Source organism: Pseudomonas sp. S30_BP2TU TE3576 (genome assembly GCF_050436025.1).
In the GTDB taxonomy this organism is placed as follows: Bacteria; Pseudomonadota; Gammaproteobacteria; order Pseudomonadales; family Pseudomonadaceae; genus Aquipseudomonas.
Window position 1 is genome coordinate 4,852,152 of the sequence record NZ_JBNDLK010000001.1, and the last position, 227,501, is coordinate 5,079,652.

The following is a 227,501-nucleotide window of genomic DNA, read 5'->3' on the forward strand; positions in this document are numbered from 1 at the left end:
TGTGGACGAGATGAAGCGTCTTGAGAAAGCCTGTTGCTACACAGTCCGGCGGTTGTGCATCTCCACCCTACACGTATCCCTGATAATTCGGGTGCTGCCGCGCGCAGAATCCGCAGCGGGTTGGCATTTACCGTGAGCTCCGAAAGGGGAGGTCACGCATCATGGCTAATTTAGGCGTTGTTTCCGATGTTTTCGCTCGGGGTCATTCGCAAATGACTGCACTTTGTGAACTGGCCGTGAATATGGCTCGCAAAACGAGTGAAAAACTCTGCTTTGTGGCGTGATTCAGGCCTCATGTCACCTGCGCTCGTTACACCTGCAAATTCCACCGTTACGTAGCGAAAGCCCCGTAGGACGGCCTCGCGTCCTGGTGAATTGCGTTGGTCAGGGCCGGTTTTTGACCGTTGGTCCGCTGTCCAGGCCGCTTTTGGCGACGTTCGCGACTATAGCAGTAATGATTAAGTGCTTCAATTCCATAAAAAATTGTTATCATCCGCGCCATGACGACGACTACCCCCCCGACTCCAGGCGTACAACTGCTTGAGGTCTCGCCGGAATATGCCGGCCAACGTATTGATAACTTCCTTCTCGCCCGGCTCAAAGGCGTGCCCAAGACCTTGATTTATCGCATTTTGCGCAAGGGCGAAGTGCGCGTGAACAAAGGTCGGATCAAGCCCGAGTACAAGCTGCAGGCGGGCGATATCGTGCGCGTGCCGCCGGTTCGCGTGCCCGAGCGCGACGAGCCGGTGCCGCTGGCGCAGGGGCTGTTGCAGCGACTCGAAGCGTCGATTGTCTTCGAAGACAAGGCGCTGATCGTGATCAACAAGCCCGCCGGCATTGCGGTTCATGGCGGTAGCGGCCTGACTTTCGGGGTGATTGAAGCCTTTCGTCAGTTGCGCCCCGATTGCAAGGAGCTCGAACTGGTTCACCGTCTCGACCGTGATACGTCCGGCCTGTTGATGATCGCCAAGAAGCGCAGCATGTTGCGCCACTTGCACACCGCGTTGCGCGGTGATGGCGTCGACAAGCGCTACATGGCGCTGGTCCGCGGTAACTGGGCGAGCTCGATCAAGCAAGTCCGTGCATCGCTGGGCAAGAGCAATCTGCGCTCCGGCGAACGCATGGTCGAGGTCGACGAGGAGGAGGGGAAGGAGTCCGTGACCGTGTTCAAGGTCCTGCGCCGCTTCGGCGATTTTGCCACCCTGATCGAAGCCAAGCCGATTACTGGCCGGACTCACCAGATCCGCGTCCATACCTTGCACGCCGGGCATTGCATCGCTGGCGACACCAAGTATGGCGACGAAGGTTTCAGCAAGGAAATCCGCGATCTGGGCGGCAAGCGCCTGTTCCTGCATGCCTACATGCTGACCGTGCCGTTGCCGGATGGTGGCGAATTGAAGTTGCAGGCGCCGGTTGACGAGATGTGGGCCAAGACTGTGGAGCGATTGAGTGCGCCCATCTGATTACAAGCTGCTGATCTTCGATTGGGACGGCACTCTGGCCGACTCCATCGGTCGGATTGTCGAGGCGATGCACGTTGCCTCGCAGCGCTCCGGATTCGAACAGCGCGATGATTTTGCCGTGAAAGGCATCATCGGTCTGGGTTTGCCGGAAGCGATCCGCACCCTGTATCCCGAGATCGGTGACGCCGAGCTGATCGCGTTCCGCGAGCACTATGCCGAACATTACATTGCGTCGGAGGCTGTGCCTTCGCCGCTGTTCGAGGGCGTGGTCGAGTCGCTCGAGGCATTTCGTGCCGAGGGTTATCATCTGGCCGTGGCGACCGGCAAGGCCCGTCGCGGGCTGGATCGGGTGTTGAAATCCCATGGCTGGGAAAATTACTTCGATATCACCCGCGCAGCTGACGAGACCGCCAGCAAGCCCCATCCGTTGATGCTCGAGCAAATTCTCGCGCATTGCGAGGTTCGCCCGGAACAGGCGTTGATGGTCGGTGATTCGTCCTTTGATTTGCAGATGGCGCGCAACGCCGGCATGGGCTCGGTGGCTGTCAGTTATGGCGCTCAATCGATTGAAGCGTTGAAGTTGTATGAGCCGCAACTGGCCATCGACCGCTTTTCTGAATTGCATGCCTGGCTGAGTCAGCGGGCTTAACCGGTTGTTTTTGGGGTGGATGGCATGACCGACGAATGGAAGGCGCCCGCCAAGGCGAATGCAGAGAGCGGTGACGACAGAAGCTGGAAGCTGCTGGAAAAGACACTGCTGGCCGGCGTGCAGGAGCAGCGTCGGTCCCGTCGCTGGGGAATATTCTTCAAGCTTCTGACTTTTGTGTATCTGTTTGGCGCAATTGTTCTGTTTTCGCCGCTGATGGATATGGAGAAGGCTGCTACCCGCAGTGCCCATTACACGGCGCTGATCGATGTGACAGGCATGATTGCCGACAAGGAGCCGGCCAGCGCAGACAATATCGTTGGCAGCCTGCGTGCGGCTTTCGAGGACGAGAAGGTCAAGGGTGTCGTCCTGCGCATCAACAGCCCGGGCGGCAGTCCGGTGCAGTCGGGTTATGTCTACGACGAGATCCGTCGTCTGCGCGGCCTGCATCCGGACATCAAGCTGTATGCGGTCATTTCCGACCTGGGGGCTTCCGGTGCTTACTACATCGCCAGCGCGGCGGACCAGATCTACGCCGACAAGGCGAGCCTGGTCGGTTCTATCGGCGTGACGGCGGCAGGCTATGGTTTTGTCGGCACCATGGAGAAGCTGGGCGTCGAGCGTCGCACTTACACCTCTGGCGAGCACAAGTCGTTCCTCGATCCGTTCCAGCCAGAGAAACCGGAAGAAACCGCCTTCTGGCAGGGCGTGCTCGATACGACTCACAGGCAGTTCATCAATAGCGTCAAGCAAGGGCGTGGCGATCGCCTGAAGGATAAAGAGCATCCGGAGCTGTTTTCCGGTCTGGTCTGGTCGGGCGAGCAGGCGCTGCCACTGGGGTTGATCGATGGGCTGGGTAATGCCAGTTCGGTCGCGCGGGATGTGATTGGCGAGAAAGAGCTGGTGGACTTTACCGTTCAGGAGTCGCCATTCGATCGCTTCTCGAAAAAACTCGGTGCCAGCGTGGCTGAGCATTTGGCGATGTGGATGGGCTTTAACGGTCCGTCGCTGCGCTAATTTTCAGCGTGTAGAGAAACCGGCCCAAGTGGCCGGTTTTTTCGTTTGAACGCAGTCTCTGTAGCAGCTGGCGAAGCCTGCGTTCGAGTGCGCAGCGCTCGCAATTCCGGTGCGCGATTTGCCTGTAAGGTCGCGGTGGATGTCTTGGCGAGTGCTTCGCACTCGAACGCAGGCTTCGCCAGCTGCTACATGTTTGTTGTAATCAGGGGATTCGTACGCCTTCGGCGAGCAGCATGTCCACGAGGCGAATCAAGGGCAGGCCGACGAGGCTGGTAGCGTCCGGACCTTCGGTGCTTTGAAACAGGCTGGCCCCCAGGCCTTCGGCCTTGAAGCTGCCTGCGCAATCGTAGGGCTGCTCGGCGTGCAGGTAACGCTCGATGCGGGTCGCGTCGAGTGTGCGCATGTGTACGGTGAACGGCACGCAATCGACCTGGCAGTGCCCGCTCTGGCTGTTGAGCAAGGCCAGGCCGGTCAGGAAGGTCACGCTGGCACCGCTGGAGGCCAGCAGTTGTTCGCGGGCTTTTTCGAATGTGTGGGGCTTGCCGATAATCCGGTCTCCCAGCACGGCGACCTGGTCAGAGCCGATTATCAGATGAGCGGTATGGCTGTCGGCCAGCGCCCGTGCTTTCTCTTCGGCAAGGCGCTTGACCAGCTCGATGGCGGATTCGCCCGGGCGATGGCTTTCGTCGATATCCGGCGAGCTGCAAGTGAAAGGCAGCTGCAAGCGGGTCAGCAATTCCCGGCGATAGACCGAGCCGGAAGCGAGTAATAAGGGCAGCATGCGCATCTCCAAAAGACAGGTGCGAATTCTAGCGAGGCTTCCAAGTGGCGGACAGGGCTGAATTTCCTTTGACATGGGCGGGTGCATCCCTATAATGCTGCGCCTATGTTGAATGACCCGATTCCACCTCACGTTGACCCGCGCAAATTGGCTGATCGTGGCACCACCCTTCAAGGTGAAATGCTGCTGGCCGATTTGGAGAGACTCTGCGACCCGCTTTCCGACAATGTCGGTACGGTGCAGGCTAAATTCGTTTTTGAACGAGATGAACGTAAATCTGTGGTCATCCACAGCTTTATCGACACTGAAGTCAAAATGGTTTGCCAGCGTTGTCTTGAGCTGGTCACCCTGCCGATCCACAGCGAATGCAGTTACGCTGTGGTGAAGGAGGGTGCGAATACCCAGTCGTTGCCGAAAGGTTATGACGTGCTGGAACTGGGCGAAGATCCTTTGGATCTGCAGTCACTGATCGAGGAGGAGCTTCTGCTCGCCTTGCCCATTGTGCCTGCTCATCATCCGGAAGAATGCCAGCAGCCGGCGGGAGCAGATGAGCCCGAACCGAGCGAGGACGAGGTAACGCGGTCCAACCCGTTCAGTGTATTGGCGCAGTTAAAGCGTGACCCAAACGTTTAGGAGTTAATCAATTATGGCTGTTCAGCAGAACAAAAAATCCCGCTCTGCCCGTGACATGCGCCGTTCGCACGACGCTCTCGAGGCTAGCACCCTGTCTGTAGAAAAAACCACCGGTGAAGTTCACCTGCGTCACCACGTATCGCCAGAAGGCGTATACCGTGGCCGTAAAGTGATCGACAAGGGCGCTGACGAGTAATCACTTGTCCGCTCAAGTCATCGCGATTGACGCAATGGGCGGGGACTTCGGTCCCCGCAGCATTGTCCAGGCCAGCCTTGCTTGCCTGTCTGCTACGCCCTCGCTTTACCTGACCCTCGTCGGTCAACCCTCCCTCCTTGAAGAATTGATCGCTGGCCAATCGGCTGTGGATCGCGCGCGCCTGTCGATTGCCCCGGCGAGCGAAGTCATTACCATGGACGAAAAACCCGCCCAGGCCTTGCGTGGCAAGCCTGATTCGTCGATGCGCGTGGCGCTTGAGCTGCTGCGCGACGGTAAAGTCCAGGCCTGTGTCAGTGCCGGCAATACCGGGGCGCTGATGGCGTTGTCGCGGTTCGTGCTCAAAACCCTGCCGGGTATTGACCGTCCGGCCATGGTGGCGGCGATCCCGACACAAAAGGGTTACTGCCAATTACTCGACCTGGGTGCCAACGTCGATTGCAGTGCCGAGCATCTGTTGCAGTTTGCAGTGATGGGCTCGGTGGCTGCGGAGACGTTGGGCATTAGCCGTCCACGGGTGGCGTTGCTGAATATCGGCACCGAAGATATCAAGGGCAATCAACAGGTCAAGCTGGCAGCGACGTTGTTGCAAAGCGCCCGGGGCATCAATTACATCGGCTTTATCGAAGGTGACGGTTTGTACCGTGGCGAAGCGGATGTGGTGGTGTGTGACGGTTTTGTCGGCAACATCCTGCTCAAATCCAGCGAAGGCCTGGCGACCATGATTGCCGGGCGCATCGAGGCGTTGTTCAGAAAGAACGTGGCCTCTCGCGTGGTCGGCGCGCTGGCGCTGCCCTTGATGAAGCGTCTGCAGGCTGATCTGGCGCCTGCACGACACAACGGTGCGAGCTTTCTCGGATTGCAGGGAATTGTAGTGAAAAGCCACGGTTCTGCCGGGGTTCAGGGTTTTCAAAGTGCCATTCAGCGAGCCTTGATCGAGATTCAGGAGAATCTTCCCGAGCGCCTGCACGGCCGTCTGGAGGATTTGTTGCCTTAGGTGTTTTCGTCGGACAATGCTTAAATGTGACCGCTTGGTTCGATGGGCCATCCAACTGTCAGTTTCTTGCGTCCCCCAAGCGGGACGCCAACTCTCCGACGACAAGATCATTAGGGGCTTGTTACATGTCTGCTTCCCTCGCATTCGTCTTCCCGGGACAGGGTTCGCAGTCCCTCGGCATGCTGGCCGAGTTGGGCGCACAACATCCGGTTGTCCTTGAAACATTCAAAGAAGCTTCCGATGCACTGGGTTACGACCTGTGGGCATTGACCCAGCAAGGGCCGGAAGAGCAACTCAATCAAACCGATAAAACCCAACCGGCCATTCTGACCGCCTCTATCGCCCTGTGGCGTCTTTGGTTGGCGGAAGGTGGTGCGCGCCCGGCTTATGTTGCCGGGCACAGTCTGGGCGAATACAGCGCGCTGGTTGCTGCCGGTAGCCTGAAGCTGGCAGACGCGGTGAAGCTCGTTGAGCGTCGCGGCCAACTGATGCAGGAAGCGGTTCCAGCCGGGCAGGGTGGCATGGCTGCCATCCTCGGTCTGGAAGATGCTGATGTGCTGGCTGCCTGTGCCGAAGCGGCACAGGGCGAAGTGGTCAGCGCCGTCAACTTCAATTCCCCGGGCCAGGTGGTGATTGCCGGCGCCAAGGCTGCCGTTGATCGCGCCATCGAAGGCTGCAAGGCCCGTGGTGCGAAGCGTGCCATGCCGTTGCCGGTCAGCGTGCCATCCCACTGCGAACTGATGCGGCCGGCTGCCGAGCGTTTCGCCGAATCGATCGCCGCGATCGACTGGCAGGCACCGCAGATTCCCGTGGTCCAGAACGTCAGTGCCGAAGTGCCGGCCGATCTGGAAACCCTCAAGCGTGATCTGCTCGAACAGCTGTACAAGCCAGTACGCTGGGTCGAATCGGTACAGGCGCTGGCAGCCAGGGGCGCGACCAGTCTGGTCGAGTGCGGCCCAGGCAAAGTGCTGGCCGGCCTGAACAAGCGTTGCGCCGAAGGCGTGTCGACATCCAACCTCAATACCCCAGACGCTTTCGCTGCCGCCCGTGCAGCGTTGGCCTGAATCAGGAGAAGCTTGCATGAGTCTGCAAGGTAAAGTTGCACTGGTCACCGGTGCCAGCCGTGGTATCGGCCAGGCTATCGCCCTGGAACTGGGTCGTCAGGGCGCCATCGTTGTGGGTACCGCGACCTCCGCGTCGGGCGCCGAGCGTATTGCCGCGACCCTGAAGGAAAACGGTATTCAAGGCACCGGCCTGGAGCTCAATGTCACCAGCGACGAGTCCGTGGCAAGTGTCCTGGCAAGCATTCAGGAGCAGTTCGGTGCGCCGGCGATCCTGGTCAACAATGCCGGCATCACCCGCGATAACCTGATGATGCGCATGAAAGACGACGAGTGGCATGACGTTGTCGATACCAACCTGAACAGTCTGTTCCGCCTGTCCAAAGGCGTTTTGCGCGGCATGACCAAAGCGCGCTGGGGCCGAATTATCAGTATTGGCTCGGTTGTGGGTGCCATGGGCAACGCAGGCCAAGTAAACTACGCTGCCGCCAAGGCCGGCCTGGAAGGTTTCAGTCGTGCTCTGGCGCGTGAAGTCGGTTCGCGTTCGATTACGGTAAACTCGGTGGCCCCAGGGTTCATCGATACCGATATGACCCGTGAACTGCCCGAGGCGCAGCGTGAAGCCTTGCAGACGCAGATTCCGCTGGGTCGTCTGGGGCAAGCTCAAGAGATCGCGTCCGTGGTCGCTTTTCTTGCGTCGGACGGTGCGGCTTACGTTACCGGAGCTACAATCCCGGTGAACGGCGGGATGTACATGTAATTCAAATGTGACGGATTGCTTCAAAAAAATGTCATACGAGCTGTCTAAAATCCGTTATAAAGCTGCAATCTATTTATAGGCATAGGGTCACCGGGTTTGAGGAGTGAAGCTTTCAGTTGAAAAGCTGAAAAGCCTTTCTATACACTTACCCACTGGCCAGCTGCCTGAATTTGTCCATTAGGAGTGAAAACAAGGTATGAGCACCATCGAAGAGCGCGTCAAGAAAATCGTTGCTGAGCAACTGGGCGTTAAAGAAGAAGAAGTGGTCAACACTGCTTCCTTCGTAGAAGACCTGGGTGCCGACTCCCTTGACACCGTTGAGCTGGTGATGGCTCTGGAAGAGGAATTCGAGACCGAAATCCCTGACGAAGAAGCTGAGAAGATCACTACTGTACAAGCCGCAATCGACTACGTTACTGCCCACCAGGCGTAATAGTTTGTAATCGTTGCTCGCTGTCATGGAAAAACCGCACTGCTATCACGGCGTGCGGTTTTTTCTTTAGGCCTGATGCAAAGTCGTCATTTGAAAAAAGGAGAGTGCTGTGTCGCGTAGACGCGTCGTAGTCACCGGTATGGGTATGTTGTCGCCACTGGGCACGGATGTGCCGAGCAGTTGGCAGGGCATTCTGGCTGGCCGCAGTGGCATTGGTCTGATCGAACACACCGACCTTTCTGCCTATTCCACCCGTTTTGGCGGCTCGGTAAAGGGCTTCAATGTCGAGGAATACCTGTCGGTCAAGGAAGCCCGCAAGCTCGACCTGTTCATTCAGTACGGTCTGGCCGCAGGTTTTCAGGCGGTACGCAACGCCGGCCTGGAAGTCACCGACGCCAACCGTGAACGCATTGGCGTGGCCATGGGCTCGGGTATTGGCGGACTGACCAATATCGAAGAAACCAGCCGCACCCTGCACGAGACCGGCCCACGACGGATTTCTCCGTTTTTCGTGCCAGGCTCGATCATCAATATGATTTCCGGGTTCCTGTCGATCCATTTGGGCGCACAGGGGCCTAACTACGCCATCGCCACGGCCTGTACCACCGGTACACACTGCATTGGCATGGCAGCCCGCAATATCATGTACGACGAAGCCGACGTGATGATTGCCGGTGGTGCCGAAATGGCGGCCTGCGGTCTGGGCATGGGCGGCTTCGGTGCCTCCCGCGCACTGTCGACCCGCAATGACGAGCCGACCCGCGCCAGCCGTCCATGGGACAAGGGCCGCGATGGCTTCGTGCTGTCCGATGGCGCCGGTGCGCTGGTCCTCGAAGAGCTGGAACACGCCAAGGCTCGCGGCGCGACGATCTATGCCGAGCTCATTGGCTTCGGTACCAGCGGCGACGCCTACCATATGACTTCACCACCCGCCGATGGCGCCGGTGCTGCGCGCTGCATCACTAATGCGCTGCGCGATGCGAAGATCAATGGCGATCAAGTGCAGTACATCAACGCCCACGGCACGTCGACTCCCGCAGGTGACCTGGCCGAAGTCAATGCGATCAAGTCGGTGTTCGGTGAGCACGCCTACAAGCTGGCCGTCAGTTCGACCAAGTCCATGACCGGCCACCTGCTGGGTGCGGCGGGTGCGGTCGAGGCGATCTTCAGCGTGCTGGCCATCAACAGCCAGGTAGCGCCGCCGACCATCAACCTCGATGAGCCGGACGAAGGTTGCGACCTCGATTTCGTGCCGCACACCGCGCGCAACATGGATATCGATGTAGTGGTTTCCAACTCCTTCGGTTTTGGCGGCACCAACGGCTCGCTGGTGTTCCGCCGGTTCGCAGGCTGATGGACAGCTGGGTCGACGGTCAGCCGGCTGACGCTTTGTCGCTGAAGGATCGCGGCCTGGCTTATGGCGATGGTCTGTTCGAGACCATCGCCGTGCGCAACGGGCAGCCAGTGTTGCTGGACCGGCATCTGTCGCGTCTGGCGGATGGCTGTTCGCGTCTGGCGCTTACCGCCGATCAAGCGTTGATCCGCAGCGAATTGCAGGCCTATGCCGCGGCATTGGGTGATGGGGTACTCAAGCTCATTCTCACCCGCGGCGACGGTCTGCGCGGTTACGCTCCCGATCCTTCGGCCCAGGCCCGACGCATTCTGCAAGGCAATCCACCTGCGGCTTACCCTGCCGCGCATGGCGAGCAGGGTGTTCGTTTGTTTCCTTGCGCCACGCGATTGTCCAGACAGCCATTACTTGCCGGCCTCAAGCACCTGAACCGTCTTGAACAAGTCCTCGCCCGTGCCGAATGGCAGGACACCGAACATGCCGAAGGCTTGATGCTCGATCAGGCCGGGCGCGTGATTGAAGGCGTGTTCAGCAATCTGTTCCTGGTGCGCGATGGTGTGCTCATCACCGCGGACCTCAAGCGCTGTGGCGTGGCCGGCGTGATGCGTGCCGAAATATTGTTTCAGGCCAAGTCGCTTGGAATCCCCTTGCAAATCACCGACATTCCCCTCGAACAGCTGCAATGGGCTGACGAAGTCTTTGTCTGCAACAGCGTGTATGGTATCTGGCCGGTGCGCGCCTGTGCTGCTCTTCACTGGCCGGTTGGGCCGCTCACCCGTAAACTCCAAACCATTGCCCGTGCGCTACTGGATGCTTGATACGTGAGACGTAAATTCTTGCTGCTGCTGGAAACCGGAGTGGTTCTGGCGGGGCTGCTGTTGGGTGCTTCAGCCTGGAAAATTCATTCGGCGCTGGTACAGCCGCTGAACATTGCCCAGGAGCAATTGCTGGATGTGCCCAAGGGCACGACGCCGACCCGCACCTTTTATCGACTTGAAGCCAATGGCGTCATCAAGGACGCGTTCTGGCTGCGTGTGTATTGGCGCTTCAACCTCCCCAAACAGCCGCTGCACAGCGGTGAGTACCGCATGCAACCGGGTATGACCGTCGAAGGCCTGATTGACTTGTGGAAGCGTGGGGAAATGGTTCAGTACAGCCTGACGCTGGTCGAAGGCTGGAATTTTCGTCAGGTCCGCGCAGCGCTGGCCAAGGAAGAGAAGCTCGATCATAGCCTCAACGGTTTGAGCGATAGCCAGGTCATGGACAAGCTTGGCCACACCGGGGTTTTTCCGGAAGGGCGGTTTTTCCCTGACACCTATCGCTACGTGCGCGGCATGTCCGATATCGAGCTGCTGAAAACCGCTTACGACCGCCTCGACGAAGTACTCGCCAAGGAGTGGGATCAGCGCGCTGCGGATACGCCGTACACCGAACCCTACCAGGCGCTGATCATGGCCTCGCTGGTCGAAAAGGAAACCGGTGTGCCGCAGGAACGCGGGCAAATTGCCGGTGTGTTTGTGCGACGCATGGCGATGGGCATGTTGTTGCAGACCGACCCGACGGTGATCTACGGCCTCGGCGACCGCTACAGCGGCAAGCTGACCCGGGCTCATCTCAAGGAAGCGACGCCCTATAACACCTACATGAATGCGGGCCTGCCACCGACCCCGATTTCGATGGTCGGTCGCGAAGCCATTCATGCGGCGCTCAATCCGGTTGAGGGCAACAGCCTTTACTTCGTGGCGCGCGGTGATGGCACTCACGTGTTCTCCGATGACCTGGATGCCCACAACAATGCTGTGAAGGAGTTCCAGCTCAAGCGTCGCGCCGATTACCGCTCCAGCCCGGCGCCAGCTACCGCGCCCGAGACGCCGCAACCCGAGGGTGAGCAATCCGGTACGCAGGAGGCCAAGGCTTCGCAGGAACTGGCGCCGATCCCGGCCGCTTCACCCAACACGGCTCCCGAGGCGCTACCGCAGGTGGCGCCGCAAGATCCTGCACCGGCCCCTGAAATGCCGGCCCCCGATGCAAGCGCGCCGAAAAGCCCGCAATGACTCTGACTAAGGACTGCCTGTGACTGGCTTGTTTATTACTCTGGAAGGCCCGGAAGGCGCCGGCAAGAGCACCAATCGCGAATACCTGGCCGAGCGTTTGCGCGCCGCCGGCATTGAGGTGGTGCTGACCCGCGAGCCGGGTGGCACGCCGCTGGCAGAGCGCATCCGTGAAGTGCTGCTGGCCCCGGTCGACGAAGTCATGAACCCGGATACCGAGTTGCTGCTGGTGTTCGCGGCGCGTGCCCAGCACCTGGCCGAAGTGATTCGCCCGGCGCTGGCCCGCGGTGCCGTGGTCTTGTGTGATCGTTTTACCGATTCGACTTACGCCTACCAGGGCGGCGGCCGTGGCTTGTCGCTGGAGCGTATCGCGACCCTGGAAACCTTCGTTCAGGGCGATCTGCGCCCGGACCTGACGCTGATTTTCGATCTGCCTGTCGAGGTCGGCCTGGCCCGTGCCAGCGCCCGCGGTCGTCTGGATCGTTTCGAGCTCGAAGGCCGGACCTTCTTCGATGCCGTACGCAATGCCTTCCTCAAGCGGGCCAAGGCGGATCCGGCGCGTTATGTGCTGGTCGATGCTGCCCAACCATTGGCGCAGGTTCAGCAATCTCTGGATGCCTTGCTGCCGCGCCTGCTGGAGTTGAGCCGTGGCTGAGGCCTATCCGTGGCAGGAAAATCTCTGGCAGCAACTGGCCGGTCGCGCCCAGCATGCTCATGCCTATCTGCTGCATGGCCCGGCGGGGATCGGCAAGCGGGCACTGGCCGAGCGCTTGATGGCCAGCTTGCTGTGCCAGCGCCCGAACGCGCTGGACGCCTGCGGAGAATGCAAATCCTGTCTGTTGCTCAAGGCTGGCAGTCATCCGGATAACTACATCCTGGAACCGGAAGAAGCCGACAAGGCGATCAAGGTCGATCAGGTTCGCGACCTGGTCGGTTTCGTAGTGCAGACCGCGCAGTTGGGCGGGCGCAAGGTGGTGCTGATCGAGCCGGCCGAGTCGATGAATATCAACGCCGCCAACGCCTTGCTCAAAAGCCTTGAAGAACCGTCCGGCGATACTGTTTTGTTGCTGGTCAGCCATCAGCCGAGCCGTTTGTTGCCAACGATCAAGAGTCGTTGCGTGCAGCAGGCCTGTCCGCTGCCGGGCGATGCCATGAGCTTGAAATGGCTGGCTCAGGCGTTGCCGGAGTGTTCCGAAGAAGAGCGTGTCGAACTGCTGACGCTGGCTGCCGGTTCACCGCTGGCGGCGGTCAGTCTTCAGGCCCAGGGCGTGCGTGAACAGCGCACGCAAGTGGTGGAAGGGGTGAAAAAACTTCTCAAGCAACAGCAGTCGCCGACGCAACTGGCCGAAGAATGGAAAAACATTCCGATGTTGCGTCTGTTCGACTGGTTCTGCGATTGGTCGAGCCTGATCCTGCGCTATCAGTTGACCCAGGATGAAGCCGGCCTCGGCCTGACTGACATGCGCAAGGTCGTGCAATACCTGGCGCAGAAAAGTGCCCAGGGCAAAGTCCTCGATATCCAGGACTGGATACTCGCCCAGCGACAGAAAGTCTTGAGCAAGGCCAACCTCAATCCGGCCTTGCTGCTGGAGGCATTGCTGGTGCAATGGGCGTCGTTGCCTGCCCAAAGATGACTGTCTGCGCCTAGACTCTGAGTATCGGAACATCCGACCGTCCCACCCATTCGATGTAAGTTGCAGCCCTTTATGCTCGTAGATTCCCATTGTCACCTTGATCGCCTCGACCTGGCCGCCCACGACGGCTCCCTGGATGCCGCCCTGGATGCGGCCCGACAGCGCGGGGTAGGGCACTTTCTGTGTATCGGTGTCAGCGCGGACAACGCGGCCGACGTCAAAGCCCTGGCCGAACGTTATGACGACGTCGACTGCTCGGTGGGTGTGCACCCTCTGGATGTGCAGCCGGGTGCCGCGCCGGCGCTGGACTGGCTGTTGCAGGAGCTCAATCACCCGCGTGTGGTCGCCATCGGCGAAACCGGCCTGGACTACCACTACGAACCGCAAGCGGCGCAGTTGCAGCAGGAGTCGTTTCGCCTGCATCTGCAAGCGGCGCAGCAGACCGGCAAACCGGTGGTCATCCACACCCGTGGCGCCCGCACCGATACCCTGGACTTGTTGCGTGAAGCGGCGCTGCCCCAGGCGGGCGTATTGCATTGCTTTACCGAAGACTGGGAGATGGCGAAGGCCGCGCTGGACATGGGCTATTACATTTCCCTGTCCGGGATTGTCACTTTTCGCAATGCCGACGCGTTGCGTGATGTGGCGGGCAAGGTGCCAGCCGACCGGTTGCTGGTGGAAACGGACTCGCCGTACCTGGCGCCGATTCCCTATCGCGGCAAGCCGAACCTGCCGCAATACGTACGTGAGGTAGCGGAATTTCTGGCAATGTTGCGTGGTGAACCCTACGAGCGATTTGCCGAGCAGACCACGGCGAATTTCAAGCGGCTGTTCCCGCTGGCACATGTAAAAGGTTAAATCGCAGGCAAAAAAAACCCGGGTTCTGGGGGGTGAATCCGGGTTAAGACCATTAGGAGTAAAACAATGGTACGCGGTCCGTTGGTACCAATATCAGCGTGACACTTGGGGGAGATGCCCCGCCGACAGTTCAAGTATTGATCAGGATTGCGCCTAGTCCAGTTTGCTGGTCAGGGTTTTTAAACAAATTTGGAATACGTGCGCTTCGGAAGAGTTCTCATCAACCTGTAAACGTACGCAGAATGACCAGAAGGCGCAGATATGGTCGGATGATCCGTGCATTTTTGCGCAAGTTAGGCATAATACGCGGCTTCGAATTTTGACCCCGACAGACCTTTTCTTATGCATAAAGAACCTCGTAAGGTCCGTGAGTTTCGTCGCCGCGAGCAGGAAATTCTCGATACCGCGCTCAAGCTGTTCCTCGAACAAGGTGAAGACAGTGTCACCGTCGAGATGATTGCTGATGCCGTCGGTATCGGCAAAGGCACGATCTACAAGCACTTCAAATCCAAGGCAGAAATCTATCTGCGCCTGATGCTCGACTACGAGCGCGATTTGAACGCACTGCTGCATTCGGCCGATGTCGACAAGGACAAGGAAGCCCTGTCCCGGGCGTACTTCGAATTCCGCATGCGCGATCCACAACGCTATCGCCTGTTCGACCGCCTTGAAGAAAAAGTGGTCAAGGGCAACCAGGTGCCGGAGATGATCGAGGAACTGCACAAGATCCGTGCCTCGAACTTCGAGCGCCTGACCTTGCTGATCAAAGGCCGGATCAGCGAAGGCAAGCTGGAAGACGTGCCACCTTACTTCCATTACTGCGCGTCCTGGGCGCTGGTGCACGGTGCCGTGGCGCTGTATCACTCGCCGTTCTGGAGCAATGTGCTGGAAGATCAGGAAGGTTTCTTCCAGTTCCTCATGGACATCGGCGTGCGCATGGGTAACAAGCGCAAGCGCGACACCGACACTTCGAGCAGCTGAGTCATTCAGTTGCCTTATTGCGCCATGATTTCGCTACTTGGCGCAGTACCGCAGGAATATACTCAGGTAGAGGACTTGCTAAAACTTGATTTCTGAGTCAAGTTTTAGCGGCCCGAATATTCTTCCGCCGGAGTGACCATGATCGTTGACCGTCAAGGCAGGCGTTTTCGCAACTTGCGCATCAGCCTGACCTCAGCCTGCAATTACGCCTGTACCTACTGCGTGCCCAACGGCAAGCGGCTGGTGGCTGCGCAGGATGAGTTGTCAGCCGAAGCCATGGCGCGCGGCGTGGCTTATCTGATTGAAGCGGCGGGGATCGAGCGCCTGCGCATTACCGGCGGCGAGCCGCTGGTCAGCCCGAAACTCGAAGCGTTCATGACAGCGGTCGGGCAGATGGGCCTGGAAGACATCAGCCTGACCACCAACGGTCAGTTGCTGGCGAAGAAACTGCCGCTGCTGCTGAATGCCGGCATTCGGCGCCTCAACGTTTCCCTCGATACCCTTGATGCGAGTGCGTTCCGCAGCATTGCCCGGGGCGGCGATCTGGCCACTGTGCTCAATGGCATGAGCGAGGCCAGTGCGGCCGGCATGAAGATCAAGGTCAACATGGTGCCGCTGCGCGGGCAGAACCTTGATCAAGTGATGCCGCTGCTCGACTACTGCCTGGAGCGTGGTTATGAACTGCGCTTCATCGAGCTGATGCGCATGGGGCACCTGGCCAACGATTCCAACGCCTTTTTGCAACAGTTCGTCAGCCTCCAGCAGTTGCTGAGCCTGATCGGCGAGCGCTACGAGTACCTGCAGGCCGATGCCCCGGTCGATGCAACGGCCGTTCGCTATGAAATTCCCGGCCAGGGTTATTTCGGCGTGATCGCCAACGAAAGCGTGCCATTCTGCCGGACCTGTTCACGGTTGCGTTTATCTTCCACCGGGTGGCTGCATGGCTGCCTGTCATCGAGCAATCGCCATTACATCGGCGATTTGCTGGACAAACCACGTCATCAGGCCTTGCCGGCCCTGCAGCGGCTGCTGGTCAAAGCCTTGGGCGACAAGCAGGAAGTGGCGTTCTCCGGCGGTGCGACTGTCATGAAGATTATCGGCGGCTGATTCGGCCTCATCGCGGGCAAGCCACGCTCCCACAAGAATTTGCGCAAATCCTTGTGGGAGCGAGCTTGCTCGCGATGACTATGGTTAAGTCAACAATGCTCATGAGCTGGCGCGGAAGCTGCATCCTACGGCCATTCGCCGGTTTTCCGACACCGGCCTCTGGAGGATAGGATGCGTAGCCTGGTTTTGCTGCTGGCCGTTTTGGCACTTGGTGGCTGCATGAACGTCAGCGATATGGCCGAAGGGACTCGTTACCATATGAGCGATGCGGGGCTGCTCGACCACAGCGACAGTCGTCGCGTAAACAACCTGCGCATTCAGCCTGACTCGTTCGTCTACATCGCCCAGGGCGCTTTCATGCCGCCGGGCAGCGCCGTTTATCCACGGCCCAATGTGATTGCCGAAGTCGCGTTCGATGGCTTCGTCGAATACTTCCCGATGGTCCGCCGTGCCCGTACGCCGGAAGGCCTCGACCAGGCCATGGGCGAAGCCCGTGCCGCCGGTGCGCACTATCTGCTGTACACCCGATTTGCCAAGTCTGACGACCGTATCGGCAACTCGGACGAGTGGCTGGATCAGGAAGCCCTGGATCGTCTCGGCATCGACAGCGGTATGATTCAGATCAGTTTGATCGAGACCAGCACCCAGTATTTGATTGATACTGCGACCATCAAGAGTCGTGGCGGTTTACTGACGTTCCACGATAAAAAACCGGAAGACCTGATGGGCCCGCCGCTGGAACAATACGCGCGCAGCCTGCTGGGGCTCAGCGACCAGTAATTCTAAGGAGAACGCCATGAGTGGCCCGCAAAAAGCCAATGACTTGCTGGGGCAAATCTCCAAGACCAAAGGCTTGCCGCCGGTGCACCTGTGGAATCCCGATTTCTGCGGCGACATCGACATGCGCATCGCCCGGGACGGCACCTGGTATTACCTGGGCACCCCGATCGGGCGCAAGCCGATGGTCAAGCTGTTCTCTACCATCATTCGCCGCGATGGCGATGATTACTTTCTGATCACACCCGTCGAAAAGGTCGGCATCAAGGTCGACGATGCGCCGTTCGTGGCGATTGCCGTCGACGTGGAAGGCGAGGGCGAGGCGCAGCTGTTGCGCTTTACCACCAACGTCGAGGAAACCACCGAGGCTGGTGCCGGTCATCCGCTGCGTGTGGTCATCGACCCGGTAACGCAGGAGCCAGCCCCTTACGTGCATGTGCGCAGCAATCTTGAGGCGTTGATTCACCGCAATGTGTTCTACCAACTGGTAGAGCTGGCAGTGAGCCGAGAGATCGACGGCCAGCGTTGGTTAGGCGTGTGGAGTGGTGGAGAGTTTTTCCCCATCGGTCTCGAACCCTGACGCAAAACCCTGTGGGAGCGGGCTTGCTCGCGAAAGCGCTGGGTCAGCCGACATCTTTGTCGGATGTGACTCCGTCTTCGCGAGCAAGCCCGCTCCCACATTAGATTTCTGATTTCTTCAAAAAATCAAATTGACACCCAATCGTATGATGATTAGCGTGGTTCTCCATCGCATACGGCTTTGAGGTGCCCATGTCCAACAGCTTTCATGCTTCGACGGTCGACTGGTTGGGATGCTGGCTCGCCACGGGGCAGGTCAGGCCGGGTGAGTCACTCAAGGTCGAAGCCGACCTCGGCGAACAACTTGGTGTGAGCCGCACGGTCATCCGCGAAGCGATCAAAACCCTGGTTGCCAAAGGCATGCTCGAAGTCGGCCCGAAAGTCGGCACGCGGGTGTTGCCGGTGCGGCGCTGGAACCTCTTTGATCCACAAGTCGTCGGCTGGCTGTCACGCAGCGGTTTGCCGGAAAACTTCGTCGACGATCTACTCGATCTGCGTCGCACCATCGAACCGATGGCTGTGCGCTGGGCTTGCGAACGCGCAACCGGCGAACAGGTGGACGCGATCCTGCTGGCCTGCAACGCACTGGAACGGGCGGTGGACAGCGGCATCGATTACAACCGTGCCGACCAGCTCTTCCACGAGTGCATCCTGGCAGCCAGCCACAATCAATTCATCGAACAGATGGTTCCCGCCCTCGGCGCGTTGCTGGCGGTGGCCTTTGAAGTGTCCGCCGCCGACCCGAATGAACTGCGCCGCACCTTGCCGATTCACCGGGACCTGGCCGAGGCTATCGCGGCCCGTGATACTGCCCGGGGTGTCTGGGCCTGCATGACCCTGATCGATAACGCCGACCTGGCGATCAAGCGTTACTACCCGCAAGTCATGGCCGATAAAAAAGCGAGCTGACAACTCGAACCCCTGTAGGAGCGAGCCTGCTCGCGATGGTATGGCAGCTACCACAACGCCGACTGACACACCATCGCCAGCAAGCTGGCTCCTACACAATAAAAACAAGAACAATGCAGGAGGCTTCATGACGTGGACCGCGGTTACCGGGCATCGGGCGAAACTGGGAGAAGGTCCGTTCTGGGATGCGCCGACCCAGGCACTGTATTGGGTGGATATTGCCGGTAAACAGGCGCTACGGCTGATCGGCGCCAATGTGCAGATCTGGCAGATGCCGGAGCATGTATCGGCCTTCATCCCCTGCGCCAGCGGCGACGCCCTGGTGACACTGAGCAGTGGCGTGTATCGGCTGGACCTGGACTCACCCGGGCTGGACCCGCGCCTGACATTGTTCTGCGTGGCCGATCCACAACCGTGCAACCGCCCCAACGAAGCCCGCTGCGATGCCCAGGGCCGGCTCTGGCTCGGCACCATGCAAAACAACATCGGCGAGCGAGGCGAAGACTTGCCCATCGAACGGCGCACCGGCGGGCTGTTCCGCATTGATCGGGACGCTCGGGTCATGCCGCTGCTCCGAGGGCTGGGCGTCCCCAATACGCTGCTGTGGAGCGATGACGGCACTAGCGTTTATTTCGGCGACAGCCTCGCTGGCACCTTGTACCGACATTTCATCCGTACCGACGGAGCCCTCGATGCGCCGCAGGTCTGGTTTGGCCCCCATGAGCGCGGGGTTCCGGACGGTTCGGCGATGGATGCCGAAGGTTTTATCTGGAATGCCCGTTGGGACGGTCGCTGCCTGCTCAGGTTGAGCCCGGACGGCAAAGTCGATCGGATCATCGAATTGCCGATCAGCCGTTCCACCAGTTGCGTGTTCGGCGGTGCGGATCTGAAAACCCTGTACATCACCAGCGCGGCAAGTCCGCTGGGCCATCCGTTAGACGGGGCCGTGTTGTCGATTGCAGTGGATGTGCCTGGAAAGCATTGCGCACGTTTTGCCGGATAAGTCCCAAAATGTGGGATGCGAATATATATATTGAGATTTTAAACGGGCCGGGTTTATAGTCGGCCTCACCAGTGACATGCACTCACACTTAAAAAAACAAAACAGGTGAAGTGATGCAGCGAAGCCCCTCGCACTCCCTTGCGCAGACAAGGCCTCAGACCGTCTTCAAGCTGAAACGGTTTCGCTCCCGTCTGTTTCTTACTCAGCGCCTTTTGTCCGGACATCGACAGATGCCCGGTTTTCGTCGTGTTTTCGAACAGGAGTCTTGATCCATGGCTGAACCGTTGTCATTGCCGCCGGTACCCGAACCACCGAAGGGCGAACGCCTGAAAAACAAGGTCGTATTGTTGACCGGTGCCGCCCAGGGGATTGGCGAAGCGATTGTGGCGACCTTTGCGTCCCAGCAAGCCAGGCTGATCATCAGCGACATTCAGGCCGAGAAAGTCGAGAAGGTCGCGGCGCACTGGCGTGGCCAAGGCGCCGATGTGGTGGCGATCAAGGCTGACGTCTCACAGCAGCGCGATCTGCAGGCAATGGCCAGGCTGGCGGTCGAGCGACACGGCCGGATCGATGTGCTGGTCAACTGCGCCGGGGTCAACGTGTTCCGTGATCCGCTGGAAATGACCGAGGAAGACTGGCGTCGCTGCTTTGCCATTGACCTTGATGGCGCCTGGTACGGTTGCAAGGCGGTGCTGCCGCAGATGATCGAGCAGGGCATCGGCAGCATCATCAATATTGCCTCGACCCATTCCTCCCACATCATTCCGGGCTGCTTCCCCTACCCGGTGGCCAAGCACGGCTTGCTCGGCCTGACCCGCGCGCTGGGCATCGAATATGCGTCCAGGGGCATCCGCGTCAACGCCATCGCACCGGGCTATATCGAAACCCAGATCAATATCGATTACTGGAACGGTTTCGCCGACCCTCACGCTGAGCGCCAGCGTGCGTTTGACCTGCATCCACCCAAGCGCATCGGCCAGCCGATTGAAGTGGCGATGACCGCGGTGTTCCTGGCCAGTGATGAAGCGCCGTTCATCAACGCCTCGTGCATCACCATCGATGGAGGGCGCTCGGTGATGTACCACGACTGAGTGACCGGGCTTTCAGGCGTCTTGGTACGCCTGAAATTCAATCATCATATGATATGACTATTGGCAATAAGGTTTACCGTCCTGGCTTTAAAGAACGCTTTCAAAGAACGCTCAAGAAAAATAACAAGGAGTCAGCTTATGAATCGTCGTCATGTTATCCGTTCCCTATGCTGTGCCGCGTTGGCGGTCTCGGCGGTCGGCCTGAGCAGCACGCTGCTGGCGGCCGAGGAAGTGAAAATCGGTTTCCTGGTCAAGCAAGCGGAAGAACCCTGGTTCCAGACCGAGTGGGCGTTTGCCGAAAAGGCCGGGAAAGAGAAGGGCTTCACCCTGATCAAGATCGCCGTGCCGGACGGTGAGAAAACCCTTTCTGCCATCGACAGCCTCGCGGCCAATGGCGCCAAAGGCTTCGTGATCTGCCCGCCGGACGTGTCCCTGGGACCTGCGATCATGGCCAAGGCCAAGCTCAACGGGTTGAAGGTGATCGCCGTCGATGACCGTTTCGTCGATGCCAGCGGCAAATTCATGGAAGACGTGCCGTACCTCGGCATGGCCGCGTTCGAAGTCGGCCAGAAGCAAGGCAATGCCATGGCCACCGAGGCGAAGAAACGCGGCTGGGACTGGAAAGACACGTACGCGGTGATCAATACCTACAACGAACTCGACACCGGCAAGAAGCGCACTGACGGTTCGGTGAAAGCCCTGGAAGACGCCGGCATGCCGAAGAACCACATCCTGTTCTCGGCCCTGAAGACCCTCGACGTGCCGGGCAGCATGGACGCCACCAACTCGGCGTTGGTGAAACTGCCGAGTGCGGCGAAGAACCTGATCATCGGCGGCATGAACGACAACACCGTGCTCGGCGGTGTGCGCGCCACCGAGAGCGCCGGGTTCGCTGCGGCCAACGTGATTGGCATCGGCATCAACGGTACCGACGCCATCGGCGAGCTGAAGAAACCCGACAGCGGCTTCTATGGTTCGATGCTGCCGAGCCCGCACATCGAGGGCTACAACACGGCGAGCATGATGTACGAGTGGGTCACCACCGGCACTGAACCGGCGAAATTCACTGCAATGGACGACGTGACGCTGATCACCCGCGACAACTTCAAGCAGGAACTGGAAAAGATCGGCCTGTGGAACTGACGGCCGCTTGATTTCAGCGGCGGCCTCGGCGACGAGGCTGCCTGTCCGGTTTGAAAGGGGTGGGTTATGCACGCGCAAACAAATACACAACAACACAGCGGCAGCTTGCGCTTCAGCGGGATCGGCAAGACTTTTCCCGGGGTGAAGGCGCTGGACAACATCAGCTTCGTCGCCCATCCGGGGCAGGTTCATGCCTTGATGGGCGAAAACGGCGCCGGCAAATCGACGCTGCTGAAAATCCTCGGCGGGGCCTACATACCCAGCAGCGGGGCCTTGCAGATCGGCGAGCGGACGATGGACTTCAAGTCCACCGCCGACAGCATCGGCAGTGGCGTCGCGGTGATTCACCAGGAGCTGCATCTGGTGCCGGAAATGACCGTGGCGGAGAACCTGTTTCTCGGGCATCTGCCGGCCAGTTTCGGCCTGATCAATCGCGGCACCCTGCGCCAGCAGGCAGTGGCTTGTCTCAAAGGCCTGGCCGATGAAATCGACCCGCAAGAGAAGGTCGGGCGCCTGTCCCTGGGGCAACGGCAACTGGTGGAAATCGCCAAGGCGCTGTCCCGTGGCGCCCATGTGATTGCCTTCGACGAACCCACCAGCAGCCTTTCGGCGCGGGAGATCGACCGCTTGATGGCGATCATCGGCCGGCTGCGGGACGAGGGCAAAGTGGTGCTCTATGTCTCTCATCGCATGGAAGAAGTGTTCCGCATCTGCAATGCGGTGACGGTGTTCAAGGACGGGCGATACGTGCGTACGTTCGACGATATGAGCGAGCTGACCCACGATCAACTGGTCACCTGCATGGTCGGGCGCGATATCCAGGACATCTACGATTACCGCCCGCGCCAGCGTGGCGCGGTGGCACTCAAGGTCGAGGGTTTGTTGGGGCCAGGCTTGCGCGAGCCGGTGAGTTTCGAGGTGCACAAAGGCGAGATCCTCGGGCTGTTCGGGTTGGTGGGCGCCGGTCGCACCGAGCTGCTGCGCCTGCTCAGCGGCCTGGCGCGCAATAGCGCCGGACATTTGAAACTGCGCGGCCATGAACTGAAGCTGCGCTCACCCCGGGACGCGATTGCCGCCGGGATCCTGTTGTGCCCCGAGGACCGCAAGAAGGAAGGCATCCTGCCGCTGGCCAGCGTCGCCGAGAACATCAACATCAGCGCACGCGGCGCCCATTCCACCTTCGGCTGCCTGTTGCGTGGCCTGTGGGAGAAAGGCAACGCCGACCAGCAGATCAAGGCACTCAAGGTGAAAACGCCACACGCCGGGCAGCCGATCAAGTTTCTATCCGGCGGCAATCAACAGAAGGCCATTCTCGGCCGTTGGCTGTCGATGCCGATGAAAGTGCTGCTCCTCGACGAACCCACCCGCGGTATCGACATCGGTGCCAAGGCCGAGATCTACCAGATCATCCATAACCTGGCAGCCGAAGGGATCGCGGTGATTGTGGTGTCCAGTGACTTGATGGAAGTCATGGGCATTTCCGACCGCATCCTGGTGCTGTGCGAAGGCGCGCTGCGTGGCGAACTGAGGCGTGACCAGGCTAACGAATCCAACCTGCTGCAACTGGCTTTGCCGCGCCAACGCGCCGACGGCGTAGCGAACTGAGAGGTGACTATGATGACAACCCAAGACAACACCCTGCCGACTACACGCAAACCGCTGGATATGCGGCGTTTTCTAGATGATTGGGTAATGCTGCTGGCGGCCGTCGGAATCTTCGTGCTCTGTACCCTGATGATCGACAACTTCCTTTCGCCGCTGAACATGCGTGGCCTGGGCCTGGCGATTTCCACCACCGGAATCGCTGCGTGCACCATGTTGTATTGCCTGGCGTCCGGGCATTTCGACTTGTCGGTGGGCTCGGTGATCGCCTGCGCCGGGGTCGTCGCGGCAGTGGTGATGCGCGACACCAATAGCGTGTTTCTCGGTGTCTGTGCGGCGCTGGTGATGGGGCTGATCGTCGGGCTGATCAACGGCATCGTTATCGCCAAGCTGCGGGTCAATGCGCTGATCACCACGCTGGCGACCATGCAGATCGTGCGTGGCCTGGCCTACATCTTCGCCAACGGCAAAGCAGTGGGGGTGTCCCAGGAGTCGTTCTTCGTCTTCGGTAACGGCCAGGTGTTCGGCGTGCCGGTACCGATCCTGATCACCATCGTCTGCTTCCTGTTCTTCGGCTGGCTGCTGAACTACACGACCTACGGGCGCAACACCATGGCGATTGGCGGCAATCAGGAAGCGGCGCTGCTGGCCGGGGTCAATGTCGACCGGACCAAAATCATCATCTTTGCCGTGCATGGCGTCATCGGCGCGTTGGCCGGGGTGATCCTGGCATCACGCATGACCTCCGGCCAACCGATGATCGGCCAGGGTTTCGAGCTGACCGTGATCTCGGCCTGCGTACTGGGCGGGGTATCGTTGAGTGGCGGGATCGGCATGATCCGGCACGTGATTGCCGGGGTGTTGATTCTGGCGATCATCGAGAACGCGATGAACCTGAAGAACATCGATACGTTTTATCAGTATGTGATTCGCGGTTCGATCTTGTTGTTGGCGGTGGTCATCGACCGCCTCAAGCAACGCTGACATTCATTGCACTTGTGGGCGCGGGCCTGCTCGCTCCCACAAGGTGCGGTCCGACACAGTCCTGTGGGGGCTTGCCCGCGAAGAGGTCCTGAAACTCAACACATGATCTGGCACTGACTTGTCTTGCGCAGCGCCTCGACCAATTGCTTTGTCCTCAAACCGCAAGTTATTGATTGTCGCTGTCGTCGTCTCCCGGGTTACCGCTAGTGGTCGAGCCAAGTCCGCCGCTGCCGGGTGTTTTACGGCCCGGCAACGGTCGTCCGGCATCTTTGCCTTGAACCCGCGGATCTGTGCCGGTGGGCGGTGGCAGGTTGTGGTCGACCGTGGTGCCATCGGTGTTCATGCCGGGGGCACTCTGGATGGCCGGCGCCCTGGGTTTTTCCACCGGGTTGGTCGGGCCGGTGCTGGAGCCGAGGGGCCCGGCGAAAGTAGCAATGGACAAAAAGGCCATGAGAACGAGAGCGATCGACCTGGACAGGATCATGGTGTTGTCTCCAACGATTAGAGTCCTTACCTGATTAGTCCGTCCTCGATCTGAATGGGTGCATTATCAGCGACGAACGGCTCAGGCTTGCTCCAATACCCTGACCGCCGTGGCTCTTCGCCAGATCAACCGTCCCACGGTGATCAGCCAGTTGAGCGAAGCGACCGCCAACACCGTGAGCAACAGCGTGGCCATGCCTTGCTCGACGATGATTTTCCCGGCCAGCAAGGGAAAGCCGAACACACCGATGAAGTACGACAGGCTGAACAGCAACAAGGATTGTGCGGTGGTGCCGTTCGGCGCTTCATTGGCGGCCAGGCCATTGATCACCGAGTAGGTCAGGCCGTAACCGATCCCGAGCATCACCGCCGCGAGCACGTAGCTGACACTGCTGTCGACGACAAAACCGAACATCACGATCGACGCCAGCATCAGCCCCGAAAGCACACACGACGCGTGGAATGGATCGCGCTTGACCACGAAACCGGCAACCAGCATGCGGCCGCTGATCGCCGCACTCATGAAGCCGAGGAAGAACAGCGAATAGTCGAGCGAGCGCGCTGCGGCATAACTGGTTTGAAAGCTCGACAAGCCGCCGAACACACAGCCACCAAGACCGACCATGATGATCGGGAATATGGCCCTGGACGACAGCACTTGACCCGCTGCACGCCAGGAAATCCGCGACACGCTGCTCGATTGCGCGGGCACCGGTTGCAGTTGTCGATCCAGGCGCCAGAACAGCAATACGCCGACCAGGCTGGCCAGCGCCGCCAGATAAAACGCCGTGGTCACCGGATAGCCCAGCGCACTCGCTGCGCGGCCGAGCAATGGGCCGCTGCCGATCCCGCTCATCATGCTGCCCGACAGCAGGGCGAAGTACCTGGCGCGCTGTGCGGGTGTCACCAGGCCCGCCACGATGATCGGCCCGAGGGTGTAGAACACGCCCCAGCCCAGGCCCAACAGCAACCCGAAAAACAACAGCAGATGACCAAAGCCCGGGGTCAGGGCGAAGCCCAGGCTGGCCGCCACCAGCAACACACCGAACAGCGCCACCGATCGGGCGGCACCAAGCAAGTCGGACAAATGGCCGGACACAATCACCGCCGCAAAGGTACTGAGCATCGCCGCTGAAATCACATTCCCGGCGTCGTGTTCGTTACCGCCGCGAGAACCAATCAGTAACGACAGCAAAAACGTTGAGCCGTAGGACAGTGACAGCAGGTAACTGGCGAGGCAGAACAGGCCGAACAACTTGCTGGAAACAGGGGGTGTTGCGGTAGACATGGCACGGTTCCTTGGCCGGATAAATGAGCAGCGCATCTATCTAACCACGCGGCGCCCAAATATTAGGTCCGAGGTTATCGATTCCAGGGTTAGTACGGGCCGGAGTAAAACCTCTGCACGGTGGTGGCGATCCAGCTTCTGTGGCGAGGGAGCTTGCTTGTGGTGAGGGGGCAAGCCCCCTCGCCACAAATATCGCGTCGCCTTAGTATGGCGTTTTCAATTTTAGACAAGGCACGTCCATGACGATCGAAATCCGCCCGGCGACCCCTAGTGACGCACCGCAAATCCTCGCGTTCATCACTGAACTGGCCGACTACGAACGTGCCCGCCATGAAGTCATCGCCAGTGTTGCCGATATCGAGCGCAGCCTGTTCAGCGAAGGCGCCACCGCCCATGGCCTGATCTGCCTGCGCGACGGCCTACCCATCGGTTTCGCGGTGTTCTTCTTCAGCTATTCCACCTGGTTGGGCAGCAATTGCTTGTACCTCGAAGACCTTTACATCACTCCGCAACAGCGCGGTGGTGGGGCGGGCAAGACCCTGCTGCGGCATCTGGCGAAAATCGCCTGCGCCAACGACTGCGGCCGTTTCGAGTGGAGCGTGCTGGAATGGAATACGCCGGCTATCGATTTCTATAAATCCCTGGGCGCGCAGCCGCAGGAGGAATGGGTTCGGTATCGGATGGATGGAAAAGTATTGCGCGAGTTCGCCGAGGGCAGTTGAGCGGTATCTCCTGTAGGAGCGAGCCTGCTCGCGAAGCAATCGAAAGCACCATGGGGTGTCAGGCTTTGCGCTTTATCGTTGACGACCATCGCTAGCAAGCTAGCTCCTACAGGGGAATGCATTCCAGGGAGCTACCGTAGGCGGTGGTTTTTTTTGTGCTTGTCCCAGTATATGGGATTGATATTTATATATTGAGATTTTACGGCGCCTGGGTTTATAGTCCCGCTCACTCACTGCCAAAAACCAAAACAGGTGAAGCGATGCAGGCGCAATTGATCGCGCTCGATTGGGGGACGACCTCACTCCGTGCTTACAAATTGGCTGAAGGTGGCCAGGTGCTCGAACAGCGTTCGCTGTCCTCGGGAATCATGCAGTTGCCCAAGGCGCCCAGAATCATTGGCGGCCGGGAATGCACCGATGGATTTGATCTGGCCTTCGATGAGGCTTGCGGCGACTGGCTCGATGCGCAGCCGCATTTGCCGGTGATTGCCTGCGGCATGGTCGGCAGCGCCCAGGGCTGGTGCGAAGCGGCCTACCGCGAAACACCGGCGAACGTCGCGACTCTCGGAACTTCCTTACAAACCGTACGCAGTTTTCGCGGGATTGATGTGCACATTGTGCCCGGCGTCATCCAGCGTTCGCGTTTGCCGAACGTGATGCGTGGCGAAGAAACCCAGGTGCTCGGTGTGCTGCAAAACCTGGCGGGCGAGGCGGGGGCTGCTCCGCTGATCGGCCTGCCGGGCAGCCACTCGAAATGGGTGGAAGTGGCCGACGGCTGCATCGTGCATTTCGATACGTTCATGACCGGCGAAATGTTCGCCGTGCTCAGTGAACACAGCATTCTCGGACGCACCCAACAGCGTGGCGCGTCTTTCGATGGCGATGCGTTCGATCGCGGTGTGCAGGTCGCGTTGTCGGCGGACGGTGAAATCGGTCCGCTGTCGACGATGTTCAGCGCCCGCAGCCTGGGCCTGACTGGCGAACTGAACGCCACCGCCCAGGCGGATTATCTGTCCGGCCTGTTGATCGGCCACGAATTGTCAGCCCTGGCCGGCGTGCAACGGCGCCGGCGCAACAGCGTGCACCTGCCTTCGATCATCCTCATCGGTAATACCCAACTCTGTGCCCGCTACAGCCGTGCGCTCGACGCCTGCGGCTTTGCCCGGGTAACCCAGGCCGAACAGGCCACTGAACGCGGATTGTGGCAACTGGCGCTCGCCGCCGGCCTGGTCACGTCCACCGCATCCCGTTAAATCTGCCTGGAGGCCTGACATGCTCAAACAAGCGCTGGCACAAAACGGCCTGATCGCGATCCTGCGCGGCCTGCGCCCGCAAGAAGCGGCTGCCATCGGCGAAGTCCTGTACACCGCCGGATTTCGCGTCATCGAAGTGCCGCTCAATTCCCCGGAGCCGTACGAAAGCATCCGCATCCTGCGCAGTACCTTGCCTGCTGATTGCCTGATCGGTGCCGGCACGGTGTTGACGCCGGAGCAGGTTGAACAAGTGAAAGCCGCGGGTGGCCAGGTGATCGTCATGCCCCATAGCGATCCGAAGGTGCTGCGTGCGGCGAAAGCGGCGGGTCTGTACCTGTCGCCGGGGGTCGCCACGCCGACCGAAGCCTTCGCGGCACTGGCCGAAGGCGCGGATGTGCTGAAGATGTTCCCGGCCGAGCAGATGGGCCCGGCGGTCGTCAAAGCCTGGCTCGCGGTGCTGCCGGCCGGAACGATTCTGGCGCCGGTCGGTGGCATCACCCCGGACAACATGCAGGTGTTTATCGACGCGGGCGTCAAAGGTTTCGGCCTTGGCTCCGGTCTGTTCAAACCGGGCATGACGCCTGCGCAAGTGGCGGCCAATGCCAAGGCCTATGTCGCTGCCTGGAAAGCCCTTCGCTAAGACTTTTTGGCGCTGCGAGCGCTGCATCCAATAAGAGAGACAACAGATGAAAATCACCAAACTGACCACCTTCATCGTTCCGCCACGCTGGTGCTTCCTCAAGGTCGAAACCGACGAGGGCGTCACCGGTTGGGGCGAGCCCGTGGTGGAAGGTCGCGCCCACACCGTTGCCGCTGCCGTTGAAGAATTGTCCGACTACCTGATCGGCAAAGACCCACGCAACATCGAAGACATCTGGACCGTGCTCTATCGCGGCGGCTTCTACCGGGGCGGCGCGATCCACATGAGCGCGCTGGCCGGGATCGACCAGGCCTTGTGGGACATCAAGGGCAAGGCGCTGGGTGTATCGGTCAGTGATCTGCTGGGTGGTCAGGTGCGAGACAAGATTCGCGTGTATTCGTGGATCGGCGGCGACCGCCCGGCGGATACCGCACGGGCGGCGAAAGAAGCGGTCGAGCGTGGCTTTACCGCGGTAAAAATGAACGGCACCGAAGAGCTGCAATTCCTCGACACCTTCGACAAGGTCGACCAGGCCCTGGCCAACGTGGCCGCCGTGCGCGATGCCGTCGGCCCGAACGTCGGCATCGGCGTGGACTTCCATGGCCGGGTGCACAAGCCCATGGCCAAGGTGCTGATGAAGGAGCTTGATCCGTACAAACTGATGTTCATCGAAGAACCGGTGCTCAGCGAAAACTACGAAGCGCTGAAAGAACTGGCGCCACTGACCAGTACGCCGATTGCCTTGGGGGAGCGGCTGTTCTCGCGCTGGGATTTCAAACGCGTGCTCAGCGAAGGCTACGTCGACATCATCCAGCCGGATGCCTCCCATGCCGGCGGCATCACCGAAACCCGCAAGATCGCCAACATGGCCGAAGCCTACGACGTGGCGCTGGCGCTGCATTGCCCGCTGGGTCCGATTGCCCTGGCGGCCTGCCTGCAACTGGATGCGGCTTGCTACAACGCGTTCATCCAGGAACAGAGCCTGGGCATCCATTACAACGAGAGCAACGACCTGCTCGACTACGTGAAAGACCCACGGGTGTTCGACTACGACAAAGGCTTCGTGAAGATCCCGAACGGCCCGGGCCTGGGCATCGAGATCAACGAGGAATACGTGATCGAACGCGCCGCCATCGGGCACCGCTGGCGCAACCCGATCTGGCGCCATGCCGATGGCAGTTTTGCCGAGTGGTGAGTACCACATATCCCTGTGGGAGCGGGCTTGCTCGCGAATAGGGCGGCACATTCAACATAGATGTTGACTGACACTCCGCTTTCGCGAGCAAGCCCGCTCCCACATTTGATCTCCATAGGTAGTGAGATCTGCGTTAACCCAGTTTTCGACCTCAATAACCATAATGAAGAGGCACCCCCCATGCAACCGCAAACCCTCACCGGGCAGGCGTCGTTGGTGACGCCCAGTCGCAAGCGTTTTTTCATCATGGTCCTGTTGTTCATCACCGTGGTGATCAACTACCTGGATCGCAGCAACCTGTCGATTGCCGCCCCGGCGCTGACCAGCGACCTGGGTATCGACCCGATTCATGTCGGCCTGATCTTCTCCGCCTTCGGCTGGACTTACGCCGCCATGCAGATCCCCGGCGGCTGGCTGGTGGACCGCGTGCCGCCACGGATTCTGTACAGCGTCGCATTACTGCTGTGGTCGGTGGCCACGGTGATGCTCGGCTTCGCCGGCAGCTTCATCGCGCTGTTCGTGCTGCGTATGGCCGTCGGTGCCCTGGAAGCGCCGGCGTACCCGATCAACAGCCGCGTGGTCACCACTTGGTTCCCCGAGCGCGAGCGCGCCACGGCCATCGGTTTCTACACCTCCGGGCAATTCGTCGGCCTGGCTTTCCTGACGCCGGTGCTGGCCTGGCTTCAGCACGAATTCGGTTGGCACATGGTGTTCGTCACCACCGGCGCAGTGGGCATTCTGTGGGCGGTGATCTGGTACGCGGTGTATCGCGAACCCCGGGATTTCAAAGGCGCCAATGACGCGGAAATCGATCTGATCCGCGAGGGCGGTGGCCTGGTGGACATTCAGGCCGAGCAGGCCAGGGTCAAAGCCAAATTCAGCTGGACCGACCTGGGGATTGTTTTGACCAAGCGCAAACTCTGGGGCATTTACCTCGGTCAGTTCTGCCTCAACTCGACGCTGTGGTTTTTCCTGACCTGGTTCCCGACCTATCTGGTGAAATACCGCGGCATGGACTTCATCAAGTCCGGCCTGTTGGCGTCACTGCCGTTTCTTGCGGCCTTTGTCGGCGTGCTGTGTTCCGGTTTTTTCTCGGACTTTTTGATCCGTCGCGGTTACACGGTGGGTTTCGCCCGCAAGTTGCCCATCATCAGCGGCTTGCTGATTTCGACCTCGATCATCGGCGCCAACTTTGTGGAGTCGACGCCGCTGGTGATTGCCTTTCTGGCGCTGGCGTTCTTCGGCAATGGCCTGGCGTCCATCACCTGGTCGCTGGTGTCGACACTTGCCCCGGCGCGATTGCTCGGGCTGACCGGTGGGGTGTTCAACTTCATCGGCAACCTGTCGGCGATTGCCACGCCTATCGTGATCGGCTTCCTCGCGACGGGTGATTCTTTCGCCCCGGCGATCACCTACATCTCGGTGCTGGCGTTGATCGGTGCACTTTCCTACATCTTGCTGGTGGGCAAGGTCGAGCGTATCAAGTTGTAGTCGTGGCATCCGGGCGACCATAATGCCGCCCGTTCACACGCTCAACGGTAAAGGCTGGATATGCAGGAAGACGCCCCAAAAATCGCCAAGGACGCCGCACCCACCGGCACCCAGACCCTGCTTCGCGGTCTGGGTGTGGTTCAGGCCGTGGCCAGTGGCGCCCGCGATCTCAAGGAAATCGCCCGGCTGATCGGCACCACGCGCAGCACCACCCATCGCCTGGCCAGTTGCCTGGTGGACGAGCGTTATTTGCGGGTGGTGCCGCAAGTCGGTTATCTGCTGGGACCGAAACTGATCGAACTGGGGTTTCAGGCCCGTGAAGAGTTGCCATTGGTGACCCTGGCCGGGCCGTATCTGGATGAGTTGTCGGCGTTGACCGGCGACACCATTCACCTGGCGATTCGTGAAGGTGACGAAGTGCTGTACCTGCACAAGAATCCGGGGCGCAATGGCCCGGAAATGCGTTCGCGGGTCGGCCATCGCATGCCGCTGGCGCGGACCGGGATCGGCAAGGCGCTGATGCTGGATGATTCGCCGCAGGAGTGGCAGCGCCTGTACGAAGTCAGCCTGCCGGTGGGTGGGAAAAATCAATTCTGGCCGCAGCACCCGGAGCAATCCTGGGAGCAGTTCGAGCAGCGTATGGTCGAGTACGTGGCCGGCGGTTATGCCTTCGATCTGGAAGATAACGAGCCGTCGATCCGTTGCGTGGCGGCGCCGGTGCGCGATGCCAGCAAGCGCATCGTCGCTGGCATCAGCATCGCCAGCACCGTGCCGTATATGCCGCTGGAAAAGATGGCCGAGCTGATTCCCCTGATCAAAGGGGTCACGGCCCGGCTGTCGGCGGAGCTGGGCCTCAAGGTCTGATTCGGCAAAGAAACATTTTGCGAACCCCCTTGTGGGAGCGGGCTTGCTCGCGAAAGCGGTGTATCAGTCGACATCAATGTTGAATGAATTACCGTTTTCGCGAGCAAGCCCGCTCCCACACCGGGTCTTCTGCAGTACATAAATCGCGGGCAACAAAAAGGCCCCCATTTCGGGAGCCTTGATGTTCGCGGTTCGGCTTACATGTTCGGGTAAGTCGGGCCGCCTGAGCCTTCCGGTGTCACCCAGGTGATGTTCTGTGCAGGGTCCTTGATGTCGCAGGTCTTGCAGTGAACGCAGTTCTGGGCGTTGATCTGGAAGCGCTTCTCGCCGTCTTCCTTGGTGATCACTTCGTACACGCCAGCCGGGCAGTAACGCTGTGCCGGCTCATCGTACAGCGGCAGGTTCTTGCTGATCGGGATGCTTGGGTCGGCCAGCTTCAGGTGGCACGGCTGCTCTTCTTCATGGTTGGTACCGGAGATGAACACCGAGCTGAGTTTGTCGAAGCTGATCTTGCCGTCCGGTTTCGGGTAGTCGATCTTCTTGCAGTCGGCCGCCAGTTTCAGGCAAGCGTAATCCGGTTTGGTGTCGTGCAGGGTGAACGGCAGTTTGCCGCCGAAGATGTTCTGGTCGAGCCAGTTGAAACCGCCACCAACGATGGCGCCGAACTTGTGAATCGCCGGGCCGAAGTTGCGGCTGGCGAACAGTTCTTCGTAGAGCCAGCTCTTCTTGAATGCGTCGACGTAAGTGGTCAGTTCTTCGCTGCTGTCCTTCTCTGCGAACAGTGCGTCAGCCACGGAATCGGCGGCGAGCATGCCGGATTTCATCGCGGTGTGGCTGCCCTTGATCTTGGCGAAGTTCAGGGTGCCGAGGTCGCAACCGATCAGCGCGCCGCCCTTGAAGACCATTTTCGGCAGCGAGTTCAGGCCGCCCTTGCAGATGGCGCGGGCGCCGTAGCTGATGCGCTTGCCGCCTTCCAGGTACTGCTCGAGCACCGGGTGATGCTTGAGGCGCTGGAACTCGTCGAACGGCGACAGGTAGGTGTTGCTGTAGGAAAGGTCGACGATCAGGCCAACCACTACCTGGTTGTTTTCCAGGTGATAGAGGAACGAGCCACCGGTGTTCTCGGTGCCCATGATGTCCATCGGCCAACCGGCGGTGTGGACCACCAGGCCCGGCTGGTGCTTGGCCGGGTCGACTTCCCAGATTTCTTTCAGGCCGATGCCGTAGTGCTGGGCATCAGCGTCAGTGTCCAGGTTGAAGCGTTTGATCAACTGCTTGCCGATGTGGCCACGGCAGCCTTCGGCGAACAGCGTGTACTTGCCACGCAGCTCCATGCCCGGAGTGTACAGGCCTTCCTTCGGGTTACCTTCGCGGTCGACGCCCAGGTCACCGGTGATGATCCCGCGAACCACGCCGTTCTCGTCGATCAGCGCTTCCTGAGCGGCGAAGCCCGGGTAGATTTCCACGCCCAGGTTCTCGGCCTGCTGGGCCAGCCAGCGGCACAGGTTGCCCAGGGAGATGATGTAGTTGCCTTCGTTGTGCATGGTCTTGGGCACAAAGAAGTCTGGAACTTTCTGCGCGCTTTCAGCGTTCTTCAGCACGAAGATGTCGTCGCGGGTGACGGGGGTGTTCAGCGGCGCGCCGAGTTCTTTCCAGTCCGGGAACAGTTCGTTCAGGGCGCGTGGTTCGAACACGGCACCGGACAAAATGTGAGCACCGACCTCGGAGCCTTTTTCGACCACGCAGACGCTGATTTCCTTACCGGCTTCGGCGGCCTTCTGCTTCAAGCGGCAGGCGGCGGAAAGACCAGCGGGGCCGGCACCGACGATGACAACGTCGAATTCCATGTATTCGCGTTCCACAGGTTATCTCCTACTCAAGGCTCAACAGTTTTTTTTCTAATTTGGAGGTTGGGTGTCGCATCCATGAATCCCGGCGCAACGCCGAAAGCGGACAATCGATTGACCACCTTTCTCTTTGGGTGGCGCATTATATCTACACCACTCTCAGCGTCCAATACAAACGTTTGTTTGAATTGGCTCAAAGCCAGAGAAATCAAAGTCACGCGCCTTATGAACGGCCATTTTGGCGTATTGACCGGAATAGGCGTTCCGGTCAAGATACGGGCGGTTTTGCGCTCGCCGTAGGCTGACTGTTGGTTTCAAGAGCACCTCTAAAGACAGGGCGATGGCAGTAGAGAGTGATGCGCTGCGCGGGTTTGATGCGCAGTTTACACGCCACGATGTTGAATGACTCGTCAGTCACCACTGACGAACGGTCATCCACATCATGAGCGATGGTCACTTGACAGCTTTGCCGGCGTTTTTGGAGGTGCCCTTGCGCCCGATGAGTATCAACCGCCAGGTTCGCCTAGGCGACTTTCTTTTCACCGGAGAGTAACGAGGAATCCATGAAGGTTCTTGTAGCTGTCAAACGCGTTGTGGATTACAACGTCAAGGTCCGCGTCAAGGCGGACAATTCCGGCGTCGATCTTGCCAACGTCAAGATGTCGATGAACCCGTTCTGCGAGATCGCCGTTGAAGAAGCCGTACGCCTGAAAGAGAAAGGTGTTGCGACTGAAATCGTCGTCGTCTCCGTCGGCCCGTCCACCGCTCAAGAGCAACTGCGCACCGCGCTGGCTCTGGGTGCCGACCGCGCCATCCTCGTCGAGTCCGCCGAAGACCTGACTTCCCTGGCCGTTGCCAAACTGTTGAAGGCCGTTGTCGACAAGGAACAGCCTCAGCTGGTGATCCTTGGCAAACAGGCCATCGACAGCGACAACAACCAGACTGGCCAGATGCTCGCTGCCTTGAGTGGCTATGGTCAGGGCACCTTCGCTTCGAAAGTCGAAGTCAGCGGTGACAGCGTGGCCGTGACTCGCGAAATCGACGGCGGCGCGCAGACCGTTTCCCTGAAGCTGCCGGCCATCGTTACCACCGACCTGCGTTTGAACGAGCCGCGCTACGCGTCCCTGCCAAACATCATGAAAGCCAAGAAGAAGCCTCTCGAAGTGCTGACTCCGGACGCTTTGGGCGTTTCCACCGCCTCCACCAACAAGACCGTGAAAGTCGAAGCGCCAGCTGCACGCAGCGCGGGTATCAAGGTCAAGTCGGTGGCTGAACTGGTCGAGAAACTGAAAAACGAAGCGAAGGTAATCTAAATGACTATCTTGGTTATTGCTGAACACGACAACAAAGTACTGGCCCCGGCCACGCTGAACACCGTTGCTGCTGCCGCCAAAATCGGTGGTGACATCCACGTTCTGGTTGCAGGCCAAGGCGCTGGCGCCGTGGCTGAAGCCGCTGCGAAAGTCGCTGGCGTGGCTAAAGTGCTGGTAGCCGATAACGCTGCCTACGCTCACCAGTTGCCGGAAAACGTTGCGCCGCTGGTTACCGAGCTGGGCAAGGGTTACAGCCACATCCTGGCTGCCGCCACTTCCAACGGCAAAAACATCCTGCCGCGCGTTGCCGCTGCACTGGACGTTGACCAGATCTCCGAGATCATCTCGGTAGAAAGCGCTGACACCTTCAAGCGTCCGATCTACGCCGGTAACGCTATCGCGACCGTGCAATCGAACGCTGCGGTCAAAGTGATCACCGTGCGTGCCACCGGTTTCGACCCGGTTGCAGCTGTTGGTGGTTCCGCTGCCGTTGAAGCCGTTGGCGCTACTCACGACGCTGGTATTTCCAGCTTCGTCGGCGAAGAACTGGCCAAGTCCGATCGTCCGGAACTGACCGCTGCCAAGATCGTCATTTCCGGCGGCCGCGGCATGCAGAACGGCGACAACTTCAAACACCTGTACGCCCTGGCCGACAAGCTGGGCGCTGCCGTCGGTGCTTCCCGCGCCGCGGTCGACGCAGGTTTCGTACCCAACGACATGCAGGTCGGTCAGACCGGCAAGATCGTTGCTCCACAGCTGTACATCGCCGTCGGTATCTCCGGCGCGATCCAGCACCTGGCCGGCATGAAAGACTCCAAAGTGATCGTTGCGATCAACAAAGACGAAGAAGCGCCGATCTTCCAGGTGGCCGATTACGGCCTGGTGGCAGACCTGTTCGAAGCCATCCCTGAGCTGGAGAAGCTGGTCTAATCCGGCTGCTTCACTTATAAAGAGCCCGGCCTTTTGGTCGGGCTTTTTTTTGTTCCGGATTTGAATGGGGGTGTGATGCCATGGATTTGCGTCGCTTGTGTGGCTGGTCGTTGCTGTTGGGGCTGTCGGCTATGCCCGCGCTGTCTTTCGCCGCAGGCAAATGCGAACGCCTGGTGGTGACCGGCAGCCCGGATGCGCCACCGTACCTGTGGCAAGACCCGCAGAATCCCAAACACCTGATCGGTGCCAGTGCCGATTTGTTGCAGCAAGTGGCGGGGGAGTTGGGGCTCAAGGTCGACCTGCTTTATGCCGGCAAACGTTCCCAGGCTCTGGACGAAGTGCGCAGCGGGCGCATGGACATGCTGGCGGACGCACCGTTGACGGTCAGCGAGCTGGAAACCCTGGATTACATCCATCCACCCTTGCTGGAAAACGACTATCTGGTCTGGACTCGCAAAGACTCGGCGCTGGTCTACAACGAAGCACAAGACCTGCACGGCCATCCCGGTGCCGTGTCGGAAAAGGCCCGAATGACCCCGCAATTCAGCACCTTTGCCGGACAGCAATTAACCCTGGCGCGCACGTCCAGCCTGACCCAGGCCTTTCAGAAACTGCTGTTGGGCGAGGTCGAATTTGTCCTGGCAGGACGTTACTCGGGCATGGCGACCGCACAGACACTGGGCATGGCCGGTGATCTGGTCGCGCGCTCGCAACCGGTCGACAAGCCCGGACTGTACCTGGCGATTTCCCATGACTCGGCCTGCAACGATCCGTGGTTGCGCGGACAGTTGGCCAAAAAGATGACAGAATTGCCCGCGTCCGGACTGACGGAGGCCGTACTGATGCGCAATATCGAGCGTTGGAAGGCGCAACGCTCACAGCCGCAACAGAAACCCCCGCAACAACCCGTCAGTACCCCAAAACAGTAGGGATATTTAGTGAGTATTCGACCTCTTTTCGCTGGCGTGGCCTTTGCGGTCCTGGCGGGTTGTGCAACCGATCCTGCGCCGAATGAACAAATGCGCCTGACCGAACAGGCACTTGAACAGGCCAGGGCCGTGGGCGCCACGGCAGACGATGTGCCGGAAATGAAACTGGCCGAAGACAAGTTCAACCGTGCCAAGGGCAACATGAACGACCAATCCTTCAAGAATGCGCGCATGCGGGCCGAACAGGCCGAGCTGGATGCGCGTCTGGCCGAAGCGCGTGTGCTGACCCTCAAGAGCGAGGAGCAGTTGAACGTGCTCAACACCCGCATCGCCCGCCTGCGCAAGCAACTGGGAGATGCCGAATGAGTCTCAAGACTAAAACCCTCGGCGGTTTGATCCTGGCAGGCTGCGCAAGTCTCTTTGGCTGCGCCAGTCAGCACAGTGAAACGGCGTTACAGCAGGCCGGTGCCGACTTTCAGAAGGTCAAGGAAGACTCCAATGTGCTGCGAATCGCCCCCAAGGACGTGATTCGCGCCGGAGAGTCCCTGGCCCGTGCCGATCGTCTGTCCAGTTATTGGGGCAGCGGTTCGGACGTGGTGCATTACGCCTACCTGAGCCAGCGCTATAGCGCGATTGCCCGGGAACATACCAATCAGGCGCTCAACGAAGAGCAAGCGGCGAAACTCGAACTGGAGCGGCAGCGCCTGCAACTGGAACTGCGTGAATCCAAACTGCTCAGCGTTCAGCAGCAAGGCAAATGGCTCGAAGAGCAGATCCTGGCATTAACCACCACCCAGACCGATCGCGGCCTGGTAATGACCTTGGGCGACATGCTGTTCGACACGGGCGAAGCGGAGTTGAAACCTTCGGCCAACCGTGTGGTGTTGAAGATTGTGCAGTTCCTGCAACTCAACCCCAAGCGTGTGGTGCGGATCGAGGGTTATACGGACAGTACCGGGGGCAAGCAGGAAAACCTCAAGCTGTCCCGCGACCGCGCGCAATCGGTGGCTGACGTACTGATGGACCTGGGTATCGATGACAAGCGTATCCAGGTCGAGGGTTATGGCGACGAGTATCCGGTGGACGCTAATGCGTCGGAGCGGGGCCGGGCGCAGAACCGTCGGGTGGAAATTGTGTTTTCCGACGAAAAAGGCCAGCTCGGCGCTGCCCGCTAAAGCTGCTCCAGGGTGACGCTCCTGCAACAACCCGGCCTGCCATGCAGCGCCGGGTTTTTTTACGTCCGCAGATTACCGCACAAAACAGTACAGATTTTGCTGACACTGCACTGTATGGTCGACTATTGTGGCAACTGTCCCAGTACACTTCTAAACTGTTCCGGTATTGTTTCACACAAGAATAAAATGCCCGTGAAATCGAGTGCTGCGTCATGACCAATCTTTTGCTCTATCAACGTATTGCTCAACAACTGGCCGAAGACATCCGCCGTGGGGTCTATCAGCCGGGAGAGCGCGTGCCTTCGGTGCGCAAGATGAGCTCGCAGCTCAATGTCAGCCATGCGACGGTGTTGCAGGCGTATGCCAATCTCGAGGATCAGGGGCTGATCCGCGCCCGGCCGCAGTCGGGTTACTACGTGCACCAGACGCCGGCACTTACCGCACCGACGCCGGATATCGCCCGGGTCGAGCGCCCGGGGCTGGTCACCCGCAGCAGCATCATTCAACAAGTCCTGGTCGAATCCCGTCGTGAAGGTGTCTTCCCGCTGGGCGCCGCGGTGCCGAGTGTCGACTATTTGCCGGTGCGGGCACTGCATCAGCAATTGGCCAAAGTCACCCGTTTCCATAGCCCGCGGGCCTTCAGCTACATGTTCAGCCCCGGTTTCGAGCCGTTGCGTCGGCAGGTGGCGATCCGCATGCGCGATGCCGGCGTGGTGGTCGATCCGTCGGAGGTGGTGATCACTCACGGCTGCGTCGATGCGCTGCAGATGTCCTTGCGCGTCTTGACCCGTCCGGGCGATCTGATCGCGGCCGAATCGCCGACCTATTACGGGTTGCTGCAACTGGCCGATCTGTTGGGCCTCAAGGTCATCGAGATCCCCAGCGATCCGGCCACGGGCATGAGCCTGGAAGCCCTGCAACTGGCGGCCAACCAATGGTCGATCAAGGCGTTGGTGCTGACCACCCGACTGAGTAATCCATTGGGCGGCACCATGCCGGAGGAGCGGCAGAAACAATTACTGCGCCTGGCATCGGACTTCGATATCCAGATTGTCGAAGACGATATCTACGGTGAGTTGATGTTCGAGCAGGGGCGCACCAAGTCCCTCAAGGCCTACGATCGGCTGGACCGGGTGATCTACTGCTCAAGCTTCTCGAAAACCCTGTCGCCTGGCGTGCGGATCGGCTGGATGATAGCCGGTAAGTATCAGCAGGAAATCCAGCGCTTGCAGACTTTCAGCACGCATTCTGCGTGCAGCGTTACCCAGATGGGCATCGCCGCTTACCTGGAAAATGGCGGGTACGACCGGCATTTGCGCTTCATCCGTCAGGAGTACCGTAAAAACCTCAGTGCCTTCCAACTGGCCGTGCAGCAGTATTTCCCGGAAGGCACGCAGATGACCCGGCCTACCGGTGGCTTCATTCTGTGGGTCAGTCTGCCGGGGCGAGTCAACACGCAAGAGTTGCACGTGCGGGCATTGCAGCAGGGCATCAGTATTGCGCCGGGTCTGATCTTCAGTAACACCGAACAGTTCAATCACTGCATTCGCCTCAATTGCGGCACGCCATGGAACCGTGAAGCCGAGCGCGCATTGATGACCTTGGGCATGCTGGCCACCCAACTCTGCCAGGAGATGGCCGGCGGTTTGTAACAGGCTGCTACTGCGCTTGTCTTGTGGGCTGCAACAGGCGAGCATATGCACCCCTGCCGTTTGCGCCCACCGTTGGACACATGAAACCGACTTTTCCTGCCACCTGGCTTTTGCTCTGCCTGTTTACGAGTATTCAGCCGGCATTCGTCGTGGCGGCTACCGAGCAGGATCAGCAAACCACTGGCAGTTTCCACGTAGCACCGTTAAAAACCGAACCTGTGAAAAAAGCCTCGCCGGCCACGAAACCGGCGACGCCCGTGAAAAAGCGTCCGCCCATTGCCTCCAAATCGAAACCGGCCAGCGAGGTGGTAAAGACTGAGCTTCCGTCTGCCAAGCTGGATCTGAGCTTGCCTCGGGACATGGTTCAGGAGCTGAAACCACTGGGAACGGTGGTATCGCCCAAGCGCGAACCGTTATTGCCACCGATGTTCGGCGAAAAGAGCGGCAGCAGTCCGTTCCAGCTCAACGGACGCTTGCTCAGCAATGAAATGCAGCTGCAACTACGAAATGAAGAGCGCCGCGAGGTCGAAGGCGCGGCACTGGATTTCGAGTTCAAACAGTAACCTCATCCCGATCCGCGAGCCCCAGACCAGACGCTTTGTCGGAGACTGGTCGGTCACGTTCGTTTGCACTGAAAAACCCGCTCGCAGGTAATTTAAAACAACTGTTTTAGCGGGTACTCTGTGCCCCGTCCTTTAACACATTGCTCATCGCGAGGAGCTTGTCGTCATGAAATGCCGTGAGGGTTGTGGCGCTTGTTGCATTGCCCCTTCCATCAGTTCACCGATTCCCGGTATGCCCAACGGCAAACCTGCGGGGGAGCGTTGCCTGCAATTGTCGGCCGATAACCTGTGCCGTATTTTCGGCCAGCCAGAGCGCCCGGCAGTGTGTTCGGCGTTTGATGCCGACCCGGAGGTCTGCGGAAGCAGCCGCGAAGACGCCATTCGGTTGATTGGCTGGTGGGAGCAAATGACGGCGGCGTGATGTGTGGGCTCGCACCTGCGATCACCTGCGAAAGACCTGAAGGTGATCGGAGGTGCAAGCCAAACGAACGGAACTTCAACAATAAGGAATAAGACTATGGGTTCGCTGCATCGTATTGCTGTGCTGTGTGGTTTGACGGTTGTGCTGGCTACCTCGGCGGCCCAGGCCGAAGACTGGAAAGTCAAAAAAGACGAAGACGGCATCAAGATCTCCCTGAGTGAAGTGGCCGGGTCCGACTACAAGGCCTACCAGGGCGTCACGCTGATGAAAACCACCATGGCCAAGCTGCGTGCGTTGCAGGAAGACGTGCCCGGGGCCTGCGCCTGGATTCACGAATGCAAGACCCAGAAGCTGCTCAAGCACGAAGGTGACCAGAGCTGGACTTACACCCAGTTCAACACCCCGTGGCCGGTTACCCCGCGTGATTCGGTGCTGCACGTCACCACCATCGAAGGCGCCGATGGCAGCGTGACCCGCAAGCTCGAAGGCGTACCGAAATACCTTCCTGAAGAAAAAGGTTTCGTCCGGGTCGCCAAGGTCGACGGTTTCTGGAAGTTCGTGCCCAAGGGCGACCAGATCGAAGTGACCTATCAGGTGCACACCGAACCGGGCGGCAGCGTGCCGTCAATGGTGGCCAACAAGTTCGTGGTGGATGCCCCGTTCAATACCTTGAAAGCCCTGAAAGAACGCGCCGAGAAGTAACCGCGCCGCTCTTTCGATAACGCCCCGACTTGTTCGGGGCGTTTTTCTTTGCGCAATAGGGAAAATGCCGCTCAGTCAAGCCGTCACGCGACCTGTAGCAGCTGCCGAGCCTGCGAGGCTGCGTTCGGCTGCGCAGCAGTCGTAAAACCCGGAGCCCCCGGTCTTCCTGAAGAACCGCGCCGGCTGATCTTACGACTGCTGCGCAGCCGAACGTAGGCTTCGCCTGCTGCTACAAAGAGCATGTTTTGCCTGGGGTTTATTGTGTTTCCGGATATGCGTTGCACGAAATTTTCACAAAGTGTCCAAGACAATTCGCCGGCGCCAACATTGCGGACAGTAATCAATGGCAATGCTGCCGTTGATCGTGCAACATTTGCGCACCGCGCAATCCCCGGGGCCTGGTACTGGCCAAAAAGAGGGCAAGGCGCAGCTGTATTTTTGAAACTTCAACTTCCAATGGGTCCTAAAACGACATGGCAATCCCGGACGCCCTGAATCAGCAGCGAGCTTCTAGTCGCCTGCTGCAACCGACCGTCAAATCGCATCTGGCCTACACGTTGTTGTGTGCCCTGGTCATGATGGTCATGTTCAGCCTGCTGCGCGTCGCGCTGCTGGTTTACAACCGCTCGATGATCCTCGACACACCGGCCTCGACTTTCCTCGAGGCATTCGCCAACGGTCTGCGTTTCGACGTGCGTCTGGTGGTCTATCTCAGTATTCCGTTGCTGCTGGCATTGTTCAGCGCCCGGGCCATGGCGGCACGCGGGCTGTTCCGTCTGTGGCTGACGATCGTCTCCAGCATTGCGCTGTTCCTGGGCCTGATGGAGATGGACTTCTATCGTGAGTTCCACCAGCGCCTCAACGGCCTGGTCTTCCAGTACGTCAAGGAAGATCCGAAAACCGTGATGAGCATGCTCTGGTACGGTTTTCCGGTGGTCCGTTACCTGCTGGCATGGGCCGTGGGTACCTGGATCCTGAGCCTGGCATTCAAGGGCGCCGACCGTGCGACCCGTCCCCGTGGCCCGTTCAGTGGCGGCAGCATCGGCACGCGCCAGGTTGCACCGTGGTATGCGCGAATTGCGGTATTCGTGGTTTGTTTGCTGGTTTGCGTAGTCGCTGCGCGTGGCACTCTGCGCCAGGGCCCGCCGCTACGCTGGGGTGACGTCTATACCACCAACTCGAACTTCGCCAACCAGTTGGGCCTCAACGGCACCCTGCAATTGGTGGCTGCCGCCAAGAGCCGGATCTCCGAAGAACGCGACAACATCTGGAAGGCCACCCTGCCTCAAGAGCAAGCCCAGCAGATCGTGCGTGACATGCTGGTGCTGCCGGACGAAAAACTGGTCGAGGCCGATATGGCCGCCGTACGTCGTGACTACACGCCGCCGGCCGACAAGACCCTGCCGATCAAGAACGTCGTTGTGATCCTGATGGAAAGCATGGCCGGTCACTCGGTGGGGGCTTTGGGCGGGCCGGGCAATATCACACCGTACCTCGACAAACTGTCGAAGGAAGGCCTGCTGTTCGACCGTTTCTTCTCCAACGGTACCCATACCCACCAGGGCATGTTCGCCACCATGGGTTGCTTCCCGAACCTGCCGGGTTTCGAATACCTGATGCAGACCCCGGAAGGCAGCCACAAGCTGTCCGGCCTGCCGCAGTTGCTCAGTGCCCGTCACTATGACGATGTGTACGTCTACAACGGCGATTTCGCCTGGGACAACCAGTCGGGTTTCTTCAGCAACCAGGGCATGACCAACTTCATCGGTCGTAACGATTTCGTGAATCCGGTGTTCTCCGACCCGACATGGGGCGTGTCCGACCAGGATATGTTCGATCGCAGCCTGCAAGAGCTCAAGGCGCGTGAAAACGGCAAACCGTTCTACGCCTTGCTGCAAACCCTGTCCAACCACACGCCTTATGCCTTGCCGACACCATTGCCGGTCGAGCCCGTGACCAATCGCGGAAACCTGAACGAACACTTGACCGCCATGCGTTACGCGGACTGGGCGTTGGGCCAGTTCTTTGAAAAGGCCCGCAAGGAGCCGTACTTCAAGGAAACCCTGTTTGTCATCGTGGGTGACCACGGTTTCGGTAACGAACAGCAAATCACCGAAATGGACCTGGGCCGCTTCAACGTGCCGATGTTGATGATCGCACCGGGTATCCAGGAGAAGTTCGGCCAGCGCGACCACACAGTGGGCACCCAGATCGACATCGTGCCGACCATCATGGGCCGCCTGGGCGGCGAAACTCGCCAGCAATGCTGGGGCCGCGACCTGCTCAACCTGCCTGAAGGCGATAAGGGTTTTGGTGTGATCAAACCTTCGGGTAACGAGCAGACCACAGCCATCCTCAGCGACGACCGGATCCTTGTGTTGCCGAAGGAAAAGGACATGGCGCCGAAGTTGTACCAGTACGAAATGGGCGCTACGCCGCACGCCGAAATCATTGCGGATGCAGCGCGTTCCGCTGAGTTGAAACTCAAGCTCGAAGCGTTCCTGCAAACCGCGACCAAGAGTCTGCTGGACAACACCGCCGGTGTAGTTCACGGCACGCCGCAATAAGTTGTGACGCAATAGAAAAGAGGCCCTTCAAGGGTCTCTTTTTTTTTGCCTGGCGGATTTTATATTCGGCCGAGCAAGAGCAGGATCAACAACACCGCCAACACCACGCCGATAATTCCGGACGGGCCATAACCCCAACTTCTGGAGTGCGGGAAGACCGGCAAACCACCGATCAGTAACAGGATCAGAATGACGAGAAGTATTGTGCCCATGTCTGTTTCCTTGTCGAAAATGCCGTGGATTGACCATGCCAATCTAGGTCAGCGGGAATAAAGTAAATTCAAGCTGCTTAAAAATTTCGACTCTTGCACTTACAGGATAATTCCAGGTTTTTTTGAAGTATTTCGAACAGGCTCTTATTTCGTTTGTGGTTGCCTTAGTTACTTCAGGCGTGCCCGCGGTTTGCCCGGGCCATTCAGCAATCTGATGGAGCGTGGGTCGGGGAGTTTCCTTCGCTACACTCGATGCATCTTCGAGAACAACAAGGCTGTTTGCTATGCAAAATCGCATGATGATCACTGGTGCAGGCTCTGGCCTGGGTCGCGAAATCGCGCTGCGCTGGGCGCGTGAAGGCTGGCAACTGGCCTTGTCGGACGTCAGCGAGCCCGGTTTGCAGGAAACCCTGAAGCTGGTCCGTGAAGCCGGCGGTGATGGTTTTATCCAGCGCTGCGACGTGCGCGATTACAGCCAGCTGACGGCGTTCGCCCAGGCCTGTGAAGTCAAGCTCGGCGGTATCGATGTCATCGTCAACAACGCGGGTGTGGCGTCTGGCGGGTTCTTCAGTGAATTGTCCCTGGAGGATTGGGACTGGCAGATCGCGATCAACCTGATGGGCGTGGTCAAGGGCTGCAAGGCTTTCCTGCCGCTGCTGGAAAAAAGCAAAGGCAAGATCATCAACATCGCGTCCATGGCCGCGCTGATGCAAGGCCCGGCAATGAGCAACTACAACGTGGCCAAGGCGGGCGTGGTGGCGTTGTCCGAAAGCCTGCTGATCGAGCTGGCGCATCAGGAAATCGGCGTGCATGTGGTGTGTCCGTCGTTCTTCCAGACCAACCTGCTGGACTCCTTCCGCGGCCCGACCCCGGCCATGAAAGCCCAGGTCGGCAAGTTGCTGGAAAGTTCGCCGATCAGCGCCGCCGACATCGCCGATTACATCTACCGGCAGGTCGCCACCGGCGAGTTCATGATCCTGCCCCACGAACAGGGCCGCATGGCCTGGGCGATGAAACAGAAGAACCCGCAGTTGCTCTACAACGAAATGACGGTCATGGCCGATAAAATGCGCGCCAAGGCCAGGCAATCCGCAAGCTGATCTTGCCCATAGGCAACGCGGTGGTTAGGGTGGCCGCCATTGGCCATCCTCGCGAGACATTTGCATGCTCAATTACCTGTGGTTTTTCCTCGCCGCGCTGTTCGAGATTGCCGGTTGCTTTGCCTTCTGGCTGTGGCTGCGCCAGGGTAAAAGCATGTTGTGGGTGGTGCCGGCGCTCCTCAGCCTGACCCTGTTCGCCCTGCTGCTGACCCGTATCGAAGCCGCCTATGCCGGCCGCGCCTATGCCGCTTACGGTGGCATCTACATCATTGCGTCAATTGGCTGGTTGGCCGTGGTCGAGCGGATTCGTCCGCTGGGTTCGGACTGGCTTGGCGTGGCGCTGTGTGTGATCGGCGCGAGCATCATCCTGTTCGGGCCGCGATTCTCCGCGTCCTGACAGATCGGCCCTACAATCACCCGGCGTGTCAGACTTTTCCGTCAGCGGGGTGGCTCAGGGGCTGTCAGTCTGGTCCGGTTTGCTGTCAGAGCATTGTAGGCGTACGGCGGGCCGGGCATCTTCAGGGGCCAGTAACCCCTGAAGGACACTCCTTATGCTCGTACTCAGTCGCGTTGTGGGCGAAACCATTTCCATCGGTGACAACATTTGCGTGCGCGTTCTCGCGATCAACGGAAACAACGTTCGCTTTGGCGTCGACGCGCCTCGGGACGTCAATGTGCACCGCTCCGAAATCTACGAACGCATCCAGAACAAACTGGAAAAAACCAAGGGACGCTGAAGCCTCAGTCAAACAGGTGCTTGGGCACGTCATGCTTGAGCATCAGCTGGCATTGCTCGCTTTCCGGGTCGAAGACAATCAGTGCCTGGCCCTTGGTCAGCGCCTGGCGCACGCGTAGTACGCGGGTTTCCAGCGGCGTGTCATCACCATTGTCGGTGCCGTCGCGGGTCACGAAATCCTCGATCAGGCGGGTGAGGGTGTCGACTTCAAGTTGGTCGTGGGGAATCAGCATAGGCACCTCGATTGGATCAATGGCGCGATGCTACGGCGATTGGGCGAGGACGGCCAGCCCGGGATCTTGTGTTGTCTGACAGATTGCCTTCGCGAGCAAGCCCGCTCCCACAGATGACCGAGTTACTCCAGGAAAATGCGGTCGAATGTGGGAGCGGGCTTGCTCGCGAAGGCGCCGGACCAGACACCGAATATCTCCGCGTTTCAACTCAGTTCTCCGACCGCTGCCCCACCAGGCTGTCCACCGACGGCACCCGCGTATCGCTTTCCATCTGGGTGTCGTGTTCAAGTTGATGACTGAAGCGATCCAGTGAGCCCTTGGCCGGTTGCGCATCACTGGCAAACACTGGCGGGCTGAGGATGTACGCACCGAGCAGGCGGCTCAGGGCGGCGAGGCTGTCGATGTGGGTGCGCTCGTAGCCGTGGGTGGCGTCGCAGCCGAAGGCGAGCAGGGCGGTGCGAATGTCGTGGCCGGCGGTGACCGCCGAATGGGCGTCGCTGAAGTAGTAGCGGAACAGGTCGCGGCGTGCCGGCAACTCGTTGTCGCTGGCCAGGCGCAGGAGATGGCGCGACAGGTGATAGTCATACGGCCCGCCGGAATCCTGCATCGCGATGCTGACGGCGTGCTCGCTGGAGTGTTGGCCTGGCGCGACCGGTGCGATGTCGATGCCGACGAACTCACTGACGTCCCAGGGCAACGCCGCTGCCGCGCCGCTGCCGGTTTCCTCGGTGATGGTGAACAGCGGATGGCAGTCGATCATCAGGTCTTCGCCACTGTCGACGATGGCTTTGAGCGCCGCCAGCAGTGCGGCTACCCCGGCCTTGTCATCGAGGTGGCGGGCGCTGATGTGGCCGCTTTCGGTGAACTCCGGCAATGGGTCGAAGGCGACGAAATCGCCGACGCTGATCCCCAGCGACTCGCAGTCGGCGCGGGTGGCGCAGTAGGCATCCAGACGCAATTCGATGTGATCCCAACTGATCGGCATCTCATCCACGGCGGTATTGAATGCGTGCCCGGAAGCCATCAACGGCAAGACACTGCCGCGGATCACGCCATTGTCGGTAAACAGGCTGACCCGACTGCCTTCGGCAAAGCGACTGGACCAGCAGCCGACTGGCGCGAGGCTCAGACGGCCGTTGTCCTTTACCGCACGCACTGCCGCGCCGATGGTGTCCAGGTGGGCGGAAACGGCGCGGTCTGGACTGTTTTTCTTGCCTTTGAGCGTGGCGCGGATGGTGCCGCGACGGGTGAGCTCGAAGGGAATGCCGAGTTCTTCAAGGCGTTCGGCGACATAGCGCACGATGGTATCGGTGAACCCGGTGGGGCTGGGAATGGCGAGCATTTCCAGCAGGACTTTTTGCAGGTAGACGAGGTCCGGTTCGGGGATTTTACTGGTCATGGAAACTCCTGATGAGTTGAGCGCATCGATGGTTTCGATGAGGGATCCTGGTTGCCTGTCAGTCCGCCTTCGCGAGCAAGCCCGCTCCCACAGGGAAACGCGATCAAATGTGGGAGCGGGCTTGCTCGCGAAGAGGTCAGTCCAGACACCACAGAACTAAGGCACCACCGGCTGACTGTGCGGAAACAGCAAGTCCACAAACCGCTCTGCCGTGGGTTGTGGTTCGTGATTCGCCAGCCCGGCCCGCTCGTTGGCTTCGATAAACACGTAATCCGCCTGGTCAGCGGCGGACACCATCAGGTCAAGGCCGACCATGGGAATGTCCAGCGCTCGCGCTGCCCGCACGGCGGCGTCCACCAGCGTCGGATGCAGGATCGCCGTCACGTCCTCAAGAACACCTCCTGTATGAAGGTTCGCCGTACGCCGTACGAACAGATGCTCGCCGGCCGGCAGAATGCTGCAGTAGTCGTATCCGGCGGCATGCAAGGTACGCAGGGTTTCCTGGTCCAGCGGAATCTTGCTTTCGCCGTCCGTGGCTGCTTGTCGCCGCCGGCTCTGGGCTTTGATCAAGGCGCCGATGGAGTGCTGGCCGTCGCCGACCACTTCAGCCGGCCGGCGAATGGCGGCCGCGACCACTTCAAAACCGATCACCAGAATTCGCAGGTCGAGGCCTTCGTGGAAGCTTTCCAGCAGCACGCGGCTGTCAAAGCGGCGGGCGGCCTCAATGGCCTGCTGAATTTCGTCGATGGTTTGCAAATCCACTGCCACACCTTGGCCCTGTTCACCGTCCAGCGGTTTGACCACCACGCGCAGGTGCTCATCGAGAAACGCCAGATTGTCATCGGCGTTACCCGCCAGTTGCTGCGCCGGCAGGTTCAAGCCGGCGGCCTTGAGCACTTTGTGGGTCAGGCTTTTGTCCTGGCACAGGCTCATGCTGATGGCGCTGGTCAGGTCGCTCAGGGATTCACGGCAGCGTACCCGGCGCCCGCCATGGCTGAGGGTGAACATCCCGGCGTCAGCGTCATCGACCTGCACATCGATGCCACGACGATGAGCTTCCTCGACAATGATCCGCGCGTACGGGTTGAACGCCGCTTCCGGGCCTGGCCCGAGAAACAGCAGCTGATTGATGCCGTTCTTGCGCTTGATGGCGAAGGTCGAGAGGTTGCGAAAACCGAGTTTGGCGTAAAGGCTTTTCGCCTGGCGGTTGTCGTGCAGTACGGACAGGTCGAGGTACGCGAGACCGCGACTCATGAAGTGTTCGATCAAGTGCCGCACCAGCACTTCACCGACACCCGGCCGCGCACAATGCGGGTCGACCGCCAGGCACCACAGGCTGCTGCCGTTTTCCGGATCGTTGAAGGCTTTTGCATGATTGAGGCCCATGACGCTGCCGATGACCGCGTCGCTGTCCTCGTCTTCGGCCAGCCAGTAAACCGGGCCACCCAGGTGGCGCGCAGTGAGTCGGGTGGCATCGATCGGCAGCATGCCGCGTGCCTGGTACAGCTGGTTGATGGCCTGCCAGTCGGCGTCGCTTTGTGCGCGTCGGATGCGAAAACCACGAAACACCCGGGTCGCTTGGCGGTAATCGCTGAACCACAGACGCAAGGTATCGGACGGGTCGAGGAACAGCTGGGTCGGCTCCAGCCCCAGCACTTGCTGGGGGGCGGCGACGTACAGGGCAATGTCCCGTTCGCCGGGCTGCTCGTTGAGCAACTCCCCGGCGAGGCTCGCGGCATCGGCAAAGGTGTGGCCGATCAGCAAGCGGCCCCAGCCACAATGCACGGCGATCGGCGCTCCGCCGAGTTCACTGCCGTCCTCGGCCAGACGTGCCTGCAAGCGTTCGTAGGAAGGCGACTGGCCGCGCAACAGGCGTTGGCTGAAAGCCGTGGCGTGAGGTTTCATCGGTCAGATTCCTTGTTCGCTGAGCCACAGGTTGAGAGCCGCCAGTTGCCACAGCTTCGAGCCGCGCAAGGGCGTCAATTGTCCCTGTGGATCAGTCAGCAGACGGTCGAGCATCGCAGGTTTGAACAGGCCGCGATCCTGGCTTGGATCGAGCAGCAACTCGCGTACCCAGCCCAGCGTATCGCCCTGCAAATGCTTGAGGCCCGGCACCGGGAAGTAACCTTTCTTGCGGTCGATCACTTCACTGGGAATCACTTGGCGCGCGGCTTCTTTCAAGACTTGCTTGCCGCCGTCCGGCAGTTTGAAACGCCCCGGAATCCGTGCCGACAACTCCACCAGGCGGTAGTCGAGAAACGGCGTGCGCGCTTCCAGGCCCCAGGCCATGGTCATGTTGTCGACGCGTTTGACCGGGTCGTCCACAAGCATCACCGTGCTGTCCAGACGCAAGGCCTTGTCCACCGCCGCATCGGCACCGGGCCTTGCGAAATGGGCTTTGACGAAGTCACCGGCGGCGTCATGCGCGGTCAGCCATTGCGGTTGCACGGTGGCGGCGTAATCGTCGTAACTGCGGTCGAAAAATGCTTCGCGGTAGGCGGTATACGGATCGCTTGCACCGTCCATTTGCGGATACCAGTGGTAACCGGCGAACAATTCGTCGGCGCCCTGGCCGCTCTGTACCACTTTGCAGTGTTTGGCCACTTCCCGGGACAGCAGGTAAAAGGCGATGCAGTCATGGCTGACCATCGGTTCGCTCATGGCCCGGAACGCGGCAGGCAGTTGTTCGATGATCTCTTTTTCATCGATGCGCAACTGGTGATGCTGTGTGCCGTAGTGTTGGGCGATCAGGTCGGAATACTGGAACTCGTCACCGCGCTCGCCACCGGCATCCTGAAACCCGATGGAGAAGGTCGACAGATTGTCCACGCCGACTTCCCGCAACAAGCCCACCAGCAAACTCGAGTCGACGCCACCGGACAGCAGCACGCCGACATCCACTGCCGCGCGTTGGCGGATGGCAACCGCTTCACGGGTGCTGTCGAGCACACGGTCGCGCCAGTCTTCGAGGGTCAGATTCATCTCATCGGCGTGAGGGCCGTAGGGCAGCGTCCACCAGGTTTTCTGCTCGGTGCGGCCATCGGCTTCGATGCGCATCCAGGTGGCGGGCGGCAGTTTTTCAATACCCGCCAGCAAGGTGCGCGGTGCCGGGACCACGGCGTGAAAGTTCAGATAGTGATTGAGCGCCACGGGATCGAGGAGCGGATCGATGTCGCCGCCCTTGAGCAATGCCGGCAGCGCCGAAGCAAAGCGCAAACGCTGGCTGGTGCGCGACAGGTACAACGGTTTAACGCCGAGACGGTCGCGGGCCATGAACAGACGTTGGGCATCGCGCTCCCAGATGGCAAAGGCAAACATGCCGTTGAGTTTCGGCAGCAAGGCTTCGCCCCAGGCGTGATAACCCTTGAGCAGCACTTCGGTGTCGCCACCGGAATAGAAGGCGTAACCCAGGCTTTCAAGTTCTGCGCGCAGTTCCGGAAAGTTGTAGATCGCCCCGTTGAAGGCCAGGGACAAGCCCAATTGCGGGTCGATCATCGGCTGCGCCGAGCCGTCTGACAGGTCCATGATTTTCAGGCGCCGGTGGCCCAGGGCAATCGGTCCCTGGCTATGAAAACCCCAGGCATCGGGGCCGCGAGGGGCCAGGTGATGGGTGATTCGTTCAACCGCTGCAAGGTCTGCAGGTTGATGATCAAAACGTAACTCGCCAGCTAATCCGCACATAAATTCCTTACCGGTTTTTCCGTTGGGGAGGGTCATTCGATACCACGCCAAAACGGCAGGCACTCAGAAAGTGACCCTCCTCGGTAAGGGGAGTTTTAGATCGATGGGTTATATGCCGACAGACCACGGCCGAATCCCCCCGTGAGGGCGACTTCGGCTGCTGTATCGATTACTTGCCGCGGATCAAGCGCCGCAAGGCAAACCGGTTGGGATGGCAGGCCTCGGCCACGCCTCTGGGCAAGGGCAGCGGTTCGTTATCCAGCCAGGCGGCGAGCAATTCACCGGACAACGGTGCGGTGATCAGACCCCGCGAGCCATGGCCGCTGTTGACGTATAAACCGTCGAACCATGGGCATGGGATATCCGGCACTTGCCGGGCGTCCTTGCCCAGCGCGGCATAGGCTTGGGCGAAGGCCTGTTCGTCGGCCAGCGGACCGACGATCGGCAAATAGTCAGGACTGGTGCAGCGGAAGGCAGCGCGACCTTGAAGGCTTTCAGGGGCGAGACGATCGATTTCCAGCCGCGTGACCAGATCGTGGGAAATCTCTTCGAGCATGGCCAGATTGCCCAGGTGCTCTGCCGTGGTGGGTGTCAGGTCTTCGCTCTTGAAATCGAAACTGGCCCCCAGGGTATGCTCGCCGAACCGCGCGGGGGCGACATAGCCTTCGGCACATACCACCGTGCCGAGGGACTGGCTTTGCGGGGTTTGCGCCAGGCGCGTGATTTGTCCGCGAATGCGTTTGAGCGGTAACCCGGCGCTCTCGGGGAAACGCTGGATTTCAGCTGCACCGGCAAGCACCACCACCGGCGCGCTGGCGAGCAAGCGTTCGCCGTCCCAGGCCTGCCACTGCTCCTCAATCTTGCGCAGTTCCAGCGCATCGTGACGGGGGAGCATTTGAATCTGTGGATGCGCAGCCTGCCACTGACACAGCGCTGGTGGGTGAACCCAGCCGCCTTCGGGATAGAACAGGCCCCCGTGTGCCAGCCCGATGCCGGCCAGGGCCTGTGCCTCGGGTTGATCTATCAAGTGCAACAGATCCGCAGGAAACGCTTGCGCCAACTGCATCTGGCGTTCGGCTTCCTTGGCGTTGAAGGCCAGTTGCAACACGCCGCAATCGTCCCAGTCGCGGCCCCGTTGCAAGTGTTCGAGCAGTCGTCGGGTGTAGCCGAAACCGCTGATGATCATTTGCGACAGCGCCGTGCCATGGGCCGATAACTTCAGGTAGAGCACGCCCTGTGGGTTGCCCGAAGCTTCCTGGGCGATGTCGGCGTGACGCTCCAGCAATGTCACTTGCCAGCCTCGTGCGGCGAGGCTGGCGGCACTGGCACAACCGGCCAGCCCGGCACCGATCACCAGTGCCCGGCGTTCGCCGGGCAGCGGAGCCGGGCGGGCAAACCAGGGTTTATCCGGGGCAGGGGCAGGCGTTTCCTGCGGCCAGCCGAGGAACTCGCCGCGCAGGATTTCCCATTTGTGGCCGATGCCGGGGGTGCGTTTCATCTTGAAGCCGGCGGCGTTGAGCAGGCGCCGCACCCAACCGGTGCTGGTGAAGGTGCTGATGGAAGCGCCGGGGGCGGACAGGCGTGCGAGTTCGGCAAACACTTCGGCGGTCCACATGTCGGGGTTTTTCGCCGGAGCGAAACCGTCGAGGAACCAGGCGTCGATCCGGGCATCGAGTTGCGGCAGTTGTTCCAATGCGTCGCCGATCAGCAGGGTCAGGGTGACACGGCCGTTATCCAGCGTCAGGCGCTGGAAACCCTGGTGGATCGCCACGTACTGCGCCAGCAACTGATCGGCAAACACCTTGAGTTCCGGCCACAGCGCCAGGGCACGCTGTAAGTCAGCCGGGCTAAGCGGGTACTTTTCGACACTGACAAAATGCAGCCGCGCACCGGCCGCCGCGTGTTGCTCGAACACCTGCCAGGCACACAGAAAATTCAGCCCCGTGCCAAACCCCGTCTCACCGATGACCAGGCGCCCGCCTTGCGGCAAGGCGGCAAAGCGTTCGGCCAAACGGTTCTGTTCGATGAACACATAGCGGGTTTCATCCAGCCCCGACTGATCGGAGAAGTACACATCGTCGAACACTCGCGAATACGGACGACCTTGGTCGTCCCAGTCGAGTTGGGCGTGGGGCAGTACAGGTTTCATGGCAGGCTCGGCAACGGCAAGGTCGCTATTCTAGCCGATCGACGGCATGGTCAAGCTCTTTGTGGCGAGGGGGCTTGCCCCCGTTCGGCTGCGAAGCAGTCGTGAAATCAGTGAACCCGGTTCGTCTGACACGACTTGGTTGTTTGGTTTGAGGGTTGCTTTGCAACCCAACGGGGGCAAGCCCCCTCGCCACAGGTGTTGGTGGCGTCAGGGAAAATCTCTGCTGACCTTCAGCTCAATCCGCTAGTCTTGCTCACATCTGGAAGGGAGCCATCCATGTTCGAATCCGCCGAAATCGATCACGCCATCGACAAAGACACCTATGACGCCGAAGTACCGGCCCTGCGCGAAGCGTTGCTCGAAGCGCAATTCGAATTGCAGCAGCAACGCCGCTTTCCGGTGATCATTTTGATCAACGGCATTGAAGGTGCCGGCAAGGGCGAGACGATCAAGGTGCTCAATGAGTGGATGGACCCGCGCCTGATCGAGGTCCGTACCTTCGATCAGCAAACCGACGAAGAACTGGCGCGGCCACCGGCCTGGCGGTACTGGCGGATGCTCCCGGCCAAGGGGCGCATGGGGATTTTCTTCGGCAACTGGTACAGCCAGATGCTGCAGGGGCGGGTCCATGGCGAGTTCAAGGACCCACGGCTCGACCAGGCGATCAACGGGGCCGAGCGCCTGGAAAAAATGCTCTGTGACGAAGGTGCGCTGATCTTCAAGTTCTGGTTCCACCTCTCCAAGAAGCAAATGAAGGCACGCCTCAAGGCATTGGCCGACGACCCGCTGCACAGCTGGCGCATCAGCCCGCTGGACTGGCAGCAATCGGAAACCTACGACAGGTTCGTGAAGTATGGCGAGCGGGTGCTGCGCCGTACCAGCCGCGACTATGCGCCCTGGCATGTGATCGCCGGGGCGGATGCCCATTATCGCAGTCTGGCCGTGGGGCGGATTCTGCTGGCGGGCCTGCAGGGCGCATTGCAACGGCCAACGATCCATCCGGAAAAGGTCAGCGCGGCGCCAGTGTTCCCCAGTGTCGATCAAGTGAACCTGCTCGACAGTCTGGACCTGGCCCTGCACCTGGAGAAGGAAGATTACGAAGAACAGTTGATCACCGAGCAGGCGCGGTTTTCCGGGCTGATGCGTGACAAACGCATGCGCCGGCACGCACTGGTGGCGGTATTCGAGGGCAATGACGCAGCCGGCAAGGGTGGGGCGATCCGCCGGGTAGCGGCGGCACTGGACCCACGTCAGTACAGCATCGTACCGATTGCCGCACCCACCGAAGAAGAGCGGGCGCAACCGTATCTGTGGCGCTTCTGGCGTCATCTTCCGGCCCGGGGCAAGTTCACCGTGTTCGACCGCTCCTGGTATGGCCGGGTGTTGGTGGAGCGTGTCGAAGGTTTTTGCAGCCCGGCGGACTGGCTGCGTGCCTACGGTGAAATCAACGATTTCGAAGAGCAGGTCACCGACGCCGGGGTGATCGTGGTCAAGTTCTGGCTGTCCATCGACAAACAGACGCAACTGGAACGCTTCCAGGAGCGCGAAAAAATTTCGTTCAAACGCTTCAAGATCACCGAGGACGATTGGCGCAACCGTGAAAAATGGGATGACTATCGGGCGGCGGTCGGCGACATGGTCGACCGTACCAGCACCGAAATTGCGCCATGGACCCTGGTGGAGGCCAACGACAAGCGCTGGGCGCGGGTCAAGGTGCTGCGCACCATCAACCAGGCACTGGAGGAGGCGTTCGAAAGGTCCGACCGTCATGAGCGCAAGAAGCATAAGGACAAGGATTGAGGCGATGGTTACGCATACGCGAGGTGAATGATTGTCGCGGTCGGTAAAGGGGTGGACTTATGCTCGGTCCACTCTCAACCGACAACAACAATGAGGTATGCCATGCGTGAAGTGGTGATCGTCGACAGCGTGCGGACCGGCCTGGCCAAATCCTTTCGCGGCAAATTCAACATGACCCGCCCGGACGACATGGCGGCACACTGTGTCGATGCCCTGTTGGCGCGCACCGGTATCGATCCGGCAAGCGTCGAGGACTGTATCGTTGGCGCCGGTTCCAACGAAGGCGCCCAGGGTTTCAATATCGGGCGCAATGTCGCGGTGCTGTCGCGCCTGGGCATCGGTACGGCCGGCATGACCCTCAACCGCTTCTGTTCCTCGGGCTTGCAGGCGATCGCCATCGCCGCCAACCAGATCGCTTCGGGTTGCAGCGACATTATCGTCGCCGGTGGCGTCGAATCCATCAGTCTGACCATGAAAAGCGTCAACACCGACAACCTGATCAACCCGTTGCTCAAGGAGCAGGTGCCGGGCATCTACTTTCCGATGGGCCAGACGGCTGAAATCGTCGCGCGTCGGTACAGCGTCAGCCGTGAAGAGCAGGATTTGTACGCCCTGCAAAGCCAGCGGCGTACCGCAGAGGCTCAGGCCGCCGGGCTGTTCACTGATGAAATCGTGCCGATGGCGGTGAAGTACCGCGTCGAAGACAAGTCGACCGGCCAGGTACAGATCCTCGACGGCATCGTCGACCGCGATGACTGCAATCGCCCGGACACTACCCTGGAAAGTCTGGCAGGGTTGAAACCGGTATTCGCCGAAGATGGCTCGGTCACGGCGGGCAACTCGTCGCAGCTGTCTGACGGCGCGTCCATGACTCTGGTGATGAGCCTGGAAAAAGCGCTGGAACTGGGGCTCAAGCCGAAAGCGTTCTTCCGCGGGTTTACCGTGGCCGGTTGCGCACCGGACGAGATGGGCATCGGGCCGGTGTTTTCGGTGCCGAAACTGCTCAAGGCCAAAGGCCTGCGGATTGACGACATCGACCTCTGGGAACTCAACGAAGCGTTTGCCTCGCAGTGCCTGTACAGCCGCAACCGGCTGGAAATCGACAACGCCCGGTACAACGTCAATGGCGGCTCGATTTCCATCGGCCACCCGTTCGGCATGACCGGCTCGCGCCAGGTCGGGCATCTCGTTCGTGAGTTGCAGCGACGCAATCTGCGTTACGGCATCGTCACCATGTGTGTGGGTGGCGGGATGGGGGCTACGGGGTTGTTCGAGGCGGTGCGGTAAGCCTCTTTTTTTGCGTTGTCTGCCATATAGCTTTCGCGAGCAAGCCCGCTCCCACATTGAACTGCGAACGCGGTCAAATGTGGGAGCGGGCTTGCTCGCGAATGCAGGCGCCACGGTCTTTCACATTGCGACCCGCACAGTTTCAATCGCGGCCAGACCGTAACTGTCCCTGTGTGCGTCAGCGCTCTGCGCCTAGAATGTCCACTCCTGTTCGTCGGCGCTGGGGTTCACATGCACATTTCATCGGGTCGCTGGGTTTACGGTCTGTTCCTGGCCTTGCTGACCGCGTTGTTGTGGGGAATCCTGCCGATCAAGCTCAAGCAGGTATTGCTGGTGATGGACCCGGTGACGGTGACCTGGTATCGCCTGATGGTGTCCGGCGGCTGCCTGTTTATTTACCTGGCGGCCACCAGGCGTCTGCCCAGCCGCAAAGTGCTCGGTCCGCGCGGTGGCTGGCTGGTGCTGATGGCGGTACTCGGCCTGGTCGGTAACTATGTGTTGTATTTGATGGGCCTGAACCTGCTCAGCCCCGGCACGGCGCAACTGGTTGTGCAAATGGGGCCGATCATGCTGCTGATCGCCAGCTTGTTTGTGTTCAAGGAGCGTTTCAGCCTGGGGCAGGGGATCGGGCTGCTGGTGCTGCTGATCGGTTTTGCGCTGTTTTTCAACCAGCGCCTGAGTGAGTTGCTCACGTCGCTGACCGACTACACCGCCGGCGTGCTGCTGGTGCTGCTGGCGTCCACGGTCTGGACCTTCTATGCCCTGGGCCAGAAGCAATTGCTGACAGTGTGGAATTCGCTGCAGGTGATGATGGTGATCTACCTGTTTTGTGCGCTGTTGTTAACGCCGTGGGTGCATCCGCTTGAAGCGCTGCAATTGAACCCGTTGCAGGGTTGGTTGCTGCTGGCGTGCTGCCTCAACACCCTGATTGCCTATGGCGCGTTTGCCGAGGCCCTGGCCCATTGGGAAGCCTCCCGGGTCAGCGCGACGCTGGCCATCACGCCGCTGGTGACTTTTGCGGCGGTTGCCATGGCGGCATGGCTGTGGCCCGACTATGTGCATGCCGAGACGATCAATGGGTTGGGTTATGGCGGTGCGGTGCTGGTAGTGCTGGGGTCGGCGCTGGTGGCGTTGGGGCCGTCGTTGATTGCCGGGTTGCGGGCGCGGCGGATGCGGATGGCGGTCGGTCGGTAGACCGTATTATCGTTCTTCGCGAGCAAGCCCGCTCCCACATTGAACTGCGAACGGGGGGCAAATGTGGGAGCGGGCTTGCCCGCGAAGACGGACTATCAGGCGCTACAGATTCAGCCCTTGGCCCCAGCCTCCAGCATGTTCTCCGGCCTTACCCAGGCATCGAACTCTTCATCAGTCAGATACCCAAGCTGCAACGCCGCCTCGCGCAAGGTCAGGCCTTCACCGTAGGCCTTCTTGGCGATCTCCGCCGATTTGTCATAGCCAATGTGCGGGTTGAGCGCCGTCACCAGCATCAGGCCTCGTTCCAGGTGTTCAGCCATTTTTTCCGCATCCGGCTCCAGACCCGCCACGCAGTGCTGCTGGAAGTTGCTGCAACCATCGCCCAGCAAGCGGATCGATTGCAGCAGGTTATGGATGATCACCGGTTTGAACACGTTTAACTGCAAATGGCCCTGACTGGCTGCAAAGCCGATGGCGACGTCATTGCCCAAGACCTGGCAGGCCAGCATCGACAACGCTTCGCACTGGGTCGGGTTGACCTTGCCCGGCATGATCGAACTGCCTGGTTCATTGGCTGGCAGCTTGACTTCGGCGAAGCCGGCGCGTGGACCGGAACCCAGCAGGCGCAGATCGTTGGCGATTTTCATCAGCGTCACGGCGAGGGTTTTCAGCGCACCGGAAAGCGTGGTCAGCGGCTCATGGCCAGCCAGAGCGGCGAACTTGTTCGGCGCCGTGATAAACGGCAAGCCGGAGAGGGCGGCCAACTCTGCGGCGATGGCCTCGCCGAACCCGTGAGGGGAATTCAGCCCGGTGCCGACGGCCGTTCCGCCCTGGGCCAGCTCGCAGACCGCGGGCAGCGCGCTGCGGATCGCCCGCTCGGCATAATCGAGTTGCGCGATGAACGCCGAGATTTCCTGGCCGAAGCTGATCGGTGTCGCATCCATCATGTGGGTGCGGCCGGTCTTGACCAGTTTCATGTGACGAGCAGCCAGCTCGGCCAGCCCGCCGGACAGCTCGCTGATCGCTGGCAGCAAGTGATGTTGCACCGCCTGGGCGGCCGCGATGTGCATGGCGGTGGGGAAGCAGTCGTTGGAACTCTGGGAGCGATTGACGTGATCGTTGGGGTGCACCGGGGACTTGCCGCCGCGCGGGTTGCCGGCCAGCTCGTTGGCACGGCCGGCGATCACTTCGTTGACGTTCATGTTGCTCTGGGTGCCGCTGCCGGTTTGCCAGACCACCAGCGGAAACTGGTCGTCGTGCTCGCCGGCGAGCACTTCGTCGGCCGCCTGCTCGATCAGGCGGGCGATATCGGCGGGCACGTCGCCATTGCGATCATTGACCCGTGCTGCGGCTTTCTTGATCAGTGCCAGGGCATGCAGCACTGCCAGCGGCATGCGCTCGTTGCCGATGGCAAAGTTGATCAGCGAGCGTTGCGTCTGAGCGCCCCAGTAGGCTTCATCCGGGACTTCAACCTGGCCGAGGCTGTCGGTTTCGATACGGCTCATCTTGCTCACTCCTGTAGGTCCGATTGCGCAGTTTAGGCCGTGATCGACGGCCGTGGTTCCATCAGTCTGAATTTGACCATTCAACCCGTCTAAATCAGGCACCACAAGGCGTGGGGTTGAGCGACAGACTTTTTTAGGCGCAGAATGGACGCCCTTGGGGTCTTATCCTCGCCAGCTAGAAAAGGAAACCCGATGACTCGTCTTCGTGCCATCTGTACCGCCGTTGCTTTGGTCTGCGCCAGCGGCCAGGTTTTTGCCGACACCGCCAGCCATAACGCCAGTGCCGAGGCTTTCCTGACCATGGCGCATGCGGACAAACTGGGCACCCCGGTGTACATGCAAGTACAGCAGATGTTTGCCCAGCGTTTCGAACAGACTAAAGCCCCTGAGTCGAAAAAAGCCGTGCTGGAAACCTACCAGGCCAAGGCCAACGCTGCTCTGGACCAGGCCATTGGCTGGAACAAGCTGAAGCCGGACATGGTCAAGCTCTACACCACCAACTTCACCGAATCCGAGCTCAAGGACCTGGTCGCGTTCTACCAGTCGCCACTGGGCAAGAAAGTCCTGGAAAAAATGCCTCAGCTGACCCAGCAATCGGCCCAGATGACCCAGGCCAAGCTGGAAAGCGCAGTGCCGGTGGTCAACAAGCTGCTGGCTGACATGACAGCCGAGCTGACCCCGAAAGACGCGGCTGCGCCAGCCAAGAAAAAGCCTTAAGCGGAGTTCGGTATGACCATGCAACAACGCATTGAATCGGCGCTGGGCCTGCTCCAGCCCCAGCATCTGCAGGTTCTGGATGAAAGCCACATGCACAGCCGTGGGCTGCAAACCCATTTCAAGGCTGTGGTGGTCAGTACGCAGTTCGAAGGCCTGAACCGGGTCAAGCGTCACCAAAAAGTCTACGGCACGCTCGGCGAACTGATGGGCGAGTTCCATGCGTTGGCGCTGCATACCTACACGCCAGAGGAATGGGCACAGATCGACGCGGCTCCGGCCTCGCCGACCTGTGCCGGCGGCAGCAAGCATTAAGATCAAAAGATCGCAGCCTGCGGCAGCTCCTACAAGAGAACGTATTCCCATGTAGGAGCTGCCGCAGGCTGCGATCTTTTTTGTTAGAATGCCCAACGCGCCGCTAACCCGGCGCGTTTTTTTTCGCATCCGGTTCACCCCTTACGAGGGTAGCCACCTGGAGATTTACCCATGACACAACAGATTGTCGTGGCGGCACTGTATAAGTTCGTCACCCTGGAAGATTACGTCGCCCTGCGCGAGCCTCTGCTGCAAGCGATGGTCGACAATGGCATCAAAGGCACGCTGCTGATTGCCGAAGAAGGTATCAACGGCACCGTGTCCGGCAGCCGCGAAGGCATTGACGGGCTGATGGCCTGGCTCAAGAACGACCCGCGCATGGATGACATCGACCATAAAGAGTCGTACTGCGACGAGCAGCCGTTCTACCGCACCAAAGTCAAACTCAAGAAAGAAATCGTCACCCTCGGCGTGGACGGCGTGGACCCGAACAAAAAGGTCGGCACCTACGTCGATCCGCAGGACTGGAACGCGCTGATCAGCGACCCGGAAGTGCTGTTGATCGACACTCGTAACGATTACGAAGTCTCGATCGGTACTTTCGAAGGCGCTATCGACCCGAAAACCACCAGTTTTCGCGAATTTCCTGACTACATCAAAGCCAACTTTGACCCGGCCGTGCACAAGAAGGTCGCGATGTTCTGCACCGGCGGCATCCGCTGCGAGAAGGCATCGAGCTACATGCTCAGCGAAGGTTTCGATGAGGTTTACCACCTCAAGGGCGGCATCCTGAAGTACCTCGAAGAGGTGCCGCAGGAAGAAACCAAGTGGCAGGGCGACTGCTTCGTGTTCGACAACCGCGTGACCGTGCGCCATGACCTGAGCGAAGGCGACTACGATCAATGTCATGCCTGCCGCACACCGGTCAGCATCGAAGACCGCGCGTCCGAGCATTACGTGGCCGGCATCAGTTGCCCGCATTGCTGGGATAAGCTGAGTGAGAAGACCCGTCGTAGCGCCATCGACCGGCAGAAACAGATCGAACTGGCCAAGGCTCGCAACATGCCTCACCCGATCGGCTACAACTACAAGCAAGCATCCTCCGAGGCCTGAATCATGTCTGCGCGCCTGCTCTATGTGATGGACCCGATGTGCTCCTGGTGCTGGGGGTTTGCCCCGGTGGCCAACGCACTGGTCGAGCAGGCGCAAGCCGCAGGCGTGAAGGTGCACTTGATAGTGGGCGGCTTGCGCACCGGTAGCGGTGCGGCGCTGGAGCCGAGTACCCGGCGCTATATCCTTGAGCACTGGCAGGCAGTCACCGAGGCCACCGGCCAGCCCTTCAAGCTCGAAGGCGCGCTGCCCGACGGTTTTGTCTACGATACCGAACCTGCCTGCCGGGCACTGGTGACGGCGCGCAGCCTGGCGCCGGATTGCGCGTGGAAATTGCTCGGGCTGATTCAGCACGCGTTTTATGCCGAAGGTCGCGATGTCACGCAAGCCAGCGTGCTGGTGGAGTTGGCGGAGCAGGCCGGTTTGCCACGTATCGAGTTCGCCGGCGCTTTCGACCGGGCCGATATGCATACGGCCACCGCTGCCGATTTCACCTGGGTCCAGGACCTGGGCATTGCCGGTTTCCCCACCATGCTGGCTGAGCGTAAAGGTCAACTGGCGTTGTTGACCAATGGCTATCAGCCTTTGAGCGAGTTGTCCCCGTTGCTCGGCCGCTGGCTGGAGCGTGCTGCCTGTGCATGACCCGTCCGATGATGTCTCAACCGCTAAACTTGTCGACCGCCTGAGCTGGGCGGAAATCCGTCGTCTGGCCCTGCATCACAAGAAATCCCTGTGGATCGCCAACGGCGTGGCCGTGTTGGCGACCTTGTGCAGCGTGCCGATTCCCTTGCTCCTGCCGTTGCTGGTTGATGAGGTGTTGCTGGGTCACGGTGATGCCGCGCTGAAGATCATGAACCATGCGCTGCCCGAAGAATGGCAGAAGGCCGCGGGCTATATCGGCCTGATGCTGCTGGTGACCTTGACCCTGCGTTGCACGGCGTTACTGTTCAACGTGGTGCAGGCGAAACTGTTCGCCGGGCTGGCCAAGGACATCGTCTATCGCATTCGTGTGCGGCTGATCGAACGGCTCAAGCGTATTTCCCTCGGCGAATATGAAAGCCTGGGCAGCGGTACGGTGACCACGCACCTTGTGACTGACCTGGATACGCTGGACAAATTCGTCGGTGAAACCCTCAGCCGTTTCCTCGTGGCCATGCTGACCCTGGTCGGCACTGCCGGCATTCTGATGTGGATGCACTGGAAGCTGGCATTGCTGATTCTGCTGTTCAACCCGTTGGTGATCTACGCCACGGTGCAGTTGGGCAAGCGGGTCAAGCACCTGAAGAAACTCGAGAACGACAGCACCTCGCGCTTCACCCAGGCGCTGACCGAAACGCTGGATGCGATCCAGGAAGTTCGCGCCGGCAACCGCCAGGGGTTTTTCCTCGGTCGCCTGGGGCAACGCGCCCGGGACGTGCGTGACTATGCGGTGAATTCGCAGTGGAAAACCGATGCGTCGAACCGTGCCAGCGGTTTGCTGTTCCAGTTCGGCATCGATATTTTCCGGGCCGCGGCGATGCTCACCGTGCTGTTTTCCGACCTTTCAATCGGCCAGATGCTCGCGGTATTCAGCTACCTGTGGTTCATGATCGGTCCGGTGGAGCAACTGCTGAACCTGCAATATGCCTACTACGCTGCCGGCGGTGCGCTGTCGCGGATCAATGAGCTGCTGTCCCGCGCCGATGAGCCCGAATACCCGGGCGGAGTCGATCCGTTCAACGGTCGCGAGACGGTCGGGCTGGAAGTGCAAGGGTTGAGTTTCGGTTACGGTGATGAACTGGTCTTGAACCAGATGAACCTGTCCATCGCCCCTGGCGAAAAGGTCGCGATCGTTGGTGCCAGTGGCGGCGGCAAGAGCACGCTGGTGCAGTTGCTGCTTGGTCTGTACACGCCGCAGGCCGGGACCATCCGTTTTGGCGGTTCGACCCAGCAGGAAATTGGCCTGGAAACCGTGCGGGAAAATGTAGCTGTGGTCCTGCAACATCCGGCGCTGTTCAACGACACCATACGGGCCAACCTGACCATGGGCCGTTTACGCAGTGACGAGGCCTGCTGGCAGGCGCTGGAAATTGCCCAATTGCACGGTACGGTCCGGGATTTGCCCAATGGCCTGGACAGCATCGTCGGGCGCTCTGGTGTGCGTTTGTCCGGCGGGCAGCGCCAACGCCTGGCCATCGCCCGGATGGTGCTGGCCGAACCCAAAGTGGTGATTCTGGACGAGGCCACCTCGGCGCTGGACGCCGCCACCGAATACAACCTGCACCAGGCCCTGGCGCGATTCCTGAGCAATCGCACCACTTTGATCATTGCCCACCGACTTTCTGCCGTAAAACAGGCCGATCGTGTGCTGGTATTCGACGGTGGGCAGGTCGCAGAGGATGGCGATCATCAGCAACTGATTGCAGACGGTGGTCTGTACGCCAAGCTTTACGGTCATCTGCAGCGGTTGTAGCGAGATGACATCAAGGTTGCAGGACGTTACTTCAATATTATAAAAACCATCGTCGCGACCGGATTTAGCGGCCGCGATACTCCCTCCGAGCATTGCTTATCGCTTGCCGGGATCGGAATCGCCCCCTAGTCTAGCTAAAGCGATTTCGTCCGGAAGACGAGCAAGCAGTGCTAAAGCAAGGGAACTCATGAATCAAACGCGGACTCTCGGAACGCCACGGTTGTTAGGCATCGTCTGGCCTTTTATCGCCGTTGTGTTATTTCAGGCCCTGTTGGGGGGCGTCAGTCTTTATGTACTGTCAGCGGTCCGTGGCTATGTCGCCGGTGAAAGCCTGTGGTCCAAGGGCCAGAAAGACGCCATCTATTACCTCAACCTTTACGCCGACAGTGGCGACGAAGCGATTTTTCATAAATACCAGAACGCCATTTCCGTGCCTCAGGGCGGGCATGAGTTGCGTGTGGCGCTGGATCATCAGCCGCCGAACATCGAGGCCGCACGTGCGGCGATCCTCAAGGGCGGCAACCATCCTGACGACGTGTCCAGCCTGATCTGGCTGTACCTCAATTTCCGGCACTTCAGCTACCTCGAAAAAGCCATCGATCGCTGGACGGTGGGTGATGCCTACCTGGTCCAGCTCGATGCCGTTGCGCGGGACATGCATCAGCACATCACTGCCGGCCCGGCCTCCAGTGCGGATGTTCAGCGCTGGAAGGAGCAGATTTTCGCCATCAACGACGGCGTGACGCCGGCGGCGAAGGCGTTCAGCGATGCCTTGGGTGAAGGTTCGCGGGTGATTCTGCGTTTGTTGCTGATGACGAATCTGGCCACCGCCCTGGGCTTGATTGCATTGGCATTGATGCGCACCCATAAACTGCTCAAGCAGCGCCATGCCTTCGCCGATGCGCTGCAACTGGAGAAAGAACGGGCGCAGATCACCCTGCAATCGATTGGCGACGGAGTGATCACCACGGATGTTTCAGGTGCGATTGCCTACATGAATCCGGCGGCCGAGGCGTTGACCCACTGGAAGGCCGAGCAGGCGACGGGGTTGCCGCTGGCTGCGCTGTTCAACCTGCTGGACGAAAATGCCCAGACCGATGGTTTCACCCTGATCGAGCATATTCTGAGCGGCCAGCTCAGTGGCGGCAGTGAGCATTCCAAGCTGATTCAACGCCTGGACGGCAGCACGGTATCGGTCACGCTGGTGGGCGCGCCGATCCGCAATGCCGGCAAAGTCAGCGGGACGGTGCTGGTGCTGCATGACATGACCCAGGAGCGGCAATACATCGCCAATCTGTCGTGGCAGGCGACCCACGACGCCTTGACCGGGCTCGCCAACCGCCGCGAATTCGAATATCGACTGGAACAGGCGCTGCACAATCTGACCCGCTACTCAGGTCGCCATGCCCTGATGTTCCTCGATCTGGATCAGTTCAAACTGGTCAACGATACCTGCGGCCACGCGGCGGGCGATGAGCTGTTGCGGCATATCTGTGCGCTGTTGCAATCCGGGCTGCGCGAAGGCGATACCCTGGCGCGCCTTGGTGGTGACGAGTTCGGCATCCTGCTGGAAAACTGCGCTCCGGAAGCGGCGGAGAAAATTGCCGAGAGTCTGCGTCAGACCGTGCAGAATCTGCATTTTGTCTGGAAGGGCCGGCCTTTTGTGACCACTGTCAGTATCGGCCTGGTCCACGTTGCGCAGAATCCGACGACGCTCGAAACCTCGCTGCGTGCTGCCGACATGGCGTGCTACATGGCCAAGGAAAAAGGCCGGAACCGGGTCCAGGTCTACCATCCGGATGACTCGGAATTGTCCCTGCGCTTCGGCGAAATGGCCTGGGTGCAGCGTTTGCACATTGCGCTGGAAGAAGACCGCTTCTGCCTCTACGCCCAGGAAATAGCACCCTTGGGCCATATCGATCAGGACGGCGGACACATTGAAATTCTGCTGCGATTACATGATGAAGCGGGGCGGATGATTTTGCCTGACAGCTTCATCCCGGCTGCCGAACGTTATGGCCTGATGAGTTCGCTGGATCGTTGGGTTGTACAGAACGTGTTCAAGATCATTGCCCAGTGCCGGGCCGAACAAGGCCACGGGCCGCTGGCCATGTGTGCGATCAATCTGTCAGGCGCGACGATTGGGGATGAAGCGTTTCTGGACTTTTTGCGCGAACAGTTTGTGACGTATTCGATTCCGCCTGAAATGATTTGTTTTGAAATTACTGAAACCAGCGCCATTTCAAATCTTGGCAGCGCCATTCGATTCATTAATGAACTCAAAGGCTTAGGATGCCATTTTTCACTCGATGACTTTTGTGCCGGAATGTCCTCATTCGCGTATCTGAAACATTTGCCTGTAGACTTCCTGAAGATCGACGGGAGTTTCGTAAAGGATATGCTGGACGACCCGATTAACCGCGCCATGGTCGAAGTGATCAATCACATCGGCCATGTGATGGGTAAGCGCACGATTGCCGAGTTTGTTGAAACGCCCCAGATCGAGCAGGCATTGCTGGAAATCGGGGTGGATTACGCTCAAGGGTATGTGATTGAACGCCCGCATCTGTTTACCCGCGATAGCTTGCTAAGTCGTCCTGCCAGGCCTCAACCGCTGTTGTTCAAGGCGCCTGGCACGTTCCGTTGAAACTCCTGCCGGTCTTACAATCACAATCAAAAGGAGCTCGACAGTGATCGACACATTCAACCGAACCGGACCGCTCATGGAAGCTGCAAGTTATCCTGCCTGGGCCCAGCGCCTGATCCTGGATTGCAGTGAGAGCAAGCGCCGGGTTGTCGAACACGAACTGTACCAACGCATGCGAGACAACAAGCTCAGTGCGAAGACCATGCGCCAATACCTGATCGGTGGTTGGCCGGTGGTCGAACAGTTCGCGTTGTATATGGCACAAAACCTGACCAAGACCCGTTTTGCCCGTCATCCTGGCGAAGACATGGCCCGTCGCTGGCTGATGCGCAATATCCGCGTCGAATTGAACCACGCCGATTACTGGGTGCACTGGAGCCGCGCGCACGGTGTCAGCCTGGAAGATTTGCAGGCCCAGCAGGTGGCCCCTGAGCTTCACGCCTTGAGCCATTGGTGCTGGCACACCAGTTCAGCCGACTCACTGATCGTTGCGATTGCCGCCACCAACTACGCCATCGAAGGGGCGACCGGGGAATGGTCGGCGGTCGTTTGTTCCAACGGTATCTACGCAGCCTCGTTCCCCGAGGAAGATCGCAAACGGGCGATGAAATGGCTGAAGATGCATGCCCAGTACGACGATGCCCACCCTTGGGAAGCCCTGGAAATCATCTGCACATTGGCGGGCACCAACCCGAGCAGATCCCTGCAGATGGAGCTGCGTCAGGCCGTTTGCAAGAGCTACGATTACATGTACCTGTTTCTCGAACGTTGCATGCAACTGGAACACGCAGAGAGAACGCCGGTCGCTCGTGAGCGGTTGGCACTGGCCGAAAGCTGATTCAACTATTACGCAATAAAACTGTGGGAGCGGGCTTGCTCGCGAAAGCGGAGTGTCATTCAGCTCGGATGTCAGCTGATACGCCGCCTTCGCGAGCAAGCCCGCTCCCACATTGGTTTGTGTGGTGGCTGAAAAATCAGCCCGCCATCTTCAGTCGGTTACGTCCTTCGCGCTTGGCCACATACAAAGCGCTGTCTGCCCGACGCAACAGGCTTTCGGCAGACTCACCGGGCAAGAGGGTCGAACAGCCAATGCTGACCGTCAGCACGATCGTATGACCATCGGCCAGGTACTCTTCAGACTGCACTGCAAACCGCAGCCGCTCACCGACCATCGCCGCGGCCTCGCGGCAGGTGTTCGACAGCAGGATCAGGAATTCTTCACCGCCATAGCGGAACACCATGTCCACGTTGCGCAGCTGGTTTTTGATCGAGGCGGCGACCGCCTTGAGCACGTCATCGCCAGTGCTGTGACCATGGGTATCATTGACTTGCTTGAAATGATCGATGTCCAGCATCAGCACTGACAACGGTTGCAGATGGCGCCGGGACAGCTCGATTTCCCTTTGCAGCGTTTGGTCCATGGCGATGCGGTTACCGGCGCCCGTCAGAGGGTCGCGCAGTGCGCTTTGGGTGGCGGTACGGTAAAGCAGCGCGTTGCGCATCGGGAATAGCAGCGCGGCCAGCAGTGATTCGAGATTGCCTTGTTCCTGTTCGCTGAAGCGCTGATTGCGGCGGAAAATCAGCTCACCCAGGTGTTCGCCTTCGTGACTGAGGCTGTAACTGATTGAATGGTGGCCGCGTTGGCCGAACTCCAGGCGCAGGTCACTGCTCTTGTGCTGGTAGCTCAAGGCGTCCAACGGCACCAATCGCTGAATTTCGCGATAGAACGTCCCAAGAATGCGTTGCGGCTCAAGACTGGTTTGCAACTGCAGGCTCAGTTGCTGGCGCAATTGCGCAAGGCTGACGGGTCTTTCCAGAAGGGGCGGCTGCTGACCAAAGCCCAGGCGCTGCAATTTGGCGCTATCGAAGTCAATTGCGTTGGTCTGGGAAGGTGGTTTCATAAGGCATGCGCCCCTAAGCAGTAAGGCTGTCTTACAAGCAGGGTGAGAGCGGCTTAGGGCTGCGCGTCGTACTGGTCCGTCAGTCCCGTAGGACATTTCGTACAAGTTTAATCTGCTTTCTGGAAGATGAGTAACTTCTGCACTCATGCTTCACCCCGTCTGCTTTCACGTTGCGTGTCTGAGCAAACTTAGAGCGAAAGTCGTGCCATTCGCTTCATCCAAATAAAATCTGTACTAAATCAATGTGTTGAGATTCATTTGCGACACGTGTAGCGCTGCACGTGACGTTTGTTTGACAGGTGTCTGGCTCGAATGCGAGAGCCTTCGAGTGCCGCGTCGGGAAGCCGGCGCGGCACAAATAAGCGACGCACGGTCGTTACTGGGCGTTGAACGCCTGGCCGTTGATACCGGTGCTGTCCGGGCCCATCAGGTAAAGGTAGACCGGCATGATCTCCTCGGGCGTCGGGTTGTTCAGCGGATTTTCACCCGGGTAAGCCTGGGCGCGCATGCTGGTGCGAGTGGCGCCCGGGTTGATGCTGTTGGAGCGTACCGGGGCCACGGTATCGACTTCGTCAGCCAGGGTTTGCATCAGGCCTTCGGTGGCGAACTTGGAGACACCGTAAGCACCCCAGTATGCGCGTCCCTTGCGGCCGACACTGCTGGAAGTGAACACTACCGAGGCATCCTGCGACAGCTTGAGCAGTGGCAGCAGTGTGCTGGTGAGCATGAACATGGCATTGACGTTGACTTGCATGACCCGCATGAAGTTTTCGCCAGAAAGTTGCTCGATCGGCGTGCGCGGGCCGATGATCGAAGCATTGTGCAGCAGGCCGTCGAGATGCCCGAATTCGCTCTCGATCATTGCGGCCAGCTCATCGTACTGATGGGGCAGGGCGGTTTCGAGGTTGAACGGGATGACCGCCGCTTGTGGATGGCCGGCGGCTTCGATTTCGTCGTAAACCTGAGTCAGGTTGGCTTCGGACTTGCCCAGCAATAGTACGGTTGCGCCGTGGGCCGCGTAGGTTTTTGCCGCGGCGGCGCCGATGCCGCGTCCTGCGCCGGTGACCAGAATGACCCGGTCCTTGAGCAGTTCGGGGCGGGCGGAATAATCAAACATAAAAAACCTCACAAACAGAAGACAGATCGCAGCGCGGCCATTCGCGGGCAAGCCCGCTCCCACAAAGACTGAGGGTGTTCACATATTTTGTATCCACCTGGGGAACCTGTGGGAGCGGGCTTGCCCGCGAAGGCGTCAGACATCACGCCACTTCCCTGGAGCCTGAAACCGGATCTCAGCAGCTACACAAAGCGCTATCGAGCACTTTGCGCAACTCCAGCGGATGGTCGACAACCACGTCCGCGCCCCAGTGGCGCGGGTTATCGTCCGGGTGGATATAGCCGAAGGTCACCGCAGCAGTCTTGGTGCCGGCATCGCGGCCCGACTCGATGTCGCGCAGATCGTCGCCTACGAACAGCACGCTGGCCGGGTCCAGGTCGAGCATCTTGCAGGCCAGGATCAATGGCTCCGGATCCGGTTTGCTGTTCTTCACGTGATCCGGGCAGATCAGCAGCGCCGAACGTTCGGCCAGCCCCAGCTGTTGCATGATCGGTTCGGCGAAACGCAATGGTTTGTTGGTGACCACGCCCCAGATCAGGTTGGCTTTTTCGATGTCGGCGAGCAATTCAGCCATGCCGTCGAACAGCTTGCTGTGAACGGCGCAACCCACGAGGTAGCGCTCCAGGAACTCCAGGCGCAACGCTTCGAAACCCGGCGATTCCGGGTCCATGGCGAAGGTCACTGCGACCATAGCCCTGGCGCCACCGGAAATCTCGTCGCGAATGTGCTTGTCGTTCATCGGTGGCAAGCCGCGGTCGGCACGCATCGCCTGGCAGATCGCAATGAAGTCCGGCGCGGTGTCGAGCAGGGTGCCGTCCATGTCGAAAAGAACTGCTCTGATTGGCATCGGCTTATTCCTCGCGCAGGGTCTGGATCATGTAGTTGACGTCCACGTCGGCCGCCAGTTTGTAGTGTTTGGTCAGCGGGTTGTAGGTCAGGCCGATGATGTCCTTGACGGTCAGGCCGGCCATGCGGCTCCAGGCACCGAGTTCGGAGGGTCGGATGAATTTCTTGAAGTCGTGGGTGCCGCGGGGCAGCAGCTTCATGATGTATTCGGCGCCGACGATGGCGAACAGGTACGCCTTCGGATTGCGGTTGATGGTGGAGAAGAACACTTGGCCGCCGGGCTTGACCATGCGGAAGCAGGCGCGGATTACCGAAGACGGGTCCGGTACGTGCTCAAGCATTTCCAGACAGGTGACCACGTCGAACTGCTCGGGCATTTCCTCGGCCAGGGCTTCAGCGGTGATCTGCCGGTATTCGACGTTGACGCCCGACTCCAGTTGATGCAGCTGGGCAACCGCCAGCGGCGCTTCGCCCATGTCGATACCCATGACGGTCGCGCCGCGCTGGGCCATGGCTTCGCTGAGGATGCCGCCGCCGCAACCCACGTCGAGGACTTTTTTGCCGGCCAGGTTGACCCGTTCGTCAATCCAGTTGACCCGCAGCGGGTTGATGTCGTGCAGCGGTTTGAATTCGCTTTCGCGATCCCACCAGCGATGGGCCAGGGCCTCGAATTTGGCGATTTCGGCGTAGTCGACGTTGCTCATGGTTTAAGTCCTCTAAAACTTGAAAAATCCTGTTGCCCCGGATGGCGTTCCAGGGGGCTTACGATTCGGTACGGCCACTGATGCGCTGACCCCAGGCCTTCGCAACGGTGCCAAGCTGTTGTTCATCCAGACGTGTCAGGCGACGGTCGTCGAGCAGTTGCTTGCCGGCCACCCAAAGGTGTTTCACGCAGTCCCGGCCGGTGGCGTATATAAGCTGCGAAACCGGGTCATAGACCGGCTGCTGGGCCAGGCCGGAGAGGTCGAAAGCGACCATGTCCGCGGCCTTGCCGATTTCCAGCGAGCCGGTTTCGGCCTCGATACCCAAAGCCCGGGCGCCGTTGAGGGTAGCCATGCGCAAGGCGCGATGGGCATCCAGCGCGGTGGCCGAGCCGGCGACAGCCTTGGCCAGCAGGGCCGCGGTGCGGGTTTCGCCGAGCAGGTCCAGGTCATTGTTGCTCGCCGCACCATCGGTGCCGACCGCGACATTGACCCCGGCCTCCCACAAACGCTCAACGGGGCAGAAGCCGCTGGCCAGCTTCAGGTTCGACTCCGGGCAATGAATCACATTGCTGTTGCTTTCTACCAGCAGTGCCAGGTCTTCATCGCTGATCTGGGTCATGTGCACCGCCTGGAAGCGCGGCCCCAGCAAACCCAGGCGCGCCAGGCGGGCCAGCGGGCGTTCACCGCGCTGCTCGACCGATTGCTGCACCTCGAACGCTGTTTCATGCACGTGCATGTGGATCGAGGCGTCCAGTTCTTCGGCGATCACCCGGATTTTTTCCAGGTTTTCGTCGCCTACGGAATAGGGTGCATGGGGGCCGAAGGTGATTTTGATGCGCTCGTGGTGCTTGAGATCGCCAAACAGCTCGACGCCCTGACGAATGGCTTCGTCCGCCGTAGCTGCGCCCGGAATCGGGAAATCGAGGATTGGAATCGCGATTTGCGCGCGAATACCGCTGTTGTGCACGCGCTCACTGGCAACCTTCGGGAAGAAGTACATGTCAGAGAAACAGGTGATGCCACCTTTGATTTGCTCGGCGATAGCAAGGTCGGTGCCGTCGCGCACGAAGTCCTCGTCGACCCATTTGGCTTCGGCGGGCCAGATGTGGTTTTCCAGCCAGGTCATCAATGGCAGGTCATCGGCCAGGCCGCGGAACAGCGTCATCGCCGCGTGCCCGTGGGCATTGATCAGGCCGGGGCTGAGCAACATGTCGGGCAATTCGCGGATTTCGGTTGCGTTAAGCTTCAGTGCGGCAGAACGTGGGCCGATAAACACGATGCGTCCATCACGGATGCCCACGCCATGTTCTTTGAGGACAACACCAGCGGGTTCGACGGGTACCAGCCAGGTCGGCAGCAACAACAGGTCGAGCGCAGCGGCAGTGTTCGGCATCGAGGGTCGGTTCCAGTGCTTTTGTAAAGGATGGCGAAGTATACCCGAGCGTCTTCGCGGGGGGATCGCTATAATCGGCGGCTTTTGTTCATGAGTGCGGGGTGAGGGATGCGCGATCGACTGTTGGCTGCGGAAAAGGTAAAGGCCATCGATTGGCGTGATGGCGCTCTCCATCTGCTGGATCAGCGTATTTTGCCGTTCGAGGAAACCTGGATCGCCTACACCAGCGCCGCTGGCGTGGCCGAGGCCATTCGTTCGATGGTGGTGCGCGGTGCTCCGGCGATTGGTATCAGTGCCGCCTATGGCATTGTATTGGCGGCGCGTGCCCGGATTGCCGAAGGCGGCGACTGGTACGCAGCGCTGGAAGAGGATTTTGCGCTGCTGGCCGATTCCCGTCCTACCGCCGTTAACCTGTTCTGGGCGCTGGGCCGCATGCACGACCGGCTGGATCGCCTGAAAGACAATGCCGATCCGCTGGAGGTGCTGGAGGCCGAGGCCATTGCCATTCACGAAAGTGATCGCGAAGCCAACCTGACCATGGCGCAACTGGGTGTCGACCTGATCCGCAAGCATCAGGGCAACGCCCAGGCGATCCTGACCCACTGCAACACCGGCGCGCTGGCCACGGGCGGCTTCGGCACGGCGTTGGGGGTGATTCGTGCTGCGTTCATCGAAGGCATGGTCGAACGAGTGTATGTCGACGAAACCCGCCCATGGCTGCAGGGCTCACGGCTGACCGCCTGGGAACTGGCCAATGAAGGTATTCCCGTAACCCTCAATGTCGATTCCGCCGCGGCGCATATCATGAAGACCAAAGGCCCTACCTGGGTCATCGTCGGCGCTGACCGGATCACTGCCAATGGCGATGTGGCCAACAAGATCGGTACCTATCAACTGGCCGTCAACGCCATGCACCACGGCGTGCGCTTCATGGTGGTGGCGCCCAGTTCGACCATCGACATGCACCTGGCCAGCGGTGACGACATTCCGATTGAAGAGCGTGACGGCCGGGAGTTGCTGGATGTCGGCGGCAAGCGAGTCGGGGCCGATGTCGATGCCTTTAACCCGGTCTTCGATGTAACCCCGGCAGACCTGATCGATGTCATCGTTACCGAAAAAGGCATCGTTGAGCGCCCGGATACGGCGAAAATGGCACAGTTGATGTGCCGCAAGCGTCTGCATTGATGATTCAGGATGCCTGATACATTGCCTTCGCGAGCAAGCCCGCTCCCACATTTGACCGAGCTCTCCAGTTAGACCAGGTCGAGTGTGGGAGCGGGCTTGCTCGCGAAGAGGCCCTGATGGCCAGCAAAAAATCCCCTATTTAGCCCGAGAATCTTCAATTAATAAGGCTCTAAGCCTCTCTCGTCCCCTTCAAGCCTGTCACCGGTCAACTAACTACTCTCCATGCGCATCTAGGGGATAGGTGCGTGGCGGCTCTTGTGATAACATCCGGCGGTTTCCAGAGTTGCCCCACGGGGTGACCTTTACTGCGCAGATCCATGGCATAACTCGTTGATTTGTCGTAAGTCGGTACATGGCACTCAGCCTGTATCGGCGAGCTTCGTTGGTCCCATATGGATGTGACGAAGTTTCACCAGAAAAAGGAATCAGGCTTCTCATGGGCGAACTGGCCAAAGAAATCCTCCCGGTCAATATCGAAGACGAGCTGAAGCAGTCCTACCTCGACTACGCGATGAGCGTAATTGTCGGGCGGGCACTGCCGGATGCGCGCGATGGCTTGAAGCCCGTGCACCGGCGTGTGCTGTTCGCGATGAGCGAGCTGGGCAACGACTTCAACAAGCCGTACAAGAAATCTGCCCGTGTTGTCGGTGACGTGATCGGTAAGTATCACCCGCACGGTGATACCGCGGTGTACGACACCATCGTTCGGATGGCGCAGCCATTCTCCCTGCGCTACCTGCTGGTAGACGGCCAGGGCAACTTCGGTTCGGTGGACGGCGACAACGCCGCAGCCATGCGATACACCGAAGTGCGCATGACCAAGCTGGCGCACGAGTTGCTGGCTGACCTGCATAAAGAAACCGTGGACTGGGTGCCGAACTACGACGGTACCGAAATGATCCCGGCGGTCATGCCGACCCGTATTCCCAACCTGTTGGTCAACGGCTCCAGCGGTATCGCCGTGGGCATGGCGACCAACATTCCGCCGCACAACCTCGGTGAAGTCATCGACGGTTGCCTGGCGCTCATCGACAACCCCGAGTTGACCGTCGACGAGCTGATGCAATACATCCCCGGTCCGGACTTCCCGACCGCTGCGATCATCAACGGTCGTGCCGGCATCATCGAAGCCTACCGCACCGGTCGCGGCCGCATTTACATGCGCGCCCGCTCGATGATCGAAGACATCGACAAGGTCGGTGGTCGTCAGCAGATCGTCATCACCGAACTCCCATACCAGTTGAACAAGGCGCGTCTGATCGAGAAGATCGCCGAGCTGGTCAAAGAGAAGAAGCTCGAAGGCATCACCGAACTGCGCGATGAGTCCGACAAGGACGGTATGCGCGTCGTGATCGAACTGCGTCGCGGCGAAGTGCCTGAGGTGATCCTCAACAATCTCTACGCCCAGACCCAGCTGCAAGCGGTGTTCGGCATCAACATCGTCGCGCTGATCGACGGCCGTCCGCGGATCCTGAATCTCAAGGACCTGCTGGAAGCCTTCGTGCGTCACCGTCGCGAAGTGGTTACCCGTCGTACCGTGTTCGAACTGCGCAAGGCGCGCGAGCGTGGCCACATTCTTGAAGGTCAAGCGGTTGCCCTGTCGAACATCGACCCGGTCATCGCCCTGATCAAGGCATCGCCAACGCCGTCGGAAGCCAAGGAGGCGCTGGTCAGCACCCCTTGGGAATCCTCGGCTGTGGTGGCGATGGTCGAACGTGCCGGCGCCGATTCGTGCCGTCCGGAAAACCTCGATCCGCAATACGGTCTGCGCGACGGCAAGTACTTCCTGTCGCCAGAACAGGCGCAAGCCATTCTGGAACTGCGTCTGCATCGCCTGACCGGTCTGGAACACGAAAAGCTGCTGGCCGAGTATCAAGAGATCCTCAACCAGATCGGCGAGCTGATCCGCATCCTCAACAGCGCCACGCGCCTGATGGAAGTGATCCGCGAAGAGCTGGAAGTGATTCGCGCGGAATACGGCGACGTACGTCGCACCGAGATTCTCGATGCCCGTCTCGACCTGACTCTGGGTGACATGATCCCGGAAGAAGAGCGCGTCGTGACCATTTCCCACGGTGGTTACGCCAAGACCCAGCCGCTGGCTGCGTACCAGGCCCAGCGTCGTGGCGGTAAAGGCAAGTCGGCCACCGGCGTCAAGGATGAGGACTACATCGCTCACCTGCTGGTTGCCAACAGCCACACCACGCTGCTGCTGTTCTCCAGCAAGGGCAAGGTGTACTGGCTGAAGACCTACGAAATCCCTGAAGCGTCCCGCGCTGCCCGTGGTCGTCCGCTGGTCAACCTGCTGCCGCTGGATGACGGTGAATACATCACCACCATGCTGCCGGTCGAGGAATACACCGAAGGTCACTACATCTTCATGGCCACCGCCAACGGCACCGTGAAGAAAACTCCGCTGGAATCCTTCAGCCGTCAGCGCAGCGTTGGCCTGATCGCGCTGGAGCTGGATGAAGGCGACGTATTGATCAGCGCAGCCATCACCGATGGCGAGCGCGAAGTGATGTTGTTCTCCGACGGCGGCAAAGTGACCCGCTTCAAGGAATCCGACGTTCGCGCCATGGGCCGTACCGCCCGCGGTGTGCGCGGCATGCGGCTGCCGGAAGGCCAGAAGCTGATTTCCATGCTGATCCCGGAAGAAGGCAGCCAGATCCTCACCGCTTCCGAGCGTGGATTCGGCAAGCGCACGGCGATCACCGAGTTCCCTGAGTACAAGCGTGGCGGTCAGGGCGTTATCGCCATGGTCAGCAACGAGCGTAACGGCCGTCTGGTCGGTGCGGTTCAGGTGCTCGACGGCGAGGAAATCATGCTGATTTCCGATCAGGGCACCCTGGTGCGCACCCGTGTCGACGAAGTGTCCAGCCTGGGCCGTAACACCCAGGGCGTGACCTTGATCAAGCTGGCCAACGATGAAACGCTGGTTGGGCTGGAGCGGGTTCAGGAGCCGTCGGAAGTCGAGGGTGAGGAGCTCGAAGGTGAAGAGGGTGACGGGTTTGTCGGTGAGGTCGTAATTGCCGACGTTGCCGAAGACCAGCAACTCGACGCCGCTGCTGACGAAGAACCACAGGAATAAGCGGGTAAGCAGGGGGCGGATGAAAATTCGCCCCCTTGTTGTTTGTCCGTAATGAAATATCGACACCCACGAAGATCCAGTGTGGGAGCGGGCTTGCTCGCGAAGACGGACTGACATCCAATAAAGATGTCACCAGTCCAGCCGCTTTCGCGAGCAAGCCCGCTCCCACATTGCATTGGTGTCGGCTGATGATTTACTGCGTGATACCACCAAATCAGAGCGAGATTGGATGTGAGCAAGAGAGCCTATAACTTCTGTGCCGGTCCTGCGGCGCTTCCCGAAGCTGTCCTGCAGCGCGCCCAGGGTGAACTCCTCGACTGGCACGGCAAGGGCCTGTCGGTTATGGAAATGAGCCATCGCAGCGATGAGTTCGTGTCCATTGCCACCAAGGCCGAGCAGGATCTGCGTGATCTGCTGAATATCCCCTCGAACTATAAAGTGCTGTTCCTGCAAGGTGGCGCCAGCCAGCAATTTGCTCAGATTCCTCTGAACCTGTTGCCGGAAAACGGCTCTGCCGACTATATCGACACCGGTATCTGGTCGCAGAAGGCCATCGAAGAAGCTTCGCGCTTCGGCCACGTCAACGTTGCCGGCACCGCCAAGCCCTACGACTATTTCGCCATTCCCGGCCAGAACGAATGGACGCTGTCGAAAGACGCAGCCTACGTTCATTACGCGCCGAACGAAACCATTGGCGGCCTGGAATTCCAATGGATTCCGGAAACCGGTGATGTTCCGTTGGTCGCCGATATGTCCTCGGACATCCTGTCGCGTCCGGTGGATGTTTCGCGCTTCGGCATGATCTACGCCGGCGCGCAGAAAAACATCGGCCCGAGCGGCATCGTGGTCAACATCGTTCGTGAAGACCTGTTGGGCAACGCCCGCTCCATTTGCCCGACTATGCTCAATTACAAGGTCGCGGCCGACAACGGCTCGATGTACAACACACCGCCAACCCTGGCGTGGTACTTGTCCGGCCTGGTGTTCGAGTGGCTGAAAGAGCAGGGCGGTGTCGAAGCCATCGGCAAGCTCAATGAAGTCAAGCAGCGCACGCTGTACAGCTTCATCGATGCCAGCGGCCTGTACAGCAACCCGATCAACAAGTCGGACCGCTCGTGGATGAACGTGCCATTCCGCCTGGCAGATGATCGTCTGGACAAGCCGTTCCTGGCCGGTGCCGACGAGCGTGGTCTGTTGAACCTCAAGGGTCACCGTTCCGTGGGCGGTATGCGCGCCTCCATCTATAACGCCGTCGACATCAACGCCGTCAATGCGCTGGTTTCGTACATGGCAGAGTTCGAGAAGGAACACGGCTAATGTCTGAGCAAGAACTCAAGGCACTGCGTCTGCGCATTGATGCCCTGGACGAAAAGGTCCTGGAGCTGATCAGTGAGCGTGCGCGCTGCGCCCAGGAAGTCGCGCGAGTAAAGATGGCCTCGCTGGCCGAAGGCGAAGTGCCGGTGTTCTATCGTCCTGAGCGTGAAGCTCAGGTGCTCAAGCGTGTCATGGAGCGCAATCAGGGGCCGCTGGGCAACGAAGAGATGGCGCGGTTGTTCCGCGAAATCATGTCTTCCTGCCTGGCACTCGAGCAGCCGTTGAAAGTGGCTTATCTCGGCCCTGAAGGCACCTTCACTCAAGCAGCGGCCTTGAAGCACTTTGGTCACGCGGTGATCAGCAAGCCGATGGCGGCGATCGACGAAGTGTTCCGTGAAGTGGCGGCCGGTGCGGTGAATTTTGGCGTGGTGCCGGTGGAAAACTCTACCGAGGGCGCGGTCAACCACACCCTCGACAGCTTCCTCGAACACGACATGGTGATCTGCGGCGAAGTCGAGCTGCGTATCCACCATCACCTGTTGGTCGGTGAGAACACCAAGACCGACAGCATCAGCCGCATCTACTCCCACGCCCAGTCCCTGGCCCAGTGCCGCAAGTGGCTGGACTCCCACTACCCGAATGTCGAGCGTGTGGCGGTGGCCAGCAACGCCGAAGCAGCCAAGCGGGTCAAGGGCGAGTGGAACTCGGCGGCGATTGCCGGCGACATGGCGGCCGATCTGTATGGGCTGACCCGTTTGGCCGAGAAGATCGAGGACCGCCCGGACAACTCCACGCGCTTCCTCATGATCGGCAATCAGGAAGTGCCGCCGACCGGCGACGACAAGACATCCATCATCGTTTCGATGAGCAACAAGCCCGGTGCGCTTCATGAGTTGCTGGTGCCGTTCCACGACAATGGCATCGACCTGACGCGAATCGAGACTCGTCCGTCGCGCAGCGGTAAATGGACCTACGTGTTTTTTATCGATTTTGTCGGCCATCATCGCGACCCGTTGGTCAAAGGGGTGCTGGAAAAGATCAGTCAGGAAGCAGTGGCACTCAAAGTGCTGGGTTCCTACCCGAAAGCAGTTCTCTAAGGGGCGGTAGCAAATGAGTGGCAATTTCCTCGCTCTGGCACAGCCGGGCGTGCAACAACTTTCGCCTTATGTTCCGGGCAAACCCGTGGACGAACTGGCTCGTGAGCTGGACCTCGATCCAGCCAGCATTGTCAAGCTGGCGAGCAACGAAAACCCGCTGGGTCCCGGCCCCAAGGCGCTGGCGGCTATCCGTGAGGCGCTGGCCGAGCTGACCCGCTATCCGGACGGCAATGGTTTTGCGCTCAAGACCCTGCTGGCCGAACAGTGCCGCGTAGAGCTTAACCAGGTGACGCTGGGCAATGGTTCCAACGACATCCTGGAACTGGTTGCGCGTGCCTATCTGGCGCCTGGCCTCAATGCCGTGTTCAGCGAGCATGCGTTCGCGGTCTACCCGATTGCCACTCAGGCAGTCGGCGCGCAGGCCAAGGTGGTTCCGGCCAAGGATTGGGGGCATGACCTGCCTGCCATGCTGGCAGCGATCGATGCCAATACCCGCGTTGTCTTCATCGCTAACCCGAACAACCCGACCGGGACCTGGTTCGACGCCGAGGCACTGGACGAATTCCTGCAGGATGTTCCGGAGCATGTACTGGTCGTACTGGACGAGGCCTACATCGAGTACGCCGAAGGCAGTGATCTGCCGGATGGCCTGGACTTCCTGGCGGCTTATCCGAACCTGCTGGTTTCCCGCACCTTCTCCAAGGCCTATGGCCTGGCGGCACTGCGCGTGGGTTATGGTTTGTCCACGGCGGTGGTCGCAGACGTGCTGAACCGTGTACGCCAGCCGTTCAACGTCAACAGCCTGGCCTTGGCCGCTGCTTGTGCGGCGTTGAAGGACGAAGAGTATCTGGCGCAAAGTCGCCAGTTGAACGAGTCCGGCATGCAGCAACTGGAAGCCGGTTTCCGTGAGCTGGGGTTGAGCTGGATTGCGTCCAAAGGCAATTTCATTTGCGTCGATCTCGGTCAAGTCGCGGCCCCGGTGTTCCAGGGCCTGCTTCGTGAGGGCGTGATCGTGCGTCCGGTGGCCAATTACGGCATGCCGAATCACCTGCGCATCACCATTGGCCTGCCGGCAGAGAACAGCCGCTTCCTTGAGGCGCTGACCAAGGTTCTGGCTCGTGGTTGATGTCACTGCGCTGCAATCTGCTGAGCCTATGATCGGTCGCTTGGTGGTGGTCGGTCTTGGGTTGATCGGCGGTTCGTTTGCCAAGGGTTTGCGTGAAAGCGGCATGTGCCGCGAAGTGGTTGGGGTCGATCTCGATCCGCAATCGCGCAAGCTCGCGGTCGAGTTGGGTGTGGTGGATCGCTGCGAGGAAGACCTGGGCGTTGCTTGCCAGGGCGCCGACGTCATTCAGTTGGCGGTGCCGATTCTCGCCATGGAGAAAGTGCTCGCGCGTCTGGCCGGCATGGACCTTGGGCAAGCGATCCTGACCGATGTCGGCAGTGCCAAGGGCAATGTGGTGCGTGCGGCCACCGAAGCATTTGGCAGTATGCCGTCGTGCTTCGTGCCGGGGCACCCGATTGCCGGTTCCGAGCAAAGCGGGGTGGAAGCCTCCAATGCCGAGCTGTTCCGTCGCCACAAAGTGATCCTCACGCCGCTGGCGCAAACCGATCCGGCAGCCCTGGCGGTAGTCGATCGCCTGTGGCGCGAGTTGGGCGCCGATGTCGAACACATGCAGGTCGAGCGTCACGACGAAGTGCTGGCCGCGACCAGCCATCTGCCGCACTTGCTGGCGTTCGGCCTGGTCGATTCGTTGGCCAAGCGCAATGAAAATCTTGAAATCTTCCGTTACGCTGCGGGCGGTTTCCGCGATTTCACAAGAATCGCCGGAAGCGACCCGGTCATGTGGCACGACATCTTCCTCGCCAACCGCGAAGCTGTCCTGCGCACACTCGATACATTTCGCAGCGATCTCGACGCCTTGCGCGACGCGGTCGATGCAGGGGATGGGCACCAGTTGTTGGGCGTTTTCACTCGCGCCCGGGTTGCCCGCGAGCATTTCAGTAAAATCCTGGCCCGCAGGGCCTATGTGGACGCTATGAATTCCAACGATCTGATTTTCCTGGCTCAACCTGGTGGCCGCCTGTCCGGTCGGATTCGCGTACCAGGTGACAAATCGATTTCACACCGCTCGATCATGCTTGGCTCCCTGGCTGAAGGCGTCACCGAAGTCGAAGGCTTCCTCGAGGGCGAAGATGCCCTGGCGACCTTGCAGGCATTCCGTGACATGGGCGTGGTCATTGAAGGCCCGCACCATGGTCGCGTGACCATTCATGGCGTCGGCCTGCATGGCCTGAAGCCTGCACCTGGCCCGATCTATCTGGGCAACTCCGGTACTTCGATGCGCCTGCTGTCCGGCCTGCTGGCCGCGCAGAACTTCGACAGCACCCTGACCGGCGACGCTTCGCTGTCCAAACGTCCGATGAATCGCGTGGCCAATCCGCTGCGTGAAATGGGCGCCGTGATCGAAACGGCCGCTGAAGGTCGTCCACCGATGATCATTCGTGGTGGCAACAAGCTCAAGGGTCTGACCTACACCATGCCAATGGCCAGTGCCCAGGTTAAGTCCTGTCTGCTGCTGGCCGGTCTGTATGCTGAAGGCAAGACCACCGTGACCGAGCCGGCGCCTACCCGCGACCATACCGAGCGCATGCTCCGTGGTTTTGGCTACCCGGTAACAGTCAATGGTGCGACCGCATCGGTCGAGTCCGGGAACAAGCTGATCGCGACCCACATTGAAGTCCCGGGTGATATCTCGTCTTCGGCGTTCTTTCTGGTGGCGGCATCGATCGCTCAGGGTTCGGAGTTGGTGCTGGAGCACGTCGGCATCAACCCGACCCGTACCGGTGTGATCGACATCCTGCGCCTGATGGGCGCTGACATCACCCTGGAAAACCAGCGTGAAGTGGGTGGCGAGCCGGTAGCAGACTTGCGCGTACGTGCAGCTAAACTCAAAGGTATCGAGATTCCCGAGGCGCTGGTTCCACTGGCCATCGACGAATTCCCGGTGCTGTTCGTCGCCGCCGCATGCGCCGAAGGGCGCACCGTGTTGCGTGGTGCCGAAGAGCTGCGGGTCAAGGAGTCGGATCGTATCCAGGTCATGGCGGACGGTTTGCTGGCGCTGGGCGTCAAGTGCGAGCCAACCCCGGATGGCATCATCATCGACGGCGGCCAGATCGGCGGCGGTGAAGTACACGGTCATGGCGATCACCGTATTGCCATGGCATTCAGCGTTGCTTCGCTGCGCGCCAGTGCACCGATCCGCATTCATGATTGTGCCAACGTCGCGACGTCGTTCCCGAACTTCCTGGCGCTGTGCGCACAGGTCGGTATTCGCGTGGCGCAAGAGGCACAGTCGTGATCAACATTGCACCGGTCATCACCATCGATGGGCCAAGCGGCTCGGGCAAGGGTACGGTAGCCGGGATCCTGGCCAAGCGCCTGGGCTGGAATCTGCTGGATTCCGGTGCGTTGTACCGATTGCTGGCCTTCGCCGCGCATAACCATGGTGTCGACCTGACCAATGAAGAGCTGCTGAAAAAACTCGCCGCTCATCTGGATGTGCAATTCATCGCCGCGACGGACGGTCAGTTGCAACGCATCATTCTGGAAGGTGATGAAGTCAGCGATGTCATTCGCACTGAAAGCGTCGGTTCCGGCGCTTCCCAGGTGGCTGCGCTGCCCGCTGTACGCGAGGCGCTGCTGCAGCGCCAGCGTGCTTTTCAGGAAGCGCCGGGCCTTGTGGCGGATGGTCGCGACATGGGTACCGTGGTTTTTCCTGACGCGCCGCTGAAGATTTTTCTGACCGCCAGCGCCGAGGAGCGGGCACGCCGTCGATATTTGCAGTTGAAGGGCAAAGTCGAGGGTGTTAGTCTGTCGAGTCTGCTAGATGAGATACGTGCGCGCGATGAGCGTGACACCCAGCGAGCGGTAGCCCCGCTCAAACCGGCGGCTGACGCCATACAGCTGGATTCCACGGAATTATCCATCGACCAGGTGCTGGAACGCATCATGAGCGAGATCGCCATTCGCGATATCGCCGGGTGACCAAGAAGGCCGCAGGGGACCAGTCATAGTCCTGCGGTGGCTTCTTTTAAATGAAACTAACCCATACCGTCTGGGGTGTGGAGATGGGCGTATTCTTCGCCCTCATCAACAGGAATTAAAATGAGCGAAAGCTTTGCGGAACTCTTTGAAGAAAGCCTAAAAACCCTGAACCTTCAGGCAGGCTCCATCATCACCGGTGTTATCGTTGATATCGATTACCAAGCTCGCTGGGTAACCGTTCACGCTGGCCTGAAGTCTGAAGCACTCATCCCGCTTGAGCAGTTCTACAACGACGCTGGCGAACTGAACATCAACGTCGGTGACGAAGTTCACGTTGCTCTGGACTCGGTTGAAGACGGCTTTGGTGAAACCAAGCTGTCCCGTGAAAAAGCCAAGCGCGCTGAATGCTGGATTGTTCTGGAAGCAGCCTTCGCAGCCGAAGAAGTGGTCAAGGGCGTTATCAACGGTAAGGTTAAAGGCGGCTTCACTGTCGACGTTAACGGCATCCGTGCGTTCCTGCCAGGTTCTCTGGTTGACGTCCGTCCAGTGCGCGACACCACGCACCTGGAAGGCAAAGAGCTGGAATTCAAGGTCATCAAGCTGGACCAGAAGCGCAACAACGTTGTCGTTTCCCGTCGCAGCGTCCTGGAAGCCGAGAACTCCGCCGAGCGCGAAGCTCTGCTGGAATCCCTGCAGGAAGGCCAGCAAGTCAAAGGTATCGTCAAGAACCTCACCGATTACGGCGCATTCGTCGATCTGGGTGGCGTCGATGGCCTGCTGCACATTACCGACATGGCTTGGAAGCGTATCAAGCATCCTTCCGAAATCGTCAACGTTGGCGACGAGATCGATGTCAAGGTTCTGAAGTACGATCGCGAGCGTAATCGTGTTTCCCTGGGCCTGAAGCAACTGGGCGAAGATCCATGGGTTGCTATCAAAGCCCGTTACCCGGAAAGCACTCGCGTTACCGCGCGTGTAACCAACCTGACCGACTACGGCTGCTTCGCTGAGCTGGAAGAAGGCGTTGAAGGTCTGGTACACGTTTCCGAAATGGACTGGACCAACAAGAACATCCACCCTTCGAAAGTCGTACAAGTCGGCGACGAAGTGGAAGTTATGGTTCTGGACATCGACGAAGAGCGTCGTCGTATCTCCCTGGGCATCAAGCAGTGCAAATCTAACCCGTGGGAAGATTTCTCTGGCCAGTTCAACAAGGGCGATAAAATCTCCGGCACCATCAAGTCGATCACCGATTTCGGTATCTTCATTGGTCTGGACGGCGGCATCGACGGTCTGGTTCACCTGTCCGACATCTCCTGGAACGAAGTGGGCGAAGAAGCCGTACGCCGCTTCAAGAAGGGCGACGAGCTGGACACCGTTATCCTGTCGGTTGACCCAGAGCGCGAGCGCATCTCCCTGGGTATCAAGCAACTGGAAAGCGATCCGTTCTCCGAGTACGTTCAAGAGAACGACAAAGGCGCCATCGTTAAAGGCATCGTGAAGGAAGTTGACGCTAAAGGCGCCATCATCACTCTGGCCGACGATATCGAAGCAACTCTGAAAGCCTCCGAAATCAGCCGTGACCGCGTTGAAGACGCGCGCAACGTTCTGAAAGAAGGCGAAGAAGTAGAAGCCAAGATCATCAGCGTTGACCGCAAGAGCCGTGTAATCCAGCTCTCGATCAAGTCGAAAGACGTTGAAGACGAGAAAGAAGCAATCCAGAGCCTGCGCGACAAGCCAGTAGCTACTGATGCTCCTGTGGCCACCACTCTGGGTGACCTGCTGCGTGCACAAATGGAAAAACAGAACTAAGTTCTGGCTTTCTGTAGAAAAGGGCGACTTCGGTCGCCCTTTTTTGTGTCTGGAATTTGGTGGATTGCACCGGTTTTACCAGCTCGAGTCGTGAACCAAAAATACTGAAAAATTGTCTGATTGTTTAATCGGATCAAACGCTTATTAGCAGCTAGTCTTTAGCCTGAGACAAATGATCGCCCGGTAGGCTTTCTGGCAAAAGGAAGTGAATGAACAAGCTCATTGTCGCAGTAGCGGTTCTGGCGTTAGCGGGTTGTACCACCAATGCCAAAACTCACGTGGTGCATGGGGTTAGCGGCATTGAGGTTGATTGTTCGGGGATCGGTTCAAAATGGGAGAGGTGTTACAAGCGCGCGGCTAAGGAGTGCAAGGGGCTGGGCTACAAAGTTTTGGCGAGGTCTGATGATGTCAAGGAAGAGGAGGAGAGTTTTCTCTTTGGATTCAACCCGGCAGGCTTCCTGACGCGCACTATGTTGGTGATTTGCCGATGAGAGGTTGTGGTTGCTCGGAAGTCTTCCTTCTTCCAGGAATCAGGCATTTTGAGGTGGTGGGATAGATGGCAAAACTCGGGCTGTTCAAAATCTTGCGGGCGTGCTAAAACCTTTGAAGCGCTGACCTAGCTGCTTGAAAAAGAAGGGAAAAATATGACGAAGTCGGAGTTGATCGAACGAATTGTCACCCATCAAGGGCTGCTCTCATCCAAGGATGTGGAGTTGGCCATCAAGACCATGCTTGAGCAAATGTCCCAATGTCTGGCTACCGGGGATCGTATCGAGATCCGGGGGTTTGGCAGCTTCTCTCTGCACTACCGCGCACCACGGGTCGGCCGTAACCCGAAAACCGGCCAGTCTGTCAGTCTCGACGGCAAGTTCGTTCCGCATTTCAAACCGGGCAAAGAGTTGAGGGATCGGGTGAATGAGGATGAGGATGCTGAGCTGTAGTCAGAATTAGCGAGAAGGTTTTCGATGAGTAATTTCAGACGAATCATTTTTTTTGTAATCGCATTGCTGATTGTATTTGCGACAGTCATCTTTGTGCTTGAAAATAAGCAACCTGTTTCACTGGTGTTTCTTGGCTGGTCGTCTCCGGAGCTCCCGGTAGCTTTATCGCTAATTTTGGTGTTGCTGATCGGTATGGCAATAGGCCCTCTTCTAGCTTTTATTTTTGCGCAAAAGAAGAAAAAGGATCCTAGGATTAGTTAAAATACGAGCTTAGAACATGAAACGCAACATCATAAATGCATACTAGAAAAGGCTGGCCAGAATGACGAATGACCCATCGACCAAGCCCGGGTCGGATGAGATAGATTTTTTTGAGTTGATGAGATCCCTTTGGGCTCAAAAAGTAATGATACTGTGCACTACTTTGGTTGTTGCTCTGGGTGTAACAGCTTATGCGTTTGTCAGTAAGCCAGTTTATGAAGCTCGTGTATATTTGCTGCCTCCAACTTTGAATGGGATCGCCGATTTTAACTATGGTCGAACCAAAGACTTGGAGCTTACACCTTATACAGTAAAAGATGTATATGATGTTTTTATCCGCAATTTGCAAAGTGAGGCGTTGCACCGCGCGTTCTTTCTTGAGGTGTATTTGCCATCACTTTCTGAAGCAGATCGAAAAGGTTCGCAGGATTTATTGTATTCAAAGTATTTGAAGAAACTTACTATAGGGTTGCCTTCCAAGGAACAGCCAGATCGATACTCAGTTTCAGTTCAGGATAATGATCCTGCGCGCGCAACCGAGTGGGTGAAAACCTTCACAGCAAATGCAGGTATTGCTTCTAAGAGTGAGGTGATCACCAACGTTACGCGGGAAGCAGAAGTTCGCGCTCGTAATATTGGGCAGCAAATCAGTATTTTGCGGCAAACTGAAAATGGGGTACGGAGCGATTCGATTAGCCGACTACAAGAAGCGTTGAAGGTTGCACAATCGATTGGTCTTGAAGAGCCTCCTATCATTGCAGGTAATGTTGCCGCCGAAGTTACTGCAACCATGGATGGCCAGTTGACGTACATGCGAGGCACCAAAGCGCTGAGTGCGGAAATAAAAAATTTGCAGGACAGAAAAAGTAACGATCCCTTCATAAAAAATCTTCGTATGCTTGAAATCAAGAAATTCTTCTATGAAGACCTGCAGATTGATTCCTCACGCGTTTCTGTTTTTCGGCAAGATGGATCTATAGAGATACCTGACGAACCTATCCGTCCAAAGAAGATGCTGTACATAGGGTTGGCTGTGATTGGAGGGTTGCTCCTGGGTCTGCTGATTGGCTTGGCCCGCTACTTGTGGAGTCTGCGTAGAGTGCTTTCTTGAGAATTCTCTAAGGCAAGTGCTGGATGTTAGGCGCTTGCGTTGGTTCTTCGACGGCATTGTGCAAGCTCAGGTTATTGGATGTACAACCAGCCAGTAGTTTTCGACTGATAGCTACCGGTTGCCAGTACAATGATTCCTCCCGGTTATGAGCAGGAAGCGCAGGGCTTAGGTAAGATACCTCAAAGCAAGCTTGTAACCGGTAATGGCAGAAATAATAATATTTAGCGCTACACATTCAATTGGTACATCGAGATGGCCTATTTAACAGATGAAGAACTCCAAAGATTGGGTTTCAAGAGTCTTGGCAAGCAGGTAAAAATCAGTGACAAGGCGTGTATTTACAACGCGGACAAAATTGAGATAGGTGATTTTTCCAGGATTGACGATTTTTGTGTAATCTCGGGAAGCGTAAAGATTGGTCGATACAATCACATCACGCCAATGTGTCTTGTCGCCGGAGGTATTCCTGGTATCGTCATGGATGATTTTTGTACGTTAGCATATGGCGTAAAAGTCTTCTCGCAATCGGACGATTATAGTGGCGAGACGTTGACCAACTCTCTCGTTCCGAAAAAATTCAAAAACGAGACGTTTTCCGCCGTTCGACTCGGCAAGCATGTCATTGTCGGGGCGGGAGCAGTTATTTTTCCGGGTGTTGAGGTTTCAGAAGGTTGTTCTATAGGCTCAATGGCATTGGTCACCAAGTCGACTGAGGCATGGGGTATATATGCCGGGGTGCCCGCGAAGCTAATAAAACAGCGTAAAAAAGATCTGCTGAAACTCGAAGTCGAATTTTTAAGTGAGCAAAAAAATGATCCCATTTAACAAACCGCCATATACCGGTAATGAAGATCAATACGTTCTCCGTGCGATGCGTAGTGGTAAAATGTCCGGTGATGGTGAATTCACCGCCTTGTGCCATAAGTGGTTTGAGAAGTCATTGGGTTGCGTCAAGGCGCTACTGACGCCTTCTTGCACTCAGGCATTGGAAATGGCTGCAATACTTATAGATATTCAGCCGGGTGATGAAGTCATCATGCCGAGTTACACCTTCGTTAGTACGGCAAATGCCTTTGTGCTTCGGGGGGCAAAAATCGTGTTTGTCGACATTCGTCCAGACACAATGAACATTGATGAAACCCTGATTGAGAGCGCTATTACATCTCGGACCAAGGCAATCGTACCTGTACATTATGCTGGCGTCGCTTGCGAGATGGATACAATTATGGACATCGCCGAGCGAAATGGGTTGTTTGTAATTGAGGACGCCGCTCAGGGAATGATGTCCACCTACAAAGGGCGTCAACTGGGATCTATTGGCCACATGGCTGCTTTTAGTTTTCACGAAACAAAAAACTTTACAAGCGGTGGTGAAGGCGGCTTGTTGATAATCAATGATGCTCGCTTTGTTGCTCGTGCAGAAATAATCAGGGAAAAAGGGACGAACCGGAGTCAATTTTTTCGAGGGATGATCGATAAATATACATGGGTGGATGTAGGGAGTAGTTATCTTCCCGGTGAACTACAAGCAGCTTATCTGTATGGCCAGTTAGAAAAGTCTGAGTATATCAATACTGCGCGCCTTGCCTTATGGGGAATGTACGATAAGCATTTTAAAGCTTTTGAAAAAAAGGGAGTTGTCGATCTTCCAGTGGTGCCGGATGGCTGTGTCGCGAATGCCCATATGTACTATATTAAGGTTAAGGATATTGATGCGCGCACGGCGGTGCTGGGTAAACTAAAAGACCTTGGTATTGGTGCCGTGTTTCATTACATTCCATTGCATTCGGCTCCAGCTGGAAAAAAACTCGGTGTATTTTCGGGTGAGGATAAGTTTACAACCCGAGAAAGTGAACGCCTGATTCGCTTGCCTCTCTGGTTGGGTATGAATGCCGAGGAGGCAAATGAGGTCAAGAGCCAGGTAACTGCAGCGATTATGTCCTGTGGCGCGTAACGAATCCAGCGATACGCTTCAGTATCGGAGAGCTGTTTCCAGCGCCATATTGACGACTTTCGCCCAGGCTTCAAAAATAGTGGTCGGCTTTCTGATACTAAAGTTAATCGCCTTATATTTGGGGCCAGACGGACTAGGAAAGCTTGGCCATTTTATGAGTCTGACTTCGATACTCGCTCTGCTGGCTGGCGGAGGTATCGCTCATGGCGTCATAAAATATTCTGCTGAGTATAGGAGTGACAAGTTTAATCTCTATAGGCTTTTGAGCACAGCTTCAGCTTTTGCATTTGTATTTTCTGTTCTTCTAGCTTTGTTGTTTTTGCTTTTTTCTCACCCAATATCAGTATTCATACTTGGGGATGGCAACCTTGCATGGGTGATATCGTTGCTATCACTGTTTCAGTTGATGCTAGCCTTTAATATGCTGTTCTCCTCTGTTGCAAATGGCCTTGCCGATGTTAAGTCGTTTGCGGTTACTCAGATAATTGGAAATTTAATCTCATTACCTATTGCTTGGTTGCTGATATCAAAGTTTGGGTTGTCGGGCGCAGCAATTGCGATTGTATCGATCTTGGCAATGGCAGCAGTTCCAAGTCTTTATTTGTATCTGAGGTCTTCGCTGCGTTTCAGGTTTAGGCGTAGGAAAATAGATTCGCTCCTACTTAAAAAGTTAAGTTGGTTTAGTTTGATGTTGTGCGTGAGTGCCATAGCATTTCCCGTGGTCGAAATCTATATTCGACAAAACCTAATTAGTAATGCCGGCTACACCCAGGCGGGGATTTGGCAAGGTCTAATTAAGCTTTCTAGTGCGTATTTGGGTTTTTTTAGTGTTTTTTTGGCATCCTATTTCATGCCGATGATATCGCGGTGTGATAATAAGAAAGAGATCGAACGACTAACCCATAAATTTATAATTTTTGTCATGATCGTTTTCGCAGTCGGAGGCGGGACGCTTTATTTTGGTCGAGGGTTTTTTGTTCCCTTGCTACTTTCTAAGGAGTTCGAGGAGCTAAACAGTTTTCTGTTGTACCAGTTGATTGGTGATTTTTTTAAAGCTTCTAACTATGTCATTGGTTTCGTTGCGGTTGCGAGGGCGGCAACTCGTATTTATATTATCTCGGAAGTCTTTCAGGCTGGTCTATTTGTATTTCTAAGCTTCTTGATGGGGCGGTTCATTATTGGCGCCGAAGGTGTCACGATTGCGTACATGATGTCGTATATCATATGTTTTTTTGTTAGTGTTGTTGTATTAAAGTATTGGGTGCGTAGCTGATGTCAATTGAGTTTGTTTGGCCTATTTACGCAGTATTTATATTTTTGACCGTTTCCGGTGGTACGGAAATGTTGATTAGGCAGGGGTGGGTCAAGCAACTTGCAGTTTTTTCATCCGCTATAGTTCTTATATTTTTAGCTTCGTTGCGGAGTTTGGGTGTAGGTAGCGATGACGTTGCGTATGCGGAAATGTTCAAGACTGTGCCGTTTTTTTTTGGATGTGATGAGTTTTTATGCGGTTACAGTTACTCCCAGCTCAATATAGAACTCGGGTTTTTTACCTTGCTTTCAGTATTGCGCGGTTTTGGTAGCGAGCCATACGTGCTTTTCAGTGTCGTTGCATTAATCTCTGTGGCGCTGAATGTCAGAGCGATAAAGTTCTTTACTCCTCATGTCGGTGGTGCGGTTCTTGTATATTTCTGCCATTTCTATCTAAATAAAGAGCTAAATGCTATCCGCCTTGGTTTGGCCTCCGCGATTCTATTTTGGGCAGTGACGCTTATTCCTATACGGAGGATCGGTACGTTCCTATTTCTGGTGATCTGTGCCGCATTTGTACATGTTTCATCATTGTTGATTCTACTGCCGTTCGCTGTTTATCAGCTTCGACCAAGTCGTACTGTGTATGCAGCGGTCGCACTTTTTTTTCTGGCTTTTACGGCATTTTTTGATATACAAACATTTTTTTCATATTTAATTAATTTTGGGTTCATAGGTGAGAAAATAAATTTGTATCTCAATGCGGAGATTTATAATTACCCGTTAGCCTTGTTTAGTGCTGTGAATTTAAAGAATTTAGTTTTTGTGGGGCTGGCTTTAATTTTTTGGCAAAGAATTTCAGAAAGATATGAAAATTTTGAGTTGGTGTTTTGCTTCTTTTTTTGCGCAACCTTTATGCGGATAACGTTGGGCGACTTTGCAATTGTTGCGGGAAGGAGTTATGCGGCTATTTCGATGTTTGAGTACATCTTATTGCCTTTTGTCGTTTTTTCGTTGTTCGGTAAATGGTTGGGCTACGCTTTAATAGTGTTGTATGCAGGGCTGACTTTGTACTTGAACTTGACCGATAATGCTGGTTGGTCAGGTGAAGCAGTTCAGTTTTTTAATTTCAATAATTAGTAAGTAGAGAGTAAATTGAAAAATATACTTTTTGTGATGGGTGGGCTATCCATGGGTGGCGTAGAAACCTACGTGGTCCGATTGGCCACCGAATTACAGAAGCAGGGCCACACCGTTACTGTGATTTTGCTTTCCAGTAAGCATGATAATTTACTCTTTCAAAAGCTATCGTCTGTCGCAACAGTTCATGTTGTTGAGTATTTTCCATTTTTTGGAGCGTCCAGTTGGCTAAACGCTTTAGTGCCTGCGAGTGCGCGTTCTCATACTCATTTTGATGTGGTACATGTAGTTGATTTATTGACTCTGGCATATATGTACTTCCAGCGGAAAAAATATTCTTTCGGTGCGCTATCTATCGGCATCTACCACTCTCGAGAAATTGTATGGTGGCGCGATCGAAATATCTATTTTAGAAAAAAGATGCTTGAATTGTACGATCAGAATGTAAAGCTCACTCTATTTCCCAATGAGAGTACTGCGGAGATTGCAGCTACGTACAAGGCTTTAGATAATAGTGAGGTGGCGTTGTTGCCTTTGGGGGTATCACTTGAAAATTATAGGAAGTGTTATCCTGGCAAGCTGTCATTAAAGCTGTTGTCTGTTGGTCGTCTTGTAGATTTTAAAGTTTACAATAGACACGTGATATCTATACTGTCTAGCTTACGACTTGTCGATGATTTTCAGTATTTCATATATGGTGACGGGCCCGAAAGAAAAGCGCTTGAAGATTACTCTGTTCAGTGTGGTGTAGCGCAGTTTGTCCACTTTATGGGTGAAGTTAAGTATACGGATCTTCCTGAGATTTTTAATGATGCATTTTGCGTTATAGGTTCCGGTACCACTCTTATTGAGGCCTCTGCAGCGGGTGTGCCATCAATTGTTGGTATAGAATCAATATCGACTCCTCATACTTGTGGCTTTTTTTCGGAAATTGACGGCTACTCATACAATGAGGCTTCGGCCACAACGCGTCGAGTTCCTATTGCCGAATGCATAGAAATGCTATATCGAATGGACGCTTCCCAATACAACGCTCTATCTGATGCGCACAGGGCTAAAGCTGCTCAGTTCAATATCGAAGATACGACTTCAAAATTTATCGATTTGACGACCTGTTACCCAAATTTTGAAATTCGATTCAGTAGATGCCGAGCTATACTTTCTTTTGTATGCTCTGTTATCAAACTCGGGCCAAAGGCTCTTAAGTCAAGATTTGATGTTGTGTAAAGATTTAAGTGAGAAAGCCCTTTGTATTTCAATAGGTAGTTCAATAGAAAATTTTTCATTTTTGAAATGTGGCGGAATCTTAAAGTTCTTTCGGGAGCTACAAAGTTTGTGAGCTTTTGCTTCTGGTTGACAAAATTTGATCGCTATCTCTTTCTCCTCGACATGCCGCGTAGTGCAATATCGCACGACATCTGTCGGGTTTTTTTGAATACCTATCCCTCTCCAGAAAAGAAAGCAACTCTATCTATTGATCTTGATAGGTAGGTGCTTGCTTGCCTGGCGGTGGGTGGCGGAGGGACGGCGGATGGTTGCTACGAATCAAGCTCCATTGGTGCCGATGGGGATGCGACCTCCATCCTGTAGCGCCGGGCTCTTGGATAAACCTCTATGGCTATCCGTACTACTGCTGGGCCTGACATTATCGGGTTGTCAGGAGAGCTTAATCGTACGTAGAACTGCCGGCATCAGGCTGAACGCGGTTGATGCAACCGTTTGAAAATGGTTATGGTTCCTATAGTCACATTCGGTATAATTTCTGATTTTAGCGGTTGTAGTTCCGATTTCTGAATCTGTAAAATAATGAAATGATTTACGATCGGCCCGGCAAATGGTGGCAAGTGAATTCAATGCTTAAACTCAAAGATGTAGATTTGGCCGTTGTAGGTCTCGGTTATGTGGGCCTGCCGCTGGCTGTAGAGTTTGGCAAGAGAATGCGTGTGGTTGGGTTTGATATCAGCAAAGCAAGGGTTGGTGCGCTGAATTCCGGTCATGATGCTACGCGCGAGGTATCTGACGGCGAATTAAAATCTGCATCGGGGCTGAGTTTTTGCTTGGAGCCGCGCGAATTAGCTGGTTGCAACGAATTTATTGTTACTGCGCCGACTCCGATTGATGAGCTATATAGCAGAATTAGTACTGCAGGGGCTCATATTTGAATATTTTTGCATCGTCCTGCGAGAACTACACAAATATTCTTCTGGGAGCACTGGCGTCCGGAAGGCCGATGATTTACTCCGATGTAATGACCATTCCGGAATTCGGAAAAAATGCAGCACTTTGTTTTTCTCCGTTTTATTCAATGAATATAAGTGATGTGCTGACTGAGGCACTATCAACTCCTGAGCAATTGAGTAAGTTGCCCAGTGCGACTGTTTTGCAGGGTGAAAAGTTTGATTGGGAAAGTACCTCGAAAAAGACTTGGCCCGAGTTGCCGGTGTTGGCCAAACGCTCAAAAGAAGGTGCTTGCTAGATGAAAATTCTGGTGGTTACGCAATATTTTTGGCCCGAGTCTTTCATTATTAATGATTTGGTCAAGAACTTGGCTGGTCAAGGGCACGTCATAAAGGTTCTTACTGGCAAGCCGAACTACCCTGATGGCGTTGTCTTTGGCGGTTACAGTGCTTCTGGATATCAGGAAGAGAAATTCGAGTCTTCCGTTAGTGTTTGCCGTGCGCCACTCAGGCCACGTGGTTCTTCCGGGGCGAAAAATCTCGTGTTGAACTATTTGTCATTTATCTTAAATGGCCTGAAGTTTTACCCGGGTGCAGTAAAGGGTGAGCGTTTTGACGCGATTTTTGTGTTTGCGCCGTCTCCTATAACCTCGGTAATTCCTGCGATTTACTTGAAGTGGAAGCTCAAAAGTCATCTGGCCGTTTGGGTTCAGGATCTCTGGCCGGAGAGTTTGAGTGCAACCGGATTCATAAAAAACAAGGCGGTTTTGGGGGTTGTGGGATGGCTAGTCAAAGGCATTTATGCTTTCGTCGATACGCTTCTCGTTCAGTCGCGGGCGTTCCGCGAGCCGGTTGCCCGTTATGCCAACCCTGGCAAGGTAGTGTATTACCCTAACTCCTACCAAGACGTACCGCCGAGTGTCGAAGAGACGCGAATTCCTGCGCCATTGCTTGCAGAACTAGACAATCATTTCTGTCTGGTTTTTGCCGGAAACCTGGGGACCGCACAGTCGGTCGAAACTCTTGTTGAGGTAGCCGACAAGCTGCGCCATTTGTCGGAGGTCAGGATTGTCCTGGTCGGTAGCGGCAGTATGTCGAGCTGGATCGAAACCCAGAAGCAGTCCCGCGCGTTGGACAACCTTGTCCTCGCCGGACGCTTTGCTGTCAGTGAAATGCCACATTTTTTCAGCCGTGCCGCGGGATTGTTGGTGACGTTGAAGCAGGATGAGGCGTTCTCCTATACCATCCCTAGTAAAGTCCAGGCTTACCTGGCAGCGGGAAGGCCGATCATCGCCGCACTGGACGGTGAGGGTGCGCGCGTCATTCAAGAGGCGGGAGCCGGTCTGACCACTGCGGCGCAAGATGCCGAAGGTATGGCCAATTGCATTGAGCAACTTTTCCGCATGACTTCGGATGAGCGGGAATCGTTGGGGCAGGCAGGTCGGGCGTACTACCTCGAGCATTTCGAAATGGAGCGGCAAAGCCAGCGTCTGGTCGAAATCCTCAGTAGCAGGATCAACGAATTTAAAGGTAGCTCAAAATGAAAGTTCTCGTGTTAGGGGTCACCGGAATGCTGGGTAGCACAGTGTTCAGGCAATTCCATGGAAACCCGCACTATGAGGTGTGGGGCACTTTGCGCAATCCGGGTGGCGCAAAATACTTCTCTGAGGACATGCACAGTTCGTTGATCAGTAATGTCGACGTGCTTGACCAAGACTCGCTGGTTTCGGTGCTGGCACGGGTCAAGCCGGATGTCGTCATCAACTGCATCGGGCTGATCAAACAATTGGCTGATGCCAAGGACCCCCTTTCCGCACTCCCTATCAATGCCATGTTGCCGCATCGCATTGCCAAGTTGTGCGCGTTGTCCGGTTCTCGCCTGATTCATATCAGCACCGATTGCGTGTTTTCTGGCCGCAAAGGCATGTACACCGAGGAGGATATCTCCGATGCAGAGGATCTCTACGGTAAGTCCAAGTACATCGGTGAGCTTCACGCGGAACTGAATGCCGTTACGCTGCGGACCTCGATCATTGGTCACGAACTAGGGAGCCAGTATTCGCTGGTGGACTGGTTCCTGTCCCAGAACGGGCCGGTCAAGGGTTATGAGAAGGCTATTTTTTCGGGGCTTCCTACCGTAGAACTGGCACGCGTCATTCGCGATTACGTGATCCCGAATCCAGAGCTCCACGGCCTTTATCATGTTTCGGTGGCGCCGATCGACAAGTTGTCTCTTCTGAAGCTGGTCGCGGAAATATACGAAAAGGAAATCGATATCATCGCGGATAGTCAAGTTTCTATAGATCGCTCGCTGGACTCCTCGAAATTTCAGGCTGCAACCGGTTACGTTCCACCTTCATGGTTGGAATTGGTTAAATCGATGCGCGCGTTGCGTTGATCATTAAATTCAATCAGGTTTGGGAAGGTCGTTATGTTCGATAATAAAGTTTTGATGATCACGGGCGGTACGGGCTCGTTTGGCCATACGGTGTTGAAACGTTTTCTGGATACCGACGTAAAAGAAATTCGCGTATTCAGCCGAGACGAGAAAAAACAGGAAGATATGCGCATTGCTTTGTCGAATGACAAAGTGAAGTTCTATATCGGTGACGTACGTGATCGCGACAGCCTCGATCAGGCTATGGTGGGGGTGGATTACATTTTCCACGCCGCTGCCCTGAAGCAGGTGCCTTCCTGCGAGTTTTACCCGATGGAAGCCGTGCGTACCAACGTCATGGGTACCGAAAACGTGTTGAATGCGGCCATTGCTTCGGGTGTACAACGCGTTGTTGTTCTCAGTACCGACAAGGCTGTTTACCCGATCAATGCCATGGGTATTTCCAAAGCCATGGCTGAAAAGCTGATGGTTGCCAAGTCGCGGATGATTCCGGCGACAGGTCCAGTGATCTGCGCAACCCGCTACGGTAACGTCATGGCATCGCGCGGTTCGGTGATCCCGTTGTTCATCAAACAGCTGCAGAGTGGCGAGCCGCTGACCGTCACCGACCCGAACATGACACGCTTCCTGATGTCGCTCGAGGATTCTGTCGACCTGGTTCTGCACGCGTTCGAGCATGCCGAGCAAGGTGATATTTTTGTCCAGAAAGCACCTGCTTCGACAGTGGCGGACCTGGCGCAAGCGCTCAAGGAGCTGTTTGCTCGCGACAATGCGGTCAAGGTCATCGGTACCCGCCATGGCGAAAAACTTTACGAGTCGCTGATCTCCCGTGAAGAAATGGCCAAGGCCGAGGACATGGGGCGCTACTACCGCATTCCTTCGGACAATCGCGACCTCAACTACAAAAAGTTCTTTGTCGAGGGCGAACAAGAGATATCCGATCTCGACGACTACACCTCCCATAATACTGAACGTCTCGATGTAGAAGGCGTGAAGAAAGTTCTTTTGAATCTGGAATACATTCAGGAGCAACTTGATGCTTAAGGTCATGACGCTGGTTGGTACACGACCAGAACTTATCAAGATGAGCCGCGTCATTGCCGAGCTTGATAAACAGGTTAATCACGTGCTGGTTCACTCGGGTCAAAACTACGACTTCGAATTGAATCAGGTTTTTTTCGATGATCTTGAAATTCGTAAGCCTGATTATTTCCTGGGTGCCGCCGGTGAAACTGCAGCCAAGACCATCGCCGAAGTGATTTCAAAGGCGGATGAAGTGTTTGAGGCCGAAAAGCCTGATGCGCTGCTGCTCTACGGCGATACCAATACCTGTCTGGCCGTCATTGCCGCCAAGCGCCGCAAGATTCCGGTGTTCCACATGGAAGCCGGTAACCGCTGTTTTGATCAGCGCGTCCCTGAAGAATTGAATCGCAAAGTGCTCGATCACCTCAGCGATATCAATATGGTCCTGACCGAGCATGCCCGGCGTTACCTGATCGCTGAAGGGATTCGTCCTGAAACGATCATTAAGACCGGATCGCACATGGAGGAGGTGCTCGACTATTACATGCCGAAAATCCTTACTTCCGACGTGTTGGCGCGAGAAGGCCTGGAGCAGGACAAGTTCTTCATCATCAGCGCTCACCGTGAGGAAAACGTCGATACGCCGGAGAACCTTCGCGACTTGCTCAAAACGCTGCGAGCCCTGGCCGACAAGTACCAGTACCCCATCATCGTTTCCACGCATCCTCGTACCCGCAAGCGTCTGGAAGCGATAGGCGAATCGCTGGACCACCCGCTGATTCGTTTCTCGAAGCCATTCGGTCTGCTCGACTACATCAAGTTGCAGATGTCGGCGTTTTGCGTGCTGTCCGATAGCGGCACCATCACTGAGGAAGCTTCTCTTCTGAATCTGCCTGCCATTACCATTCGTAATGCGCACGAGCGTCCAGAGGGAATGGATGAAGGCACGCTCATCATGAGTGGTCTGAAAGTGGAGGGCGTTCTGGATGCCGTTCGTGTGGTGACTAGCCAGCACGATCGCACTCGGCGCGTTATCCCGGTCGTGAGGGATTACCAGGCAGGTCCTGTGTCGAAGCAGGTCGTTCGGGTCGTGTTGAGTTACACCGACTACATCAATCGTACTGTCTGGTCGAAATCCTGAGCGTCGTCGAGGTCTGAAAAATGCGTGTTTTATTGACAGGTGCTACGGGTTTCGTTGGTCGCGCGGTATTGGGGCGTTTGGCGGCCTCTGACGATCTGGAACCGGTGGCAGCCATTCGTGGGCACGCCTTGCCTGACTGTCCGTCGCGCGTTACTACCGTTCGAACCGCCGGGCTCAGTGCCGATACCGATTGGTCACAGGCGCTGGATCAAGTGGAGGTTGTCATTCATGGCGCGGCTCGCGTTCACGTCATGAATGACACCGAGTCCGATCCGCTGGAGGCGTTTCGCAAGGTGAATGTCGAAGGCACGCTGAGCCTCGCCCGGCAGGCTGCTTCATTGGGCGTTCGTCGCTTTGTGTTCATCAGTTCGATCAAGGTGAATGGCGAAGGTACGCCGCTCAATCAGCCTTACTTCGCCGACGCGACACCTGCACCTGGCGATCCGTACGGCATTTCGAAAATGGAGGCCGAGCAAGGGTTGCGCGAAATTGCGAGCGTCTCCGGGATGGAAGTGGTGATCATCCGTCCGGTGCTCGTTTACGGCCCGGGTGTGAGAGCCAACTTTCTGAACATGATGCGTTGGCTGGACAAGGGAATACCCTTGCCATTCGGGGCTATCCATAATCGGCGCAGTCTGGTCGCGCTGGAAAATCTTTCTGATTTGATCGTGACCTGCATCCGTCATCCGGCCGCCGCCAATCAGACCTTCCTCGTCAGCGATGGAGAGGATTTGTCCACGACGCAATTGTTGACGCGGATGGCAAAGGCATTGGGTAAACCTGCGCGCTTGTTGCCTGTGCCAAGCGTGTTGCTTGAACGGGGTGCGCAGCTTTTGGGCAAGCAAGCCTTGTCGCAACGACTGTGCGGTTCGTTGCAAGTCGATATAAGCAAGACTCGGGAATTGCTCGGCTGGGTTCCACCGGTCAGCGTCGATGAGGCGCTTGCGTCGGCTGCCAACTACTACAAGGAAAGGCAGCGCTAAGCTGGCTTATGACAGTGCCGGTTCAATTGCAGAATTGGTTTTGGCTGTTTCAGGAAGTTGACCTTTGAACACAATTTGGTTGTTGGCGTTGGTGGTGGGTGTTTCATTCTTGGGCACAGGTGCATTGCGCAAATACGCATTGGCACGCAGCTTGATAGATGTTCCTAATGCGCGCAGCTCACATTCGGTCCCGACCCCTCGGGGTGGTGGCGTGGCTATCGTCCTGAGTTTCCTGATTGCGCTGCCTGTCCTGGCCTGGACAGATGCCGTCGCCTGGCCGGTGGCGCTGGCTCTGTTGGGGGCTGGCGGCTGGATCGCGATCATTGGTTTTCTCGACGACCATGGGCATATTGCTGCGCGTTGGCGCCTGCTTGCGCATTTCGGTGGTGCCATCTGGGCATTGTTCTGGATTGGGGGAATGGCGCCGATCAGCCTGTTCGGTCTCGAGTTCAATCTCGGCTGGTTCGGTTATGTCATCGGGGCGTTCTATCTGGTCTGGATGCTCAATCTCTACAACTTTATGGATGGTATTGATGGTTTGGCCAGCATCGAGGCGATTTGCGCCTGTCTCGGTGCTTGCCTGGTGTACTGGATCGCAGGCCACACCAGCCTCGCCATTGCCCCGCTTGTACTGGCGATGGCCGTCTTGGGTTTCCTTGTCTGGAATTTCCCGCCGGCGAAGATCTTCATGGGCGATGCCGGCAGTGGTTTTCTGGGCATCGTGTTGGCGGTGATGTCGCTTTATGCAGCATGGACGAACCCACTGTTTCTCTGGGCGTGGCTCATTTTGTTGGGCGTCTTTATTGTTGATGCGACCTTTACCCTCATTCGTCGGCTATTGCGTGGGGATAAGGTTTATGAGGCCCATCGCAGCCATGGATACCAGTATGCTTCCCGAAAATATGGCAGCCATCGGGCGGTCACGCTGGCAATAACCGCGATCAATTTGTTGTGGTTAGTGCCAGTGGCTATATTGGTCGTCATGCAGTATCTCGACGGCGTGGCAGGGTTGGTCCTGGCCTACGTACCTCTGGTGTTGCTGGCTTTCAAGTATCACGCAGGCGAGCTGGAAGTCGCTGGCAAGGCGTGATGGACGCATTGGTTTTTGAGTATTGCTTTATCGGCAAGTGAGTTACCGAAAGCTGTAGTTGCTGTATCAATGCTCGGAGCTTCGAGAGGTGTTTAGAGGGGTTATGGATAAGATTCGGGCAAAGTTGTTAAGTCTGCCAAGACGACATAAACGTATTCTGCAGGTTCTGACTGATATCTTGTTGGTCTTGATTGCCCTGTGGATGGCGTTTGTCGTGCGTCTTGGTCTGGACGAGTTGGTCAACCCGTTCACTCAGCACGTCTGGCTTTTTGTCAGTGCACCTGTCGTCGCCATTCCTCTTTTCATCCGCTTTGGCATGTACCGTGCCGTCATGCGTTACTTTGGAAATGACGCGCTCATTGCCATTATCAAGGCGGTGACACTATCGTCCTTGATTCTTGGCGTTGTGGTGTACTGGTACAGCAATCATCAAAACGTCGTTCCTCGTTCGATCATTTTCAACTATTGGTGGTTGAGCCTGATCATGATCGGCGGGCTGCGCCTGGCCATGCGTCAGTATTTTATGGGCGACTGGTTCAGTGCTGCTCAGCACGTCCCGTTTACCAGCCGGGATGACGGTCTGCCGAAAGTGGCCATCTACGGCGCGGGGGCGGCAGGTAATCAACTCGTTACTGCGCTACGGATGGGGCGGGTCATGCGGCCTGTGGCTTTCATCGATGACGATAGCGGAATCGCCGACAGAGTGATCTCCGGATTGCAGGTGTACAAGCCCAAACATATCCAGCAGATGATCGACAACACTGGCGCTCAGGAAATTCTCCTCGCTATTCCTTCGTCCAACCGTGGACGCCGCCGCGAGATTCTCGGGTTTCTCGAAGGCTTTCCGTTGCACGTTCGAAGCGTCCCGGGTTTCATGGACCTGGCCAGCGGCCGGGTCAAGGTCGACGATATTCAGGAAGTAGACATTGCCGACCTGCTCGGGCGTGACGCTGTCCCGGCCCAGGCTGATTTGCTCGAACATTGCATCACCGGGCAATCCGTGTTGGTCACGGGCGCCGGGGGCTCCATTGGCTCCGAGCTTTGCCGGCAAATTCTGGCACTGCGCCCGACAACGCTTCTACTGTTTGAACACAGTGAGTTCAATCTCTACAGCATTCTGTCTGAACTGGAGCAACGGGTCGCACGAGAGTCACTGTCCATTCGTCTGTTGCCGATTCTTGGGTCGGTTCGTAGCCCGCACAAGTTGCTCGATGTCATGAAAACCTGGCGAGTGGACACGGTGTATCACGCCGCAGCCTACAAGCATGTCCCCATGGTCGAACACAACATTGCCGAAGGCGTGCTCAATAATGTGATCGGCACGCTTAATACGGCCCAGGCTGCGCTCCAGGCAGGGGTGGCCAACTTTGTCCTCATTTCGACCGACAAGGCCGTGCGGCCTACCAATGTCATGGGCAGTACCAAGCGCCTTGCCGAGTTGACGTTGCAAGCGTTGAGTCGTGAGTTGGCCCCGGTTTTGTTTGGTGATATGAGCAACGTTTCGCGCGTGAACAAAACGCGCTTCACGATGGTGCGGTTTGGTAACGTCCTCGGATCGTCGGGTTCGGTCATTCCGTTGTTTCACAAACAGATCAAGTCGGGCGGTCCGCTGACTGTCACGCATCCGAAGATCACTCGATACTTCATGACCATCCCTGAAGCGGCGCAGCTGGTGATTCAGGCGGGCTCCATGGGGCAGGGCGGTGATGTTTTTGTCCTGGACATGGGCGAACCCGTGAGGATCGTCGAGCTGGCCGAGAAGATGATCCATTTGTCCGGCCTGAGCGTGCGCTCGGAAAAAAACCTGCATGGCGACATCGCTATCGAGTTCACCGGGCTGCGTCCGGGCGAGAAGCTTTACGAAGAGCTGCTGATCGGTGACAACGTGTCGGCAACTCAGCACCCGATGATCATGACTGCCAACGAGGATCACCTGTCCTGGGATTTGCTGAAGATCAAGTTGACCGAGTTGCTTGCCGCGGTGGATCAGGACGACTATGCGCGCGTTCGCCAACTGTTGCGCGATACGGTCAGCGGCTATACCCCAGACGGTGAGATTGTCGACTGGATCTACCAGCAGCGCCGCCTGGAGCCCTGATTTTTTCATATCCTGTAACGTACACATTTTTGACACTCCCACGACATGGCCTAAGTTTGGAGAGCAGCTTCGGAAAAGCTGCTTTCTCAAACGATGGCATGGAGCTTCACTAATGCGTACAAGCAGTTTCTACTCTCTGGTTTTCGCCCTTCTCACCAGCGCCTCTCTTGCGGCAACCGCGGCGCCTGCCAGTGCACCTGAGGTGATGAATGCTCCTCTGGTGCAGGATGTCGCCGCCAAGGCGCAATCCGGCAAAGTCGATCTCAATAGTGCTGATGCACCTACGCTGCAACGCGAGTTGGCTGGAGTGGGCGAGGCAAAAGCCAAAGCGATTGTTGCTTATCGTGAAAGTAATGGTGCGTTTGCGTCAGTTGACGAATTGCTGGAAGTGAAGGGTATCGGCAAAGCGATTCTGGATCGAAACCGCGACAAGATCGAAGTGAATTAAGCGTGTGATTGAACGACAAAGGCCGATCATTGATCGGCCTTTGTCTGTAGCGAGACTTCTGCCCGGCGGGCCAGTCGTTTACATTGCAGACGCCCGGTGCGGTTTCACGTTCATTCAGGGTCTACTCTCATTCTGACCGGGCCATTGCTGAGAACCGGCCGTTCCTCGGGAACTAAAAATTACGGCTATCATATTGTGTTTGGATTATGCCTATAATAAAAAAAGCTTGCGTCGATCTGCTTTGGCGTCAGGCGTCCTTCAGCATCCATCAGGAGCACAGTCATGAATCCAGTTCAGTCCCAAGGTATGGCCCTCGTCACCGGCGCTTCCTCCGGAATCGGGGCGGTTTACGCTGAGCGGTTGGCAGCCCGCGGTTTTGATTTGTTGCTGGTTGCTCGCGACGAGCAGCGACTGGAGGCGGCGGCGAGCAAGCTGCGCTCGGAACATGGGATCAAGGTCGAAGTGCTGAAGGCGGACCTGACCCAAAAAGAAGATGTGCTGCAACTCGAACAGCGGTTACGCAGCGATTCGAGCATCAGCCTGTTGCTCAATAACGCCGGTGTGGCGGCGGAGGGGCTATTGGCCAATGCCGATACCGATCAACTGGAGCGAATGATTCAGTTGAATATCACCGCTGTCACGCGATTGGCCGCGGCGGCTGCGGCCGGTTTTACCAAGGTCGGGCGCGGCACGATCATCAATATTGCATCGGTGGTGGCATTGTTTCCTGAGCGCTTCAACGCGACGTACAGCGCCAGCAAGGCTTATGTATTGAGCTTGACTCAATCGTTGAACGCCGAGCTGGATGGCACCGGGGTGAAGGTCCAGGCGGTATTGCCCGGTGTGACACGTACTGAAATCTGGGAGCGCTCCGGTATCGATGCGTCGCAGATTCCTGCGGAAATGGTGATGGAGGCAGGTGAGATGGTCGATGCTGCGTTGTCGGGTCTGGATCAGGGTGAATTGATCACTATCCCTTCGTTGCCCGATGCGGCGGATTGGGATGCGTTCGTGGCGGCGCGTCATGTGATGGCGCCTAACCTTTCCAAAAGCAAGGCCGCTGCCCGTTATCGGTAAGCGCCATCAATCGTCTTGAGGTGTGTGCGGTATGAATGATCGTCGTGTGGTTGTAACGGGCATGGGCCTGGTGTCGCCGCTGGGGAGCGGTGTCGAAGCGGTCTGGAAGCGGCTGCTGGCCGGGCGTTCCGGACTGCGTAATCTACCTGAAGAGGTGGTTGCCGATCTGCCGGCCAAGGTCGGCGGTGCAGTGCCTGCGCTGGCAGATGATCCGGAGGCGGGGTTCGATCCGGACCGGGCGACTCCACCCAAGGAACAGAAGAAGATGGACCGCTTCATTCTGTTCGCCATGGAAGCCGCGCGTCAGGCACTGGAGCAAGCCGGCTGGCAAGCGCTGGATGCCAATGCCCAGGAGCGCACGGCCACCATCATCGGTTCAGGTGTGGGTGGTTTTGGCTCGATTGCAGACGCGGTGCGCACCACCGATAGTCGTGGCCCGAGACGTTTGTCGCCATTCACCATCCCGTCGTTTCTGGTCAACCTCGCGGCAGGTCATGTGTCGATCCAGCATGGCTTCAAGGGGCCATTGGGCGCGCCGGTCACGGCATGCGCCGCCGGGGTTCAGGCGATAGGTGATGCGGCGCGGCTGATTCGTGCGGGTGAAGCGGATATCGCGGTGTGCGGCGGTGCGGAAGCGGCGATCGATCGGGTCAGCCTTGCCGGGTTTGCAGCTGCTCGCGCCTTGTCCAGCGCTTACAACGAAACGCCTGAGCGCGCTTCGCGACCTTTCGACAATGGTCGCGATGGCTTTGTCATGGGAGAAGGGGCCGGGCTGCTGGTCATCGAGTCTCTGGACCATGCGCTGGCCCGTGGCGCCCGACCTCTGGCGGAGCTGGTCGGCTACGGCACCACTGCCGATGCCTATCACCTGACCGCAGGCCCCGAGGACGGCAGCGGTGCGCGGCGAGCGATGTCGTTGGCATTGGCACAGGCCGGTGTTTCACCGGCTCAGGTTCAGCATCTGAATGCTCATGCAACCTCGACCCCAGTGGGTGATCTGGGTGAGCTGGCGGCGATCAAGGCGCTGTTCGGTGCGCAAAACGGCATCGCCGTGACATCCACCAAATCGGCGACTGGGCATTTGCTCGGTGCAGCGGGAGGACTAGAAGCGATCTTTACGCTGCTGGCGATCCGCGACCAGATCGTGCCGGCGACCCTCAATTTCGAGAATCCGGACCCTGCCACTGAAGGTGTGGACATCGTTCATGGCAATGCGCGGCCGATGGCCATCGAATATGCGTTGTCCAACGGCTTCGGATTTGGCGGGGTCAATGCCAGTGTGCTGTTCAAGCGTTGGCAGGGTTAATCCTGCGAGTGTTTGAGGTGTTCGCGTGCGACGTCGAGAATCCGTTGGGCAAACTCGGCGTCGGCAACGCTGCGGGATAGCAATAAGGCGCCGACCAGCGTAGACATGATGACGATGCTGCGGTCGGCGGTGCGCTCTCCGTCAAGGGTATTCTGGATCTGATCGAGTCGCGCCTGGAGCACGACGTCGCTGGTTGGACTCGGTTGGCCACGCAGCCCCAGTTCCGAAGAAATGGTCAGCAGCGGGCAGCCTTCCTGAGGTGAGGTTTGATGCCATTCGGACAGATAAGCGTCAATGAAGGCTTCGAGTGGATGCTCCTCGGCGAAGATTTGCGCGCACAACTTGTCGACTTGTTCGCCAGCCTCCTGCAAGGCTTTTTCCACCAGTTCGTCTTTGGACTTGAAGTGCGAGTAAAAGCCACCGTGGGTCAAGCCCAGTGCTTTCATCAGGGGTTGCAGCCCGGTCGCGCCGATACCGTCGCGTCGAAATCGCGCTGAAGCTTCTTTGATTATGCGTTGGTGGGTCTGGGCTTTATGGTCCTGCGAGTAACGCATCTGATATCTCCGCATCAATGCGGCCATATTAACCAATGAAAATTGCATGGTGACTGTACTTCTACTTCTAAAAGACATGCAGATGCTTCGATATGGGCACAAAGCAGCATGATTTCAGGCGTTTTCACGCAAAAACAAACCCCGCCGTTAAAGGCGGGGTTTTCAGTCAGCGGTCCTGCGCTTCCTTGGCGTCCATTTCCGCATTGCGTTCGGCGACGCGCTTACGTTGCTCTTCGGTCAGTTCGACCTTGTGGGCGGTGTCACGCAGCAGCATCAGACCACCAACGATCGAGCCGATGGCAACGACCAGAATCAACCAGGCATACCAGGGCATAGGACTCTCCTTGAAAGCAGGCGGGTTGGCGAGGGTTCGCCAACCGATCGTGCATACCACTATGAGTGATGGGGTTTCAACGCAGTTCCATCGCTGTCACCCCCATTCTATGCCTGTTGTTCAAGGTTCACTCGAACGCTTTCGATGTCCGGTCAACATCACATCCGCCGGTGCGTCGACGCGCAATTGCGCGGTGCGCATGAAGTACACGAAACCGGCCGCGATGCAGGCACCGACTGCCTCAATGCAAATGCGGGCAGCGGTTGATGCTCAGCATTGTTCAGCAAGGCACTCGCGCAGCGCCGTTTGCCAGTCAGGTTGACTGACGCCCCAATCGCGCTGCAAGCGACTGCAATCCAGGCGCGAGTTGAGCGGCCGGGCTGCGGGTGTCGGGTAGTCGCTGGACGGAATCGGTAGCAGGTCGGCGCAGGGTTTGCCCTGTTGTCGCAATGCTTCGCCGATCGCCTGGGCGAAGCCGAACCAGGAGGTTTCACCTTGAGCGGTCAGGTGATAAGTCCCCCAGTTGGCAACTTCGTTCGCCTGCCAGCGTTCAATCAGGGCAAGGGTGCTGTTGGCAATTGTACCGGCCCATGTAGGTGCTCCGATTTGATCGGCGACTACACGTAACTCCGGTTTCTCTTGCAGCAAACGCTGCATGGTCAGCAGAAAGTTGCGGCCATGGGTTGAATAGACCCAACTGGTACGCAGGATCAGATATTTACCTTGTACGTCCCTGATGGCCTGTTCACCGGCCAGCTTGCTCTTGCCGTACACCCCGAGCGGATTTGGCGCGTCGTCCTCGGTGTAAGGTCCGGGCTTCATCCCGTCGAATACATAGTCTGTTGAGTAATGTATCAACGGAATATCGAGAGCCAGCGCTTCTTCGGCAAGGATGCCGGGAGCTACCGAGTTAATGGCAAAGGCTTTTTGCGGCTCGCTTTCTGCCAGATCAACCGCTGTATGGGCTGCCGCGTTGATGATCAGATCGGGCCGCACGTTTTGCACCTGACGGCGAATCTGATCGGGTTGCGCGAGATCGAGCTGATCGCGACCCAATACGATCAGTTCGCCGAGCGCACCCAGTCGCCGTTGCAGCTCGTGTGAGACCTGACCATGCCGGCCATTGATGAGTACTTTCATGGAAACAATCCAGTCTCGTCACGGGGCAAATCGGACTCACACAGACTCATTACTCTTCCCCTGCCAATTTGGCCAGGTACTGGCCATAGCCCGTCTTGCCGAAGTATTGGGCGCGTTCCAGCAGTTGTTCACGGTCGATCCAGCCATTTTCATAGGCTATCTCTTCGAGACAGGCAACTTTGAGGCCTTGACGATGTTCGATGGTTTGCACGTATTGAGAGGCTTCGAGCAAGCTATCGTGGGTGCCGGTGTCGAGCCAGGCGAAACCTCGACCAAAGCGTTCGACTTGCAGATCGCCACGTTGCAGATAGGCATTGTTGACGTCGGTGATTTCCAGCTCGCCGCGAGGCGAAGGTTTTACCGCCTTGGCAATCTCGATCACATCGTTGTCGTAGAAATACAGGCCGGTAACGGCATAACTGGATTTCGGCTTTTTCGGTTTTTCTTCGATCGAAAGCGCACGGCCGTCGCGGTCGAAATCGATGACACCGAAGCGCTCGGGGTCTTTGACCCAGTAACCGAACACGGTGGCGCCGGAGGAGCGTTTTGCCGCGTTCTGCAATTGTTCGCCAAAGTGCTGGCCATGGAAGATGTTGTCGCCCAGGATCAGGCACACAGGGTCATCGCCAATGAACTCTTCGCCAATCAGAAAAGCCTGGGCCAGACCGTCCGGTGATGGTTGCTCGGCAAAGCTGAAATTCACCCCGAACTGGCTGCCGTCACCCAGCAGATTGCGATACTGAGGTAGGTCCTGCGGGGTGGAGATCAGCAGAATATCCTTGATGCCGGCCAGCATCAGCACCGAGATCGGATAGTAGATCATGGGCTTGTCGTAGACCGGCAACAGCTGTTTCGACACTCCGAGCGTAATTGGATGCAGGCGTGTGCCAGAGCCACCCGCCAAAACGATGCCTTTCATCATGCGAGCAACTCCTTGGAATTGATGGCACCGAGGCGTTCGCCCTGATAGCTGCCATCTTGAACACGGCGGCACCATTCCATGTTGTCCAGGTACCATTGAACGGTTTTGCGCAAACCGGTTTCGAACGTTTCTTCGGGCACCCAGCCCAGTTCGCGTTCAATCTTGCTGGCGTCGATTGCGTAGCGTAAGTCATGACCAGGACGATCCTGGACGAACGTGATCAGGTCGGCGTAATGCGCAACGCCCTCGGGCTTGTGCGGTGCCAGTTCTTCAAGCAGGGCACAGATGCCCCGCACCACGTCGATGTTCTTTTGTTCGTTGTGCCCGCCGATGTTGTAGGTCTCGCCGACGGTACCAGTGGTCACCACTTTGAGCAGTGCCCGGGCATGATCTTCGACGAACAGCCAATCGCGAACTTGCAGGCCATTGCCATACACCGGTAGAGGCTTGCCGGCCAATGCATTGAGGATGACCAGCGGAATCAGTTTCTCGGGGAAGTGGAACGGCCCGTAATTGTTCGAGCAATTGGTCAGCAACACCGGCAGGCCATAGGTTCGCTGCCAGGCGCGGACCAGGTGGTCGGACGCCGCCTTGCTGGCGGAGTAGGGCGAGCTCGGCGCGTAGGGCGTCGTTTCCGTAAACAGATCATCGACACCGTGCAGGTCACCGTAAACCTCGTCAGTGGAAATGTGATGAAAGCGGAAGGCGCTTTTCTCAGGCTCCGGGAGGGCTTGCCAATAGGAGCGGGTGGCTTCGAGCAGGCTGTAGGTGCCAACGATGTTGGTCTGAATGAATTCCGATGGCCCGTCGATGGAGCGATCGACATGGGACTCCGCTGCCAGGTGCATGATCGCGTGAGGCTGGAAACGTGCCAGTACTGCTCTGACGGTCGCCTGATCAACAATATCGGCCTGAACAAACTCGTAGCGAGGGTTGTTGGCAATGCTGGTCAGCGACTCGAGATTGCCAGCATAAGTCAGTTTGTCCAGGTTGAGCACATCATGCTCAGTGTGTTGAATCAGCTCGCGAACAAGGGCCGAGCCTATGAAACCGGCTCCGCCGGTAATAAGGATACGCATGTTGGGCCAGCCTTTTTCAGTAATGCAAATAGCGGTAGCTTGCAGGCGTGAGCGGGGAGGTGCAAGAGTTCTTGACCCCATTCAGTTGCGTCGCGCCAATCGGCCTGAATTATCCATGACTTGCAGCCGTCAATCACTACTCTCGCGCACAATTTAGAGTTCTGCGTACGACACTCCCGGTGTTTTGTGCAGCGGAGCTCCTCCCAACACCCTGTAACCCCTGCGTAAACCTACTCTTTACGCTTTCTTTATGCCCTGCGTGCACCCTCGATCTCGTTCCTTTACAGCCTCTTTTCCGACAATGACTCCACACGCGGCAATACGCCGTAACACGGAGAACTTCCATGAGCGTTCTGGACGGGGTGTCACTGCTGCTGGCAGTGGGGCTGTTCATTTATCTGTTGGTTGCGCTGCTGCGCGCGGACCGGAACTAGGAGCGGCTATGCACAGTTATGACTATTGGCTGATCCTCGGTTTTTTCGCCCTGGTATTGGTCCCGGCGCCGTTTCTAGGGCGCTTCTACTACAAAGTAATGGAAGGCCAGCGCACGTGGCTGACGCCGGTCCTCGGGCCGGTCGAGCGTGGCTGTTACCGGCTGGCCGGGGTTGACCCGCAAGCCGAACAGACCTGGCAGAAATACGCCTTGGCCTTGCTTGCCTTCAACCTCGCGGGTTTCTTGCTGTTGTTCGCCATCCTGTTGTTCCAGGACCACCTGCCGCTGAACCCGCAGAACCTGCCGGGTCAGGAGTGGACGCTGGCGTTTAACACCGCCGTCAGCTTCATGACCAACACCAACTGGCAGGGCTACAGCGGTGAAGCATCCCTGAGCTATTTGAGCCAGATGGTCGGCCTCACTGTGCAGAACTTCGTCAGTGCCGCCACCGGCCTGGCGGTATTGGTCGCGTTGTGCCGCGGTATCGGTCGCAAGTCGACAAAAAGCCTCGGCAACTTCTGGGTCGACATGACTCGCGCCACCCTCTACGGCTTGCTGCCGTTGTGCCTTCTGCTGGCGCTGTACCTGGTTTGGCAGGGTGTGCCGCAAACCTTCGCGCAGTATGTGAATGCGGTGACGATGCAAGGCGTTGATCAAGTGATCCCGCTCGGCCCGGCTGCCAGCCAGATTGCGATCAAGCAACTGGGCACCAACGGTGGCGGTTTCTTCGGCGTGAACTCGGCGCATCCGTTCGAGAACCCGACGGCGTGGAGCAATCTGTTTGAGCTGGCGTCGATCATCCTGATTCCCGTGGCACTGGTGTTTACCTTCGGCCACTACGTGAAAGACCTGCGTCAGAGTCGCGCGATCATCACCTGCATGCTGGCACTGTTCCTGATCGGCGGTGCGACCTCGCTATGGGCTGAATACCAGCCGAACCCGGCCCTGAACAACGTCGCCGTCGAACAGGCCGCGCCGCTGGAAGGCAAGGAAGCGCGCTTCGGCACCACCGCCACGGTGTTGTGGTCGGTGACCACCACGGCCGCGTCCAACGGCTCGGTGAACGGCATGCACGACAGCCTCAACCCGCTGAGCGGCATGGTGGCGCTGGTCAACATGATGGTCGGCGAGGTGATCTTCGGTGGCGTTGGCGCCGGGCTCTACGGCATGTTGCTCAACGTGCTGATCGCAGTGTTCCTCGCCGGTCTGATGATCGGCCGCACCCCGGAATACCTCGGCAAGAAACTGCAAGCCAGGGAAGTGCAATTGCTGGTGGTGACCCTGATGGTCATGCCGATCGGCGTACTGGTGCTCGGTGCGATTGCCGCCAGCCTGCCAGGCCCGGTGGCTGCCGTGAGCAACCCCGGCGCTCATGGTTTCAGTCAGTTGCTCTACGCCTATACCTCGGCCAGCGCCAACAACGGTTCTGCCTTCGGTGGCTTCGGCGCCAATACCTCGTTCCACAACTTGATGCTGGGCCTGGGCATGTTGATCGGTCGCTTCGGCTACATCCTCCCAGTTCTGGCCCTGGCCGGCAGCCTGGCGATGAAGAAAACCGCACCGATCGGGCAGAACAGTTTCCCGACCCACGGCCCGCTGTTCGTGACCTTGCTGACTGTGACCATTTTGCTGGTGGGCGGCCTGACCTTCTTGCCGACGTTGGCGCTGGGTCCTATCGCTGAACATCTGAGCATGGGCTTCTGAGGATTATTTGATGAATATGCCCGTAATTAAACCGGTCGCCATGAAAGCGCCGGAACAACCGAAAACCGCGATCTCGGCCCTGTGGCGCCCGGCGCTGCTGCAAGCCTTCGTCAAGCTCGACCCACGGCAATTGCAGCGTGCGCCGGTGATGCTGGTGGTCGAGCTGACGGCGATCCTGACCACCGTGCTGTGCTTCATTCCCGACACGGCGGTGCCGACCTTCGTTGCCGCACAAATTGCCGTGTGGCTGTGGTTCACCGTGCTGTTCGCCAACTTCGCCGAAGCCTTGGCCGAAGGCCGTGGCAAGGCCCGCGCCGACAGCCTCAAGGCCGGTAGCGAAGGCTTGAGCGCCCGGCGCAAAACCGGCAACGGCAGCTTTCAGGTGGTGCCCGCTGCCAGCCTGCGCAAAGGGGACGTGGTGCGCGTCGAAACGGGGGAGATGATTCCGGGTGACGGCGAGGTGATTGAAGGTATCGCAGCGGTCAACGAAGCGGCGATTACCGGTGAATCGGCCCCCGTGATTCGTGAGTCCGGTGGTGATCGCTCGGCCGTTACCGGCAACACCCGACTGGTGTCCGACTGGCTGCTAGTGAAGATCACCGCCAACCCGGGCGAATCGACCCTGGATCGCATGATCGCCTTGGTCGAAGGCGCCAAACGCCAGAAGACCCCGAACGAAGTAGCGCTCGACATCCTGCTGATCGGCCTGACCCTGATCTTCCTGTTGGTGGTCGTCACCCTGCAACCGTTCGCCCACTTCGCCAATGGCAGCCTGCCGCTGGTGTTCCTGGTGGCGCTGTTGGTCACGTTGATCCCGACTACCATCGGCGGTTTGCTGTCGGCCATTGGTATTGCCGGGATGGATCGACTGGTGCGCCTGAACGTGATTGCCAAGTCCGGTCGTGCGGTGGAAGCGGCGGGGGACGTGCACGTCCTGCTGCTGGACAAGACCGGCACCATCACCTTCGGTAACCGTCGTTGCTCGGCGGTGTATGCCGCGCCTGGCGTGCCAGCCAGGGAACTGGCTGAAGGCGCATTGCTGGCTTCGCTGGCCGACGATACTGCGGAAGGCAAGTCGATCGTCGAGTACCTGCGCGGCACTCATCCGCAGCCGGAGCCGTCCGCCGACGAGCTGACAGCCGTGCCATTCAGCGCCGAAACCCGCTTGTCCGGTGTCGACTATCAAGGGCGCGTGTACCGCAAAGGCGCGGTGGATTCGTTGCTGGCGTTCGTGGGCCTCAAGCGTGCCGATCTGGCGGCACCGTTGTCCCGTGAAATCGACAGGATCGCCCAAAGCGGCGGCACCCCGTTGCTGGTGTGTGCCGACGGCAAGCTGCTCGGCGCGATCCACCTCAAGGACGTGGTCAAGCCCGGCATCCGCGAGCGTTTCGCCGAGTTGCGCAAGCTGGGCATTCGCACCGTCATGGTCACCGGCGACAACCCGCTGACCGCCGCCGCCATCGCTGCCGAAGCGGGTGTGGACGATGTGCTGGCTGAAGCCACGCCGGAGAAAAAACTGGCGCGCATTCGTCACGAGCAAAACGACGGTCGCCTGGTCGCCATGTGCGGCGACGGCGCCAACGACGCCCCGGCCCTGGCCCAGGCGGACGTCGGCATGGCGATGAACGACGGCACGCAAGCGGCCCGGGAAGCGGCCAACATGGTCGACCTCGACAGCGACCCGACCAAGCTGCTGGACGTGGTGCAGATCGGCAAGGAATTGCTGGTCACCCGCGGTGCGCTGACGACCTTTTCCATCGCCAACGACGTGGCCAAGTACTTCGCGATTCTGCCGGCGCTGTTCGCCGCGATCTACCCGCAACTGGGCGTGCTCAACGTGATGCACCTGAGCAGTCCGCAAAGCGCGATTCTGTCGGCGATCGTGTTCAACGCTCTGATCATCGTGGTGCTGATTCCTCTGGCACTGCGCGGTGTGCGGGTACAGGCGGCGAGTGCGGCGGCGTTGCTGCGGCGCAATCTGCTGATCTACGGCCTGGGCGGGATTCTGGTGCCGTTCGTGGGCATCAAGGCGATCGACATGCTGTTGACGGCGTTGCATTTGGTTTGATTGTGCGGGGTGCCAGATAAGCCGCCATCGCGAGCAAGCTCGCTCCCGCAAAATCGCCACATCTCCCTGTGGGAGCGAGCTTGCTCGCGATGGATGCACCACGGTGTACCTGACTTGTGAATTAGAGGATTTTGAAATGTCCACATTGATACGCCCGGCCCTGAGCCTGCTGGTCCTGATGACGCTGATCACCGGCGTCGCTTATCCGCTGGTGGTCACCGGGGTGGCCCAGGTGGCTTTCCCGGATCAGGCCAACGGCAGCCTGGTACGTGATACCGAGGGCAAGGTCCGCGGTTCCTCGCTGATCGCCCAGGATTTCGTCGGCGACGCCTGGTTCCACCCGCGCCCTTCGGCCGGTGCCTTTGCCACCGTGTCGAGCAGTGCCAGCAACCTGTCGCCCAGCAACCCGGCCCTGGCCACGCGGGTGATCGACGATGCCAGAAAACTGCTGGTGCCAGGCCAGGGGCCGGTGCCATTGGCGCTGGTCACTACGTCTGGCAGCGGTCTCGATCCGCACTTGCCACCGGCCGCGATTGCCTATCAACTGGCGCGTGTCGCGACGGCGCGCAACCTGCCGGTAGCGACCCTGCAGCAACTGCTGGACACCCACATCGAGCAGCCATTGGTAGGCCCGCCGGTGGTGAATGTGCTTGAGTTGAACCTGGCGCTGGAAAAACTGTAAATCCGTGGTGGAGCCATTCGCGAGCAAGCCCGCTCCCACAGGAGTACGCATTCCAATGTGGGAGCGGGCTTGCTCGCGAGGGCGGTAGAACGGTCACCCATTCCCTTCAAGAAAAAAGTGAGCTTCAAGCATGAGCAACTCCGGCCGCGCCGACGCGCTGTTAGCAGACCTGCCCCGCGATGGCCGTGGACGGCTCAAGGTGTTTCTCGGCGCCGCGCCGGGTGTCGGCAAGACCTATGCCATGTTGCAAGCGGCCCACACCCGGTTACGTCAAGGGGTGAAAGTCATTGCCGGTGTCGTCGAAACCCACGGCCGTGCCGAAACCGAAGCACTGCTCAGCGGCTTGCCGCAGCTGCCGTTGGTGCGCTCGGAATACCGTGGTGTGTTGCTCGAAGAAATGGACCTCGACGGCCTGATCAAAGCCAAACCGAAACTGGTGCTGGTCGACGAGCTGGCGCACACCAACGCACCCGGCAGCCGTCACGAAAAGCGCTGGCAGGATATTCAGGAACTGCTTGCTGCCGGCATTGATGTGTACACCACGGTCAACGTCCAGCATCTGGAAAGCCTCAATGACCAGGTGCGCGGCATTACTGGCGTGCAGGTCCGCGAAACCCTGCCGGACTGGGTACTGCAGGAAGCTTATGAACTGCTGTTGATCGACTTGCCGCCACGGGAGCTGCTGGAGCGCCTGCGCGATGGCAAGGTCTATGTGCCGGAGCAAGCGCGGGCGGCCATCGATGCGTTCTTTTCCCAGACCAACCTGACGGCCCTGCGCGAACTGGCGATGCAAACTGCGGCGGCTCAGGTCGATAACGATCTGGCCCAGGGCTATCGCCAACTCGGTCAAGCGGCGCCAGCCGTGCGCGGGCGTTTGCTGGTGGGGGTCGACGGCGATGCCCAGGCCGAGCGCCTGGTGCGGCATGCCAGTCGCGTGGCCCAGCGGCGGCACCTGCCCTGGAGCCTGGTGCACGTGGACAACGGCCGCGTGCCTGACGAGCAGTCGCGCCTGCGCCTGCAAAGCGCCCAGCAACTGGCTGAACGGCTGGGGGGCGAAGTGGTGTTGCTACGGGCCGGTGAAGTGGCGAAAACCCTGATCCAGCATGCCGCCGAACGTCGCGCCAGCCTGGTGCTGGTCGGTCAGTCCAGGCCGCGCTTGCGCCGCCGTCTGTTCGGTGGCGGGCTGGCGGCGCGACTGCTGCGCAATGCTCGCGGACTGGAAATCAACGTTCTCGATAGCGATCACCAACAGCATCAACCCCATCAGCGGTCGATGCAGTCGCTGGTCTGGTTCGACTACGCACTGGCTGTGTTCGCGACGGTTCTGGCCAGCGCCCTGGCCTGGGCCGTGGCAAGTGTTCTGCCGCTGCCAAATATTTCACTGGTGTTCCTTGCCGCCGTTTTGCTGGTGGCGGTGCGCAGCAGCCTCGGGCCGGCTCTGGCCTGTGCCGCGCTGTCGTTTCTGACCTATGACTTTCTGTTCATTCCACCGATTTTCTCTTTCAGCATCCAGCGCGAAGAAGACGTGCTGACCTTGCTGTTCTTCCTGCTGATGGCAGCCCTCACCGGTAACCTCGCGGCGCGCCAGCGCAGGCAATTGCAGGCACTGCGCGATACCCAGGAAGAGACCACCGAATTGCTCGACCTGTCACGCAAACTCACCGCCGCCACCGACCGTCAGGCTGTGGTCAGCGCGGCTGCCCAGCACCTCAACGGTTGGAGTGATGTACAACTGTGCCTGCTCAATCGCGACGGGCAAAACGGCTGGAAAGTCGAAACCGGTGGCCCGCTGGAGTTCACCGAAGCCGAACGCGCCGCCGCCGACTGGGCCTGGCAGCACGATCAACCGGCGGGTGCGGGCACCGGCACATTGCCGTTCGGCCGCTGGTGGTGGTGGCCGTTATCGGTGGAGGACGGCCCGCTGGCGTTGCTCGGCGTATGCGCCAGGGAAGGCCAGGTCCTGAGCGGCCAGCGTCGACGCTTGTTGACCGCACTCAGCCAGCCGCTGGCCCAGGCGCTGGCCCGGGCGCAACTGGCCGATGATCTGGAAGCAGCGCGGCTGCACGGCGAAACCGAGCAACTGCGCAGTGCCTTGCTGGCTTCGGTGTCCCACGATTTGCGCACACCGCTGACGTCCATGCGCGGCAGTATCGACAGCCTGCTGGCCCTGGGTGAAGCGATCCCGCTGGAGGATCGGCGTGAACTCCTCGAAGGCACCCGCGATGAAGCCGAGCGCCTCGACCGCTACATCCAAAACCTGCTCGACATGACCCGGCTCGGCCACGGAGCCCTGAAGCTGGCGCGGGACTGGGTGTCGCCGGCGGACATCGTCGGCAGCGCGCTCAATCGCCTGCGGGCAGTCCTTGCGACGTTGCAAGTCAGCACCGACGTGCCGGCCGAATTACCGTTGCTGTACGTGCATGCCGCACTGATCGAACAGGCACTGGTCAACGTGCTGGAAAACGCCGCGCGGTTTTCGCCGCCCCACGGGCGTTTGCAATTGCGCGCCGGGGCTGATGACAGTGAGCTGTTTTTTTCGGTCAGCGATGAGGGCCCGGGCATTCCGGAGGCGGAACGGGCGAAAATTTTCGACATGTTCTACACCGCAGCGCGAGGTGATCGTGGCGGCCAGGGCACCGGGTTGGGGCTGGCGATTTGTCAGGGCATGGTCGGTGCCCATGGCGGGCGCATCAGCGTCGCCGACGGCATCGAGGGGCGTGGCACCTGCATTTCCTTACATTTGCCGCTACAGGCTCAGCCGGGATACGAAGGTGAAGCCTGAACGTGCGTGCGCTACTCTCTTGCCACTTCTTAGTGTCGATGTGAATTCATGAGCCAGACCGCGACCATTTTGGTCATCGATGACGAACCGCAGATCCGCAAATTTCTGCGCATCAGCCTCGTGTCCCAGGGCTATAAAGTGCTGGAGGCCGGTACCGGCAGCGAAGGATTGGCACAAGCTGCACTGAACAAACCGGATTTGCTGGTGCTCGACCTCGGCTTGCCGGACATGGACGGCCAACAGGTATTACGTGATTTTCGCGAGTGGTCGACGGTGCCGGTGCTGGTGCTCTCCGTGCGCGCCGGTGAAGGGCAAAAAGTCGAGGCCCTGGATGGCGGCGCCAATGACTACGTGACCAAGCCGTTCGGTATTCAGGAGTTCCTGGCACGGATTCGTGCGTTGTTGCGCCAGGCGCCCGTGGGCGAAACCCAGCCAGCGGCACTGGCTTTCGGCCCGTTGACCGTCGACCTGGCGTATCGCCGGGTGCTGCTCGACGGTGCCGAAGTCGCGCTGACTCGCAAGGAATACGCCGTGCTGGCGCAACTGGCGCGGCATCCCGGGCGGGTGATCACCCAGCAGCAATTGCTCAAGGACATCTGGGGACCGACTCACACCGAAGACACCCACTACCTGCGCATCGTGGTCGGGCACTTGCGCCAGAAACTGGCGGATGACCCGACCCGGCCAAGGTTCATCGTTACCGAGGCGGGGGTGGGGTATCGGTTGTTGAGTGAGTAGTTTTGAAATTTTGTGGTGACTATCAGGGCCTCTTCGCGGGCAAGCCCGCTCCCACAATAACCGCGTCGGGCCCAATTCATGTGTACGACGCGAACCCTGTGGGAGCGGGCTTGCTCGCGAAGAGGCCCTGATAGTCACCCGAGAACCTTCAGACTTTCAGTTCTGCTCATTCTCATACCGATCCAGCGTATCCCGCGCAATCTCCCGCCCCAGCGCGATCAGCTCCGGCGCCTTGTAGAACTCGAAAAACCGGCACACGCGCTTGGGTACGTTGATCAGGATGTCCGGTGGATACCCGGCAATCTTGTACTGCGCCAGCGACGTCTGCATCACCTCGAAACTCTGGTTGATCAGATCCAGCAAGGACGCCGGCCCGACGTTGTCGATGATGAACGAACCGGTGGCGGAGCGGGGCGCGCCACTGGCTTGCGGGGCTGCCACGGGTTGCTGCGCGTCGGGCTCGGCGGATTCGAGCCACGGATTGAAGTCCGCACCTTCGGCCTTCAAGGCTTCCTGTTCCAGAACCAACAATTGTTCAGCCTGTTTGCGCCGGAACGGCAATTTCGAGCCGACGGAGTTGATCAGGCTGTCGAAGCGGGTCTTGAAGGCGGCGGGGCGCTGGATGACCGGCAATTGATAGTGGCGCTGGTTGGTGGAGTTGAGGTTGACCGCGATGATCAAATCGCAATGGCTCGACACCACCGGCACGATCGGCAGCGGGTTGAGAATGCCGCCGTCCACCAACATGCGGTTGCCCTGCATCACCGGGGTAAACAGGCTGGGAATCGCTGCCGAGGCGCGCATGGCCTGATGCAGGCAACCTTCCTGGAACCAGATTTCCTGCTGGTTGGTCAGGTCGGTGGCAACCGCGGTGTAGGGGATACGCAAGTCTTCGATGTTGACCTCGCCGACGATCTTGCGGATCTGCCCGAACACCTTCTCGCCACGGATCGCCCCCAGACGAAAACTGACGTCCACCAGACGCAATACGTCGAGATAATCCAGGCTCTCGATCCAGTCGCGGTAATCGTTGAGTTTGCCCGCAGCATAGATCCCGCCTACCACCGCGCCCATGGAGCAACCGGCGATACAGGCAATGTCATAGCCGCGCCGTTCGATCTCTTCAATGACCCCAATATGCGCATAACCCCGGGCTCCACCCGAGCCCAATACCAGTGCGACACGCTTTTTCATGGATCGCCCTCGCTTGAATGGTTCAACAATGCACCCATCGAGGGGCATGCTTCAATCGCCATGGTCGTTCTATGGGGCAACGGCGTCGTATTTTCGACAGTCCATGGCGGCACATGGTTATCCTTGTCAGCGCTATAGTTTGCATAGCGGACCAACGGCACTTTTCGGGTGCCACACCGTCTTACCTGCACGACTGTTGACCTATCTTTGAGGAGTGAGTGATGAAAGCCTGGATCTGCGTGCCATTGATTGCCCTGGCGCTTGCCGGTTGTGCCGGCAAAACCGCTTATCGCGACAGTTGCGGTAGTAACCTGGATGCCGCATGGCATGAGCTGGACCTGGCCAAGGCCGAAGGTTTCGCCGGGACTGTCAGCTACTCCAAAGCCTTGTCGCTGTTGACCGCGGCCAAGACCCAGCAGCAATTCGAGGGGTTCGAAGGGTGCAGCCACAAGGCCGAGAAGGCCCGTTTCTATATTCGTGAGTCGCGTGCGGGGCGTTGAAGGCAAAAAGCAGCTGCAGGCTCTAAGCTACGAGTTGCAAGACTCATCGGGTTTGCAGCTCGTAGCTTGCAGCCTGGCGCTGTTTACGGAGTAAACCCCCATGATCGATCGGCTGGTGGCTCATGTCCTGGGCCTGGAAGTTCGTCTGCTGGCCTGTCAGGCCCGCTTGAAAGAGCGTACTGACCCTGAAGCGTTACACGATCTGCGCACAACCATGCGTCGGTTGCGCAGCCTGTTGCGCCCCTTGCAGGGGGTGCCCGGTGTCGAACAGCTGGAAGCTGCAGCCTCCCGGGTAGGCGATCTGACCACGCCATTACGTGATCGCGAAGTGCTGGCGGCGTACCTGCTCCAGCACCATCAACCGCAAGCTGCACAGCGGCGCATGGCACAAATGGCCGAGGCCTATCCGGCCGTGGCGGCCAGTCCCGAGCTCGCGCAAATGCTGATCGTCCTCGATGCGTTTCCGCGTTTTCTACGCGCTGCCCAGCGCCAGGGATTGCTCAAGGGCTTGCGCAAGCGCATTGAAAAACGCCTGGGCAAACAGTGGAAAAAACTCGACGAAGCATTGCACGACCCGACCCACGACCGCCACCGGCTGCGTCTGCTGATCAAGCGCGTGCGCTATGGTATCGACGCTTACCCCGAGCTGGACCGTTTGCCGAAAGCGGCCATGCCCCGATTGAAATCGGCCCAGGGCGCGCTGGGTGACTGGCACGATTGTGTGCAATGGCTGGCCATGGCTGAACGGGAAGCGGATTTGCAACCCTGTGTTGCCGTGTGGAAAGCCACTATGGCCGAGGCTGAACAGTGTGCAGACCGGGTGCTGGAAAAACTCAGTCGCGATTGTTTCAAATCCTGAGAACACCACCGAACAAATGTGGGAGTGGGCTTGCTCGCGAGAGCGGTGGGTCAGTCAGCATTAATGTCAGGGCTGATGGCCTCTTCGCGAGCAAGCCCGCTCCCACAGGGTTTTATGTTCGACATGAAACCTGCACGGCTCATCTGTCAGTCAATTTGGCCGGAATGGGTGCTGTATAGCCATCGCTGGCTGGTTAAGATCCCTTCATCTTTTTCCGATCCCTGAGGTTTTCATGCGCTTTTCCGAATTGCTCGACGCTGTCCGTAGCCAGCCGCTGGAGCTGTCTATCCCGGCCTCCTGGGCACAGGGGCGGGCCAGTTTCGGTGGCCTGGTGGCCGCTTTGCAGTATGAAGCCATGCGTGCGCGGGTTCCGATTGATCGTCCGGTGCGTTCGTTGGCACTCACCTTTGTCGGCCCGGTTGAACCCGAGGTTCCGGTCAGTTTTGAGGTCGACGTGCTGCGCGAAGGCAAGGCCGTCAGCCAGGTGTTGGGCCGGGTGATGCAAAAGGGCCAAGTGGTGACGTTGATCCAAGGCAGTTTTGGCGCCTCGCGCCCCTCGGAAGTGGCGGTGGCTGCTGAACCGGCACCGGAAATGAAGCACTGGGACGAGTGTCAGGAATTGCCTTTTGTCGAAGGCGTCCTCCCGGAATTCATGCGGCATCTGGCGATGCGCTGGAGCGTCGGCGGGCTGCCGTTCAGCGGTAGCACCTCCCGGCAAATGGGCGGCTGGGTACGCTTGCGCGGCGACGTTAAAGAAGAGGCGATCAGCGAGGCGCATATTCTGGCGCTGGTGGACGCCTGGCCACCGGCCCTGATGCCGTTTTTGAAGAAACCGGCGATGGGCAGCACGCTGACCTGGACCATCGAGTTCGTGCAACCGCTGCTGCAACTGAACACCCTGGACTGGTGCAAATACCTCGTCGAAACCGAGTACGCCGCCGACGGCTACGGGCATGCCGCCGCGAAAATGTGGAGCGCGGATGGCCGGTTGATCGCCATGAGCCGGCAGACGGTGACGGTGTTCGCCTGATCAGTGACGGCGGTGGCGCTCACGCCAGGCGCGCCACCAGCCACCACTGAGGAAGAACCGCGGAAACGTCAGGAACTGCTCGACCAACAAGCGCGATATCGCATCCTTGCGATCACTGAAGGGTTCGGCGGCTTGCGCCTCGAGGTTATGGCCGTGGCGTTGCAAGGCTAGCGCAGCAATCACCCCGATCACGCCGATGGCGACGTTCGCCAGGCTCAGGCTGAATACCCCGGACACGATCAACAGAAACGCCACGATGAACAGCGGCACCGCGATCAGGTGCAGCACTAGATTGGTCGGGTGCTGATGATTGTTCGGGTATGCTCGCCATTGCCAGGCGGGAAGGTTGGGGTGACGTTTACCCATGATGCTGATCCTCGATCCATGTTGAACACATATGATGAAGAATAGGCCCGGTCAATGCTGGCGGCGAATCAAGGCTGGCTATTGGCTTGATAGGCGTCATGGTCTGGATTGATGTTGCCGGCTCCGGCCTCTTCGCGGGCAAGCCCGCTCCCACAGGGGAATGCATTTCAACTGTGGGAGCGGGCTTGCCCGCGAAGAGGCCCTCAAAGTTTCAGCTGGCCTATCGCCTTGCTCAACTCCCCGGCCAATGCCGCCAACTCATTGCTGGTAATCGCCGAAGTCACCGTCTGCTGCACCGTATTCTCGGTCACGTCACGGATGCTCACCACCGCCCGGTTCATCTCTTCCGCCACTTGACTCTGCTGTTCGGCCGCCACCGCGATCTGCGTGTTGCTTTCACGCATCTGCGCCACCGCGCCGGTGATCTCGGCCAATGCCGATCCGGCCTCCTGGGCCTGTTGCACGCAATCGTCGGCCTTGAACGAGCTCTCTTGCATGAAGTCCACGGCGTCCCGCGTGCCAGCCTGCAATGCCGCCACCATGAGGGTGATTTCATCCGTGGAGGCCTGCACGCGTTTGGCCAGGTTGCGCACTTCATCGGCGACCACCGCGAAGCCGCGCCCCATCTCGCCGGCACGGGCCGCTTCGATGGCGGCGTTCAACGCCAACAGGTTGGTCTGCTCGGCGATGCTGTGAATCACATTGACCACGCCGTTGATCTTCTGGCTGTCCTCGGCCAGGCGCTGAATCATCTCGGCGGTCTGCTGGACACCGGTGGACAGTCCGGCAATCGACCGCTGTACCCGCGTCACGACCTCCTGGCCGCTGCCGGCCAGGGTATCGGCCGATTGCGAAAGGTCACGGGTGGCGCCCGCGTGTTGGGCGATGTGATAGACCGTGGCCGTCATTTCATTGATCGCCGTGGCGGCCTGATCGGTTTCGCTTTGCTGGCCCAGCATGCCGTGGCGCACTTCATTCATGCTGGCTGCCAGCCGCGCGGCGCCGACGTCCAGTTGCCGGGCGGTGCTGGCGACGGTGTTGACCACTCGTTGATAACCGGCTTGCATGGCGTTGAAGGCGTTGGCCATTTGCCCGACCTCGTCGCGACAAGCCAATGGCACGCGGGCCGACAGGTCGCCGGTTTTCTCCACGTGCAACATGACGTCTTTCAAGGTGTTGAGCTGGCTAAGCAGGAAGCGAATCAATAGTTGCGATGCGCCGAGCATTGCCAGCATTAGAATGAACACGGCCACCGCGTAACTCGCAAAACGCTCGCTGAACACCTGGCTCAGGCTCGGACCATGGGCAATCACGGCGACCTGCTGGCCACCGGTGCGGGTAAACACTTCGGCGCCCATCAACGGGTTGTCACCGAACAGCGGCATCGCGTTGATCTCGACCCAGCCGTTTGAGTCGGCGAGTTCGAGCACGGGTTGTCCATCCAGTGACGGCGCCTGTCCGCGGCTGAATGTCAGAAGGTTATCGGCCCTGGGGAGCGGTTGCGCGGCAGGCCAGTCACCCAGTAATTGCGCTTGTGCCTGGGCCGAGGCCTGGGACGCATGACTACGGGCCTGCTGTTCAAGCTGCACCGCGTACAGCACTAACAACAGGGTGGTGACGAACGCGACGGCATTGACCGCCCAGAATTTGTATTTCAGCGAGATATTGCTAAGCCAGGCACCCATGGAGGTCTTCTCTGATAGCGGAAACAGTTTTGGCAAGGTGCCAGCATTGTGCCGCCATGCAGAATTCGGATTTTGATACAGGTCAATGTGGGAGCGGGCTTGCTCGCGAAAGCAGGGTATCAGTCGACATCCTTGGTGTCTGACACTCCCCCTTCGCGAGCAAGCCCGCTCCCACAGAGGGTTCTGTGTTTACTGTGGGATTGATGGCAACCCGTAGAACGCCCGTGCGCACGCTGTGGTGTGCGCCGCCAGATCTTCCTGGCTTTCGCCGCGATGCAGCGCTACTTCGCGCAACACTTCAGTCAGGTACGCCGGCTCGTTACGCCCGTTTTTCGGCTTGGGGCGCAGGCTGCGCGGCAGCAGGTACGGTGCATCGCTCTCGAGCATCAGACGCCCGCGCTTGATCTCCTTGACCAGTGGATGCAAATGCGTGCCCCGGCGCTCGTCGCAGATCCAGCCGGTAATGCCGATGTGCAAATCCAGGTCAAGGTAGCCGAACAGTGCCTTCTGCTCTCCGGTAAAACAATGCACCACGGCGGCCGGCAGTTGATCGCGGAAGTCGCGCAGGATCTCCAGCAAACGCTGGCTGGCGTCGCGTTCGTGCAGAAAAACCGGCAACTGCAATTCAACGGCCATTGCCAGATGCTCTTCGAGGACCTTTTCCTGCTGCGGACGCGGCGAGAAATCACGGTTGAAATCCAGCCCGCATTCGCCCACGGCCACCACACTCGGCTCCTTGAGCAAGCTGCGCAAACGTCGGGCGCTGTCGGCGTTCCAGTCGCTGGCGCAGTGAGGGTGAATACCAGCGGTGGCGAACAGGCGCTGCGCACTCGCGTCCAGTTGCTGGCACAGCTCAAGGGCCTGTTCGCTGCCCTCGACACTGGTGCCGGTCAGCACCAGTTGGCACACGCCGGCCGCGTAGGCACGGTCGAGTACGGCCTGGTGTTTGTCGGCAAAACAGGGGTTGGTCAGGTTGACGCCGATATCGATGAGTTGCATGGTGCTACCTCGGCCCAAAGGCCGGAAAGCATATCAGAGCCGTGGATTTATAAGAAAAGCCAAGAACTACAACGGGTTAACGCTGTCTCTTGAGCCGCGGGCCAGGCTGGGTTGGTAGTTTTGCCATCATTGTGCCAGTCTTTCCCGATTTGCCAGCGCTTCGGGCGCTCTGTTTTTGTCGCCGTACTTCATTGAAGCGGCCTCATATTCTTTCCGGAGAGTGGATGATTCGTCCCTCGGTTTTGCTACTGCTGTGCTGTTCGCTGCTACTGCCGATGTCGGCGGTCGCGCGTCTGCCCGGGCCACTGCAAGCCGTACCGGCCAGCGAGGTGCGCGACCTTGCGCAAATCCGCAGCAGTCGTGTGCTGCGGGTGCTGGTCAACCAGAGCCGCAACAGTTCCGGCGAAGTCCAGGGGCAGGCGATCGGGGTCGAATACCATCGCCTGAGAGCTTTCGAGCAATACCTCAACGGCCACGCCCGTGACGGTCAGGAAATCACCCTCAAGATCATTCCCAAGGCCAAGGATCAATTGCTCGGCGCATTGCAGCGCGGGGAGGGCGATCTGGTGGCGCCCGGAGAGTTGCTCGATCTGCAAGCGGGTTTCGCCGTCAGCACCAGTGAGCCGGTTGCCAGCAACATCCCGTTGGTCCTGGTGGGCATCAAAGGCGAACGTCGCTACACCCGGCTTGAACAGCTTTCCGGCAAGACCCTGGCGTTACCTGCCGGCAGCGCCGCCGGGGATGCCGTCAGCCAGATCAATCAAAAGCTCGCCCTGCACAAACTGCCACCGGTCAAAGTCGAGTGGGTCGATCCGAGCCTCGCCGTCGAGGACGTACTGGAGATGGTGCAGGGCGGGATCTTCCACCTGACCATCGTCGAGCAGCCGATCGCCGAACGCTGGGGCAAGATCCTGCCCAACTTGCGTTTCGACAAGCAGGTACTCATCAGTGATCCGGGAGAAGAGTTCTGGTTCGTGCGCCGCGATGCGTCGATGCTGCGAGCCAGCATTGATCGCTTCCTCACCGTCTATAAAAAACCATCGGATCAGGATGCCGCGTTCCTGCGGATCTATCGTCGTCTCTATCAAGTGCACTATCCATTGGCCAAGGCGGACCGGCAGCGTCTGGAAAAACTTCGCCCGGTGCTGCAGAAACACGCCGATGCCCAGGGCATGGACTGGCTGAACCTGGCGGCGCTGGCCTTCAAGGAATCAGCCCTGCAACCTGCCGCCCGCAGTGGCGGTGGTCCGACCGGTTTGATGCAGATCACGCCTTCTGCGGCGCAGCGAGTGGGGGTCAACAATATTCAGGACGTTGATGGCAATGTGCAGGCTGGGGCCAAGTATCTGGCAATGATCCGGCGCAAGTTCTTTGCCAGCCCGAAACTCAACGAGCGCGAACGCATGGCCTTCGTGCTGGCGGCCTACAACATTGGGCCGGAGCGAGTTCAGGGCATGCGCGCCGAAGCCCGGCGGCGAGGATTGAATCCCAATCAGTGGTTCTTCCAGGTCGAACGCGTTGCCATGGAGCAAGTGGGTATGGGCCCCGTCAGCTATGTTAATAGCGTGAACAAGTATTTCTTGGCGTTCGACCGGGAGCGCGAGTCGTTGGAGCCCCAGGGACAAACAGTTGTCTTGCGCAAATGATCAATTAATTCGATTTTTATGTTGAGGTTTTTGCGCTATTAACATGAGATTTACCGATTAATATAGCGGCCAACCAACACACACTGACAAGGAATGAAACAGCATGAGCACTCTGATCAACAAGGTACTGACTACCCGCGCTGGCTACGGCCTGACGGTTCTGCGCATTGTTGTCGGTATTGTCTTCGCCGCTCACGGCTCGCAGAAACTCTTCGGGGCATTCGGTGGCTATGGTCTGGCGGGAACCGCGCAGTACATGGAAAGCATTGGACTGACTCCGGGCTACCTGATGGCGACACTGGCGGGCGGCACCGAGTTCTTCGCCGGCCTGGCCTTGATCATCGGCCTGCTGGTTCGCCCGGCCGCACTGGGCCTGATCTTTCTGTCGCTGGTCGCGATTTTCTCGGTGCACATCAGCAACGGACTGTTCATGGCCAACAACGGTTATGAATTCGCCCTGGCCCTGCTCGGTGGCAGTATCGCGGTATTGATCGAAGGTGCGGGCAAACTCTCGGCAGACCGTGCCATCGCTGGCTGACCGCTCTGTCTCAACGAAAAGGCCCGCATCGTGCGGGCCTTTTTTGTTGAGCGTCATTCTTGACACTGTCCAGTCAGCTTCTCTAGGATGTTGCTCATGCGCCGATTTAAACAGCTACTTGCGGGGCGCCAGGTGACTCATTCAGTTGCCGACAGAAGCCAGAACAGGCTTCGAAATACCGCTAAAGCGCTGGTTCGGTGTTGCCTCTCACCTGCCATGCAGACTTTTGAGGCAGAGACACGACACAATGAATGCACTAAACCCTGTTGTACGTCCCGCGCCGATCACGGCACATCTCACCCAGCGCAATCCAAAAATCCTGCTTGGCGGTAAACATCAGCCGACGCTCTTGCGTTATCTCGATGGCTGGCCACGTCGTACCGGCGGTCCAGCTGCCTTCCTGATCCAGTTTGTCGAAGACGGTGAGTCGCTCGCTCGTTTTGCCGACGACAGTTTCGATCTGGCGGTGATTCAATCCCCCAGCCTCGAAGACGCTCCTGAAATGATCAGGCAACTCACCCGCGTTGCCCGGCAAGGGCTGATTACCCGGCGCTGAGGCCCGGAAAACCGTAGACGCCAACAGACAGCGCCAGCATCAGCCAGTGCAAAGTGATCGACAATTTCCCGCAACGGTGCGCCTTCGAAGCTGTTATCCAGCAACGATTTCGTAGGCATCCACGATGCCGATATTCGCCATTGCATGCCAGAGCTGCCTGGCATGAGCGACTGTTGGTCGGATGAAAGACGGATCCGGGTTTTATGAGGGGGTCAGTTTTTCAAGGTTTTGAAGGCGTTTAAAAACAATTGGCTGGAATCTCACATTTCAGATTCTTGTCACAAGGATTGCTTGTTGACGGTCGAATCTTGTCCGACCTAAGTCTGATTTTCGAACACTTGGAGCCTGCGACATACGACCGGTGGCCGGCGTCATCCCGGGTTCCCTGCTATTAATCAATGAGTGTTCGAGTGCTGATCCTTTCGGGAGCGCGTCATGAGTCCATTCATTCGCATCGGCATTGCCGACGATCATCCGATGTTGCGTGAGGGCGTTGCCAATACCTTGAGAAAACGGGCGGATTTTCAGGTCGTGGAGCAGGGCGCCAATGCGGAAGATGCCCGGGATATTGCCCAGAAGGTGCGTCCGGACGTGATGCTGATGGACGTCAATATGCCGGGCGATGTTTTCGCCGTGGTGCGGTTCATCTCCACTCAGTTGCCGAATGTAAAAGTGCTGATGCTGACGGTTTCAGAATCCGAAGATGATGCCTTTTTGGCACTGGAGGCCGGCGCGCGCGGGTATGTGCTGAAAGGTGTCAGCGGACCGGAACTGGTCATGGCGATCAGGTCGGTTGCCAAGGGAGAGACGTATATCACCCCCGAGTTTGCCAACAAACTGCTGAGTAACAGCAAAAAGCACGAAGCGGAAACTCACAAGTTTGATCTGACCCATCGCGAGGAGGAGGTCATTCGTGAAGTTTCAAATGGGCTGACCAACAGGGAAGTTGCATCAAAGCTGTCGATCAGCGAAAAAACCGTCAAGCACCACATGGGCTGTGTGATGCAGAAACTGCACGCCCGAAATCGTGTCGAAGCGGTTACGGCTCTACGGCATTACAGGGAGCGCGAAGCTATCGAGCGACTTCATATCGGCACAGGGAAAACACAAATGCCCGGAGCGACTCCTGACTAGAATTTGAACTGTGCCTTTACCGACGTACCGGACGCGTCGGAGTCGATGCTGAACAACCCGCCCAGAGACTCAATGCGATAGCGCAAACCGGCGAGCCCCAATCGGGTTCTGCCGGATGTCTCTTGCAGCATGGCGTCCGCCGCCATACCCGGACCACTGTCCCTGACGCTGATGTTCAATATTTCATCAATGTATTGCGCCTGGACGACCTGACCCTCGCCGTTGGCATGACGGTAAGCGTTGCTGAGGGCTTCTTGCACAAAACGGTACAAACAGAGTTTAAGCGGCAGTGGCGCGGCCTCCGGTAGCAGCCCCAGCGTTAATGTGACCTTGGTGCCAGTGCGTTGCTCGTGCCGTTGCGCCACTAGCTGCAATTCTTCCACCAGGCTCAAGTCGTTAATTTCCGGAAGTGCCAGCCCTCGTGATAAATCGCGGACCTCATGCAATGCGTCGGTGGCGGCGCCACGAATGGTTTCCAGCGACTCCTGATCGACAGCGGAGCAGTTTTCGGCCAAGTCGTCGAGCCGGATCAGAATCAAAGTCAGTAACTGTGCCGGCCCATCGTGCAGGTCTGCACCGATGCGCCTCAAGGTCAGTTCGTTGACACGGGAAAACTCTTGGGTCGCCGTCGCTATCTTGCGCTGGAGTTCGGCATTACTGATGTGCAAACGGGTTTGCTCCTGCAGCCGTAAGCGCAGTGCCACTTGTTGTTGCTGGATAATCTTGTCACCGCGTCGCACGATGAAAAAAAGCAGTGACAGCATTGCCAGCGTCGCGGCGCCAACGACCGCCCATACCTGCTGTCGGACCCGATTGACCTCGCGCTTGAGGCTATCGGCCTTTTCATAAAACTCGCCCACTGCGATGATCTTTCCGGAGCTTGAATCCCGCAGGGGCGCGTAGATCTCATAGAGCGGCAAGTCGAGCTCGAACTCGTTCTCATCCTCGTCCAGGTCCTTAAGGTCGGTGACCACTTTGCCCTTGAGTGCCTCGGTGATCTCATCCATTGGGAATTTGCGGTTGGTAATGGCTTTATTCGTGCCGTAAACCACTGTGCCATCCGCTCGCCAGATCTTGATCGAGACAATGTGCTGTTTTAGCGAGCGACTTTCCGTGAGACGGTCCAGAAACTGGACACTTGCAGCCGACAGGCCGTTATCCCGGCTCATCTCCTGCACATAGGGCTCCAGAAACGTATCCATGTACTGAGCGGCTGCTTCTGCCGCGCTATATACCGCGGCACTTTCTATTCGTTCACTCACCAGTTTGCCGACGAAGAACATGGTAAGTCCCAGGATCACCGCGGCGGCAATGACAAACTGGGTCGAGCGACTCAGCTTGCGCGCCTGGCCCCTGACCCGTGTGCGCCAGATTCCATTGCGAACCACATCGCTAGCAGGGGCAGGTCCGACCGAAGCGTCAGTCTCCTGCGCGATAAAAGTCTCGCTTTCTGATTCGACCTTTGCGTCTTTTATCATCGATTTGGTTCCCTGATCTTCGTGAACGGTCGGTTGGAAACCCTGCAATTCAACGGATATCTGGAGATTGGCATGTTTGAGCTGAAGCGCTTCACATTCAATCAAAACGATACTCGGGATGGGCAAGCCTGGAGGTGGTTTTGGCCAAAACTTCATACGCCAGACCCATTCGGAGTACACGAATTACGTCCATCAGAACCTGAGCAGTTGCGCATTGACGGGGGCCCATGACTGACAGTAGTTCACTGTAAAGCGATCCGAAAGCTTCACGGGTGGACTACACATCACGGATGATCAGCCAGACCACCACGCTAAACAGATGCCCCACCAGTGCGGCTATATCCATGGCCAGAACCCTCAAATTGAAGAGCTCGATACAGCTATTCCGAGCTATCAATGAGCGAGAGCGATTAAGCTTGTTGTTGAAAAAATCGGCCCAGGCCATTGCAGATCATTCGAATTGAAGGCAAAAAACGCCAGAGGGCATCAGGTCGCCGGATGGCTGTGCCCGAAGAGATCGCTTTTGCGCCGGGTATGAAGCCGGCAATTCGCGACCCCATCCAGCCTGGCTTGAGATAATCGTTAGTGAGAACCCCGACTTGAGTACCAACATAATCACAAAAGAAGGGCACGAGGCTTTGCGGCAAGAGCTCGACTTCCTTTGGCGAGAAAAACGTCCTGACACCACTCGAAAAGTCACGTGGGCAGCCTCACTGGGCGACCGAAGTGAAAATGCTGACTACCAGTACAACAAGAAGCTGCTTCGAGAAATTGACCGGCGTGTCCGATACCTTCGAAAAAGGCTCGAGGATGTACGGGTTGTCGAGTATTCGCCCGAGCAGGAGGGAAGGGTCTTTTTCGGGGCTTGGGTCGAGATCGAAAACGAGGCGGGTGAGATCAAGAAGTTCAGAGTGGTGGGGTACGACGAAATCTACGGTCGTAACGATTACATTTCGATCGATTCGCCGATGGCGCGTGCGCTTTTGAAGAAGGAAGTGGGCGACGAGGCTGTTGTTCATACCCCGGGTGGAGAAATGTTGTGGTGGATTAACGAAATTTTTTACGAAAAATAGTATGCGTTTCTGAGAGTGGCTACTAATTCCGGGTGCCCGGATTTAAAGGCTTTCAGAGGCAATGGTATGAAAAGTGCGGGGCCTGGAACAGTTCGGCGTTCTCCGGGCGATCACCCCGGTGCCGGCGGTAACGGCTCACGACAGCTTTCTGTGGTGAGGATGGCAGGCGTCTATCAACCCTCGCGCAGGACTGTCAGCGGGCTGGCGTTCAACGCCCGACGGGTGCCGAACACCCCGGCACCACCAATGAGCACCGCGCCAACCAGTGGCAGCAACAACAGCCATGGATGCGGATGCCACGGCAGGTCAAAGGCATAGCGGTAGAGCACCCAACTGACGACCTCCGAACCCAGCGCCGCCAGCAAACCACTGACCGCTCCCAGCAAACCGAACTCGATGCGTCGAGCTTTGATCAGCAACTGCCGCTCCGCGCCCAGCGCCCGCAGCAATGCACCCTGGCGAATGCGTTCGTCCAGCGTTGCTTGCAGGCCGGAGAACAGCACCGCCATCCCCGCCGCCAACACAAACAACAACACGTACTCCACCGCCAGGGTCACCTGGGCGAGGATGCTGCGCAGTTGCTCCAGCAGGGCTTCGACCTGCAGGATCGTCACCGCCGGGAAGGCGCGGGACAGATCGACAATCTGTTGGTCATGACCCGATGCCAGATAGAAACTGGTCAGGTACGTCGCTGGCAGATCCTTCAGGGTGCCGGGCTGGAAGATCATGAAGAAGTTCGGCTGGAAGTTGTCCCAGTTGATCTCGCGCAGGCTGGTGACTTTCGCCTCGCGATTGACCCCGCCAACGCTGAAAACCAGATGATCGCCGAGCTTGATTTTCAGGCTTTCAGCGACCTTGCCTTCTACCGACACACCGGGAATATCGTCCGGCGTTTGTTCGTTCCACCAGTTGCCGGCCGTGAGCTTGTTGCCCGACGGCAGGTCCGCGGCCCAGGTCAGACTCAGGTCGCGCTGGATCGCCCGGTCGCCGGCCGATTCTTTGGTGACGATTTGCTGCACCGGCTCGCCGTTGATACTGATCAAGCGCCCCGGCACTACCGGGTACAGCGGCGCCGATTGTGCCGACACGGCGATCAGGTGATCGGTGAAGGCCTGTTTGTCCGCCGGCAGGATGTTCAGCGCGAAGTAGTTCGGTGCGTTTTTGGGTAGCTGGTTTTGCCAGGTGTCCAGCAACTCGCCGCGTAGCAAGGCGATCAGGGCCATCGACAGCAGAATCAGGCCGAATGCCAGGGACTGGCCTGCGGCCGCCAGCGGATGACGTAGCAATTGACCGAGTCCGAGGCGCCAGGGCAGGGACGCACGAGCAAGCATGCGCCGCAAACTCTTCAACAGCAGCAACAACAAACCGCCCAGCACCAGTGCTGCAATCACGCCGCCGCCGAGCAGGGCAAAGGTCAGCACCAGGTCCAGGCTCAGACGCCACATGATCAGGCCGAGGGCGCCCAACGCTGCGCCGTAGACCATCCATGTACTGGAAGGGATCGGCAGCATGTCCCGGCGCAGCACGCGCAATGGCGGAACCCGACCCAGAGCCGCCAGCGGCGGCAAGGCGAAACCGGCCAGCGCCACCAGTCCGGTACCGATCCCGGCGACGGCCGGAAACAGTCCGCCCGGAGGCACGTCGGTCGGCAGCAACTCATGCAGCAGGGCAAACAACCCCAGCTGTGCGAGCCAGCCGAGGAAGGCGCCGCTGATGCTGGCCAGCAGCCCGAGCACCGTCAGTTGCAGACTGAACAAGACCATGGTTTCCCGGCGTGACAGCCCGAGGCAGCGCAGCAACGCACTGGCATCGAAGCGGCGGGTGGCGAAGCGGGTTGCTGACAGCGCCACCGCCACGCCGGACAGCAACACCGCCACCAGGCTGGCCATGTTCAGGTAGCGTTCGGCCTTGCCCAGGGCGCCGCCGATCTGCCGGTTGCCGTCGCGGGCGTCCTGCAAGCGCTGGTTGGCAGCAAGTCCCGGTTTAATCAATTGCCGATACGTCTCGAGGGCCTGGGCATTGCCTCGCCATAATTCGCGATAGCTGACCCGACTGCCGGGTTGCACCACGCCGGTTGCCGCGAGGTCGCCGAGATTGATCAGCACCCGAGGCGTCAGGCTGTAGAAATTGCCGGCGCGGTCGGGCTCGTAAGTCAGCACCCGCGCCAGTTTCAGGGTTTTCATGCCGACATCGATGCTGTCGCCGATCTTCAGGTCAAGGGCGGTCAGCAGACGTGCCTCGACCCAGGCTTCGCCGGGTTGCGGTCCGCCACCGGCTGTTTCCGTGGCGAATGGGGCGGGCGCGCTTTTCAATTCGCCGCGTAGCGGGTAGGCATCATCGGCCGCCTTGATGCTGGACAACTGGATGCCATTGTCGGTGGCGATGACGCTGGAAAACTCCACCACCTGCGCATGTTCCAGTCCCAGTTCGGCGCCGCTTTTTATCTGTTCGGGGCGAGCAGGCGAACTGCCTTCGAGGAGCAGGTCGGCACCGAGAAATTCAGTCGCGCGCAGCATCATGGCGCCGTTCAGGCGGGCACCGAAGTAACCGATGGCGGTGCTGGCGGCCACGGCCACCAACAAGGCAAAAAACAACACACGCAGCTCACCGGCGCGGGCATCGCGCAGCAATTGGCGGATGGCGAGGCTGAACAGGCGCAACAGCGGCAGACGTGCCATCAAGGCTCCAGAGGGGCGACCAGCAGGCCGGCTTCAAGACGGATCAGGCGCCGGCAACGATGGGCCAGGCGTTCATCGTGGGTCACCAGCACCAGGGTCGTGCCGCGTTCCTTGTTGAGTTCGAACAGCAAGTCACTGATGCGCTCACCGGTGTGGCTGTCGAGGTTGCCGGTAGGTTCGTCGGCGAATAGCACATCGGGTTCGGCGGCAAACGCGCGGGCAATCGCCACGCGTTGTTGCTCGCCCCCGGAGAGCTGGCGCGGCGAGTGAGTCAGGCGTTGGCCCAGGCCTACACGTTGCAGCAATTGGGTGGCGCGTTCGCGGGCGTCTTTGCGGCCATCGAGTTCCAGCGGCAGCATGACGTTTTCCAGGGCATTGAGGCTGTCGAGTAGCTGGAATGACTGGAACACGAAACCCACGTGCTCGGCGCGGATGCGCGCACGCTGGTCTTCATCGAGGTTGCTCAAGCCTTGCCCGGCGAGAGTGACCTCGCCGCTGCTCGGCAGATCGAGGCCGGCGAGCAGGCCCAGCAAGGTGGATTTGCCGGAACCGGAAGCGCCGACGATGGCCAGGCTATCGCCCTTGTTCAGTTCCAGGCTGAGTTCGTGCAGGATGGTCAGTTCACCTTCCGCGCTGGGAACCACTTTGCTAAGGTCCTTCGCGATGAGAATGCTTGCGCCCATGGAGAGTCCGATGCGTGTCTGGTTTTTGAGTGCTGGCCTGGCCTTGATGTGCATGGCCCAAAACGCAGCGGCGGGTACAGTCCTGATCGTTGGCGATAGTATCAGCGCCGGTTTCGGGCTGGATACCCGCTTGGGGTGGGTGTCGCTGCTTGAGCAACGGCTCAAGCGCGAAGGTTTCGACGATAAAGTGATCAATGCGTCCATCAGTGGCGACACCAGTGCCGGAGGCCAGGCGCGCCTGCCCGCGCTGCTTGCAGAGCATAAACCGGAACTGGTGATCCTCGAGTTGGGGGGTAATGACGGCCTGCGCGGTTTGCTGCCAACTCAATTGCAACAAAATCTTGCCTCGATGATCGACAGCTCCCGGGCCAGCGGTGCCAAGGTGCTGTTGCTCGGCATGCAATTGCCACCCAATTACGGTGCGCGTTACACCAAGGCATTCGCCGAGGTCTACAGCAACCTGGCCGATGAGAAAAAGATCCCGCTGGTGCCGTTTTTCCTCGAAGGCGTGGGCGGCCATCCGGACTTGATGCAGGCCGACGGCATACACCCGGCGGCGGGGGCCCAGGACAAGTTGCTGGAAAATGTCTGGCCTACTCTAAAACCGTTGTTATGACACTTTTCTAGAAGCAGGCTTTCGGCTAAGGTGGCGCCCCCGATTTGGAGCCCCCGATGCCGCGTCCCGCCTGGTCACTATTTGCCTACCAACTGATCGAGCCTGACGAGCAGCTGGATCTGTTCGCCTGTCAGGAAGTGCGGGTGCATCTGGTGACTCGTCAGCTGGAGTTGGGCGGCTCGGCGGACCGGACCCTGTGTGGCAGCCTGTTGCCGGCGCAACCGCGCTGGTCGAGTGTTGATCGCCGGGTGTTTCAGGACCAGCGTTTGTGTTCGCTGTGTCGGGCCATTCTTGAGTCGCAGAAGCGTGGCACTTCGCCGATCTGGCCGGAGTTGCGGTTCGAGCTTTGACCCGCCGGGAGTCGAGGCGGCCTGATAGCCGGCCAATTTCTCACAGATACACCCAGCCCCCCTGTGGGAGCGGGCTTGCTCGCGAAGGCGGCCTGCCAGCCGGCCAATTTCTCACAGGTATACCCAATCCCCTGTGGGAGCGAGCTTGCTCGCGATGGCGGCCTGACAGGCGCAGGTACATCACAGTCGAACGAACCCCGTAAACAGGCCGGCCGGTAGGCCGCCTCGCTTTGCTTTTGCGGTGTACGCCCCCTCGTGAGGCCGAGCGCAGGTTCTGCGCAGTGGGCAACCCGGCATGGATGCCGGGTTAGCCGCCCCCGGCCATGGATGGCCGATGGCGGCGGGCCCACGGAGCAGGACCGGAGCGAGGGCATGCCGAGCCACGGCGAGGCACCGAATGTCAGGGGCAAGAGCCCTTTGGTTACTTTGGGGCTTTTCCAAAGTGACCCGCTGTAAGAGCGGAACCATAAGCGGCCGTGACCGCAGCAACGGATATGCACACCTACAAAACAATCATCGCCTGACACACAGCCTTCGCGAGCAAGCCCGCTCCCACAGGGATCTTCAGTGGCCAGGGGACCCAATGTGGGAGCTAGAATAATCGTAAAATCGCCTTGCATTGCCTGCAATCGGGCGATCTCCCCGAAATAACGGACGGCGGTGTACAATCACGTTTTTATACCCTCTGTTGATTATGCGAAGGATTTTCCGGATGTTGCCGCGCTTTCCTGCCGTCACCCGCTGCCTGACTCTTGCCGCCCTTTTGGTGGCAGGTCCCGTTGCAGCATTGGAGTTTCCCCTGCCGCCGCCCGGTGAGGACATCATCGGACAGGTGCAGGTGATCAAGGCCAAGTACGAAGACACCTTTGCCGACCTTGGTACCACCTACGATCTGGGCTACACGGAAATGGTCGCGGCCAACCCGGGAGTCGATGCATGGTTGCCAGGCGTCGGCACGGAAATCATTCTGCCAACCCGTTTCATCCTGCCGCCAGGCCCGCGTGAAGGCATCGTGATCAACCTGGCCGAGTACCGCCTCTACTACTTCCCGAAAGGCAAAAACGTGGTGTACACGTTCCCGCTGGGTATTGGTCGTGAAGGCTGGGGTTCGCCGATTGCCCATACCAGCATCACCGCCAAGACACCTAACCCGACCTGGACGCCTCCGGCGTCGATCAAGGCCGAGCACGCAGCGGACGGTGATCCGCTGCCTAATGTCGTGCCGGCCGGCCCTGACAACCCGCTGGGGCCGTTCAAGTTCACCCTGGGTACACCGGGCTACCTGATCCACGGTTCGAACAAGAAATTCGGTATTGGCATGCGCACGAGCCACGGCTGCTTCCGCATGTTCAACAACAACGTGCTGGAAATGGCGGGCATGGTGCCGGTCGGTACGTCGGTGCGGATCATCAACGACCCGTACAAGTTCGGCATGAGTGGCGGCAAGGTCTATCTGGAGGCGCATACGCCGCTGGACGACAAGGGCAACCCGTCGGTGGTCGACAAGCACACGGCGGTCATCAACGCGATGCTCAAGCGTGAAGACATCACCAACAACCTGCGCATGAACTGGGATGTGGTGCGTGATGTGGTTGCCGCTGAAGATGGCCTGCCGGTGGAGATCGCTGTGCCGGGCGCCAGCGCCGCACCGATGGTGTCGAGCACTCCGGTCGACCCGATGCAGTAAGCTTGCAAAGAGCCCGTCGGCGCGTATCGCGTCGACGGGTTTTTTTTGCCTGGAGAAAACGCCGGGCAATAAAAAAGCCGACCCAAAAATGGGTCGGCTTGATAACAATCCCGAAGGACTATTACTTGCGGCTAGCTTTGTCCAGCATGCGCAGAGCACGCTCGTTAGCTTCGTCAGCAGTCTGTTGTGCTTTTTGAGCAGCAGCCAGAGCTTCATCAGCTTTACGGTAAGCTTCGTCTGCACGAGCCTGGGAGCGAGCAGCTGCGTCTTCAGTAGCGGTCAGACGTGCTTCAGTTTCTTTCGATGCGCTGCTGCAACCGGTAGCCAGAACTGCGGCCAGAGCCAGAGCAGAGAATTTCAGAACGTTGTTCATCGTGTTCCCCTTCAAGGACTTTCTATTAAGTAGCTATCTCCTCCGATTGAGGAAATAGCCGGCGTACATACTACCCATTACTTGTAGTAAGTAAAACTGACGTGACGCAAGAAGCAAAAAAAATTGTAGGCGTTGATTCTTTTTCGAGCAACTTTTAACTGAATTGTTTAAAAAATATCCAGCTGCAAGGCCCGTGGCTGAGCGAGCCGACAAGAAAAAGTTCCTGTGGCACACCGCTGTTTTTCAGTCTGGCTAAAGTCCGCCTATATGGAGTCGTCTACACTTTTGTTCGGCTTTTGCGTAGCACCTCTCAATATCTTTCTCGATCTTCAGGTGACTTTAACAACGGGCGCTCGTCTTAAGTCTCAACATCCGGCAATGTACAGGCTATCGACCCGGAGTGAGCTTCGGTCGAGCCATTCCTGCGTAATCCGGAGCTGCACCCGCCAACCTGCATGATGACGAGCGCACCTTGAGCATTTCTGTCAATGGTGCCTACTATTTGTACGTGCTCGGTAGCGCGAGATCGGTGCAGCTCTTCTCGGTGTCCATTCAGGCACGGGGTGGCGTAGATGTTCCTTCGCCGGAAAAACATCGGTAAGGTAGGGGTCGAATTCCAGACCCGCGAGGAGTAGTGATGAGCGAGGCGTTGTCCATCCACCATGACCAGGCTGGTCATCAGTTCGAGACCAATGTGGACGGTCATCGTGCCTATCTGACCTATATGGATCTGGGGAAGCAGACCCTGGATATCTATCGCACCTTCGTGCCAAACGCACTGCGTGGTCGCGGTATTGCGGCAGCCTTGACCGAGAAGGCGCTGGAGTACGCTGACGAAATGGGCTACACGGTCATTCCATCGTGCTCCTACGTCGAACGCTACATGGAGCGTCACCAGCGGCATGCTGCCAAGCTGAGTCAGTGACCTTCAATAAAACGAATACATAAAAAAACGCCGGGTTCTACCCGGCGTTTTTTTATGCGTGCTTTTTGTGCAGCCAATCAGGCGATCAGCTGCGATCGCGCTTAGGCAGTACATCCTTGAGCTTGGCATGCATGCTGCGCAAGGTGTTTTCGGTCGCGGTCCAGTCGATGCAGGCGTCGGTGATCGACACGCCGTATTGCAGGTCGGCGAGGTCTTTCGGGATCGCTTGGCAGCCCCAGTTCAGGTGGCTTTCAACCATCAGGCCGATGATCGACTTGTTGCCTTCGAGGATCTGGTTGGCGACGTTTTCCATCACCAGCGGTTGCAGGGCCGGATCCTTGTTGGAGTTGGCGTGGCTGCAATCGACCATGATGTTCGGCTTGATCTTCGCCTTGTTCAGCGCCTGCTCGCAGAGCGCAACGCTGACCGAATCGTAGTTCGGCTTGCCGTTGCCGCCGCGCAGCACCACGTGACCGTAGGCATTGCCCTTGGTGGTTACGATCGACACACCACCTTCCTGGTTGATGCCCAGGAAACGGTGCGGGCTGGAAACCGACTGCAGGGCGTTGATCGCCACGGTCAGGCCGCCATCGGTACCGTTCTTGAAGCCGACGGCCGAGGACAGGCCGGACGCCATTTCACGGTGAGTCTGGGATTCGGTGGTGCGCGCGCCGATGGCCGACCAGCTGATCAGGTCCTGCAAGTATTGCGGGGAGATCGGGTCGAGGGCTTCGGTGGCGGTCGGCAGGCCTTTTTCGGCCAGGTCCAGCAGCAACTGGCGACCGATGTGCAAGCCGTCCTGGATCTTGAACGAGTCGTCCAGGTACGGGTCGTTGATCAAGCCTTTCCAGCCAACGGTGGTACGTGGCTTTTCGAAATACACGCGCATGACCAGATACAGGGTATCGGACACTTCGGCAGCGAGGACCTTCAGGCGCTCGGCATATTCATGGGCGGCCTTGATGTCGTGGATCGAGCAAGGCCCGATGACAACGAACAGGCGGTGGTCGGTGCCATCCAGAATGTTGCGAATGACTTCGCGGCCCTTGGTGACGGTGCGCAGTGCGGCGTCGCTCAGGGGAATATCGCGCTTGAGCTGATCGGGAGTGATCAGTGTCTCGTTGGAGGCGACGTTTAGGTCGTTGATCGGTAAATCAGCCATCGTTTACTCGTCAGGTCACGGGTGCCGGCCGCCAGCGAACCCGCGCGGCGGAGCACAGCAAATTAAGCGCGTCGGGGAGCTGAACCTTAGCGCGTTACACCGTGGCTCGACAATGGGCAGACGCTGGTTTAGGGGCCATTCTCAGTCAGTTTCCGCAACGTGACCGGCAAACCCTTCGGCAATGCCTCTAATCCGGCACAGGCTCGGCAAAAGCCTTGCGCACTGATTCGTGAGAGAACTCGTCGGCGTGCTCCTGGAGCCATTCGAGGGCCAGGGCCTGGATATCCTGCAAGTCGTTGTGGGTGTCATGCAGGCGGCAGTAGCGTTCGATCTGGCACACCTGCTCGCCCATCCGGGCGCTGAACAGCATTTGTTCGTCGACGAAGGCGATGCCCACCAGATAACCGCGTTTGCGCCGCAGGCACCAGGCGACATAGCCCAGGTAGCGCGCGTCCGGGTTCACGGTCGGCATGCGAACTTCCAGCGCCGTGCCGTGGCGCCACGCGCGGTGATAATTGCAAGCCATGCCCCCGAGACTGATAGTGTGCAGCTGTCGTCGCGAAATACACTCAGGTTTCAGCAACGTTAATTCGACGGGCACATCGTCAGGGTGAGGAATAAATCGTCCCATGAACACAGACTCCATGTGTCGGCCATCTGACATTGTTACACCCAGTATAGTGGTCGAATTGGAACTGACCGATTTTGACGCCGACCAACGGCTGCTGGCGATGAGCGGCGTATCGCTGGTTATTTTCACCAGTGTCGGCTGCGCCGGTTGCCGTTTTGCCCGCGAGCAATTGCCAACACTCGATCTGGCAGTCGATCGACTGTGCTGGATCGATGCCGGCAATAACGGAGGGGTGGTCGAGCGTTATCAGGTCTTTCACTTGCCGGCGCTGTTTGTCGTTCGCGACGGCGAATTCTTCGGAGTACTGAAATCGCGCCTGACCGACACCGAGCTCAATCGGGCCGTGCGCCAGGCGCTGAGTCGAACAGCAGAGGAGTTGCCATGATGGGGACAGTTACCAGGCCGACAATCGGCATTATCGGGACCGGCGCAATCGGCGGTTTCTATGGGGTGATGCTGGCGCGTGCCGGTTTTGATGTGCATTTTTTGCTGCGCAGCGAATTCTCCGCGGTGGCCGAGCATGGGTTGCGAGTCGATAGCGCGCCCCACGGTGCCCTGACATTGAACCCGGTTAAGGCTTATTCGAGCGCTGAAGACATGCCGCCCTGCGACTGGTTGCTGGTGGGCGCGAAAACCACCAGCAACGCAGACCTGGCACCAGCCATCCTGCAGGCTGCGGCACCGAACGCCAAAGTGCTGCTGTTGCAAAATGGCCTGGACGTCGAAGACAGCCTGCGCGAGCTGCTCCCCGACTCGCTGCACGTGCTTGGCGGGCTCTGTTATATCTGCGTCCATCGCGAGGCGCCGGGCGTCATCACCCATCAAGCGCTAGGCGCAGTGCACGTTGGCTATCACAGCGGTCCCGCCGTCGATGGGCCGACGCGCGCCGCCATTGTCGAGGAGGGTGTCGACCTGTTTCGCAGCGCCGGCCTCGATTCCCAGGCCATGGCGAACCTGCACCAGGCACGCTGGCAAAAACTGGTCTGGAATATCCCCTACAACGGTCTCTCGGTTTTGCTGGGGGCGAGCACCACGCCGTTGATGGCCGATGCCGACACTCGTGAGCTGATCAAGGCGCTGATGGCAGAAGTGGTGCAAGGCGCAGTCGCGTGCGGGCACGACGTACCAGCAGGGTATGCCGAGCACTTGTTCATGGTGACCGAAAAAATGCCCGACTACTGGCCGAGCATGTACCACGATTACTTGCACAAGCGACCGCTGGAACTGGCCGCGATCTACGCCCGGCCTTTGGCGGCGGCGAAGGCAGCCGGGTGTGAGATGCCGCGCATCGAGGCCTTGTTTCGCAGTTTGAGTTTCATTGATCGACGCAACACCTGAGTCGACCGACCTGAGGGGGAAGGGCATGCCAAAGGCAATTGACGACAAGCTGGTGCTGGCGATTTCTTCGCGGGCGCTGTTCGACCTGAGCGAAAGCCACATAGTCTACCTGTCGAGTGGCGTCGAAGCCTATCGGCAATATCAGATCGAACACGAAGACGAAATCCTCGAGCCCGGCGATGCCTTTCCGTTGGTGCAGAAACTCCTGAACCTCAATAACAGCCTCGGCCGCGCCCGGGTCGAGGTGATTCTGGTGTCGCGCAACAGTGCCGACACCGGGCTGCGGGTATTCAACTCGATTGACCATTACGGCCTGGCAATTTCCCGGGCGGCCTTTGTCGGCGGGCGCAGTCCGTATCCCTATCTCAAGGCCTTTGGCTGCGACCTGTTTCTCTCGACCCATGCCGAAGACGTACGCAATGCACTGGACGCCGGGTTCGCGGCAGCGACCATTCTGTCGGGCGGTGCCAGCCGTGCGGCCAGCGACGAGTTACGCATTGCCTTCGACGGAGACGCGGTGCTGTTTTCCGATGAGTCGGAGCGCATTTATCAGGCTGGTGGTCTGGAAGCGTTCCAGGCCAGCGAGCGCGAGGCCGCTCGCGAGCCGTTGCGCGGTGGGCCGTTCAAGGGCTTTCTTGCCGCTCTCAATCTGCTGCAGCGTGAGTTCCCGGAGGACGCCTGTCCGATCCGTACCGCGCTGGTCACGGCGCGATCGGCACCAGCCCATGAGCGGGTGATTCGCACGTTGCGCGAATGGGACATTCGTCTTGACGAGTCGCTGTTCCTCGGCGGCCTGACCAAGTCGGCCTTTCTCGAAGCCTTCGCGGCCGACGTTTTTTTCGACGATCAGGCCGGTCACTGCGAGTTGGCCCGTGAAGTCGTCGCCACCGGTCACGTGCCCCATGGCATAAGCAACGAGCAAAAGGTTTAAGCCCGCCGTTCAATGCGTTGCGCCGGATATCGTAGTCGCCAAGGCACTGCTAAGCTGAATCAAATCTCCGCCATGTTGGCAGTCGAGGAGGTCATATGATTCGTTCGATGCTGTATGCCACTGATCTCGGCCTGTATGCGCCCGTGGTGATGCAGCATGCGCTGGAGCTGGCCCGGACTTTCAATGCCAATCTGTATGTCGTGCATGCGGTTGAACCCATGGGGTTGTTTGCCGAATCAGTGCTGCAAAGTTATCTCGATGAGCAGGCGCTGAATGAGTTTCACAGTCAGGGGCTGAATACGGTGATTGCCAGTATCGAGCAGCGGGTGCTCGACAGTTTTCGCGAGGAGCTGGGGGATGAGGGCGAGCATGACCTGGAGCGGATTCAGGCGGTGCGGGTGCTGCAGGGCGATCCGTCGCAGGTGATTCTGGATCAGGCCCAGAAACTCTCCGTGGATTTATTGATCGTAGGTAGTCACAGCCATGGTGCCGGTGCGGAAACGCCTCTGGGGCGAACCGCCGCCCGTGTGTTGCAACTGTCCAAGGTGCCGGTCTACCTGGTGCCGCTGGTGCAACGCCGTCGCCAAGGGGATCGCTAGCACACGAATAATGGCAATTTGACAAAAAAGTTCTAGATTTATTCTTTGTGCCATTAATATAGTTATATACCGTCGCTGATGCCCGTGGCGTCTACCTGCTTTGAGGGATTCATATGAAGCTTCAACAATTGCGCTACATCTGGGAAGTGGCGCACCACGACCTCAACGTTTCCGCAACAGCCCAAAGTCTTTACACCTCTCAACCGGGCATCAGTAAACAGATCCGTCTGCTGGAAGATGAACTGGGCGTCGAGGTTTTTGCCCGCAGCGGCAAGCACTTGACCCGCGTTACCCCGGCCGGCGAGCGCATCATCACCACCGCTGGCGAAATTCTGCGCAAGGTTGAAAGCATCAAGCAGATCGCCCAGGAATTCTCCAACGAGAAAAAAGGCACCCTGTCGATTGCCACCACACACACCCAGGCGCGCTACGCGTTGCCGCCGGTGATCAGCAATTTCATCAAGCAATACCCGGACGTTGCCCTGCACATGCACCAGGGTTCGCCGATGCAAATCGCCGAAATGGCCGCTGACGGCACCGTGGATTTCGCCATCGCTACCGAAGCGCTCGAGCTGTTCGGTGATTTGGTGATGATGCCGTGCTACCGCTGGAACCGTTGTGTGGTTGTGCCTCAGGGGCATCCGCTGACCAAGCTGTCGAAGCTGACCCTCGAAGCACTGGCCGAATACCCGATCGTGACGTACGTGTTCGGTTTTACCGGCCGCTCGAAACTCGACGAAGCGTTCAGTCATCGTGGCCTGACGCCGAAAGTGGTGTTCACCGCTGCCGATGCCGACGTGATCAAGACCTATGTTCGCCTGGGGCTGGGCGTAGGCATTGTGGCAAAAATGGCCGTCGACGCCAAACTCGATAGCGACCTGGTGGTGCTTGATGCCAGCGAACTGTTCGAGTCCAGCGTGACCAAGATCGGCTTCCGTCGCGGCACATTCCTGCGTGGTTTCATGTGCGATTTCATCGAGAAATTCGCGCCGCACCTGACCCGCGAAGTCATGGCCAAGGCCATTCAATGCCACAACAAGCAGGAACTGGAAGAGCTGTTCGACGGTGTCGAACTACCCGTTCATTAATCCTGCTTAAACGACCTCGGTGACAGCAAACTGTTGCCGAGCGCCCGCCACCAGAATCTCCACCTCATCGCCCTCTAACTTGCCCAGCAGGCTTTTGCCCAGCGGTGAGCGCGGGGTGATGACGGTAATCAGTTGCCCCACCAGATCGACCTTCAGCCCGGCCGCATCGGGGGCGAGAAACAGCCATTGTTCGCGTCCCTTTTCGTCCTCGAGCCCGAGCAACGCGCCCACTTCGATGCCCCGTCGATCTTCATACGGGCGCAGGGCCATGTTCTGGCAGAGGGTCAGTGACTGGCGAATTTCCTCGACCCGTCTGGCTTGCCCGGCCGCGAGATAGGAGGCTTCCAGCCCCAGGGTGTCGTACTTGTTCTCGGCGATGTTTTCTTCGTGGGTCGCTGTTTCGTAAGCGGTTTGCGCGGCCCGTTCGGCGATGTCGAGATCGATCCGCAGCTTGTCGAGAATCAGTTGGTGGACGGTATGCTTATTCATGATCAATCACAGAATTGCAGGACGTTGGCGCGACTTTTTTCGCTGGGTATCGTCCGGTCCTGTTGCAACCAGAACTGACAGGTCGGATTGGACTGGTTGCGACTGCTGCTGCGCGCCTGATCGAGCCGTTGTGCCTGCTCGTTTTTGCGCAGGTTTTCTTCGTATTGCTCGAACAGTGGATTCTGCGGCGCAATGTCCGGTACCGGTTGCGCTGCCACGGGCGGTTTGGCCAGTTGCTCCACGGCGGCCGCAACAGATGCCAGTTGCTTGTTGAACAACAAGTGGGAAGCGAGCCAGCAGGTCAGCACAATGGCAATGAATCCCAGCCACATGCCGAGGGCGATGCTACCGGTCAGTTGCAGGGCGTTGAGGCTGATGGGGAAGGATCGGCGCGGAGTGGGGCGGTGGGGCATGATTGCCTCCTGGCGAAAGGTCACTGGCGAGTGGCGATTGTCGCATGAAGAATAATCGCCGTCGGCTCTTCTGCGCGGGGTAATTTATGCGGACAATCGGCGCCTTTGCCAACGGGAGCCTGGAATGCCTGAAATGAAAACCCGCTGGGATATTTTTTGCACCGTGGTCGATAACTTCGGCGACATCGGCGTGACCTGGCGACTGGCCCGGCAACTGGTGGCCGAACATGGACTGGCAGTGCGTCTATGGGTCGATGATCTGCGAGCGTTCGAACGCCTGTGCCCGGAAATCGACATCCACGTTGCGCAGCAGTGGCAACAAGAGGTCGAAGTGCGCCAATGGCCGGCCGAGTGGCAACCGACTGAAGCCGCCGATGTGGTGATTGCTGCATTTGCCTGCCAATTGCCGAGCGCCTATATGGACGCCATGGCCGAACGGGAAAAGACACCGCTGTGGATGAACCTCGACTATCTGAGCGCTGAGGACTGGGTGATCGGCTGCCACGGGCTGCCCTCGGTGAAGTATAAAAGCGTACAGAAATTCTTTTTCTTTCCGGGGTTCCGGAAGGGTACAGGCGGGTTGTTACGTGAGCGCGGGTTGCTTGAACGTCGTCGGCAATTTCAGCAAGACCCGCAAGCTCAAAGAGAATTCCTGCAAGGTTTAGGGATCGATCGTGCGCCCGGAGCGCAGTTGATCTCATTGTTTGCCTACGAAAACACCGGGCTGGCCAGTTGGCTCGATGCGCTGGCTGGTGATCCGACGCCCACTCATCTGTTGGTGCCGGAAGGGCGGATTCTCGGGGATGTCGAACGCTGGCTCGGTGTGCAGGGTTTGACGGCCGGTGCCGTGCATGTGCGTGATGCCTTGATCGTTCAAGTGCTGCCATTCGTCCGCCAGGACCAATACGACGGGTTGCTGTGGTGCTGCGATTTCAATGCCGTGCGTGGCGAAGACTCCTTCGTGCGCGCCCAATGGGCAGGCCGGCCATTTCTCTGGCATATTTACCAGCAGGAAGAAGACATCCACCTGGACAAGCTCGAAGCCTTCCTCGAACTCTATGTAAAGGGGTTGTCTGCGCCTGCGCGGGAGGCGATCAGCGGTCTCTGGCGGGCCTGGAACGCCGGTGAAAAAATGGCCGACCACTGGCAATCCACCCGTAAACACTGGCCAGAGCTGGAAAAACACGCTGAGGCGTGGTGTCTGGAACAGGCCTTGCAGGCCGATCTTGCCACGGCGCTGGTACAGTTTTATGGAAATTGGATATGATACGCGGCCTAGATTTTTGTAAATCCCATCCAAATTCGGATATTCGCAATGAAAACTGGTAAAGAACTCAAACCCGGTACCGTGATCCGTATCGACAACGATCCTTGGCTGGTTCAGAAAGCTGAATTCACCAAGTCCGGTCGTAACAGCGCGATCATGAAGACCAAGCTGAAGAACCTGCTGACCGGCTACAAGACCGAAACCGTATACGGTGCGGACGACAAGCTGGACGACGTGATCCTCGACCGCAAGGAAGCGACCCTGTCCTTCATCAGCGGCGACTCCTACACGTTCATGGACACCACCGACTACACCATGTACGAGCTGAACGCCGAAGACATCGAAGCCGTTCTGCCGTTCGTTGAAGAAGGCATGACCGACGTTTGCGAAGCCGTGTTCTTCGAAGGCCGTCTGGTTTCCGTAGAACTGCCGACCACCATCGTGCGTCAGGTTGCCTACACCGAAGGTTCCGCTCGCGGCGACACTTCCGGCAAGGTGATGAAGCCTGCCAAACTGAAGAACGGTACCGAGCTGTCGGTTGCTGACTTCATCAATATCGACGATATGATCGAGATTGATACCCGCGAAGGCGGTTCCTACAAAGGCCGTGCCAAATAAGCACAGCTTGAGGAATGAAAAAGCCCGACCATTGAGTCGGGCTTTTTTGTGTCTGCGATTTTGGGTTCAACCAGAAACACTGTGGGAGCGAGCTTGCTCGCGAAGGCGTCTTCATATTCGATATTTATGTCGACTGACAGTCCGCTTTCGCGAGCAAGCCCGCTCCCACAGTTTTATTTCAGGTGTTCCTTGAGCTCTTGCGAGGCCTGCAGCATCGCCGAACGCACCGCCGGGACCTGGCTCACCACGTTGAGCAAACCGTAGTCGTGGATCATGCCGTTGTAGCGCACCGACGTCACCGGCACACCGGCCTCGTCCAGTTTGCGGGCGTAGGCTTCGCCTTCGTCGCGCAACACATCGGCACCGGCGGTCTGTACCAGCGCTGGCGGCAACCCTTTCAACTGGGCGGTGGTTGCGCGCAGTGGTGAGGCGTAGATCTCGTTACGCTGGTTGGCGTCGGTGGTGTAGTTGTCCCAGAACCACTTCATCGCATTTTTGCTGAGGAAGTGCCCTTCGGCAAACTGGTTGTAGGACGCGGTTTCGAAGTTGGCATCCGTCACCGGCCACAACAGCACCTGGAACTTGATCGCCGGGGTGCCCTTGTCCTTGGCCATAAGCGCAACCACGGCCGCCATGTTGCCGCCGACACTGTTGCCGGCTACCGCCAGGCGCTTGCCATCGACATTGATCTCTTTACCGTGCTCGGCCACCCATTTTGTCGCGGCGTAAGCCTGGTTGATCGCCACCGGGTAATGCGCTTCCGGCGACGGCGTGTAGTTCACGAACACGGCCGCTGCACCCGAACCCGTTACCAGGTCACGCACCAGCCGCTCGTGGGTCGGGAAATCTCCCAGTACCCAGCCACCACCGTGGAAGAACATGAACACGGGCAGCTCACCCTTGACCCCGGCCGGCCGGACGATGGTCAGGTTCAGCGGTTGGCCGTCGACTTGAATGGTCTTCTGGCTGACATCGGCTTTTGGCAGCGTCAGCTTCACCCCGGCCTGCGCGCCCGTCAGCACGGCACGGGCGTCTTTCGGGCTGAGCTGTTCAAGCGGCTTGCCGGTGCCGGCATTCAGCACATCGAGGAATGCCTGGGTGTTGTGTTCAACGTCGCCGGCAAATGCACTGTGGATGGACAGGGCGAGAAGGGTACCGGTCAAGACTTTGCTGAAAGTGTTCATGTTCGTTTCCTGTTCGGGCCTGGTAGGTCAGCGGTTAGACGGTCACGTGCAGGCGCACATCGACGTTGCCACGGGTGGCGTTGGAGTACGGGCAGACCTGGTGGGCCGCGTCGACCAGTGCTTGTGCATCGGCCTGCTCAAGCCCCGGCAGGCTGATGTGCAGGTCGATGTCCAGGCCGAAACCGCCAGGGATCTGGCCGATGCCGACGTGGGCGGTGATCGAGGCGTCGTTGGGGATGCTGCGCTTGGTCTGGCTGGCGACGAATTTCAGGGCGCCGATGAAGCAGGCGGAGTAGCCGGCGGCAAACAGTTGCTCAGGGTTGGTGGCTGCGCCGCCGGCACCGCCGAGTTCTTTCGGCGTGGCGAGTTTGACGTCGAGGATGTTGTCGCTGGACACCGCACGACCGTCACGGCCACCGGTGGAAGTTGCGATTGCGGTGTAGAGAGTTTGCATGGTGAAAGCCTCGTTCAGGGGATGTGTATTTGCGCTAAATGTTTGCGCGCTAAGTAAGTGCGAAGTGAATGTATCGCGCTAATGTTTAGTGCGCAAGATAAATTTTGAAAAAAGTTTGGAAAAGGGGAGCGGACGGAGGCTTGTATGTGGCTGGAAGTGTCGAGATAGAGCTATTGAGGCGGGATTTTCAGCAGAGTTTTTTCGAGGGCGAGCCGAATCTTTCAGGACACCCTGAGGCAAATGTGGGAGCGGGCTTGCTCGCGAATGCGGTGTGTCAGGCAATATCACTATCGACTGACACTCCCTCTTCGCGAGCAAGCCCGCTCCCACAAGGATGGTGGTGGGTTGGAGGTTACAGGCTGTCTTGCAGGTGGCGACGCAGCTCTTGCAGCTCCGCTTGCAGGTTTTGCAGGCGCTCCACTGTCATCCCGCTGGCACCGAGGATGCATTGGGGAATATCACGCGCCTTGTCGCGCAATGCCCGGCCCTGTTCGGTGAGTTCGACGATCACCACCCGCTCGTCCTCGCGGCTGCGGGTGCGGCTGAGCAGGCCTTCGGCCTCCAGGCGCTTGAGCAGCGGGGTGAGCGAGCCAGGATCGGTCAGCAACCGCGTGCTGATTTCACCTACGGTCAAACCGTCCCGCTCCCACAACACCATCATCGCCAGGTATTGCGGGTAGGTCAGCCCCAACGCTTGCAGCAAGGGTTTGTAGACTTTGGTCATCATCAGCGAAGTAGAGTGCAGGGCAAAGCAGGCCTGATTGTCCAGCAGCAGGTTGTCGCAGTTATCCAGGGTGTTGCGCTCGGTGTTCATGTCGAAGCCTTGATTTGTGATCTTAGAAATCTAGCGGGCGAATCTTTAATGCGCCAGATAATTTTGATCAGTGCCGTTGCAAATGGGTTTGAAGCACCAGATCCCAGGGTGGAACCGGACTGAAGCGGGTTTTCAGGTACTCCAGCAACAGGCGACTGCGGGAGTTGGGTTGCTGTTCCAGGCGCAAGGCATAGATGCCGGCGCTTTCCGGTTTCGGCAGGCCGCTTTCGCAGAACAGCGGCAGCAACTCACCGCGCAACAGGTACTCGCTGGCCAGCCAGGTCGGCAGGTGTGCGATACCCAGTCCGGCCAATGCGCCGCACACCAGCGCCTCGGCATTGTTGGCGCTCATGCGGACCCGCGCTGGCCGGTGCAACTGCATTTGTCCGTCCCGCTCGAAGCGCCAGGCGAAGGGCGGGGCCAGGCCATCCCAGTCGAGTCCGTCGTGTTCAATCAGCTGTGACGGATCGGTCGGCACGCCGCGGCGCTGTAAATAATCAGGGCTGGCGCAGGCGATGCGCACCATGCTTGCCAGTGGCGTAGCCACCAGCCGGGTGTCGGCCAATTGTCCCGGCACGCAGCACCAGATCGACTTTGCCAAGGTTTTGGCCCTGCATGTCGACGAAGCTGTCGATCAAGTGCAGTTGCACGTCGAGTCCGGGGTAGAGCATCAGGAAATCGGCAATCACCGGTGCCAGATGCCGGCGACCAAAGGCTGCTGGTGCATCGATACGAATCAAACCTTCCGGCGCGCTGCTCAGGGACACTGCCTCGGCCCGGGCCAGGCGCAACTCGGCGACGATTCGCCGGGCGCGCTCGGCAAAGGCCAATCCCGCCGGGGTAGCGCGTACCGCATGGGTGCTGCGGATGAACAACTGGCTGCCGACCGCGCTTTCCAGGCTGTCGATCCGCCGTGCCACGGCCGAAGGGGTCAGCGGATGACGGCGCGAGGCGGCGGAAAAACTGCCGGTTTCCAGCACGTCGAGGAACAAAGCCAGTTGGTCGGTCAGTTGATTAGGGTTCATGGCAGGTTTGCGCTTGTGCGAATTTGGCACAGCCATTGTGCGTCGCTGTGCGTTTCCGCGCCAGAAGCAACTGCGTAGGATCAAAGGCCTGACGGCAACGGGGAAAATGCTGTGATTGAGTTCTTGATGTATCTGGTGTTCGGCGCTGCGTTGGGCACGCTCGGCGGGTTGTTTGGTATCGGCGGCGGCCTGATCGCCATTCCGCTGCTGGGCGTGCTGTTCGGGCTCGACCAGCAGATTGCCCAAGGTACGGCGCTGGTAATGGTGGTGCCGAACGTGATGCTGGCGCTGTGGCGCTATCATCAGCGCAACCGGATCGAGCTGCACCACGCACTACCGCTGGCCATCATGGGGTTCTGTTTCGCCTGGCTCGGGTCGATCTGGGCGGTGGGCATTGATGCGCAAACCATGCGCATAGGTTTTGTCGCGTTTCTAATCGCACTGTCGGCGTACAACTTGCTTCGCATGTTCGCCGCCAGCGCTCCGCCGGCTTCGCAGATGAACTACTCATGGCCGTGGCTGGGCCTGCTTGGCGCTGCATCCGGCACGATGGGCGGGTTGTTCGGCGTGGGGGGCGCGGTGGTGGCGACACCGGTGCTGACCAGTCTGTTCGGCACCAGCCAAGTGGTTGCGCAGGGTTTGTCGTTAGCGCTGGCCTTGCCGAGTACGGGGGTGACGCTGGTGACTTACGCCGTGCACCATCAGGTCAGCTGGGTGATCGGCTTACCCTTGGCGGCCGGGGGGTTGATGAGCATCAGTTGGGGCGTGAAGGTTGCCCACGCTTTGCCGGAGCGGCTGCTGCGCGGGCTGTTTTGCGGGTTCCTGGTGTTCTGTGCAGTGACGCTCGCCTTCAAAGTTTGAAGCCTTCAATGATGTGTTCGGCCAGGCACTCGGTGATCGGTGACGGGTTATGCAGATTGCGCACGAGCATGATGCTGGCCTCGGGCAGCAGCGGCAGATCCTCGGCCTCACCGAGGATGCGCATGTCCGCGGTGATCAGGCTTTCAAGCTGCGCCGTAACGGCCAGGCCGGCGCTGACCACTGCCATGATCGCTGACAGGCTGTCGCTGTTGTACGCCACCCGGTAATCGCGCCCCTGGGCATCCAGGGCATTGCAGGCCCACAGGCGGCAGAAGCAATCACTGTTGAACATCGCCAGCGGCAGCGGCGTCTGCTCGTGGGCGCTGTAGCATTGCGCCTCGGCCCAGACGAAACGCTCCTTGCGCAACAATTGGCCGATTTCGCTGCCCGGTTCGCGAGTCACGATGGACAGGTCCAGATCCTGGCGCATCAGCAATTGTTTTGATGATTCGCAGTGCACTTCGATCTGGATCAGCGGATAGGACTGGGCAAACCGGCGCAGAATCCCCGGGAGGAATCGCATCACATAATCGTCCGGCGTGCCGATGCGCACCGTGCCGACCATGTCGGGCTCACGCAGCGTATTGAAGACCTCGCTGTGCAGCTTGAGGATCCGCCGCGCATAGCCGAGCAACACCTGGCCTTCGGCCGTCAGCCGCACTTGCCGCCCGTCGCGCTGGAACAATTGGCGTTGCAGCACATCTTCTTCCAGTCGCTTCATCTGCATGCTGACAGCTGACTGGGTGCGATTGACCATTTCACCGGCGCGGGTAAAGCCGCCCTGGTCGGCGATGGCGACGAAGGTGCGCAATACTTCGGTATCGATACTCGGGTAGGCCGACATCCATCAATCTCCGAGATATGTGACATCAGAAACATTCGTTGGATTGATCTTAGACCCGGCGCGAGACTGGAGCCATCCAAACGGAGGGCAACAAGATGAAAGGTCAACATGAGTTCCACGGTGCAGAAAAACACTCGATTCACGTGATATCCGATCTGCTGCACAAGGTCAGCCGCTGGTACGAACTGCATCGCGAGCGCGAACTGCTGGCGAGCTTGAGCGACGAAGCACTCAAGGACATCGGCATGAGCCGTGCGGATGTGGAGAACGAGTCGATCAAACCGTTCTGGAACGACCCGATGCATAAATGATGAATGCCACGCTACACAAACCCCTTACCGGTGAGGTAGGTTGCGCGCAGACAAGGAGGCATCCATGCCCGCAACATTGTCCTTTACCCTCAAACAGGCTCGGCGTCTGGCGCTGGCCGCCCAAGGGTTCAATGGGCGGTCGCCGCCAGCGGCGATCAAGGCTGTTGCGCTCAATCGCCTGATCGAACGGCTGGGCATTTTGCAGATCGATTCGGTCAATGCACTGGTGCGTTCGCACTACCTTCCGCTGTTTTCCCGCCTCGGCAATTACTCCTCCGATTTGCTCGACCAGGCTGCCTGGAGTCAGGGCCGGCGCCGTACGTTGTTCGAGTATTGGGGTCATGAAGCCTCGTTATTGCCACTTTCCATGTATCCATTGATGCGTTGGCGCATGCAGCGTGCGAGCCGCGGCGAAGACATTTATCAGCAATTGGCGCGCTTTGGACGGGAACAACAGGACACCATTCGCCGGGTACTGGCGTCGGTCGAGGAGCACGGCGCGCTTGGCGCCGGGAGCCTGTCGACCCGTCAGGAACGGGCCGGCCCCTGGTGGGACTGGAGCGCGGAAAAGCACGCGCTGGAGTGGTTGTTCGCCACCGGGGAAGTGACAGTGGCCGGCCGGCGGGGATTCGAACGGCTCTATGACCTGCCGGAACGGGTGATCCCTGCTGCGATTCTGCAACAACCCCTGCTCAGTGAGGCCGAGGCCCAGCGCGGCCTGTTGCTGCATGTCGCGACAGCCTTGGGCGTGGGCACTGAGAAAGACTTGCGGGATTATTTTCGCCTGAACCCGGCGGACAGTCGTTTGCGATTGGCGGAGTTGCTCGAGGCAGGTGAGTTGAGTGCCTGTGAAGTACAGGGGTGGCGGCAGCCGGCTTACTGCCTGCCCGAGCCCAAGGTACCGCGCAAAGTTGTATCCAGTGCATTGCTCTCACCGTTCGATTCGCTGATCTGGGAGCGCAGCCGCACCGAGCGCCTGTTCGACTTTCGCTACCGCCTGGAGATCTACACGCCGCAGGACAAGCGGGTCTACGGCTATTACGTCCTGCCGTTTTTGCACAACGAACGGATTGCCGCGCGGGTCGACCTGCGCGCCGAACGGGCGACGGGGCGGCTGGCGGTGCATGCGGTGCATGAGGAAGAGCCGGGGCTGGATGACGAGGGAATGCTGGCGTTGGCGGTCAAGCTGCGACAGATGGCGGCTTGGCTGGGGTTGGTGCAGGTTCAGTTGAATTGCCCGCGGGCGAGTGCAGACAGGTTGCGGGTGGCATTCACACAAATTGGCGGTGACTGAGCCGGCCTCTTCGCGGGCAAGCCCGCTCCCACATTGGTTCTGTGTCGTTCACAAATCAAGTGTGGGAGCGGGCTTGCTCGCGAAGGCGTCCTGTCAGGCAGCCAACAACTAGCGCCGAACCTGCTTCAGTGTTTCCGCAATCAAGAACGCCAGTTCCAGTGACTGATCGGCATTCATCCGCGGATCGCAATGGGTGTGGTAGCGATCCGACAAGCCGTCCTCGGTAATCGGCCGCGCACCACCAATGCACTCGGTAACGTTCTGCCCGGTCATTTCGATGTGGATACCACCGGCATAACTGCCTTCGGCCTGGTGCACCTGGAAGAACTGCTTCACCTCGCCAAGGATCTGTGCAAAGTCGCGGGTCTTGTAGCCGCTGCTCGCCTTGATAGTGTTGCCGTGCATCGGGTCGGAACTCCACAGCACTTGCTTGCCTTCACGCTGGACGGCACGGATCAGTTGCGGCAAATGATCGCCGACCTTGTTCGCGCCCATCCGCGCGATCAGGTTCAGGCGGCCCGGGTCGTTGTCCGGGTTGAGCACGTCGATCAGGCGAATCAGGTCGTCGGGGTTCATGCTCGGACCGACCTTGACCCCGATCGGGTTGTTCACCCCGCGCAGGAATTCGACGTGGGCGCCATCGAGCTGGCGGGTGCGGTCGCCGATCCACAGCATGTGCGCTGAGCAATCGTAGTAATCGTTGGTCAGGCTGTCGCGACGCACGAAGGCTTCTTCGTAGTTCAGCAGCAGCGCTTCGTGGGCGGTGAAGAAACTGGTTTCGCGCAACTGCGGCGAACTGTCCATGCCACAGGCGCGCATGAACGCCAGGGTTTCATCGATGCGATCGGCCAGGTGGCTGTATTTTTCTGCCAGTGCCGAGTTGGCGATGAAGTCCAGGTTCCACTTGTGCACCTGATGCAGATCGGCAAATCCGCCCTGGGCGAACGCGCGCAACAGGTTCAGGGTGGCGGTGGACTGGTGATAGGACTGCAACAGGCGCTCGGGGTCCGGCACGCGGCTTTTTTCGTCGAATCCGATGCCGTTGACGATGTCGCCACGGTAGGCGGGCAAGGTCACGCCATCGATGGTTTCGTCGTTGGCCGAACGCGGCTTGGCGAACTGCCCGGCCATGCGCCCGACCTTGACCACCGGGCAGCCGGCGGCAAAAGTCATCACGATCGCCATCTGTAGCAACACCTTGAAGGTGTCGCGGATTTTCGCCGCGGAGAATTCGGCGAAGCTTTCGGCGCAGTCGCCACCCTGCAACAAAAACGCGCGGCCCTGGGTCACCTCGGCAAACTGGCGGCGCAACTCCCGGGCTTCACCGGCAAACACCAGAGGTGGATAGCTGGCCAGGGTCTGCTCGACCTGCTGCAAATGTGCGGCATCAGGGTATTGGGGTTGTTGCTGGATCGGCAGGGCGCGCCAGCTGTCAGGGCTCCAGGGTTGGCTCATCACGGTCTCTAGTGTTTTCGCTCGGACGTCCATGTTATCAGCAAATTAGTGCGTGACCTGTTCCCGTCGCTTCGCCGACAATCTCGTCTTTGCCGCTCTCTACACGCGGTGTTATTGCGTTGCCGGCCCCGGTGACGATCAGGAGATGAAATGACTGAGGAGCGCGTCGAGCATCTGCTCGCCGAGGTACAGGACGAGTTCGGCGTGATTCGTGTGCTGGAAGTGGCCGATTACCGTTTTCTCGAGTTCGGTGACGCCATCGAGCAAAGCTGCGTGTTCACCGCCGATCCGAGCTGGCTCGAGTACGACTACACCCGGGCGATGCTGATCGGTGCGTTGTGCCACGAGCAACCGGAAAGTGCGCTGTTTCTCGGCCTCGGCGCCGGTACGCTGACTCAGGCTTGCCTCAAGTTCCTGCCGCTGGAAGATGTCGAAGCCATCGAACTGCGCCCGGACGTACCGCGCCTGGCCATCGAGTACCTGGGGCTGGATGACGACCCGCGCCTGTACATCCGCGTTGGCGATGCGCTGGAACTGCTCGACACCGCCGAGTCGGCGGACCTGATTTTCGTCGACCTTTACACCGACGTCGGTCCGGGTGTCGGTCATCTGGCCTGGAGCTTTCTGGAAAACTGCCAGAAGCGATTGAATCCGGGTGGTTGGCTGGTGATCAATCAGTGGGCTACCGACGATGGAAAACCCCTGGGCGCGGCATTGTTGCGCGGTTTGTATCACCGACATTATTGGGAGCTGCCGGTGAAGGAGGGCAACGTGATTCTGATCGTGCCGTCGGAGCTGGATCAGGAACTGGACATGGACGGCTTGATCGCCCGTGCCGAAGCGCTGGCGCCGCGCCTGGGGTATTCGTTGCAGTCGTTGATCAAGTGCATTCGCCCAGCGACATGATTGCGCTGACTATCCGGGCCTCTTCGCGGGCAAGCCCGCTCCCACATTTGAACGCGATCCCCTGTGGGAGCGAGCTTGCTCGCGATAGCTTTCTACCTGGCAATACAAGGCTAAAGCCCTTTGAAGACCCCCGGCCGCCGCTCAACCATCGATCGCACGCCTTCCTTGACGTCCTCGCTAGCCATCAACTTCTTGACGAGCAGAGGCAACGCCTGTGCCGCTGCGGTTTCCCCTTCATACCGGGCCTGTCGCGCAGACATCAGCGTCGCCTGGACCCCAAGCGGTGCCTGGCGGGCGATTCGCTCGGCCAGTTCAATTGCCCGGGGCAGCAAATCCTCGCTGGCCATGACTTCCTGCACCAATCCCAGGTGCAAGGCGTCATGGGCGTCGAATTCATCACCGGTCAGCAACCAGCGCATGGCGTTACCCCAGCCTGAGACTTGATGCAGACGCAGGGTGGCACCGCCGAACGGGAAAAGCCCGCGTTGCACTTCCATCTGTGCGAACCGGGTGTTGCTGGCACACAGGTTGATGTCGGCGGCCAGCATCAGTTCGATGCCGATGGTCAGGCAATACCCTTGGGCGGCGACGATCACCGGTTTGCTGACCCTGGGACCTGCGAACACTCCCCACGGATCGCAGCCGCCGGGCGGAACCTGCCAGCCATCTGTCATTGTGGCGCTGGCATTGACCAGATCGAGCCCGGCGGTAAAGTGTTCGCCATGACCGAATACCACCGCCACCCGGGCTTCACTGTCGGCTTCGAACTCGCCATAGGCCAGGCTCAATGCGTTGAGCAGGTCGAGATCGAAGGCGTTGCGCTTGGTCACCCGATCCAGACCGATCAGGAACACATGACCATGCCGTTCGCGGCTGACTCGACTGGAGCAGGGCTGATTCATGGAGCGATCCTCGGGGGTAGGAAAGGCGTGCCAGACAGGCGGTCAGCACGGCAAAGGGTGAACCGTTTTAGCGCCGTCACCCGCAAGGCCGGGCCTTTGAAAAATAGACGGCTGATCGATTATTCGCAAAGCCTGTGACACAACCGCGTATCCAGTGGATTTTCGATAAAAAAAACTCCCTTTTTGGGCGAATTCCGGTATAGTGCGCGCCGGCCTTTAACCGGGCCGCGTTTAGGTAGCGCAATTCCCCGAAGCCAGCTTCGGCTGCACGTCCGCCCAGCGGACTCTTCCTTGACGATTCTTTTCATTCATTCGTTTTCGCAAATCCCCGCCGACAAAGCTGCCAGGGCGACTCTTGAGTCTCAACACGGCATGTGCAGCTTTGGAGCATGGGTCTTTGCGGATGCACTTAGAGGCAGACCCATGACCCAGGAAATCGGCGGCTTCGCCGCTCTTGAACTTCATCCAAATATTGTCGCTGCAGTAGTCGCTACCGGCTATGAAGAGCCTTCGGCCATTCAGCAGCAGTCGATCCCGATCATTCTCGCCGGTCACGATATGATTGGTCAGGCGCAAACCGGTACCGGTAAAACCGCTGCCTTTGCTCTGCCAATTCTGCACCGCATTGATCCGTCCAAGCGCGAGCCGCAAGCTCTGATCCTGGCCCCAACTCGTGAGTTGGCGCTACAAGTTGCAACCGCTTTCGAAACCTACGCCAAGCAAATGCCGGGCGTGACTGTTGTGGCTGTCTACGGCGGCGCGCCGATGGGCCCACAACTGAAAGCAATCCGTAATGGCGCACAAATCGTTGTCGCCACTCCGGGCCGTCTGTGCGACCACCTGCGTCGCGACGAAAAAGTACTGGCGACCGTGAACCACCTGGTTCTCGACGAAGCCGACGAAATGCTCAAACTGGGCTTCATGGACGACCTGGAAGTCATCTTCAAGGCCATGCCGGAAACCCGTCAGACCGTACTGTTCTCGGCAACCCTGCCTCAATCGATCCGTGCCATCGCCGAGCGCCACCTGCGCGATCCGAAGCACGTGAAGATTCAGAGCAAGACCCAGACCGTTACCGCGATCGAGCAGGCTCACCTGCTGGTTCACGCTGACCAGAAGACTTCTGCCGTTCTCAGCTTGCTGGAAGTGGAAGATTTCGACGCCCTGATCATGTTCGTGCGCACCAAGCAAGCGACCCTGGATCTGGCCAGTGCCCTGGAAGCCAAAGGCTACAAAGCCGCTGCGCTGAACGGTGACATCGCCCAGAACCAGCGCGAGCGCGTGATCGACTCCCTCAAGGATGGCCGTCTGGACATCGTTGTGGCGACCGACGTTGCCGCTCGTGGCCTGGACGTTCCGCGCATCACTCACGTGTTCAACGTTGACATGCCGTACGATCCGGAGTCCTACGTTCACCGTATCGGCCGTACCGGCCGTGCCGGTCGCGAAGGTCGTGCACTGCTGCTGGTGACTCCGCGCGAGCGCCGCATGCTGCAAGTGATCGAGCGTGTAACCGGTCAAAAGGTTGCTGAAGTTCGCCTGCCGGACGCTCAAGCCGTTCTGGATGCGCGCATCAAGAAACTGACCAACAGCCTGTCGCCGCTGGTGGCCGAGGCCGAATCGACTCACGGTGATCTGCTCGATCGCCTGACCGCCGACATCGGTTGCAGCCCGCGTGCCTTGGCCGCAGCCCTGCTGCGCAAGGCAACCAACGGTCAAGCGCTGAACCTGGCCGCGATCGAGAAAGAGCGTCCACTGGTGCCGAACAATGCACCGCGTGGCGATCGTCCAGAGCGTTCCGGTGATCGTCCAGAGCGTGGTGATCGCGAGCGTCGTGCTCCGATTCCACTGGCCGAAGGTCGTGCCCGTTGCCGTACCGCGCTGGGTGCGCGTGACGGTATCGCCGCCAAGAACCTGCTGGGCGCCATCCTCAACGAGGGTGGTCTGGCGCGTGAAGCCATCGGTCGCATCCAGGTGCGTGACAGCTTCAGCCTCGTCGAGCTGCCGGAAGATGGTCTTGAGAAGTTGCTGACCAAGCTGAAGGACACTCGCGTTGCCGGTAAGCAGTTGAAGCTGCGTCGCTACCGCGAAGATTGATCCGCTTTCGGGCTGATTGATCGAAGATGAAAAATCCCCGACTGGTTCGGGGATTTTTTTTGCCTGTCGTCAAGACTTGGCTGGTGAGCGGCGGTGGCCCATTCGCGAGCAAGCCCGCTCCCACACTTGATTTGTGAACGACACAGAACCAATGTGGGAGCGGGCTTGCTCGCGAAGGTCGCGACGCGGTCTGTCTGTCAGCCGAAGCGGTAAATATCCATGCCCAGCGCACCCATGGTGAACCCTTGGTGAGTAACGCTGAACTGCCCCCCGGCAGCGCGGGCAAAGTACAACGGCAACAAGTGCTCATCACTCGGATGATTGCGTACAGCGTTTGGCGCCTGTGCGCGATAGTCGTGCAGCGCGGCTTCGTCGTTCGCTGCGAGTTTCTCGATCATCCAGTCGCGGAACGCCTGGGCCCAAGGCTCAACGCTCTCGGGGCCGGCATGCCAGTCCAGTTCCCGCAGGTTGTGAGTGATGCTGCCGGAGCCGATCAGCAGCACGCCGTGCTCGCGCAGGCTGGCCAGCGCGTGGCCAACGCGGGTCTGCAGAGCGGGGCCGCCACGGGTGGGCAGTGAAACCTGAACAATCGGGATGTCTGCTTGCGGGTACATCAGCGATAAAGGCACCCAGACGCCATGGTCGAAAGGCCGATTGCTGTCGATACGCGCAAGCAAGCCAGCGGTTTTCAATAACTCGGCAACCTCTGCGGCGAGTCGTGGATCGCCGGGTGCCGGGTACTCGACCTCGAAAAGGGCCTTGGGGAAGCCGCCGAAGTCATGCCAGGTTTCCGGTTGTGGGTTGCCGCTGACCAACAGCTCATTGCTTTCCCAGTGCGCAGAAACAATCACGATGGCCTTGGGTCTGGGTATCTCGGCAGCCAGGCGGGCGAGTGCCGGCCCGCTGGCGCCGGGCTCCAGGGCGAGCATCGGGGAGCCATGGGATATGTACAGGCTGGGGAACATGAATGAGCTCCTGAGAGTTAAGATGCAACATCTTCAGTCAGATCATTAATCTAAATCTAATATAAGTTTTAGGGTGTTTTGATCGAATTTTCGGGGTTAATTATGCAGCCTGAGTTTTGGCACAAGAAATGGGCGGCGAATCAGATCGGCTTTCACCTGCCGCAGGTGAACCCTCATCTGAAGCGGTTCTGGCCAGGGTTAAGCCTTGAAGAAGGGGCACGCGTGTTGGTGCCGTTATGTGGAAAAAGCCTGGATTTGCTTTGGCTCGCCCATCAAGGCCATGAGGTCTTGGGAATCGAACTCTCGGAAAAAGCCGTCGAGGAGTTTTTCAGCGAGCATGGCTTTGATCCGGCCGTCAGCGAGCAGGGGCCGTTCAAGGTTTATCGGGCAGGTTCCATCGAGCTTTGGTGTGGCAACTTCTTTGAGCTCACGGCCGGCGACGTTGCTGATTGCTCTGCGCTCTATGACCGCGCCGCGCTGATTGCATTGCCGCCGAAGATGCGTGAGCAATATGCCGCGCACCTGAATCGCATATTGCCGAAAGAGTGTCGCGGATTATTGATCACGCTGGACTATGACCAGGCACAAATGGACGGACCGCCGTTTGCCGTACTCGATGATGAGGTGCAGCGATTGTTGGGCGGGTCGTGGTCGTTGAAGGTGCTGGAAGATCAGGATGTTCTGAGTGAGAGCGGGAAGTTCCTGGACGCGGGGGTGACGCGACTTGAGGAGCGGGTGTATCGGGTTTCCAGTCGGTAGGAACGGTTAGCTGCACTGGCCCCTTCGCGAGCAAGCCCGCTCCCACATTTGACCGCGATCCCCTGTGGGAGCGGGCTTGCCCGCGAAGAGGCCCTGAAACACACCGAAGTATTCAAGCAGACAAAAAAAGGCCCGCATTGCTGCGGGCCTTTTCATTTGCGGTGGAACCTCTTAGCCGCGGCGACGAGCCAGGGCGTCGATGCGCTCTTCCAGCGGCGGGTGGCTCATGAACATGCGGGCAAACCCTTGCTTGATGCCACCGTTGATGCCGAAGGCGTTCAGGGTGTCGGGCATGTGCACCGGCAGCCCCTGTTCCGCCCGCAGGCGTTGCAGGGCGCCAATCATCGCGGCGGTGCCGGCCAGGTTTGCACCTGCTTCATCGGCGCGGAATTCCCGCTTGCGCGAGAACCACATGACGATGGCGCTGGCCAGGATACCCAGAACCAGTTCGGCGAAGATGGTCGCCACGTAGTAGGCAATACCCTGGCCTTCTTCGTTCTTGAAGATCACTTTGTCGACGAAATTGCCGATGATCCGTGCGAAGAACATCACGAAGGTGTTCACCACGCCCTGGATCAATGCCAGGGTAACCATGTCGCCGTTGGCTACGTGGCCGATTTCGTGGGCCAGAACGGCTTTCACTTCATCCGGCGAGAAGCGCTCGAGCAAACCCTGGCTGACCGCGACCAGCGCGTCGTTCTTGTTCCAGCCGGTGGCGAAGGCATTCGCCTCGTAGGCCGGGAAGATACCGACTTCGGGCATCTTGATCCCGGCTTCGCGGGACAGTTGCTCGACGGTTTGCAGCAGCCATTGCTCGTGACGGGTGCGTGGCTGGGTGATGATCTGGGTGCTGGTGCTCATCTTCGCCATCCACTTGGAGATGAACAGCGAGAACAGTGAACCGGCGAAACCAAAGACCGCACAGAAAATCAGCAGCTGATTGAGGTTGAGATCAACCCCGTTGGCCGCCATGAACCCGTTGAAGCCAAAAAGGCTCAGGGTGATGCTGGCAATCAGCACGACCGCCAGGTTAGTGGCCAAGAACAGCAGGATGCGCATCATGGTTGTAGAAATCTCCTCATGCTAAATATGTAGCGTACTGCGGGGTATATAAGGTGCTGCACCGGGGTATTCAACCGGGTGACTATTTCAAACTGTGTCCTACGGCAATAGTTTAGCTGCTTGCAGGGCATTTCCGACGCGGGTGCGGGAAGTGTTTGTCAGTCAAATACCGTCGAGTGCCCCAACCTTTGTTAGGCGCGAGCAGACAAGGTGTTATCCGGCAGGGAGCGAAGTGGCTGCCATCGGCGGAGCGCATACATGTGTTGCTGAATGAATCACCGTGCGACGTACGGGAGCGTCGCACGGTGACTGGCCGCTTACTGGCGGTAGGACTTGAGGAAGTTGCCGATGCGTCCGATGGCCATGTCCAGGTCATCGACACGGGGCAGGGTCACGACGCGGAAGTGGTCTGGCCATGGCCAGTTGAATGCGGTGCCTTGAACCACCAGCAGCTTCTCGGAGAGCAGCAGGTCGAGAACGAACTTTTCGTCGTTATGGATTGGGCAGACCTTGGGGTCGATCCGCGGGAATGCATACAGCGCCCCCATCGGCTTGACGCAGCTTACGCCCGGAATGTCGTTGAGCAACTCCCAGGTGCGGTTGCGTTGTTCGAGCAAACGGCCCGGCGGCAGCACCAGGTCATTGATGCTCTGATAGCCACCCAGGGCAGTCTGGATCGCGTGCTGGCTCGGCACGTTGGCGCACAGGCGCATGTTCGCCAGCATGTCGATGCCTTCGATGTAGCTCTGGGCGTGGTGTTTCGGGCCGGAAATGGCAACCCAGCCGGAACGGAAGCCGGCCACGCGATAGGACTTGGACAGACCGTTGAAGGTCAGGCACAGCAGGTCCGGCGCCAGGGAGGCGGTGCAGATGTGCACGGCATCGTCATAGAGGATCTTGTCGTAGATCTCGTCGGAGAACACCACCAGATTGTGCTGGCGGGCCAACTCCAGCATGCCCAGCAACACTTCCTTGGAGTACACCGCGCCGGTCGGGTTGTTCGGGTTGATGATCACCAGGGCCTTGGTGTTCGGGGTGATCTTGGCCTTGATGTCGGCCAGGTCTGGCCACCAATTGGCTTGCTCGTCGCACAGGTAATGCACCGGATTGCCGCCGGACAGGCTCACGGCTGCAGTCCACAATGGATAGTCAGGCGCAGGCACCAGCACTTCGTCGCCATTGTTGAGCAGGGCCTGCATCGACATCACGATCAGTTCGGAAACGCCGTTGCCCAGGTAGATGTCTTCAATGCCGACGCCCTCTACCTGCTTTTGCTGGTAATACTGCATCACGGCCTTGCGCGCACTGAACAGGCCCTTGGAGTCGCTATAGCCCTGGGCGGTCGGCAGGTTGCGGATCACGTCCTGGAGGATTTCATCCGGCGCTTCGAAACCAAAAGGCGCCGGGTTGCCGATGTTCAGCTTGAGGATGCGATGGCCTTCCTCTTCCAGGCGTTTGGCGTGCTTGAGCACCGGGCCGCGAATGTCGTAGCAGACGTTGGCGAGCTTGTTCGATTTGCTGACCTGCATGGCGATGTGTTCCCGAAAATGAACGATCCAGACGGCATTTGGACAACCGTGCTGGGAATCCTGCGTATTCACACAGGCCCGGCGCCTTGAGATGCAGCACCCATATTTCCGTTTGAATGCGCGTGGTCTGGCTGCCAGACTGGCGTTTGACGAGGCGCAATCATACGTGCCGCCCGATCCGTGGAAAAGGTACAGATCGGGCTTTTTCAGCCGCTGAGGTGTGATGATGGAAAAGTTGGAAAAAACCCTGGAAGAATGGAAGGCGATGCTCGATCCAGAGCAGTACAACGTGTGCCGCCTCAAAGGCACCGAACGTCCGTTTTCCGGCAAATACAACGCCACCAAAACCGACGGTGTCTACCACTGCATCTGCTGTAACGAACCGCTGTTCGACTCCACGACCAAATTCGATTCCGGCTGCGGCTGGCCGAGTTTCTACGCGCCGATCGGCGACAGCGCCATGACCGAAATCCGTGATGTCAGCCACGGCATGATCCGCACCGAAGTGGTCTGCGCCAAATGCGACGCGCACCTTGGCCACGTGTTCCCGGATGGCCCACCGCCGACCGGCCTGCGTTATTGCATCAACTCGGTGTGCCTGGACCTGGTGCCCCGCGAATAAGTCCCCGAAGCGATCCGATGATCGCTTTCCGGATATTTAAATTGCACGCAATTCAATTGCTCGCTACTTTGTTGTCTCTTCCATTCACTCGGAACCTCAAACATGAGCGACAACCTGCTGAGTATCCCTTGCACCACGATCAAGGGTGAGCAAAAGACCCTGGCGGATTTCGCCGGCAAAGCCGTGCTGGTGGTCAACACGGCCAGCAAATGCGGTTTCACTCCGCAGTACAAAGGCCTGGAAGAGCTGTGGCAGACCTACAAGGACCAGGGCCTGGTGGTGCTCGGTTTTCCCTGCAATCAGTTTGGCAAGCAAGAGCCGGGCAACGAAGGGGCGATCTCCGAATTCTGCGAGCTGAACTTCGGAGTCAGCTTTCCGCTGTTCAAAAAGATCGAGGTCAATGGTGCCGGCGCCCATCCGTTGTTCGTGCAATTGAAAAAGCGCGCACCGGGTGTGCTGGGTTCCCAGGGCATCAAGTGGAACTTCACCAAGTTCCTGATCGGCAAGGACGGGCAACTGGTCAAGCGTTTCGCCCCGGCGACCAAGCCGCAGGACCTGACCCGCGAGATCGAAGCCTTGCTCAAATGAACACCTTGTCCGTCGATTCCCTGAAGCTCGACAGCCAGCTGTGTTTCAAGCTGTACGCGGCTTCCCGGGCGGTGATTCGCGCCTACAAGCCTATGCTCGATCAATTGGGCCTGACTTACCCTCAGTACCTGGCGATGCTGGTGCTGTGGGAGTGGCAGGAAGCCGCCCCGGAGCAACCGACCGTCAAGGCATTGGGCGAGCGCCTGGCCCTGGATTCCGGCACGCTGACACCGTTGCTCAAGCGCCTCGAGCAACTGCAACTGGTGCAGCGTCAGCGTTCGGCGCGCGATGAGCGTGAAGTGCATCTGAGCCTGTCGCCAGCCGGCATGGCCTTGCGCGATCAGGTCGGGCCACTCAAGGCGCGTCTGTTGTGCGACAGCGGTGTCGATCTGAATCGTCTCAACGACTTGCGCGATGGCCTCGATCACCTGTTGGGGCAGATCAAGGCGCTGTCGTAGCGGGGACCCACAAGTCCAGCAAGGCGGCCAGTTCTTCTCGCCGGAAAGGTTTTGCCAGGTAGTCGCTCATGCCCGCGGCACGACAGCGTTCGCGCTCTTCCGACATGGCGTTGGCCGTCAGGGCGACGATGGGCAGTTGCGGCCAGCGTCCGCTGCGGCGGATTTGCCGGCTGGCCTCATAGCCGTCCATCACCGGCATGTTGCAGTCCATCAGCACCAGGTCGAATTCCCGTTGCTCAAGTTGATCCAGGGCCTCGCCACCATGAGCCGCGGTGGTGACCTCGCAGCCGAGTTTGCCGAGCATGCCCTTGGCCACCAGCTGGTTGACCGGATTATCTTCCACCAGCAGCACACGCCCGCGGCGTAGCGGGGATTGCGTGTCGAGCCGGACATCATTGATCGGGTGGGTTTCCGGTTGCAGGATCCGCTGCAACATCTGATACAGCGTATTGCGTGCCAAGGGGCGTGCCTGTTGTTGCAAGGGAGCGAGGGCGTTGGCCTCTTCGCTGGGCATGAAATTGCCATAAGCGGTGATCAACAGGATCGGCGCGCTGAGGGTGGGGCGCAAATTGAACAGGCATTCGGGACAATCGGTGATGAGCACGTCGGCTGCCAGCCCAAGCAGTGAGTCATTCATGGAGCGCCGTTCATAGTCCAGCCCCCATCCCGGCAACAGACTGTTGAGCAATTCGCCCAGCCCGCTGCTGGCGGCAGTGATGGCGATGACTTTGCCCTTGAGCAAAACAGCAGGCATTGCACGGGTATGGATGGGCAATGGCAAATCCGCGCAGAACTGGCTGCCAAAACCTGGCTCGGAGCTGATTGTCAGGCGCCCCTGCATGGCCTCGCAAAGGTTGTAGGTCAGGGCCAGGCCGAGCCCGGTGCCACCAAATTGGCGGGTAATACCGGCACCAGCCTGGGTGAAGGGCTGGAAGATTTTGACCTGAGCATCCTGAGGGATGCCGATGCCGGTGTCGCAGACTTCGATTCTGACGCCGTCCCCGAACGTCGACAGGCGCACGTCGACCCGTCCGAAACGGGTGAACTTGAGGGCGTTGGACAGCAGATTGCTGACGATCTGCCGCACCCGGGTCGGATCGCCGAGCACCAGTGCCGGGAAATGCGGATCGATCAGGCAGGTCAGTTCGACACTGGGGGCGGCGTTCTGCGACAACAGGTTGGCGGTGTCTTCGATCAGCGAGCCGAGGTCGAAGGGGATGCGCTCGAGTTCGAGTTGACCGGCATCGAACTTCGACAAGTCGAGAATATCGTTGAGCAATTCCACCAGCACTTTGCCCGAGTCATGGGCAATGGACAGCTGCTGCTGTTGCTCGGCATTCAGCGGCCCGTCGAGGGACAGCGCGATCATCCCGAGCAAACCATTGAGTGGCGTGCGAATTTCATGGCTCATGTTGGCCAGGAACACCGAGCGGGCTTCGGCCATGTTCAGGGCGGTACTGCGGGCGGCTTCCAGTTCCTCGTTGGATTGACTCAGCCGGGCATTGATCGCCTTGAGTTCGGCAGTGCGGGCCGAGACGATGTTTTCCAGTTGGCCGAGATACTCGGTCAGGCGGTTTTCCGCGTTGCGGCGCTGCTGGATTTCGGTGGCGGTGTTTTTGAATTGCTGGTTGGCAACCTTGACCAGCACGCCGATCTCATCGTTGGCGTGCCCGGTGGGACATTCCAGTGAGGTCGGCTCGGTACTGCTCGGGTCGCGACCGCTGAGTTCACGGATGACCCGCACCAGGGGGGTGGTCAGCATTACATAAAACAGCGCCAGCAGGATGCCGGACAGCAGCAGGCTGCGCGCAAAGCCATTGAGCAGGGTCACTTCGGCCCGGCGCAGGAACCGGTTGCCGAAGGCGTAAGTGTCGACGTTCAGCCGCAGCGTACCCAGGGATTCGCTGGGTAAATGATCCAGGTAAAGTCGGTCTTCGAACTGTCGGCTGGCACCGAACAGGAAGTCACTGAACATCCGGTAGCCGTTTTGCACCTCGGGTCGCTTGGAGTTCGCCAGCACGGTGCCGTTGTTGTCGGTCAGTTTCGCGCCGATGATCGCCGGCGAGCGCAGCAGGCCCTGGGTCAGTTCCTTGGCGAGTTCGGCGTCGATGTTGTAGGCGATTCGCGAGGCCGGGTTGTGGCTGATTTCCAGTAATGAAAGGATTTCACGATTGATGGAGGCGTCTTCACTGGCATAATCGATGCCTATTTGCAGCAGGCTGAGCAGCGTGCCCAGAATGAAACCGACCAGCACGGTAAGCCGGGCTTGCTTGAACGACAGCCGGTTGGTGAATTTGATATCCATGGGGGGGTGAACCACTTCCGTTTCCTTTCGCTGCTCTAGCATAGTCGATCATGCCAGCCTATTGATGTTCACGCGGGGCCTGTATCGCGGGGGCAGCCACTTGTCTGACGCTGTATTTCGTCGCTGTATCACCATCATTACTGTGAACGTGCCTGAGGAGAAGTCGTGGATTCCCGATTGAATGCTTTTCTTGAACGCGCCGATGCCGTTCTGGCCCGTATCGAGCCGTTGCTGCCGGCGCCCCGGCCAGCCATCGACTGGACGCATTGCCTGGCCGCGCGCTGGCAGCGTGAGTCGCGCGGCGGTTATCTGTTGCCGCTGGAGGTAAGCCTCGACATGCGGTTGTCGGACCTGATCGGCGTCGACCGGCAAGTCGAGCAGCTTGGGCGCAATACCCAACAGTTCCTCGACGGCATGCCCGCCAACCACGCCTTGCTCTGGGGCTCGCGCGGTACCGGCAAGTCATCGCTGGTGCGCGCCTTGTTGGCCGAACACGCTCAAGCCGGTTTGCGCCTGATCGAGATTGAGCGTGATCACTTGGCAGACCTGCCGCGAGTGGTCGAACAGATCGCCAAACTGCCCCAGCGTTTCGTGCTGTTTTGCGATGACCTCTCGTTCGAGTCGGGCGAGGGCGAATACCGGGTACTCAAAAGCGTCCTAGATGGCTCGCTGGAACAGGCGCCGGACAACGTCTTGCTGTATGCCACGTCCAACCGTCGCCACCTGGTGCCGGAAAAGGAAAGTGACAACGAAAACTGGAAACGGGTCGACGGCGAACTGCATCCCAGCGAAGCGGTGGAAGACAAGATCGCGCTGTCGGATCGCTTCGGTCTGTGGCTGTCATTCTATCCGTTTACCCAGGAACACTTCCTCAACGTCGTCGAGCACTGGATCGGCCAGTTGGCCGGCAAGGCCGGACTGGCGTGGCAGCGCAGCGAAGAGCTGGACATTCTGGCGGTGCGCTGGGCCACCGGCCGTGGCAATCGCAACGGACGTTGCGCCTATCAATTTGCCCGTTACTGGGTCGGGCTGAAGCTGTTGGAGCACAAGGCATGATCGATTTACAAAAGAGCGGCCAGGGCCTCGAGGGCTACGGCATGTTGCACGCGCAGCTTGAGTCCTTGTTGGCGGACGAGCGGGATTTCATTGCCAATGCCGCGCAGTTCTCGGCGTTTCTGTTCAATCAGCTCGATGACTTGAACTGGGCCGGTTTCTACCTCAACCGCAATGAAGAACTGGTGTTGGGCCCGTTTCAGGGGCAGATCGCTTGCGTGCGGATTCCGTTCGGTCGCGGCGTATGCGGGGCAGCGGCAGCCACCTTGCAGACCCAACGGGTCGAAGATGTTCACGCGTTTCCCGGCCACATTGCCTGCGACAGCGCCTCGAACAGCGAACTGGTGGTGCCGCTGGTCAAGGACGGCCGATTGATCGGCGTGCTCGATCTCGACAGTCCGAAGCTCGCGCGCTTCAGCGCACAGGACCAGGCTGGAATCGAACGACTGGCGGCGATTTTCCTGCGCCTGACCGACTGCTGATCAAGACGCCGGACCGGCCTTGGCCAGCAGGCTCAACAGATGACGAATGGGTTCATGGGTGGCGTGCAGGTCCAGCCGGACATCCTGCTCAATGCGGCTGAAGAGTTTTTCACTGCTCGACAGTATGATTTGTGTGGTTTGCCGATAGTTGAAAAGGCCCGGCACCACCCCGGTCAGCAACTACAAAAAGGTGAACATCACGCTGATATGGACATGCAGGGGAAACCGGCGTGGGGCCGTGCGCAGTGGGTCAGGCATGGCGGGTTTCTCCAGGGTGGTCAACACGCTGCTGAGGGGCCAAGCATCGTTAAGGTTCTGTCATTTTGCTTTCGTCGCAATGCTCAATCTGACGTAGTAACGCGTGCTCCAGCTCAAGCATGGCGCGCTCCATGGTTTTGCAGCATCCAGCCACTTTTTCGTGATCGGAATCCTCATGGCAGGCGGCTTCGAGCGCCTCACAGCGGTCGATCAAACGAGAGGCCTGCACTATCCGGGCCGCGCCTTTGATTTTGTGGGCAATGTCCTGCAACGCCTGCGTGTCCCCGGAGCTGGATAGCGAAAGCAGCGTTTGCAGGTCCTGGCGATTGCTGCTCACCAACTCGTTCAGCAATCGCTGGTTCAAGATCGGGTTACCTCCGGTCAGCAGTTTCAACCCCTGGAGGCTGAACGCCGGGGCTGCATGGGCCGGTTCAATGCCTTCCACCCATTGACTCAAGGCGCCGAGGCTGAGGGGCTTGAACAGGCAGTCGTCCATTCCGGCTTGTTTGCAGCGTTGTATTTCTTCCGGTTGTGCGTTGGCGGTAAACCCGAGAACGGTGCAGGGAGGGCGATGGTTTTGTCGTTCATGCCGGCGAATGGCGCGGGCCAGCTCGTAACCGTTCATGACCGGCATGTTGCAGTCGGCGATCACCAGATCAAACGGTTGGTTTTTCCACACCTCGAATCCCTCCTTGCCATCGGCCGCGACGGTGAATCGATGGCCAATAAACTCCAGTTGCTGGCAGGTGAGCAGACGATTGGCCGAGTGATCGTCAACCACCAGAACATTCAATGGAGTTGTGGCGATGACGACTTGCGTTTCGGCTACCTGGGCTGACTGTTGCAGCGGCAACGTTGCCAGTTGCAGTAAAACCTGCACTTGAGTGCCGACGCCCGGCTCACTGTGCAATTGCAGGCTGCCGCCCATCATTTCGCACAGGTTGCGGCTGATCACCAGCCCCAGCCCTGCGCCCCCCCTGGCCGATTGCATGGCGTTGTCGGCCTGGGCAAAGGGTTCGAACAGGCGCTGTTGATCCTGTTCGCTGATCCCGATACCACTGTCGTGAACCTGCACCCGCATTTGCACGCACTCAGGTTGCGTTGCCGGGTGCAGGTCGACAATGACCCGGACCTGGCCATGCTCGGTAAACTTGATGGCATTGCTGACCAGGTTGGAGAGCACTTGCTTGAAGCGCAAAGGGTCCAGCAGCACATCGACGGCCGGGTTGACCGACGAAAACTCCAGCACCAGCTCGAGTTCCTTCTGTCGAGCCAGACCATCGAAAATCCGTAGGACCGAGGCCACCAGTTCGCCCGGGTTGACACGCTCCGGGCTCAGGCTCAAGCGTCCCGATTCGATTCTGGCGATGTCGAGAATGTCGCCGATCAGTTCCAGCAATCCTTGCGCCGAGTTGTACGCGACATCGATGGCCTGACGCTCCGGGTGCTGATGATCAAGGCGCTTGAGTGTCAGTTCGAGCATGCCGATGATCGCGTTCATCGGCGTGCGGATCTCATGGCTCATCGTGGCCAGAAACGTGCTTTTGGCCCGGTTGGCTTTATCGGCGCGCTCTTTCGCGCAACGCAGGTCATCGAGCAGTTGCCGCCGTTCGCTGATGTCGATCCAGCCACCGATAATGCCTTGGACTTTTGCGCTGGAATCCCGATAGGGCAGAATCCAGTGATAGATCGTCAGCTTCCGGCCACCGATATGCAGCTCGCGATCGACAATCAGCGGTCTGCCCTCGGCCACCACGCGCTGATAGTCGGCCTGGTACTCCCGGGCTTCGAACACATTGCTCATCGATCCCTGCATGACGCTTTTGCCAATGACATCTTCACGCCTGGCGCAGAACGCCTGCAGGTAACTGTCGTTGCAACTTTGCAGTAGCCCCTGGCAATCACGTACGTAAATCGGATGCGGCGTGCCATTGACCAGCGATCGCATGAACTCGAATTGATCGTTCAACGCACGCTCGGCGGCCTTGCGCTGCTTGATCTGGCGTCGCATGTAATCGTTCCACGCAATGGAAATCAGCAGCAACACGCCTGCACCGATGACGATCTGGTAGAACAGTCTTTGATAGTTGCGCCAGGTGCTTTGCGAGGACGCCGAATAGCCGCGCCAGCGACTGTTGATGATGCCCAGTTCCTCCGGTGAGATGCTCAGTAACGCCTTGTCGAGGATGGCGTTCAACTCTTTGGCGTCCCGGGCTGTGGCAAGCGAGAACGCCGCCTGCTCGGTGCCGATGGTGGTGCTGATTTGCAATGTGTGCTCGAAGAGCCGCGACGAACTGAAGTAGTTGGCAATGATCAGTGAACTCACGGCGCCGTCGGCCCGACCTTCGGCAAGCATCTCTACGGCGCTGAAGGTGTCCTGGGTTTCGATCAACCTGATCCGGGGAAACTCTCTGCGCAGGTAATCCATGAGTGGGTTGCCTCGGGCAATTGCCAGGCGCCTGTCCTGCAACTGTTCAAGGTTGGCCGGGCTGTCGGCGGCTTTGCGGGTCAGCAGGACGGAAGAGTTCTCCAGAAAGGGGCGGGTAAAGTTCAGTTGGGTCTGACGTTGGGTGCTGGGGAGCAGTGCGGCGATCACATCAGCCTTGTTGTTCCTGATCTGTTCGATCATCTCGTCATCGCTTCGACTGCGCCGGATGTCAAAGCGCAAGCCGGTGCGCAGCCTGATCAGTTCAAGCAAGTCAGCGGTGACCCCGCGAAAGTTGCCATTGCTGTCGAAAAACGTCAGTGGCGCAAAGGCTTCGTTGACGACGACGCGCACCATCGGATGGTGTGCCAGCCAGCGTTCTTCCCGGTCAGTGAGTTGCAGTTTTTGATCGGTAAGCAGAATGTCGCTGCCGGCGCTCCAGCGTTTGGCGATGTTTTCTCGTTCACTGGAGGGGATGGCCCCGATCATCGAGTTGATGATGCCGAGCAGTTCGGGGTTGTTCCTGTTCACGGCAAAGCTGAAACCATGGGCTTCGTGTTTGCCGAAGTTGGCCATGCGGATGTTGTTCAAGTACCCCTTGTTGATCATGTAGTGAGTTGAAATGGTGTCACCGAGAAACACGTCCGCCTGGTCGAAGGCAACGGCGTTGATCGCATTCTGGTAGGACGGATAGGACGTGATGATCGCCTTCGGATACATCGCCCTGACTTCCGGCAGCGGCAAGTAGTGATACACCATGCTCAGGCGCAATCCGGCCAGGCCATCGGCAAGGGATCGGGTTTCCCCTTCGCGGGTCACCAATACGGGTTGGTCGACGGCATAGGGTGTGGACAGAGCAATACCGGCATTGCCAGCTTCGAAGCCATTGGCGGTGCCGAGCAGATCCACTTCGCCGTTTTGCAGCGCAGCGATCGCTGCCCCTCGGGAATCGAAACGCTGAACCGTGACGGGCAAACCGGTTGTTTTTTCCAGAAGGCCGGCGTAATCGGCAGTAAACCCTTCATAGTCCTGACCACTGGTCGTCAGGTCGAAAGGCGGATAGTCCGGGGCGGACGTACCAAGGGTCAGTCGATGTTTGCGTTGTATCCACTGTCGTTGGGATTCATCCAGTCGAACCTCCAGAGCCCCGGCCTTCGAGCGGCTGAGCAGCGTGTATTGTTCACTGCCCGGTGCCCCGAACAACGAGGTGCTCACGCATAGGCCTGCGGTCACTTGAATCAGATAGACCTTCAAACGGCTGGGCATCCAGGTTCTCACACTAGCGCGTTACGTTTTGCCATCTCGATAAGTTCAACCAGGGATTTGGCTTTGAGTTTCTGCATGAGGCGCTTTTTGTAGGTATTTCATATGATTACAATAGGCGCTCAAGCATCAGTCAGAGGGCGCCATGCCTACAGCATTCAGCTATGCACGTTTCTCCAGTGCCATTCAAAAGAAGGGCTCAAGCCTTGAGCGCCAGCAGACTATGGTTGGCAACTGGATTCTCCATCACCCTGACTACAATCCGAGTGAATTGACATTCCAAGATTTGGGTAAGAGCGGTTGGAAGGGAGAGCACATCAAGGAGGGCGGGGGCTTTGCTAAATTGCTGTCGGCTGTTGAAGCCGGTGTGATTAAGGCTGGGGATGCGGTGTTGGTTGAGGCAATCGACCGTACCGGGCGTCTTCCTGTGCTGGAAATGCTGAGTAAAATCGTCAGCCCTATCCTGCAAGCTGGTGTGTCAATCGTCACCTTGGATGACGGCGTGGTCTTCACTGAAGCGAGCTTGAACGAAGGCGGGCATATCTACATCCTCGTTGGCAAGATTCAAGCTGCACGGCAGTACAGCGATAACCTGAGTCGTCGTATCAAGGCATCCTATGATTCTCGCCGTAGGCTTGCAGCTGAGGGCAAGACTCCCAAGCGCAGTACACCTGTGTGGCTAACCTCGGAAGGCGTTGTGATTCCAGAGGTTGCGGCTCAAGTGAAACTAGCATTTGAACTGTACGCATCTGGGCTAGGGAAGGCTGTAATTGCCAAGCGTATGCGGGAAAGCGGTGTACAGGCGCTCGCCAAGTGTTCTGGCCCCGGTGTTGAAGGCTGGCTTCGCAATGAAGCGGTGATTGGTCGCTGGAACGGCGCACAGGTGTATAAGCCGATCATTGACCTATCGCTATACCACCGTGCCCAACTCGAAGGTGACAAACGCAAGACTGCCCCACGGGCAAAGACATCTACCCATTTTCTTGTAGGGCTCGTGAAGTGTGGATGCTGTGGACACAACTTCATCATGCGCACCATTAAGGGTGTGCAGGTTTCTATGCGTTGCCGTAAGCGGCAAGAGTTGACGGGATGCCAGAACGCTAAGGTGATTCCGAAGGAGATCATTGATACGGTTTACAAATACACATCCGTCACTGCTGCTTTGGAGGTTGTGAAGCGTGAACGTAGTGGCGTGAATGAAAGTGCAATCATTGCTGCTGAAGCCAGGCTGCTTGAAATCTCCAGACAGATGCAGGTGTTAACCTCTGTAATGCTCACTGTAAGTGACATTCCTGAAGTGGTGGCGCAGCTCCAGAAAACTCAAGAAGCACGGGAAACTACCGAGCGAGAATTGGCAGTGCTCAAGGCCACTGTAGTTCCGGCAGCTAATGGATGGATCGAGCAAGGTAAGGTGTGGGAGCTTGAGCGAAACGATCCTCAGCGCCTCTCTGCAATGCTCCGTAATGTTGGTTACACGATCACAATTCACCCTGATGGCCGACTTGTTCCATCCCACATTGAAGTGGTGTATCGCTACGCTGGGGTTGATCGACGGACTAACAAATACAAGCTGATGCAGGGTGACAAGCTGCTGCTGATTCTGAAAGGTTCTGATGAGGATTACCAATACGACGAGTCATTTGAAGAAATAGAGGGTAGCTCGACGTGGGATGAAGCAGATTATGAAAATCTTCGTTTGCAGTACGAACAACAAAAGGTAAGGGTGCACGATGAAAGCGGGATTGATGGTATGCCGTAAAACCCGCTCAATGGTGCGCGGGTGTCAGGATCAACGAAGGCGATGCGAGTATTCCAGTCCCAGCAAAGATCAAAAGCAGAAGCTTTGATTGGTGTTGTTATTGTTTGTTATGGGTATTCGGCCGGAGGTTAGGGGGTGATGCTGCTGACGCAGTAGAGCATTGTATGTGCTGGCTGAAACCCTATCAAGATAAATTGCTTGCAATCCCTGTAAAAAGGGGTATAAGCGCCACCCTTTACGCACACCAAAAAACGCTTCAACGCTATATAAATCAAGGCTCCCAGCCGATACTGTCCGTGTGACTCACGTCCCTAGAGCCACACAAGCAATCACCGGTATTGGGCAGCAGTCGATGGGACACAACCAAATAAAAAGGCGAACAAGGATGAGCATATATAGTGTCGATGAGTACATCAGCCGGGCAAAAGCCTACGTAGCCGCAGGAGGTGAGAACGCACTACGCCATGCCTGCCTTGAATTGCGATACTGCATCGAGAGCATTGTTTACCAGAAACTCGGCAAGGTCGGTAAAGTCCTTCCCAGGTCGGTTTACCGCACGTGGCAACCACCACAAGCGTTGAAACGCCTCCTGAGTTTCGAGCCGCATGCTGATCAGGACGCGACAGTATCCTATTGTGTGCCCGCCAATGATGGCGCTCCATCGGGTGAGTGGTCACCGCTTGGCGACTATAGGATGTTCCCTGTGAAGTGGTTAAACGAGAACTACCACAAGCTTGGTAAATTCCTGCATGTCCCCTCTCTAAAGGAGGCGGAATCTCCCGCCAAGGTAACGGCAGAAATGCTGCACGAGATCATCAATGAGGTGGAGCGGGTCGCCTCAGCAAACGTTGTTATGAGCGTCAACATGGTTGCCGTAGAGCCCTGCACGGTGTGCCAGTCGGATATGTATTTCAGTCAAGCCCAAGTGGACGCTGGGTCTGAAATAGAGTGCTACAACGAGAAGTGCGGGGCGAAACACAGCATCATCAAAGTAGGCGACAAATTCAGAGTTGAACGTGCCGGGCGCTTTTCAATGCCTTGCAAGCGATGCGGTCAGAGAATGGCGATTGAGGATATAGAGCACGGCGAACACAAAGCGTGTTGGAGTTGTGGACAGCTCCACGTGTTCGGCTGGTGTTGTGCGGCAGTGCCAACGACAACGGATGACTAGACCCTTTTCTAGAAATCCACCATGCCCCCGAATTTTTTTTCAGTGCACTTCGACAGTCGTTTGGTCTTTTAGCCGAAAATATAATCTGGCGCCATTCCCGAGGTGCTTAGCCAAGTGCGAGGGGGCCAAATGAAAACCACTGCTTTCTGAAAATAAACTTCGCCACTCGGGCGCCGTAGCACCCGAGCAAAGTGATGGTGTGAGTCAGTCTTTCATTGCGCGTTGAACGGTACTCAGGCTCACTCCAAGAGCCTTGGCAGTGGCACGATAAGACACACCAGAAGCGATGGAAGCTTTGATTGCTTCGTCATCTACTGTCTTCACGCGGCCTGTGTAGACACCACGCTCCTTGGCCTTCGCTATGCCTTCACGCTGGCGCTCTTTGATCATGCTCCGTTCGAACTGTGCAACGCTGCCCAGCAGGGAAAGCATTAGCTCCTGCATTGGGTTTGCTTCGCCCGTGAAGTGCAGTTGTTCCTTGTGAAATCGGATGGCTATGCCCCGGCCAATCAAACCTTTGACCAATGACAGCAAGTCTTCAAGGGAGCGAGCAAGACGGTCAATCGAATGCACGTAAACGGTGTCGCCTTTTCGCACGTGCCTCAACATGGCCTGTAGTTGTGGGCGCTCTGTGGTCGCACCGCTTACTTGATCCGTGAACACTTCCTCCAGGGCAACACCGTCCAACTGGCGGGCGGTGTTCTGATCAACCGAGGACACCCGTACATAACCAATCTCTGCCATTGCCCGTGCTCCGTATTCATTTGGGTCTAGATGATTGGATTGTGGCTGTATGCACAATCAAAATCAACCCTATTGAATACAGAATCCGTATTCATCGATGAGTGGTCTCAAGGGTGTACCTAATTGAACACAGCGGATCAGGATTGGCGGAGCTTGAGAATCCCGGCAGTGATGGCGGTTGCGTTCGCATCAAGAGTTTGCAATGCGGTGACGGCGTTCTCATGGGCTTCGCTTGAACCACTGGATTTAGCCCATAAGGACAACTCTTCAATCGCTGCTGCAAGCGCGTGCTGGTTATGCAGCAGGAGGGTTAGTACATCCGCTGTCGCTATGTGGGCTTCTGTGTTGTCTGGCATGGGAGCAGAACTCGATGGTGGATTGGCCTGGACGCACAAAGTATGGAGCAGGCGGGAAATCTTGCAGATTTCTTGCAGAAACTGAAATTCGACTACGGGGAGCGGGCTTTGCTACACAGCCAGAGACTGGAAGCCCCACGGAATCAGGGTTACAGACGTGCTGCAAATTTCACCACTTCAAAGATGAATCAGTTTGCCGAAGTTGTTTGGGGATTGATCGAGGTTTTCCGCATGTTCTTCAAGGAGCACCCTCACACTTAGATAGCGCTGGCATGATAGGATGGCCTAACGACACTACAGGATGTAATCGATATGAGAATGGCGATCATCACCCTAACACTTTTAGCAAGTACATCTGCTTGGGCAAAAACAGACAAGTCATTAGACGCCGTGATCAATGATAAATTCTACTTTTCTGGTGAATGCGACAAGTATTTAAGCTCCGTATCAGACCAAGAGAAGCAAATCATATTTCGAGTGATGCCTATTATAATAATTGAAGATTCATTGGGCTATGTAACTTCAAAAGACTCCGTGATAGCAAGACTTGAGGCTCCTCTTGAGGCCAAAGGTATAAAGCTTAATAGCGAACTAAAGTTGGCACGAGAGTCAGAGTACGGCAAGCGAGATTTATTAGATGCATTTGAAGGTGATGAGGATTATTCAAAGCCCCTGCTTAGCGAGGCGACTGTTGAGTTCAGAAAGATTATCAAAGGCGCGAAGGGAGAACTGAAGTCATCTCTGTTGAACTACATGAATTGTGGTGCGATTGCCACAGCTACTGGGTTCGGGCAAAATGCAAACTACTTTGAACAGTATATAGACTTCGTGAAGTCTCGACCCTCAAAAGCAGAAGTCGGCTACTTTGAAGTGTCAGCCAATAAAGCATACGCTACCAACAAGGTAGGCACTGGCAACCAGTTTGCTGAGCCGAAGCAATGGGAAGGCTCTCGATTCTTTGTTGTAAATGCTTCATTTAAAAATCTCGACACAGAGTCTCGACTTCCAATCGGAGGGAGCCTTTTTATTAATTACAATGGAAAGGATTACGAGTTTGATACTGTAGAGCCGATTATGCTCGAAGGCTACAACATCTGGTTCAAAAGTATAAATCCATTGATCACTATGAAGACCAAGATTGTCTATCGTATTCCCAACGAAGTGAGTGGCGAGGTGTTCTGGAGACCCGGAAGAAATCCAAGTGACACTCGCCTTTGGGTTGGTAAAGTTGCATCGGTGGAGTAATTCAATCCGAAAACCTCTGGGGCGAAAGCCCCAAGTAGGGCTTTTGCACGCACACTTAAATAGCCCTCAAAGCCTTATAAACCGTAGCTTGCAGGCTGATTCCACCGTGTGGATTACATCCCTAGAGGGATGATCGAACAATGAAGTGAGGCTCTTCAACTGGCGCCATATTAGTGACTACGAGGGCAATAGGAGCGATGTACTCCATTTGGCTATCCAGATCTTCAATGAAGGATAGCGTGACCGACTTGCGAGCTTCTAGAGGCTGTACGGCTGGTTGCACTGATTGTAGAAGTGCATCGGTAGGCCGGTATATCACTGGCGATGCAAGAGCCTTGGTGTACAGAGCGTCAATCACAGAATCGACTGTGTAGGCTGGCTTGCCGTGGAGCATGTCGAAGACCAGTTGCGTGTCGATAGCATCGAAGTAGAAGTTGAACCTGAAACGAGAGTTCGTGTTGGCGAGCAAAAACTGGATGCGCTCCAAAGCTGGCAGCAGCTCAGGGCGATACGCTTTCCCTATGCGTTCCCACTCGCTCATCAGAACACTAGTGTCATCGTGGTAAGGCAGGAACACACGGAAGTCCGCCGCTGCTTCCTTGCCTTGCACCTCTCTCTTTATCCCCGCAAGGATGCGAGCGGATGCTGTTTCAATCGTTGTCAGATGCTTGGCATGATCAGGGTTTGCTGGGTCGAGGTTATCGACTAGCCACGAGTACAGAGCCTGTCGCTTTGACGGTTGAATCTTCTTCGACTTGACCACGGCCATGACTACCTTCTCGCCAATCAGCTTGATGATGCGTTGAATCACGTCAGCGTGGTTGGCGTCCTTCTCCAGGCCGAAACGCGGAGACAGATCAGTTACAGGGAGGGATGCACCGCCACTGAAATGCTTAGTCCCGTGCGCACGGTTCAGAGCCATTGGAGCAATCACCAGATTGTCAGCACGGAACAAGCCGACAGACTCTTTGCCACGAACTGGCGCAATGTGGCTGATTTCAAACTGAGCTTCACCGAACTCTTTGCGTAGCCCATAAACGTTCGTCTTCTGGTAAGCGGCGTACACGTCATAAAGTGCTTCTAGCTGTTCCTGCGAGAAGTCCTTGTAGATCAGAAGAGTCCTTGCACGAACAGCTTGTCGGGCCAGCTCTTGAAAGAAAGGGGAGTTTGTGGCGTTGAACAGATATGTCACACGGCGTGCTTCATTGTTGAAACTGGTGCGGCAAGATGTGTTGCAGAATTTCGCTGTCCTGCTGCTGGTGCGAAAGCGCTTTTTGCACTGTGGGCAGGTCGGTTGGCGCTTAGCTGTTGTTCTGGATGTTGCGGTCATTGGTATTGGCTCCATTATGGTTGGCATTGATCGGGTTTTGGGCTTTCGGGTTGTGTGGATCAGAGTGGAAGCAGAACGCATTGCAATAACGGCGTCGCTTCTGGACTGAGAACACATGACCGCAGTAGTTGCAGGTGCAAGTCTTGTTCATTGGGTTTTCTCCTGAAATTGAGTTGATTAGTAGGCGTAGTGTGGAAGTGCCCACGCGGGGCGCTCTTCCTTTACTTCATTTCTTCGCCATGCCTTTCGCCCAGTTAATACAGGCTGTGGTGATTCGCGTGTTCCCATTGCCTCAATAAGTTCTTCGACCAATTGAATGCGTAGGGCGATAGGGTATTCGGCGGCATACTCTTGCAGCACGCTTAGAATTCCTTGCAGTAATGCGGGTTGGTTCATTCGGATTCTCCATATTTGGCTTTGAGGATTTGCACTGTCATATCAACAGAAGTTAGCTCTTCTGGAGCTGCTGCTTTTGCGATTGAAGTAGTAGCACCTGTAACTATCTGATTGAACTGTGCATCAGTGAAGTCTTTCAGTTTCTCGGCATACTCTTTCGCTGAACTGGCAGAAAGACCGAAGGCAATTAGAGCTGCTTGACGATCAACACTCTTGCGAATGTGTCGGTTCTCAGGGTGATTCAATCTATTTCTCCTGTAGAGTTTTTGATATTTTTGTTGCTGGACGTGGCCCGCATCACTTCGAGTGCCACTAGCTTTTGTATCTGCTCGTTATCTATCGTCTTGTCTTGCGAGCGTTCTAACTGGAGTCGGTTGTAAGTCTGCCGATTCAAGTCGATTGCGTGCTGACTGACAGATTCAATCTGCGACCCTTGGCTAAAGTGCGATATTGCAATCAGTGTCAACGTCAAACAGAAGGCGAACGGTGTCTTGCCGATGTACATTGGCATGTTCCTTTTCTATATTGGTGGGGATGAATGGCCCGGAGGCCATCCGTTATTTAATGTCTTTCAAGCCTGCGTTCACTCGACTGATTTGGTCGGTGAACGCTTCACGAGCAATATCTGTAATTTCAGTTCTTGCTGTGTTGATAATTTCAGATGCTTGAGTAACACCGTGGAAATTCATTTCTAGCTTCACTTCAATCGGGGCCAGGCCACCAAGTGTGGTGTTTGCACCGTTAATTGCAGAAGCCAACTGTTCATAGTCGAACTCAGGATGTATATGCGTTACTCCCTGCTCCACTGGTGGGGCGTTGTAGTATTCCGGCATACGTACTTGAGGCAGGTTCATCGTAGAGATGCGAAGTTGCAAACTATCTGCTGCGTTCTGTACCTCTATAGGGCTAAGACTTGCGCCACCCAAAGGAGCTGGCATATCCCATTCATGGCCCGGTTCTGGCTTCTTGGTCATGTACTGATTGCCGTTATGAGGGGCAGCTGTTTCGGCTTTAACCTCGGCAATCTTCTTTTGCTCTGTGTCTGGCTTCAACATGCCTGCTGCAATCAGAACAGAACGAATCTTTTCAATGACCGAATCGATTACACCGAAAGTCGCACTGACTAAGTTGAGCACGTCACTGATGCGATTCAACAGGAAAGACATCACATCACGAGAACCATCATCACCGAAGATGCTCTGCCAAAGCTTCTTCAATGCCTCAAAGTGATTGGTCATGGAATCACCGAAGGTGCTCCATGCCTGCTTGAACTTCTCGATTGATTCCGGGCTGAAATACTGCTCCATCGCTTTTGGATCAGGACTATTAAGGGTGTCTACAAGCTCCTTTGTGAGCTTGAGAATTCTCGTCAGGCTATCCAGTGTGTCTGCGGTGAAGCTGGCGAACTGATCGAACTGTGGGCCGAGAGACTTCAAGAGTTCCAGCTTCGCGGCAGCGTAGTCCCCGGTGGCTGTTTTCAACTTGCCGTTGTCCGACTCGTAGGCTTGCACCATTTGATTGTCGAGTTGGTTGTTGAAGCGGTTGGCGCGTGACTCCTGCGTGTTGCGAGCCACATCCAGGGCACCGCCGTCATTGGCGTGCTGCTTCATGATCGCCCCGAGGTATTCAAAGAACTTCGTGACGACCTTGCTACCCTTGATCAGTTTCTTTTCACGAGCATCGGAGAACGCTTTCTCGGCAGCGTCACCTTTCAGGTTTCCCCCGATTGTCCGTTGCCATGCCTCTGCACCAAACTGGTTGGCGTTAGCGCCCATGTGTTCAGAAATCTGGCCTGTCCACTCTTCGCTGTAGAGCTGGTTCTTGCCCAACGCCTGAATGATGCCTCGGTTCATGTTCGACAGGTCCTCTTGAGACATGCCCTGTGATTTACCAAATGACATGATTCCGCGAGACGTGTCTTCGGCCTTCTCCACGCCCATACGCTTTGCGAACGCTCCAGTCACCTTGGCGTAATCTCGACCACCTTCCTTGGCGTTCAAACCGAGGAAGTCGGCAAGAGTCTGGTAGCTCTTTTCCATTCTGGCCCCGCCTTCCTTGCTACCTGCGGCGGCATTGAAAGAGGCCATACGGGAATCACGAGCGTTGGCGGTTTTCTCGGCGCTGGAAGCGAAGGCCAGTGATGCAGCTAGAGCGGCGGCAGCCATTGCACCGATAGCGATAGTGGCGCCAGCGGCAGCACTCCCCAAACCGACCATGGGCCCAATAGAGGGCATCATGGACATACGTCCGGCCATACCGCCAAGGCCATGACCACCACGGTGAACGCTACCACTCGAACGTTGGTAGGAAGCTCGTTGAGTTTGTCGCTCTGCGGCCTTCTGACGCTTCTCATGCTGTTGCTGTACGAATGCCTCTGCTCGGCCTAAAGCTGTGCGGGAACGCGCCTCAGCGGCGGCTGTAGCTGCTCGCTCACGCTGCATACGTTGAGCATGAACCTCGGCTCGCATGCTGTGCTGTTGAGCTGCTTTAGCGACTTGGGATTGCTTGAGGGCTTGCTTCGTCTGTTCTATCGAAAGGGCAGTACGGGCTTTCTCATTCGCAAGGGAAAACGTGCTGGCTTGCATCTGAGCGGCGAACTGTTCTTTCGATAGAGCAGCGTTCTGTTTCAGTTGCTTTTGTAGGTTGCCTGCATTGGCGATCACATCCAGTTTCAGTTTCTTGTTTGCCACCTTGCCGAACTCTTGGAGTCGATGCTGCAAGGCTGTGAGCTTTCGTTCAAAGGCCAGCATGCGGCGCATATCGACGTCAAAAACCAGCTTGCCGGAGAGCCTAGCGATTTCCTCGGTCATCATGCTGTTTCACCCTTGGGCAGCACAGAGCCACCGTAGGAGCGTTGGCGATTCAACCCCATGTAGCACCTGCGGAACGAATTCAGGACTCGCAGGAATGCTTTCGGGCCGTTGCCCTTATATTGGAGTTCAGACTCTTCGTATGTCGGCTGTGGTGTAGAGAAGAAATCGTCCAGCACCTCAATGGCCTTCCTGTCACCTGAGACTGCTACCACCAGACCAACCTCTGTGGCGAACCAGAAGTACCGATACTGATAAGCGCATCCCGCGTTGTGGTTGACGTACCCACGCATTGCACTAGGCAGGTGTCTGATGTTGATGCTGCCCATAAGGCAGTGGACCAAGAAGGCTGGCCCACCCTCGCTGATGGTTTGAATGTACTCAGGTAATTTCATCTGTCCTCCGTGTTACTTCAGTTAATGTGTTTTCGATGGCAGCCATAACGGCCAGGTATTCGTCACTTCGTAAGAATCGATCAACTCTTTTCAAAACGGTGAAATCAACTTGCTTCAACAGTGACTCCGCATACTCCTGCGCCATTGGTGATAGATCGGTGCCAGCTATAAACTCGTCAATTTCCGCTGGCGTCCGAACATCTTGCAGCGTCGAGCGTGTTGCATCCTCGACGAAGTGAGTAAAAAACTGCTTCTGTGTTTTTGTGAGTTTCATTGAGCACCTTCGACAATAGCGGAAGTCAGCTCTTCAAGTGCTGTAGTGGAAACATCAAGCAAGTGAACAGCTTCGTTGTACTGCACGGCCAACAATTCGAATGCAGCGGTCATGGCATCCAGCTTCGATTGCAATTCACATTTCTCATCTGCAAGCTGACTTGCTCGGGTAGACAGTGCATCTCTTTGTAAAAGCAGGGCTTGCAGTTCACTCTGAGTCGGGGCGGCATATCGTAGGTTGGTGAATACATCGTTGGGATTTGTCATTTCGATAGCTCCGCACGAATACGAGTTTCGATTGCAGCACGTTGAGCCTGACGTTCTGCCGCCAGTTCTTTTTCAACTTGACGATCAATCGCGGCTTCTTCCAATTCTACTTGTCGAGCAACAACTGCATTGTTGTGTTCTTCAATCTCTTTTTTGTACTTCGCCTCCACTTCGAGGTGAAGAGTTTTAATGTCAGCACGCTGCTGCGCTTCGGGCTTGTAGAAATAGATGTACTGCGAGGCTCCAACATGCTGCATCGTCCCAAACTCATGCAGTGTGCAGCCTTCTGCGATCTTTGCCAGATATGTTGGAATGATCTGAGCAGCAGACAGAACCAGCTCAGGAGCGTATGCACCAATCATCATCTTGGGAATGGCGCGTCCTGTTTTTGGATCAGTCTCGGCAAAGGCGTCGTAGCCATGCTGGCGATTCTTATAAGCGGCGGTAGCTGCTTCTTTCAGGGCTTGTAGTTCTTGCTTGTTTTCTTTACGCAAAACGGACATCAGTTGGTTTCCTTGTGGTTTTTGAGTTGGATTAATAGGTTGATGTATTGCTCAGCGATTGCCTTGCTTTCTTCGAAGGCATCCGTTGTTGATTATTCTGGCCATTCGTATTGGCCTGTTTCTTCATTAAATTCCATGTGTCTCTCCTGTGAGGTTGTTCTCATTGATCGAGAGTTCAACCAGTTTTTTCTTGCTTACTCGATGTGCTGCCACTCGACAGCGAATGCTGCAATAGTTGCGAATCCGAATGCGCTCCAATGCGTATGGACGGCCACAATGCGAGCAGCGAATAACCTTGTTTGCCATTCGTGGCCTCCTGTGCTGTATGGTTTTTGGTTGTAACGTTTGTGGGCGAAATAAGAAAAATGGCCGCAAGGGCCATCATTCGATTTCAAAGCCAATTGAATTAGTTGCTGTTTCCATCACCGCCAGCAAACGGTCTATTGAGCAAACGGCCCTGATTCCGTTTATCCTGATGTACCAGTTTCGCCAACGCTACTGGATAGAACGCAAGGAACAACGGGGAAACAGTCCGTTGCTGGCATCTCAAGATTTTTGAGGAAATATAGGTGAGCTACGTTGAGCGCAGTTCGCCCACCATCACAGAGAAGGACTTAAACGATGATGGTGAGATGGGAATAGATGGCGGTAACAGGAAGCTACCACCAGACAACAACAGCGAACCCTTTCAGACATGATTGATTGAAAACTGTTGTTGCGAAAGAAGAGAAATTTATCTCTATCCTTTGTATAATTCTCTCACGAAAGTGATGTTTTGTCAAGTAAAAGTTGCATACTTAGTTGAAGGGGTGTACGAGTTTTTATATCTGAACCCCGTACTCAGCGAGCTGTACGGCATTCCACCCAAACAACTTACTCAACTGTCTATTTCGCAGGATCGGAGAGGATTGGAAGCGCGTCTCATCGGATTCTATATTTGTTCTTACTTTCAGACGGCGCCAGATGCCTGCCCTTGGGCAGTGCCGCTCCAAAGCCCCGCCACAGTTTGCGGGAGTTCTTGTGTACATGTGAAATTCTTGTTTGTAGGTGCTCACGGTCTTGTTGCTCAGAAACATTCCCTTGGCGATTTCCTTGTTCGTGCGACCTTGGGCAAAAAGTTGCAAGACCATCAATTCCCGGTCGTTCACGGTTTTGAACAATTCCAGTTCGATGCAGCGTGTTTCATCTCCGCGGACGGGGTTCAAAGTCTCGCTCGGGAAATAGTTGTAACCTGCAAATACCGCTTTTATCGCGCTGACCAGTTCACTGATGTCTTCTTGTTTGCAGACATAACCCGATGCACCAGATTGCATGCAACGAATGCCGAAAAGTGTCGGGCATTGTGCCGTCAGTACCAGTGTTTTAAGGGGTGTGCTCATTGCGTTGAATCGGGATAGCACTTCCAGGCCATCCAGCTTTGGAATGCTGATGTCGAGAATGACCAGGTCCGGCATGCATTCGCGAACCATCTGCATGGCGTCGACCCCATTGTCAGTTTCGCCGACGACTTTGTAACCTTCATGTTCCAGTAACATTCGAACGGCAAGGCGGATAACGGGGTGATCGTCGACAATAAAAACGGAGTTCATAATCAAGTCCCATGCAAGCTCAAATAAAGCGCGCACCTTAGCTCAGATACTTGAAGGGACGCATGAACTGACGGAGCTGTAGCAGCAATATAGGAGAAGTCCTACAGATTAAAAAGAATTGGACTACGCATTAACTAGGTTTTTTATTAGGAAGGCTGAAGCGCGCCAATGTTCAGGTGCGCTTTAAAAGAAGGTTTCTTGTGAGTTTTTCGTTGTTTGTTTTTCGACTATTGCATGTGTGTTTTTTATAGTGGTGCTGAGGTCAACAAGTTTCTAAATTCAGATTGTTTCAATGGTTTTATCAAGTAACCCAATAATGGCAGCCCGTGTTCAGTGGCCGCTTTTTCAAGTTCATCCAGTTCAGAAGTCGTCAGACTGCTCAGTATGATCGCCTGTCTGATCAACCCTCGCTGGCTGGCGAACCGGACCAGATCGAGTCCCGTCAGATCGGGCAGGCATTGATCGCATAAAAGGACGTCGAACGGTTGGGCAGCCCCGAGCATTTGCTGCATGGCGCCTTTGGCGCTGTCGGTGGTAGTCAGTCGGTTGAAGCCATAACTTTCCAGCAGGTATTGAGTGGCTATTAGTTGGAAGGGGTGGTCTTCCACCACGAGGATGCGTAGATCGTTTTCGGCCATGGGGCGCACTTCATCTGTCGAACAGAAGGGAGGGCGATTGTTTCGCGAGTGTGTTGGGCAAGCGATCAGTTCGCTCGCCATGTGCTGTAGGGCGATTCGACGAAACTTGAGTGTTGTTGGATGTTGAAGGGTTGATCAGCCATAACCGATGCCGTAATGGCTGATCAATCGACACACCTTAGTGGCTGGAGCGGCCGGTCATCTCGAGGGCCATGTCACCGGCATAGCTGTCGGTCATGCCGGCGATGAAGTCAATCATGCGCAAAAACGATGTGTGCAATGGACCATGAGGATCGGGTGCGTTGTTGCCCAGCAGGTCAAGGATGCGGCGGCTCTTGAACGACGGGGTACGACCGTTGTGCTGCTCCAGCGCTGCACCGCAAAAGGCGTTGAGCAGGATTTCCAGCGTGGTGTAGGCGCCGATCTCGTGCAGGGTCTTGCGCTTGTCCTGGAAGATTTTCTTGCGAGCGATGTCCTTGGCATTCAATACGCAGCGCTTGGCCGGACCGTGCATGTGTTCCACCAGATCGCCGGGCAGCGTACCGGCCAGCAGCGCGTCCTGTTGCTCGACAAAGGCGCGGGCCGCCGCATTGGTCAAGTGTTCGATGGCTTTACCGCGCAGGATCGCCAGTTTGCGTCGGCGCGAATCACCAGGACCGAGCTGGCGGTAGGTCTCCGGCAAGTCATCGCCCACCAGGCCCAGCAGCAGGGACTCGACTTCGGCGTATTCCAGCAACTCCATTTCCAGGCCGTCTTCCAGGTCGATCAGCGCATAGCAGATGTCATCGGCGGCTTCCATCAGGTACACCAGCGGATGCCGTGCCCAGCGTTGCTCCTCCAGTTGCGGCAGGCCGAGTTTATGGGCGATTTGCTCCAATAGCGGCAGCTCGCTCTGATAACACCCGAACTTGTGTTTCTTGTAGCCCAGCGAGTCGGCGTGCTTGGCCGTCCATGGATACTTCAAGTACGTGCCCAGCGTTGCATACGTCAGTCGGGTGCCACCGTCGAACTGGTGATACTCCAGCTGGGTGAGTACCCGAAAGCCTTGGGCATTGCCTTCGAAGTTCAGGAAGTCATTGCGCTCGGCTTCACTCATTGCATCCAGCCAGCCCCGACCTGCTGCTTGCTGGAACCAGTGCCGGATCGCGTCTTCACCGGAGTGGCCGAAAGGCGGGTTGCCGATGTCGTGTGCCAGGCAGGCCGATTGCACCACCATCCCCAGGTCGCTGGGTTCGCACCAGTCGGGCAGGGCGTTGCGGATGGTTTCGCCGACCCGCATGCCCAGTGAGCGCCCCACGCAACTGACTTCCAGTGAGTGGGTCAGGCGCGTATGAATGTGATCATTGCTGGACACCGGATGAACCTGGGTCTTGCGCCCGAGGCGACGGAAAGCCCCCGAAAAAATAATGCGGTCATGGTCTTTGTGAAAAGGACTGCGGCCGAGCTCTTCAGGGCTGTGCAGCGGTTTTCCGAGGCGTTCGCGGGTAAGCAGGGTGTGCCAATCCAAGGCGGGGTCTCTCCGTCAGGTGACTGATGGCCTAGCTTCCCGTTTCGCGCCATGACCTGCAAGCGGAACTCGTCGATCACCAGGCTTCCCTGGCAAGGTGTTGTTTCTGGAGGGTGCCTGTTGACCGGGCAGGTGCACAGGATGGCACCCCTCGATAGAGGGGCGCATCCCGTTGATGTTGCAAGAGTGCCGCCAGAAAGAAACCGGTCAGTCTTTGCGCGAAGAGCCCTGCATGATCAGTTTGATCAGCGGCCCCAATGTGGTGCCGAGCTGGACCAGCCGGGTCAGGCTGCCGAGGCCACCACCGTTTTTTGCACCCTTGCCGGTCAGAAAGCCCAGCAAGGTGACGGCGGCCACGCCCCAGAGTGGCGCGTGTTTGATGCCGAAGCCGTCCTGCAGGTTTTGCGTCATCCCGCGCACGCGTTGCAAGGGTTGCAGCAGTTGCGCTGATTCGTGGCGGATTTCCTGACGATGCATTTCCATGCGCAGACGGATCAGTGCCTTGCGCATTTCCGTGCGCGAGCTGTTGTGTGGCAGTTCAGGCAGGCTCATGGCAGCAGGCGCTCCCGATCGTTGGCCAGCTCTTCCAGCGTGCCGTTGAAGGGCGAGGACTCATCGAAAATCGCTGCTCTCAAGCGCATTCCACAGAATAGGGCGGCGAGGGTGTAGAACACACAGAGCCCGATGATGGCGGTCAGGCGATACGTGTCCCAAAACACGATAAGCACCAGCGTCGACAATCCCACCAACAGCAACAACGCAAACACCAGGGCCAGGCCGGCAAACAGCAACAGGCTGACGGTGCGGGCTTTCTGTTCCTGCAATTCGATGCCGAACAGTTCGACATGGCTGTGCAGCAACCCAAGGAAGGCAGCACCCAGGCGCCGCGATGAGGAGCTTGTTCCCGTTACAGACGGGCCGGATTCGCCGATCGACATATCAGCGCCGGCTGGCCAGCAGGCCGATCAGGAAACCCACGCCGGCCGCGATCCCGACGGATTGCCAAGGGTTGGCCTGGACATAGTCTTCAGTGGCGGTGACAGCAGCCTTGCCGTGTTCGCGCAGGGAGTCTTCGGTCAGCTTCAGGGTTTCACGGGCACGCAACAGACTGTCGTGAATCTGCTCGCGCAACTCGTCGGCCTGATCGCCGGCCAGGGTCGCGGTGTGCTCCAGCAACCGTTCGGTGTCACTGACCAGTGTCTGAAAGTCGTTCATCAGGATTTCTTGAGCAGTCTTTGCCTGGGTGCGGGCCATGGTGGATCTCCATAAGTGGCTTTCTGATGTGTTCGAGTATGAGCCTTCGGCGAAGGTTCAGTACAAATGACTGGTACAACTTTTGCTGTGTCGTGGTGCGCCGGTCCGCGCCATTGCGCTATAGCCGGGCATGATTTCAGTAAAACCGTAGGACCAACAATCAAAAACTCGCGCAAACGTCCGGGGCACGTTTTTCCCGGACGGTGTCCGTGCACCAAGGCGGTTCAACGAGATCAGTCCGCTGATGCTTCGAAGCCGCAACTTGGTGCATGGACAGACTTCGCGAACTGCTTTGGTGCTTTTTTTCTGCCATAAGGTCTGCCCATCCAATGGAAAATCTGCAAAGCGCCGTGGACACCCTGGTCCATAGCTCCAACACGCTGTTCATTCTGATCGGTGCGGTCATGGTTCTGGCCATGCACGCCGGTTTTGCCTTTCTCGAAGTCGGAACCGTGCGACAGAAAAACCAGGTCAATGCGCTGTCGAAAATCCTCAGTGACTTCGCCGTTTCGACACTGGCTTACTTCTTTATAGGCTATTGGATTTCCTATGGCGTGACGTTCATGCAACCAGCGGCCGTGCTCAATGCCGACCATGGCTATGGACTGGTGAAGTTTTTCTTCCTGCTGACCTTTGCCGCGGCGATCCCGGCGATCATTTCCGGAGGGATCGCCGAGCGCGCCAGGTTTGTTCCGCAACTGTGCGCGACAGCGTTGATTGTTGCGTTTATCTATCCGTTCTTCGAAGGCATGGTCTGGAACGGCAACCTGGGCTTGCAGGCCTGGTTGCTGGAGCGCTTTGGTGCCGGTTTCCATGATTTTGCCGGCTCGGTGGTGGTGCATGCCACGGGCGGTTGGCTGGCGCTGGCGGCGGTGTTGTTGCTCGGGCCGCGTAACGGCCGTTATCGCGACGGACGCCTGGTCGCGTTCGCGCCATCGAGCATCCCGTTTCTGGCGTTGGGCTCGTGGATCCTGATCGTCGGCTGGTTCGGCTTCAACGTCATGAGCGCGCAAACCCTGCAAGGTGTCAGCGGACTGGTGGCAGTGAACTCGCTGATGGCCATGGTGGGCGGTACGGTGGCCGCGCTGATTGTCGGGCGCAACGACCCCGGCTTTCTGCATAACGGCCCGTTGGCGGGGCTCGTGGCAATCTGTGCCGGTTCTGACCTGATGCATCCCGTGGGCGCGCTGGTTACCGGTGCCATCGCGGGGGCGCTGTTTGTCTGGTGCTTTACCGCAGCCCAAGGCAAATGGCGTATCGACGATGTGTTGGGTGTGTGGCCGTTGCATGGCTTGTGCGGTGTATGGGGCGGCATTGCCTGCGGCATCTTCGGCCAGAGTGCCTTGGGCGGCTTGGGCGGGGTCAGCCTGATCAGCCAGTTGATTGGCACCGCGCTGGGCGTGACCGTAGCCCTGGCCGGCGGGTTTGCGGTGTACGGCGTGATCAAGGCGCTGCATGGCTTGCGCCTGAGTCAAGAAGAGGAGTATTACGGCGCGGATTTGTCGATTCACAAGATCGGCGCAGTGAGCCAGGACTGACTCAGATCTCCTTATCGTCGGTGGCATCAGGGCCGGGGCCTCAACGGCTCGACGGCTATTCGGGGCAGGCCTAGAATGATCACTTCAATTTTTGGTTGAGCGCTCATGCTTCCTGAATGTCAGCTGTTCGGCACCCTTGGATGCCATCTTTGTGAAGTCGCCGAAGCCATGTTGGTGGAGTTTGTCGAGCGCGGTCTGCTGGTGGAACGAGTGGATATCGCCGACAAGGAAACATGGTTCGCAGCTTACAGCCTGCGTATTCCAGTGCTGCGACGAGTCGATACCGGCGCTGAACTGGGCTGGCCGTTCAGTGCCGATGAGGTGGTGGCGTTCCTGCGCTAAGCGTTTTTGCGCTGGCACTAGCTCCCGCCTGTCGAACTTTGCGATTGATCCCCTTGGCTTATACGGTGTTGATCGGATACTGTACGCGCATACAGTTATTCGCGGTGCCTGCCTTGCCATTGCCGATTTTCGGGAACGAGCAGGCAAGCCCGGGCGTGAGAGGGATGAATCATGGTCAATGTCGAACAATTGAAGAGCAGCGTGAACCGGATGTCCGCAGACGTCGTGCACGAGGCCGTCCGTGAGTTGCGTCTGGATGGTCTGGTGACCGAGGGAAAAACGCCCTTCAACAAAACGCATTTCAATACCTGTTTCGCTGAAATCGAAGCCTTGTTTCAACGTGCGGGTTATCACCGGCAACTCGATGTCGTGGGTTATCAGGGGTTGTTGTACGCCCTGTATGACCCCGCTCGCTGGGAGGCGGTCGATGTGCTGCGCTGGCTCAAGGAGTACACCGAGGCGGCGGCACGCACGCAGATCCCGGCTTGAGGAATCTTAGGGGACGCTCTCAATTAGTTTTCACGCCGGGAAAACTAATTGAGAGCGTCCCCTAGGTTCATTCCCCCTGCTGTTGGATAATGCCGCTCTGCACTGAGGGTTAAAGCTTTCGTATGTCCACTTCTTCTTTTTCCGCGGCACACAGTCAGGCCAGTACGCTCTACTTGCCGCCTGGCCCGTGGCAGACCGTTGTCGATTGCCTGTGTGAGCATTTCAGCGCTATCGGTCGTGAACAATGGCTGGACAGAATCGCCCGTGGCCGGGTCCTCGATGGGCAGGGCATGCCGATCGCCCTCGACCTGGCCTACAAGGAAGGTTTGCGGATTCATTATTTTCGCGAAGTGCCGGATGAAAAGCCGATCCCGGTAATCGAGTCGATCCTGTACGCGGACGAGCATCTGGTGGTGGCCGACAAACCGCACTTCCTGCCTGTGACACCGGCTGGCGAATACGTCGAACAGACGCTGCTGAGGCGCTTGATCCGGCGCCTGGATAATCCGCATCTGGTGCCATTGCATCGCATTGACCGGCATACCGCGGGGCTCGTGCTGTTTTCTGCTAACCCGAAGACTCGTTCGGCTTATCAGTCCTTGTTTCCAACCCGGCAGATCGAAAAACGCTACGAGGCCATCGCACGGGCGTTGCCTGATCTTGCTTTCCCGCTGGTTCATAAAAGCCGGCTGGTCGATGGCGAACCGTTCTTCCGCATGCAGGAGGGCCCCGGGGCCAGCAACACCGAGACTGCGGTAGAGGTCAGGGAGAAACAGGGAGATCTCTGGCGTTATGGTCTTTACCCGGTAACGGGCAAGAAACATCAGCTGCGGGTCCATATGGCGGCGTTGGGAGCCGGTATCTGCAACGACCCGTTTTACCCCGAGGTGCTCAAGGATGCAGAAGATGACTACGCCAATCCTTTGAAATTGCTGGCTCAGGGGCTGAAATTTATCGATCCGGTCACGGGCCAGGAGCGAGCGTTCGAGAGTGAAATCACCTTGCAATGGTGATCGAAAAGCGTCCCTGAAGCGCTAATGCCAGTCAGTTAAACGGTAATGCGCTCGACAGCTGCTACAAAGGGTATCTGACTGACTGGCAATACCCTGAAGCGCTGTTCTTCAGGCATGAAAAAGCCCGCATCAAGCGGGCTTTTGTGTATCCGGCGGCGCCAGGGTTACAGCTCTTTAACGGTACGAACCTGGTCTTTGTTGATGCGGGTCTGTTTGCCATCGAGCTGTTCGAATTCGTAGAAACCGGAATCCTTGTCGTACTGTGGGGTGTCGACGGCCTGGATTTCGCGACCGTCATTCAAGGTGATCACTGTAGGCGACGAGCAACCGGCGAGGCTTGCGAGGCCGAGTGCGAGCATGAAAGTGGCGAGGGTCCGTTGAGTCATGAGTGTGTCTCCGAATAAGAGTTCTTTGATTGCCGAGCTTGAGACGTGCACTGTCCGCGCAAGTTCCTGATTAATATCAGTCTGACACAGTGATATGACCGCTTAACAGTTCCGGCGTGTTCAGGTTGGCCAGCCGAGGGTCTTTGTCGGGGCATTGCAGTGCGGTCGCGCCGAGCTTGCGCATCAACCGGCCAGGGCTGCGCTCACCTTCGCTCCAGGCATTCTCGAACGCAGCCCTGTGTTCCACGGGAATAACGCACAACAACGGTTCCCAGTGGCCATCATGCCGCACCATCAGCGGCTTGTCCGGATGCAGGTTGGCAGTCTCGCGCATGTTGCCGATCAGCGCCGCATCAATGCCCGGAACGTCACATGGCAGGACCAACAGGTGGGTATGGCGAGCAGCTTTCAGGCCCGCGCGAATACCGGCCAGAGGCCCGGGGAAGTCACCTTCATCATCGTGGACCAACTGGTCGGCGTAGGGCCCATACTTTTCAGGATTACGATTGCAGGAGATGATCAGGTCATCGGTCAGTGGACGGGTCTTGCGATGCAAGTGTGCAATCAGCGGTTCGCCGTGCCAGTCCAGCAACCCTTTATCCTGACCGCCCATACGTTGGCCGCGCCCGCCCGCCAGGAGCAGAATGGAGCAGGGTGGCAATTGTGAATTCGTGGTCATGGCAGGTCTCCATGGGAGCGGCGAAAAAACGGAGCGCTGTGATATAACACCGGGCTGTTTCTCCTACAACTGGACGAGCCTATGAAAGCCAAGGCTGATGTACCTTTCGCACCGCTGAACATCGCCGTGCTGACTGTCAGTGATACCCGCACACTGGAAACCGACACTTCAGGTCAGGTCTTTGTCGACCGCTTGACCACTGCCGGTCATTACCTGGCAGCCCGGGTGTTGCTCAAAGATGACCTCTACAAAATTCGCGCGCAAGTCGCCAACTGGATTGCCGACGATGTCGTGCAGGTTGTGCTGATCACCGGCGGAACCGGGTTTACCGGGCGTGACAGCACGCCGGAAGCCGTTAGCTGCCTGCTGGACAAACAGGTTGATGGGTTTGGTGAACTGTTCCGCCAGATCTCGGTGGCCGATATCGGCACCTCGACCGTTCAGTCCCGGACTTTGGCCGGATTGGCTAACGGTACGCTGGTTTGCTGTTTGCCGGGTTCGACCAATGCCGTGCGCACCGGTTGGGACGGCATACTTGCCGAGCAACTGGATTCGCGGCATCGCCCGTGCAATTTCGTACCCCATTTGAAACAGGCAGCGCCTTGTGAATCCCGTGGGTAAGCCTGGCAAGGCTGGCAGTCTGATGCCTGTCGAGCAGGCATTGGCGCGTCTGCTGGAAATGGCCGAAGCCTCAAGGATTGTCGAGCGTGAACGCTTGCCGTTGGCGCAGGTAGAGGGGCGTGTACTGGCTGAAGACCTGGTGTCGACACTTGATCTGCCGCCCTGGCCAAACAGTGCCATGGACGGCTATGCCTTGCGCATGGCTGACTGGACGGGAGAGCCGTTGGTGGTTAGTCAGAAGGTGTTTGCCGGCCAGGCCCCCGATCCGTTGCAGCCAGGAACCTGTGCGCGCATTTTCACCGGGGCGCCTGTTCCCGCAGGTGCCGACTGCGTCGAGATGCAGGAAAACGCCGAGGTTCAGGCGGATGGGCGAGTGCGCTTCACCGAAACCATGACCCAAGGCCAGAACATTCGTCCGCAAGGTCAGGAAACGACCGTCGGCGAGTTGATTCTGCCGGCAGGTACGCGGCTGGGCCCGATCGAGCAAGGATTGGCTGCCTCCTTGGGGTGCGCCGAGCTGGAAGTGGTTCGCAGGGTGCGCGTGGCGGTGCTGTCTACCGGCGACGAATTGATTGAGCCCGGGCAGACGCTGGGGCCGGGACAGATCTACAACAGCAACCGGGTGTTGTTGTGTAGCTGGTTGCAGCGTTTGGGGTGTGAGGTCGTCGACGCGGGAATTCTTCCGGACAATCTGGAAACCACTCGCTCCCGATTGGGTGAGTTGAAGGATGTCGACCTGATCCTCTCGACCGGTGGCGTATCGGTAGGAGAAGCCGATTTTCTGGGCATCGCCTTGCGCGAAGAGGGCGAGTTGACGTTGTGGAAACTCGCCATCAAGCCCGGCAAACCGCTGACGTTCGGGCATTTTCGCGGTGTGCCGGTGATCGGCTTGCCGGGCAATCCGGCGTCGACCCTCGTGACCTTTGCGTTGTTGACCAGGCCCTATCTCTTGCGTCGTCAGGGTGTGCAAGACGTTGAGCCCTTGAAGGTGCAGGTGCCGGCAGGGTTTGACTGGCTTCAACCCGGCAATCGGCGTGAGTATTTGCGCGGGCGGCTGGAAAACGGCAGGGCGACGATTTACAAAAACCAGAGTTCCGGTGTGCTGCGCAGCGCTGCCTGGGCTGATGGGCTGGTAGAAGTCCTGGAAGGTCGTACGCTGATACAAGGCGACAGTGTTTTCTTCATTCCGTTGAGCGAAGTCCTGAGCTGATGGCTCCAGCGGCTCTTTCACACAAGACCCGGTTGATTGAACCGGGTGTTGTGTTGATGGCCGTTCAATGCGCCAGAAGCAATGAAATAACCTGCTCGAAACGGCTATTGGCGATCCAGCCAAGCAAACCGAGGATTACGGCTGTTCCGCCGGCGGAATAGGCAAGCCTGTGCCTGATGGATTTGACGTCACCCCGGACTTCTTCCATGTCCCTGCGTATGTACTTGAGGTGTGTTTCCAGGTCGGTGACGCGAGGTTCCATATCAACTTCTCCCGTGGCTTTTATGCGGTTGCTGCATTCAGTTCGGTGGCCTGCACTTTTAATATCTGCGAGCGGCAAGGCTGAAATAGCGGGTGATGCGAGGTTTTGGGTTTGCATGGCACGTCCTTGTGATGTCCTGCTGCAGCCCAAGGTCTACCAATTCAGAATTCTGGTCAATTGAGCCGATTCCTCATGTTTTGTAAGAAAAATCCTGCCGTGTCTTTCTGTCAGGAAATAATTCATTTTCTTGCGACTTTTAACGGAGGCTTCGAGGTCGACGAGACGGGTAGGAGGTGGGCGGACGTTGAAAGTCCTGTTGGCCGAAGGCTTCGGTAACGACAGTATGTCCGTGGGGCGAGATCAAGGTCTCGGAAGGGCTTTAACATCAATCTGGACGGTGAGCCGCTGGAAGGGGATAACCTGCGTTTTTCAGATCGCCCAGCGGCGCTGCTCGTGCATTTGTCAGAGGATTCGCCGCGATTGAATGCCAGTGAGGTGCCTAGTCATCGAGGCTGATGATTTGTTCGCGCACGGCAAATAGCACCAGGCCGGCTACATCGTAGATCTGCAAGCGCTTCATGACCTGCGAGCGGTGGGTTTCGACGGTCTTGACGCTCAGCCCCAGGCCGTTGGCGATCTCTCGGGTGGATTTTCCGCGAACGATCAACCGCAGGATTTCCAGCTGACGGGCTGTCAGGTTGTGCGAGTCGGCAGGTTCGGGCTGGTGTTTCTGGTTTCGGGTCAATGCCTGATTGATCACCGTGTGGGCAATGGCCGGGCTCAGATAGCGCTCGTTGTTGCGCAAGGCCTCCAGCGCGTGTTCGAGTTCGGTCGCCGTGGTGTCCTTGAGCAGGTAGCCATGGGCTCCGGACTCCAGCGCCTGCATGATGAGGGCCGGGTCGGTGTGCATCGAGAGGATCAGGACCTTGCTCTGCGGGCGTACTCGCTTGAGCTGCTGCAAGGCTTCGAGGCCGCCGGTGTGACGCATCGAAATATCCAGCAGGATAATATCCGGGGACAGCTGCCCGACCATTTCGAGCAACTGCGAGCCGTCATTGGCCTCACCGATGACGGCATAGCCCGGCAGATCCATTACCAGAGCGCGCACGCCAGCCCTGATCAGCGAGTGGTCATCCACCAGTAGTAAATTACAAGTCAATGCATAACCTTATTCGAACTGGCCCGTTCGAGCGCACGGGGCGCCCAGGGAAAAAGAGCTTCGATTTGAGTGCCTTTGCCCGGCTCGCTGGTAACGGTCAATGTGCCGCCCAGTTGGTCGATCCGCTCCGACATCCCGGCCATACCGCGTTGCCCTTCACGACCTGGGTCTGTTGCGGGCGCGAAGCCCTGACCATCATCGCGGATCTGCAGCATCAGGCCTTGTGGCAGGCGCTGCAGGCACACCAGCAGGTTCTTGGCGTGGGCATGCCGCAGGATGTTGGTGACCGCTTCCTGGGTGATACGGAAAGCGGCCACGGCCATTTCCTCCGGTATGCCGGTCAGGCGCTGTTGGCATTCCAGGCTCCAGTGCACCGGGGTGTTGGCCAGGGTCTTGAGCAGGTGCGCCCGCAGACTGGCTTCCAGCCCAAGGCTGGTCAACTGCCGGGGATTGAGAATGGCGGATACATCACGAACCTTGGCCAGGGTTTCTTCCAGCGTGTCGCAGAGGACCGAGCATTGCCCCTGAAGTTCTTCGGGCATCCGGCGTTTGAGCCAGTCACTTTGAAGTTTTGCAGCGGTCAGTAATTGACCGATATCGTCATGCAGCTCCCGGCTCAACCGGTGACGCTCGTTTTCCTGAACCTGCAACAGCCGGTCGGCCAGTTCCTGAGGCTGGAATTTGATGGACTTGCGCGAGAGGCGGTACTGCACCGCAACACTGGTCAGCGCCGCAACATTGAGCACCAGCAATGCCAGGGGCAACGCAATGGACAAGCCATAGGCCAGTGCACTGCCGAGCGTCGAGCAGGCACATAGCAACAGCGTGAATGTGCGTGCATTTTCTCGGGACGGTGGCCACATGGCGATTGACTTGAGGCTGGCGTGCATAGCGGATGGAGCCAATGGATGTTCGCTGTGGGCAGACCGGTCATGCTGGCTGACAGGCCCCTGTTTTTTAATGTGGAGCGTCGACTTCAACGGGATGCACTATTTTGTTGGAGAAATCAGCCTCAAACTCTCCGGCTGCAATCACACTGCCATTAATTGGCGCCAACTAACAGGCGGCATAGTAGCACTTAAGATACCGTTGGTCGCGTTTGTATACATGTCCGAAAAGTCAGGAATCCAGACATTTAGACAGTGGTTCCATAATGGAACAAGTTGGCTGTCGCCGTCGCAAGATGACGATTGTCCCTGGATTTTGTTGTTGATACCCAGGCAATAACCCTGGTCAAGACAGGCACGCAACTGTCGATGGGTATTCGTGTTTGTGACGCGGTGTCGTTTATAGCTATGAAAGATTTATTTGCGACATGTGCGCACTCAAGTTACAGCGCGGTATTGATAACCAAAACACGCCATACGGCATAGTTTGGCAAGTTCAGGCCTGTCGTTCCGAATAGGACACGAGGGTGAACGGTCTGGAATTGACCGGTGGTTGAAACCGGCTTTGCCCGACCTGAAAGGCAAAGGCTTCGATAAGGGTGACCTGCTCGCTGTCGTCGAGACTGAGTTGGCCGGTGGTCTGGTCGATGAGTTCGAGTTGCCAGGCAATCAGGGTCAGGCAGTCTTTCAAGGCACCCAGCGCCTCGTCGTGCAGACTCATCGTGCTCTGTGCGTGATTCAGCAGGCCATGAATATGCAGAGAGAATTCAGACACGGCCGCCAACGCCAGGGCATCGGCCTTGTTCGCCAGCTTGAGCAGGGTGCTGAGCATGCAGTCGATGGCGTCCTTGTCATTGCTGATCAACTGCAGGTGACTCAGGCATTCCTCGGTTTTAGCCAGGAGTGTTTCAGCCTCGACGAGAAACTCCGGGAGCCGCCGGGCCCACTCTTTACGATCGTTCGGCATACTTATCTCCACAACGTCATGTCAAATGAGGGGATATCGTGTGTGTCGACGAGGGCGGTCGGGACCCCGGCATCGCCGAGTCGTCGGGTGAACGAACTGCGGCTGGCCTGGAGGCAGGCAGGGGAACACGAGAGGGTGGTTGGCCACTTACTTGCGATCGCACACAAAAGCCTGACTCCGTTCATGCAATGAGAATGGCGTCACATTAATGGCTATTGGATATTGCGAATATCAGGTTGCACCTGATTGTTGGTAGGGGAAACCCTTACGCAACGGAACCTATCGCGTGAACTATGGTCGCGTGGCGCAGGCGGGCAGCAGATGTATTCACGGCGCCAGTAAAGCATGATGTTAATGTGACATCAATGCCCGGGCGTGGCATTTTAGAGAGGGTCAAGCTTCGGCAAAAACAGCCGATAAACTTCTTTAAGTGAATTCATCCGAACAAGACCAGGAGTCATTGATGGCCGGCATTCTCGACACGGTAGACCAACGCACGCAACTGGTGGGTGAGAATCGCCTGGAAATTCTCATGTTCCGGCTCGCCGGGCGGCAATTGTTCGCGATCAACGTCTTTAAAGTACAGGAAGTGTTGCAGCTGCCAAAGTTGACGCTGATGCCGCAGCGCCATCCTTTTGTGTGCGGCGTGGTCAACCTGCGTGGCCAGACCCTGCCGGTGATCGACCTGTCCCAGGCCATCGGCATGCGCCCGTTGGTACCGGGGCCAGGCAGCACGATTATCGTCACCGAGTACAACCGTTCGGTGCAGGCCTTCCTGGTCGGTGGCGTGGACCGGATCGTCAACATGAATTGGGAAGCCATCCTGCCACCTCCGAGCAGCGCCGGTCGCCAGCACTACCTGACGGCCATCAGCAAGGTCGATGATCAACTGGTGGAAATCATCGACGTCGAAAAGGTCCTGGCCGAAATCGTTCCGTACAACGCCAAAGTCTCCCGCGACAAGCTCGAAGATCCGGTGCTGGAACGTGCCCGTGGCCGTGAGGTGCTGCTGGTGGATGACTCGAACGTGGCCCTGGCGCAATTGCGCGATACCCTGGGACAGTTGGGGGTGAAGATGCACATCGCCAGCGACGGTCTGAAAGCCTTGAACATGCTCAAGGCCTGGGCCGATACCGGCGTACACATGACCGACAAACTGTTGATGGTCTTCACCGATGCGGAAATGCCGGAAATGGATGGTTATCGCCTGACAACCGAAATCCGCAATGACCCGCGCCTGTGTGGCTTGTACGTGGTGCTGCACACGTCTTTGTCCGGCAGTTTCAACGACTCGATGGTGAAAAAGGTCGGCTGCGACAATTTCCTCTCCAAATTCCAGCCGGACAAACTCGTCGACGTGGTGCGCCAGCGCCTGATGCTTGACGAAGTGCCGGCCTAAGAGGGGCCTGCACAACCTGTGGGAGCGGGCTTGCTCGCGAAGTGGGAGTGTCAGTCGATGACTGTGCCAACTGTCACACCGCTTTCGCGAGCAAGCCCGCTCCCACATGGGACGCGGTGTGTGATCGTCAGTCTTTGATTCGGCCTTCAAGCTCGTATAGGGTGGCGTTTTTGCCTACCAGGGAGCTGGCCATGTTGCGTCTGAGCGCGCTGTATCGTTATCCGTTGAAATCCGCCAAGGGCGAGACGCTGCAACAAATCGGTCTTGATAAACTTGGATTGGACGGCGATCGACGCTGGATGCTGGTGGATGAGGCCAGTGGACGCTTCCTGACCCAGCGTGCAGTGGCGCAGATGAGCCAGCTGTCGGCGTTGTGGAATGCCGAGGGTGGCTTGACCCTCAGTGCGCCGGGCCATTCGCCGATTGACATTGCCTTGCCTGGTAGCGATGCAGAACTGCGTGGCGTGACGATCTGGCGCGATACCTTGCGAGTCCCCGATGCCGGCGATGAAGCAGGAGCCTGGGTCAGCGAATTTATTGGTAAACCGACCCGTCTGGTGCAAGTGCCGCTGGATCGGGCGCGGATGACGGAGGCTGGCTACGGCAAGGATGACGATCAGGTGGCGTTCGCCGATGGTTACCCGTTGTTGCTGATTGGCCAGGCCTCCCTCGAGGACTTGTCGCAACGGGTCGGACGTCCATTGGAGATGCTGCGTTTTCGGCCAAACCTGGTGGTCGAAGGCAGTGAAGCGTTCGCCGAAGACGGCTGGAAACGTATCCGCATCGGCGAGGTCGAGTTCCGCGTGGTCAAGTCCTGTTCACGCTGCATCCTGACCACCATCGATCCGCAGACCGGGGAGCGCAGCGATGACCGCGAACCCTTGGCAACCTTGCAGAAATACCGTTCGCAGGCCGACGGCGCTATGTTCGGGCAGAACCTGGTCAACGATGGCAACGGTCGACTCGAAGTCGGCATGCCGGTAGAGATCCTCGAATAATTTTCCGCAGAATAAAAAATGCCCGTGTCAAAAAACACGGGCATTTTTTATTTCGGTGACTTCTATTTTGCTGAAGCCCGCGGGTTTAGCCGCGGTATTCGCACAGGTAAGCGGTGTCGACGGCCACTTTCAGCTGGAACTTGCTGTTGGCCGGCACGTTGAACTGGCTGCCGGCGGCGAAGGTTTCCCAGTCGCTGCTGTCTGGCAGTTTGACGGTCAGTGCGCCGCTGACCACGTGCATGATTTCACGTTGGCTGGTGCCGAATTCGTACTCGCCCGGAGCCATGACGCCGATGGTCGCTGGACCTTCTGCGGTGCCAAAGGCGATCGACTTGACGGTGCCGTCGAAGTACTCGTTGACTTTAAACATGGGCGATTCCTCGAAAAGGGCTAAAAAGGGCCGGCCAGTATGCACAAGGCCCTGGGTGTCGTCACCTGTCTAAAGCGGAAGAACCAGTGGCAGCAGTCGTGCGGTATTGCGTGCATCTTCCAGCGCCCGGTGTTGCTGGCCGGTGAACTGCAGGCCAGCCAGTTGCAGAGCGCCGTTGAGCCCCAGCGGACGTTCCAGTCGCCGGGCCTTGGCAAAGCGCTGCTTGAGGTTCATGTGCGGCACGTTGGCCAGCACACTGGCTAGCCCCAGCCGCTGCCATTCCTGAAGCAGTTGTTTGCGATCGTAATCGCCCCAACTGACCCAGCCTTCAAGTCGCGTGTGGTGTTGGCCGAGCCAGCGTTCAAACGCCGACCAGACCTCGCCAAGCGGTTGCGCGGCATCGATGTTGGCTTGGGTGATGTGCGTCAGCTCGCGGCAAAACGGCGTCAGCAACGGCCGCCGCAAGGGGCGGACGAAGCGCTGGAAGTGGTCCAGTTCGCGTCCCTTGCGGTCCACCAGGGTGGCACCGATTTCAATGATTTCCATATCCGTTACGGGCCAACCACCCTCATCGGTGGTGGCCTCCAGATCAATGACCAGCCAGTGAGGCATTGCAGGGTTCCTGGTATCCGCGGCCTGTTAGGGTTTGAGCGTAGCCAAACCCGGCGGTTCCGCCTAGTCGCTTATTCGACCTCCAACAGAATCTGCCGGTTTTTCACCTGATCCCCGACTTTCACTTGCAAGCGCTTGAGAACACCGTCAATGCCCGATTTCAACGGGTGCTCCATTTTCATCGCCTCCAGTACCACCAGCAATTGGCCTTTGGTCACCGGGCTGCCTTCATTGACCAGGACGTCGATAATCGCCCCGTCCATCGGTGCCTTGAGGGTGCCGGAGCTGACACTGGCCTGGCTGCAGACCTGCGCCTGAGTGCGATCCACGAACTGCAGGCTGCCCGGACGGGTAAACAGCCAGAGATGCCCGGTTTCCAGGCGGTAAGCGTGGCGTTGGCGAACGCCTTCGATTTCGAGAGTGGCCCAGCGTCCGTCGCTGTGGATGATCTTCAGTTCGAGGCTGCGCCCGGCGACCTGGATGCGCAACGGCTCGCCCGGGATCGCCTGCAACGCTACCGGCCAGTCCTGATCGTCAAGGCCAATGCGATAGTGCAGCGGCACACTGGCGTTGTTGCGCCAGCCAGACAGCGGTGCCGGATGAGCCTGCGCCGACGCCTGATAGAGAAGGGCGGCTGCGATGGCCAGGTGTTGCGCGTTCGGGACGTAAGAATGCAGGCAGGCATGCTCGGAAAAATGCTGTGCAATGAACCCGGTACTGAAATCACCGCGGGCGAACTGCGGGTGTTCCAGCAGGCTGGCCAGCAGGCGTTGATTGCTTTGCAGACCCAGCAGCACGCTGTCTTGCACCGCCCGCAGCAATTTGCGTCGGGCTTGTTCGCGGGTGGCGCCATGGGCGATGAGCTTGCCGAGCATCGGGTCGTAGAAGGGACTGATGAGTTGACCTTCGATCAGACCGTGGTCGATCCGTACGCCGTCCCGTAACTCCGGTTCCCAGGCCACGACGCGCCCGGTTTGCGGCAGGAAACCCCGGGCAGGATCTTCGGCATACAAGCGCACTTCCATGGCATGGCCCTTGAGTTGCACCTGCTCCTGGCGCAGCGGCAATGCTTGCCCCTCGGCAATGTTGAGTTGCCAGGCCACCAGGTCCAGCCCGGTGATCAATTCGGTCACCGGGTGTTCCACTTGCAGCCGGGTGTTCATCTCCAGGAAGTAAAACTGCCCGCGCGCATCCAGCAAAAACTCTACGGTACCCGCGCCAACGTACTGCACCGCTCGGCCGGCCTTGAGCGCCGCTTCGCCCATGGCCTGCCGCAACTCAGGGGTCATCACCGGGCAGGGCGCCTCTTCGATGACTTTCTGATGCCGGCGCTGGACCGAACAATCACGCTCACCGAGGTAAATCAGGTTGCCATGCCGGTCACCGAACAGCTGAACCTCGACGTGACGTGGTTCGACCAGTGCCTGTTCAAGGATCAGTTCGCCGCTGCCAAAACCGTTCAGGGCTTCGGAGCGCGCGGTGCGAATCTGCTCCAGCAAATCTCCGGCGTCGTGCACCAGGCGCATACCGCGTCCACCGCCGCCAGCGCTGGCCTTGATCATCAACGGATAGCCGATGCGCTCGGCTTCGCGGCTCAGGGTGGCGTCGTCCTGTTCGGCACCTTGATAACCGTTGATGCAGGGCACGCCTGCTTCGATCATGGCGATCTTCGACAGGCGCTTGCTGCCCATCAGTTCGATGGCCTCGGGGCTGGGGCCAATGAAGGTGATGCCGGCGTCCTGGCAGGCGAGGGCAAACCCGGCGTTTTCCGAGAGGAAACCGTAGCCAGGATGGATCGCATCCGCGCCCGTGCGCCGGGCCGCGTCGAGGATGGCCGGGATGTTCAGGTAAGACTGTTGCACCGGGGCCGGGCCGATGTTGACCGCTTCGTCGGCCATCTGCACGTGCAGGGCATCGGCGTCGGCGTCGCTGAATACGGCGACCGTGCGATAGCCCAGCGCCTGGGCCGTGCGCTGGATTCGGCAGGCGATCTCACCGCGGTTGGCGATGAGGATTTTTTTCAGTCCGGGCATGGGTTGGCTCTCTTGTATTTGCGGTGTCTGTTCGGGCCTCTTCGCGAGCAAGCCCGCTCCCACATTTGAAATGCATTCCAGTGTGGGAGCGGGCTTGCTCGCGAAGCTTTTAAATGGCCCATCCCGGTTTGCGTTTTTGCACGAAGGCCAGCGTTCCCTCGACGCCTTCTGCTCCGGTCACCGCTTCGCTGAACCATTCGGCAGCCTGATCCAGCATGGCATCCGACGGCTGGCCGGCACTCGCCAGCAACAGTTTTTTGGTCATCGCATTCGCCTCTGGCGCACAACACAACACATGGGCCAGGACCTCATCGAGACGTTCGGCCAAGGCTTGCGGATCATGTTCGACAAAATGCACCAGTCCCATGCGCCGTGCCTGGTGACCATCAAAACGGGCTGCTGTCAGGGTCAGGCGCCGGGCCTCGGTCAGGCCGATGCGCTGGACCACGAATGGCGCGATTTGCGCCGGCAGCAGGCCGAGACTGGTTTCCGGCAGACCGAATTGCGCCTGGTGATCGGCCAGGGCGATATCGCTGACGCAGGCCAGGCCGAAACCGCCGCCGAGCACCGCGCCTTGCAGCACCGTGATCACCACTTGCGGGGCGTGTTGTACCTCTTGCAGCAGCGCACCGAACAGCCGGTTCAAGTCGCGGTGCGCACTGGCACCTTGAGCGCGGGCGTTGGTCATGTCCTTGAGGTCGCCGCCGGCACAGAAGTGGCCGCCGGCACCGCCGATCACCAGAGCGCGCACCCCTCGGTCATCGCGCGCGGCTGTCAGCACCGAGCGCAACTCGGTGACCATCTGCAAGCTCATCGCATTGCGGCTTTCCGGGCGATTGAGGGTGATGTGCAGCACGCCGTTGTGCAGCTCCAGCAGTAAGGTCTGGCAAACCGGCAGGCTGTTCATTTCTTTTTCCCCGGCAGAATGCCCATCAACTTGCAGATGATCCCCAGCATGATTTCGTCGGCGCCGCCGCCAATCGATACCAGCCGTACATCGCGGTAAGCCCGGGCCACCGGGTTGTCCCACATGAAGCCCATGCCGCCCCAATATTGCAGGCAACTGTCGCTGACTTCGCGGCCCAGCCGCCCGGCCTTGAGCTTGGCCATGGAGGCCAGGCGCGTGACGTCCTGGCCTTTGACGTATTGCTCGGTGGCCTGATAGACCAGCGCCCGCAGGCATTCGATTTCGGTTTGCAGTTCGGCCAGGCGGAAGTGGATCACCTGATTGTCGATCAGCGCATTGCCGAAGGTTTTGCGTTCCTTGCAGTATTCGATGGTGCTGTCGACGCAGTACTCCAGGCCCTTGATCATGTTGGCCGCGCCGAACAGGCGTTCCTCCTGGAACTGCAGCATCTGCATCATGAACCCCGCGCCTTCATGACCGATGCGGTTGCGCTGCGGTACGCGCACATTGTCGAAAAACACCTGGGCGGTTTCCGAACTGCGCATGCCGAGTTTGTCCAGGTGCGAGCTCAAGCTGATGCCCGGTGTGTTCATCGGCACCATGATCAGCGACTTGTTGATGTGCGGTTTGTCGTCCGAGGTGTTGGCCAGCAGGCAGATGAAGTCGGCGCTCGGCGAGTTGGTGATCCACATCTTGCTGCCATTGATCACATAATCGTCGCCGTCCTTGCGCGCAGTGGTTTTCAGCCCGGCAACGTCAGAGCCGGCGCCGACTTCGGAGACGCCGATGCAACCGACCTGCTCGCCACTGATGGCGGGGCGCAGGAACTCGTCGCGCAGTTCATCGGAACCGAAACGTGCCAGCGCTGGCGTGCACATGTCGGTCTGCACGCCGATGGACATCGGGATGCCGCCGCAATGAATGGTGCCGAACTCCTCGGCGGCAACGATCGAATAGCTGTAGTCGAGCCCCATGCCACCGAATTTTTCCGGTTTGGAAATGCCCAGCAGGCCGAGGTCGCCGGCCTTGCGGAAGATTTCGTGGATGGGGAAGCGCCCGGCCTTTTCCCACTCTTCGACGTGCGGGTTGATCTCGTGCTCGACGAATTGGCGCACGGTGCGGCGCAGTGCTTCGTGTTCCTGGGTGAAGATCATTTTTATTGTTCTCCTTGAGCCAGCCTAGAGCCGGGCTACGCCAAAACTGTTGGCTTGCAATGGCCGCACCTCGGCCTCGTGACAGATATCCAGCAGATAACCCAGCAAGGTCCGGGTATCGCGCGGGTCGATCAAGCCGTCGTCCCACAGGTTGGCACTGCCGTAGAGCGCCGTGGACTGGCTGTCGAGTTTCTGCGCGGTGACCTGTTCCAGCATGTCGAGCATTTTCGGATCGGGCACCAGGCCGTCCTTGGCCTGTTTGGCCTCGGTGACGATGCGCAGCACTTTGCCCGCTTGCGCGCCGCCCATCACGGCGGTGCGGCTGTTGGGCCAGGCGAAGATGAAACGCGGGTCGAGGCCGCGCCCGCACATTGCATAGTTGCCCGCGCCGTAGGAGCCACCGACGACGATGGTCAGCTTCGGCACCCGGGCGTTGGCCACCGCTTGAATCATCTTCGCGCCGTGTTTGATCACGCCTTGTTGCTCCGATTCGGTGCCGACCATGAACCCGGTGGTGTTGTGGAAAAACAGCAGCGGCGTGCGGCTTTGGTCGCACAGCTGGATGAACTGGGCGGCCTTGCTCGCACCCTTGGGCGTGATCGGGCCGTTGTTGCCGATGAAGCCACAGGCGCGGCCCTGGATTTTCAGGTGGCCACACACGGTCTGCTGATCGAACTCGCCCTTGAATTCAAGAAAGTTCGAAGCGTCGGCAATCCTGGCGATGATTTCGCGCACGTCGTAGGGTTTTTTCGGGTCATCCGGGATCAGGCCGAGCAGTTCGTCTATGGGGTACCGTGGCTCCTCCCAGTGTCGTTCGGGCAGTTGGGGCAACTGCTCGTTCCATGGCAGCAGGCTGACGATTTCGCGTACCTGTCGCACACCGTCGGCATCGTTCTCCGCCAGGTATTCGGCGGTGCCGGCGGTTTGTGCGTGCATCTCGGCACCGCCCAGTTCTTCATCGGTCGCGACTTCACCGGTGGCAGCCTTGAGCAGTGGCGGGCCGGCGAGAAACAGCTTGGCCTTGCCGCGCACCACCACCACGTAATCGGACAACCCCGGCTGATAGGCACCACCCGCCGTGGCCGAACCGTGCACCACGGTGACCTGCGGCAACCCCATGGCCGACATCCGCGCCTGATTGGCAAAGCTGCGTGCGCCTTCGACGAAAATCTCCGCCGCGTAATTGAGGTTGGCACCGCCGCTTTCGGCGAGGGTGATCACCGGCAGTTTGTTTTCCATGGCGATCTGTTGCAGGCGCAGGGATTTTTTCAAACCGCTGGGGGAAATGGTCCCGCCCCTGATTGCGCTGTTGTTCGCCACCACCAGCACGCGCACGCCGCAGACATAGCCAATGCCAGCGATCAAGCCGCCACCGGCGGAGCTGCCGTCCTTGTCGTCGTGCAGCTTGTAACCGGCCAGGCTGGCCAGTTCGAGAAACGGCGCGCCGGGGTCCAGCAGCAGATTGAGGCGCTCGCGGGGCAGCAGTTGGCCGCGTTTTTCAAACCTGGGCCTGGCTTCGGCAGCCTTGTTCAGCAGGTTCTGTTCGAGCGCACGGACTTGCTCGATGGCGTTCAGCATCGCCGCACGGTTCCGGGCGAACGGCTCGCTGTGGGGGTCGAGTTGCGACTGAATCACCGGCATGGGTTATTCCTTGTCCTTCAACACGTCTGGCAAGTAGGCGCGGTGGAAACCGTTGTACGACTCGCTGTTGGTTGCCTTGTGAATCGGCCAGGCACGCCCGCCGAGGCTGGCGGCACCGTCGATGCGCAAGGTGCTGCCGCTGACGAACGCCGCTGCCGGGCTGAGCAGAAAAACAATCGCCGCGCTGACTTCCGATTCGGTGCCGATGCGCTTGAGCGGCACGTGTTCGCGCAAAGTCGGAATCGCAGCCTTGAATGCGCCTTCGTAAGTGTCCATGCCGCTGGAGGCAATCCAGCCCGGCGCCACGGCGTTGACCCGCACCCCGGCATAACCCCATTCGTACGCGGCGGTCTTGGTCAGGTTGTCCATGCCCGAACGTGCCGCGCCGGAGTGGCCCATACCGGGCATGCCGCCCCACATGTCGGCGAGCATGTTGACGATGGCGCCGCCATGCTTGCTCATGGACTGATTGAACACTTCCCGGGCCATCAGGAAACCGCCCACCAGATTGGTGCGCATCACGGTTTCGAACCCCTTCTGATTGATCGAGGCCAGGGGTGACGGGTACTGCCCGCCAGCGTTGTTGACCAGGCCATGAATGGGGCCATGTTTGCGGATCAATTCGCTGACCAGGTGCTGCACCGGTTCTTCCTCGCGGATGTCGCAAACCGCCCAATCGGCCTTGCCACCGTCTTCGGCGATCTCCGCCGCAACGGTTTTCAGTTTGTCGGCCTTGCGCCCGACCAGCAGCACATGGGCGCCGAGGGCCGCCAGTTCGTGGGCGGTGCAGCGGCCGATGCCACTGCCACCACCGGTGACAATGATGTTTTGGCCGGCAAACAAATCGGCTTTGAAAATCGAATCGTAGGCCATGGCGGCAATCCTCTAATTGAGCTGGTCGGCGATGCGCTGCGGCACCGGAATCTGGATTTCCAGCAGTTGCTGGGCGAAGGCCTTGCCTTGCGGGTCGATTCGCAGGCTGGCGACACCGCCGCCGCCGAGGGCGTTTTCCAGCAGGAAATTCAGGCTGTGGCTGGCGGGCAAGTACCAGCGTTCAACCCGCCCGTGGATTGGATCGAGGACATGGCCCATCCAGTCGACGATCACTTCCGGCGTCAGGGCTTCGGCAATCCATGGCAGATATTCGGGAGCGCGGGCCATGACCCCGATGTTGCTGTGGTTGCCCTTGTCGCCGGAACGGGCGACCGCGAGTTTGACCAGGGCCACGCTGGCGTCGGCCTGGCCAATCGGTTTCGGCGCGGCGAGCGGGACTGGCAGGTCCAGCGGGTCGAGCACATCAAGGGCGGGCAGGGCACACCGGTGGCGCCGGCCCATGAAATCAATGTCCAGCGTGCAGGCGGTTTTGTCGATGAGGAACGAGAACAGCCGGATCAGCGGATACACCGTTGGCCGCCCACCGACAATCCCGGTCAGCCCCGGCGCCATGCCGGTGGCGGCCTGGGCGATTTCCCGGGAGAACACGATCAGGGCCTGCTTGTCCGGATGGCGCACGGCGAGTTTGATCACCACTTCGCGGCTGTCCTGACGCTGGCCGTGGGGGCCGTAGGTGGCCTCGCTGCCCAGCAACTCGATATTCACGTCGCTGTACGGCGCCCAGCCGCGCTGGCGGAACATTTCCGAAGTCTTGTTGATGATCGCATCGCTGACGCGCCGTGCCTTGTCGACGGCATCGATGCCGGCAATCAGGCAACTGGCGGTGCAGCGAAAACCATCGGGGTACGTCGCGCTGACCTTGTATTGAGCCGTCGGTGGCAGGCCTTTGGCACCGTGCACCTGCACTGCGTTCTTGCCTTGTTGCAGCAGTTTGACCTGAGTGAAATCGCACACCACATCGGGCAACAGATACGCACGCGGGTCCCCGATTTCGTACAACATCTGTTCGCCCACCGTCAGCGGTGTGACCAGCCCGCCGGTCCCTTCGGGTTTGCTGACGATGAACTGGCTGTCGGCGCTGACTTCGACGATGGGAAAGCCGATGTGTTCGTAGTCGGGGACGTCGCGCCAATCAGTGAAGTTGCCGCCCGTGCACTGGGCGCCGCATTCGATGATGTGCCCGGCCAATGCTGCTTGGGCGAGCTTGTCGTAGTCGTGCCACGACCAGCCGAATTCATGCACCAGCGCAGCACTGACCACGGCACTGTCGACCACGCGCCCGGTGATTACGATGTCCGCCCCCAGACGCAGGGCTTCGACGATACCGGGTGCACCGAGGTAGGCATTGGTCGAGACGCACATCGATGGCAGGGGAGCGCCGCTGAACATTTCATGAATGCCCAGGTTGCCCAGCCGTTTGAATTGCGGTTGCAGGTCGTCACCCAGCAGCACGGCGATCTTCAGGGCCACCCCGGCCTTGTCGCAGGCTGCTTGCAGGGCGGCGGCGCAGGCTTGGGGATTGACCCCGCCAGCATTGCTGATGACCCGGATATTGTGTTGCGCGAGCTGCGGCAACAAGGGCGCGAGGACTTCGATGAAGTCGCCTGCATAACCGGCCTGGGGATCTTTCATCCGCGCACCGGCCATGATCGACAGGGTGATCTCGGCCAGGTAATCAAAGACCAGATAATCCAGATGCCCATGATTGACCAGTTGCGCGGCAGCGGTCGAGGTATCGCCCCAGAAGGCGCTGGCGCAGCCGATGCGAATTGTTTTTGGCGCAGTCCATTCCATAGCCATCTCCAACCGAAGTGCGTCGACACTACCAAGCAAGCGCTTGGTTTGTAAATGACTTGATTATCTTCTGCCCAAGCGCTTGCTTGGTTGCATCCATGAGCTTAAATTGCCCGCGCAATCCCGCTGTTTTCGGGGGGATCGGCGTTATTGATTGATCGACTGTAGGAGAGAACGGGTGGACGAGCAAAAAGCCCTGAGGGTCATGCGCGAATTGGTGGACAGCGGCCAATTGACCGACCCGGACAGCGCCCGTGGCAAGCTGCTGCAAGTGGCGGCCCACCTGTTCCGCAATAAAGGCTATGAACGCACGACCGTGCGCGATCTGGCCGGCGCCGTGGGCATTCAGTCGGGGAGTATTTTCCATCACTTCAAAAGCAAGGACGAAATCCTGCGCGCCGTGATGGAAGAAACGATACGCTACAACACCGCGATGATGCGTGCGGCCATTGCCGAGGCCGGCAGTGTGCGCGAGCGGGTGCTGGCGCTGATCCGGTGTGAATTGCAGTCGATCATGGGTGGCAGCGGCGAGGCCATGGCCGTGCTGGTCTACGAATGGCGCTCGCTGTCTGAAGACGGCCAGGCCAAGGTCCTGGCGCTGCGGGACATCTACGAAGACATCTGGCTGCAAGTACTGGGTGAAGCCAAGGCCGCCGGGTTTATCCGTGGTGATGTGTTCATCACCCGACGGTTCCTGACCGGCGCATTGTCCTGGACCACGACGTGGTTTCGCGCCGATGGCAGCATGAGCCTCGATCAGTTGGCCGATGAGGCATTGATTCTGGTGCTGGAGGAGCGGCAATAAGCTAGTGTTGGCCGGCATTAAACTGGCTAACTGGACAAAACCGCCTAGCTTGAATGCATTGATGCCGTTTTATTGGGGAGTGGGGGCGTTTTGATGGGTTTGAAAATTCGGACAGCCTCGCGGCTTTTGCTGGCGATGCTTGCGGCGTCAACGGTGATGCCGTCCCAGGCGGCGCAACTGGTGCGTATTGGTGCCGCGCACTTTCCGCCCTACACCGTGCGCCCGGAATCCGGGGCCGATACCGGGTTGCTGCCGCAACTGGTCGAGGCCCTGAACGCATTGCAAAGTGACTACCAGTTTGTCCTGGTACCCACTTCCATTCCCCGGCGCTTCGGTGACTTCAAGCAGGACCGGGTCGACATGGCCATCTTCGAAAATCCCGCCTGGGGTTGGGAGGATATTCCTCACACGGCCGTCGACATGGGGCTGGAGGACGCCGAGATTTTTGTCGCGCAACGCCTGCCCGATCGACAGCAAAGCTATTTTGCCGACCTGAACGGCAAGCGTCTGGCCCTGTTCAGCGGCTATCACTACGAATTCGCCAATTTCAATGCCGACCCCCAGTACCTCGCGAAAAACTACAACGCCACGCTGACCTATTCCCATGACAGCAATTTGCTGATGGTATTACGCGACCGGGCCGACATTGCCCTGGTCACGCGCTCTTACCTGAACGACTATTTTTTGCGCAATAAGGATGTCGCCGAGAAGTTTTTGGCGTCCGATCGCATCGATCAGGTCTATCACCACTACGCCATTCTGCGTCCGACCGCGCCCATCAGCGGCGAGGCCTTCGGCAAGCTGTTGCAAGGCTTGCGGGACAACGGCCAGATGCTGAAAATTTTCGATCCGTACAAGATTGCGATTGTGCCGATCCCGCACAACGAGCCGGCTCCACAGGTCGCCAAGTGATGGTCTTTTCCTAAATTTCCCGCCGTGGCTCACGTCACCTCGTTGAACTGTCGACGATTATCGTGAGCTTGATCCATGCCCAATCTGAATGACCTGACTGCCCTGTGTCTGCCGACAGGCAGTCGTCTTGCCGCTGATGAAACGCAAAGCCGCCTGAGTTTCAGCCTGGAGGGGCAACCGTTGCTCACCCTGCGGCTGATGCGTGGTCCCGAATTGCACGTGCAACCGGAGGCGCATTTCGGTCGCCCTGAAGGGCAGGCGTTGTGGGCGGCCTGTTACTGGCTGTTCGCCCGCGACCCCGACTGTCAGCGCCTGGTCTGGCAACTGCAAGACGTGCCGAACGAAGCCGTGTTCAGCGGCTTGCTGATTCCGACCCCCATCAGCGGCCAGTACCACTGCGAGCGCACGTTGTTCTGGCAGTTGTCGCAGCCGTGGCTGAGGCATTCACTGACCGGCAGCTATCCGCAGCAAATGCTCATGAGCGACGGCAAGCGTCATCCACGGCGGCCGGTCAAACCCCGTGGTGAAGTGTATCGACGCTTCGATGCGCGGCTGGGCGCCTGGGTTTCCCTGCGCACGCTGGAAATCGAGCAAGACCTGGCACGCTTCAACCGTTGGCAGAACAGCCCGCGCGTTGCCAGTTTCTGGCAGGAGGAGGGCAGCCTCGAACAGCATCGCGAATACCTGAACAAACTCGAGGCCGACCCGCACACGCTAACGCTCATCGGTAGTTTCGACGATCAGCCATTCGCTTATTTCGAGGCTTATTGGGCCAGGGAAGATCGCATCGCGCCGTTCTATGAGGTCAACGATTACGACCGTGGCATTCACATGCTGGTGGGTGAGGAAAATCATCGCGGTCCGCACAAGGTGGCGAGCTGGTTATCGGCGCTGGTGCATTACCTGTTTCTTGATGATCCGCGCACGCAGCGCGTGGTTGCCGAGCCTCGTGCCGATAACGCGAAGATGATCGGGTACATGCAAAACCAGTGCTTTCACTGCGAGAAAGAGTTCGACTTCCCGCACAAGCGCGCGGCCTTGATGGTGTTGGGGCGGGAGCGGTTTTTTGATCGCTGCGCACTGGCTTGATGCTTGAAGCTCAAGATTCGTTGCGGTCTTGAGTCAGCCTTCGCGAGCAAGCCCGCTCCCACAGGGTGTGCGCTAGCGGGCTTGCTCGCGAAGGGCGCGACGCAGATTTCAGATCTTATTGGCGGGAAGCCGCATCGCCACGCTTGCCCGACACCTTGCGGCAGTGCACCAGCGCATCACGAATCATGAAGTTCACCAAGGTCGGCGAGACGCCGAGTTCCCTGGCGATGTCTTTTTGCGGTACGCCGTGCAGGCGATACATCTCGAAGGCGTAGCGGGTGCGGCTCGGCAACTCCGTCAACGCATCGGCAATGTGCTCCAGCGTCGAGAAATTGATGTGCGAAGTTTCCGGCGACGCACCCTGGATCACCACATTCAGACCTTCCTCTTCAGGGCCGGAATATTTCTGCTCCAGCGCCTGCTTGCGGTAGTGGTCGATCGCCAGGTTGCGCACGATCTGGAACAGGTAGCTGAGCTGGGCCTTGATCGAACTGGTGATGGGTGGGGCCGATTGCAGCCGGAAGAATGCGTCCTGCACAACATCTTCGGCACGTGAGCGGCAACCGGTAATTCGGGCGGCAATCTTCACCAGAATCAATCGATTGTCGACGAATGCCTGAAGTAGCGGTGTATCGCACCTGCTTGTGGATACTGGTTCCATCATGGAAATCACCCTGCTGCCAAAAGGTTGGTGGGACGGCGAATAAACCGGGGGGACCGTCCTACACATCGAGCGACAAATTAGGCTTAATGATAATTATTGTCAAATGAGAAAAAGAACCAGTGCGCTGTAGCGATATCGAGTGAGAACTGCGACACGCTGACTCACTTCAGTCCGCTTTGTGTTCCGGCCTGGCGACTAATTAATTCAAGACGTCATCCGTTCTCATTGGTGAATGGAACAGCGCAATTCTCATAACCCTGTAGGAGCGAGCTCGCTCGCGATGGTCATCAAGGATGGCGATGGGCGCCTGACACTCTGCGGCGTTCTCCTTTTTTCGCGAGCAAGCTCGCTCCTACAGCCGAAATCAGGCAGGAAACCTCATGACCGACGCGTTCGAACTCCCCAGCACAATGGTCCAGGCCCTTCAGCGCCGTGCGGCACTGACACCGGATCGGGTGGCCTTGCGTTTTCTCGCCGAGACTCCGCAACCAGTGGTGGTGCTCAGCTATCGCGAACTGGATCAGCGGGCGCGAACGATTGCCGGCGCGTTGCAGGCTCAAGCGGATGTTGGCGACCGCGCCGTGTTGCTGTTCCCCAGCGGCCCGGATTACGTCGCGGCGTTTTTCGGTTGCCTGTACGCCGGGGTGATTGCAGTACCGGCCTATCCGCCGGAGTCGACGCGGCGTCATCACCAGGAACGCCTGTTGTCGATCATCGACGATGCCCAACCGCGCCTGCTGCTGACCAGTGCCGGGCTGCGCGATACATTGCAGCCAATCGACGGGGCGCCGCCGCTGCTGTGCGTCGATACCCTCGACGGTGCACTGGCCGAGCGTTGGGTCGCGGCGGATTTGCAGGACGATCACATTGCTTTTCTGCAATACACCTCCGGCTCCACCGCATTGCCCAAAGGCGTGCAAGTCAGCCACGGCAATCTGGTGGCCAACGAACTGCTGATTCGCCACGGTTTCGGCATTGACCTGAACCCCGATGACGTCATCGTCAGCTGGCTGCCGCTGTATCACGACATGGGGCTGATCGGCGGCCTGTTGCAGCCGATTTTCAGCGGCGTGCCTTGCGTGTTGATGTCCCCGGCGTACTTCCTTGGCCGGCCGTTGCGCTGGCTGGAAGCGATCAGCGAATACGGCGGCACCATCAGCGGCGGGCCGGATTTTGCCTATCGCTTGTGCAGCGAACGGGTCAGCGAGACGGCTCTGGAACGGCTCGATCTGAGTGGCTGGCGCGTGGCGTATTCCGGTTCCGAACCGATTCGCCTCGACACCCTGGAACGCTTCTCGGAGAAGTTCGCGACCTGCGGCTTCACCGCGGACAGTTTCATGGCCTCCTACGGTCTGGCCGAAGCCACATTGTTCGTGGCCGGCACAACGCGCGGCCAAGGCATCGGCAACCTGCGGGTGGACGATCAGGCCCTGGCGCAGAACCGTGTCGAAGCGGGCGAGGGCAGCCCGATCATGAGCTGCGGTATCAGCCAACCGGCGCACGCCGTGCTGATCATCGACCCGGTCGCGCTCACCGAACAGGCCGACAACGCTGTCGGTGAAGTCTGGGCCAGCGGGCCGAGCATCGCCCTCGGCTACTGGCGCAACCCCGAGGCGTCCGCCAGGACCTTCGTCCGGCACGCCGGCCAGACCTGGCTGCGAACCGGTGACCTGGGCTTCATGCGCAACGGCGAGCTGTTCATCACCGGGCGCCTGAAAGACCTGCTGATCGTGCGCGGGCACAACCTGTACCCGCAAGACATCGAGCAGACCGTCGAGCGCGAAGTGGAAGTGGTGCGCAAGGGGCGGGTTGCCGCCTTCGCTGTCTCGATCGAGGGGCGGGAAGGCATCGGCATCGCCGCCGAAATCAGCCGCAGCGTGCAGAAAATCCTGCCGCCCGAGTCCTTGATCAAAGCCATTCGCCAGGCCGTCGCCGAGGCGTATCAGGAAGCACCGAGCGTGGTGGTGCTGCTCAATCCGGGTGCGTTGCCCAAGACATCCAGCGGCAAAGTGCAACGCTCGGCGTGCCGCAACCGCCTGGCGGACGGCAATCTCGACAGCTACGCGGTGTTCCCGTCGGCCAACACCGAGAGCGCCGGCCAGATCGAGTCGGGCTCCGGGCTGCAAAGCCTGATCGGTCGCATCTGGTGTGAGCAGTTGCAGGTCGGGCGGGTGGACGCCGACGATCATTTTTTCCTGCTCGGCGGCAACTCCATTGCGGCGACGCAAGTGGTGGCGCGCCTGCGCGAAGAACTCGGTCTGGAGTTGAACCTGCGCCTGTTGTTCGAAGCGCCGACCCTCGGCGCATTCGCCGATGTCGTGGCCCATCTGCAACAGGACGGTGGCCTGGCCCAGGGTGCGATCACCGCGCTGTCGCGCCTGCAGCCGATGCCGCAATCCCTGGCACAAAACCGCCTGTGGATCACCTGGCAACTCGACCCCCACAGCCGCGCCTACAACATTCCCGGTGCCCTACAACTGCGCGGTGAGCTGGATGAGGACGCCTTGCGCGGCAGTTTCCAGCAGTTGATCGAGCGCCACGAATCCCTGCGCACGCGATTCTTCGAGCGTGATGGCGTGGCGCTGCAACAGGTCGATGCGGCTGGCCAGTTCAATTTGCACATGATCGACATCAGCGACCGGCCTGCTGCCGAGCGTGAAACCCGCGCGCAGCAAATCCGCGAGGATGAAGCGCGTACCCGGTTCGATCTGGAGAAAGGCCCGCTGCTGCGGGTGATGCTGGTACGCCTCGACGACGAAGATCATCAGTTGTTGGTGACGATGCACCACATCATCGCTGACGGCTGGTCGCTGAATGTGCTGATCGACGAGTTCTCGCGCCTGTATGCGGCCGCCTCCCAGGGGCAGCAAGCGGTGCTCGCGCCGTTGCCGACGCAGTACGCCGATTACGCCAGCTGGCAGCGCCAATGGCTGGCGCAAGGGGAGAGCGAGCAGCAACTGGCTTACTGGAAAGCACAGTTGGGCGAGGAGCATCCAGCGTTGAGCCTGGCCACCGATCATCCGCGCTCGGCGCAGCAACTGCATAGCGCTGCACGACACACGGTGCGTCTGGGCGCTCCCCTCAGCGAAGCCATTCGCCAGACCGCCCAGGCCCATGAGTCCACACCGTTCATGCTGCTGCTTGCAGTGTTCCAGAGCCTGTTGCACCGCTACAGCGGCCAACGGGACATCCGCATCGGCGTGCCCAATGCCAACCGTCCGCGCCTGGAAACCCAAGGGCTGATTGGCTTCTTCATCAATACCCAGGTGTTGCGCGCCGAGGTGGATTCGCGCCTGCCATTCGTTGAACTGCTGGCGCAAACCCGACACACCGCATTGGGCGCCCAGGCCCATCAGGACCTGCCATTCGAGCAACTGCTGGAAACCTTCCCGCAGGCCCGCGAACAGGGCCTGTTCCAGGTCATGTTCAACCATCAGCAACGGGACTTGAGCGCCTTGCGCCGGCTGCCGGGATTGTTGGCCGAAGAGCTGCCGTGGCACAGCCGCGAAGCCAAGTTCGATTTGCAGTTGCACAGTGAAGAAGACCGCAATGGTCGCCTGACCTTGTCCTTTGACTACGCCAGCGAGTTGTTCGACGTCGCGACCATCGGGCGCCTGGCCGAACACTTCAGCAACTTGTTGCGGGCGGTCTGCGAGCAACCGAAAACTGCCATTGGCGACCTGCAACTGATGACGGTTACCGAGCAGCAGCAACAATCGGGGTGGGCCATCGCACCGTGCACAGCGGCCAGTCAATGGCTGCCAGAATGGCTCAATGAGCAGGCGCGCCAGACGCCGCAGCGCACCGCGCTGGTGTGGGACGGCGGCAGCCTGGACTTCGCCGAACTGCACGTTCAGGCCAACCGTCTGGCCCATTACCTGCGCGACAAAGGCGTCGGCCCGGACGTCTGCGTGGCCATCGCCTGCGAACGTTCGCCGCAACTGCTGATCGGCCTGCTGGCGATCATCAAGGCTGGCGGTGCTTATATACCGCTGGACCCGGATTACCCGGCCGAGCGCCTGGCCTACATGCTCAGCGACAGCGGCGTTGAATTGCTGCTGACGCAAACCCGATTGCTCGAGCGCTTGCCGGCCTGCGAGGGCGTCAGCGTGATCGCCATGGACACCTTGCATCTGGACCGCTGGCCAAGCCACGCACCGGGGTTGCGCCTGCAGGGCGACAACCTCGCCTATGTGATTTACACCTCGGGATCCACCGGTCAGCCCAAAGGCGTCGGTAACACCCACGCGGCGCTGGCCGAGCGCCTGCAATGGATGCAGGATACTTATCGCCTGAACGAAACCGACGTGCTGATGCAAAAGGCGCCGATCAGTTTCGACGTGTCGGTGTGGGAGTGCTTCTGGCCGCTGATCACCGGCAGCAAGCTGTTGATCGCTGGCCCCGGTGAACACCGCGATCCGTATCGCATCGCGCAGCTGGTGCAAGAACACGGCGTGACCACGTTGCACTTCGTGCCGCCGCTGCTTTCGTTGTTCATTGACGAACCGCTCAGCGCTGAATGCACTAGCCTGCGTCGGCTGTTCTCCGGAGGCGAAGCCTTGCCTGCGGAGCTGCGCAATCGTGTGCTGGCACAACTGCCGGCGGTGCAACTGCACAACCGCTACGGACCGACCGAAACCGCGATCAACGTCACGCATTGGCAGTGCTCCAGCGCCGACGGCGAGCGCTCGCCGATTGGCCGGCCGCTGGGTAATGTGATCTGCCGCGTGCTCGACGGCGATCTCAATCCCGTTCCGGCCGGCGTGTCGGGTGAGCTGTGCATCGGCGGCGTTGGTTTAGCCCGTGGTTACCTCGGTCGCCCGGCATTGACCGCCGAACGATTCGTGGTCGATCCATTGGGCGAGCCGGGCGCACGTCTGTACCGCACCGGCGACCGGGCGCGCTGGACGGCGGACGGCGTGATCGAATACCTCGGCCGTCTCGATCAGCAGGTCAAACTGCGCGGGTTCCGGGTCGAGCCAGGGGAAATCGAAGCGCGCCTGCTGGCCCGGGAGGGGGTTGCGCAAGCCGTGGTGCTGGTGCGCGAAACCGTGGCCGGTGCGCAATTGATCGGTTACTACACCGCTGCGGACAATGCCGGGGACGAAGCCGACCAATCTGCGCGTCTGAAAAGCGCATTGGCCGCCGAACTGCCGGAATACATGGTGCCGGCGCAACTGATGCGCCTGGAACAAATGCCCCTCAGCCCGAGCGGCAAACTCGACCGTCGCGCCTTGCCGGAACCGCAGTGGCAGGTTCGCGAACACATTGAACCCGTGACGGAGCTGGAACAACACATCGCCGGTATCTGGCGCGAAGTGCTGGGTTTGACCCAAGTCGGCCTGCGCGATGATTTCTTTGCACTCGGTGGCCACTCATTGCTGGCCACGCAAATCATCTCCCGCACCCGCCAGGCCTGCGACGTCGAGTTGCCGCTGCGGGTGCTGTTCGAACACAGCGAACTCGGTGCGTTTGCCGAACAGGTTCGCCTGATCCAGGCCAGCGGCCACACCAATAAACAGTTGCCGATTGAACCAGTCGACCGCCGCCAGGCGGTGCCGCTGTCCTATTCCCAGCAGCGCATGTGGTTCCTCTGGCAGCTGGAGCCGGACAGCCCGGCGTACAACGTCGGCGGCATGGCGCGGCTGCGCGGCGTGCTCGATGTCGCACGTTTCGAAGCCGCGCTGCAAGCCCTGATCCTGCGCCACGAAACCCTGCGCACCACGTTCCCGAGCATTGACGGGGTCGCCCGCCAACACGTGCACGCGCAATCCGGCGTGCGCATGGCGTGGAAGGATCTCACCGCGCTGGATGCCGAAAGCCGCGAGTGGCAGGTTCAGCAACTGGCTGACGACGAAGCGCACCAGCCGTTCGATCTGGAAACCGGACCGTTGCTGCGCGCCTGCCTGGTCAAGACTGCCGAACAGGAACACTACTTCGTTCTGACCTTGCACCACATCGTCACCGAAGGCTGGGCGATGGACATTTTTGCCCGGGAACTCAGCGCGCTGTACGAAGCGTTCGTCGATGATCGTGAATCACCGCTGGCGCCGTTGCCGGTGCAGTACCTGGATTACAGCGTGTGGCAACGTCAGTGGCTGGAGTCCGGCGAGCGTCAGCGCCAACTCGATTACTGGACCACGCAGCTGGGCCGCGAACAGCCGTTGCTGGAGTTGCCGGCAGACCGTCCGCGTCCGCCGGTGCAAAGCCATCAGGGTGAGTTGTACCGGTTCGACCTGAGCGACGACCTCGCGGCGCGGGTCCGCGCCTTCAACGCGCAACACGGCCTGACCCTGTTCATGACCATGACCGCCGCCCTGGCGACGCTGCTGTACCGCTACAGCGGTCAGACCGATTTGCGCATCGGCGCCCCGGTAGCCAACCGCATTCGTCCGGAAAGCGAAGGGCTGATCGGCGCGTTCCTCAATACTCAAGTGCTGCGTTGCCAGCTCGACGGGCAGATGTCCGTGGGCGAGCTGTTCGAGCAGGTCCGGCACACGGTGATCGAAGGCCAGTCCCATCAGGACCTGCCATTCGATCATCTGGTGGAAGCTTTGCAACCACCGCGTAGCGCGGCCTACAACCCGTTGTTCCAGGTGATGTGCAACGTGCAGCGCTGGGAGTTCCAGCAAAGCCGAACCCTGGCCGGCATGACGGTCGAGTACCTGGCCAACGATGCCCGCGCAACCAAGTTCGACCTCAACCTGGAAGTCACTGACCTTGACCATCGCCTGGGTTGCTGCCTGACCTACAGCACCGATCTGTTCGACGAACCGCGCATCGCCCGCATGGCCGGGCATTGGCGCAATCTGTTGGAGGCGCTGATTGCCGATCCGCAACAGCGCTTGAGCGAGCTGCCGCTGCTGGACGCCGGGGAGCAACAACATCTGCTCGACAGTCTTGGCATCGAACCGGGTGAGCATCGACGCGATCAGTGCATTCATCATCTATTCAGTGAACAGGCCCAGGCGCGTCCGGATGCTCCGGCGCTGACCTTCGCCGGACAAACCCTGAGCTACGCCGAACTCGACCGCCGCGCCAATCGCCTCGCGTGGATGCTGCGCGAGCGCGGCGTCGGACCGCAGGTTCGTGTGGGCCTGGCACTTGAGCGCTCGCTGGAAATGGTCGTCGGCCTGCTGGCGATCCTCAAGGCTGGCGGCGCCTATGTACCGCTGGATCCGGAATACCCGCTGGAACGCTTGCATTACATGATCGAAGACAGTGGCATCGGTCTGCTGCTCAGCGATGCGACGATGTTCAAGGCCCTGGGCGAGTTGCCGGCGAGCGTCGGTCGCTGGTGTCTTGAAGAGGACGCCGCTGCACTGGCCGGCTATCCGGCCACCGAGTTGCCATTGATCAGCCTGCCGCAGCATCAGGCCTACCTGATTTACACTTCGGGCTCGACCGGCAAGCCGAAAGGCGTGGTGGTGTCTCACGGCGAAATCGCCATGCATTGCCGCGCCGTGATCGAGCGTTTCAGCATGCGCCCCGACGACTGCGAGCTGCACTTCTACTCGATCAACTTCGACGCCGCCACCGAACGTTTGCTGGTGCCGCTGCTCAGCGGTGCACAAGTGGTACTGCGGGCTCAAGGGCAGTGGGACGCGGAAGAAATCTGTGGCCTGATCCGTCGTCATCACATCAACGTCCTCGGTTTCACGCCGAGCTACGGCAGCCAGTTGGCGCAATGGCTGGCAACGCAAAATGAAACCCTGCCGGTCCGTACGGTTATCACTGGCGGCGAAGCGCTGACCGGTGAACACCTGGCGCGGATTCGCGCAGCGTTCCAGCCGAGCCAGTTCTTCAATGCCTACGGCCCGACCGAAACCGTGGTCATGCCGCTGGCCAGCCGCGCCCCTGAAGTGCTGGAAGAGGGCGCTGGCAGCGTGCCGATCGGCAGCGTGATCGGTGACCGCGTGGCTTACATTCTCGACGCCGATCTGGCGTTGCTGCCGCAAGGCGCGACGGGTGAGTTGTACGTCGGCGGCGCGGGTCTGGCCCAGGGGTATCACCAGCGTCCGGGGATGACCGCGGAGCGGTTCGTGGCCGATCCGTTTGCCGCCAGCGGCGGGCGGATCTACCGCACCGGCGACCTGGTGCGTCAGCGGGCCGACGGCCTGGTGGAATACCTTGGGCGGATCGACCACCAGGTGAAGATTCGTGGTTTCCGTATCGAATTGGGCGAGATCGAAACCCGTCTGCTGGAGCATGCGTCGATTCGAGAAGCCGTGGTGCTGGCGCTCGATGCACCGAGCGGCAAGCAACTGGTCGGCTATCTGGTAACGGATATCGCTGAACAAGACGAAGCGCAGCAATCCGCTTTGCGTGAATCGCTCAAGGCCTGTTTGAAAGCGCAACTGCCGGATTACATGGTGCCCACGCACCTGATCCTGTTGGCCAGCATGCCGCTGACCGCCAACGGCAAACTCGACCGCCGCGCGCTGCCGGCACCGGACCCGGAGCTCAATCGCCAACAGTACGTGGCGCCCGGCAACGAGCTCGAAATCACGCTCGCACAGATCTGGTGCGAAGTGCTCAACGTCGGTCAGGTTGGCCTCAACGACAACTTCTTCGAACTGGGCGGCGACTCGATTCTGTCGATCCAGGTGGTCAGCCGGGCACGGCAGCAGGGCATTCACTTCAGCCCGCGTGAGCTGTTCCAGCACCAGACCGTGCAGACCCTTGCCGCCGTGGCCACCCGCAGCGAGCAGGTCAGCGCCGAGCAAGGCTTGATCATCGGCGAGTCGCGTCTGACGCCGATCCAGCACTGGTTCTTCGACACCGATATCCCGCAACGCCAACACTGGAACCAGGCGTTGTTGATGCAACCGGCCGTGACGCTGGAACCCCATCGTCTGGAGCAAGCGTTACTGGCGGTGATCGAGCAGCACGATGCCTTGCGCCTGCGATTCAGCAACCTTGCCGGCCAATGGCAGGCCATGCACCCATCTGTTTTCGATGCACCGGTACTGTGGCAGGTGCGCGTTTCGTCCATGGACAAATGCGCGGCGTTGTTCGCCGATGCCCAGCGCAGCCTCGACCTGGAAGAGGGGCCGTTGCTGCGCGTGTTGCTGGTCGATGGTCCCGAAGGTCAGCAACGCTTGTTCATCGCCATCCACCACTTGGTGGTGGACGGTGTGTCGTGGCGGGTGCTGCTGGATGACCTGCAAACCGTGTATCGCCAACTGGACGCGCAACAGTCGGTGAAGCTGCCGGCGAAAACCAGCGCCTTCAAGGATTGGGCCGCACGCTTGCAGGCCTACGCCGGGAGCGAATCCCTGCGTGAAGAACTGGGCTGGTGGCAAGCGCAACTGGCCGGGCCAAGTGCCGAATTGCCGTGTGATCGTCCCGAAGGCGGACGGCAGAACCGGCATGCGCAAACCGTCAGCGTGCGCCTCGACACCGAGCGCACCCGGCAACTGCTGCAACAGGCGCCGAGTGCCTATCGCACCCAGGTCAACGACCTGCTGCTGACCGCGTTGGCCCGCGTGCTGTGCCGCTGGAACGGTCAGCCATCGGCCCTGATTCAACTGGAAGGCCACGGCCGCGAAGCGCTGTTCGACGACATCGACCTGACCCGCACCGTCGGCTGGTTTACCAGCGCCTATCCGCTGCGCCTGACGCCGTCGAACATCGAAGAAGCCGCCGGGCAAGGCGCGTCGATCAAGGCGATCAAGGAACAACTGCGTGCTGTCCCGCATAAAGGCCTGGGTTATGGCGTGCTGCGCTATCTCGCCGATGACCAGAGTCGCCACAGCATGGCGGCGTTGCCGGTGGCGCCGATTACTTTCAACTACCTCGGCCAGTTCGACCAGAGCTTCGGGGCGGACGCGCTGTTCCATCCGCTGGATGAAGCCATCGGCGCGGCCCATGATGCCAATGCACTATTGCCCAATGAGCTGAGCGTCGACAGTCAGGTGTATGGCGGTGAACTGGTGCTGCGTTGGACCTTCAGCGCTGAACGCTTTGACCCGCAGACGATCAACGAGTTGGCTGACGCGTACCTCGGCGAACTGCAAAGCCTGATCGGGCATTGCCTGCGCGACGATGCCGGTGGCCTGACACCGTCGGACTTCCCGCTGGCGCAGCTCAGCCAGACGCAACTGGATGCGCTGCCGGTCCCGGCCGCCGTCATCGAAGACGTCTACCCGTTGACCCCGATGCAGGAAGGCATGTTGTTGCACACTTTGCTGGAACCGGGCACCGGCCTGTATTACATGCAGGACCGTTACCGCATCAACAGCGAACTCGACCCGCAGCGTTTCGCCCAGGCCTGGCAAGCGGTGATCGCCCGCCATGAAGCATTGCGCGCCTCGTTCTGCTGGAACGTCGGTGAAGCCATGCTGCAAGTGATCCACAAACCGGGCAGCACCCCGATCGAGTATCTGGACTGGAGCGCTATCGCCGAAGCCGAGCAAGAGCCGAAACTGCAAACCTTGCTCAAGACCGAACGCGAGGCCGGCTTCGATCTGCTCAACCAGGCACCGTTCCATTTGCGTCTGATCCGCGTCGGCGCGGCGCGCTACTGGTTCATGATGAGCAACCACCACATTCTCATCGATGCCTGGTGCCGTTCATTGCTGATGAACGATTTCTTCGAGATCTACAGCGCCCTCGGCGAAGGCCGGGAAGCGCAGCTTGGGCTTGTGTCACGTTATCGCGACTACATCGGCTGGCTGCAGCATCAGAGCCTGGCCGAAGCGCGGCAGTGGTGGAAAACCAACCTGCAAGGTTTCGAACGGACCACGCCGATCCCGAGCGACCGACCATTGCTGCGTGAACATGCCGGCGACAGCGGCGGCATGATCGTCGGTGACTGCTACACAAGGCTCGATGCCCGTGACGGCGCGCAACTACGTGAACTGGCCCAGGCGCATCAGCTGACCATCAATACCTTCGCCCAGGCGGCATGGGCGCTGGTGCTGTGGCGCTTGAGCGGTGATCGCGACGTGCTGTTCGGCGTCACCGTGGCCGGGCGTCCGGTGGACATGCCGCAGATGCAGCGTACTGTCGGCCTGTTCATCAACAGCGTTGCGTTGCGGGTGAAAATGCCCGAAGACGGCCAGCGTTGCAGCGTGCGCCAGTGGCTCAGCGGTCTTCTCGATAACAACATGCAACTGCGTGAATACGAATACCTGCCGCTGGTGGACATCCAGGAACAGAGCGAATTGCCCAAAGGCCAGCCGCTGTTCGACAGCCTGTTCGTGTTCGAAAACGCCCCGGTGGAAGTCTCGGTGCTGGACCGTGCGCAGAGCCTCAACGCGACGTCGGATTCGGGCCGGACGCATACCAACTTTCCGCTCACGGCCGTGTGCTATCCGGGTGATGACCTGGGCTTGCACCTGTCCTACGACCAGCGCTACTTCGATGAGGCCATGGTCGAGCGCATGCTCGGTGAGTTCAAGCGTCTGCTGTTGGCGTTGGTGGAAGGTTTCCATGGCGACATGGCCGACCTGCCGTTGCTGGGGGCCGAAGAGCAGGACTTCCTCATCCATGGCTGCAACCAGAGCGAACACCCGTATCCGCTGGAGCAGAGCTACGTTGCATTGTTTGAAATGCAGGTCGCCAGGCACCCGCAGCGGATTGCCGCCAGTTGTCTTGACCGGCAGCACAGTTATCTTGAGCTGAACCAACGCAGTAACCGTCTCGGTCATGCGTTGATCGCCGCCGGTGTCGGGCGCGATCAACCGGTAGCGTTGCTGGCCGAACGCAGTCTCGATTTGCTGGGCATGATCATCGGCAGCTTCAAGGCGGGTGCGGGTTACCTGCCGCTGGACCCGGGTTTGCCGAGTCAGCGCCTGAGCCGGATCATCGAACTGAGTCGCACACCTTTGCTGGTGTGCACGCAAGCGTGTCGTGAACAGGCGCAGGTCTTGCTTGATGAGTTCGGCTGCGCCAGCCGGCCACGGCTGCTGGTCTGGGAGGAGGTTCAGGCCCTTGCGCTGTCAGCGGACAATCCTGGCATCTACAGTGCTGCGGACAACCTCGCCTACGTGATCTACACCTCCGGTTCCACGGGGTTGCCGAAAGGCGTGATGGTCGAACAGCGCGGCATGCTCAACAACCAATTGAGCAAGGCGCCGTACCTGAACCTGAGCGACGCCGACGTGATCGCGCAAACCGCGTCGCAAAGCTTTGATATTTCGGTCTGGCAGTTCCTCGCCGCGCCGTTGTTCGGCGCACGGGTGGACATTGTGCCGAACACCATTGCCCACGACCCACAGGGCTTGCTGGCCCATGTGCAGAGCCAGGGCATCACTGTGCTGGAAAGCGTGCCGTCGCTGATCCAGGGCATGCTCGCCCAGGAACGCATGAGCCTCGAAGGCCTGCGCTGGATGTTGCCAACGGGTGAGGCGATGCCGCCGGAGCTGGCGCATCAATGGCTGTTGCGCTATCCGCAGATCGGCCTGGTCAATGCCTATGGCCCGGCGGAGTGCTCGGATGACGTTGCGTTCTTCCGCGTTGACCTGGCCTCGACTCGCGGCAGTTACCTGCCGATCGGCACGCCGACCGACAACAACAAGTTGTACCTGCTCGACGGAACGCTGGAACTGGTGCCGCTGGGTGCGGTGGGTGAACTGTGCGTGGCGGGGACCGGAGTCGGTCGTGGCTATGTCGGCGATCCGCTGCGCACCGCCCCGGTGTTTGTGCCGAACCCGTTCGGCGCACCGGGTGAGCGCCTGTATCGCACCGGCGACCTGGCCCGCCGTCGCAGTGATGGCGTGCTGGAGTACGTCGGGCGCATCGACCATCAGGTGAAGATTCGCGGCTATCGCATTGAGCTGGGTGAAATCGAAGCACGCCTGCACGAACAACCGCAAGTCCGCGATGCGGCGGTCGGTGTGCAGGACGGCGCGAACGGCAAGCATCTGGTGGGTTATCTGGTGGCGGTCGATTCAGCGCTCAATTGCACTGAATGCCTGGAGCGCATCAAGCAACGCCTGCGCGCCGAACTGCCGGAATACATGGTGCCGCTGCACTGGCTGTGGCTGGATAAGCTGCCGCTCAACACCAACGGCAAACTCGACCGCAAGGCCCTGCCGGCGCTGGAGATTGGCCAGATGCACAGCGAGGATTACCAGGCACCGCGCAATGACCTGGAGCAGACCCTGGCGGGCATTTGGGCCGAGGTGTTGAAGTTGGAGAAGGTGGGCGTTCGCGACAACTTCTTCGAGCTGGGCGGGCATTCGCTGCTGGCCACGCAGATCGCCTCGCGGGTGCAGAATACCCTGCAACGGGACGTGCCGCTGAGGGCGATGTTCGAGTGCAGCACGGTGGAGGCGTTGGCCGGGTACATCGACGGGTTGGCGGCGAGTGAAATCACCGAGGAGAAGGTGGATCGCTTGAATGACCTGATGGCGCAGCTTGAGGGGCTGTGATTCTCTAGTGTTTGTACCGGCCTCATCGCGGGCAAGCCCGCTCCCACAGGGATTTCTGGTGTGCACAAATCATATGTTCACCACGACCCCTTGTGGGAGCGGGCTTGCCCGCGAAGGCGTCAGTAAAACTACTTCGGCCCGAGAATCTTCACCAACATGTCCGGCGACGGCGCGCCTTGCTGCTGTTGCAGATTGCCCTTGTCGTCCATGTAGAAAATCGCTGGCGTCGCCTGCAGCTCCAGCTCTTCCAT

At 58.5% G+C, this 227,501-nt stretch carries 211 protein-coding genes and 5 pseudogenes (1 of these 216 only partly in view); 136 read left to right on the forward strand and 80 right to left on the reverse strand.

Features of this window, described 5'->3' with window-relative positions:
- Window positions 1–500 precede the first annotated feature (500 nt).
- The 3 genes from rluC to ABIA48_RS22150 are packed head-to-tail and all read left to right on the forward strand — an operon-like array spanning window position 501 to window position 3,126.
- Entirely contained in the window at window positions 501–1,463 is a 963-nt protein-coding gene (rluC, locus tag ABIA48_RS22140) for a 23S rRNA pseudouridine(955/2504/2580) synthase RluC (RefSeq protein WP_007977058.1), read from the forward strand.
- A complete protein-coding gene (locus tag ABIA48_RS22145) occupies window positions 1,450–2,112 on the forward strand; it encodes an HAD-IA family hydrolase (RefSeq protein WP_310054704.1) in 663 nt (220 codons plus the stop codon). Before rluC ends, ABIA48_RS22145 begins: the two co-directional genes overlap by 14 nt.
- A gap of 24 nt (window positions 2,113–2,136) precedes the next feature.
- Window positions 2,137–3,126 carry a S49 family peptidase gene (locus ABIA48_RS22150; RefSeq protein ID WP_429491342.1) on the forward strand — a complete coding sequence of 330 codons (990 nt, stop codon included), beginning with the start codon at window positions 2,137–2,139 and terminating at the stop codon, window positions 3,124–3,126.
- Between the two features lie 202 nt (window positions 3,127–3,328).
- Here ABIA48_RS22150 and ABIA48_RS22155 read toward each other — a convergent pair whose 3' ends face one another.
- Window positions 3,329–3,907: a Maf family protein gene (locus tag ABIA48_RS22155; protein WP_429491344.1), complete on the reverse strand. Its 579-nt coding sequence runs from the start codon at window positions 3,905–3,907 to the stop codon at window positions 3,329–3,331.
- Between the two features lie 105 nt (window positions 3,908–4,012).
- Here ABIA48_RS22155 and ABIA48_RS22160 point away from each other — a divergent pair, with 105 nt between their 5' ends.
- The 22 genes from ABIA48_RS22160 (at window position 4,013) to araH (ending at window position 24,075) form a co-directional block, all read left to right on the forward strand.
- Window positions 4,013–4,540 carry a YceD family protein gene (locus ABIA48_RS22160; protein WP_007942001.1) on the forward strand — a complete coding sequence of 176 codons (528 nt, stop codon included), beginning with the start codon at window positions 4,013–4,015 and terminating at the stop codon, window positions 4,538–4,540.
- Between the two features lie 13 nt (window positions 4,541–4,553).
- A complete protein-coding gene (gene rpmF / locus ABIA48_RS22165; protein WP_003179396.1) occupies window positions 4,554–4,736 on the forward strand; it encodes a 50S ribosomal protein L32 in 183 nt (60 codons plus the stop codon).
- 4 nt (window positions 4,737–4,740) lie between these two features.
- A complete protein-coding gene (plsX, locus tag ABIA48_RS22170) occupies window positions 4,741–5,751 on the forward strand; it encodes a phosphate acyltransferase PlsX (RefSeq protein WP_204934300.1) in 1,011 nt (336 codons plus the stop codon).
- A 125-nt stretch (window positions 5,752–5,876) separates the two neighbouring features.
- Window positions 5,877–6,815, forward strand: a complete 939-nt coding sequence (gene fabD / locus ABIA48_RS22175; RefSeq protein ID WP_429491347.1) for an ACP S-malonyltransferase — start codon at window positions 5,877–5,879, stop codon at window positions 6,813–6,815.
- 16 nt (window positions 6,816–6,831) lie between these two features.
- Window positions 6,832–7,572, forward strand: coding sequence for a 3-oxoacyl-ACP reductase FabG (gene fabG / locus ABIA48_RS22180; protein WP_007987168.1), 741 nt, complete (start codon window positions 6,832–6,834; stop codon window positions 7,570–7,572).
- 196 nt (window positions 7,573–7,768) lie between these two features.
- Window positions 7,769–8,005 (forward strand): acyl carrier protein, encoded by a 237-nt coding sequence (gene acpP, locus ABIA48_RS22185; protein WP_007987170.1) that lies wholly within the window; start codon window positions 7,769–7,771, stop codon window positions 8,003–8,005.
- A 109-nt stretch (window positions 8,006–8,114) separates the two neighbouring features.
- Window positions 8,115–9,359 (forward strand): beta-ketoacyl-ACP synthase II, encoded by a 1,245-nt coding sequence (gene fabF / locus ABIA48_RS22190; RefSeq protein ID WP_429491350.1) that lies wholly within the window; start codon window positions 8,115–8,117, stop codon window positions 9,357–9,359.
- Window positions 9,359–10,174: an aminodeoxychorismate lyase gene (pabC, locus tag ABIA48_RS22195; RefSeq protein WP_429491352.1), complete on the forward strand. Its 816-nt coding sequence runs from the start codon at window positions 9,359–9,361 to the stop codon at window positions 10,172–10,174. The genes fabF (ABIA48_RS22190) and pabC overlap by 1 nt, the downstream gene beginning before the upstream one ends.
- A 3-nt stretch (window positions 10,175–10,177) precedes the next feature.
- On the forward strand, window positions 10,178–11,410 hold the full coding sequence (gene mltG, locus ABIA48_RS22200) for an endolytic transglycosylase MltG (RefSeq protein ID WP_429491354.1): 1,233 nt from the start codon (window positions 10,178–10,180) through the stop codon (window positions 11,408–11,410).
- Between the two features lie 19 nt (window positions 11,411–11,429).
- On the forward strand, window positions 11,430–12,062 hold the full coding sequence (gene tmk, locus ABIA48_RS22205; RefSeq protein WP_310054721.1) for a dTMP kinase: 633 nt from the start codon (window positions 11,430–11,432) through the stop codon (window positions 12,060–12,062).
- Window positions 12,055–13,041, forward strand: coding sequence for a DNA polymerase III subunit delta' (locus ABIA48_RS22210; RefSeq protein WP_429491355.1), 987 nt, complete (start codon window positions 12,055–12,057; stop codon window positions 13,039–13,041). Before tmk ends, ABIA48_RS22210 begins: the two co-directional genes overlap by 8 nt.
- A gap of 72 nt (window positions 13,042–13,113) precedes the next feature.
- Window positions 13,114–13,899 carry a TatD family hydrolase gene (locus ABIA48_RS22215; RefSeq protein WP_429491357.1) on the forward strand — a complete coding sequence of 262 codons (786 nt, stop codon included), beginning with the start codon at window positions 13,114–13,116 and terminating at the stop codon, window positions 13,897–13,899.
- Window positions 13,900–14,241: 342 nt separating this feature from the next.
- Complete coding sequence (locus ABIA48_RS22220) at window positions 14,242–14,880, forward strand: TetR/AcrR family transcriptional regulator (protein ID WP_204934341.1); 639 nt, start codon at window positions 14,242–14,244, stop codon at window positions 14,878–14,880.
- A 138-nt stretch (window positions 14,881–15,018) separates the two neighbouring features.
- A complete protein-coding gene (locus tag ABIA48_RS22225; RefSeq protein WP_277530772.1) occupies window positions 15,019–15,987 on the forward strand; it encodes a GTP 3',8-cyclase MoaA in 969 nt (322 codons plus the stop codon).
- A gap of 171 nt (window positions 15,988–16,158) precedes the next feature.
- Window positions 16,159–16,767, forward strand: a complete 609-nt coding sequence (locus ABIA48_RS22230) for a DUF4823 domain-containing protein (RefSeq protein WP_007987188.1) — start codon at window positions 16,159–16,161, stop codon at window positions 16,765–16,767.
- A gap of 16 nt (window positions 16,768–16,783) precedes the next feature.
- Window positions 16,784–17,344, forward strand: a complete 561-nt coding sequence (locus ABIA48_RS22235; RefSeq protein ID WP_429491360.1) for a DUF1285 domain-containing protein — start codon at window positions 16,784–16,786, stop codon at window positions 17,342–17,344.
- Window positions 17,345–17,535: 191 nt separating this feature from the next.
- Window positions 17,536–18,252, forward strand: a complete 717-nt coding sequence (locus tag ABIA48_RS22240; protein ID WP_108229795.1) for a FadR/GntR family transcriptional regulator — start codon at window positions 17,536–17,538, stop codon at window positions 18,250–18,252.
- Window positions 18,253–18,379: 127 nt separating this feature from the next.
- Window positions 18,380–19,255, forward strand: coding sequence for an SMP-30/gluconolactonase/LRE family protein (locus ABIA48_RS22245; RefSeq protein WP_429491363.1), 876 nt, complete (start codon window positions 18,380–18,382; stop codon window positions 19,253–19,255).
- A gap of 272 nt (window positions 19,256–19,527) precedes the next feature.
- Window positions 19,528–20,346 carry an SDR family oxidoreductase gene (locus tag ABIA48_RS22250; protein WP_429491365.1) on the forward strand — a complete coding sequence of 273 codons (819 nt, stop codon included), beginning with the start codon at window positions 19,528–19,530 and terminating at the stop codon, window positions 20,344–20,346.
- A gap of 138 nt (window positions 20,347–20,484) precedes the next feature.
- Window positions 20,485–21,489 carry a substrate-binding domain-containing protein gene (locus ABIA48_RS22255; RefSeq protein ID WP_429491367.1) on the forward strand — a complete coding sequence of 335 codons (1,005 nt, stop codon included), beginning with the start codon at window positions 20,485–20,487 and terminating at the stop codon, window positions 21,487–21,489.
- Window positions 21,490–21,555: 66 nt separating this feature from the next.
- Window positions 21,556–23,094, forward strand: coding sequence for an L-arabinose ABC transporter ATP-binding protein AraG (gene araG / locus ABIA48_RS22260; protein ID WP_429491369.1), 1,539 nt, complete (start codon window positions 21,556–21,558; stop codon window positions 23,092–23,094).
- A gap of 12 nt (window positions 23,095–23,106) precedes the next feature.
- The gene (gene araH / locus ABIA48_RS22265) at window positions 23,107–24,075 is read left to right on the forward strand and encodes an L-arabinose ABC transporter permease AraH (RefSeq protein ID WP_277530757.1); all 969 of its coding nucleotides are present in this window, start codon (window positions 23,107–23,109) and stop codon (window positions 24,073–24,075) included.
- Window positions 24,076–24,241: 166 nt separating this feature from the next.
- On the opposite strand, the gene ABIA48_RS22270 is transcribed toward araH, so the two are convergent.
- Entirely contained in the window at window positions 24,242–24,559 is a 318-nt protein-coding gene (locus ABIA48_RS22270) for a hypothetical protein (protein WP_429491371.1), read from the reverse strand.
- A gap of 81 nt (window positions 24,560–24,640) precedes the next feature.
- Window positions 24,641–25,846, reverse strand: a complete 1,206-nt coding sequence (locus ABIA48_RS22275; RefSeq protein ID WP_429491373.1) for an MFS transporter — start codon at window positions 25,844–25,846, stop codon at window positions 24,641–24,643.
- A 239-nt stretch (window positions 25,847–26,085) separates the two neighbouring features.
- Between ABIA48_RS22275 and ABIA48_RS22280 the strand changes: the two genes are divergently transcribed.
- The 6 genes from ABIA48_RS22280 (at window position 26,086) to ABIA48_RS22305 (ending at window position 32,011) form a co-directional block, all read left to right on the forward strand.
- Window positions 26,086–26,568 (forward strand): N-acetyltransferase family protein, encoded by a 483-nt coding sequence (locus ABIA48_RS22280; protein WP_429491375.1) that lies wholly within the window; start codon window positions 26,086–26,088, stop codon window positions 26,566–26,568.
- Between the two features lie 260 nt (window positions 26,569–26,828).
- Entirely contained in the window at window positions 26,829–27,821 is a 993-nt protein-coding gene (locus tag ABIA48_RS22285) for a 2-dehydro-3-deoxygalactonokinase (protein ID WP_429491377.1), read from the forward strand.
- 19 nt (window positions 27,822–27,840) lie between these two features.
- On the forward strand, window positions 27,841–28,461 hold the full coding sequence (locus tag ABIA48_RS22290) for a 2-dehydro-3-deoxy-6-phosphogalactonate aldolase (RefSeq protein WP_310054744.1): 621 nt from the start codon (window positions 27,841–27,843) through the stop codon (window positions 28,459–28,461).
- Between the two features lie 46 nt (window positions 28,462–28,507).
- Window positions 28,508–29,656 carry a galactonate dehydratase gene (dgoD, locus tag ABIA48_RS22295; RefSeq protein ID WP_008047041.1) on the forward strand — a complete coding sequence of 383 codons (1,149 nt, stop codon included), beginning with the start codon at window positions 28,508–28,510 and terminating at the stop codon, window positions 29,654–29,656.
- 180 nt (window positions 29,657–29,836) lie between these two features.
- Entirely contained in the window at window positions 29,837–31,147 is a 1,311-nt protein-coding gene (locus tag ABIA48_RS22300) for an MFS transporter (RefSeq protein WP_007987218.1), read from the forward strand.
- Window positions 31,148–31,207: 60 nt separating this feature from the next.
- Window positions 31,208–32,011: an IclR family transcriptional regulator gene (locus ABIA48_RS22305; RefSeq protein WP_116263302.1), complete on the forward strand. Its 804-nt coding sequence runs from the start codon at window positions 31,208–31,210 to the stop codon at window positions 32,009–32,011.
- Between the two features lie 197 nt (window positions 32,012–32,208).
- Here the strand turns inward: ABIA48_RS22305 and ABIA48_RS22310 are convergent, their stop codons facing one another.
- Window positions 32,209–33,873, reverse strand: a complete 1,665-nt coding sequence (locus tag ABIA48_RS22310; RefSeq protein ID WP_429491378.1) for an electron transfer flavoprotein-ubiquinone oxidoreductase — start codon at window positions 33,871–33,873, stop codon at window positions 32,209–32,211.
- A gap of 548 nt (window positions 33,874–34,421) precedes the next feature.
- On the opposite strand from ABIA48_RS22310, the gene ABIA48_RS22315 reads away from it, so the two are divergent.
- The 10 genes from ABIA48_RS22315 (at window position 34,422) to ABIA48_RS22360 (ending at window position 44,110) form a co-directional block, all read left to right on the forward strand.
- Window positions 34,422–35,171 (forward strand): electron transfer flavoprotein subunit beta/FixA family protein, encoded by a 750-nt coding sequence (locus tag ABIA48_RS22315; RefSeq protein ID WP_017340080.1) that lies wholly within the window; start codon window positions 34,422–34,424, stop codon window positions 35,169–35,171.
- A complete protein-coding gene (locus tag ABIA48_RS22320) occupies window positions 35,172–36,101 on the forward strand; it encodes an electron transfer flavoprotein subunit alpha/FixB family protein (RefSeq protein ID WP_429491379.1) in 930 nt (309 codons plus the stop codon).
- 80 nt (window positions 36,102–36,181) lie between these two features.
- Window positions 36,182–37,030 (forward strand): substrate-binding periplasmic protein, encoded by an 849-nt coding sequence (locus tag ABIA48_RS22325; RefSeq protein WP_429491381.1) that lies wholly within the window; start codon window positions 36,182–36,184, stop codon window positions 37,028–37,030.
- Between the two features lie 9 nt (window positions 37,031–37,039).
- A complete protein-coding gene (locus tag ABIA48_RS22330) occupies window positions 37,040–37,396 on the forward strand; it encodes a DUF4398 domain-containing protein (RefSeq protein WP_204934355.1) in 357 nt (118 codons plus the stop codon).
- A complete protein-coding gene (locus tag ABIA48_RS22335) occupies window positions 37,393–38,205 on the forward strand; it encodes an OmpA family protein (RefSeq protein WP_429491383.1) in 813 nt (270 codons plus the stop codon). Before ABIA48_RS22330 ends, ABIA48_RS22335 begins: the two co-directional genes overlap by 4 nt.
- Window positions 38,206–38,417: 212 nt before the next feature.
- Window positions 38,418–39,857, forward strand: a complete 1,440-nt coding sequence (locus ABIA48_RS22340; protein WP_007973699.1) for a PLP-dependent aminotransferase family protein — start codon at window positions 38,418–38,420, stop codon at window positions 39,855–39,857.
- An 80-nt stretch (window positions 39,858–39,937) separates the two neighbouring features.
- A complete protein-coding gene (locus ABIA48_RS22345; protein ID WP_429491386.1) occupies window positions 39,938–40,420 on the forward strand; it encodes a translation initiation factor 2 in 483 nt (160 codons plus the stop codon).
- 166 nt (window positions 40,421–40,586) lie between these two features.
- Window positions 40,587–40,841 carry a YkgJ family cysteine cluster protein gene (locus tag ABIA48_RS22350; protein ID WP_429491387.1) on the forward strand — a complete coding sequence of 85 codons (255 nt, stop codon included), beginning with the start codon at window positions 40,587–40,589 and terminating at the stop codon, window positions 40,839–40,841.
- A 96-nt stretch (window positions 40,842–40,937) separates the two neighbouring features.
- On the forward strand, window positions 40,938–41,543 hold the full coding sequence (locus tag ABIA48_RS22355) for an START domain-containing protein (protein WP_429491389.1): 606 nt from the start codon (window positions 40,938–40,940) through the stop codon (window positions 41,541–41,543).
- Window positions 41,544–42,016: 473 nt separating this feature from the next.
- Window positions 42,017–44,110: an LTA synthase family protein gene (locus tag ABIA48_RS22360; protein ID WP_007985345.1), complete on the forward strand. Its 2,094-nt coding sequence runs from the start codon at window positions 42,017–42,019 to the stop codon at window positions 44,108–44,110.
- Window positions 44,111–44,169: 59 nt separating this feature from the next.
- Here ABIA48_RS22360 and ABIA48_RS22365 read toward each other — a convergent pair whose 3' ends face one another.
- Window positions 44,170–44,322, reverse strand: a complete 153-nt coding sequence (locus ABIA48_RS22365) for a DUF3309 family protein (protein ID WP_007985346.1) — start codon at window positions 44,320–44,322, stop codon at window positions 44,170–44,172.
- 284 nt (window positions 44,323–44,606) lie between these two features.
- On the opposite strand from ABIA48_RS22365, the gene ABIA48_RS22370 reads away from it, so the two are divergent.
- From ABIA48_RS22370 to csrA, 3 genes are all read left to right on the forward strand, one after another.
- Complete coding sequence (locus ABIA48_RS22370; protein ID WP_007985348.1) at window positions 44,607–45,422, forward strand: SDR family oxidoreductase; 816 nt, start codon at window positions 44,607–44,609, stop codon at window positions 45,420–45,422.
- A gap of 64 nt (window positions 45,423–45,486) precedes the next feature.
- Complete coding sequence (locus tag ABIA48_RS22375) at window positions 45,487–45,819, forward strand: YnfA family protein (protein ID WP_429491392.1); 333 nt, start codon at window positions 45,487–45,489, stop codon at window positions 45,817–45,819.
- Between the two features lie 154 nt (window positions 45,820–45,973).
- Complete coding sequence (gene csrA, locus ABIA48_RS22380; RefSeq protein WP_429491394.1) at window positions 45,974–46,159, forward strand: carbon storage regulator CsrA; 186 nt, start codon at window positions 45,974–45,976, stop codon at window positions 46,157–46,159.
- Between the two features lie 4 nt (window positions 46,160–46,163).
- Here csrA and ABIA48_RS22385 read toward each other — a convergent pair whose 3' ends face one another.
- From ABIA48_RS22385 to mnmC, 5 genes are all read right to left on the reverse strand, one after another.
- Complete coding sequence (locus tag ABIA48_RS22385; protein WP_003199186.1) at window positions 46,164–46,391, reverse strand: YheU family protein; 228 nt, start codon at window positions 46,389–46,391, stop codon at window positions 46,164–46,166.
- A 208-nt stretch (window positions 46,392–46,599) separates the two neighbouring features.
- Window positions 46,600–47,790 (reverse strand): osmoprotectant NAGGN system M42 family peptidase, encoded by a 1,191-nt coding sequence (locus ABIA48_RS22390; protein ID WP_429491396.1) that lies wholly within the window; start codon window positions 47,788–47,790, stop codon window positions 46,600–46,602.
- 156 nt (window positions 47,791–47,946) lie between these two features.
- On the reverse strand, window positions 47,947–49,695 hold the full coding sequence (gene ngg, locus ABIA48_RS22395; RefSeq protein ID WP_429491398.1) for an N-acetylglutaminylglutamine synthetase: 1,749 nt from the start codon (window positions 49,693–49,695) through the stop codon (window positions 47,947–47,949).
- A 3-nt stretch (window positions 49,696–49,698) separates the two neighbouring features.
- Window positions 49,699–51,471 (reverse strand): N-acetylglutaminylglutamine amidotransferase, encoded by a 1,773-nt coding sequence (locus ABIA48_RS22400; RefSeq protein ID WP_429491399.1) that lies wholly within the window; start codon window positions 51,469–51,471, stop codon window positions 49,699–49,701.
- Window positions 51,472–51,640: 169 nt separating this feature from the next.
- Window positions 51,641–53,620, reverse strand: coding sequence for a bifunctional tRNA (5-methylaminomethyl-2-thiouridine)(34)-methyltransferase MnmD/FAD-dependent 5-carboxymethylaminomethyl-2-thiouridine(34) oxidoreductase MnmC (gene mnmC, locus ABIA48_RS22405; protein WP_429491401.1), 1,980 nt, complete (start codon window positions 53,618–53,620; stop codon window positions 51,641–51,643).
- A 276-nt stretch (window positions 53,621–53,896) separates the two neighbouring features.
- Between mnmC and pap the strand changes: the two genes are divergently transcribed.
- The 3 genes from pap (at window position 53,897) to ABIA48_RS22420 (ending at window position 57,901) form a co-directional block, all read left to right on the forward strand.
- Complete coding sequence (pap, locus tag ABIA48_RS22410; RefSeq protein WP_429491403.1) at window positions 53,897–55,420, forward strand: polyphosphate:AMP phosphotransferase; 1,524 nt, start codon at window positions 53,897–53,899, stop codon at window positions 55,418–55,420.
- 102 nt (window positions 55,421–55,522) lie between these two features.
- Window positions 55,523–56,707, forward strand: a complete 1,185-nt coding sequence (locus ABIA48_RS22415; protein WP_429491405.1) for a thiolase family protein — start codon at window positions 55,523–55,525, stop codon at window positions 56,705–56,707.
- A gap of 231 nt (window positions 56,708–56,938) precedes the next feature.
- Window positions 56,939–57,901 (forward strand): DMT family transporter, encoded by a 963-nt coding sequence (locus ABIA48_RS22420; RefSeq protein WP_429491407.1) that lies wholly within the window; start codon window positions 56,939–56,941, stop codon window positions 57,899–57,901.
- 110 nt (window positions 57,902–58,011) lie between these two features.
- On the opposite strand, the gene ABIA48_RS22425 is transcribed toward ABIA48_RS22420, so the two are convergent.
- Window positions 58,012–59,406, reverse strand: coding sequence for a class II fumarate hydratase (locus ABIA48_RS22425; RefSeq protein ID WP_429491409.1), 1,395 nt, complete (start codon window positions 59,404–59,406; stop codon window positions 58,012–58,014).
- 192 nt (window positions 59,407–59,598) lie between these two features.
- On the opposite strand from ABIA48_RS22425, the gene ABIA48_RS22430 reads away from it, so the two are divergent.
- From ABIA48_RS22430 to ABIA48_RS22460, 7 genes are all read left to right on the forward strand, one after another.
- Window positions 59,599–60,123, forward strand: coding sequence for a DUF2059 domain-containing protein (locus ABIA48_RS22430; RefSeq protein WP_046042584.1), 525 nt, complete (start codon window positions 59,599–59,601; stop codon window positions 60,121–60,123).
- Window positions 60,124–60,135: 12 nt separating this feature from the next.
- Complete coding sequence (locus ABIA48_RS22435; RefSeq protein WP_429491411.1) at window positions 60,136–60,435, forward strand: BolA family protein; 300 nt, start codon at window positions 60,136–60,138, stop codon at window positions 60,433–60,435.
- A 171-nt stretch (window positions 60,436–60,606) separates the two neighbouring features.
- The gene (locus ABIA48_RS22440) at window positions 60,607–61,548 is read left to right on the forward strand and encodes a rhodanese-related sulfurtransferase (RefSeq protein ID WP_007985371.1); all 942 of its coding nucleotides are present in this window, start codon (window positions 60,607–60,609) and stop codon (window positions 61,546–61,548) included.
- 36 nt (window positions 61,549–61,584) lie between these two features.
- On the forward strand, window positions 61,585–62,187 hold the full coding sequence (locus tag ABIA48_RS22445) for a DsbA family protein (RefSeq protein ID WP_177318963.1): 603 nt from the start codon (window positions 61,585–61,587) through the stop codon (window positions 62,185–62,187).
- Window positions 62,180–63,997, forward strand: a complete 1,818-nt coding sequence (locus tag ABIA48_RS22450) for an ABC transporter ATP-binding protein (protein ID WP_204934173.1) — start codon at window positions 62,180–62,182, stop codon at window positions 63,995–63,997. Before ABIA48_RS22445 ends, ABIA48_RS22450 begins: the two co-directional genes overlap by 8 nt.
- Before the next feature lie 187 nt (window positions 63,998–64,184).
- Window positions 64,185–66,644, forward strand: coding sequence for an EAL domain-containing protein (locus ABIA48_RS22455; RefSeq protein WP_429491414.1), 2,460 nt, complete (start codon window positions 64,185–64,187; stop codon window positions 66,642–66,644).
- Window positions 66,645–66,720: 76 nt separating this feature from the next.
- The gene (locus ABIA48_RS22460; protein WP_429491416.1) at window positions 66,721–67,482 is read left to right on the forward strand and encodes a TenA family transcriptional regulator; all 762 of its coding nucleotides are present in this window, start codon (window positions 66,721–66,723) and stop codon (window positions 67,480–67,482) included.
- A gap of 136 nt (window positions 67,483–67,618) precedes the next feature.
- Here the strand turns inward: ABIA48_RS22460 and ABIA48_RS22465 are convergent, their stop codons facing one another.
- The 5 genes from ABIA48_RS22465 to ABIA48_RS22485 form a co-directional block, all read right to left on the reverse strand.
- Window positions 67,619–68,545 carry a GGDEF domain-containing protein gene (locus tag ABIA48_RS22465; protein WP_429491418.1) on the reverse strand — a complete coding sequence of 309 codons (927 nt, stop codon included), beginning with the start codon at window positions 68,543–68,545 and terminating at the stop codon, window positions 67,619–67,621.
- Window positions 68,546–68,921: 376 nt separating this feature from the next.
- On the reverse strand, window positions 68,922–69,662 hold the full coding sequence (locus tag ABIA48_RS22470) for a YciK family oxidoreductase (RefSeq protein ID WP_007985378.1): 741 nt from the start codon (window positions 69,660–69,662) through the stop codon (window positions 68,922–68,924).
- A gap of 175 nt (window positions 69,663–69,837) precedes the next feature.
- The gene (mupP, locus tag ABIA48_RS22475; RefSeq protein ID WP_108229830.1) at window positions 69,838–70,509 is read right to left on the reverse strand and encodes an N-acetylmuramic acid 6-phosphate phosphatase MupP; all 672 of its coding nucleotides are present in this window, start codon (window positions 70,507–70,509) and stop codon (window positions 69,838–69,840) included.
- Between the two features lie 4 nt (window positions 70,510–70,513).
- On the reverse strand, window positions 70,514–71,212 hold the full coding sequence (gene ubiG / locus ABIA48_RS22480) for a bifunctional 2-polyprenyl-6-hydroxyphenol methylase/3-demethylubiquinol 3-O-methyltransferase UbiG (protein ID WP_007985381.1): 699 nt from the start codon (window positions 71,210–71,212) through the stop codon (window positions 70,514–70,516).
- 58 nt (window positions 71,213–71,270) lie between these two features.
- Window positions 71,271–72,605: a TRZ/ATZ family hydrolase gene (locus ABIA48_RS22485; RefSeq protein ID WP_429491422.1), complete on the reverse strand. Its 1,335-nt coding sequence runs from the start codon at window positions 72,603–72,605 to the stop codon at window positions 71,271–71,273.
- A gap of 108 nt (window positions 72,606–72,713) precedes the next feature.
- On the opposite strand from ABIA48_RS22485, the gene mtnA reads away from it, so the two are divergent.
- The 29 genes from mtnA to fabF (ABIA48_RS22630) all read left to right on the forward strand — a co-directional run bounded on the left by mtnA (window position 72,714) and on the right by fabF (ABIA48_RS22630) (window position 105,551).
- Complete coding sequence (mtnA, locus tag ABIA48_RS22490; RefSeq protein ID WP_007985385.1) at window positions 72,714–73,790, forward strand: S-methyl-5-thioribose-1-phosphate isomerase; 1,077 nt, start codon at window positions 72,714–72,716, stop codon at window positions 73,788–73,790.
- Between the two features lie 436 nt (window positions 73,791–74,226).
- Window positions 74,227–76,881, forward strand: a complete 2,655-nt coding sequence (gene gyrA / locus ABIA48_RS22495) for a DNA gyrase subunit A (RefSeq protein WP_007985386.1) — start codon at window positions 74,227–74,229, stop codon at window positions 76,879–76,881.
- A 231-nt stretch (window positions 76,882–77,112) separates the two neighbouring features.
- Complete coding sequence (gene serC, locus ABIA48_RS22500; RefSeq protein ID WP_007985387.1) at window positions 77,113–78,198, forward strand: 3-phosphoserine/phosphohydroxythreonine transaminase; 1,086 nt, start codon at window positions 77,113–77,115, stop codon at window positions 78,196–78,198.
- Window positions 78,198–79,292, forward strand: coding sequence for a prephenate dehydratase (gene pheA / locus ABIA48_RS22505; protein WP_429491425.1), 1,095 nt, complete (start codon window positions 78,198–78,200; stop codon window positions 79,290–79,292). The genes serC and pheA overlap by 1 nt, the downstream gene beginning before the upstream one ends.
- A gap of 13 nt (window positions 79,293–79,305) precedes the next feature.
- A complete protein-coding gene (gene hisC, locus ABIA48_RS22510) occupies window positions 79,306–80,418 on the forward strand; it encodes a histidinol-phosphate transaminase (RefSeq protein ID WP_007985389.1) in 1,113 nt (370 codons plus the stop codon).
- 28 nt (window positions 80,419–80,446) lie between these two features.
- Window positions 80,447–82,654, forward strand: coding sequence for a bifunctional prephenate dehydrogenase/3-phosphoshikimate 1-carboxyvinyltransferase (locus ABIA48_RS22515; protein WP_429492913.1), 2,208 nt, complete (start codon window positions 80,447–80,449; stop codon window positions 82,652–82,654).
- Window positions 82,651–83,340 carry a (d)CMP kinase gene (gene cmk / locus ABIA48_RS22520; RefSeq protein WP_007985391.1) on the forward strand — a complete coding sequence of 230 codons (690 nt, stop codon included), beginning with the start codon at window positions 82,651–82,653 and terminating at the stop codon, window positions 83,338–83,340. Before ABIA48_RS22515 ends, cmk begins: the two co-directional genes overlap by 4 nt.
- A gap of 120 nt (window positions 83,341–83,460) precedes the next feature.
- Complete coding sequence (gene rpsA, locus ABIA48_RS22525; protein ID WP_007973639.1) at window positions 83,461–85,152, forward strand: 30S ribosomal protein S1; 1,692 nt, start codon at window positions 83,461–83,463, stop codon at window positions 85,150–85,152.
- A 209-nt stretch (window positions 85,153–85,361) separates the two neighbouring features.
- Entirely contained in the window at window positions 85,362–85,643 is a 282-nt protein-coding gene (locus ABIA48_RS22530) for a hypothetical protein (protein ID WP_429491428.1), read from the forward strand.
- 153 nt (window positions 85,644–85,796) lie between these two features.
- A complete protein-coding gene (ihfB, locus tag ABIA48_RS22535) occupies window positions 85,797–86,093 on the forward strand; it encodes an integration host factor subunit beta (RefSeq protein ID WP_085717207.1) in 297 nt (98 codons plus the stop codon).
- A gap of 24 nt (window positions 86,094–86,117) precedes the next feature.
- Window positions 86,118–86,354, forward strand: coding sequence for a lipopolysaccharide assembly protein LapA domain-containing protein (locus ABIA48_RS22540; RefSeq protein WP_429491430.1), 237 nt, complete (start codon window positions 86,118–86,120; stop codon window positions 86,352–86,354).
- A 61-nt stretch (window positions 86,355–86,415) separates the two neighbouring features.
- Window positions 86,416–87,465, forward strand: coding sequence for an LPS O-antigen chain length determinant protein WzzB (locus tag ABIA48_RS22545; RefSeq protein ID WP_429491432.1), 1,050 nt, complete (start codon window positions 86,416–86,418; stop codon window positions 87,463–87,465).
- 252 nt (window positions 87,466–87,717) lie between these two features.
- Entirely contained in the window at window positions 87,718–88,290 is a 573-nt protein-coding gene (locus ABIA48_RS22550; RefSeq protein ID WP_429491434.1) for an acyltransferase, read from the forward strand.
- Complete coding sequence (gene rffA / locus ABIA48_RS22555; protein WP_429492915.1) at window positions 88,277–89,419, forward strand: dTDP-4-amino-4,6-dideoxygalactose transaminase; 1,143 nt, start codon at window positions 88,277–88,279, stop codon at window positions 89,417–89,419. The genes ABIA48_RS22550 and rffA overlap by 14 nt, the downstream gene beginning before the upstream one ends.
- Window positions 89,409–90,692: an O-antigen translocase gene (locus tag ABIA48_RS22560; protein WP_429491436.1), complete on the forward strand. Its 1,284-nt coding sequence runs from the start codon at window positions 89,409–89,411 to the stop codon at window positions 90,690–90,692. The genes rffA and ABIA48_RS22560 overlap by 11 nt, the downstream gene beginning before the upstream one ends.
- The gene (locus ABIA48_RS22565) at window positions 90,692–91,810 is read left to right on the forward strand and encodes an EpsG family protein (RefSeq protein WP_429491438.1); all 1,119 of its coding nucleotides are present in this window, start codon (window positions 90,692–90,694) and stop codon (window positions 91,808–91,810) included. Before ABIA48_RS22560 ends, ABIA48_RS22565 begins: the two co-directional genes overlap by 1 nt.
- A 51-nt stretch (window positions 91,811–91,861) precedes the next feature.
- Window positions 91,862–93,037, forward strand: a complete 1,176-nt coding sequence (locus ABIA48_RS22570) for a glycosyltransferase family 4 protein (protein ID WP_429491440.1) — start codon at window positions 91,862–91,864, stop codon at window positions 93,035–93,037.
- Between the two features lie 626 nt (window positions 93,038–93,663).
- A complete protein-coding gene (locus ABIA48_RS22575) occupies window positions 93,664–93,972 on the forward strand; it encodes a hypothetical protein (protein WP_429491442.1) in 309 nt (102 codons plus the stop codon).
- A 68-nt stretch (window positions 93,973–94,040) separates the two neighbouring features.
- Window positions 94,041–94,286: a hypothetical protein gene (locus ABIA48_RS22580; RefSeq protein WP_429491444.1), complete on the forward strand. Its 246-nt coding sequence runs from the start codon at window positions 94,041–94,043 to the stop codon at window positions 94,284–94,286.
- A complete protein-coding gene (locus ABIA48_RS22585; RefSeq protein ID WP_429491446.1) occupies window positions 94,287–95,531 on the forward strand; it encodes a glycosyltransferase family 4 protein in 1,245 nt (414 codons plus the stop codon).
- Entirely contained in the window at window positions 95,528–96,385 is an 858-nt protein-coding gene (locus tag ABIA48_RS22590; protein WP_429491448.1) for a dTDP-4-dehydrorhamnose reductase family protein, read from the forward strand. The genes ABIA48_RS22585 and ABIA48_RS22590 overlap by 4 nt, the downstream gene beginning before the upstream one ends.
- Window positions 96,386–96,418: 33 nt before the next feature.
- Window positions 96,419–97,429 carry a polysaccharide biosynthesis protein gene (locus ABIA48_RS22595; RefSeq protein WP_310054834.1) on the forward strand — a complete coding sequence of 337 codons (1,011 nt, stop codon included), beginning with the start codon at window positions 96,419–96,421 and terminating at the stop codon, window positions 97,427–97,429.
- Complete coding sequence (gene wecB / locus ABIA48_RS22600; RefSeq protein ID WP_429491451.1) at window positions 97,422–98,549, forward strand: non-hydrolyzing UDP-N-acetylglucosamine 2-epimerase; 1,128 nt, start codon at window positions 97,422–97,424, stop codon at window positions 98,547–98,549. Before ABIA48_RS22595 ends, wecB begins: the two co-directional genes overlap by 8 nt.
- Window positions 98,550–98,569: 20 nt before the next feature.
- Entirely contained in the window at window positions 98,570–99,532 is a 963-nt protein-coding gene (locus tag ABIA48_RS22605) for a UDP-glucose 4-epimerase family protein (RefSeq protein WP_429491453.1), read from the forward strand.
- A 64-nt stretch (window positions 99,533–99,596) separates the two neighbouring features.
- A complete protein-coding gene (locus ABIA48_RS22610; protein WP_429491455.1) occupies window positions 99,597–100,622 on the forward strand; it encodes an MraY family glycosyltransferase in 1,026 nt (341 codons plus the stop codon).
- A gap of 103 nt (window positions 100,623–100,725) precedes the next feature.
- Complete coding sequence (locus tag ABIA48_RS22615) at window positions 100,726–102,720, forward strand: polysaccharide biosynthesis protein (protein ID WP_429492917.1); 1,995 nt, start codon at window positions 100,726–100,728, stop codon at window positions 102,718–102,720.
- 112 nt (window positions 102,721–102,832) lie between these two features.
- A complete protein-coding gene (locus ABIA48_RS22620) occupies window positions 102,833–103,168 on the forward strand; it encodes a ComEA family DNA-binding protein (protein WP_310054844.1) in 336 nt (111 codons plus the stop codon).
- A 282-nt stretch (window positions 103,169–103,450) separates the two neighbouring features.
- Window positions 103,451–104,245, forward strand: coding sequence for an SDR family NAD(P)-dependent oxidoreductase (locus ABIA48_RS22625; protein WP_429491457.1), 795 nt, complete (start codon window positions 103,451–103,453; stop codon window positions 104,243–104,245).
- A 31-nt stretch (window positions 104,246–104,276) separates the two neighbouring features.
- Complete coding sequence (gene fabF, locus ABIA48_RS22630) at window positions 104,277–105,551, forward strand: beta-ketoacyl-ACP synthase II (protein WP_429491460.1); 1,275 nt, start codon at window positions 104,277–104,279, stop codon at window positions 105,549–105,551.
- On the opposite strand, the gene ABIA48_RS22635 is transcribed toward fabF (ABIA48_RS22630), so the two are convergent.
- From ABIA48_RS22635 to rfbB, 5 genes are all read right to left on the reverse strand, one after another.
- Window positions 105,548–106,105 carry a TetR/AcrR family transcriptional regulator gene (locus ABIA48_RS22635; RefSeq protein ID WP_429491462.1) on the reverse strand — a complete coding sequence of 186 codons (558 nt, stop codon included), beginning with the start codon at window positions 106,103–106,105 and terminating at the stop codon, window positions 105,548–105,550. The two genes, fabF (ABIA48_RS22630) and ABIA48_RS22635, sit on opposite strands and share 4 nt — an antisense overlap.
- Before the next feature lie 166 nt (window positions 106,106–106,271).
- Complete coding sequence (locus ABIA48_RS22640; protein WP_310054849.1) at window positions 106,272–106,439, reverse strand: DUF2897 family protein; 168 nt, start codon at window positions 106,437–106,439, stop codon at window positions 106,272–106,274.
- Between the two features lie 270 nt (window positions 106,440–106,709).
- Window positions 106,710–107,579, reverse strand: coding sequence for a dTDP-4-dehydrorhamnose reductase (gene rfbD / locus ABIA48_RS22645; protein WP_429491464.1), 870 nt, complete (start codon window positions 107,577–107,579; stop codon window positions 106,710–106,712).
- Window positions 107,580–107,628: 49 nt separating this feature from the next.
- Window positions 107,629–108,501 (reverse strand): glucose-1-phosphate thymidylyltransferase RfbA, encoded by an 873-nt coding sequence (rfbA, locus tag ABIA48_RS22650; RefSeq protein ID WP_204934206.1) that lies wholly within the window; start codon window positions 108,499–108,501, stop codon window positions 107,629–107,631.
- Window positions 108,498–109,580 carry a dTDP-glucose 4,6-dehydratase gene (gene rfbB / locus ABIA48_RS22655; RefSeq protein ID WP_429491466.1) on the reverse strand — a complete coding sequence of 361 codons (1,083 nt, stop codon included), beginning with the start codon at window positions 109,578–109,580 and terminating at the stop codon, window positions 108,498–108,500. The genes rfbA and rfbB overlap by 4 nt, the downstream gene beginning before the upstream one ends.
- A gap of 344 nt (window positions 109,581–109,924) precedes the next feature.
- Between rfbB and kdpF the strand changes: the two genes are divergently transcribed.
- The 6 genes from kdpF to ABIA48_RS22685 all read left to right on the forward strand — a co-directional run bounded on the left by kdpF (window position 109,925) and on the right by ABIA48_RS22685 (window position 117,987).
- Window positions 109,925–110,014, forward strand: coding sequence for a K(+)-transporting ATPase subunit F (kdpF, locus tag ABIA48_RS22660; protein WP_007899818.1), 90 nt, complete (start codon window positions 109,925–109,927; stop codon window positions 110,012–110,014).
- 8 nt (window positions 110,015–110,022) lie between these two features.
- Window positions 110,023–111,717, forward strand: a complete 1,695-nt coding sequence (gene kdpA / locus ABIA48_RS22665) for a potassium-transporting ATPase subunit KdpA (protein ID WP_429491468.1) — start codon at window positions 110,023–110,025, stop codon at window positions 111,715–111,717.
- A gap of 10 nt (window positions 111,718–111,727) precedes the next feature.
- Window positions 111,728–113,785, forward strand: coding sequence for a potassium-transporting ATPase subunit KdpB (kdpB, locus tag ABIA48_RS22670; protein WP_429491470.1), 2,058 nt, complete (start codon window positions 111,728–111,730; stop codon window positions 113,783–113,785).
- Window positions 113,786–113,921: 136 nt separating this feature from the next.
- Window positions 113,922–114,467 carry a potassium-transporting ATPase subunit KdpC gene (gene kdpC / locus ABIA48_RS22675; protein ID WP_429491472.1) on the forward strand — a complete coding sequence of 182 codons (546 nt, stop codon included), beginning with the start codon at window positions 113,922–113,924 and terminating at the stop codon, window positions 114,465–114,467.
- Window positions 114,468–114,597: 130 nt separating this feature from the next.
- Window positions 114,598–117,249, forward strand: a complete 2,652-nt coding sequence (locus ABIA48_RS22680; protein WP_429491474.1) for a DUF4118 domain-containing protein — start codon at window positions 114,598–114,600, stop codon at window positions 117,247–117,249.
- A gap of 48 nt (window positions 117,250–117,297) precedes the next feature.
- Window positions 117,298–117,987, forward strand: a complete 690-nt coding sequence (locus ABIA48_RS22685) for a response regulator (protein ID WP_429491475.1) — start codon at window positions 117,298–117,300, stop codon at window positions 117,985–117,987.
- A gap of 156 nt (window positions 117,988–118,143) precedes the next feature.
- Here ABIA48_RS22685 and ABIA48_RS22690 read toward each other — a convergent pair whose 3' ends face one another.
- The gene (locus tag ABIA48_RS22690; RefSeq protein ID WP_429491477.1) at window positions 118,144–119,181 is read right to left on the reverse strand and encodes a patatin-like phospholipase family protein; all 1,038 of its coding nucleotides are present in this window, start codon (window positions 119,179–119,181) and stop codon (window positions 118,144–118,146) included.
- 221 nt (window positions 119,182–119,402) lie between these two features.
- Here ABIA48_RS22690 and ABIA48_RS22695 point away from each other — a divergent pair, with 221 nt between their 5' ends.
- The 3 genes from ABIA48_RS22695 (at window position 119,403) to ABIA48_RS22705 (ending at window position 121,570) form a co-directional block, all read left to right on the forward strand.
- Window positions 119,403–119,681: a hypothetical protein gene (locus ABIA48_RS22695; RefSeq protein WP_007991739.1), complete on the forward strand. Its 279-nt coding sequence runs from the start codon at window positions 119,403–119,405 to the stop codon at window positions 119,679–119,681.
- 100 nt (window positions 119,682–119,781) lie between these two features.
- Entirely contained in the window at window positions 119,782–120,540 is a 759-nt protein-coding gene (locus ABIA48_RS22700) for a CHAD domain-containing protein (RefSeq protein WP_204934215.1), read from the forward strand.
- A 232-nt stretch (window positions 120,541–120,772) separates the two neighbouring features.
- A complete protein-coding gene (locus ABIA48_RS22705; protein WP_429491479.1) occupies window positions 120,773–121,570 on the forward strand; it encodes an acyl-CoA thioesterase in 798 nt (265 codons plus the stop codon).
- On the opposite strand, the gene ABIA48_RS22710 is transcribed toward ABIA48_RS22705, so the two are convergent.
- The 3 genes from ABIA48_RS22710 to ABIA48_RS22720 all read right to left on the reverse strand — a co-directional run bounded on the left by ABIA48_RS22710 (window position 121,571) and on the right by ABIA48_RS22720 (window position 124,620).
- Entirely contained in the window at window positions 121,571–121,936 is a 366-nt protein-coding gene (locus ABIA48_RS22710) for an Mpo1-like protein (RefSeq protein ID WP_007991746.1), read from the reverse strand.
- Window positions 121,937–122,139: 203 nt separating this feature from the next.
- Window positions 122,140–123,621: a methyl-accepting chemotaxis protein gene (locus ABIA48_RS22715; protein WP_429491481.1), complete on the reverse strand. Its 1,482-nt coding sequence runs from the start codon at window positions 123,619–123,621 to the stop codon at window positions 122,140–122,142.
- A 189-nt stretch (window positions 123,622–123,810) separates the two neighbouring features.
- Window positions 123,811–124,620 (reverse strand): TatD family hydrolase, encoded by an 810-nt coding sequence (locus tag ABIA48_RS22720; protein WP_429491482.1) that lies wholly within the window; start codon window positions 124,618–124,620, stop codon window positions 123,811–123,813.
- 224 nt (window positions 124,621–124,844) lie between these two features.
- Here ABIA48_RS22720 and ABIA48_RS22725 point away from each other — a divergent pair, with 224 nt between their 5' ends.
- From ABIA48_RS22725 to ABIA48_RS22740, 4 genes are all read left to right on the forward strand, one after another.
- Window positions 124,845–126,266: a transglycosylase SLT domain-containing protein gene (locus tag ABIA48_RS22725; RefSeq protein ID WP_429491484.1), complete on the forward strand. Its 1,422-nt coding sequence runs from the start codon at window positions 124,845–124,847 to the stop codon at window positions 126,264–126,266.
- A 103-nt stretch (window positions 126,267–126,369) separates the two neighbouring features.
- Window positions 126,370–126,804 (forward strand): DoxX family protein, encoded by a 435-nt coding sequence (locus tag ABIA48_RS22730; RefSeq protein WP_429491486.1) that lies wholly within the window; start codon window positions 126,370–126,372, stop codon window positions 126,802–126,804.
- Between the two features lie 247 nt (window positions 126,805–127,051).
- Window positions 127,052–127,360: a hypothetical protein gene (locus ABIA48_RS22735; RefSeq protein ID WP_007991757.1), complete on the forward strand. Its 309-nt coding sequence runs from the start codon at window positions 127,052–127,054 to the stop codon at window positions 127,358–127,360.
- A gap of 435 nt (window positions 127,361–127,795) precedes the next feature.
- A complete protein-coding gene (locus tag ABIA48_RS22740) occupies window positions 127,796–128,494 on the forward strand; it encodes a response regulator (RefSeq protein ID WP_429491489.1) in 699 nt (232 codons plus the stop codon).
- Here the strand turns inward: ABIA48_RS22740 and ABIA48_RS22745 are convergent.
- Complete coding sequence (locus tag ABIA48_RS22745; RefSeq protein WP_429492919.1) at window positions 128,491–129,972, reverse strand: sensor histidine kinase; 1,482 nt, start codon at window positions 129,970–129,972, stop codon at window positions 128,491–128,493. The two genes, ABIA48_RS22740 and ABIA48_RS22745, sit on opposite strands and share 4 nt — an antisense overlap.
- A 599-nt stretch (window positions 129,973–130,571) precedes the next feature.
- Here ABIA48_RS22745 and greB point away from each other — a divergent pair.
- Window positions 130,572–131,045, forward strand: a complete 474-nt coding sequence (gene greB / locus ABIA48_RS22750; protein ID WP_204934225.1) for a transcription elongation factor GreB — start codon at window positions 130,572–130,574, stop codon at window positions 131,043–131,045.
- A 173-nt stretch (window positions 131,046–131,218) separates the two neighbouring features.
- On the opposite strand, the gene ABIA48_RS22755 is transcribed toward greB, so the two are convergent.
- A complete protein-coding gene (locus ABIA48_RS22755; RefSeq protein WP_429491491.1) occupies window positions 131,219–133,723 on the reverse strand; it encodes an ABC transporter permease in 2,505 nt (834 codons plus the stop codon).
- Window positions 133,723–134,406: an ABC transporter ATP-binding protein gene (locus ABIA48_RS22760; protein WP_007991765.1), complete on the reverse strand. Its 684-nt coding sequence runs from the start codon at window positions 134,404–134,406 to the stop codon at window positions 133,723–133,725. The genes ABIA48_RS22755 and ABIA48_RS22760 overlap by 1 nt, the downstream gene beginning before the upstream one ends.
- Window positions 134,407–134,416: 10 nt before the next feature.
- On the opposite strand from ABIA48_RS22760, the gene ABIA48_RS22765 reads away from it, so the two are divergent.
- The 3 genes from ABIA48_RS22765 to ABIA48_RS22775 all read left to right on the forward strand — a co-directional run bounded on the left by ABIA48_RS22765 (window position 134,417) and on the right by ABIA48_RS22775 (window position 137,059).
- Window positions 134,417–135,022: an arylesterase gene (locus ABIA48_RS22765; RefSeq protein WP_204934227.1), complete on the forward strand. Its 606-nt coding sequence runs from the start codon at window positions 134,417–134,419 to the stop codon at window positions 135,020–135,022.
- 56 nt (window positions 135,023–135,078) lie between these two features.
- The gene (locus ABIA48_RS22770; RefSeq protein WP_003226812.1) at window positions 135,079–135,372 is read left to right on the forward strand and encodes a hypothetical protein; all 294 of its coding nucleotides are present in this window, start codon (window positions 135,079–135,081) and stop codon (window positions 135,370–135,372) included.
- Window positions 135,373–136,084: 712 nt separating this feature from the next.
- Window positions 136,085–137,059 (forward strand): L,D-transpeptidase family protein, encoded by a 975-nt coding sequence (locus ABIA48_RS22775; RefSeq protein ID WP_429491493.1) that lies wholly within the window; start codon window positions 136,085–136,087, stop codon window positions 137,057–137,059.
- Between the two features lie 121 nt (window positions 137,060–137,180).
- On the opposite strand, the gene oprI is transcribed toward ABIA48_RS22775, so the two are convergent.
- Window positions 137,181–137,432 carry an outer membrane lipoprotei OprI gene (gene oprI, locus ABIA48_RS22780; protein WP_003199355.1) on the reverse strand — a complete coding sequence of 84 codons (252 nt, stop codon included), beginning with the start codon at window positions 137,430–137,432 and terminating at the stop codon, window positions 137,181–137,183.
- Between the two features lie 637 nt (window positions 137,433–138,069).
- Here oprI and ABIA48_RS22785 point away from each other — a divergent pair.
- On the forward strand, window positions 138,070–138,357 hold the full coding sequence (locus ABIA48_RS22785; RefSeq protein WP_007973562.1) for a GNAT family N-acetyltransferase: 288 nt from the start codon (window positions 138,070–138,072) through the stop codon (window positions 138,355–138,357).
- Window positions 138,358–138,442: 85 nt separating this feature from the next.
- Here the strand turns inward: ABIA48_RS22785 and ABIA48_RS22790 are convergent, their stop codons facing one another.
- Complete coding sequence (locus ABIA48_RS22790; protein WP_007983549.1) at window positions 138,443–139,519, reverse strand: 3-deoxy-7-phosphoheptulonate synthase; 1,077 nt, start codon at window positions 139,517–139,519, stop codon at window positions 138,443–138,445.
- Window positions 139,520–139,706: 187 nt separating this feature from the next.
- Window positions 139,707–140,150, reverse strand: coding sequence for a PilZ domain-containing protein (locus ABIA48_RS22795; RefSeq protein ID WP_429491497.1), 444 nt, complete (start codon window positions 140,148–140,150; stop codon window positions 139,707–139,709).
- Between ABIA48_RS22795 and ABIA48_RS22800 the strand changes: the two genes are divergently transcribed.
- The 5 genes from ABIA48_RS22800 (at window position 140,149) to cysB (ending at window position 144,106) form a co-directional block, all read left to right on the forward strand.
- The gene (locus ABIA48_RS22800; RefSeq protein WP_429491499.1) at window positions 140,149–140,535 is read left to right on the forward strand and encodes a thioredoxin family protein; all 387 of its coding nucleotides are present in this window, start codon (window positions 140,149–140,151) and stop codon (window positions 140,533–140,535) included. The two genes, ABIA48_RS22795 and ABIA48_RS22800, sit on opposite strands and share 2 nt — an antisense overlap.
- Window positions 140,532–141,488 (forward strand): putative 2-dehydropantoate 2-reductase, encoded by a 957-nt coding sequence (locus ABIA48_RS22805; RefSeq protein WP_429491501.1) that lies wholly within the window; start codon window positions 140,532–140,534, stop codon window positions 141,486–141,488. The genes ABIA48_RS22800 and ABIA48_RS22805 overlap by 4 nt, the downstream gene beginning before the upstream one ends.
- 25 nt (window positions 141,489–141,513) lie before the next feature.
- Window positions 141,514–142,419: a 5'-nucleotidase gene (locus ABIA48_RS22810; RefSeq protein ID WP_429491503.1), complete on the forward strand. Its 906-nt coding sequence runs from the start codon at window positions 141,514–141,516 to the stop codon at window positions 142,417–142,419.
- 95 nt (window positions 142,420–142,514) lie between these two features.
- Window positions 142,515–143,018 (forward strand): universal stress protein, encoded by a 504-nt coding sequence (locus ABIA48_RS22815; RefSeq protein ID WP_007973551.1) that lies wholly within the window; start codon window positions 142,515–142,517, stop codon window positions 143,016–143,018.
- A gap of 113 nt (window positions 143,019–143,131) precedes the next feature.
- Entirely contained in the window at window positions 143,132–144,106 is a 975-nt protein-coding gene (gene cysB, locus ABIA48_RS22820) for an HTH-type transcriptional regulator CysB (protein WP_007983537.1), read from the forward strand.
- A gap of 6 nt (window positions 144,107–144,112) precedes the next feature.
- Here the strand turns inward: cysB and ABIA48_RS22825 are convergent, their stop codons facing one another.
- On the reverse strand, window positions 144,113–144,595 hold the full coding sequence (locus ABIA48_RS22825; protein WP_429491505.1) for a GreA/GreB family elongation factor: 483 nt from the start codon (window positions 144,593–144,595) through the stop codon (window positions 144,113–144,115).
- 2 nt (window positions 144,596–144,597) lie between these two features.
- Window positions 144,598–145,008, reverse strand: a complete 411-nt coding sequence (locus ABIA48_RS22830; RefSeq protein WP_007983533.1) for a hypothetical protein — start codon at window positions 145,006–145,008, stop codon at window positions 144,598–144,600.
- A gap of 124 nt (window positions 145,009–145,132) precedes the next feature.
- Here ABIA48_RS22830 and earP point away from each other — a divergent pair, with 124 nt between their 5' ends.
- Both earP and ABIA48_RS22840 read left to right on the forward strand, forming a co-directional pair.
- Window positions 145,133–146,275 carry an elongation factor P maturation arginine rhamnosyltransferase EarP gene (gene earP / locus ABIA48_RS22835; RefSeq protein ID WP_429491507.1) on the forward strand — a complete coding sequence of 381 codons (1,143 nt, stop codon included), beginning with the start codon at window positions 145,133–145,135 and terminating at the stop codon, window positions 146,273–146,275.
- Window positions 146,276–146,323: 48 nt separating this feature from the next.
- Entirely contained in the window at window positions 146,324–146,893 is a 570-nt protein-coding gene (locus ABIA48_RS22840) for an elongation factor P (protein WP_007983530.1), read from the forward strand.
- Window positions 146,894–147,066: 173 nt separating this feature from the next.
- Here the strand turns inward: ABIA48_RS22840 and ABIA48_RS22845 are convergent, their stop codons facing one another.
- From ABIA48_RS22845 to ABIA48_RS22860, 4 genes and pseudogenes are all read right to left on the reverse strand, one after another.
- Window positions 147,067–148,077 carry an alpha/beta hydrolase gene (locus tag ABIA48_RS22845; protein ID WP_429491509.1) on the reverse strand — a complete coding sequence of 337 codons (1,011 nt, stop codon included), beginning with the start codon at window positions 148,075–148,077 and terminating at the stop codon, window positions 147,067–147,069.
- A gap of 34 nt (window positions 148,078–148,111) precedes the next feature.
- On the reverse strand, window positions 148,112–148,531 hold the full coding sequence (locus ABIA48_RS22850; protein ID WP_046031808.1) for an organic hydroperoxide resistance protein: 420 nt from the start codon (window positions 148,529–148,531) through the stop codon (window positions 148,112–148,114).
- 352 nt (window positions 148,532–148,883) lie between these two features.
- Entirely contained in the window at window positions 148,884–149,345 is a 462-nt protein-coding gene (locus ABIA48_RS22855) for a MarR family winged helix-turn-helix transcriptional regulator (protein ID WP_310054904.1), read from the reverse strand.
- Between the two features lie 67 nt (window positions 149,346–149,412).
- Window positions 149,413–150,370: pseudogene (locus ABIA48_RS22860) on the reverse strand (LysR family transcriptional regulator).
- Window positions 150,371–150,481: 111 nt separating this feature from the next.
- Here ABIA48_RS22860 and ABIA48_RS22865 point away from each other — a divergent pair.
- Complete coding sequence (locus ABIA48_RS22865; protein ID WP_429491511.1) at window positions 150,482–151,231, forward strand: sulfite exporter TauE/SafE family protein; 750 nt, start codon at window positions 150,482–150,484, stop codon at window positions 151,229–151,231.
- On the opposite strand, the gene ABIA48_RS22870 is transcribed toward ABIA48_RS22865, so the two are convergent.
- Window positions 151,221–152,075, reverse strand: coding sequence for a LysR substrate-binding domain-containing protein (locus ABIA48_RS22870; RefSeq protein WP_007983518.1), 855 nt, complete (start codon window positions 152,073–152,075; stop codon window positions 151,221–151,223). The two genes, ABIA48_RS22865 and ABIA48_RS22870, sit on opposite strands and share 11 nt — an antisense overlap.
- A 95-nt stretch (window positions 152,076–152,170) precedes the next feature.
- Here ABIA48_RS22870 and ABIA48_RS22875 point away from each other — a divergent pair, with 95 nt between their 5' ends.
- A complete protein-coding gene (locus ABIA48_RS22875) occupies window positions 152,171–152,386 on the forward strand; it encodes a DUF1127 domain-containing protein (protein WP_204934808.1) in 216 nt (71 codons plus the stop codon).
- A gap of 64 nt (window positions 152,387–152,450) precedes the next feature.
- The gene (locus tag ABIA48_RS22880; RefSeq protein ID WP_429491514.1) at window positions 152,451–153,680 is read left to right on the forward strand and encodes a winged helix-turn-helix domain-containing protein; all 1,230 of its coding nucleotides are present in this window, start codon (window positions 152,451–152,453) and stop codon (window positions 153,678–153,680) included.
- A 108-nt stretch (window positions 153,681–153,788) separates the two neighbouring features.
- On the opposite strand, the gene ABIA48_RS22885 is transcribed toward ABIA48_RS22880, so the two are convergent.
- Window positions 153,789–155,135 carry a class II 3-deoxy-7-phosphoheptulonate synthase gene (locus ABIA48_RS22885; protein ID WP_007983513.1) on the reverse strand — a complete coding sequence of 449 codons (1,347 nt, stop codon included), beginning with the start codon at window positions 155,133–155,135 and terminating at the stop codon, window positions 153,789–153,791.
- 150 nt (window positions 155,136–155,285) lie between these two features.
- Here ABIA48_RS22885 and ABIA48_RS22890 point away from each other — a divergent pair, with 150 nt between their 5' ends.
- A complete protein-coding gene (locus ABIA48_RS22890) occupies window positions 155,286–156,041 on the forward strand; it encodes a spermidine synthase (protein WP_150726295.1) in 756 nt (251 codons plus the stop codon).
- Between the two features lie 110 nt (window positions 156,042–156,151).
- Here the strand turns inward: ABIA48_RS22890 and ABIA48_RS22895 are convergent, their stop codons facing one another.
- Window positions 156,152–156,943, reverse strand: coding sequence for a crotonase/enoyl-CoA hydratase family protein (locus ABIA48_RS22895; RefSeq protein WP_429491517.1), 792 nt, complete (start codon window positions 156,941–156,943; stop codon window positions 156,152–156,154).
- Window positions 156,944–157,366: 423 nt separating this feature from the next.
- On the opposite strand from ABIA48_RS22895, the gene ABIA48_RS22900 reads away from it, so the two are divergent.
- The gene (locus tag ABIA48_RS22900; RefSeq protein ID WP_108229895.1) at window positions 157,367–159,040 is read left to right on the forward strand and encodes a DEAD/DEAH box helicase; all 1,674 of its coding nucleotides are present in this window, start codon (window positions 157,367–157,369) and stop codon (window positions 159,038–159,040) included.
- Window positions 159,041–159,237: 197 nt separating this feature from the next.
- On the opposite strand, the gene ABIA48_RS22905 is transcribed toward ABIA48_RS22900, so the two are convergent.
- Window positions 159,238–160,005: a DODA-type extradiol aromatic ring-opening family dioxygenase gene (locus ABIA48_RS22905; RefSeq protein WP_429491519.1), complete on the reverse strand. Its 768-nt coding sequence runs from the start codon at window positions 160,003–160,005 to the stop codon at window positions 159,238–159,240.
- A gap of 102 nt (window positions 160,006–160,107) precedes the next feature.
- Here ABIA48_RS22905 and ABIA48_RS22910 point away from each other — a divergent pair, with 102 nt between their 5' ends.
- Complete coding sequence (locus ABIA48_RS22910; protein WP_429491521.1) at window positions 160,108–160,764, forward strand: thiopurine S-methyltransferase; 657 nt, start codon at window positions 160,108–160,110, stop codon at window positions 160,762–160,764.
- A gap of 171 nt (window positions 160,765–160,935) precedes the next feature.
- Here ABIA48_RS22910 and htpX read toward each other — a convergent pair whose 3' ends face one another.
- Both htpX and ABIA48_RS22920 read right to left on the reverse strand, forming a co-directional pair.
- Window positions 160,936–161,826 (reverse strand): protease HtpX, encoded by an 891-nt coding sequence (gene htpX / locus ABIA48_RS22915; protein WP_007973520.1) that lies wholly within the window; start codon window positions 161,824–161,826, stop codon window positions 160,936–160,938.
- A gap of 317 nt (window positions 161,827–162,143) precedes the next feature.
- Window positions 162,144–163,355, reverse strand: coding sequence for a pyridoxal phosphate-dependent aminotransferase (locus tag ABIA48_RS22920; protein WP_429491523.1), 1,212 nt, complete (start codon window positions 163,353–163,355; stop codon window positions 162,144–162,146).
- A 226-nt stretch (window positions 163,356–163,581) separates the two neighbouring features.
- On the opposite strand from ABIA48_RS22920, the gene msrB reads away from it, so the two are divergent.
- The 3 genes from msrB (at window position 163,582) to ABIA48_RS22935 (ending at window position 165,023) form a co-directional block, all read left to right on the forward strand.
- Complete coding sequence (gene msrB / locus ABIA48_RS22925; protein WP_429491525.1) at window positions 163,582–163,977, forward strand: peptide-methionine (R)-S-oxide reductase MsrB; 396 nt, start codon at window positions 163,582–163,584, stop codon at window positions 163,975–163,977.
- Between the two features lie 102 nt (window positions 163,978–164,079).
- Window positions 164,080–164,565, forward strand: coding sequence for a glutathione peroxidase (locus tag ABIA48_RS22930; RefSeq protein ID WP_008002671.1), 486 nt, complete (start codon window positions 164,080–164,082; stop codon window positions 164,563–164,565).
- Window positions 164,562–165,023 (forward strand): MarR family winged helix-turn-helix transcriptional regulator, encoded by a 462-nt coding sequence (locus tag ABIA48_RS22935; RefSeq protein WP_007983496.1) that lies wholly within the window; start codon window positions 164,562–164,564, stop codon window positions 165,021–165,023. The genes ABIA48_RS22930 and ABIA48_RS22935 overlap by 4 nt, the downstream gene beginning before the upstream one ends.
- Here the strand turns inward: ABIA48_RS22935 and ABIA48_RS22940 are convergent.
- On the reverse strand, window positions 165,007–167,370 hold the full coding sequence (locus ABIA48_RS22940) for a response regulator (RefSeq protein ID WP_429491528.1): 2,364 nt from the start codon (window positions 167,368–167,370) through the stop codon (window positions 165,007–165,009). The two genes, ABIA48_RS22935 and ABIA48_RS22940, sit on opposite strands and share 17 nt — an antisense overlap.
- Window positions 167,371–167,493: 123 nt before the next feature.
- On the opposite strand from ABIA48_RS22940, the gene ABIA48_RS22945 reads away from it, so the two are divergent.
- Together ABIA48_RS22945 and ABIA48_RS22950 are read left to right on the forward strand one after the other, a co-directional pair.
- Window positions 167,494–168,384, forward strand: a complete 891-nt coding sequence (locus ABIA48_RS22945) for an ATP-binding protein (RefSeq protein ID WP_429491530.1) — start codon at window positions 167,494–167,496, stop codon at window positions 168,382–168,384.
- A complete protein-coding gene (locus tag ABIA48_RS22950; protein ID WP_007983490.1) occupies window positions 168,381–168,863 on the forward strand; it encodes a GAF domain-containing protein in 483 nt (160 codons plus the stop codon). Before ABIA48_RS22945 ends, ABIA48_RS22950 begins: the two co-directional genes overlap by 4 nt.
- A gap of 21 nt (window positions 168,864–168,884) precedes the next feature.
- Here the strand turns inward: ABIA48_RS22950 and ABIA48_RS22955 are convergent.
- The 3 genes and pseudogenes from ABIA48_RS22955 to ABIA48_RS22965 form a co-directional block, all read right to left on the reverse strand.
- A pseudogene (locus tag ABIA48_RS22955) lies at window positions 168,885–169,121 on the reverse strand (hypothetical protein); the annotation flags it as partial.
- Window positions 169,122–169,170: 49 nt separating this feature from the next.
- On the reverse strand, window positions 169,171–172,812 hold the full coding sequence (locus ABIA48_RS22960; RefSeq protein ID WP_429491532.1) for a transporter substrate-binding domain-containing protein: 3,642 nt from the start codon (window positions 172,810–172,812) through the stop codon (window positions 169,171–169,173).
- An 8-nt stretch (window positions 172,813–172,820) separates the two neighbouring features.
- Window positions 172,821–172,910 (reverse strand): annotated as a pseudogene (locus ABIA48_RS22965) (LuxR C-terminal-related transcriptional regulator); the annotation flags it as partial.
- 44 nt (window positions 172,911–172,954) lie between these two features.
- Here ABIA48_RS22965 and ABIA48_RS22970 point away from each other — a divergent pair.
- A complete protein-coding gene (locus ABIA48_RS22970; protein ID WP_429491534.1) occupies window positions 172,955–174,568 on the forward strand; it encodes a recombinase family protein in 1,614 nt (537 codons plus the stop codon).
- A 385-nt stretch (window positions 174,569–174,953) separates the two neighbouring features.
- Window positions 174,954–175,739, forward strand: coding sequence for a hypothetical protein (locus tag ABIA48_RS22975; protein ID WP_429491536.1), 786 nt, complete (start codon window positions 174,954–174,956; stop codon window positions 175,737–175,739).
- Between the two features lie 204 nt (window positions 175,740–175,943).
- On the opposite strand, the gene ABIA48_RS22980 is transcribed toward ABIA48_RS22975, so the two are convergent.
- Window positions 175,944–176,483, reverse strand: coding sequence for a recombinase family protein (locus tag ABIA48_RS22980; RefSeq protein ID WP_429491538.1), 540 nt, complete (start codon window positions 176,481–176,483; stop codon window positions 175,944–175,946).
- 137 nt (window positions 176,484–176,620) lie between these two features.
- A complete protein-coding gene (locus ABIA48_RS22985; RefSeq protein WP_429491540.1) occupies window positions 176,621–176,839 on the reverse strand; it encodes a hypothetical protein in 219 nt (72 codons plus the stop codon).
- Window positions 176,840–177,157: 318 nt separating this feature from the next.
- Between ABIA48_RS22985 and ABIA48_RS22990 the strand changes: the two genes are divergently transcribed.
- A complete protein-coding gene (locus tag ABIA48_RS22990; protein ID WP_429491542.1) occupies window positions 177,158–178,084 on the forward strand; it encodes a hypothetical protein in 927 nt (308 codons plus the stop codon).
- A 121-nt stretch (window positions 178,085–178,205) separates the two neighbouring features.
- Here the strand turns inward: ABIA48_RS22990 and ABIA48_RS22995 are convergent, their stop codons facing one another.
- The 9 genes from ABIA48_RS22995 to ABIA48_RS23035 all read right to left on the reverse strand — a co-directional run bounded on the left by ABIA48_RS22995 (window position 178,206) and on the right by ABIA48_RS23035 (window position 184,058).
- Window positions 178,206–179,414: a hypothetical protein gene (locus tag ABIA48_RS22995; protein ID WP_429491544.1), complete on the reverse strand. Its 1,209-nt coding sequence runs from the start codon at window positions 179,412–179,414 to the stop codon at window positions 178,206–178,208.
- Between the two features lie 177 nt (window positions 179,415–179,591).
- On the reverse strand, window positions 179,592–179,810 hold the full coding sequence (locus ABIA48_RS23000) for a hypothetical protein (RefSeq protein ID WP_429491545.1): 219 nt from the start codon (window positions 179,808–179,810) through the stop codon (window positions 179,592–179,594).
- Window positions 179,807–180,055: a hypothetical protein gene (locus ABIA48_RS23005; RefSeq protein ID WP_429491547.1), complete on the reverse strand. Its 249-nt coding sequence runs from the start codon at window positions 180,053–180,055 to the stop codon at window positions 179,807–179,809. The genes ABIA48_RS23000 and ABIA48_RS23005 overlap by 4 nt, the downstream gene beginning before the upstream one ends.
- On the reverse strand, window positions 180,052–180,315 hold the full coding sequence (locus ABIA48_RS23010) for a hypothetical protein (protein ID WP_429491549.1): 264 nt from the start codon (window positions 180,313–180,315) through the stop codon (window positions 180,052–180,054). The genes ABIA48_RS23005 and ABIA48_RS23010 overlap by 4 nt, the downstream gene beginning before the upstream one ends.
- 52 nt (window positions 180,316–180,367) lie before the next feature.
- Window positions 180,368–182,623 carry a hypothetical protein gene (locus ABIA48_RS23015; protein ID WP_429491550.1) on the reverse strand — a complete coding sequence of 752 codons (2,256 nt, stop codon included), beginning with the start codon at window positions 182,621–182,623 and terminating at the stop codon, window positions 180,368–180,370.
- Window positions 182,620–183,015: a hypothetical protein gene (locus ABIA48_RS23020; protein ID WP_429491552.1), complete on the reverse strand. Its 396-nt coding sequence runs from the start codon at window positions 183,013–183,015 to the stop codon at window positions 182,620–182,622. The genes ABIA48_RS23015 and ABIA48_RS23020 overlap by 4 nt, the downstream gene beginning before the upstream one ends.
- Entirely contained in the window at window positions 183,002–183,289 is a 288-nt protein-coding gene (locus ABIA48_RS23025; protein ID WP_429491554.1) for a hypothetical protein, read from the reverse strand. The genes ABIA48_RS23020 and ABIA48_RS23025 overlap by 14 nt, the downstream gene beginning before the upstream one ends.
- Entirely contained in the window at window positions 183,286–183,555 is a 270-nt protein-coding gene (locus ABIA48_RS23030; RefSeq protein WP_429491556.1) for a hypothetical protein, read from the reverse strand. Before ABIA48_RS23030 ends, ABIA48_RS23025 begins: the two co-directional genes overlap by 4 nt.
- Window positions 183,552–184,058, reverse strand: coding sequence for a hypothetical protein (locus ABIA48_RS23035; RefSeq protein WP_429491558.1), 507 nt, complete (start codon window positions 184,056–184,058; stop codon window positions 183,552–183,554). The genes ABIA48_RS23030 and ABIA48_RS23035 overlap by 4 nt, the downstream gene beginning before the upstream one ends.
- 295 nt (window positions 184,059–184,353) lie before the next feature.
- Between ABIA48_RS23035 and ABIA48_RS23040 the strand changes: the two genes are divergently transcribed.
- Window positions 184,354–184,617, forward strand: a complete 264-nt coding sequence (locus ABIA48_RS23040; RefSeq protein ID WP_429491559.1) for a hypothetical protein — start codon at window positions 184,354–184,356, stop codon at window positions 184,615–184,617.
- 478 nt (window positions 184,618–185,095) lie between these two features.
- Here the strand turns inward: ABIA48_RS23040 and ABIA48_RS23045 are convergent.
- The 6 genes and pseudogenes from ABIA48_RS23045 to ABIA48_RS23070 all read right to left on the reverse strand — a co-directional run.
- A pseudogene (locus ABIA48_RS23045) lies at window positions 185,096–185,647 on the reverse strand (response regulator); the annotation flags it as partial.
- 245 nt (window positions 185,648–185,892) lie between these two features.
- Window positions 185,893–186,285: a response regulator gene (locus tag ABIA48_RS23050; RefSeq protein WP_007983480.1), complete on the reverse strand. Its 393-nt coding sequence runs from the start codon at window positions 186,283–186,285 to the stop codon at window positions 185,893–185,895.
- Between the two features lie 178 nt (window positions 186,286–186,463).
- A complete protein-coding gene (locus tag ABIA48_RS23055) occupies window positions 186,464–187,792 on the reverse strand; it encodes a deoxyguanosinetriphosphate triphosphohydrolase (RefSeq protein ID WP_429491561.1) in 1,329 nt (442 codons plus the stop codon).
- 207 nt (window positions 187,793–187,999) lie between these two features.
- On the reverse strand, window positions 188,000–188,344 hold the full coding sequence (locus tag ABIA48_RS23060; protein ID WP_007983476.1) for a hypothetical protein: 345 nt from the start codon (window positions 188,342–188,344) through the stop codon (window positions 188,000–188,002).
- On the reverse strand, window positions 188,341–188,730 hold the full coding sequence (locus ABIA48_RS23065) for a phage holin family protein (protein WP_007983474.1): 390 nt from the start codon (window positions 188,728–188,730) through the stop codon (window positions 188,341–188,343). Before ABIA48_RS23065 ends, ABIA48_RS23060 begins: the two co-directional genes overlap by 4 nt.
- 1 nt (window position 188,731) lies before the next feature.
- A complete protein-coding gene (locus tag ABIA48_RS23070; RefSeq protein ID WP_046040614.1) occupies window positions 188,732–189,046 on the reverse strand; it encodes a DUF883 family protein in 315 nt (104 codons plus the stop codon).
- A 329-nt stretch (window positions 189,047–189,375) separates the two neighbouring features.
- On the opposite strand from ABIA48_RS23070, the gene ABIA48_RS23075 reads away from it, so the two are divergent.
- The 4 genes from ABIA48_RS23075 to ABIA48_RS23090 all read left to right on the forward strand — a co-directional run bounded on the left by ABIA48_RS23075 (window position 189,376) and on the right by ABIA48_RS23090 (window position 192,428).
- Window positions 189,376–190,584, forward strand: coding sequence for an ammonium transporter (locus tag ABIA48_RS23075; protein ID WP_429491564.1), 1,209 nt, complete (start codon window positions 189,376–189,378; stop codon window positions 190,582–190,584).
- A 105-nt stretch (window positions 190,585–190,689) separates the two neighbouring features.
- Window positions 190,690–190,926 carry a glutaredoxin family protein gene (locus ABIA48_RS23080; protein WP_429491566.1) on the forward strand — a complete coding sequence of 79 codons (237 nt, stop codon included), beginning with the start codon at window positions 190,690–190,692 and terminating at the stop codon, window positions 190,924–190,926.
- 171 nt (window positions 190,927–191,097) lie between these two features.
- Window positions 191,098–191,415 carry a hypothetical protein gene (locus tag ABIA48_RS23085; protein ID WP_007983466.1) on the forward strand — a complete coding sequence of 106 codons (318 nt, stop codon included), beginning with the start codon at window positions 191,098–191,100 and terminating at the stop codon, window positions 191,413–191,415.
- Between the two features lie 122 nt (window positions 191,416–191,537).
- Window positions 191,538–192,428 (forward strand): pseudouridine synthase, encoded by an 891-nt coding sequence (locus ABIA48_RS23090; RefSeq protein WP_007983464.1) that lies wholly within the window; start codon window positions 191,538–191,540, stop codon window positions 192,426–192,428.
- A gap of 164 nt (window positions 192,429–192,592) precedes the next feature.
- On the opposite strand, the gene ABIA48_RS23095 is transcribed toward ABIA48_RS23090, so the two are convergent.
- Window positions 192,593–192,814, reverse strand: coding sequence for a YgdI/YgdR family lipoprotein (locus tag ABIA48_RS23095; protein WP_429491569.1), 222 nt, complete (start codon window positions 192,812–192,814; stop codon window positions 192,593–192,595).
- Between the two features lie 76 nt (window positions 192,815–192,890).
- Window positions 192,891–193,493, reverse strand: coding sequence for a molybdenum cofactor guanylyltransferase MobA (gene mobA / locus ABIA48_RS23100; RefSeq protein ID WP_429491570.1), 603 nt, complete (start codon window positions 193,491–193,493; stop codon window positions 192,891–192,893).
- An 81-nt stretch (window positions 193,494–193,574) separates the two neighbouring features.
- Here mobA and moaB point away from each other — a divergent pair, with 81 nt between their 5' ends.
- Together moaB and ABIA48_RS23110 are read left to right on the forward strand one after the other, a co-directional pair.
- Window positions 193,575–194,114, forward strand: coding sequence for a molybdenum cofactor biosynthesis protein B (gene moaB, locus ABIA48_RS23105; RefSeq protein ID WP_429491572.1), 540 nt, complete (start codon window positions 193,575–193,577; stop codon window positions 194,112–194,114).
- Window positions 194,098–195,324: a molybdopterin molybdotransferase MoeA gene (locus ABIA48_RS23110; protein WP_429491574.1), complete on the forward strand. Its 1,227-nt coding sequence runs from the start codon at window positions 194,098–194,100 to the stop codon at window positions 195,322–195,324. The genes moaB and ABIA48_RS23110 overlap by 17 nt, the downstream gene beginning before the upstream one ends.
- Before the next feature lie 64 nt (window positions 195,325–195,388).
- Here ABIA48_RS23110 and ABIA48_RS23115 read toward each other — a convergent pair whose 3' ends face one another.
- Window positions 195,389–195,703 carry a hypothetical protein gene (locus ABIA48_RS23115; RefSeq protein WP_429491576.1) on the reverse strand — a complete coding sequence of 105 codons (315 nt, stop codon included), beginning with the start codon at window positions 195,701–195,703 and terminating at the stop codon, window positions 195,389–195,391.
- A 230-nt stretch (window positions 195,704–195,933) separates the two neighbouring features.
- Here ABIA48_RS23115 and ABIA48_RS23120 point away from each other — a divergent pair.
- A pseudogene (locus tag ABIA48_RS23120) lies at window positions 195,934–196,102 on the forward strand (lipid kinase YegS); the annotation flags it as partial.
- On the opposite strand, the gene ABIA48_RS23125 reads toward ABIA48_RS23120, so the two are convergent.
- From ABIA48_RS23125 to ABIA48_RS23135, 3 genes are all read right to left on the reverse strand, one after another.
- Complete coding sequence (locus ABIA48_RS23125) at window positions 196,086–196,745, reverse strand: response regulator (RefSeq protein ID WP_429491578.1); 660 nt, start codon at window positions 196,743–196,745, stop codon at window positions 196,086–196,088. The pseudogene ABIA48_RS23120 and the gene ABIA48_RS23125 sit on opposite strands and share 17 nt — an antisense overlap.
- Window positions 196,742–197,635, reverse strand: a complete 894-nt coding sequence (locus ABIA48_RS23130) for a sensor histidine kinase (protein WP_429492921.1) — start codon at window positions 197,633–197,635, stop codon at window positions 196,742–196,744. The genes ABIA48_RS23125 and ABIA48_RS23130 overlap by 4 nt, the downstream gene beginning before the upstream one ends.
- A 493-nt stretch (window positions 197,636–198,128) precedes the next feature.
- Window positions 198,129–198,599 (reverse strand): hypothetical protein, encoded by a 471-nt coding sequence (locus tag ABIA48_RS23135; protein WP_429491580.1) that lies wholly within the window; start codon window positions 198,597–198,599, stop codon window positions 198,129–198,131.
- Between the two features lie 463 nt (window positions 198,600–199,062).
- Between ABIA48_RS23135 and ABIA48_RS23140 the strand changes: the two genes are divergently transcribed.
- Both ABIA48_RS23140 and ABIA48_RS23145 read left to right on the forward strand, forming a co-directional pair.
- Complete coding sequence (locus ABIA48_RS23140) at window positions 199,063–199,998, forward strand: chemotaxis protein CheV (protein WP_429491582.1); 936 nt, start codon at window positions 199,063–199,065, stop codon at window positions 199,996–199,998.
- 191 nt (window positions 199,999–200,189) lie between these two features.
- On the forward strand, window positions 200,190–200,996 hold the full coding sequence (locus ABIA48_RS23145; RefSeq protein ID WP_108229912.1) for an MOSC domain-containing protein: 807 nt from the start codon (window positions 200,190–200,192) through the stop codon (window positions 200,994–200,996).
- Between the two features lie 85 nt (window positions 200,997–201,081).
- Here the strand turns inward: ABIA48_RS23145 and ABIA48_RS23150 are convergent, their stop codons facing one another.
- The 8 genes from ABIA48_RS23150 to ABIA48_RS23185 all read right to left on the reverse strand — a co-directional run bounded on the left by ABIA48_RS23150 (window position 201,082) and on the right by ABIA48_RS23185 (window position 210,401).
- The gene (locus tag ABIA48_RS23150; RefSeq protein WP_007940055.1) at window positions 201,082–201,366 is read right to left on the reverse strand and encodes a pyrimidine/purine nucleoside phosphorylase; all 285 of its coding nucleotides are present in this window, start codon (window positions 201,364–201,366) and stop codon (window positions 201,082–201,084) included.
- A gap of 69 nt (window positions 201,367–201,435) precedes the next feature.
- On the reverse strand, window positions 201,436–201,978 hold the full coding sequence (locus ABIA48_RS23155; protein WP_310054955.1) for an exonuclease domain-containing protein: 543 nt from the start codon (window positions 201,976–201,978) through the stop codon (window positions 201,436–201,438).
- Between the two features lie 71 nt (window positions 201,979–202,049).
- Window positions 202,050–204,011: an acetyl/propionyl/methylcrotonyl-CoA carboxylase subunit alpha gene (locus ABIA48_RS23160; RefSeq protein WP_429491585.1), complete on the reverse strand. Its 1,962-nt coding sequence runs from the start codon at window positions 204,009–204,011 to the stop codon at window positions 202,050–202,052.
- 109 nt (window positions 204,012–204,120) lie between these two features.
- On the reverse strand, window positions 204,121–204,918 hold the full coding sequence (locus tag ABIA48_RS23165; protein WP_429491587.1) for an enoyl-CoA hydratase/isomerase family protein: 798 nt from the start codon (window positions 204,916–204,918) through the stop codon (window positions 204,121–204,123).
- Window positions 204,915–206,072, reverse strand: coding sequence for a citronellyl-CoA dehydrogenase (atuD, locus tag ABIA48_RS23170; protein ID WP_322616311.1), 1,158 nt, complete (start codon window positions 206,070–206,072; stop codon window positions 204,915–204,917). The genes ABIA48_RS23165 and atuD overlap by 4 nt, the downstream gene beginning before the upstream one ends.
- A gap of 24 nt (window positions 206,073–206,096) precedes the next feature.
- Complete coding sequence (gene atuC / locus ABIA48_RS23175) at window positions 206,097–207,713, reverse strand: geranyl-CoA carboxylase subunit beta (protein WP_429491589.1); 1,617 nt, start codon at window positions 207,711–207,713, stop codon at window positions 206,097–206,099.
- A 3-nt stretch (window positions 207,714–207,716) separates the two neighbouring features.
- Entirely contained in the window at window positions 207,717–208,586 is an 870-nt protein-coding gene (locus ABIA48_RS23180) for an SDR family oxidoreductase (protein ID WP_007990156.1), read from the reverse strand.
- A 12-nt stretch (window positions 208,587–208,598) separates the two neighbouring features.
- Complete coding sequence (locus ABIA48_RS23185) at window positions 208,599–210,401, reverse strand: acyclic terpene utilization AtuA family protein (RefSeq protein ID WP_429491591.1); 1,803 nt, start codon at window positions 210,399–210,401, stop codon at window positions 208,599–208,601.
- Window positions 210,402–210,579: 178 nt separating this feature from the next.
- Between ABIA48_RS23185 and ABIA48_RS23190 the strand changes: the two genes are divergently transcribed.
- The 3 genes from ABIA48_RS23190 to ABIA48_RS23200 all read left to right on the forward strand — a co-directional run bounded on the left by ABIA48_RS23190 (window position 210,580) and on the right by ABIA48_RS23200 (window position 213,207).
- Window positions 210,580–211,206 carry a TetR/AcrR family transcriptional regulator gene (locus tag ABIA48_RS23190; protein WP_429491593.1) on the forward strand — a complete coding sequence of 209 codons (627 nt, stop codon included), beginning with the start codon at window positions 210,580–210,582 and terminating at the stop codon, window positions 211,204–211,206.
- Window positions 211,207–211,299: 93 nt separating this feature from the next.
- Window positions 211,300–212,118, forward strand: coding sequence for a substrate-binding periplasmic protein (locus ABIA48_RS23195; RefSeq protein ID WP_429491595.1), 819 nt, complete (start codon window positions 211,300–211,302; stop codon window positions 212,116–212,118).
- 75 nt (window positions 212,119–212,193) lie between these two features.
- Entirely contained in the window at window positions 212,194–213,207 is a 1,014-nt protein-coding gene (locus ABIA48_RS23200) for a GNAT family N-acetyltransferase (protein WP_429491597.1), read from the forward strand.
- Between the two features lie 115 nt (window positions 213,208–213,322).
- Here ABIA48_RS23200 and ABIA48_RS23205 read toward each other — a convergent pair whose 3' ends face one another.
- Window positions 213,323–213,871: an RNA polymerase factor sigma-70 gene (locus ABIA48_RS23205; protein ID WP_007990147.1), complete on the reverse strand. Its 549-nt coding sequence runs from the start codon at window positions 213,869–213,871 to the stop codon at window positions 213,323–213,325.
- Between the two features lie 380 nt (window positions 213,872–214,251).
- Between ABIA48_RS23205 and ABIA48_RS23210 the strand changes: the two genes are divergently transcribed.
- Entirely contained in the window at window positions 214,252–227,250 is a 12,999-nt protein-coding gene (locus tag ABIA48_RS23210) for a non-ribosomal peptide synthetase (RefSeq protein WP_429491599.1), read from the forward strand.
- Window positions 227,251–227,378: 128 nt separating this feature from the next.
- Here the strand turns inward: ABIA48_RS23210 and dsbG are convergent, their stop codons facing one another.
- Window positions 227,379–227,501 carry the final stretch of a thiol:disulfide interchange protein DsbG gene (gene dsbG, locus ABIA48_RS23215; protein ID WP_429491601.1) on the reverse strand. It continues 645 nt past the right edge of the window, so the window shows 123 of its 768 coding nt (coding positions 646–768); the start codon falls outside the window, past its right edge; its stop codon occupies window positions 227,379–227,381.

Excerpts from the sequence above, each read along its gene's own strand:
- rluC (WP_007977058.1), top strand. The coding sequence starts at position 501 with ATGACGACGACTACCCCCCCGACTCCAGGCGTACAACTGCTTGAGGTC.
- ABIA48_RS22150 (WP_429491342.1), top strand. The coding sequence starts at position 2,137 with ATGACCGACGAATGGAAGGCGCCCGCCAAGGCGAATGCAGAGAGCGGT.
- ABIA48_RS22155 (WP_429491344.1), bottom strand. The coding sequence starts at position 3,907 with ATGCTGCCCTTATTACTCGCTTCCGGCTCGGTCTATCGCCGGGAATTG.
- ABIA48_RS22160 (WP_007942001.1), top strand. The coding sequence starts at position 4,013 with ATGTTGAATGACCCGATTCCACCTCACGTTGACCCGCGCAAATTGGCT.
- rpmF (WP_003179396.1), top strand. The coding sequence starts at position 4,554 with ATGGCTGTTCAGCAGAACAAAAAATCCCGCTCTGCCCGTGACATGCGC.
- fabD (WP_429491347.1), top strand. The coding sequence starts at position 5,877 with ATGTCTGCTTCCCTCGCATTCGTCTTCCCGGGACAGGGTTCGCAGTCC.
- fabG (WP_007987168.1), top strand. The coding sequence starts at position 6,832 with ATGAGTCTGCAAGGTAAAGTTGCACTGGTCACCGGTGCCAGCCGTGGT.
- acpP (WP_007987170.1), top strand. The coding sequence starts at position 7,769 with ATGAGCACCATCGAAGAGCGCGTCAAGAAAATCGTTGCTGAGCAACTG.
- pabC (WP_429491352.1), top strand. The coding sequence starts at position 9,359 with ATGGACAGCTGGGTCGACGGTCAGCCGGCTGACGCTTTGTCGCTGAAG.
- ABIA48_RS22215 (WP_429491357.1), top strand. The coding sequence starts at position 13,114 with ATGCTCGTAGATTCCCATTGTCACCTTGATCGCCTCGACCTGGCCGCC.
- ABIA48_RS22220 (WP_204934341.1), top strand. The coding sequence starts at position 14,242 with ATGCATAAAGAACCTCGTAAGGTCCGTGAGTTTCGTCGCCGCGAGCAG.
- ABIA48_RS22225 (WP_277530772.1), top strand. The coding sequence starts at position 15,019 with ATGATCGTTGACCGTCAAGGCAGGCGTTTTCGCAACTTGCGCATCAGC.
- ABIA48_RS22230 (WP_007987188.1), top strand. The coding sequence starts at position 16,159 with ATGCGTAGCCTGGTTTTGCTGCTGGCCGTTTTGGCACTTGGTGGCTGC.
- ABIA48_RS22235 (WP_429491360.1), top strand. The coding sequence starts at position 16,784 with ATGAGTGGCCCGCAAAAAGCCAATGACTTGCTGGGGCAAATCTCCAAG.
- ABIA48_RS22240 (WP_108229795.1), top strand. The coding sequence starts at position 17,536 with ATGTCCAACAGCTTTCATGCTTCGACGGTCGACTGGTTGGGATGCTGG.
- ABIA48_RS22245 (WP_429491363.1), top strand. The coding sequence starts at position 18,380 with ATGACGTGGACCGCGGTTACCGGGCATCGGGCGAAACTGGGAGAAGGT.
- ABIA48_RS22250 (WP_429491365.1), top strand. The coding sequence starts at position 19,528 with ATGGCTGAACCGTTGTCATTGCCGCCGGTACCCGAACCACCGAAGGGC.
- ABIA48_RS22255 (WP_429491367.1), top strand. The coding sequence starts at position 20,485 with ATGAATCGTCGTCATGTTATCCGTTCCCTATGCTGTGCCGCGTTGGCG.
- araG (WP_429491369.1), top strand. The coding sequence starts at position 21,556 with ATGCACGCGCAAACAAATACACAACAACACAGCGGCAGCTTGCGCTTC.
- araH (WP_277530757.1), top strand. The coding sequence starts at position 23,107 with ATGACAACCCAAGACAACACCCTGCCGACTACACGCAAACCGCTGGAT.
- ABIA48_RS22270 (WP_429491371.1), bottom strand. The coding sequence starts at position 24,559 with ATGATCCTGTCCAGGTCGATCGCTCTCGTTCTCATGGCCTTTTTGTCC.
- ABIA48_RS22275 (WP_429491373.1), bottom strand. The coding sequence starts at position 25,846 with ATGTCTACCGCAACACCCCCTGTTTCCAGCAAGTTGTTCGGCCTGTTC.
- ABIA48_RS22280 (WP_429491375.1), top strand. The coding sequence starts at position 26,086 with ATGACGATCGAAATCCGCCCGGCGACCCCTAGTGACGCACCGCAAATC.
- ABIA48_RS22285 (WP_429491377.1), top strand. The coding sequence starts at position 26,829 with ATGCAGGCGCAATTGATCGCGCTCGATTGGGGGACGACCTCACTCCGT.
- ABIA48_RS22290 (WP_310054744.1), top strand. The coding sequence starts at position 27,841 with ATGCTCAAACAAGCGCTGGCACAAAACGGCCTGATCGCGATCCTGCGC.
- dgoD (WP_008047041.1), top strand. The coding sequence starts at position 28,508 with ATGAAAATCACCAAACTGACCACCTTCATCGTTCCGCCACGCTGGTGC.
- ABIA48_RS22300 (WP_007987218.1), top strand. The coding sequence starts at position 29,837 with ATGCAACCGCAAACCCTCACCGGGCAGGCGTCGTTGGTGACGCCCAGT.
- ABIA48_RS22305 (WP_116263302.1), top strand. The coding sequence starts at position 31,208 with ATGCAGGAAGACGCCCCAAAAATCGCCAAGGACGCCGCACCCACCGGC.
- ABIA48_RS22315 (WP_017340080.1), top strand. The coding sequence starts at position 34,422 with ATGAAGGTTCTTGTAGCTGTCAAACGCGTTGTGGATTACAACGTCAAG.
- ABIA48_RS22320 (WP_429491379.1), top strand. The coding sequence starts at position 35,172 with ATGACTATCTTGGTTATTGCTGAACACGACAACAAAGTACTGGCCCCG.
- ABIA48_RS22325 (WP_429491381.1), top strand. The coding sequence starts at position 36,182 with ATGGATTTGCGTCGCTTGTGTGGCTGGTCGTTGCTGTTGGGGCTGTCG.
- ABIA48_RS22335 (WP_429491383.1), top strand. The coding sequence starts at position 37,393 with ATGAGTCTCAAGACTAAAACCCTCGGCGGTTTGATCCTGGCAGGCTGC.
- ABIA48_RS22340 (WP_007973699.1), top strand. The coding sequence starts at position 38,418 with ATGACCAATCTTTTGCTCTATCAACGTATTGCTCAACAACTGGCCGAA.
- ABIA48_RS22345 (WP_429491386.1), top strand. The coding sequence starts at position 39,938 with ATGAAACCGACTTTTCCTGCCACCTGGCTTTTGCTCTGCCTGTTTACG.
- ABIA48_RS22350 (WP_429491387.1), top strand. The coding sequence starts at position 40,587 with ATGAAATGCCGTGAGGGTTGTGGCGCTTGTTGCATTGCCCCTTCCATC.
- ABIA48_RS22355 (WP_429491389.1), top strand. The coding sequence starts at position 40,938 with ATGGGTTCGCTGCATCGTATTGCTGTGCTGTGTGGTTTGACGGTTGTG.
- ABIA48_RS22360 (WP_007985345.1), top strand. The coding sequence starts at position 42,017 with ATGGCAATCCCGGACGCCCTGAATCAGCAGCGAGCTTCTAGTCGCCTG.
- ABIA48_RS22365 (WP_007985346.1), bottom strand. The coding sequence starts at position 44,322 with ATGGGCACAATACTTCTCGTCATTCTGATCCTGTTACTGATCGGTGGT.
- ABIA48_RS22370 (WP_007985348.1), top strand. The coding sequence starts at position 44,607 with ATGCAAAATCGCATGATGATCACTGGTGCAGGCTCTGGCCTGGGTCGC.
- ABIA48_RS22375 (WP_429491392.1), top strand. The coding sequence starts at position 45,487 with ATGCTCAATTACCTGTGGTTTTTCCTCGCCGCGCTGTTCGAGATTGCC.
- csrA (WP_429491394.1), top strand. The coding sequence starts at position 45,974 with ATGCTCGTACTCAGTCGCGTTGTGGGCGAAACCATTTCCATCGGTGAC.
- ABIA48_RS22385 (WP_003199186.1), bottom strand. The coding sequence starts at position 46,391 with ATGCTGATTCCCCACGACCAACTTGAAGTCGACACCCTCACCCGCCTG.
- ABIA48_RS22390 (WP_429491396.1), bottom strand. The coding sequence starts at position 47,790 with ATGACCAGTAAAATCCCCGAACCGGACCTCGTCTACCTGCAAAAAGTC.
- ngg (WP_429491398.1), bottom strand. The coding sequence starts at position 49,695 with ATGAAACCTCACGCCACGGCTTTCAGCCAACGCCTGTTGCGCGGCCAG.
- ABIA48_RS22400 (WP_429491399.1), bottom strand. The coding sequence starts at position 51,471 with ATGTGCGGATTAGCTGGCGAGTTACGTTTTGATCATCAACCTGCAGAC.
- mnmC (WP_429491401.1), bottom strand. The coding sequence starts at position 53,620 with ATGAAACCTGTACTGCCCCACGCCCAACTCGACTGGGACGACCAAGGT.
- pap (WP_429491403.1), top strand. The coding sequence starts at position 53,897 with ATGTTCGAATCCGCCGAAATCGATCACGCCATCGACAAAGACACCTAT.
- ABIA48_RS22415 (WP_429491405.1), top strand. The coding sequence starts at position 55,523 with ATGCGTGAAGTGGTGATCGTCGACAGCGTGCGGACCGGCCTGGCCAAA.
- ABIA48_RS22420 (WP_429491407.1), top strand. The coding sequence starts at position 56,939 with ATGCACATTTCATCGGGTCGCTGGGTTTACGGTCTGTTCCTGGCCTTG.
- ABIA48_RS22425 (WP_429491409.1), bottom strand. The coding sequence starts at position 59,406 with ATGAGCCGTATCGAAACCGACAGCCTCGGCCAGGTTGAAGTCCCGGAT.
- ABIA48_RS22430 (WP_046042584.1), top strand. The coding sequence starts at position 59,599 with ATGACTCGTCTTCGTGCCATCTGTACCGCCGTTGCTTTGGTCTGCGCC.
- ABIA48_RS22435 (WP_429491411.1), top strand. The coding sequence starts at position 60,136 with ATGACCATGCAACAACGCATTGAATCGGCGCTGGGCCTGCTCCAGCCC.
- ABIA48_RS22440 (WP_007985371.1), top strand. The coding sequence starts at position 60,607 with ATGACACAACAGATTGTCGTGGCGGCACTGTATAAGTTCGTCACCCTG.
- ABIA48_RS22445 (WP_177318963.1), top strand. The coding sequence starts at position 61,585 with ATGTGCTCCTGGTGCTGGGGGTTTGCCCCGGTGGCCAACGCACTGGTC.
- ABIA48_RS22455 (WP_429491414.1), top strand. The coding sequence starts at position 64,185 with ATGAATCAAACGCGGACTCTCGGAACGCCACGGTTGTTAGGCATCGTC.
- ABIA48_RS22460 (WP_429491416.1), top strand. The coding sequence starts at position 66,721 with ATGGAAGCTGCAAGTTATCCTGCCTGGGCCCAGCGCCTGATCCTGGAT.
- ABIA48_RS22465 (WP_429491418.1), bottom strand. The coding sequence starts at position 68,545 with ATGAAACCACCTTCCCAGACCAACGCAATTGACTTCGATAGCGCCAAA.
- ABIA48_RS22470 (WP_007985378.1), bottom strand. The coding sequence starts at position 69,662 with ATGTTTGATTATTCCGCCCGCCCCGAACTGCTCAAGGACCGGGTCATT.
- mupP (WP_108229830.1), bottom strand. The coding sequence starts at position 70,509 with ATGCCAATCAGAGCAGTTCTTTTCGACATGGACGGCACCCTGCTCGAC.
- ubiG (WP_007985381.1), bottom strand. The coding sequence starts at position 71,212 with ATGAGCAACGTCGACTACGCCGAAATCGCCAAATTCGAGGCCCTGGCC.
- ABIA48_RS22485 (WP_429491422.1), bottom strand. The coding sequence starts at position 72,605 with ATGCCGAACACTGCCGCTGCGCTCGACCTGTTGTTGCTGCCGACCTGG.
- mtnA (WP_007985385.1), top strand. The coding sequence starts at position 72,714 with ATGCGCGATCGACTGTTGGCTGCGGAAAAGGTAAAGGCCATCGATTGG.
- gyrA (WP_007985386.1), top strand. The coding sequence starts at position 74,227 with ATGGGCGAACTGGCCAAAGAAATCCTCCCGGTCAATATCGAAGACGAG.
- pheA (WP_429491425.1), top strand. The coding sequence starts at position 78,198 with ATGTCTGAGCAAGAACTCAAGGCACTGCGTCTGCGCATTGATGCCCTG.
- hisC (WP_007985389.1), top strand. The coding sequence starts at position 79,306 with ATGAGTGGCAATTTCCTCGCTCTGGCACAGCCGGGCGTGCAACAACTT.
- ABIA48_RS22515 (WP_429492913.1), top strand. The coding sequence starts at position 80,447 with ATGATCGGTCGCTTGGTGGTGGTCGGTCTTGGGTTGATCGGCGGTTCG.
- rpsA (WP_007973639.1), top strand. The coding sequence starts at position 83,461 with ATGAGCGAAAGCTTTGCGGAACTCTTTGAAGAAAGCCTAAAAACCCTG.
- ABIA48_RS22530 (WP_429491428.1), top strand. The coding sequence starts at position 85,362 with ATGAACAAGCTCATTGTCGCAGTAGCGGTTCTGGCGTTAGCGGGTTGT.
- ihfB (WP_085717207.1), top strand. The coding sequence starts at position 85,797 with ATGACGAAGTCGGAGTTGATCGAACGAATTGTCACCCATCAAGGGCTG.
- ABIA48_RS22540 (WP_429491430.1), top strand. The coding sequence starts at position 86,118 with ATGAGTAATTTCAGACGAATCATTTTTTTTGTAATCGCATTGCTGATT.
- ABIA48_RS22545 (WP_429491432.1), top strand. The coding sequence starts at position 86,416 with ATGACGAATGACCCATCGACCAAGCCCGGGTCGGATGAGATAGATTTT.
- ABIA48_RS22550 (WP_429491434.1), top strand. The coding sequence starts at position 87,718 with ATGGCCTATTTAACAGATGAAGAACTCCAAAGATTGGGTTTCAAGAGT.
- rffA (WP_429492915.1), top strand. The coding sequence starts at position 88,277 with ATGATCCCATTTAACAAACCGCCATATACCGGTAATGAAGATCAATAC.
- ABIA48_RS22565 (WP_429491438.1), top strand. The coding sequence starts at position 90,692 with ATGTCAATTGAGTTTGTTTGGCCTATTTACGCAGTATTTATATTTTTG.
- ABIA48_RS22570 (WP_429491440.1), top strand. The coding sequence starts at position 91,862 with ATGGGTGGCGTAGAAACCTACGTGGTCCGATTGGCCACCGAATTACAG.
- ABIA48_RS22575 (WP_429491442.1), top strand. The coding sequence starts at position 93,664 with ATGCTTAAACTCAAAGATGTAGATTTGGCCGTTGTAGGTCTCGGTTAT.
- ABIA48_RS22580 (WP_429491444.1), top strand. The coding sequence starts at position 94,041 with ATGATTTACTCCGATGTAATGACCATTCCGGAATTCGGAAAAAATGCA.
- ABIA48_RS22585 (WP_429491446.1), top strand. The coding sequence starts at position 94,287 with ATGAAAATTCTGGTGGTTACGCAATATTTTTGGCCCGAGTCTTTCATT.
- ABIA48_RS22590 (WP_429491448.1), top strand. The coding sequence starts at position 95,528 with ATGAAAGTTCTCGTGTTAGGGGTCACCGGAATGCTGGGTAGCACAGTG.
- ABIA48_RS22595 (WP_310054834.1), top strand. The coding sequence starts at position 96,419 with ATGTTCGATAATAAAGTTTTGATGATCACGGGCGGTACGGGCTCGTTT.
- wecB (WP_429491451.1), top strand. The coding sequence starts at position 97,422 with ATGCTTAAGGTCATGACGCTGGTTGGTACACGACCAGAACTTATCAAG.
- ABIA48_RS22605 (WP_429491453.1), top strand. The coding sequence starts at position 98,570 with ATGCGTGTTTTATTGACAGGTGCTACGGGTTTCGTTGGTCGCGCGGTA.
- ABIA48_RS22615 (WP_429492917.1), top strand. The coding sequence starts at position 100,726 with ATGGATAAGATTCGGGCAAAGTTGTTAAGTCTGCCAAGACGACATAAA.
- ABIA48_RS22620 (WP_310054844.1), top strand. The coding sequence starts at position 102,833 with ATGCGTACAAGCAGTTTCTACTCTCTGGTTTTCGCCCTTCTCACCAGC.
- ABIA48_RS22625 (WP_429491457.1), top strand. The coding sequence starts at position 103,451 with ATGAATCCAGTTCAGTCCCAAGGTATGGCCCTCGTCACCGGCGCTTCC.
- fabF (WP_429491460.1), top strand. The coding sequence starts at position 104,277 with ATGAATGATCGTCGTGTGGTTGTAACGGGCATGGGCCTGGTGTCGCCG.
- ABIA48_RS22635 (WP_429491462.1), bottom strand. The coding sequence starts at position 106,105 with ATGCGTTACTCGCAGGACCATAAAGCCCAGACCCACCAACGCATAATC.
- ABIA48_RS22640 (WP_310054849.1), bottom strand. The coding sequence starts at position 106,439 with ATGCCCTGGTATGCCTGGTTGATTCTGGTCGTTGCCATCGGCTCGATC.
- rfbD (WP_429491464.1), bottom strand. The coding sequence starts at position 107,579 with ATGAAAGTACTCATCAATGGCCGGCATGGTCAGGTCTCACACGAGCTG.
- rfbA (WP_204934206.1), bottom strand. The coding sequence starts at position 108,501 with ATGATGAAAGGCATCGTTTTGGCGGGTGGCTCTGGCACACGCCTGCAT.
- rfbB (WP_429491466.1), bottom strand. The coding sequence starts at position 109,580 with ATGCGTATCCTTATTACCGGCGGAGCCGGTTTCATAGGCTCGGCCCTT.
- kdpF (WP_007899818.1), top strand. The coding sequence starts at position 109,925 with ATGAGCGTTCTGGACGGGGTGTCACTGCTGCTGGCAGTGGGGCTGTTC.
- kdpA (WP_429491468.1), top strand. The coding sequence starts at position 110,023 with ATGCACAGTTATGACTATTGGCTGATCCTCGGTTTTTTCGCCCTGGTA.
- kdpB (WP_429491470.1), top strand. The coding sequence starts at position 111,728 with ATGAATATGCCCGTAATTAAACCGGTCGCCATGAAAGCGCCGGAACAA.
- kdpC (WP_429491472.1), top strand. The coding sequence starts at position 113,922 with ATGTCCACATTGATACGCCCGGCCCTGAGCCTGCTGGTCCTGATGACG.
- ABIA48_RS22680 (WP_429491474.1), top strand. The coding sequence starts at position 114,598 with ATGAGCAACTCCGGCCGCGCCGACGCGCTGTTAGCAGACCTGCCCCGC.
- ABIA48_RS22685 (WP_429491475.1), top strand. The coding sequence starts at position 117,298 with ATGAGCCAGACCGCGACCATTTTGGTCATCGATGACGAACCGCAGATC.
- ABIA48_RS22690 (WP_429491477.1), bottom strand. The coding sequence starts at position 119,181 with ATGAAAAAGCGTGTCGCACTGGTATTGGGCTCGGGTGGAGCCCGGGGT.
- ABIA48_RS22695 (WP_007991739.1), top strand. The coding sequence starts at position 119,403 with ATGAAAGCCTGGATCTGCGTGCCATTGATTGCCCTGGCGCTTGCCGGT.
- ABIA48_RS22700 (WP_204934215.1), top strand. The coding sequence starts at position 119,782 with ATGATCGATCGGCTGGTGGCTCATGTCCTGGGCCTGGAAGTTCGTCTG.
- ABIA48_RS22705 (WP_429491479.1), top strand. The coding sequence starts at position 120,773 with ATGCGCTTTTCCGAATTGCTCGACGCTGTCCGTAGCCAGCCGCTGGAG.
- ABIA48_RS22710 (WP_007991746.1), bottom strand. The coding sequence starts at position 121,936 with ATGGGTAAACGTCACCCCAACCTTCCCGCCTGGCAATGGCGAGCATAC.
- ABIA48_RS22715 (WP_429491481.1), bottom strand. The coding sequence starts at position 123,621 with ATGGGTGCCTGGCTTAGCAATATCTCGCTGAAATACAAATTCTGGGCG.
- ABIA48_RS22720 (WP_429491482.1), bottom strand. The coding sequence starts at position 124,620 with ATGCAACTCATCGATATCGGCGTCAACCTGACCAACCCCTGTTTTGCC.
- ABIA48_RS22725 (WP_429491484.1), top strand. The coding sequence starts at position 124,845 with ATGATTCGTCCCTCGGTTTTGCTACTGCTGTGCTGTTCGCTGCTACTG.
- ABIA48_RS22730 (WP_429491486.1), top strand. The coding sequence starts at position 126,370 with ATGAGCACTCTGATCAACAAGGTACTGACTACCCGCGCTGGCTACGGC.
- ABIA48_RS22735 (WP_007991757.1), top strand. The coding sequence starts at position 127,052 with ATGAATGCACTAAACCCTGTTGTACGTCCCGCGCCGATCACGGCACAT.
- ABIA48_RS22740 (WP_429491489.1), top strand. The coding sequence starts at position 127,796 with ATGAGTCCATTCATTCGCATCGGCATTGCCGACGATCATCCGATGTTG.
- ABIA48_RS22745 (WP_429492919.1), bottom strand. The coding sequence starts at position 129,972 with ATGATAAAAGACGCAAAGGTCGAATCAGAAAGCGAGACTTTTATCGCG.
- ABIA48_RS22755 (WP_429491491.1), bottom strand. The coding sequence starts at position 133,723 with ATGGCACGTCTGCCGCTGTTGCGCCTGTTCAGCCTCGCCATCCGCCAA.
- ABIA48_RS22760 (WP_007991765.1), bottom strand. The coding sequence starts at position 134,406 with ATGGGCGCAAGCATTCTCATCGCGAAGGACCTTAGCAAAGTGGTTCCC.
- ABIA48_RS22765 (WP_204934227.1), top strand. The coding sequence starts at position 134,417 with ATGCGTGTCTGGTTTTTGAGTGCTGGCCTGGCCTTGATGTGCATGGCC.
- ABIA48_RS22770 (WP_003226812.1), top strand. The coding sequence starts at position 135,079 with ATGCCGCGTCCCGCCTGGTCACTATTTGCCTACCAACTGATCGAGCCT.
- ABIA48_RS22775 (WP_429491493.1), top strand. The coding sequence starts at position 136,085 with ATGTTGCCGCGCTTTCCTGCCGTCACCCGCTGCCTGACTCTTGCCGCC.
- oprI (WP_003199355.1), bottom strand. The coding sequence starts at position 137,432 with ATGAACAACGTTCTGAAATTCTCTGCTCTGGCTCTGGCCGCAGTTCTG.
- ABIA48_RS22785 (WP_007973562.1), top strand. The coding sequence starts at position 138,070 with ATGAGCGAGGCGTTGTCCATCCACCATGACCAGGCTGGTCATCAGTTC.
- ABIA48_RS22790 (WP_007983549.1), bottom strand. The coding sequence starts at position 139,519 with ATGGCTGATTTACCGATCAACGACCTAAACGTCGCCTCCAACGAGACA.
- ABIA48_RS22800 (WP_429491499.1), top strand. The coding sequence starts at position 140,149 with ATGAACACAGACTCCATGTGTCGGCCATCTGACATTGTTACACCCAGT.
- ABIA48_RS22795 (WP_429491497.1), bottom strand. The coding sequence starts at position 140,150 with ATGGGACGATTTATTCCTCACCCTGACGATGTGCCCGTCGAATTAACG.
- ABIA48_RS22805 (WP_429491501.1), top strand. The coding sequence starts at position 140,532 with ATGATGGGGACAGTTACCAGGCCGACAATCGGCATTATCGGGACCGGC.
- ABIA48_RS22810 (WP_429491503.1), top strand. The coding sequence starts at position 141,514 with ATGCCAAAGGCAATTGACGACAAGCTGGTGCTGGCGATTTCTTCGCGG.
- ABIA48_RS22815 (WP_007973551.1), top strand. The coding sequence starts at position 142,515 with ATGATTCGTTCGATGCTGTATGCCACTGATCTCGGCCTGTATGCGCCC.
- cysB (WP_007983537.1), top strand. The coding sequence starts at position 143,132 with ATGAAGCTTCAACAATTGCGCTACATCTGGGAAGTGGCGCACCACGAC.
- ABIA48_RS22825 (WP_429491505.1), bottom strand. The coding sequence starts at position 144,595 with ATGAATAAGCATACCGTCCACCAACTGATTCTCGACAAGCTGCGGATC.
- ABIA48_RS22830 (WP_007983533.1), bottom strand. The coding sequence starts at position 145,008 with ATGCCCCACCGCCCCACTCCGCGCCGATCCTTCCCCATCAGCCTCAAC.
- earP (WP_429491507.1), top strand. The coding sequence starts at position 145,133 with ATGCCTGAAATGAAAACCCGCTGGGATATTTTTTGCACCGTGGTCGAT.
- ABIA48_RS22840 (WP_007983530.1), top strand. The coding sequence starts at position 146,324 with ATGAAAACTGGTAAAGAACTCAAACCCGGTACCGTGATCCGTATCGAC.
- ABIA48_RS22845 (WP_429491509.1), bottom strand. The coding sequence starts at position 148,077 with ATGAACACTTTCAGCAAAGTCTTGACCGGTACCCTTCTCGCCCTGTCC.
- ABIA48_RS22850 (WP_046031808.1), bottom strand. The coding sequence starts at position 148,531 with ATGCAAACTCTCTACACCGCAATCGCAACTTCCACCGGTGGCCGTGAC.
- ABIA48_RS22855 (WP_310054904.1), bottom strand. The coding sequence starts at position 149,345 with ATGAACACCGAGCGCAACACCCTGGATAACTGCGACAACCTGCTGCTG.
- ABIA48_RS22870 (WP_007983518.1), bottom strand. The coding sequence starts at position 152,075 with ATGTCGGCCTACCCGAGTATCGATACCGAAGTATTGCGCACCTTCGTC.
- ABIA48_RS22875 (WP_204934808.1), top strand. The coding sequence starts at position 152,171 with ATGAAAGGTCAACATGAGTTCCACGGTGCAGAAAAACACTCGATTCAC.
- ABIA48_RS22880 (WP_429491514.1), top strand. The coding sequence starts at position 152,451 with ATGCCCGCAACATTGTCCTTTACCCTCAAACAGGCTCGGCGTCTGGCG.
- ABIA48_RS22885 (WP_007983513.1), bottom strand. The coding sequence starts at position 155,135 with ATGAGCCAACCCTGGAGCCCTGACAGCTGGCGCGCCCTGCCGATCCAG.
- ABIA48_RS22890 (WP_150726295.1), top strand. The coding sequence starts at position 155,286 with ATGACTGAGGAGCGCGTCGAGCATCTGCTCGCCGAGGTACAGGACGAG.
- ABIA48_RS22895 (WP_429491517.1), bottom strand. The coding sequence starts at position 156,943 with ATGAATCAGCCCTGCTCCAGTCGAGTCAGCCGCGAACGGCATGGTCAT.
- ABIA48_RS22900 (WP_108229895.1), top strand. The coding sequence starts at position 157,367 with ATGACCCAGGAAATCGGCGGCTTCGCCGCTCTTGAACTTCATCCAAAT.
- ABIA48_RS22905 (WP_429491519.1), bottom strand. The coding sequence starts at position 160,005 with ATGTTCCCCAGCCTGTACATATCCCATGGCTCCCCGATGCTCGCCCTG.
- ABIA48_RS22910 (WP_429491521.1), top strand. The coding sequence starts at position 160,108 with ATGCAGCCTGAGTTTTGGCACAAGAAATGGGCGGCGAATCAGATCGGC.
- htpX (WP_007973520.1), bottom strand. The coding sequence starts at position 161,826 with ATGATGCGCATCCTGCTGTTCTTGGCCACTAACCTGGCGGTCGTGCTG.
- ABIA48_RS22920 (WP_429491523.1), bottom strand. The coding sequence starts at position 163,355 with ATGCAGGTCAGCAAATCGAACAAGCTCGCCAACGTCTGCTACGACATT.
- msrB (WP_429491525.1), top strand. The coding sequence starts at position 163,582 with ATGGAAAAGTTGGAAAAAACCCTGGAAGAATGGAAGGCGATGCTCGAT.
- ABIA48_RS22930 (WP_008002671.1), top strand. The coding sequence starts at position 164,080 with ATGAGCGACAACCTGCTGAGTATCCCTTGCACCACGATCAAGGGTGAG.
- ABIA48_RS22935 (WP_007983496.1), top strand. The coding sequence starts at position 164,562 with ATGAACACCTTGTCCGTCGATTCCCTGAAGCTCGACAGCCAGCTGTGT.
- ABIA48_RS22940 (WP_429491528.1), bottom strand. The coding sequence starts at position 167,370 with ATGCTAGAGCAGCGAAAGGAAACGGAAGTGGTTCACCCCCCCATGGAT.
- ABIA48_RS22950 (WP_007983490.1), top strand. The coding sequence starts at position 168,381 with ATGATCGATTTACAAAAGAGCGGCCAGGGCCTCGAGGGCTACGGCATG.
- ABIA48_RS22960 (WP_429491532.1), bottom strand. The coding sequence starts at position 172,812 with ATGCCCAGCCGTTTGAAGGTCTATCTGATTCAAGTGACCGCAGGCCTA.
- ABIA48_RS22970 (WP_429491534.1), top strand. The coding sequence starts at position 172,955 with ATGCCTACAGCATTCAGCTATGCACGTTTCTCCAGTGCCATTCAAAAG.
- ABIA48_RS22975 (WP_429491536.1), top strand. The coding sequence starts at position 174,954 with ATGAGCATATATAGTGTCGATGAGTACATCAGCCGGGCAAAAGCCTAC.
- ABIA48_RS22980 (WP_429491538.1), bottom strand. The coding sequence starts at position 176,483 with ATGGCAGAGATTGGTTATGTACGGGTGTCCTCGGTTGATCAGAACACC.
- ABIA48_RS22985 (WP_429491540.1), bottom strand. The coding sequence starts at position 176,839 with ATGCCAGACAACACAGAAGCCCACATAGCGACAGCGGATGTACTAACC.
- ABIA48_RS22990 (WP_429491542.1), top strand. The coding sequence starts at position 177,158 with ATGGCGATCATCACCCTAACACTTTTAGCAAGTACATCTGCTTGGGCA.
- ABIA48_RS22995 (WP_429491544.1), bottom strand. The coding sequence starts at position 179,414 with ATGACCGCAACATCCAGAACAACAGCTAAGCGCCAACCGACCTGCCCA.
- ABIA48_RS23000 (WP_429491545.1), bottom strand. The coding sequence starts at position 179,810 with ATGAACCAACCCGCATTACTGCAAGGAATTCTAAGCGTGCTGCAAGAG.
- ABIA48_RS23010 (WP_429491549.1), bottom strand. The coding sequence starts at position 180,315 with ATGTACATCGGCAAGACACCGTTCGCCTTCTGTTTGACGTTGACACTG.
- ABIA48_RS23015 (WP_429491550.1), bottom strand. The coding sequence starts at position 182,623 with ATGATGACCGAGGAAATCGCTAGGCTCTCCGGCAAGCTGGTTTTTGAC.
- ABIA48_RS23020 (WP_429491552.1), bottom strand. The coding sequence starts at position 183,015 with ATGAAATTACCTGAGTACATTCAAACCATCAGCGAGGGTGGGCCAGCC.
- ABIA48_RS23025 (WP_429491554.1), bottom strand. The coding sequence starts at position 183,289 with ATGAAACTCACAAAAACACAGAAGCAGTTTTTTACTCACTTCGTCGAG.
- ABIA48_RS23030 (WP_429491556.1), bottom strand. The coding sequence starts at position 183,555 with ATGACAAATCCCAACGATGTATTCACCAACCTACGATATGCCGCCCCG.
- ABIA48_RS23035 (WP_429491558.1), bottom strand. The coding sequence starts at position 184,058 with ATGTCCGTTTTGCGTAAAGAAAACAAGCAAGAACTACAAGCCCTGAAA.
- ABIA48_RS23050 (WP_007983480.1), bottom strand. The coding sequence starts at position 186,285 with ATGGCCGAAAACGATCTACGCATCCTCGTGGTGGAAGACCACCCCTTC.
- ABIA48_RS23060 (WP_007983476.1), bottom strand. The coding sequence starts at position 188,344 with ATGAGCCTGCCTGAACTGCCACACAACAGCTCGCGCACGGAAATGCGC.
- ABIA48_RS23065 (WP_007983474.1), bottom strand. The coding sequence starts at position 188,730 with ATGTCGATCGGCGAATCCGGCCCGTCTGTAACGGGAACAAGCTCCTCA.
- ABIA48_RS23070 (WP_046040614.1), bottom strand. The coding sequence starts at position 189,046 with ATGGCCCGCACCCAGGCAAAGACTGCTCAAGAAATCCTGATGAACGAC.
- ABIA48_RS23075 (WP_429491564.1), top strand. The coding sequence starts at position 189,376 with ATGGAAAATCTGCAAAGCGCCGTGGACACCCTGGTCCATAGCTCCAAC.
- ABIA48_RS23080 (WP_429491566.1), top strand. The coding sequence starts at position 190,690 with ATGCTTCCTGAATGTCAGCTGTTCGGCACCCTTGGATGCCATCTTTGT.
- ABIA48_RS23085 (WP_007983466.1), top strand. The coding sequence starts at position 191,098 with ATGGTCAATGTCGAACAATTGAAGAGCAGCGTGAACCGGATGTCCGCA.
- ABIA48_RS23090 (WP_007983464.1), top strand. The coding sequence starts at position 191,538 with ATGTCCACTTCTTCTTTTTCCGCGGCACACAGTCAGGCCAGTACGCTC.
- ABIA48_RS23095 (WP_429491569.1), bottom strand. The coding sequence starts at position 192,814 with ATGACTCAACGGACCCTCGCCACTTTCATGCTCGCACTCGGCCTCGCA.
- mobA (WP_429491570.1), bottom strand. The coding sequence starts at position 193,493 with ATGACCACGAATTCACAATTGCCACCCTGCTCCATTCTGCTCCTGGCG.
- moaB (WP_429491572.1), top strand. The coding sequence starts at position 193,575 with ATGAAAGCCAAGGCTGATGTACCTTTCGCACCGCTGAACATCGCCGTG.
- ABIA48_RS23115 (WP_429491576.1), bottom strand. The coding sequence starts at position 195,703 with ATGCAAACCCAAAACCTCGCATCACCCGCTATTTCAGCCTTGCCGCTC.
- ABIA48_RS23130 (WP_429492921.1), bottom strand. The coding sequence starts at position 197,635 with ATGCACGCCAGCCTCAAGTCAATCGCCATGTGGCCACCGTCCCGAGAA.
- ABIA48_RS23135 (WP_429491580.1), bottom strand. The coding sequence starts at position 198,599 with ATGCCGAACGATCGTAAAGAGTGGGCCCGGCGGCTCCCGGAGTTTCTC.
- ABIA48_RS23140 (WP_429491582.1), top strand. The coding sequence starts at position 199,063 with ATGGCCGGCATTCTCGACACGGTAGACCAACGCACGCAACTGGTGGGT.
- ABIA48_RS23145 (WP_108229912.1), top strand. The coding sequence starts at position 200,190 with ATGTTGCGTCTGAGCGCGCTGTATCGTTATCCGTTGAAATCCGCCAAG.
- ABIA48_RS23150 (WP_007940055.1), bottom strand. The coding sequence starts at position 201,366 with ATGTTTAAAGTCAACGAGTACTTCGACGGCACCGTCAAGTCGATCGCC.
- ABIA48_RS23155 (WP_310054955.1), bottom strand. The coding sequence starts at position 201,978 with ATGCCTCACTGGCTGGTCATTGATCTGGAGGCCACCACCGATGAGGGT.
- ABIA48_RS23160 (WP_429491585.1), bottom strand. The coding sequence starts at position 204,011 with ATGCCCGGACTGAAAAAAATCCTCATCGCCAACCGCGGTGAGATCGCC.
- ABIA48_RS23165 (WP_429491587.1), bottom strand. The coding sequence starts at position 204,918 with ATGAACAGCCTGCCGGTTTGCCAGACCTTACTGCTGGAGCTGCACAAC.
- atuD (WP_322616311.1), bottom strand. The coding sequence starts at position 206,072 with ATGATCTTCACCCAGGAACACGAAGCACTGCGCCGCACCGTGCGCCAA.
- atuC (WP_429491589.1), bottom strand. The coding sequence starts at position 207,713 with ATGCCGGTGATTCAGTCGCAACTCGACCCCCACAGCGAGCCGTTCGCC.
- ABIA48_RS23180 (WP_007990156.1), bottom strand. The coding sequence starts at position 208,586 with ATGGCCTACGATTCGATTTTCAAAGCCGATTTGTTTGCCGGCCAAAAC.
- ABIA48_RS23185 (WP_429491591.1), bottom strand. The coding sequence starts at position 210,401 with ATGGAATGGACTGCGCCAAAAACAATTCGCATCGGCTGCGCCAGCGCC.
- ABIA48_RS23195 (WP_429491595.1), top strand. The coding sequence starts at position 211,300 with ATGGGTTTGAAAATTCGGACAGCCTCGCGGCTTTTGCTGGCGATGCTT.
- ABIA48_RS23200 (WP_429491597.1), top strand. The coding sequence starts at position 212,194 with ATGCCCAATCTGAATGACCTGACTGCCCTGTGTCTGCCGACAGGCAGT.
- ABIA48_RS23205 (WP_007990147.1), bottom strand. The coding sequence starts at position 213,871 with ATGATGGAACCAGTATCCACAAGCAGGTGCGATACACCGCTACTTCAG.
- ABIA48_RS23210 (WP_429491599.1), top strand. The coding sequence starts at position 214,252 with ATGACCGACGCGTTCGAACTCCCCAGCACAATGGTCCAGGCCCTTCAG.